Origin of the sequence: Paenibacillus dendritiformis (genome assembly GCF_021654795.1) — a bacterium.
Taxonomy (GTDB): domain Bacteria; phylum Bacillota; class Bacilli; order Paenibacillales; family Paenibacillaceae; genus Paenibacillus_B.
This window is the reverse complement of the sequence record NZ_AP025344.1, coordinates 2649731-2880416: the sequence shown is the minus strand read 5'-3', so window position 1 is coordinate 2880416 and position 230686 is coordinate 2649731. Positions and strand designations below refer to the sequence as shown.

The following is a 230686-nucleotide window of genomic DNA, read 5'->3' as shown; positions in this document are numbered from 1 at the left end:
AGGCAAGCAGCGCAATCGACATGCCAAGCAGCAGCATGGCAACGGCATAGCCGCTAAAGGCAACGGGCCGCGGAAGCCGAAAGCGAACGCCGGAACGAAAACCTCTGAACAGCAATACGACGATCAGTCCTCCCGCCGCCATATACACGGGAATCAACGGCCAGCGGTACCCTTCGAATATAAGCTGAAGCACAGCGAGCGCCGCGCTCCCAAGGCCTGCTCCCCAAGCGATCCGACTCCCAAGCCGGCCGGAGCATCCGATGGACAGCAGCAGCGCGAAGCTGGACAGAACCAACAACAGCTCAAATAGTCTCATTTCTATTCTCCTTATTTACAGCGTTTTTCTTATTCGGATCTGAAGCGATCATACCTTGCCAAAATAAGGAGAATCCATTGATTTTCATGACAACTTTCCGGTTCAGCGTGACATTTTTGTCATTCAATAGTCTCATTAACCAATCTGTTCGTTGGCATCGTAAACACGCGCAAATTAGCCGCCATCGAATGGATGGCGGCTGTGAATGCTGGCTATTGAGATGCCGGAACCTATAGCGACAAATACATTTCATATTGTTCAAACTTATCCTTGTCGAAGCCCTTGCCCAGCAGGAAGCCTTCCAGCCAGTGATTGTTCGGAAAGCCGATCGATAAGCCGGCAAGGTTAAGCATGCGGCTGCCTTCCCCCAGCATCGCGGTCGCGATGCCTCGGCCGCGATAGGCGTGGTCGACGTACAAGAAACTGATTTTTCCGTTCCGGTTCACGCATATTCCGCCTACCAGCTTCTCGTCCAGATAGGCGCCGAGACAGGAATTGTGTTCCGACAGCCGGATAGCGTCGAAATCATTTTGCCAATTCATATGGAAGTGAAGCCATCTCTGAACCTCCCGTTCAAACTGGTCATGCGACAGGCTCCTTACTTCCATCCCCTCCACATGCGCCGCCGCCAATCCCGACAGATCCTTCAGCTGATAATACGAGAGATCATATATTTTGCGGTAACCGATCTTACGATAAAAATGGATCGCGCGATCGTTCCCGACGATCACTTCCAGGAAAAGCTGGGTGCAGCCGCAAGCAATCGCCTCCTCCTTATGACGGGCGAACAGTTCCTTGCTGACGCCGCAGCCGCGGTAAGCGGGATGTACGGCCAACGTTCCGCACCGCATCGTCTTGCGTCCTTCGTACAGCTTCACTCCACCGAGAATCACCCCGACCGGCTCGCCGCCGTCCAAAGCGATGAAGGAATGCTCCAGTTGATTCCCTTCCGGCCCGAAGAACCGCTTTACAAAATCTTCCTGTGTCATCTTCATCGGTATGATGTAGTCGGAAAAACCGATGCGAAACGCTTCATAAGTCAACTCCATTGCCGCTTCCGTACAGCGGGCGTAGTGAATCATCTGCAACACATCCTTCAGCCATTTTTTGCGGACGCCCTCCAGCGCCTGAAGATCGCGAATCTCCGCGCGTCTTCCGTTCACATCTGTCCAAAAAATCCGGTTCGCCCTTGAAGCTGTACATGTTCATACAGATTGCGCATCGTCATCCGCATCGGCCCGGCATCCGTCTCCAACTGCCATACCCGCAGATTATGAAGCAGGCCCACCTCCGCAACCCGGATCACCTGAGGCAAAATCTACCGGATACGATTCTGTCTAAGTCAATAATCCAAGCTGGCGTGCCTTCTCGATCGCGTCCACCCGGTTGGAGGCTTGGAGCTTGGAATAGATGTGAATCATATGGGTCTTGACCGTGGCTACCGAAATGCAAAGCCGCTCCCCGATCTCCTTGTTCCTCAGTCCCAAAGCTGCGGCTTCCAGAACCTCAAGCTCGCGCTCGCTCAGCACATCTGCTCCGCCGGAATCCCGCCTCCAGTACGAGATCACGCGCTGGATGAACGCCTTCTCCTTCGCCGGCAAATCCTGTTCCTTCTCCTGCAGCAGCCGATGAAGCGCCTGCTGCGCGGCTTCTCCGGCCAGCAGGTAGAGATAGGCAATCTCGTTCGCAAAGCTGTAATGAACGGCTTCGCGGATCAGATTCACTATTTCGGGGCTCGGCCGTGAGGCTTCCTGATGCAAAATCATAATCTTGTGCAGCAGGGCATCGACCAGGAGCAATGGAAGCTTGCGCTTGCGCGCCTGCATTAGAATTTCATCGGTCTGCTTCAGCGCTTCCTCCGCTGCTCCCCGGGCGGCCAGCACCCTGGCATAGAGCAGCCGTTCATCATAGCGCAGCCGGCCTCTCGCTTCGCCTTCCTGCACGCGTGCCAGGAACCGCTGGAGCAGATCGGAATCCGGCTCCCCGAGCGCCAACTGGTATCTCAGCAGCGATAGATGGTAATAAGGATGATGGCGGAACGCCGGCTCGTCCCCAATCTTGCTCATCAGTTCCGCGGCCGCCCGCGCATCCCCCCGCAGCAGGGCCATTTCCAACCGGTTGAAGGAATACCCCATTTCCATGGAAGGGTAATTGCCAGGAAGCTCGCTCTCCACCTTCCTGAACCAATGCTCCGCCTCTTCGAGCCGCATCATTTTCATATAAATGCCGCCGATGCCGATCAGATTCGTCGCCATCGCCGGCGAGAGATAAGGTTGCTCCTCGATGAATTGGAACAACGAGGCGTACAGCCGTTCGCAGGCGGCGAATTCGCCGATCGATTCAAGCAGTTGGCACTTGCACATCACTGCGAAAAAGCGAATGTACGGATTCGGGCTTCGCTCCTCGAGGGCCAGCGCCTGTTCGACACAATGCAGCGCCTGCGCGTATTGATCGCGGAGACCGAGCATCATGGAGCTCGTTACATAAATAATCGCCCTAGTCGGACCAGACAGCCCGATCGCTTCCATCTCCTCCAGGGAGAAGGGCTCGAAGTCCAGGCCGGGACCGCTCTCGTCCATGAAGAAGCGGGTGAACTGCAGGATGCTCCCATCCACTTCCCTGCCGGGCTCCGTCTGCAGCGATTCCACCAGCAGCCGGCATTGATCGAACTCCTGATTGCAAAAATGGTAGAAGAGCCGCTGGAACATCAAATCCCGGTTCGCGCTCAACCAAGCCAACGGAATCTGCTTCAGCAGCACCCAGCCCTGCATCGTCTGCGGCATGCGGGCGATGACGTCCATCGCTTCCGGATACCGTCGGGCCTGGATATAATGCTTCACGCTCTCGACCTGATCGCCCTGCTGATCATAGATCGCCGCCGCCTTGGCATGCAGATCGCGAATCGCCGCTTCGCCTTCCGCAGACAGCCGATACCGCAAAAACTCCCCGAATATACGATGATACCGGTATAAACCGGCTGTCTCGTCAAGCGTGACCAGGAACAGGTTTTTGTCCTGCAGCCGGTCGATGAACATCCTCGCATTCCTTATCCCGAGCAGGCCATTGCAGATCGCTTCATCGAAATAGCCAAGAATGGACGTATACAGCAAAAACCGCGTTTCTTCCCCGTCCAGCGAGCGAAGAATTTCATTCGACAAATACGTCACCATATATTTGTTGAGCCCGCTGCCATGATCGGATGGAAGCTCGGTCTTGCGGGACCTCGCGAGCGCGATAAGCTGCAGCCCCCCGGCCCAGCCTTCCGTCTGCGCATTCAAGCGGCCCGCCGTGTCATCATCCACCTCCAAGGCCAACGTCTCCTGCAAAAACCGGGCCGCCTCCTCATCTGAAAATTTCAGCTCGGATTCATTGATTTCCGCATATTGGCCTTCCATCATCCATTCACCCAAATACAGCTTCGGCGCTTCCCGGCTCAGCAGCATGAACCGGATCTGTTCCGGACTGTACTTGATGAAAAATTCCAGGGAACGAAGCACCTCTTCTTTCTCCAGGACATGGGCGTCATCCAGGACCAGCGTGAGCGCTTCCATCTGATGGAGCTGATTCACGATCATGGTCAAGATCGTTTCTATATCATGCTTGTGCGGGATCGCTTCGAATACTTGATACAAGCCTTCGGCGCTGCGGCCCAGATCCTCCTTCAAGGCCCCCAATACGTAGCACCAGAACGAATACAGGTCATTATTGTCCTCGTCCAGCCCAATCCAGCGGAAATGACGCTGGCCCGCCTCCTTCATATAGGAGGTAAGCAGCGTCGTCTTCCCGCTCCCGGCGGTTCCCTGCACGACCACGACCTTGTATTCCTGCACCTGCCGCAGCCTGGCGAAGAGCCGCTCTCTCCGAATATAATGCTTGCGTGGAACCGGCGCCATAAGCTTGGCGGAAATCAACCTGATGCTCTCCATATGTCCTCTACCCCACCTAATTGTGTACTGCCGCTTGACGGGAACCCAGCATCTGGGAATCCGCTTTTCTTACTATACCACGCCGGAGCCGCTGGCACGTATCAATATCTTCCTGTCTTGCATCTTCTTCTGCAAATGATGGCGCCGGCCGCGAACAGGATGCCGGACAGCAGCAGCACATAGGCCACAGGCCAGACCGCTTCTGCAGAAGCAGCCCGCTCCAGGCTGGTCACGGCTTCCATATACTGCCGCTGCGGCAGCCAATAAGTCAGCGCTCTCATCACCCCTTCGTGCTCTACGGCGTAGAAGCCGCCGGACAGCAGCGAGGTGACGAGAATCAGGCTGGAAGCCGTCGTCACCGCATTGTCGATATCGTCGATGCAGACCGTGATGAAGAGGGCAAACGCGGCGGCCAGCAGGGACAACACGGCGATAAGCCAGCCATACTGCAGCAGAGTGAAACCGATATCGGCATGCAGAAGGAGTCTTGCTCCAGCAATGCACAGATAGGCCGGCACGCTGATAAGCAGGAAGCAGAACAGAACCTGGGCCGCAAGATAGGTCATGACGGACATCGGCGAGGCGGCCATTCGCCGCAGCGTGCCCTGCGTCTTGTCCTCCGCAAAAAAATTCATATAGAACATGCCCTGCAGCAGCACGAACATCATCAGAAAGCCGGCAATGTTCGCCCCGATCCCCCGCTTCTCCGCTTCCGGCAGAGGCTGTTCCGGATGCTCCAGCGCTTGCCGCACCAACGCGGCATACGCGTCGCCTTTGATCGTCTCGATCGTATAGCTCCCGTCCCCTCCATCGATGATGACGGCATCATATTTGTTGCGCACCAGCTCGGACTTTCGCGGGGCTTCCGCGAGCCGCTTCACCTCGAAAGCGTGCAAATCGGCGAGGGAAGCCTCTTCCGGCCCGGAAGCGGCCGTGACGAGGGCGATGCTCCCCCTCGAATCATTCGCCGGTGTCAACAGCAGCGCGGCGGCCACCGCGGCGATCGTCATCACGGCGGTAATCGCCAAAATCGCCTTGCGGCTCATCAATCTCAACCAATTCTGATGAAAAACATACGCCATTTCCCTCATACATAGTCCTCCGCATGAAAAATCCGGCTGCAGCCCCACAGCAGCACAAGCGAACCGGCGGCGAAGCCGCCAAGCATCGGCAGCGCCATGCCGGCATCCTGATCGTAGATGACGCGGAAGATCGCTTCCGCCACCCATTTCACCGGAGAGAGATAGGATAGAATCTCCGCGGTGCGGCCCAGGCCGTCCCACTGGAAGAACAGGCCTCCGATCAGGGCAAGCAGGTTATTGACGAAGCTCAATATTTTATTGCTTGTCTCCTCGCTCCGGCAGAGGCAGCACATGAGCACGCCGAGGGCGGCGGAGAACAGATTGAAGCCGATGAGAATCAGCGCGACCGCGAGCCAAGCGCTCCCGCCAAAATGAACATCCAGCAGCCAATGGGCGAGGGCGAGCAGCAGCAGCGTGCTCAGCGACGAGAAGAAGAAGGTTGCGGCTATTTTCGAGACATACAGATAGGAAGTTGGCACCGGTGCGTGCAGAATCCGCAAGTTGCTCTTCCTCAAGCTTTTCTCCATGAAGCTGTTCGAGGCGATTATCGACACGTTCAGGGACGCAAAGATGAGAATCGTCACCCCGTAATAATCGTAGGAGGACACCTCGCCCCCGCCATAGATGCCGCGGGTCAAATAACCGAGAATGATCATCAACAGCAGCGGAAATACCGAATTCGACAGGAGGAGCACCGGATTCAGCGCCAGGTTAACGAAATCGCGCTTCAGAATGGTGTGGAATTTGTGTAGATTTAGCGGCATCTCCAGCCTCCTCAATCGCGCAGCGTCCGGCCGGTCAGCTTGAGGAAGACCATTTCCAGGCTGGCGGCCGCGCTCGTCATATTGATAATTTTCATCCCCTGGCTCATCAGAAGCGCAATGATTTTATCGAGGTTCTCGATTCCTTTTAAGGTCGTAATCCGGATGCGGTTATTGTCTACGTACACGTTCTTCACGCCATCGATCCGGTACAGCTCATCCGGATCGGCCACGCCGGCGTCCTCCACTTCGACATCATAGAGCTTCTCCTCCTCCAGTTGCTCCTTCAATTCGTCCTTCGTGCCGCTGGCGATGATGCGTCCATGATCAATGATAATGATGCGGTTCGCAATCTCTTCGACCTCTTCCATATAATGCGTCGTATAGATGATGCTGGCCCCCTCATCGCGCAGTTCCTTGATCGATTCTAAAATATGATTGCGCGATTGCGGATCGATGCCGACGGTCGGTTCATCCATAATGATGAGACGGGGCTTGTGCGCGATCGCGCAGGCGATATTCAATCGGCGCTTCATGCCGCCGGAGAATGTCTTCGGCTTCTCTCGCTTTCTCCCGGACAGCCCGACGAAGTCGAGCGCTTCCTCGGCGGCCCGCTGAAGCGCTTGGCCGCGCATGCCGTACAAGGAGGCGAAGAACTTCACATTGGCCTCCGCCGGAACGTCCTCGTATATCGCGATATCTTGCGGGACGATGCCCAGGCTCTCCTTCAACCGGCCCGGATGCTTTTCCACCCGCTCCCCCTGGAACCGGATCTCTCCGCCGTCATATCGCAATAACGTTGCTAAAATGTTGATGGTCGTGCTTTTCCCCGCTCCGTTCGGCCCGAGAAAGCATACGACCTCTCCCGGAAAAATCTCGAACGAAATGTCCTGCAGCGCTTGAAAATCGTTGAAGCGCTTCTCCAATCCTTGCACCTGCAATATCGGCTGATTCATGCGTCTCCCTCCTTCTGGCCTTCATATTACGATACAGGGACAAAAAAAGAATCAACCGATCGGTTGATTCCGAAGGTTGATTCCGAAGGTTGATTCCGAAGGTTGATTCTTGTCTATAGCGCAGTTACGTTGTTGGTTCAACCGGCCGGGCATGTTTCTGAATCAGGGAAATCTGCCCCGCATGCAGACCGGTATGGTAGAGCAGCCGGCTGACCGCCTCCAGCGGCGTCGAGGCTCCCATCGGCGAATCCACCGGCACATGCCAGGCCTCCTCGGGCAGTTCGCGCATCGCTTCCATGACGTGTTCGTTCGAGGCGCGCAGCAGGGCCAGCAGTCCTTCCCGATCCATGAATTCGGCCGGCTCCCGCCCTGCCGCAGGTCCGCGGCTCGTCAGGATCTCCAGCCCGGGAGGCAGCCCGCGCCGGAAGAACCATTCCGCGAATAAATACTCGACTTCCGCATTATGGCGAAGCATGTAGCCGATCGAGGCGGTCCCGATTCGCCATCCCAGAGCTTCCTCCGGCAAGCAGCTGGCCATATTGTAAAAGCGTCCATGAAGCGTGTTCCATATCACGGCTACGGCTGAATAGGTCATTGCTTTTACCTCCTTTTCCATGCTCCGGTCATGTGGCGGCTTGATTGGCGGTTGGCGTATGCCCGTCCCGGGCGACATGCTCGAATCGGTCGGCGTTCAGATCGATATCATACGCCTGGCCGAAGCCTGCAATATACCGGCCCTCCAGCGGCGTAAGCTCGAACAGCGAGAAATCGAGCCCGCGCAGCACCCGAATCATGGGAGCGCCGAACGAAGCTTCGAACCGTTCGAATAGCTCGTCATGGCCTTCATTGCCGATATTGACGGCATGGCACACGAAGCGGGCGCGCTCCCGGGCGAACAGGTTCGCCGTATGCGATTCATCTTCAATCAGCATGACATCGACGTCCGGATTGGCCTCCACATGCCGATAATGATTGGCAATGCGGCTAATATAGATATACAGCTTCCCGTCCTTCTTCACGAACGGCGCGCAGGAGACAAAAGGCCTGCCGTTCTCGTCGATCGTGCCCAACATCAATGTCTTCACGCGATCCGCCAATTTCATATATTGAAGCTTAACCGCTTCTTTATCCAATGGCTTCATGAACATCCCCCGCATTTCTGTTCCATTTTTGCAATACATGAATTCGCGGACATTCGCTGGCCGGTCCATATTGAATCTCGGTCTCCACGCCGTACACGCTGCGGATAAGCTCTATCGTGAACACGTCCTGCGGCGTTCCGTACAGGCGAAGACTCCCGCCCTTGATGACGCAGACCCGATCGCTGTAGGCGCTCGCATGGTTCAGATCATGAAGCACCATGACCACCGTAAGCCCCAGCTCGCGATTCAAGGCGCGAACGAGTTCCAGCACCTCCAATTGATGTGCGATGTCCAAATACGTGGTCGGCTCATCGAGCAGCAGCACCTTCGGGCGCTGGGCCAACGCCATCGCCAGCCACGCCCGCTGCGCTTCTCCCCCGGACAAGGAGACGACGAGCCGCTCCTTATAGGCATGCATGCCAGTCTGCTCGAGGGCCCACTGAATCACTTCTTCATCCTCCGCATCGAGGCGCTCATACCATTTCTTATGCGGCATCCGGCCGTAGCTGACCAGTTCGCCTACCGTCATGTCGGGAGGACTCGCGTTCGACTGGCAGAGCATGCACATGAGACGGGACACTTGCTTCACGCTGAGCGATCGCAGCTCCCGATCGGCAATGCATACCCGTCCGCTCTCGCAAGGAATCAGCCGAGTCATCGCCTTCAGTATGGTTGATTTGCCCGAGCCGTTCGGACCGATAATCGAGACGACCTCCCCTTCCTTCACATCGAGGGAAAAGTTTTGGACTACGGTTTTGTCCGCATACCGGATATTCAGCGACTGCACCTTCAGCATGAGTTACGCTCCTCCTCTCCGCATCAAATACAGGAAATACGGCCCGCCCACCATCGCCATGACGATGCCCGCCGGAATCTCCAACGGAGCGAATGCCGTGCGTCCGATCGTATCGGCCACGAGCAGGACGAGCGCGCCGAGCACGAGACTCATCGGCAGGCGGTAACGGTAGTCGGAGCCGACCATCATCCGGGCGATATGCGGCACGACAAGCCCGACGAAGCCGACCAGGCCGACGGTGGAGACCGAGATGGCGGCCAGGTAGACCGCGATGAAGGACAGACTGAACCGGATGCGATTCAGATTCTGGCCCAGATTATGGGCGGTCTGTTCGCCCAGCCGCAAAATATTCGCCTGCCGGATGCAAAGCATCGCGGCGAGCCAGCCGGCAAGCGAATACGGGAGGATAACGGCGACGTCCCTCATCCCCGTGCCGGACAGGCTGCCGTTCAGCCATTGCAAGGCGGAGGGAAGCTTATCGCTGTGCAAAATCGACAGCAATCCGATGATGCCCCCGAATACCGCATTGACGGCAACCCCCGACAAAATAATGCGGACCGGCGTAAATCCCCCTTGCAGCTTCTTCCACGCCAAGGCATAGACCATCACGGCGGCAATCCCGCCGCCCGCAATCGCGGCCAGCGGTATCATGGAAGCGTACCCGGGGACGACCAGCATGATGAACAGCACGGCGACGGCAGCGCCGCTGGACACGCCCGTCAAGCCCGGGTCAGCCAACGGGTTCAGCATAACGGCTTGCAGCAGCGCGCCGGATACGGCCAGATTGGCCCCGATCAGGAGAGCGAGGAGGACGCGCGGTATCCGGATGTCCCATAGAATCGTATCCGCGGCGGCATCCCCGCGTCCGAACACGGTCAAGACCGTATCGAGCGGAGACAAGGCGACGCTGCCAATGCCGATGGAGAGCAGGACCGCTGCTCCAAGCAATACGGCCGCGCCTCCAATCAGGGCTGTCTTGCGCATCTGTTTGTTCTCCGTCACGGCCCCGGAACCTCCGTCTTATTCATATAGGATGCGCCCCATTTCCTTGTAGGCGTCCGGCGCCTTGACGATGGACGCGATGCCGAACAGCTCGAAGTCAAGCGAAGCCATCTTCCCGTTCTGGAAGGCGTTCAGCTTCTCCCAGGCGCCGTTCTTCTTCACGTCCTCCTCGAATTTTTGGGCTACGGCATCCGGGTCGCCGTGCGCGACGAGCAGAATGACGTCCGGATTCGCCGCGACGATGCTCTCCATATTGAACGGGACATAGGCCTCCGTGAGCTTCAGTTCTTCAGATACGACATTGATCGCCCCCAGATTCCGCGCCAGGCTTCCGGCGAACGTATTGTCGTTCATCAGCATCAGCGCTTCCGCCGAGCCGAAGAGGAACATCACCTTGGGCGCCGGCTTGCCCTTCACCTGCTCGATCGCTTCACGTTCCTGCCGTTCGACCTCTTGCAGGAAAGCATTGGCCTGGTCTTCACGGCCAAGCAAGCGGCCAAGCGTCTTCGTCGACAGCTTCAGCTGCTCCAAGGAATCGACCGGCAAATAAGCGCTCGGGAGCGAAGCCGGTCCGAGCTTCTTCTCCATGCTGTCCTTAATGGAAGCCGGCCCGAGGACGACATCTGGCTGCAGCTTCGCGATCTGCTCCAGATCCGGCTGATGGGACGAACCGATGCGCGGGACGTCTGCCAGCGATTCCGGCAGCTTGCTGTTTGTCGTCGGCACCCCGACCGGTTCAATGCCCAGCTCATGCAATATTTCCGTAATCGAGACGGATAACGTCACGATGCGGGCAGGCGCCTGCTCGCCGAACTGCTTCAGCAACTCCGCCATCTCCGCGCCTTCACTCGCCGATTGCTCGCTGCCGCCCTCACTGTTATTGCTCTCAGCGCCTTTCTCCATCTGGGCGGCGTCTTCGGTTGCGCCTTTGTTCTCCTCCGCAGCCGCTTGCTTCGGCGCCGGACTCCCCGCTTGCTCCGACCCCGCTGTGCCGCAAGCCGCCACGACCAACATCAACAGCAAGATAATGACGGCCGCCTTTCCCCTTGTATGTATCATTCTATGAGCATCCTCCCTTATAAATGATAATGAGAATCGTTATCTCTTAATTGATAACGGTTCTCATTATATATCGAGTGAGAATCTTTTTCAATTAAATTTTGAAAAGAATTTCCTCATAAAAAAAGGGAGGATCTCCTTAGGATCTCCTCCCCCCTTTCAGCGCGTATTATTCTTCTGTTAAAAATTGCTCTATCCGCGCTCGTATGGCGTCGCGAACGGCTCGGACTTGCTGCATGATCTCTTCTTCCGTGCCTGTAGCCTTGGCGGGGTCATCAAATCCCCAATGCCGCTTGATCCCATTCGGATTCGAAATGACGGGACCGTGTTCAGCCGCATGTCCGCATAAGGTGATCACGTAAGCGGCGCGATTCAATATCGCCGGATGAATCACATCGGAAGTATGGCTCGTCATATCAATCCCGGATTCCTGCATGACTTGAACGGCTCTTGGATTCAATCCATGAGCTCCAAGCCCCGCGCTGAGCACTTCGTAACGTTCTCCCTCAAGCTGCTTCAATCACGCATCCGCCATTTGGCTTCGGCAAGAGTTGCCTGTGCATAAGAAATAAACGAGCGGCTTCGTCATTTTCACGACTCCTTATTCAAAAAGTATGTTCTCTCGATCCATCGCGCGACGGATACTAATCCAACTAATACGGGTACCTCAACGAGCGGACCGATAACGGCCGCAAATGCTGGCCCTGAGTGAATGCCGAACACGCCAATGGCCACCGCAATCGCCAGCTCAAAGTTATTGCTCGCTGCCGTAAAGGACAGCGAAGTGCAGACTTGGTAGCTTGCTCCCGTCTTTTTCGATAAGAAGAAAGAGACAACGAACATAATGACAAAGTAAAGAATTAGCGGGATCGCAATCCGAACGACATCCCAAGGGAGACTGACAATCATACCGGCCTTCAACGAAAACATCAGAATAATCGTGAAGAGCAGCGCAACTAACGTTAACGGGCTAATCTTCGGTATGAACTTCTGAACATACCATTGTTCTCCTCTGGCTCGAACGAGAATCAATCGCGTCAGGAAGCCGGCTACAAAAGGAATCCCTAAGTAAATGAACACACTCTCCGCAATCTGCCCCATCGTAATGTGGACTTCGACACCTTGAATCCCGAACCATTCCGGCAGAATCGTAATGAAAATGTAGGCAAACACGGAATAAAACAAAATCTGAAATATGGAGTTAAATGCAACCAGACCTGCTGTGTAGTCCGGATCGCCCTTCGCCAGATCGCTCCATACCAGGACCATCGCTATGCAGCGGGCAAGGCCAATCATGATCAGGCCTATCATATACTCCGGCATATCGCTTAGAAGCAGAATGGCAAGGACAAACATAAGAATCGGGCCGATCACCCAGTTCTGCACGAGAGATACGAGCAGCACCTTCCAATCCTTGAATACCTGGCCGAGCTTCTCATAACGAACTTTCGCCAGCGGCGGATACATCATAATAATCAACCCGATCGCGATCGGGATCGAAGTCGTGCCGACCTGCATCTCGGTCAACGCGCCGGATACGGTTGGAACCAGACTCCCCAGCAGGATGCCTATGACCATCGCCGCGAAAATCCATAATGTCAGGTAGCGATCCAGAAAAGACAGTCGCTTGCCAGGCTGACTCACGTCCAATCTCCCCCTCGTTATCATGGTTTACAAGACAGACCGCCCAGAATCGATACTGCCTCTTCTCCTAACTCCGGCAAATGCGCTAAAGCTTCTTGAATATAGGGCTTATCCGCGATTGTGAGCGAGTAGTAAATCCACTGCCCTCTTCGCTCCTCCCTTACGATTCCTCCATCCTTCAGCTTCCGCAAATGCTGGCTGATATTCGGCTGCGTTGTCTTCAAAATCTCAACGAGATGACAGACGCACGCCTCTTGGCGCAAGAGAATGGAGATAATGCTCAAACGCGTCTTATCGCCCAGCAATTTGAATTGATCCGCCATTGCGTCAATCGTTACCATCGCAACACGCCTCCTTCGATTCGAGTTCATTATATAATCAATCAATTATATAATCAAGTGATTATTTAATGTTTTACGGCTAAATGCCCCATAGCGTGCGGCCTGAGATAATCCTGCGCCACACCGGATATCCAGCTTGCCTTGTCGGGTCAGGTGGCCGGGGGCTCCACGGCCTTTGCTTCACTCTCCCCTCGGGTCAGGTGGCCTTTATCCCAAGCAGATTTTTTACATTGATTTTACATATGGAATTGGACCTGGAGTGGTCTCCCCTTATCAAAGGCAGGCCGAAGCACAGGGTTAACTCGCTCCATGTTAAGCAGTAGGGCGAATCCTCGAAATCGTACATGAGTGCTTGGGATACTCAAGAATGGAATCTGCCTCTATAGCTTTTCCTGACTGGATGGGAGCTTGGTGAAAAGGGGTTAAATGGATGGACCTGCTTGCTGAACGAAGGGGATATTGGTTAAAAGGAACTCAAAATATCTGTCTCGGCAAGTGTAAAGGGCAGTTCGACGGCAGCAGATATACAGCTCTGACTGACCGCATGAGAGAGTGGCTGTGAGGGGCTCTGGAGACATGGCATCTAGGCATGACTTATACTGATACTACGGACCGGGTAGGAAAATTTGGCGCGTGGCGTTCAGGGACTTGCGGCAGCGGCTGAATGGAGGTTTGATGCTTGGGTGGACGCTTTGGAGGATGGTTGAGTGGACGCTTGCCAAGCAGATGACAGCAACAACACCGCGAATGAAAAAACGGAGCGATGCTCCGTCCTTCACTCCCCGTCCGCAAATGACAAACCTTTGTCGGCAAGCGCGCGACGGAGCTGATCCAGCGCTTTCGGCCCCATGCCATGCAGCTTCAGCAGTTCCGCTTCGCGAAGCTTCGCCAGTTGCTCCAGATGTACATAACCAGCCGCGATAAGCGCTCTGCGGGCAGGCCTGGCCAGCTTCTCAGGAAGATCAATCGCTTGGCCGAAATCATTGTTCGACGTCATTTTCATCTTCTCCTTCCTATATCGTTCGTGCCAGCTTCAATGCGTGCTGTCCCACAGCCATCTCGGAGAAAAGCCGGCGCCCCGTCCCCGCGGGCTGACGCTTCCTTGTATGCCAGGATCAACTGCCCAGAGCAGGCGGATGCGAGCGCCCAATCATCGAGACGTTGCAGCAAATGACGATTCATGTCTACGTACAATATACATGCCACTCCTCCAACCGATTGTAGATAACGCCTTTGCTGGCGGTCAAGCTACGATCTTCCATGGCCGCGATAAGGGTGGCCGAACCGGACGAGAACATGCCAGAGCTGCTTGAGAAGCTGCCATGTCTCCCTTGGCGTGCCCCAATCCGCCCAGAGCTCGGGATGACGGGCAAGCGAACGGGCGGCTTGGCCGATCGCGTACGCATCCAACTGCCCTGGCACGGCGGCGAAATCCCGTGCGACCCGGCGCGCTAACGGCGGCATCTTTGGCCCCTGGAAATCATCCGGCACGGCGGAGGCCGCGAGCTGGAAACCGTGATGCCAGCGCAGCGCCACCCCATACCGGGAGGCGAGAACGGCAATCTGCTCGCCGATGGGTGTCCCTTGGAAGGACGGATCGGCCACGATCGCCTCCACATCCGAGACCATCGCGATGTCGCCATGAATCTGGGCCTCGATATATTGGTCCAGTTCCCTGCGGAGGGCAGAGGGCGATTCTTCGCCGGAAGCGAGGAGACGGCGAATCAGCGCAGCGCTGCCGCCGGCATCCCGGCCCGGCGTGGAACCCGGAGCTGCTGCCTCATCCAGAAGCGCCGCGAGCAGCGGATCAAAGACATCGATCGTGCCGCTATGCTCCGGCTCGGAATAGCTGTCCCCGAACGTATACGTGCATCGGGCCAGCATCGCGCTGTGCAGCACCAAGTGGCAGGAGCCGAAGTTCGGCGCGCCCCCGTCCGGGTGCTGCATCAGATTCAGCGCCCCGTATTTCGGCCGCTCCCGGTGTGTAATCCCGGCCTGATGATAAGCGCCGCCGAACAGCCTCCGCTCCCAGCGGTCGCGGTCCCCGCCGGGATAAGCCGTCGGACTGGCGCTCGTCACGCCCGTCTCGAATTGGCTGCGGTACACGCCGTCCCGCAGCAGCCCCTCCGCGACGAGCGAGCCGTCGGCAAGCAGACGGTCGGGGTGGAAATTGACCGTGACCCGGGCCGACGCTCGCAGGGCGGCAAGAATGTCGCGCAATGTGACGGACGGGATGCCCGCTCGCTTCAAATGCCGCTCGATACGCTCGCAAGCGTGCTGCCGCTTCAAGCTGGCAGACACCCGGACATATTGGATGGCTTGGGCCTGCGCCGGCGTCAATGCCTGCTTGCTATGGAATGGTTCAACCATGGACCGCACCTCTTTTCCCCGATAAATAGACCTGCCGGTTCCCGCTTGGATCGCCCTGCATCTGACGTTGTTGAGCCGGTCACGTCTTCGAATACATGGCAGGCTTACGGTTCCGCCTTGCCATCCAGCATCGCGATGAAGGCGGTCAATGCGCTGGTGCAGACCGGATCCCGCCGATGCACGAACCAGATATGCAGATCGCGGTACCCGTCCGGCAGGCGGTGCGCCGCGATTCGGCCGGCTTCCGCCGCCTCGGCGATCGACGACTTCGGCAGCATCGACACGCCGAGTCCCTCGGATACGCCGCGCAGAATCACCTCGAAGGTGCCGAATTCCATGACCGGGCCGGCGGGGTGGCCGGAGTCGCTCAGGAAGCGCTCGGCGCGGGCGCGGTGCGAGCATCCGACATCGAAAAATAGCAGCGGTTTCGCCAGGCATTCTTCCAGGCTGCCTGCTCCGGGCTCCGAAATCAGCACCAGCTCATCCCGGAACGCGGCGACATGCCCGATATCGGGATGCTCTACCGGGCCATAGACGAAGGCGCCGTCCAGTTCCTCGTTCAGCACTTGCCGCGTCAGCCGGTGCGTCTCCCCGGTCTGGAGCGACAGCTGCACATCGGGATGTTGCAGGCAATAGGACTTCAGAAGCGGTGTCAGATGCGTCACGGCCGCCGTCTCGATGGAGCCGATGCGAAGCGGTCCGGACGGATGCTCCGAGTAGCGCGCCGACTTCTCCGCCTCGCCCAGCAGACTCAATATCCGATCCGCATATTCCAGCAGATTCTGGCCTGCGGGCGTGAGCGTCATCCCCCGGTTGGAGCGGCGGAACAGCGGGGTCTTCAATTCAGCCTCCAGCTGCTGTATCCGAGCCGTCACATTCGACTGAACGTAATTCAGCGCCAGCGCCGCCTTCGTGATGCTGCCTTCCCGGGCCACGGCCTGAAATATTTTCAAATCTCCGCTTTCCATTATGGTGTCACCTGCTTGGTATAAAAGTTTATGATACTCACCTTCGTTTTTGTTCATTTTACTTGATGATCTTGGTTGTGTACAATCAGACCGAATCATGCAGCAACCGATTTGGATAAGGGAGGAATTTATGTGAAAGCAATCGTGCACGACGGCCGGAACGGCCTGGAGGGCTTGGCATATAAGGAGACGGCAGAGGAGCAGCAGCCCGGACCGGGAGAGGTGAAGGTGCGGCTGCGGGCCGCGGGCCTGAACCATCGGGATCTGTTCCTGATGGCCCGCCGAACGCCCCAAGACCCGCCATTTATTATTGGATCGGACGGCGCCGGGACGATCGAAGCCGTCGGGGAGAGGATCTCTCCCGACATCATCGGCGACGAAGTCATCATTCACCCTTGCCTTGACTGGGAGACGCCGGATATCGTCCCTGCCCTTCCCGCCATTGTCGGCGGCCCATCGGACGGGACCTTCGCCCAGAGCATCGTCATTCCCGCCCGCAACGCTTTCCCGAAGCCGGCATACCTGACTTGGGAAGAAGCGGGCGTGCTCCCCTTGTCCGCATTGACAGCCTACCGGGCTCTGTTCACGAGAGGACGGCTTCAGCCCGGGGAGCATGTCGTCATTCCGGGCATCGGCGGCGGGGTCGCAACCTATGCCCTGCTCATGGCTTCGGCGGCGGGAGCAAGAGTGAGCGTCACGTCGCGGAGCGAGGCGAAGCGGCACAGGGCGCTGGAGCTTGGGGCGCATCATGCCTTCGACAGCCAATGCGAATGGAAGGACGAGATCGGAAGCGAAGCGGCCGACTTGATCCTGGACAGCATCGGGCCGGCGACATTCCCGCAATATTTCGAGATCATCAAGCCGAATGGCCGCATCGTCACGTTCGGCGCCAGTTCGGGCGACCGCATGGAGATTCCGGTCAGGGCGATCTTTTTCCCGCAGATTAGCATTATCGGAACGTCTATGGGAAGCCGCCAGGAGTTCGAAGACATGCTGAAGTTCATGGAGCGCCATTCCATCCGGCCGGTTGTCGACCGTGTATACCCGCTGCAAGATACGGTTCAAGCCTTCGAACGGATGCGGCAGGCCGAGCAATTTGGTAATATCGGGTTAACCATAGAATAAGAGAGGAAGGAGGCTGACGTCCGGTGGACGCGAAGCGAGAGCTCACAACCCGGGAAGGGCAAGCCATGCAGATGCCGCTGATGAAGGACGAGCATGTCGCAGCGGCGGAACAAGCCATTCTGTATATGAAAAGTCATCTGGAGGAAGAAATCACGTCCGAGCAGCTGGCGGCTCATGTGGGATACAGTCCGTATCATTTCACGCGAATATTCAAGAACGTGACCGGCATCTCTCCGCGCCATTATTTGTCCGCCCTGCGGATGGAATCCGGGAAATCGGCGCTGTTCCAGGAGCCGTCGCGCCTCGTCAAAGTGCTGCTGTCGATCGGATTCCGCAGCGCCGGCTCGTTCAACACGCGGTTCAAGCAGCAGGTCGGCGTGCCGCCGCGGGCATTCCGCGTCGGCTCCCAAGCGTTAGCGGCCTATATGAATCAATTCAAGGATCGCGAACTGTCGCTGCCCGCCCCCGGTAAGGAGGCGGCTCCGCAGATTACGTGCCGGATTGAAGCGCCTGCCTCCTTCCGGGGCTTGATTTTCATCGGCCTGTTCCCTCGTCCGATCCCGGATCGGCGGCCGGTTGCCGGGACGGCGCTCGCCGGAGGGAAGCGGACTTGCGCGTTCTCGGACGTGCCGCCAGGGACGTATTATGCGCTCGCCGCCGGTATCCCGTGGAGTCTCCGCCCGAAGGATTATTTTGTGCTGGATCGCGCCATCCGGGGGAAATATCCTTCCGCCATCGAAGTGAATGATCGGACAGCGCTGGGAATTGCGATTCAACTGCGGGACCCGCTTCCCTGCGATCCGCCGATCGTTGTCAGCCTGCCGCAGCTCCTTTTCGAGAAGAACAGGGACAGCAACACCGCAAAGTAGAAGAATTCCCCGGCAGCGAACCCCGATATAATGGAGGCGGTACGAATACCAGAAAAGGGGGAGCAACATGCCGAAGCTAGGTGTTATATCGATTTATGTATCCGATCTGGAGCTGGCGAAGGAGTTCTACTGCGGCAAATTGGGCTTCGAGATATCGCGGGAGTACGATGCGAATACGGTTAGCTTGAAGCATGAAGGCATCCCGATCGTGCTGTACCGGGTGGAGCAGCCGGCCCAGCCGGTCTATCCGCAGCAGGCCCAGGTCGTGATCGGCCTGGAGACAGACAACCTGGCCGCCGCCATCGCCGACCTGGCGGCCCAAGGGATCGAAGCCGTCTACGATGGGCCGCAGCCATGCCCCCGGGGGGCCTATAACGCAATCCGGGATCCGTCCGGCAATGTCATCGAGTTATTGGAATTCAGCAGCGTCCGTCCCGGCAATGAGACACAACGGACTTCTGGCGTCCTTCCATTGAGAAAGGGGATCTCGATAGATGACGATTACCGAAGAAATAAGGATTGAAGCCGAGCCGGAGCTCGTATGGGCAGCGTGGACCCAATCCGCCCGCATTACGCAGTGGTTCGCTCCGGCGGCCGACATCGAGCCCAGGGCCGGCGGCAAATTCGAGCTGTACTTCAATCCCGCCAGCAAAGAAAGCATGAGCACGATAGGCTGCAAAATTGTCCGCTACGACGAGCCACGCTCGTTCACGTTCCAATGGAAGGGACCCGATCCGTTCGCCGACACGATGAATCGGCAGGAGCTGCTGACGCTGGTGAAGGTCACGCTGGAGCCGGCGAAGCGAGGCACGGCGGTTCGGCTCGAGCATAGCGGCTGGATGGACACGGAAGCAGGGAAGCAAGTGCGGCAGTGGCATGTCCAGGCTTGGCGGCAGATGCTGGCCAGCCTGAAGGCGATGCTCGAGTCCGGCGAAGGAGCCGGATGCTGCCCATAGCGAAGAGCCCCGGGACAGTTCCCGGGGCTCTTCGCTGTGCGATGCCGCGTCTCCCTAGTATGCGCGAAGCACGTGAAGCAGGTAGTCTTTGCGGTTCAGCGGATTATAATCCGACCGCTTCCGCACCGGATACCCGGCTTCCATCCGGATATATCCGCACGGCCGGGCGATGAACACGCCCTCCCCTTCCGTAATCGCATGGAGACTGCGCTTGAACGCCTCCGTCGTCCGGACCGGGATCGTTCCGGTCAGCAGGCAGGTGTCGGCGGACATGACCGGCTCCTTCATCACCGCCCGCAACCCGGCCAAGCGGTGCATAGCGGAGCTTACGCTGCCGGTGGGAACGGTAAGCTCGTATTCATGGATGGGCTCATATACGTCCGTTCCGGCCCGGGACAACGCCTCCATGAGCACCAATGGCACCAGCTTCCGGAAATCGCCGGCTACCGTAACCGGACTGGCATATCCGGTATGGGACAAGGTGACGGCAATGTCCGTCACTTCCCAGCCGTACAAGCCTTGGTGCAGCGTGGCATACACCGTATCCTCAATCGCCGCGTGGAATGCGAGCGGCAGCGCCCCCAGTTCCACCTCCAAGCGGTAGGTTACGCCGCTTCCGGGCTCGCCCGGATCGATCCGGAAGCCGACCGTGGCATAGAACGGATTCCCTTCCGCCCCCATGAATTCCACGGCCGCCCCGGTCCCCCGCGGCTTCTCGATGCAGACGATCCGCGTCTCCGCGAAGCGGACATCCATTTGATAAGCTTCCTTGAGCGTCGATTCAATCACTTCTTTTTGCACTTCGCCGAACAATCGAATATAGGTCTCCCGGTGATGCTCATCCCGCCAGATATGGATAAGCGGATCTTCCTCCGCCATCTTCATCAAGGCTTGATACAGAGCATGATCGCGGCTCTTCGGAACCGCCTCGATCCGCGATTCCATCTGCGGCGCGGCGACGTGAATCTCTCGAATCCGCTCCGTCCAGGTTCCGATCACATCGCCGATGCGAACGTCCCGCAAGCCCCACACTTTGCAGAATTCGCCGGCTCCCGCGCTCGCCGCATCGGCCGTCCGCCCGCGATCGAAGAGCTGGATCCGCTTGACCTTATAGGAAGCGGCCTCAATCTGTCCGTCCGCCTGCTTCCGGTTCACTTGAACCATCTGTCTGACGTCGAAGCTTCCGCTAAATACGCGGATATAGGCGATTTTCTCCCCGGAGGATGCCCGTTCAATCTTGAACACGACTCCGCATAATGGCGCATCTTCGCATGCCTGCGGCGCGGGAATGAAGCGGGCGATGGCTTCCAGCAGCTCATTGATGCCGATCCCGGTCATGGCGGAACCCGCCAGAATCGGGTATACCTGAGCCTTCCGGATAAGTCGGGTCAGCGTCTCCTCGATTCGGGAGCCGCTTATCTCCTCGCCGTATACATACGAAACGAGAAGCTGTTCATCATGTTCGGCCGCCAGCTCGATGCATTGCGCATCGTATTCCGGGTTCTCCTTGCCGCACTGTTTTTTGACGATATCGGCCTGCTTCGTCCCCGCTTGCACGGTCCCGTACAGCGGAATGGCGCTGCGGGACAGCCGTTGGCGAATCGCCTCGAAGACCGCCTCAGGCTGCGCCCCGTTCCGATCGATTTTGTTCACGAACAGGATAACCGGAAGCTTCAGCTTCTCAAGCACCGCCATCAACAGCTTCGTCTGCGCCTGAATGCCCTCTACCGCCGACAGGACGAGAACGGCTCCGTCCAACACGCCGAACGCCCGCTCCACCTCGGCGATGAAGTCGGCATGGCCGGGGGTATCGATCAGATTGATCTTAACCTCGTTGACGATGAAAGACACGACCGACGCCTTGATCGTAATCCCTCTTCTTCTCTCCAACTCCAGGGAGTCCGTCTGGGTGTTGCCCGCATCGACCCCGCCCAGCTCCCGGATGACCTTCGTCTCATATAATAATCGTTCAGTCAGGCTCGTCTTGCCTGCGTCGACATGGGCGACGATTCCGATATTGATTGTCTTCATTTACAAAAATCCTCATTTCTTCTCTCATATTGTTCTCCTTTCGCAATGTGGTGCTTTGCCGCATGCTAATCACACTCCCGTTCATAATGTACCTTCAGTATAATAAGAGATCGGAAAAATGACAAAATAAAACATCGCGGCACAGCGCCGCGATGCTATTTTTCTATCAAGTAAGGGCTTACAAACCAGTAGAGGCGATTATAGCCAGGTCTTGAAATAGCCCTGCTTCACCGGGATGCCATGCCGCTCGGCCCAACGGGCCAGTTCGTTCATCCCGCCGTTCTCCCCTCCCGAGAACCGGAAGCAGCAATAGCCCGGTATGGAGGTCTTCCCCTTCAGCCGGATGCCTACAGCGGCTTGACGATACCCCTTCACCACGATCTCTTCCACTTGATCCGCGGCGATGGATTTCCCTCGAATCGTGATGGACTCTGCGTTCGCCCGAATGTCTGCCGTTCCCTTCTTCATTCGCACGCATATTTCCGCACACAGCGATCCAATGAGCACCGCCAAGGCGGCCATTTGCAGGAAAAACAGCACAGGCACGGTCTGTTCGGTCATCATCGCCACGTGCAGCATCGCGGCACTGAACAGGAAGGTTGACACAAGCACTTCCTTCGTCCTCGTCGGATACATGATTCGATAATGCATAATGATCCGCTCCATTCTGTAAAGTGATGATTACGGATGGTCTCTCATTAGCAGCTTTTTCCTTTATTATATCACCATTGTTACGATTTTTGACACATATTTTTCACAGAATGGACAATTATGAACGATGCGTGACCACGAGCCCTTGGGAGCGGCACTGCCCCGGCGACATGTACTTGTCTTTCGATACCGTCCTTCTCCTGATAGGATGGCATAGATATAAATTGACGCAGACGTCAGTGAAAGCTATAATAAACTGACAATCATGTTAGTGAATTGAGGTGATCCGATGTCGCCGCGAACCAAGGAACAGAACGAGCGAATGCGCGCCGCACGGATGAAGCTGATTCGCCAGGCCGCATATGAGGTCTATCTTGACCGAGGAATCCACTGCACCGAGATGAATGAGATCGCGATTCGGGCCGGCGTCGCCCGAGCTTCTATTTACTATTATTATCAGGATAAATGGGAGCTGTTCCGGCTTCTTTTTCTCGACTTCATCGAGCATACCCGGCAATGGGCCGGGCGGATGCTGGATACTGGGGAAACGCCGGCCGCGCGTCTTCAGCGGCATGCCCGTTTTTATATGCTGCGAGCGGCGGAAGATCCGTCCTTCCTCCTGCTCTCCCGCCGCATCGATGAAGATCTGCCAGCCGTCTTCGGCGAGCATGCCGGGGAGCAGCGGGGTCTTCTCCGGCTTCGCCCCACTCTTATCCGAACGTTCCGCGAGGGCATGACAGCCGGGCAACTGCGGCGGTCCGACCCGTCCCTTGCCGCCGATCTGTACTGGGGGGCCTCTTCGGCGCAATGGCCAGCCTGTCTGGGCGGCAGGCAACCGGGGAGGAACTGGAAGCCCGGGTGGATGAAGCGGTAGAGCTTCTATTCGACGGATTGATACATGAGCCTCAAGGAAATGATGACTCGCACCGCCGCGATGCATAGGCTCCATGAAAAAGGCATTACGGATTGGCATGAAGCAGCTGTAGCCCGAAGCGGCAGAAAGAAGGAGCGCGGGGCTTGCCCGGAATCATCGGCGGGGCTGCCCGACTTCAAAGAGAATTCTTGCAAGCGGACAGAAGATCAGGAGGAGAGTCAATGATAATACTGAAATCGAACGAAGAGATCGGCATCATGAGAGAAGCCGGGCGCATTGTCGCTGAATGCCATGCCAAGCTGGCCGAGGCGATCAAGCCGGGCGTCACGACGACAGCGCTTGATCGGCTGGTGGAGCAGCATATCCGTTCACGCGGGGCCGTGCCGAGCTTTCTCGGCCATCACGGCTTCACCGCTTCAATCTGTGTGGCGAAGAACGATGTCATCTGCCATGGCTTCCCGGATGGCGAGCCGCTTGAGGAAGGCGATATCGTCACGATCGACATCGGCGCGCATTATCGCGGCTATCATGGCGATTCCGGCTGGACCTATGCCGTCGGCACCGTATCCGACGACATCCGGCAGTTGATGGACGTCTGCCATAAGGCCCTGTTCCTCGGCATCGAGCAAGCCGTCCCCGGCAATCGCGTCGGCGATATCGGGTTCGCGATTCAGACCCTGGCCGACCGCCATGGTTACGGCAATGTCAGAGACTTCACCGGACACGGAATCGGCCAGGAGCTATGGGAGGAGCCGGCCGTTCCCCATTTCGGACGGCCGGGTACGGGTCCGAGATTGAAGCAGGGCATGGTCATCGCCATCGAACCGATGCTGACCTTGGGCGACTATCACGCCTATGTCGAAAGTGACGGCTGGACCGCCCGGACCGCTGATCACTCGATCTGCGTCCAGTATGAGCACACCGTGGCGATTACCGGCAACGGTCCTGAAATATTGACGAAGCTGTAGTCTCCGCCACGGCTTGAATGAAGGTTAGCGGCTGCGGCTGCGGATAAGCTGACATCCAGCAAAAAAAGGCTCAAGCGCATAGACGCTTGAGCCTTTTGCTGTCATCCGGATGTCGGCGGATGTGTGGTTGTGCTTGCTTATTTGAACACTTTCATGCGCTCTTCCAGCGGTTGGAACTGCTTCTCGCCCGGTTCGGCCGTCGGCTTGCCGAACGGCATTTGCGCGATCAATTTCCAGGTGCTTGGAAGGTTCCATTCCTTGCGTACCGCATCGTCGATCAGCGGATTGTAGTGCTGCAGCGTCGCGCCGTAGCCTTCCGCTTCCAGAGCGGTCCACACGACCAATTGCAGCATGCCCGACGATTGCTCCGACCAGACCGGGAAATTGTCTTTATACAAGGCGAATTTCTCTTGCAGTCCTTCGATAACCGTTTGATCCTCGAAATAGAGAACGGTTCCGTAACCGTTGCGGAAGGAGCGCATCTTCTCTTCGGTCGGACCGAAGTTCTCGGCCGGCACGACTTGCCGCAGCGTCTCGGTCGTCAAATCCCACAGCTTGTCATGCTGCTCCTTCAGCAGCACGACGACGCGGGCGCTCTGCGAGTTGAAGGCTGAAGGCGTATGCAATACAGCCTCTCCAATCAAGCGCTCCAACTGCTCGTCGCTCAGCACAGACTCCTTGCTGATCGCATAGATGCTGCGTCTTTTTTTGATAGCCTCGAGAAACTCTTTACTCATCTGAACCACTCCTTTTCATCTATCGAAAATTGCCTACACATGCTATAATAAACGATAGATCGATTTAATATAAGTAGGCACAACTATGTGCTGTAGTATCACCAAAGATACCGTCTTTATACAGGGGGATGGAATGAAATGAACAAGACCAATCCAGCGCAGTGCGAAATTGCCGTCGCTTTGGATGCCATTGTCGGCAAATGGAAGCCGATTATTCTCATGCAGCTCATTACCGGAGGCACGAAGCGCTTCAGCGAGTTGAAGCGGCTGAATCCCGACATCACCCAGCGCATGCTGACGCTGCAGCTGCGCGAGCTGGAAGAACAGGATCTCGTGCAGCGCGTCGTCTACCCGGTCGTTCCGCCCAAGGTCGAGTACTCCATTACGGAATATGGCCAGAGCCTCGTGCCGATTCTAGAAGCAATGCATAACTGGGGCAGGGCCCATTCCGAACGGATGAATCAGAAAAAAGCGCAGCAGCGGGCCGTGGAGACCAGGTGAGTTCCGCCTTGCCCCTGCCCCTGGCAGTCGGGTTCTCTAATTCCCGTCTCCGGGAGATGCCGCCAACTTCTTATCCCCGGATTATTTCTCCCCAATGCCGCAGGAATCGTCCGTGCACAGCCCTTCCCCGCCTTCCGGGGTCAACACCGTCAGCGGATGCTCTTCCTTCCAGGCTTTATCCAATACTTCGAGGAACATCTCCGGCTGCTGGGCTCCGCCAACCGCATACTTCCGGTTGAAGACGAAGAACGGCACGCCGCGGCAGCCCAATTGATTGGCTTCGCGCATCTCCTGCTCGACCTCGGAAGTGAATTGCGTACTCTCCAGCACCGACGCGGCAGCTTCCCGATCCAGTCCCGCCTCTGCGGCCACGGCAAGCAGCGTATCCTTCTCGCTGACGTTTTTCCCATCGGTGAAGTATGCCTTGAACAGCAATTCCGCCGCCTTGTCCCGCTTCCCATGCTGTCCGGCGAAGTGAATCAGGCGATGCGCATCCATCGTGTTCGTCATGATCATCGAATCGAAGTGATAATCGATCCCCGCTTCCTTGCCTTGACGGACAATATCTTCATGCATGGCGATCGACTGCTCCCGGCTGATGCCATACTTCTCGGCGATTGCCGTATACACATCTTGCGTCGGATGCTTCTCCGCATTCGGGTCAAGCTGGAAGCTGCGGTAAATAACCTCCACCTTATCCCCGTGCCCGAATCGGCTCAACGCTTCCTCGAACCGGTGCTTCCCGATATAACAAAATGGACATGCAACGTCCGACCAAATCTCTACTTTCATCCTGTCATTCCTCCTGACTGCCAACCGAAATTTGCCTTCTTCCCCATTATATCTCGAAATAAAGATAAATCCAACCTGCCTTACAGCAGGCCCGCCTCCGTCAGAAATCGCTTCGCGACATCATGGGGGCTTCTGCCCTTTGCGTTCACCTCGTAATTCATCTCCCGCATCTCGTCATCCGTAATGCGGCCTCCCAGCCGGTTCAATGCTTCTGCCAGCTCCGGATACCGCTTCGCCGTATCGCTGCGCATAAGCGGCGCGCCCTGATAAGGCGGGAACAGATGCTTGTCATCCTCCAGCACGACCAGATGATGTTGTCTAATCTCGCTATCTGTAGAATACGCATCCATCAGATTAATATCCCCTGATTCGATGGCTGTATAACGAAGCTTCGGCTCCATCGTCTTCATCTGCGGGAACGCAATGCCGTACCGCTCCTGAATCCCGCGGTAGCCGTCCTCCCGATCGGCGAATTCCAGCGTGAAGCCGGCCTTCATCCTCTGCTGTACGCCCTCCAGATCGCTTATCGTCTTCAAATGATATTTCTCCGCCACTGCCGCAGGGACCGCCAGCGTATAGGTATTGTTGTACTGCATCGGTTCGAGCAGTTCCATATCGAATTGCTCCTTCAGCCCGCTCCTTGCCTGCTCGTAGACTTGCGCGGCATCAGTGCTGTCCGCCGTCTCTCTCAGAAATTCGGAAATGGCCGTTCCCGTGAATTCCGGATAAATATCGACGCTTCCCGATTTCAACGCCTGGAAGACAAATGAGGTTTTCCCGAAGCCAGGTTTAAGCTCGACCTTCAGATCGGTATTCTGTTCGATAAGCAACTGGTACATGTGAATAAGAATCTCCGGCTCCGCGCCGAGCTTGCCGGCGATGACGATCTCCTTCGGCTGATCCCGCGCGGCCAAGGGAAGGACAATCAGGAGGAACACTGCGGCTCCCAGGATACCGAACGCAGTCAGCAGCCGGTGGAAGGGCAGGCGTTCGAGCTTGCGCAGCAGGACATCAAAGAACAAGGCCAGCAGCGCGGCCGGAACGGCTCCCAGCACAATAAGCAGCGCATCGTTGCGATCGATGCCAAGCAATATGAGGTCCCCAAGTCCTCCCGCCCCGATCAGAGCCGCCAACGTGGCCGTACCGACAATTAGCACCATCGCGGTACGAATGCCGGCCATAATGACCAGGAGCGCCAGCGGCAGCTCGACCTTGAGCAAGCGCTGCAGATTGCTCATCCCCATCGCTTGGGCCGCTTCCGTGAGGGCAGGGTCGACTTCCTTAATGCCAGTGTAAGTATTCCGCAGGATGGGAAGCAGCGCATAGGCCACCAATGCGGTAATCGCGGGGAGCGTCCCGATGCCGAGGAGCGGAATGAGCAAGCCGAGGAGGGCCAGCGACGGAATCGTCTGCAGCACTGCGGAGAGGCCAATCAGTCCTTCCGCCATTTGGGGATGGCGCGAAATTTGGATGCCGAGCGGCACCGCGATCATGCAGGCAATGAAAAGGGCGACGAACGAAATCTGAACATGCGTGAGCAGAGCGCTCAATAGTTGGTCTTGCCGTTCTCTCAACAAGTCGAATAGGATACTCATGAATCGGAACCTCTTTCCTGCGGATCGCTTCCCGTTATGCGGACGTGACGGGCTTCTCCGCATCATTGGATTATCATATTATTGATTGTCCAATCGCCGCACGGGTCAATCGGGAATCGATTACGGTACGGCTTGAGCGGCTTCCTATGTGGACGCGATGCAACGAAAAAGCGGCCGTTTGCCAGCCGTTTTTCATGATTTTTCTCTTGAATTCTATGTGTTGAGCCATCTTCAATATGTGCTGTACCCTAAAAATGCCGTTGGCGGAGCGGCGGGTTGTTTGCACCATTCACCTCACGAGAAAATATAGTTTCAACATAAACTATAAATATGGATTTGATGGGATTTTATTTTTCCAACTACAACAGAAAGACTTCACATAATGCAGCTACTAAATTCCCTGCATTTGACATCCAGAGCAACACATGCAAAAATAATATTGTTTCATTTGAAACAATATTTATCTGTCATTATCATCTTCCTAAAAGAATGGAGCGTGACTGGTATGAAAAAGGCTGATGTTATCATTGTCGGAGGCGGTCCGGCAGGACTGATGGCGGCCTGTGAGCTGGCGCTTCGCGGGGTTAACGCCCTGGTCCTCGAGCGCCGATTGGAACGGGTACGCAATTCACGGGCCCTTACCCTTCATCCCCGCTCTCTGGAGCTGATGGCGATGCGAGGAATCGCGGATCGCTTCCTTGCCCGGGGACAAACGCTGCCGACGGGCCATTATGCCAATCTGGAGACCCGATTGCGGTTCGATGCGCTGGAGACGGATTATCCCTTTACGCTGTTGATTCCCCAATTTGTTACGGAGGAGCTATTGGAGCAGCGTGCGAGGGAGCTTGGGGCAGCCATATGGCGGGGGCATGAAGTTACCGGATTCACACAGGATGCTCAAGCGGTTCACGTTCACTCGCATAGTCGGGATGGAGCCATGTTGCTGGAGGCACGGTATGTGATCGGAGCAGACGGAGCGCGAAGCTTCGTTCGTCGTCAGTCGGGCATTCCCTTCCCGGGGACCGACACGGCTTCGACGGGTATTTTAGGCGACATCGTGCCGGAGGAACCGCCGGAACACCCATTTCTATCCATCTTTAACGAGCATGGATTATTACTCATGGTTCCGCTTGGCAAGGAGACCTGCCGGTTCGCGATCATCGACCCGCTCTATCAGCATCTGCCTGCAGATGTGCCGGTCACGCTCGAAGAGCTGCAGGGCGGGATCGAGCGGATTACCGGCAAGACGCTCCGCATTCGTTCCACCGTCTGGCTGTCCCGATACGGCGATGCCAATCGGCAAGCGGAAGTATACAGGGCTGGCCGGGTATTTCTTGCTGGCGATGCGGCCCATATCCATTTCCCGGCTGGAGGGCAAGGCTTGAATGTCGGACTTCAAGACGCATTCAATCTGGGGTGGAAGCTGGCGGCCGCCCTCCGCGATGAAGCGAAGGCCGACTGGCTGCTCGGCAGCTACCATGCCGAGAGACATGAAGCAGGACGGCAACTTCTCGCCGACACGAGAGCCCAGGGTCAACTGATGACGGACTTCTCGGAGGCGGGAACCGCCCTCAGACAATTGGTATCCCGCCTTCTCTCCTTCCCTGACGCCAATCGGTCGATAGCGGAGCAGGTCGGAGCGACCGGAATCGCGTATTCGCCTCTTCCGGGCACAGGCACGAATCCGTGGATAGGCCGGCGCTGCCCGAATCTGAGGCTTGTCCTGCCAGATGGCGCGCCTCTTACGCTCTATCAACTGATGCATGGCGGACAGTTCGTGCTTATTCATCATCCAGAATCCGGTTCACTCCCGCAGGATCGGCCGGATTCATGCGCCGATTCTCCTATCCGCGTCATCACCGCCACAATCGAGGATGCCGGAATGGAGGGCATCGAGGCGCTGCTCGTTCGCCCGGACGGACATATTGGGTGGGCGATCGCACAGGGCGAGACGACAGCTTCGACGGAAGACAGGTATAATGGGCTGCGAAAGTGGCTCTTCCCTGTGCCTGAATTGCGAAGCTAGAGTTAAATGGAAAATGTTTCGTAAAGAGGCCGCTGCTCAGAGTCATGCTCTGGGCGGCCTGATTACGGAGGCGTGAGACCGGCTCGCTGTCTGCCCTTTCTGTTCGCGCCGCTCATCCGGCAGCCCGCCGCCCTCAATCGCAGTTGCTATCACTCCCGGTGTCACATGCCGAATCGGAAGAACCCGTCAAGCTCGCAGCGCTGTTCTCCCCTTGCCGCATCCAAGTGAACGCGGCCGATAAGGGCAAGGGCTTCAGAATATGCCCCAGCTTATAATTCAGTCCGTATAGCCCGGACAAGGCGAGATAAGCGGCGGCGAGCCCTGCAATCAAGCCGTTCGGCGATCCGAGCCCCCAAGGGGCTCCGTAGGCAAGCAGGCTGAGATATATTAGCAGGATACAGCCGAGAAAGCATGCGGAAAAGAAATAAAAGTGCTTGATCGGATAACGCTCCCGCCGCCGATTGGGTCTTGGGTGGTTCTTGTTCGGATTGCGTTTCAACATGCCCTTCACCAAGAGGGAGGCATAAAAGCAAAACAATAAAAAACAAAAGAAGACCGAGACGGCGCATACGAAAAAAAGCAAATTTTCCACTATTCATCACCTGTTCTATACTGCTGGATAACCATCGGGGAGGCACGGCAGGAACAATCGTTCCGCTGCAGCCTCCCGATAGGTTCATCCCGACCAATCGGTCAGGTTCCGCAAAAGGTTCGATAAGGACACGCAGATGGTTCAGGCAGCGCGGCGTATTCCTCTTGTTCCGGGGAGTAAGCGTAAGGATTGGCAAGCACAGCCAGCAGCCGCTCCATTACGCTGTAATCTCCCTGCTCCACTGCCGCTTCGAGCGCTTCTTCCACCCGGTGGTTGCGCGGGATTACCGCCGGATTGCTGTCTCGCATCAACTGGCGCGAGGAAGCTTCCGGCTGCTCCTGTCTGCCCCGTCGCGCCTGCCACCGCTCATGCCACTGCGCATATTCGCCCGTTCCGAACAGGCCCGTCTCCTCCGTGTCACCAAAAGTCAAGGCGCGGAATGTATTCGTATAGTCGGCCGAATGCTCCTCCATCAGGTCAAGAAGCTCTTCGATCAGGGACTCATCCTCCGCCTCTTCATCGAATAGCCCCAGCTTCGCCCGCATTCCTGCAAGCCAATGGCGTTGATAGAGCTTGGTGAACGCCGCAATCTCCTGCTCGGCCAGCTCGATAGCCTGCTCCTGCTTCTCATGCAGCAGCGCCTCGGCCAGCCTCGCAAGATTCCATGCGCCGATATACGGCTGGTTGCCATAGGCATAGCGCCCCTGCACGTCAATGGAACTGAACACGGTCGCCGGATCATAGGTGTCCATGAAGGCGCAAGGCCCGTAATCAATGGTCTCGCCGCCAATCGCCATATTGTCGGTGTTCATCACCCCGTGAATGAAGCCCGCGTGCATCCATTGGGCTATCAGCTTGGCCTGGCGCTTGCCGACTTCCCGCAGAAGGGCCCGATACCGGTTCTCGCTCGGGTCAGCTTCCGGAAAATGTCTCTGCCACGCATAATCGGCCAGCGCTCTCAGTTCCTCCACCTTGCCCCAGTGCGAAGCGTATTCGAACGTGCCGACGCGAAGATGGCTGGCCGCCACGCGGGTCAGCACCGCGCCTGGCAGCCCGGTCTCGCGGTATACCGGCTCGCCCGTCGTCACGACCGCCAGGCTGCGGGTGGTCGGAATGCCAAGCCCATGCATGGCTTCGCTGATAATATATTCGCGGAGCATGGGCCCCAGCGCCGCGCGGCCATCTCCCCCGCGGGAGTATGGCGTCCTGCCCGAGCCCTTCAATTGAATGTCCATCCGCTCTTCCGCGGGCGTGATCTGTTCGCCTAGCAGGATCGCCCGTCCGTCCCCCAGCATCGTAAAATGCCCGAACTGATGCCCCGCATAGGCCTGGGCAAGCGGCGCGGCGCCCTCGGGAATCCGGTTGCCCGCAAACACTGCCGCCCCGTCATCGCTCTTCAGCTCCGGGACATTCAGTCCAAGGGATGCCGCCAATTTTTCGTTAAATACAACCAGCTTCGGCGACCGCACCGGAGTGGGGCTTTGCTTCGTAAAAAATAGCTGCGGCAGTCGGGCATAACTGTTATCGAAATTCCATCCTTCCGGAATTGCTTTTTTCTCCGTCATCGTATCTCCCTTTTCCTGTGTTTATAAATATAGCGTTTGCTCCTGTTCATTTCTTATGCTTCATTGCTCAGCTTGTTCTTGGCTCATATTTGATTTTTTGTAGGCCAGCGGCGTCATGTTCATCGCCTGCCGGAACTTGTCGATGAAATAACTCGCGCTGTTAAATCCGACTTGATAAGAGACCTCTGTCACATTGGCGTCTGCTTGCTGCAATAAAACCAAGCTTTTTTGAATTCTATAGTCTATTACATAGCTAAGCGGCGTTGTTTTCAGCATTCGCTTAAAATACCGGCAGCATTCGGAACGGCTTAATTGACCCGCTCTGGCAATGTCCTCCAGCCTGATGTTCTCCGTGTAATGGAGATGTATCCATTGTAGCATTTCCTTCATTCGCTCACTCTTGACCATGGCCGTCTGATCATATTCGAGTGGAAATCCATTCTCGATTAGGCTCTTCCAAATGAACGTGAGCTGCAGGTTGATGTCGATTTCATAGTAAGGCGTCTTTTGTTCGATCCATTGATGGATTTTGCCGATGGCATCTAAAATGTTTTTCCCCCACGGCTCATATGCATGCAAGTACAAGTATGGCAAATTCGTCGCTTGAATGTAGGGATAGACATAGCTTGTATAAAGTTCTTGAGGCAAGACGAATTGCGGAGATACATTGAGACATATATAAACGCAGCCCGAGTGATTTTTATCTTCGGCCATATGAAGACAGCCGCTGTTGATGAATACCCCCTCTCCTTCTTGAACCACTAATTTTTCTTCATTGATTTGAAAGACGGCTTCCCCTTTGCGGATCAGCACAAATTGAAGTTCATCATGCCAATGAAGCGGAATATAACCATTTATATTTTGCTGAATCGAAGTTTTATAACAGGCCATTGGCAATTCAACGGTGCGGTGCCGGGTCAGCTCTTTCAAGTTATGGTCAATCTTGAAATTTTTGATTTGCACAGGCTCGCCTCAATATATTGATATTTTTTCATTCGATTGAAGTATTAATTTCCGGATTTTTTCCTTATTATATCACTATTATTGGATTTAAGGGTGAGGGTTCAACGATGAAGACAAATACGAGAACAATGGGTTTTTTTCTAGTTATCACCGGGGCAATTCTATGGGGCATTGGGGGCACGGTCGCCCAAAAGCTATTTCAACAATTCGCCATTGAGGTCAATTGGCTTGTCACGACACGCTTGCTTATTGCTGGCGTTCTGCTGTTAACGGTTCAATTCTTCCGAAAAGACCGTTCACAGATTGTAGGGGTATGGAAAAACAGAAAGACAGCTTGTCAGCTCATTATCTTCGGATTATTCGGCATGCTCGCGGTTCAATACACCTATATGGCCTCCATTCAGCATGGGAATGCCGCCGTTGCCACGCTGTTGCAATATTTAGCGCCGGTCATGATCATTCTGTACTCCCTGATTCGCAGACAATCCGTGCTGACGCGGCAGGATGTGTTTACCGTTACTCTCGCTTTGGCAGGCTGCTTCTTTTTGTTGACGAATGGTTCACTCTCTCAGCTGTCGGTGCCGGCACCTGCCGTCGTATGGGGTGTGCTATCTGGAATCGCGCTGGCCTTTTATACTTTATATGCGGTTCCTTTACTCGCGCAATATGATTCCCTTGTCATTGTCGGCTGGGCGATGATCCTGGGCAGTGTGGCTTTAAGCTTCATCCATCCGCCATGGCGCATGGACTTCAACAACTTAACGGCCGAAGCGTATGGATATCTGCTTTTTGTTATTATATGCGGTACGATGCTTGCGTTCTGGTTCTATATCGAAAGCTTGCAAAGTCTGCTGCCGAAGGAAACAAGCCTTCTCGGCAGCTTAGAGCCATTGGCGGCTGTATTCGCAACCGTCTTGTGGCTGAATGAACCGTTCGGATTGTTGCAATGGGTCGGCGCCGCCTGTATTCTGGGCATGATCTTCATGCTGGCGTTGAAGAACTAAAGGCATCCTTGTGTTCATCCCCTTATGGATCGGGAAATGCTGCTCGTATTATTCCTTATTTATCAATATAATATAGCATGATAGGGCGTCTGAGCGATGAAAACTGGACAACTTCGGGATTGGTTAACGGCTTAGATGGATTGTGCAACTGTTTTGTTCAAGGGAGGATTTGATATGAGCGGGATTGCTCAAACCCCACAGCCACCGTATTATGCCGTCATTTTTACTTCCGAACGAACCGATGGGGATCATGGCTATGCTGAAATGGCCGAGGAAATGGTCAAGCTTGCATCGCGGGTTGCCGAAAAAAACTGCAAAACTACAGCATTCCCTTGGGGCGATCACTCCGTTTCAGGAATTCCTGCAAAACTGCAGGAATTGAAGCCATATCAGCGGATAGAATGCAAAAATCGGCGAAAATGATGCACTTTTGCAGGAATGGCATCAGATAGCAGCTGAACTAGTGAAAATTCCTGCATCTATCAGGCGGTTGGAAAACCCCTGTTTTTTGCGAAGGGGTGTAGATGGTCCATTTTCCTCATCCAAACTTTGGCTCTTAGAGCGTTTTAAATCGATTTTTTCTACCGGGAGAAGAGAGCCATCACAGGTGAAAAGTCCCATAGCCTACGCAATGGCCTGATTTTACGGGATCCAAGCGACCGCGTCGGATTGCTGGGGGCATCATCGCCTTCAGGAAGCATTATCGGCCTGCTCGAAGCATCGTTGCCTCCTGGGGCTAGACGTGCGGAGGAAATTGCTGCTATTTTACAGGAATTTCGGCTTAATGAGTCCACATCCCGAGGAATTGCTGCAAATCTGCATCATTTTAGGCCCTTTTGCTTCAAGCCGAAGCGAAACGGGGGAAATTCCTGTAATTTTGCAGGATTCCGTTTCTGGAAATGTCGTCCATATCGAATTGCTGTATTTCTGCAGGATTTCGCTTACCGAATAGGCGTGTCTGGAGAAATCGTGGAGTTTTGCGGATTTCGCCTGCCGGATGGGCGTGTCCAGGGAAATGGTACAGTTTTCGTCCGGTAGAAATATCCATTTTCCTGCTCAAAACTTCTTTCTCAACAGCCTGATCTATGCAAGATTCGCTGTCTCCCCCGCCTTAAGCAGTAAAGGATCCTCCTCATTTCTCTTCACAAAATTTTAGCGAAGCATGTACTTTCCAGATAGACTAATTTTATTGGAAAATAATGAGATTGGAAATTTATACTGAACTTTTTCGTTACCGTATCGGCGCTGGTTAGCGAAAGAAAAGGTCTCTCAGGCTATCGAGCAAGCCTCGGCAGCATGGAAACGACAGAGATCATTTGCTATATTAAAATTAATAGATAGGAGTTTAATAGGAGAGAACTGGATTGAAGAAAAAAATGGTAACAGGCTTTATTTCCTTGATTGTATTTGTCATTGTCATCCTTACCGCCGGGAGCTTTTACTTTTATCACGTGGCGGTTGCTCGCGCTTCGAAAGACTTTTTGAGCGATAATCCCGATCTGAAAACCAGTCCGGAGGTGGAGGAATCGAAGGAAACCACGCGGGCGGACAAGGAATGGTGGAACAACCAAAGCTTTGAACGCTGGGAGATGGACTCGGATGACGGCATTCCTCTGAAGGCGTATTATTTGCCGGCATCGAAGCCGTCGGACAAAACAGTCATCATCGCGCACGGATATTCGGGGAACGCAACGCAAATGAGCGGTTACGCCAGAATGTACCACGATAAACGGGGCTACAACATCCTGCTCCCCGATGCTCGCGGACATGGGGAAAGCGGAGGCGATTATATCGGTTTCGGCTGGCCTGAGCGTAAGGATTATTTGAAATGGATTCAACGGGTTTTGGACGCGAATGGGAAGAATTCGCAAATCGTTCTCCACGGCGTGTCGATGGGAGGGGCAACCGTGATGATGACCAGCGGGGAGGATTTGCCGCCGAACGTGAAAGCCATCGTCGAAGACTGCGGTTATACCTCCGTGAAGGATCAGCTTTCCTTCCAGCTGCGGCGCATGTATCATCTACCGGCATTCCCGATCGTGGATACCACCAGCCTGCTGACCAGACTGCGGGCAGGGTACTTTTTCGGCGAAGCCTCCGCGTTGGAGCAGGTGAAAAAGTCGAAAACGCCGACTCTCTTCATTCATGGGGCCAACGATACGTTCGTGCCGACGGAGATGGTGCATAAGGTTTACGATAATTGCTCCGCCGAGAAAGAGCTATATATCGTTCCGAAAGCCGGACATGGAGAAGCCTACCGGATGGATCGGGCAACGTACGAGAAAACCGTGGCCGGGTTCATCGGAAGGTTCGTTCAATAAAGGCGGTTCACCTAAAGCCATCCCGTGCGGGATGGTTCAGGCTGTGAGCATGACCGCAATGCACCCGTTGCGTGAGTCCTTCTCATTGAGAAAACCCTGTACTTTTTAGAAAAGGACAGGGTTTTCTTTAACTCCCCCCTTATCCCCGGGCTACTTCCCATGAACACCGCGATGCCATGTCAACCAAATATGCGGATCGGGACCATAAGAGTTGCCCCACTGATTTTATGGCAGATTCAAGTTCTTTTATGGTCTCCTTATCTACAATTACACCTTTCGCAATGGCCTGAAAGATGTAGCTAAGACTATGTAGCGAATTATCGTATTGTCCGATGCCCGCATACTCCAAAACGCTTTTCATGTAATAATCCAACGATTTTTCGATATCTTCGTGATACAAGATATCCCCCATATTCTTGTAAAAACGAGCTAAAAGCGCTCGTTTAAAAGGCGTTGTGCGAATATCCTGCAGCGACTTCACCATTTGTTCTTCATAGACAAGAAGCTTCTTTGCTGAATGAAGGTCGTTTTTTTGTAAATATTGATCAAGTAGTTCAGCAACAGCATAAATAAGGTTGTATTCAGAAGTATTTTGTAAATAAGAACGCAACTTTGAAATCGAACTATCCACGTTCCCCATCTTACCCTCTATACAAGCCGACATAAAATGCACATTATCGGCTACATACGAAAAAGAGTACTTACTGTACTCATTTAGGTATACCTGGCTCGCCCTGTAATCACCAGTGTTATAGAAAGAATTGCATAGACTAAGATAAGCATTCGCTCTATATTCACCATTTTCTGAGTTATCGTTCTCCACCACATATTTCATATAGGGTACAGAGTCATCATAGTTCATTAAGCTGTCAGCGTGAACTCCTATTGAATAATAAAATATAATTCGTTCTTTGTCGCTCAGAAACTGTACATAGTCCAATGCACACTTACCTAGTTGATAGGTTTCTTTCAATTTGCTGAAATCATTTCGTTCGATCATGTATTTTCGGTATAATCCCTTGGCAATATAGGGCATCATTCCATGAGAACGAGAGTAATCAATAATTAGGTTATACACGGCTAATTGAATGGAGGTATCTTGTACCGAGTCTATTGCTCGGTAAAGCTTCTTTACTCCGTCCATGCCATTTGATGCTTCAAGAAACTTCGCGGCTATTTCGGGTATGAAGGCTGGATGTTCGAGTGTTTCCAATTCGTTCTGCAAAATAGAAAAAATGACTTCAGGTTTTTGCTGAATCTCATTGTACTGTTCTGCAATGTCGCTATTCCTTTGCCGATAATGCTTAATTAACTCCCCCAAGCTTATACGCTTTACAGCATCGGTATTCACAGCTTCACCTTCCCTAATAATCCGGAATATCAGATCCTATTCTTCTAGCCGCAGCTCCTTCTTTGAAACTCCAAAAGGTATGTGTCCAACTTTTGGCTTAATCTTACAACGGTTTCATCGGTAAGACACTTTTTTTCCGTGGCCGTTTCTATAAGCTCCTGTCGGGTGCTCTCAATGATTTCAATTAAACAGCCAGCTTTCTCATAGCTATAAGTAAAAGGGATTAAATCGCCTTTGTATACCGGTTGATGGTTCATTTCCACACCTCATCCATAAACTGTATTATTTGACTTGATTATAGATGAAGTTGGTAAATATGACTTGATTCTGGATTATTATGCAACAACTTTATACATAAAACATAAAAAAACGCCATGGCTGGCGTTTTAAAATGTTATATTCACTAGAAGTTAGTTATCCATGGGGCATCGATGTATGAAACGATATGCTCCATGTTGATTGCTCCAATAACTAGAAGAGAGGCAATTAAAAGAAGTTTAAGTTTTCTCATGGCACCATATTCCTCCTTAATTATTTTGCAGCAATTATTTGTAAAATATTATCAACCTTCTTAATCATTTCACTATTAATAATTGACTGATTATGTATCATTGATTGCGTCACAAACGACAATGATTCAAAAGCTTCCGTAAAACGACCAATTTTAACGTATTCCATTGTACTTTTCAAGAAACTGTCGATGGCGTCTTTTTCATGTTTTTTAAGAGTTAACAATTGTCCTTTGATGCGAAAGTAGTACGCCAATCTTGACCTTTTATATGGCGTCGTTTGTGGTTGGGTGATGCTCTCTAATATTTGTTCCTCATACATAAGGAGTTGATCTGCTGCAATAAGATCGTTTCTATGGAGATATAGTTCCATTAATTCAGTTATGGCATGAATCATATTATATGAGGACAGAGTATTTAAACATTTATTAAACTGAGTAATGGCGAACTCAATATTTCCTTTTTTCCCGTTAAGAAAGGCAGTCATTAATTCTACATTCTCTTTGACGAAAGGATACGGAAAATGACTATACTTTTCGAGATAGGTGTTGCAATCGTCATAATTCCCCAGATGGTAATAAGCATTGCAAACATTATGAGTTGCATTTGCTAACGGTTCGCCTGTTCCATTTTCCACAACATAATTACCGAATTCTATGGCATCATGATAATACATAAGACTATAAGCGTGAACACTCAATCCATAGTATAGAAGTATCCGCTCTTTATCGCTCAAAAAATTAGCATAGTCCAGTACATTTTTCCCAACCTGATACGTTTCCTTCAACCTGCTGAAATCATTTCGTTCAATCATGTATTTCTGATATAAGCCCTTAGCGATATAGGGCATAATTCCATGAGCACGCGAGTAGTCTACGATGAGGGTGTATAAAGATAGCTGAGTGGAAGGATGATTCACGGAGTTTATCGTTCGATACAACTTCTCTACTGCATCCAGGCTGTCTTCATTGGGCGCTTCAAGAAACTTGGCGGCAATTTTCGGTATGAGCGAAGGATACTCGAGTGTTGTCAATTCATTCTGTAAAATAGCGTAAATGACTTCCGATTTATGTCCAATCTCGATGTACTGTTCTACGATGGCGTCATGGGGAATATCCAATACCGCAGCGATCGACAGGATCGATTGAAAATCAGGGCGTTTGACCTCGCTGTTTTCAATTCTCGACAGGCTGCCTTTATCTATGCCGACCGCTTCTTGCAGCTTCGACAGACTCAATTCCTTCTTCTGCCGATAGTACTGTATTAGCTCCCCCAACCTCTGTGGCTTCGCAGCAACGGTACTCACAGCCTCACCTTCCTTTTGGCATTGCATATAATTGACCACCTATAGATTACCATAAAATTCGAGTTTTGTGAACACTACCCAACAAATAAATCCAAATTTCGTTAACTTTCCTTTGAAAAAAAGAAGATGTTTACTCCATTGATTTGGCAAAGATGATCAATTAATCTTACGGATCGTTTGTACAGGATAAATGCACTGACCATTGCTCCGGAGATAGCAATTTATTATTAGCAAAACAGCAAGGTGGGATTGATTTGGGTCAAGTCCAAATTTATGTGTAAAATCCTCGATGAGATTGCCAGAGTAAAAAGATGCCTAAGCTGCAGTCCTGTCGAGCTTCTTCCGCCACTCATGGCACTCTTTCATCTCAATATACTTTTTTCCGGCAGACCACTTTTCGTCCTGCTCAATCAACAAGGCTCCAAAAAGGCGAAGGACAGGGGCTCGGTTGGGAAAAATGCGAATGACGCGTTCTCGACGCCGCAACTCGCCGTTTAGACGCTCTACAGCATTTGTGGTGCGCGTACGTATCCGACAGGCAGCCGGAAGTGCCAAGATCGCTGTCGCATCGTCAAAGCCCTCTTCCAAGACCCTCATGGCCTTTGGAGCTTTATCTTCAAATGCTTCTTGTGTCCGCTTCAGCAGTGTACGGGCACTGGTCTCGTCCGCAGCTTCGTAGATGGCCCTTACATGAGCCTTCTATTCATCCGCGCACTGACCAAACCACCGTGATGGTCGCTTGTAATGACATCCACACCGTGCAACCCGCGACTTTTGAGGTGCGTAAAGAAAGCTCCCCACGTTGCGGCTGACTCGGTATCATCGACGGTAAGTCCAAGCAGTTCCCGGTAGCCCTCCGCATTAATCCCTGTTGCAATCATCACGCCACGTGAGCGCACACGACCGTCTTCCCGGACTTTGACGTACAGGGCATCGACAATAAGAAAGGGGTAGGGCTTGTCCAGTTTTCGGTTATTCCACTCCTCTACGAGGGGATCCAGTTGTTTGCAGAGTTCACTAACGGTCGATTTGGAGAACTCCGTTCCACACAGTTCTTCGGTGATATTGCTGATTTTTCGCGTTGACACACCATTGAGCACCATCTCCATCATGGCTAAGACAAGGGCTTGCTCACTGCGTTGGTATCGAGAAAAAAGTTCTGTAGAGAACCGACCGTTACAAAAACGCGGCACTGCTTGCAGGGTTAATTGCCCCACCCGTGTTGTCAGCCGATGAGGATAGGATCCATTACGGTAACCTGCACGTTCTTCTGAGCGCTCATAGTGCCCCGCCTTCAGCTGTTCCGTTGCTTGCGCCTGCAAGACCTGATTCAAGATGGACTCTAATAGGCCGCTATCCCCGCATCTCTTGATTCGGATAAAAACAGTTGATGCAAAAGTTGTGAATCTAGGGTAATCTGGTATTGAGTCATAGCTAGATCCTCCTTTGGAATGTTGTCTCGGCAACTTCATTCTATACGAGGATCTTTGCTCTGGCTCTTCTTTTTTTGCCATTTGCTTTTTACACAATGATATGGACTTAGCTTTGATTTGCCTCGATACGTTATTATTAACGCCGACGACTTCGGGCTGTCGTGCAGCATTAATCGCGGTATTATGGAAGCACACCGTCTCGGAACTGTAAGCAGCGCTTCCTTAATGGTCAGTACTCCGGCTTCCTAGGAGCCGTGTCATTAGCGAAAGCTACTCCGTCATTAGGAGAGGGATTGCCTTTCAACTTAACATATGAACGCCCGCGACGAATCCTCTTCTTGTTCCCTCCCTTGTTCGGGCTGGAGGATCCTTTCACGCGAATTCTCTCGTTAAAAAGCTCGTGCAGCACGAACAGCTTCCTGTGCGGCTGCCGTCCAGCCGTCCAGACCCTGAGCTTCCATGGGTCACAGATGAACTTTTGATGTATACGTTTGATAGTTCAGACAGGTGTCCCCCACCTCTTGAGCCTGCTGCGCAATATCTCGGAAGGAACAACGGAGCTTTGGCCGTATTCATTGATCTACAGGTTGTTGGATGCATTGCAGATAGTTCCCGCTTGTCAACAACGGATGACTCCAACTCTCAGGCCGTAGAGGCTGATACTCCACCGTTGCCAACGTCAGAGCATTCTCTTGCCCAGATGCCTGAAACGGACACGCGTCTTCTGCAAGCGCCCCACCGTTCAATCTTGAAACGGGAAAATAGAGTAAAAATAAATAGAAAGCGGAAGAAAAAGAAACTTTCATGAGCTCTTACTCGCAAACCTAGCTGAAAATAGCGAGCGTTTAGTTGGCTCACCGCTTTCCCATACTGCTATTACCATGGCGCGAAACACGTTGCTTTTTATGGTGGTCTACCCCGTCAAAGAAACTGTTGAGGATGAGTGTTGTGTACAACCTGTGCTGGCCTTGAATGCTCATTCAGGGAACCGCGGACAGAAAAATGCTTCGCTCAAATTCATCCGCCGTCATGTATTTTCAGTATCGGAGGGATTTCAGAATGGAAGTTTTGCTCGAACGGCTATATCCATTAGCCGCATCCCCTGCTGCGTTCCCTATGTTGGCCGTGAATGATAGAGGAACGGAGGGGAACTTGCTTGGGCATAAGAGTTCCTGATATATAACCTTCTCTCGTTTGGATGACGACAAGCAATTTTCCGCCTTTTTTTACCCTAAAGATTTTATCGCCCTTACGGATTTCATAGTGACGGTTAGACTCGGGATATACTACATCTCCATCCACGGCGGGCTTGTCTACAATGTCGTGAATCTCGCCGATTTGTTTACCCAGGTCCTCTTCCGGGAAATTCCTATGTGTCGAAAGAAGATAGACTCTGCCGTCCACATATAAATACCCGACAACTTCTTCGCCTGCTTTTGTAAAATCAATGCCTTCAAAAACATCTTTTTTGGCGCACCCGGCAAGCAGCAGAACTGCGCAGGAGAACAGGATGACAAGTCCTTTTATAAGTTTCATTGATTATCTTCCTCTCGCGTAACTTTTGCAGGACTTCAAAGCGCCCCTATCAGCAATACAAGTGTCTTTCAGAAAAAGCCCCCCTCGAAATAACAGATACGTGAACGACCCTTATTTCGAGGCAGGGCTAATGTTTTACGATTCTTCAAGTAAAAAGTCGTTGATGTCCGCGACTTCATTATTGTGATGATAGCACCGGGATTAAATCATTCCGTCAAGTCACCTTTAAACGGCCATGAAACATCTTCCCATTTCTCAGACTTAAAGGTCAAGTAAGTTACATTTTTTGCAGGGTCATGATAAATTGCGGCTAATTTATCTTTGAAATGAATTGTGTCTCCTGCATTAAAATTTTTAAAATAGGTAGATGTTACCATGAGCAGGTGTGTATAGCCAGGCGATTCGTCTTTATTTGCATCCCGGCTCATTCTTTGTACAATTGCTGGGTGGAGGTATGAACACCGCACTGCCGCACCAGGCAGGAGCCAGCACGCTGAAGGTGTATTATCTGGATGCCGGCCAAGTAGATTCTACACTGATTAAGACTCCAAAAGGGCAGCATATCCTGATAGACGCGGAGACAATCCTAAAGGACAGAATGCCGTCGAAAATCTTGAAAGCCTGGGCGTCAAGCAGTTGGATGCCGCGGTTGCGACACATCCGGACGCTGACCATATAGGCGGACTGGATACCGGCGTTACAATATTCCGGACAGACAAGCAAGGTACAATAATGGCAATCAGCGACGGTGCGGAAATAAGGCGGGAGACAATAAAATAGCCCTGCTTCTTCAGCAGGGCTTGCGATGAAAGTCATCCTTGAGCGCAACGCAGGATACAGTTATGTCATTAGTAAATAAAAGCGCGGGAAACGATAACCAGCAAAATGAACAGAACCAAAATCACGCCCGTCGATGTCCAGAGACCGCCGAGTCCGCAAGATCCAACTTCACCCATTCGAGCAACCCCCTTTCCCTAGGTTCATACTCATCATATTGAGGTTGCCGCCGTTGTGACTTGGCTATATCCCATACAGAAAATAATTAGGCTGTATCCTTTACTGTTGGTTCCCTCGCAAGGCCTCGGCATAATTGAGCATAGATTTTTGCTCCAGCAACGCAATCAACCGCCTTGTCCGCTCTTCCCGCTCCCCGGCCCGGTTCCCGTTATGCAGCATTTCAATGAGAGGTTCATACAAGCATGGATACTTCACCGCAATAGGATGCTTGCTATCCAGCAATGCCGCCCATCTGACGTACCGTTCACAAATGCAGCAGGCCAAAGTGCCCTTCAGAGCGCGCAGTTCAGGGCAAGCTTCCAGTAGCTCGGTCAAAAGCTGCTGTTCATCCACTATATTACGCTTTGGAACACATTGTTCAAACGAAAGCTATTTATTCTAGACCCGAATCAATGCTACACTGGTAGCATAACAGCATTGATACAGACAGATAGGAGCAGAGACCAGACATGAGCTACAACATTGTATTTTTTGACATCGATGGCACGTTGGTCAACGATGAGAAACGAGTGCCGCAAGACACGATCGAGGCCATTGCAGAGTTGAAAGAAAACGGGATTGAACCCGTCATCGCGACGGGGCGTGCCCCCTACTTCTTCAAGCCGCTTGCCGAGCAGCTGCATATTGAATCTTTTGTGAGTTTAAATGGGGCCTATGTCGTGTACAAAGGCGAGCCCCTCTATCAGCGCCCTCTCCCACGCGAGAGTGTAGAGAAGCTTGTGGAATATGCGGGCCGCTACCGGCATCCCCTGGTGTTTGAAGGCAGCGAGCAATTTTACGCGAATGCCGAAGCCCATCCCTTCGTCTTGGAAGCTATCGATTCCCTGCGCATCGATCGGCCGGGCTATGATCCCGAGTTCTGGAGCAAGTCCGACATCTATCAAGTGTTCCTGCATTGCGAAGCGCAGGACGAGCATTTATATAGCAACGTGTTCGATGATCTTCGCCTGATCCGCTGGCACTCCAAAGCGATGGACATCTTGATCAAAGGCGGCTCCAAGGCGGTCGGAATCAAAGCCATGCTGGAACGATTGAACCTCGCTCCGGAGAATGCCGTCGCATTCGGCGATGGGCTCAATGACATGGAAATGCTTCAGCAAGTTGGTCTCGGGATTGCGATGGGCAACTCTCATCCCGAACTGCTGCCTTGTGCTGATTATGTCACCGCCTCGGTAGATGAAGGCGGAATCCGACAAGGGTTGCGGCATGCCGGGTTAATTGCATAAATGATCGCAACGGGGGGGGGAGCTGTCTATGGTCCGGCTGCCCCCTTCACAACAAAGCTCCTGCCAGTAGGACAGGAGCTTTGCTCATTATCGATGCGCGCGCATCCCTTGTTCATCGAAATTGATAGCGGTCGGACATTCCGAAGGAAAGCGTCAGCACGCCGCCATGCTCCAGCAGATCCGCGCCTTCCTCTCTCGCCTTGCAAATCACACTATATATCGAACTGGTGCCAATGTACTGCCTATACACCTCATCATCAAATTGATCCGTGCGAAACCCCTCAAACAAAGCATCATAGATCAGATAATAGCTGGCAAACTGGGTCCGATAAACGGAAAAAGATTCCTCTCCCCTAAATAGCAAACACTCCTCATTATAGGTCAGCGAATCAAAGGCATGCTCCGCACAAATTTCCGGTAAAAACGAGTACATCTCCTCCGCCAAGCTCGCATCCTCTAAGCGCTCAGCCAGCCGCTGCGGAAAGGCTTCATACTTCTCCTGCGTATCGCATTCCATGAACATCTGAACGGCGGAGCGCGTAGCGGCCGCGATCTCCTCGGCCTGATAGGGATACGGCGTGTACGTCTCCTCGGACTGCCGCAGCAAAATAAATTGCTTCTGGGAAGCAAAGCCTTCGACCTGCCATCGGCTTACGATGTCAGCTACGATCTGGCCAAGTTCAGGGCTTGGAATATTATTAATTCGGCATTCGCCGGTAATATCGTCCCCATGCTTCGCTCCATAGATTTTTATGTAACAGAGCTTCTGATTGCCAACCCGCTTCGCAATCTCGTCCTTGAGCGCTTCCCAATACGGGGTTGCGCGCATCTCGTCGGAAGACTCGCCGAGACCCACGATATTGCTCTTGTACACCTTCCAATGATGTTCCGTGTCACCGTATTGCGAGCGGAGGCGGTCAGGCTCCCTGTCCTGCTCCATGGAAGCGATACCCTCCATTAACGACAGGGCAAAGCTTCCGATCGCCATGCCAAGAGCATCTTTCAGGCTGCCGCCCATGCCTGCCGACGTCTCCAAGATATCGCGATCCCATCTCGGGGAACTCAAATGAAACTGAAGCATAACGGACTGATCGGTCCATCTGGCCACATGAGGACGGATCGCAAGCTGCCATGCGGGAATAACGATATGATCTCCCTCTACGATCTCTTCCGCCTCGAACAGTCCTCTCATTCCGCGGTGCAGCAGGAAATGTGCCGGGTCCTCGATCTTATCATCATCCAAATCTGCCCATTCTTCTCTTTCTGTGCTCATCTCGCATCTCCTCTCTCGACTTCAACAGTTGCAACTACAGGGACATTACTTCTAACTTATCGTCAATTCAATGCGTTTTCAATACATATCTTGGAACACGCAAGCTGAGGAAATTAGGTTTCATGTTTTTTTGCCGGCCTTTCTTCCTGCTCCAATAAGTCATCCAATACTTTATAAGTATCCTCTAAATCACGGGTATAAGAAGCTTCGTGTTCGCCAATGATCAACTTATCTTCCCGCTTCCATTCCCTTTCTTTAATCCTATCCCTATGCTTTCTCCAATAGTTTCTCAGACGCTCTCTATCAAGAACCTTGATAAATCCTTCCAGGCGCGGCACGCGCTGCTTGGTATGACCTAAAGTCGTCTCAAAATTGATAAAAAGATAATAGATAAAATAATCAAAGCCTTTTTCGTTTACTTTTGGATCAAAGCAAGTATGAAAAAGATAGCTGTTCATCGCCTTATTGATGCCCTGCCCGTCTCTATCGCCTTGCATATTATAATAGCCGCAAGGGATGCCGCTGCTGTAAATCGTGCTCCCCAATTGATAAATAATAAAGTTCAGCATTTTCGCTTTCCAGCTTTGAATTTTATGGCGTAAATCCGCTGCCGTCATTTGCGACGCAAGATAACCGTAAGATCGGCCGCAGATCTCTTCTGCCCCCAACCCCAACACTTCATCAAAAAGATTGATTTGCTTGTCGATATATCTGCTTTTGAAAACCTGGAATATATATTGAGAGATCTCGCGCATTTCTCCGATTACAATGTCATTGACGCTTCCTTCCGTAGGATTATTGGGCCCGCCGTGTATGGACAGCGCCCTGGACAAATTAAACATGTCCCCGCCCCTGTCCGCGCAGCAGCACAAACGGAAGATTAATAAATCGCGCAGCCCAAGAAGCCCTCTCTCCCGCTTGCCCAAGGTATTCAATATTCCATTCTGTCTATACCGCTTTTCGCCAAATATCCATTCCGCAATTTGTACGACATGGCTGTCGCTGTTATTCCAATGCTGCCCGTCTTCATCCGTCCACCCGATTTTATCCAATAATTTCGCTATGAAAAAAAGAAGCGTAAAGCTCCGAAAGCCAACGTTCATTTTGGGGATGTCAAGACTGGAATAGAGCGGCAGAGACTCCAAGGCGTAAGAAATGATTTCTTTTGCTTTGTCCGGCGTATATTCACTGTGCGGTGAATTAATGAGAATCCGCCAAATTTTTTCGTGGTTGGCCTCTCCGCTGGAGAAAGAAAATTCTTCACGCTGCATCACCTGAGTAATGCTTATTCGATACAGCATTTCATTTTTCAAATTGACATAAAATTTATACTGCTCGGTGTGGGCCGGACGGGATACTTTAATGATCAGATTTAAGTACTGTTCCAGATTTCTGCCGCCCGGACTCCACTTCGAGCCGTTAAAACAAGCATACGAAGTGAATTGCTCCTGAGAAACCGTTCTCCCGGATCCCAGTCTTTGCTTGGCATCAAACACTTTATTTAAAATAAACCTTTGCGGTTCAGTCAGACCTTCCAAGAATGCCGTATACTTCGTGGAATTTTTATAGACATCTTCTTCGCTATGCGAATCATCGTCCGTCGGATAGTCGTCATCATATTTTCGAACAAGCGAGAAAAATCCTCGTTTCCCCTGCACCTCCGTATTGTATATTTTTCTGAAAATATTCGGGTAATGGATGTAGATGATCAGCAGATGAATCAGATCATGCTTATCAAAATCAGAGTTCGAGAAATCCAGCTGTTCAACCTCGAGCAAGAGCATCGTATTAATAAGTCTTTTCAGCTTTCTTGCATCACCGACAAAAGGAATGTACAAATCATATTCCTTGGAATGAAAGATATCCTTGAGCCCCTCGACGGCTTTGGCGACCAATTCGGGATTGCTGAGCAGGTTTCTGGCCAATGATTTATCCGTGTTTTCGGTGAAATATTTCAATAATAATTTATGATCGATGTACAAGCTCGTTTTGACGTTGATAAACTTTTCCAGAAACTCATTTATTTTTTCCGTATCTAATTTTTGATGCTCGAGGGCCGTAAGATTTTCGGTGTCGTAACAGAGCACATAAGAGAGATTGGGAAGAAGAAAGGATTTCTTAACGACGAACAGGATCTCTTTAATATGGGAAAAGGTTAAACGGTCTAAGTCATCCACCACGATCACGATTTTTTTATCGATGCTTCGCAGGACTATGCCTAGCCTGTCAAATGTCTTCTCAATGGAGGACTTGTCGAAAGGCAACCCAAAGCGAAATCCCATAATAGACAACGATAAATTCGAATCATGTAACAGCTTGACATACTTGGCCATCAAGGATTCCAGTTCCGGGGCGAAAAGGTTCTCTTGTATCGCCTTCAACAGGCCATCCGTAAATTTCTCCAACAGGTTATCGCTGTTCTCAAACCGAAGCGGATCGAACATGTACACGATAATTTTATCATGGTAGTGGTTGTCCCAATGTTCCTTGCAGAGATTGACGAAGGTCGATTTCCCTGTTCCCCATGGCGCATCGATTCCAAAAACCAAGCTTTCCGGCGAACCTTGATTATATACTCTCTCGGCAAATCTCACGGCCATTTCTGAAAATTCAAACGCATCATCATGTCTGCCCCGTCCTTCTTTATCACTGATGAAGCTCGAATCCCTATACACCCTTGTCATTCGATTCATCTGCCGCTCTCTCACTGCTACCGCCGCACAGAACACGAGAGGAAGGGAGAACAGCACAGCCATATGCGGCCAAGCCAGCGCCGCAACCCAATTCCGAAGATCTCCGATTCCAATCCCGCCAACGAAGAACATGGAGAGTATGCCAGCAGCAAAAACGAGGAGGAGATCGTACCTCCCGCTCCTTATGATGCTACGGGTGTTTCTCCATACCTCTCTTTTCACGAGGCAGAACATCATGATGAGAAGATACAGCGCGCCTATCATCCAGAACCAGGCTTCCTGTTGATGATGAATGGAGCTGCTGTAAAAACCGACAATAACTTCGATACCCCCAAGTGCAAGCTCCGCTAGCAAGACACCGAATAAAAATAGTTTACCTAGCAGGTAATGATTTATTTTCATAAATTCGCGCTTATCGTTAGTATCTGGCATCTTCTGATCCCCACCATCCCTTTATTCACACCAGCGCTAGTTTATCCTCTCGTCTTATGTCTAATATGCGATTAGGTATATTATTACAATTAAAAGATAATTCTTAATCTTTTCCCAAATGTATGCAATCAGAACCATATGCTGCTCAGACGTTAGATCGCCCCCTATTTTCCAGGCAGCTCACAATTTGGTGTCATTTACCGATACATAATAAGGGAATTTCTATGAATTCATCATAATGCAACTGGAACATCGATCCGAACTGGTGCGACATCTCTTCGCTGGGCCTCTTGGAACGGATCAATTACCGCATGGGGGTCAAAAAATCACATCATCTGCTTGAGGAGAATCTGCATACCGAGCGGATTGCGTATCCCTTGACCTGGCGCAAAGCGCTCGCCTATCTGTTAGCCGGAAGTATCCATGCAGCTGCCTTCAGCCTGCCGATTATTGGGGTGAATTGGTTTTTTTATAGCCATTCGTTATTGCTAACCCAGCTTGCCTTTGTCCTGTTTCTTCTATTCATCGGCTTGATGCTGCCCTACAGGCGGAAGCTATCGGGGCAGCCTTTGCGGAGGGAGGAATATCCTGGGCTGTATCGTCTCGCCGATGACATTGCCGGAGCCATCCAAGCACCGCCGATCGACGAGATTCGGATGACGAATTCATATCGTACTTTACCAAGTTCGGCCGGCGGCGAACCAAGATCATAGGAATTGGAGTCTCCCTATTTTCGGCACTGAGTCTGTCGGAGAAGATCGCGATCCGCGCCCACGAGACCGCGCATCATGCGCATAAGGATGTGAGCCGTTCCTGGTTTACCGAGTCAGCGAGGCATATTATGGCTTCTTGGTACGAGTTCGTGCATCCATACTGCGAAGAGGGCGAAGTGATCGGGCCGATCTCCGCACCGATTCGTTATGCCCGGCTGCTGCTGGCTAATCTGATTTTCGTCCTGTATTACGGTCTGGGATGAGAGCCAACGCGCCGAGGATTTGGCGGACCGAGTCGCTGGCGAGATCGCTGGAACCGATGCCGCTTGCTCGGCCTTAAGCAAATGCCACCTCCCTTCCGTATTCTGGCTAACGGCTGAGCGAATTGCCCGCTACCGCTTGGCTTCGGATTTGTTCGGGGAATTCCGCCAGAAGATCGAGCATGTATGTCCCCGCAAGCGAGCAGAAGCGAGTCCAACGGATTTGCGATTCCATTGCTGTACAACTGGATTCCACCCATCCGCCAACACAGCACAGATTACGGAGTCTGCAGCATCATCAGGGACTGACGCCGCGATATGTCCCCGACAGCAAGCTGAAAAGCCAGATCGAGGAAGAGTTCGCCCGCCTGGAGAAAGTAAGCCAGCGCTATCTGCTGGATGATATTCGGGCGGCGTTGTGAAGCGCACGATGTTTAATCACAAAGCAGCGGAGGATGGATGGGACAGTGTAATCCTGCGTCATGGCAGCAATTTACGTGATTTGAGCCGCTATTTGATGAAAGTCCTGCAAAAGTCAGGCTGTTGGAAAACCCCTGTTTTTTGTGAAGGGGTGGAGATGGTCCATTTTCCTCATCCAAACTTTGGCTCTTAGAGCGTTTTAAATCGATTTTCTCTACCGGGAGAAGAGATCCATCACAAGTAAAAAGCCCCATAGACTACTCAATGGCCTGATTTTACGGGATCCAAGCGACCGCGTCGGATGCTGGGGGCATCATCGCATTATCCGGCCTGCTGGAAGCATTATCGGCCTGCTCGAAGCATCGTTGCCTCCTGGGGCTTGGACGTGCGGAGGAAATTGCTGCTATTTTACAGGAATTTCGGCTTAATGAGTCCCCATCCCGAGGAATTGCTGCAAATCTACATCATATTAGGCCCTTTTGCTTCAAACCGAAGCGAAACGGGGGAAATTCCTGTAATTTTGCAGGATTGCGTTTCTGGAATAGTCGTCCATATCGAATTGCTGTATTTACGGCTAGGCCCCCTATATCTGGAGTCATGTCCACCAAAAAAGATGCGTTCTTAGAATTGCTTCCTATTTCGCGTGGTTACACGGCCCGATGATATTTTGATCGGTCCTCCAGCGTCATGACCCACTTTGAGTATTCCGATGGTGACATGCTCTTTAGGCTACCATGCATTCTGCGGTTGTTGTAGAAATCCATGTAACGATCAAGTGCTTCATAGGCCTCTTCAAATGTCATAAATTCCGTCAGGCTGAACAGATCACGTTCGAGTAAGCTATGAAATGACTCAATGTAGGCGTTCATATTCGGACTGCGTGGCGGGATGCGTTCATGGACGATCTCCAGACTCTCGCACGTATCACCAAACAACTTGCTGACAAACTGAGGCCCGTTGTCGGTGCGGACGGTGGGCAACTCATCGCCGGGATTCAGGCGTTCTTGTAGCGCCCGGCATAGTGTCTGTACGACGTGCTTGGCCTCACACACGGAACCCCGGTATTGTCCGACGACGACGCGGTCAAATACATCGATGATACTGAGCACGAAAAAGAAACGCTGGCGACCAATCACGTACCCATATTTAATATCAATTTGCCATAGCTGGTTCACCCCGGTTACCGTCCGGTTTCTCGGTACTCTTCGAGGATGTTTGCTTGTTTTCTTCCGTTGTTTCTGAAGAATTCCTAACTCTTTGCAAATGCGGTACGCCTTTTTCTTGTTTAGAATCAATCCACGTTGTTTGCGGAGGCACAGCGCCAAATTCTTATACCCATAAATGTGCTCTTCTCCTTCCAGGAGTTCGAGCATCCATTCTTTAATCTGTTCATCTGAAACTTTCCGGCCCGTGTTCGTAGAGGAAAATCCAGGCACAGGACGCCCTTTTAGAGCGCATGAAGCCTGTTCTTCGGTACTGGATGCCTCTCGTTTCTTCCGGCCATAGTACGTCGATTCGCGAACTTTCAGGATACGCAGAACTTTAGCTGCTGCATGCCCCCGCTTAATAAACGGTTCTGCTATTTCAAGTCTTTCAGATAAGCGGGGTTCTTCTTTTTTACGACTTCTCGCAGGATCTCGATCTCAAGCTCTTTTTCACCCAGGAGCTTTTTTGCCTGCTCGAACTTTGCCTCTACCTCTTGAAGTCGACGGAGTTCTTGCAGATGCTCGTCTGCTGCGGGTATCTCCTCTTGGCTAATTTCGTCACGGTGGTCTCTAACCCAAACACGTACCGTCTCCGGATGGACACCGTACATTCGGGCAAGTGTTCCCACCTTAATGCCGGCCATTGCTTCCTTTACAATTTGCAGGCGTTTTTCCTTGCTAAAGTGCTTTCCCATACTAGTTGTCCCCCTCTGATAACAGCTTATAATATTGGAGCCGGAAGCTCCAGTTTAATTAGGGGGCCTAGGAGTTTATGCAGGATTTCGCTTACTGAATAGGAGCGTCTGGAGAAATCGTGGAGTTTTGCGGATTTCGACTGCCGGATGGGCGTGTCCAGGGAAATGGTGCAGTTTTCAGAATGGTGGAAATATCCATTTCCCTACTCAAAACTTCTTTCTCAACAGCCTGAAAAGTACATCATTTCCAGCGACTTTTCTCTTTTTATCTGTTGGAAATCGGAAATTGATGCAGTTTGGCAGGATTCCCTGTAACGGAGTACACGGCATACGGGAAAGCTGCAATTTTGCAGTTTTTCCGCGTGTCGGGCTTAGGGAATGAGGTCTCACTGTGACGAGCCGCTAACATCTTGCTTGCGACTCATTCACCCCTTCTAAACGGATGCAAAAATTCAGCCCTTTCGATTTCCATCAGGAAACCGAAAGGGCCTCTGTTCAGACGCTCGTGACCGCTTCCTTCCATTGCAGCAATACACGCGTTATATGCTCCCCAATAAGCTCATAGTGCTGGTGTATGAAGAAATGATCTCCCTCATACTTGGCAATCGTGCAGCGGCCAGCAGTCATTTCCTTCCATGCCTCCATATGTTCGTCGGGGACAACATCCCGGGTGCCTGCCAACACCGTAATATCCGTACGAAGGGCGGCTTTGGACGCGCGCCAGCTATATTTTTCGACAATCTGCATGTCTGCCCGAAGCAGCGGAAGGATCATCTCCATGAGTTCCTTGTTCTCCAGCACCTCCGCGGACATCCCTCCCAGCTTGATAATTTCCTGCAAAAACTCTGCTTCCGGGAGGCAGTACAGTTTTTGCCCATCCCCCTGGATTTGGGGAGCCCTTCTAGCGGCCGCAAACAAATGAATAGGCTCCTTTCCGTGCTTTTCATGTAAATAGCGGGTTAGCTCATAGGCTATCAGGCTTCCCATGCTATATCCAAAGAAAGCAATCGGCTCGTCAAGCACATGGACGGGTATCGATAAATATGCGTCTTCCACCGCCTGCTCCATCGTTTGGTAGAAAGGCTCGTTCATTCTTTTGCCTCTCCCTGATAACTCAATCGGGTGGATCTGAATAGATGCAGGAAGCAAGCTGCGCCAACGGCAGTACATCATGGCCGAGCCGCCGGCATAAGGAAAACAGAAAAGGTGAATCCGGTTCATAGACTCCCCCTCTCACTCTACTGCTTGACCTGGAACAGCCAGATTCGCTGCGGCGGAGCCGGCTTTATTGCTTGCGAACTGCACTCGCCGCCCAGGCAATATGCTGACAAACAGAACAAGCACGGAAACCGCATAAACCGCGAACAGCGAAGTCGCGTTCATCAGTACGCCGGACGAAGCAGAACCCAACAGCATGGCTCCCACGAACAGCGGAGCGATGGTTCCGTTGACTCGCCCGATCATCGCTTCATCGATTCTGGCCACTAAATACGTGGAGATGACGACATTGACAAAGGCCAGGCTGACCGAACTGAGGAAGCTGGCGACCAGAGTTAGCCAAAACCATCCGGAGAGCACTTCCCCTAGCGTGGCTGCCGCCAGAAAACCTATCCCGAAAAGGAGGGTTGCGCTCTGATTCAGCCTGCCGCTGACGGCCGCGGCAATTCCTCCTCCAGCCAGCAGTCCGAATCCGGAGGCGCCCGCCAGGAACTGAACCGAGGTTTGCTCAAGACCGAGCCGTTCCGTAACCAGAAAAATCTCAAGCGGATTAATAAGTCCGGAGGACAGGCCGAGGCACATGAACACAAGTGCTAACATTCGCAGTGAACGGGATTGCAATACGTAGCCCCAGCCTTCCTTGATGTCGGCAAGCAGCGAAGTGTCCGCGTCCCTGCTTGCCGTATCTTTGGGCAAAAAGGAAAGGATGAAGGCAGAGGCGAGAAACAAACCGAGAAGGGCGTACATGGAAGCCATAATCCCCAGGACCGTATAGATGAATGTGCCTGCTATGGGGCCGAGAATCAGGAACAGGGACTGGGAGCTCTGGGTGATCGCGATCGCGGATTGCACATGCTTGTCTCCGACATTCCGCTTGATGATTTTCACGGACGAAGGCTGTGAGAATTGGCTTACAATCGAAGAAACAAAAGTGGCGGCATATAATACCACCCAATAACCCGAAGCCAGTACGGCAATGATGGCGACGATAGACAACGCACTCAAAATATCGCCGGTAATCATCGTGCGCTTGGGATTCCAGCGGTCGGCCAGCGCGCCTCCGATAATCGAAAACACAAATATCGGAACATACTCCAGCACGGTAATCAATGATACGGCCACAGGGTCCCCTTGCGTTTGTTCCATGATGAAATAAAGAATCGCCATGTTGCGCACCCATATCGCCAGGTTTTGAAGCAGATCAGAGCCTGTAATAATAAGGAAGGCTTTGTTTCTGAATAACTGGTTCATAGGACACTCCTTTTTAAACCGACCGTTCGGTCTATTGAAGTTCAAAAGAAAAACTGATAGCGGCATCAGTCTTTCATTGTCTTGCGTGGTTCAACTCGTTGGATCCCCTTCAGGAGACTGTCTACCCCTTTCCTGTACAGCCGGCGAATTTCCTTCAGATCCTTCTCGTAATACAGCGTGCTTAAGCCATTAAATAGACCGCTGATGACGTACATCAAATCCTGGGTCTCATCGGGCTTCAATTCGCCGCGCTCAATCCCCTGCAAGATGATCTTCTCATACGTTATATAGGGAATCCGTATAAGAGCCAGCATCTCATCCAGCATCTCCTGACTCACTACCTGTCCGGAGACAAACTCATGAATCGCATGATTGAGCGGATTCGCCAAATCGTCGACATAATGATCAGCGAGGCCGTACAGCTTCTCGACGGCGGTCTCATATTGAGACTCCTTGGCCAGCCATGAGTCCATCCACTCTTCGTTATTCAGCTTAATCAAAAACATGAACAGCTCTTCCTTGCTCTTGAAATGATAGTAAATGCTGCCCTTGCTTCGATTGTTGACGGCACAAATCTCTTCCATCGATGTAGCGCTGTACCCTTTCTGGGCAAATAATTCCTTCGTGTTCCGCGCAATGTCTTTCTTGATCTGGGCTACATCTTTCCTTCGTTTAACCTCGATTCAAGCTCCCCCCAATAATAAACTGACCGGTCAGTCCAATCGTAGCACACCCATAAATTACCGTCAATCCCGCAAGATGCCCTCCTGCATCTCATCTGCGGTTCACCTGATGCAAGAGGGCGTCGAGTGCGGAATAGCTGTATATGCAAAGCGAATTCGGCGTACTACTTCTCTTCCGTGTCCTCCTTAAAGGCCTCGCTAATCGTGTTAGCAATGATATCCGGAAGCTTCTCCGCTTCGCGGACGAATTCATTTACTTCCTCTGGCACTTCCTCACTTTTAACGACACCGAATTTGAAAAATTTGTTTTTCATTTTTCTCCTCCTTTATTGGCGTTAAGGTCAGTGTAACACAGAATCCCTGCAAATGTTAATATAAGCCAATTCCTTCACCGGCGCAGTTGGAACGGCCGCGATTTGTTCGACTAACCGGGCGTAATGGGCCGCCAATTGTTCGATGGCCGTGCGCTCGAAGAGCCCGGTTCTATAGTCGAATTGAACAACAAATGAGCGGTCCAGCTCCTGAGCGCTTACATAGATATCGTATTCGCAGAAGTCCCACTCATACGGATACGGAGAAACTTGCAGCTCCGCGGCGGCAGCCTCCACAGGGCGAACTGTAAAATTATTCAGGTTGAACATGGTGGAAAATAACGGATTCTTGCCTGGCTCCAATGGAATCTCCGCGTCTTCCAGCATCTTCTCGAACGGGTAATGCTGATGCTCGAAAGCCTCGTTCAAGCGCTTCTGAATCGTCTGGAGCAGGTCCTGGCAGGATTGTCCGGGCACGATTCGGTTCCGCAGCGGAAGGGAATTGATGAACAATCCTACCGTTCCCTGCAATTCGGGACGCTCGCGGTTGAACGCATAGGTTCCTACGACCAGATCGGTTTCCCGCGTCAACTGATGCAGCAATATCAAATAGGCGGAATACAAAATGGTGAAATTCGTAGCGCTTGCGCTTAACTGATGCTTCAGGACATGAATCGGCTCTTTTGGCACCTCGACGCGGACATAATCGCCATGGTGGCCGGAATCCCGTCCGTTCTGCCGCTCAAGGTCCGCAGCAAGCCGGAATGGGCGATAGCCTGCGAGATGACTCGTCCAGAAGCGGGCAGATGACGAAAACGCCCCCTGATCCAGCTTATTTTTCTGCCATACCGCATAGTCCTTGTAATGCAGCGAGACCGGCGGCAATGTCGAGCCGCCGTACAGCTTGAACAGCTCTTGAAGCAGAATGCCAAGCGAGGTTCCATCCGTAATCGCATGATGCATATCCAGCAGGAGCACATGCGCTTCCTGATCCAGCTTGAGAATCTTCGCCCGCAGCCACGGTGAAGAGGATGCTGCAAACGGCTGGATGAACGAGTTCATCAGCTGCAGACGCTCTTCCTCGGATGCCGGTGCTGCCATGTCAAGTTGAAAGCGGGCTTCCGGCTGAATTCGCTGCACGATCTGATCGCCGAACATCTCCAGTGTCGTTCGAAGCGCTTCATGTCGTGCAATCAGGAGCTGAAAGCTGCGCTCCAGGCATCCGATATCAAGCGGGCCCTCGAGCAGAAAGGCCATAGGCATATTCCAGCTCGTATTCCCTAGGCCGCTCAGATAGCCGTAAGCCTGATAGGGTGTAGCCGGATAGACTTCCTGTTCAGGCGCAGGCTCGACAGGTTCATACTTCCCGGAGCGCCGAGCTTCCCCTTCCGCCATGAGCCGGTTCGCCAATAATCGAACGGTAGGGTACTGAAATAAGGACTGCAATTCGATGCGGACATTCAGTTCCTGCCGGATACGCGCCGTCAGTATCATGGCTTTGAGAGAATGGCCTCCCCGTTCGAAGAAATGATCGTCAACTCCGAGGCGATCGATCCCGAGCACGTCAGACCACATCAGAAGCAGCTTCTGTTCTAGCATATTATGCGGCGCCGCGTATTCAGACTGTGCGGACCGGACCGGTCGAGGCAATGAACGGCGATCCACCTTGCCATTGGAAGTCAGCGGCAGCGCGTTCACGGATTCAATAACGGAAGGCACCATATAATCCGGAAGCAGCCGCTGCAGTCGCTCGCGAATTAGGGCCGCCAGCCCCTCCTGCTCCGCAACCGCGGGAACGACATAAGCCGCAAGGAAGGAATGCCCCTGCTCGTCCCGGCCCGGAACGACGGCAGCCTCCTCGACCTCCGCCAGCGAGCGGAGCCGGCTCTCCACTTCCGAGAGCTCGATGCGGTTCCCCCGTATTTTGACCTGTCTGTCCAGACGGCCCAGAAATTCCAGATTCCCATCCGGCAGCCAGCGCACGAGATCCCCGGTCCGGTATGCCCTCTCCCCCGGCACGAGCGGATGCGGAACGAATTTCTCGGCGGTCAGATCCGGCCGATTCACATATTCCCGGGCCAATCCGTCTCCCCCGATGTACAGCTCTCCCGGCACCCCGACCGGCTGCCGCTGCCCCCAGCGGTTCAGGACGCAGACCCGCGTGTTGTGCACGGGCCTGCCGATCGGCACGCTGCTCCGCTCCCGCATGCTCTCATCCACCGTGTACGTCGTCGCGAACACGGTCGTCTCCGTCGGCCCGTAGCCGTTGGCTATCCGGTTCGGCCCCAGATATTCCAGCGCCTTCACGACATGCTTCTTCGAGCCCGCCTCTCCGCCGAAGAAGAGCTTCCGCACATGCTTCAGACAGGTTACATCCCAATCCACGACGGTATTGAACAGAGCCGCCGTCATGAAGGCCGTAGTAATGCGCTGCTCCTCGAATGTCCTCGCCAGCTCCCCGGCGTCCAGCACGCTGTGCTTCGGCAGGAGAACCAGCGTCGCCCCGTTCAGCAGCGCTCCGAAAATCTCATACGTCGAGCCGTCAAAAGCATAATTGGACAGCTGCAGCACCCGATCCTCGGGCAGCATCTCCATAAATCCGTTGCGGATGCTGGTTTTGATCACGTTCCGGTGCGTAATCATCACGCCTTTGGGCGTGCCGGTCGAACCGGATGTGTACATGATATAAGCCGCGGATTCCGCCGGAATGGTCAGGTCCTTCACCGCCGCCCGCGTCCCGGCTTCCGCCCGCGGCCCCTCGTCCAGCGGCAGCGTGATGCCCGTGAAGCCGGGCACGGCCATGCCGTCCTGCGCGAGCAGGATCCGGGCGCCGCTATCCTCCAGCATTTGCGCAAGCCGCTCGGGCGGAAAGCCCGGATCCAGCGGCACATACGCCGCGCCCGCGGCCAGAATCCCGAGGATGGACTCGATCATCCCGATCGAACGGTCCGCTATCAGTCCGACCGCTTCTCCCGTGCCGACTCCCCGCTGTCTGAGCTTATCGGCCAGACATTGCGCCCGCTCGCGCAGCTCCCCATAGGCGACCTGTTCTCTGCCCCATACGAGCGCCGGATGATTCGGACGAAGCCGCGCCTGCTCCGCGAACAGCTCCGGAATGCTCGCCTCGCGCGGATAATCCGCCGATCCGCCCTCCAGCCGGAGCAGCTCAAGCCGCTCTCCCTCGGTGATCAGCTCGATATCGCGGATGCGCGACGCCTCTTGTTCCGCCATCTGGCGCAGAATATGCTCATAATGCGCCAGCATCCTCTCTATGGTTCCCGGCAAGAACAAGCTGCGGTTATATTCCACGGTAACGGACAACCCGTCACTCGTCTCCACCGCCCCCCATGTCATATCGAACTTGGGTTCCCGGGTTCCGGCATTCAGCTGGCGTATATGCAGTTCCGTATCCGCGAACGAAAATTCCTCTATATTTTGCAATATGAACAGGGTATCAAAGAGAGGATGCCTGCTTGCATCTCTTGGCACATTCAATTTCTCCATGAGTTCTTCCAGCGGATACATGCCATGCTCGAAGGCGTCAAGCAGCCGATCCCCGACCTCGCCGATATAAGAATGCAGCTCCAGATCTCCCCGCGGCGCAAGCCGAAGCGGCAGCGTATTGACGAACATCCCCACGATTTCTGCCGCATCCGCATGCTGGCGGCCGGAGATAGGCGTGCCGATGATCATGTCTTCCTCTCCCGAATACTTGGACAGCAGAATCGAGTAGGCTGCGAGCAGCACGGCAAAGAGTGTCGTGCGGCGAGTGGCGGCAAGCTCTTCCAGCAGACGGGTGACTTCCCTGTCTATCCGAAGCCGGGCTTCCGCTCCTTCCGATGCCTCGTTCCCGGAACGGGAAGCATCGTAGGGAAGCCTCAATGCCGGAAGTTCTCCCTGGAGGAGATCCAGCCAGAACTTCTCGTTCTGGCGATACATTCCGCCTTGCTTCTGCCGCTGCTCCCATACGGCATAATCCTTATATTGTATGGAGACGTCCGCAAGCTCCTGTCCTTCGTAGAGCTGAAATAGCTCTCTCATCATAATTCCGGTCGATATTCCGTCAGAGACGCTATGGTGAATATCGATGGCAAGCAAATGCCGCGTTGCGGACAACCGCAGCAGTCCGGCACGGAAAAGCGGCGGTTCAGAGAGATGAAACGGGCGAACAAAGGAACCGATATATTCCTCCGTCCTCGCACGGATCCCGGCCTCATCTTCCGCGTCACCCGAATATTCGGCTTGCTCCAGGTGAAAGCGCAGTTCGCCGGCGGGCCATATCTTCTGCCTTAGTTCTTCCCCGACGATGGCAAAGGTGGTACGCAAGGATTCGTGCCGGCAAATCAAGGAGGCAAATGCCTTCCGCAGCCGTCCCTCATGAAGCTGGCCGCGAAGCTCGAAGGCCATCGGCATATTATAGCTGGTACCTTCCTTATCCAGCTGCTGAATGTAGTACAGCCTCCATTGGGCGGAGGAGACCGGATAAGTATCTTGCTTCGGAGCAGGCATCAGCGGCACGTGCGTGTCGCGCCCCTTTTCCTGTTGTATCAGTCCGGATTGCTCTTGAACGGTAGGGCGGGCAAACACGTCTTGAAGCGACAGCTTCACATGAAACTCCTTGTGAATTCGAGCGATAAGCGTCATCGCCTTCAGCGAGTGGCCGCCAAGCGCAAAAAAGTGATCGTTGACGCCGACCTGGCGGACGCCAAGAAGGTCCGCCCAAATCTCAGCAAGCCGGTGCTCCGTCTCGTTCGCCGGCGCTTGGCAATCCCCGCTTCCCAGCCGCTGGTGCGCGGGCAGAGAAGCCGCGTCCACCTTCCCATTGCCTGTCAGCGGAAGCTTGTCAAGAAGCGTGAAGCTGGAAGGCACCATGTAATCCGGAAGCAGCCGCTGCAGTCGCTCGCGAATTAGGGCCGCCAGCCCCTCCTGCTCCGCAACCGCGGGAACGACATAAGCCGCAAGGAAGGAATGCCCCTGCTCGTCCCGGCCCGGAACGACGGCAGCCTCCTGCACCTCCGCCAGCGAGCGGAGCCGGCTCTCCACTTCCGAGAGCTCGATGCGGTTCCCCCGTATTTTGACCTGTCTGTCCAGACGGCCCAGAAATTCCAGATTCCCATCCGGCAGCCAGCGCACGAGATCCCCGGTCCGGTATGCCCTCTCCCCCGGCACGAGCGGGTTCGGAACGAATTTCTCGGCGGTCAGATCCGGCCGATTCACATATTCCCGGGCCAATCCGTCTCCCCCGATGTACAGCTCTCCCGGCACCCCGACCGGCTGCCGCTGCCCCCAGCGGTTCAGGACGCAGACCCGCGTGTTGTTCACGGGCCTGCCGATCGGCACGCTGCTCCGCTCCCGCATGCTCTCATCCACCGTGTACGTCGTCGCGAACACGGTCGTCTCCGTCGGCCCGTAGCCGTTGGCTATCCGGTTCGGCCCCAGATATTCCAGCGCCTTCACGACATGCTTCTTCGAGCCCGCCTCTCCGCCGAAGAAGAGCTTCCGCACATGCTTCAGACAGGTTACATCCCAATCCACGACGGTATTGAACAGAGCCGCCGTCATGAAGGCCGTAGTAATGCGCTGCTCCTCGAATGTCCTCGCCAGCTCCCCGGCGTCCAGCACGCTGTGCTTCGGCAGGAGAACCAGCGTCGCCCCGTTCAGCAGCGCTCCGAAAATCTCATACGTCGAGCCGTCAAAAGCATAATTGGACAGCTGCAGCACCCGATCCTCGGGCAGCATCTCCATAAATCCGTTGCGGATGCTGGTTTTGATCACGTTCCGGTGCGTAATCATCACGCCTTTGGGCGTGCCGGTCGAACCGGATGTGTACATGATATAAGCCGCGGATTCCGCCGGAATGGTCAGGTCCTCCACCGCCGCCCGCGTCCCGGCTTCCGCCCGCGGCCCCTCGTCCAGCGGCAGCGTGATGCCCGTGAAGCCGGGCACGGCCATGCCGTCCTGCGCGAGCAGGATCCGGGCGCCGCTATCCTCCAGCATTTGCGCAAGCCGCTCGGGCGGAAAGCCCGGATCCAGCGGCACATACGCCGCGCCCGCGGCCAGAATCCCGAGGATGGACTCGATCATCCCGATCGAACGGTCCGCTATCAGTCCGACCGCTTCTCCCGTGCCGACTCCCCTCTGTCTGAGCCTATCGGCCAGACATTGCGCCCGCTCGCGCAGCTCCCCATAGGCGACCTGTTCGCTGCCCCATACGAGCGCCGGATGATTCGGACGAAGCCGCGCCTGCTCCGCGAACAGCTCCGGAATGCTCGCCTCGCGCGGATAATCCGCCGATCCGCCCTCCAGCCGGAGCAGCTCAAGCCGCTCTCCCTCGGTGATCAGCTCGATATCGCGGATGCGCGACGCCTCTTGTTCCGCCATCTGGCGCAGAATATGCTCATAATGCACGGACATTCGCCTGATGGTGGCATGGGAAAAGATCTCGGTATTGTATTCGATCGTCATCAAAATTTGATCTTCCTTTTCCAGCCCTGCCCAGGTCATGTCGAACTTCGAGCGGTCAAGGGGCGCCTCCTCTTGCTCAATAAGCAGGCCCGGCAATTCCAGCTTGGCGATGCTCATATTCTGCAGCACGAACAATGTATCAAAGAACGGATGCCGGCTCGGATCTCTGGCCAAGTCCACATGCTCCAGCAGTTCCTCTAACGGATAAACGGAGTGCTCATACGCTTCGAGCACCGCCTTCTTCACTTGACCGACATATTCCCCAACCCGCAGATCGGCTTTTGGATAACTGCGCAAAGCCAGCGTTTTTACGAACATGCCGATGAGCGATTCCGTATCCGCGTGATCTCTTCCCGCGACCGGCATCCCGACCGCGATATCCTCCTGGCCGGAGTATTTGGACAATAGGATAAAATATGCGGACAATAACGCCATGAATACCGTGATTTCCTGATCCTTGGATTTTTCTGTAAGCTTAGAGACCAGCCCGCCTGGCAGCGTGAAGGAATATTTGGCTCCCTCGTAGCGCTGAACGCGCGGCCGGGTTCTATCCAGAGGAAGTTCGAGCACAGGCGCAGGCTCCCGATACAACGCATGCCAGTAAGACTTCGCGGCTGCATAGGATTCACTTCCCCGGCGATCCTGCTCCCACATGGCATAATCCTTATACTGTATGTCAAGCGGCGGGAGCTCCTCTCCGCTGTACAACCTGAACAACTCGTCATATAAAACCGCAGTCGACACGCCATCCGATACAATATGATGAATATCAATGAAGAGCAGATAGCCCTTCTCTTGCATCTTCCACAGGACTGCGCGCAGCAGGCAAGGTGCGGCCAAGTCGAACGGCCGGATCCACGGCGCCGGCAAGCCGCCGGCGTTCTCGCCCGATGCAGCCGGATGTGCGCTGTCATCTTCCGCAATCTCCAGAACCTCCAGCTGCCAGCCCAGTTGGCTCACGGGGTGAATCCGCTGCTTGACCTCGTCCCCGTCCATATGGAAAGAAGTCCGCAAGGACTCATGCCGCCCGATGAGCTGAATGAACGCCCGCTCCAGCGCCGGAATGTTCAGGTCTCCGACTATCCGAAGCGCCATCGGCATATTATAGCTCGTCCCGGCATGCTCATACTGCGAGACGATATACAGTCTTTTTTGAGCCGGGGTCACCGGATAGTCATCCTGCACCGGTGCCAAAGGAATGGAAGCACGATCTAACCGCTTGTGTTCCGCTCCCCTGATAAATGTTGCCTGTTCCCGGATCGTCGGGTAATTGAATATATCCTGCAGCCGAAGCTTGACATCAAAGCATTGGTGAACCTTGGCCGCAAGCTGCATCGCTTTAAGGGAATGTCCGCCCAGTTCAAAGAAATGATCATCGATGCCGTGACCGTCAACCCCGAGCACTTCCGCCCACAGCCTGTGCAGCTTGGCCTCATCTTCATTGCCAGGAGCTTCCTTCGCGCCGTCCGGCATGGCCAGACTTGGTTCCGGCAAGGCGGACCGATCGATTTTCCCATTCGCCGTGAGAGGGAGGGCGTCAAGCACGACAAATGCGGCCGGAATCATATAATCCGGGAGCGTTCGTCTCAGCTTCCTTTGCCAGTGCGCAGCTTCCCTTTCCTCCTTCATCCGTTCGGCGGCGCCTTGTTCATAGACTACATAGGCGCATAAATAGACGGATCCGCGCGAATCTCTTTTCGGGATGACGGCGGCTTCCCGAACAGACGTCAGAGAGATCAGCTTGCTCTCGATCTCTCCCGGTTCGACGCGATTGCCGCGGATCTTGACCTGCTGATCGAGCCGTCCCAAATATTCCAGCTCGCCGTCCGGCAGCCAGCGCGCGAGATCGCCCGTCCTGTACATTTTCTCTCCCGGAAGGAAAGGATTCGGCAAGAAGCGCTGCTCGGTCAACTGCTGTCGGTTCAAATATCCCTGGGCTACGCCGCCTCCGCCAATATACAATTCGCCGGGTATGCCTGGAGGCTGCATTTGCCCCCATGGGTTCAGCACATAGATTTGCGTGTTGCGGATCGGCTTGCCAATCGGAACGCTTCGCTTCCCGATAACCTGCTTCCGGACGGGATACGTTGTCGCGAACACGGTCGTCTCCGTCGGCCCGTAGCTGTTGACTATCCGGTTCTCGCCCAGATAATCAAGGGCCTTCGCAACATGCTGGACGGATGCCGCCTCCCCGCCAAAAAACAGCTTCCGCATATGCTTAAAGCACTCCAGATGATAATCGACCATCGTATTGAACAACGCTGCGGTCATAAAAGCGGAAGTCACGCGCTGCTCGTCCATAATCCTGGCGAGCTCGGCGGCATCCAGCAGATCGTCCCTCGATATCAACACCAGCGTCGCTCCGTTGAGCAATGCCCCGAAAATTTCATAGGTGGATCCGTCAAAGGCGTAATTCGACAACTGCAGCATCCGGTCTTCCCCCGTCAGATTCGCAAAGCCATTGTTCACGCTCGTCTTTACAATGTTGCGATGGCTGGTAAGAACCCCCTTCGGCTTCCCCGCGGAACCGGAAGTATACATAATATAAGCAATATCATTCGGGCCGGGGCCGGCGGCAAGCTCGCGTTCTTCCGCTAACATGCCTGACCATGCATCCGCTTCCCGGACCGTGATCCCGTACTCCAGGTATCCGCCTTGAAATTGAGAAACGTCCAGCCCGTCCGTAGCTACCAGCCATCGCGCCCCGCAATCGTTCAGGATATCCAGCTTGCGCTCCTCCGGAAAAGCCGGATCGAGAGGAACATAAGCCGCTCCCGTCCTCAATATGCCGAAAATCGCAATCATCATTTCCATCGATCTCTCCGCCAGAAGACCAACCCGATCCCCGCGTCCGATTCCCTTGCTTCCCAGCACGGCGGCGAACCGCTTCGCGGCCTCGTTCAGCTCCCGGTAGGTCATCATTCTGCTTCCATAGATCAGCGCGGGATGATCGGCGGAGACGGCCGCCTGCTGTTCGAACAATAAGGAGACCGAGGCCTGAGCGGGATAAGAAGCGGCCGTCTCATTCCGGGCAGCCAGCCAGGCTCTTTCTTCCGCCGTCAGCATATCGATGTCCCGCAGCAGCCGGTCAGGGGACGCGGTCATTTGCTCCAGGATCACGATGAAATGGTCAATCATCCGTTGTATCGTGGCCGGTTCATATAAGCAGGCAGCGAACTCCACGACAAAGGTCATGCCTTCCACCGACTCCCGTCCGCTCCAGGTCATGTCGAATTTGGCATGCCGCCACTCCCACTCCGCTGTCCGGAACGTCGTGCCATCCATCTCGATCGGCTCAATGTCCATGTTTTGCAGAACGAACATCGTATCGAACAGCGGATGACGGCTGAGATCCCGGGACAAATCCAGATCTTCAAGCAGATCCTCCAACGGATAGTCCCCATGGGCCTGCGCTCTCATGATGCCTTCCTTCACGCGCCCGATCCACTCTTGGACCGGCAGCGAGCCGTCCGCGTGAGTGCGCAGCGCCAGCGTATTGACGAACATGCCGACAATCCCTTGCACATCCTCATGATGCCTGCCGGCAGTCGGTACTCCCACCACAATGTCCTCCTTGCCGCTGTACTTCGACAGCAGCAGGTTGTAGGCCGCCAGCAGGACCATATACAACGTGGCTCCCTGCGCGGCGCCAAGCCTTTTGAGCCTCCCGGTCATACGCGGATCGAGCTGGAATGCAAGCGTTCGGCCATCATAGGAGCGTATGGATGGACGAACATAATCCGTCATCAGTTCCGCTTCCGGCAGCTTGCCTGCGAACTGCTCCTTCCAGTATTTCCGGTTCGATTCGTATCTCTCATGGTTCCGGTTGCGCTGCTCAAAGACGGCATAATCCTTGTACTGTATCTTCGCGGGAGACAAGGCTTCCCCCCGGTAGAGCCGGGTCAGATCCCGATAGATAATCCCCATGGAGATGCCGTCGCACACAATATGGTGAATGTCAATGAACAGTACGCTGAGGCGATCGCTGAACTCGGCAAGCATGGCCCGGATGAGCGGACCGCTGCCCAGATCGAAGGGTCTGATGAACGAGCGCAGCAAGCGGGTGATCCTGCTCTGCCGCTCTTCCGATTCCGCCGCCTCGGGCCGATCCGAGCCCCGATCTTCAGGACGCGCTTGACGGCAATCCAGACTCCAGGCGAACTCGTCGCGCCCGATCACCCGCTGGCACAGCATGCCGCCGGACCACGCGAATGAGGTTCTTAACGATTCATGGCGCTCGATCAACCGGATAAAGGCCTGCTCCAGCTTCGCTTTGTCGATTGTCCCTTCAATTTCCAGCACCATCGGCATATTGTAGCTCGTCTGTCCGGGATCGAGCTGCTGCGCAATATACACCCTCTTCTGAGCGGAGGAAGCCGGATAGGCCTCCTGTTCAGGAGCGGGCAGGAGCGGCTCGTAATCGCTTTGCTTCGCCGTCCTGATGCATGCCGCCATCTCCCGCAGCACAGGGTTCTGGAACACCTCATGCAGCGTCAGACGGACTCCGAGCTCCTTATGGATTTTGGCGGTCAGCATCATCGCTTTCAGCGAGTGCCCCCCGAGCTCAAAAAAATGATCGTCCGCTCCAAACCGCTCTGCTCCCAACACTTCGCCCCATATTTTCGCAAGCGCCGCCTCCGTGTCACCCGTCAGCGGAACACGCGCTCCCTGAACCGGCCTCCGCGGTTCGGGAAGTCTGTGGCGATCCACCTTTCCGTTCGGGGTCAACGGAAACGACTCTACCATCTGAAACGATGCCGGAATCATATATTCGGGCAGGCGGTCCTTCAATGCCTTCCGCCAGCTCTGTATCCGTTCATGTCCGTTCGCTTGCGCGTCCTCTTCGGAGACAGGAACGCCGCGCTCAGGCACGATATAGGCGCACAGGCAGTCATGGCCCTGCTTATCCCGCCACGGAATGACTAATCCGTCCTGCACCCCGGGAAGAGCCTTCAATTCCTCGGCAATCTCTCCCGGCTCGATCCGGTGTCCCCGAATCTTGAGCTGCTGGTCTATCCGCTCGAGAAAATCTATCGTTCCGTCCGGCAGCATTCGGACCCGATCCCCGGTCCTGTACAGCCTTTCTCCCGGCGAGAAAGGATTCGCAATGAACTGTTCGGCTGTCCGTTCAGGCTGACGCCAGTACCCTAGTGCAAGCCCCTCGCCGCCGATGTAGAGCTCGCCCGGCACTCCTGCGGGCATCGGCTGCCGGCGCCGATTGAGCACATACGCCGTCGTATTATGAATCGGACGGCCGATGGGAAGCGCATCCGGCTGCGTTACCGGATGACAGGTCGCATATACCGTGGTTTCCGTCGGTCCGTACATATGAAGCAGGCGTCCTGGCCCGAGGGCCGCCAGCGCCTTGTTCACATGCTTTACCGACCCTTTTTCCCCGCCGAACAAGACGCGGCGAAGATTGTTGAAGCAAGTCGGATCCCAGTCGACCAGCGCGTTGAACAGCGCCGTGGTCATAAAGGCCACACTAATGGAGTATTTATCAAAGGACGCCGCCAGCAATTCCGCGCTTAATAGCTCTTCCCGGGACAGGAGCACAAGCGTGGCGCCATGCAGCAATGCGCCGTAGATGTCGAAGGTTGCGCCATCGAAGGCATAATTGGATATTTGCAATATCCGGTCGGATCTGTCCAGTTGAACATAACCGTTGTTCAGAATGGTTTTCGCCACGTTTCTGTGGGTGGCCACGACTCCCTTCGGTTGTCCGGTAGAACCGGACGTATAGATGATATAGGCAGGACTGTCCGGGCTCAGTTCCAGACCGCATGCCGGCGCCGTCCGGGCATCGTCGTCTCCAGCCGGCTCCAAGTCGCCGGCCAGGATGGTCTCCCCTTGGAACCCGGGAAGACGAAGCGCCGTCAACAGGAACAGGTGCCTCGCCCCGCTGTCGTTGAGGATGCCGGTCAGCCGCTCCTCCGGGAAATCGGGATCGAGCGGAATATAGGCGGCCCCTGCTTTGAGGACGGCAAGCATGCCGGCGATCATATCCGCCGAACGGCGCGCGGCCAGTCCGACCACATCGCCGATCGCGACGCCTCGCCGCTGCAAGCCCCTTGCCCATTGCTCGGATCGCTCATGAAGCTCCGAATAGGTCCACTGCTCGCTGCCGAAGACGACAGCGGGATGATCCGGATGCTGCAGCGCTTGGGCGACGAACAGCTCCACGAGCGTCCGTTCCCGCGGATAATCTGCGGCAGTCTCGTTGAACGCGGCTATATTCCATTTTTCCTGCGGCGTAAGCACCTCGATATCCGGCAGCTTCCTGTCCGGATCGGCCGTTACTTGCAGGCAGACATGTTCCAAATGGCGGAATAACCGTTCGATCGCGTCCGCGGAATAGACCCGATTGTTATAGTTCATTTTGACGCGCAGCTCTGCGCCAGGACCGATGGATATATTCAAATCATAATTGGTGTGCTCGAAAGCCTCGATGGAGGTAATTTTGAAGCCCAGGTCCAGTTTGTCCGTATCGAACATGCTCTCGCTGGAAGGATAGTTTTCATAGACCAAGATGTGATTGAACAGGGGCGCAATTCCGGTTTCCGACTGAATCTCCGCCAGAGAGAGAAAGCTGTGCTCCTCGGACAGGATCCCATTTTGATGCGTCTTCATCAGCAATTGGGCAAAGGATTGATCCGGCGCGGCTTGTATTCTGACCGGAACGGCATTGATCATCAATCCGACGATCTTCTCCACATCCGGGATGGAGGGAGATCTGCCCGACACGACGGTTCCGAAGACGACGTCTTCGGCGTCGCTGTAATAGTGAAGCATGACTCCCCACACGGTCTGGAACAAACTGTTCATCGTGACCTGATACCTCCGGGATAAGGCAACAAGCCGTTCCGTAAGCTCCGTGCCAAGATTGAACATGATTTCCTCGATGCGGGGAGCTTCCTGGTGCAAGGCCGTACGTTGGACAGGAAGAACCTCGATGGCCTCGTAGCCTGATAAATAATCCCGCCAATACTTCCGCGCTTCCGTCTGATCGCGAGATTCGAGCCATCGAATATAGTTCTTGTACGGAATGACGCGCGGGAGCCGGGCCTTCTCTCCGCCGTTCTCTTCTTTATATAAAGAAAACCACTCCTGGAACAGAATTCCCAGACACCATCCATCCAGCAAAATATGATGATTGCTCCAGATCAGATCATACGCGTATTCCCCCGTCTTGATCAGCTTGAGACGAAGCAGCAGATCCTTGGACAGATCGAAGGCGCGTTGTCTGTCTTCTTCGGCAAGCCGCTGAATGACATCGCGCTGCTCAGCCTTGCTCCGTTCCGATACATCGACTGTTTCGAGCTGCAGCGTCCGTTCCTTGAGCACCACCTGCCTGGGCCTGTTGATCTTGTCATGAATAAAAATGGTCCGAAGAATATCGTAACGGCGGATGACGGCATTCAAGCTGGACTCCATGGCCCGGATATTCACGCTTCCTTCCAGCGTAAAAATCATTTGTTCAAAATACACATCTCCCTGGTCGTAAAGCGAATGAAAAAGCAGAGCTTCCTGCATAGGCGATAATGGATAAATGTCGGCGATGTCCGGCTTGCTCATCTTCCCTCACGTCCTTCCTGACGAATGATGATATCCCCACATACACCACATGGGGAGACATGCAGGAAACGGCCCGCACACGGCGGAGATTCGTTTCCTGCGCGTAAGCTTACAGCTTGCTGACGATATCCGAGATGTCGTCCAGTTCATCGAAGGTCAGGTCAGCATCGGTAAAATCGCTAGGCGTAAACTGCTCATCTTCCCGGTTCAAGCAGTGCTCAATCAAGGACAGCAGATGCGAAGCGTAGGCTGTCACTCTGCGCTGCGCCGTATCCTCATCCACCGCCTGGGGATGATAACGAAGCGTAAGCCGGAAGCGGCCTTCGCTGACGACGCAGTTCCACTCCTCCAGATGAGACATCTGGTTCAGCGGACTGATTAGATCCCCCATTGGCATAGGCGACAAGGCTGGCTTGTCCTCATCCGTGCTGTCATCGAACTGACCCAAATAATTAAATACAATGTCAGGCTCTTCCCGCAGGATGTCCACCTCATCGCGGAACTCAGGCGTCAAATATTTAAGTATGGCGTAACCGGCCCCTTTTGCCGGTATGCCGCGCAGCATTTCCTTCACGCTTCGCACGGCATCAGCCAACTCGCGGGAAGGCAGGGACAACAAAACAGGATACATGGAAGTGAACCATCCGATAGTTCTTGTCACGTCCGCCTGTACCATGCCCTCTTCCCTTCCGTGTCCTTCGAGGCAAATGGCCGTGTCCTCCTCGTACGTAAGAGCGAGAGCGGCCAGCAGCAGATCGATGACCTCGGTATGATAGGCGCGATGCGCCTCTGTCAGAAGCTTGCGCGTAACCGGCTCCTCCAGCTCGATGGCGACCGTTCTGCTGTTCCGGTACGTGCAGGCTTCCGCCTTGCGGACGGGAAGTTCCGAGAATCGCTTGTGCAGCTTGCGCCAATAGGGCAGTTCGCGAAGCGCTTGTTCCTCGCCCGCATATTTGAGGAGCTGCCGGCTCCATTCCAGATAAGAATCCGTTTTGGGAGGAAGCGCCGGCTGTTCCCCCGCGCGCAGGGAGTGGTAAATCTGTTGAAAATCTTCCAGCAGGATGCGCCAGGATACTCCGTCGATAAGTAAATGATGAATGATGATTAGCAAATGATCGCCCTGGTCTGTTTTGAACAGGCCCAGCCTGATAAGCATACTTTCTATGTTCAGGGCAGACTGGAGCTCGCAGGCCAGACTTTCCAATCGCGCCGCGGCTTCATCCCCGCTGTCCGTCTCGTACACATCGAGTGCATAGTAAGGTCCTTCCTCCAGCCCGAACATGGTCTGGACGATCCCTTCCTTCTCCCGGCGGAACCTGGTTCGCAGCGCGTCATGATGCTCCACCAACCGATCGAACGCCTTCCTTACCGTGCTCTGATCCCATCCCTGCCGGTTATACAGCATCATGGATTGGTTCCAGTGCTCCTCGCATTCGAACCCCCGCTCAAAAAACCAGCGTTGAATCGGCGTCAGCGGGAGCTCGCCCGTTACCGGGCTTTGCCGGTCAGCTGAACGGTGCTCATCCGCGTATTCCACATACGGTGCGCATTCGGCAATGGTTGGATGCAGCATCAAGTGCTTGACCTGAAGCTTGCGGTTATACTTGGCAAGCTTGGATATGATCTGAATGGACTTAATGGAATCTCCGCCAAGCACGAAATAGTTGTCCTCTATACCGATGCGCTTGATGCCGAGCACCTCCGACCATACCTCGGCCAATATTTTCTCATTTTCTGTCCCGGGAGGAACATAGGATTGCTGAAGCTGGCTGATATCCGGCTCCGGCAAAGAGCGCCGATCCAGCTTGCCATTGCGGGTTAGCGGAAGCTGTTCCATCGGGACGAAGTAGGAAGGAATCATATAATCCGGCAACCGCTCTTCTAAATATTTGCGCAGCTCCTTATCGTTGAACCCTTCCGGCGACACGAGATACGCGCACAGGTAATGCCCCTTCTCCTCCTTGCGGGCAAGGACCGCCGCTTCCCTGATCCCCGGATGCTCAAGCAGCCTCGCTTCAATCTCCCCGGGCTCGATGCGATGGCCGCGGATCTTGACCTGGTCGTCCATTCTGGAAATAAACTCAAGCTTTCCATCCGCAAGCCATCGGACTCTGTCTCCCGTTCGATATGCGCGTTCTTCGCCCAGCCAAGGAACGGTGACAAATCTGGCGTTCGTAAGCTCCGGATCTCCCAAATACTGTTGAGCCAGGCCCTCTCCGGCGATAAGGAGCTCGCCGGCGATTCCGACCGGCAATAAATGGCCGTCCGGATCGACAACATAGGTCTTCGTATTATGAATCGGACGGCCGATCGGCACCGTGTCCATAGCTTGCAGGCCTTCGTCCACGTTGTACGTCGTCGCGAATACCGTTGTCTCCGTAGGACCGTAGGCGTTGGCAATGCGACGGGGTCCCAGAAATTCATAAGCTCTCAGCATATGAGCTCGGGAAGCCGTCTCTCCCCCTATAAATACCCGGCGAATCGATGCAAGACAAGCAACATTGTAGTCGACCATAGCATTGAAGAGGCTGGCGGTTGCAAAAAAGGACGTAATGCGCTCCCTTTCGATCATTGCCGCCAGTTCAGCCATATCCAGGACGTCGCCTTTGGCGATAAGCACAAGCGTGGCGCCGTTCAATAATGCGCCGAAAATCTCAAAGGTCGAGCCGTCAAAGGCATAGTTGGACAGCTGAAGGATGCGATCCTCCGCGCCCAGCGCGATAAAACCGTTATTGCGAACCGTCTTGACAATGTTCCGATGCGTCGTAATCACGCCTTTGGGCTTGCCCGTGGAGCCGGAAGTATACATGACATAAGCCGGCATAGCGGCTGGATCCGGCGGAATCTCGGCCTGTGCGGGCTCTGCGGCGCCGGCCGCGCGGACGCATTCGGCCCAGGCGTCCCCGTCCAATGGAATCGTCAGGCCGGCATAGCCGGAGATGCTTCTGCCGGAAGCGGCGATCACGATGCGGGCGCCGCTATGATCGAGCATATAGGACACTCGCTCATCCGGGTAAGAAGGGTCGATAGGCACGTAGGCGCCGCCCGCCTTCAAAATTCCGATAATGGCTGCGATCATTTCGATAGACCGGTCCGCCAGCAGACCGATGCGGTCCCCTGGACGCATTCCTTGGAAGCGAAGCGCATCCGCCAGCCGCTCAGCCAGCGCGTCAAGCTCCTGATACGTTATGGATTGATTCAGGAACCGGAGCGCCGGATGCTGCGGCCGGAGGGCCGCCTGCGCTTCAAACAGCTGATGGATCGTGGCCTCTCGCGGATAATCGGCATCGGTATCGTTAAACTCATGCAAAATCCGGTTCGCTTCCTCATCCGTAATCAAGCGCACTTCGCGCAGGAGCATAGCGGGACGATCGGCCATCTGGCTCAGGACATGCGCATAGTGCTCTGTCATCCGTGTTATCTGAGCGGCCGAATATAAGTCGGTTCTATACTCGACCGTCATGCGAAGGAGGTCTGTATCTTCATCCACGACCCAGGTCATGTCGAACTTGGCCATGCCGCTATGCCACTCGATCGGCTCAATGCTCAGATTAGGCAGATGAATCGTCTCAGGCTTCGCATCCTGCAGGACAAACATCGTGTCGAATAAAGGGTTGCGGCTCGGATCCCGTTCGATGCGCAGCTTCTCAATCAGTTCATCCAACGGATAGCTCCCGTGCTCAAAGGCGAGCAGCGTGTCCTCGCGAACCCGCTCGATCCATTCCTGAACCTGATAGCGGCCTTCCGGCGCATGCCGCAGCGCAAGCGTATTGACAAACATGCCGGCCACGGAAGCGGCATCCGCGTGATCTCTTCCGGCAATAGGCGTGCCGACGACAATATCCTTTTCTCCCGTATATTTGGACAGCAGCACATAATAGGCGGCCAACAGCACCATAAAGAGCGTCGCATTCGATTGTGCCGCGAGGTCCTTCAGCTTCCGGGACAATTCCGGGTCCAGTTCAAACGCATGCGTACCGCCGGCGAATTGACGCCGCGGCGGGCGGATTCCTTCCGTAAGCACATCGATAACGGGAGGCGCTTCCTTGAATTTGTCAAGCCAGTACCGCTCACTGGCCAAGCGGGCGGCTTCCTTGTGACGATTCTCCAGCCAGACGGCGTAATCTTTGAACTGAATCCGCATCGCATCCAGCGCGTCTCCCTGATACAGCTTGATGAGATCCCGATATAAAATTCCTGTCGTCATTCCATCCGAGACGATATGATGAGTATCCATAATGAATAGATGCTCACCCTCGGAAAGGGTGTACAGAGCCGCTCTCAGCAGCGGTGCCGCGCTCAGATCAAAAGGGCGCACAAAACCGCGGATCAAGGAATGGATCAGAGCGTCGCCGGACAGGCCTGCTGTCAAGTTCGACATAGGCACCCTGTCGATCCGCCAACTGATTTCGGTCATCGCATGAACGCGCTGTCTGATCTCGCCGTCCATCATCACATAACTTGTTCTCAACGCTTCATGGCGGCGAATCAAACCTAGCAGCGCCAGCTCGAGTCTATTCGCATCGGCATTCCCCGTCAGCCTTAGCGCCACCGGCATATTGTAGCTCGTTCCTGTCTCCTCGAACTCCTCGACGAGATAAAGCCTCTTTTGCGGCGACGAGACCGGATATGTTGCTTGCTCCGGCGTATGCGGGATAGCTTCGTATTCCTCCGCCGCGCTCTGCTCGATCAAGCGGGCCATCTCACCCAGCGTGGCGGCATGGAACAATTCCGGCAGGGAAAGCTTCACGCCCCAGCGCTTGCTGATTTGCGCTACCAGCGCCATCGCCTTCAGCGAATGGCCTCCCAGCTCGAAGAAATGGTCTTGAGACCCGATCGAAGCTGCCCCGAGGAGCTCTGACCACAGTGCGGCAAGCTCCTTTTCCGCAGCGGAGGAAGGGGCGCTGCGAGAAGCCGATCCGACAAGCTCGGGCTTGGCCAACGCTTGCCGATCCACCTTGCCGTTCGGCGTGAGCGGCATGGCGTCCAGCACAATGAATACCGAAGGAAGCATGTATTCCGGCAGCCGCCGCTTCAGTTCCGTCCTCCAAGCGGCTTCGAAATCTTCGGTTGCTCCGGAGATATTGCCTGTCGGCACCACATAGGCGGCCAGCATGGAATGGCCCTGCTCGTCCCGGTGCGCAACGATCGCCGCTTCGCTTACCATTGACAAGGACGCGACGGCTTCCTCCACCTCTCCGAGTTCAATCCGGTTGCCGCGTATTTTGACTTGCCGATCGATCCTGCCTATATATTCGAGATTCCCGTCCGGCAGCCAACGCACCAGATCTCCCGTCCGGTAGATGCGATCCTCTCCCGGCACCACGCCGCTGGCAAACTTCTCCTCCGTCAGCTCCGGCCTTCCCAGATAGCCTGCAGCGAGTCCGTCGCCGGCAATGCACAGCTCGCCCGGAACGCCGATCGGCTGAAGCTTGTCCCACCGGTTCAGCACGTATATACGGACATTATGAACAGCTCGCCCGATCGGCACGCGCTTGGTCTCCCTTACCCGATTGTCCACCTCATACATCGTGGCCATTACCGTCGTTTCCGTCGGGCCGTAGCAATTCAGAATCCGTCCCTCTCCCAGTTCGTCCAATCCTTTGAGGATGTGCTTGAGCGACGCCGCCTCCCCTCCGACCAGCAGCTTGCGCACGCCCTGGAGGCTGATCATGTCATAATCCGCCAGCGTATTGAATAACGCGGTGGTCATGAACAAGACGGTAATCGACTCATCGGCCAGGAGCTTGGCCAGCAAGGATACATCTTGCAATTGCCGCTTCGTCATCATTACCAGTGTCGCTCCGTTAAGCAGCGCTCCAAAAATATCAAAGATCGATCCGTCAAAGGCGTAGTTGGACAATTGAAGGATGGTGTCCCCCGGGCCGATATCTACGAAAGCCCGGTTGCGGCAGAAGTTCACGACATTGCCATGCGTCGTGACCACCCCCTTCGGCTCGCCTGTAGAGCCGGAGGTGTACATGATATAGACCGGATCCGATGCTTCCGGCCGGGCTCTCGGAGACGAGAACGCTCCCTCGGCATAAATTTGCGGTTCACGAAGCGCAATGACGGTTCCCGCGTAATTCGCCAAGGTTTTCTCCGCATCGGCCACAAGCCATCTCGCTTCGCAATCTTGCAGCATGCAGCCCAATCTTCCTTCCGGGTAGCTTGAATCAAGCGGCACGTACACTCCACCCGTCTTCAATATCGCCAGAATGGCGATGATCATCTCCGGCCGGCGTTCCGCCAACAGCCCGACGGCATCGCCCGGCCTGATGCCCTGCCGCCACAGGTGAGCCGCCATGCGGTTGGCCCGCTCGTTCAATTCCCTGTAGGAAATGCTCGTGTCCCCAAACCGAAGCGCAGGGTGATGCGGCTGTTCCGATACGATCGCTTCGAAGGCGGACAAGACCGTCATCTCGAGGGGATACGCCGCTTCGGTGTCATTCCACGAGGCAAGCAGGTCATGCTCCGGCGGCGTCAGCAGTTCGAGCTCCATCAGCTTGGCCTCGCCATGATCCAGCATTTGTTCGAGCAAGTGCTCGAAATGCCCGGCCATCCGCTCGATCGTGTCCCTGTCCCACAAATCGGTTCTGTATTCGATATCCGCGACAAGCCGATCGTCTTCCCGATGCCAGGCCCACGTCATGTCGAACTTGGCTTCGCGCCCCTGCCAGGTCAGCGGCCGAACCGCTATATCCCGCAGTTCTCTCGCGGCCATGGACAAATCCTGGAGCACAAACATCGTGTCGAACAGAGGATGCCGCGATGGACGAAACGGGATGCGCAGCTTCTCGATCATATCGGCCAGCGGATAACCGCTGTGCTCATAAGCAGCCAGCACACGTTCCTTGACTCTTCCGATATACTCGCTTGCCGTTAGGCTGGCCTCAGGCTGAAGGCGCAGCGGTAATGTATTGACGAACATCCCCGCCGTGGACTGGATATCCGCATGATCGCGGCCGGCAACCGGGGTTCCGACCACGATGTCCTCTTCTCCGGTATATTTGGACAGAAGCGTGCCGTACGCCGAGACGAGCAGAATAAAAAGAGTCGAGTTATAACTTGCGGCGGCCTGTTGCAAGCGGCGGAAGAGATCGTCCCGCAGCGCAAGCCGGAAGGTGTCTCCCTGACGGGACCGCTCGGCGGGACGCGGCCGGTCAAGCGGAAGCTCCGGCGTGCCGGTATAGTCCGAATATTGCTCCATCCAGAACTGCTCGCTGTCCGCAAATTGGCGGGACTCCTTCCGTTGATGTTCCCACACGGCATAATCCTTGTATTGCAGACGGATTGGCTTCAAGGGAAGTCCCTGGTATAGTCCAAGAAGTTCTTCGTATAACACTCCGGCGGAGACGCCGTCCGACACGATATGGTGCATATCCAATGCCAGGTAATGACGATTCGCGGATCGTCTAAGCAGAGCAGCCCGAACGAGCGGCGCCTGTGACAGCTCGAACGGCCGGACAAAGGAAGCCATCCATCTCGTTAACAGCGGCAGATCGTCCCTGAAACCCCGGCCGTCCTCGGTCGTCTCTGTCCCGATGTCATGTCTGAGAAGCTCCCAACTCAGCTCATCCAGGCGGTGAATACGCTGGAACAATTCGCCCGCTTCCATATGAATGGATGTCCGCAGCGCTTCATGGCGCGCCAGAACGCGAGTAAAGGCGGCCTCAAGGCGACCGGTATCCAGCGCTCCCGCAATTTCGAAAAGCATCGGCATATTGTAGCTTGTCCCGGCATTTTCGAACTGTTGGGCGTAATAGATTTGCTTCTGGGCCGCGGTCAAGGGATACGCGGATTGTTCCGGCGCCGCCGCAATCGCATGATGGATTTGCAGGTCGGCCCGCCGGATCCATTCCGACATTTCCGCCAGTACCGGCAGGTGAAACACATCCTGCAAGGACAGTTTTACATTGAATTCCTGATGTATTTTTCCAACCAGCAGCATCGCCTTCAGCGAATGCCCGCCGGCATCGAAGAAGTGATCGTAGATGCCTATGCCGTCTGTGCCCAGCACATCTTCCCAGATGCGAATAAGCCTTGCCTGGGCCGCATTTTCGGCCGGGACATAATTGTCCTCCCGCGACAGGAACGGCTCCGGCAGCGCTGCCCGGTCCACCTTGCCGTTGCTCGTCAGCGGCAGCGTCTCCAGACGCGTAAAAACCGCGGGCACCATATATTCCGGAAGCTGGCGCCTCAGCTCATTCTTCCAGCCGGCAATCGATTGCGGGAGTTGTTCCGAAGGGAATGTCCCGCTCTTGTCAGGAACCACGTAGGCGCATAAGTAAGAATGTCCGCGCTCGTCCGTGCTTGCGGCGACAACCGCTTCCGCAATCCCCGGAAGCAGCCGCACATGCCTCTCTACTTCCCCCAGTTCAATCCGGTTCCCCCTGATCTTGACCTGGCGATCGATCCGTTCAATGAACTCGAGGTTGCCGTCAGGAAGCCATTTCACAAGATCCCCGGTTCGGTACATAAGGGATCCGGGCCTGAACGGATCGTCCACAAATCTGGCCGCTGTCAACTCGGGCTGCCCCAGATAGGAACGAGCCAGCCCTTCCCCTCCGATGTATAATTCTCCCGGCACGCCGACAGGCTGCCGCTTGCCTTCCTTGTTCAGAACATACACCCGCGTATTATGAATCGGCCTGCCGATCGGAATGTGCTCTCCGAAGCCGACGGAGCAGGAGGTGGCGAACACGGTGGTTTCGGTCGGGCCGTACATATGCATCAGCCGGTCTTCCCCAAGCGCGGCTGCCGCCTTCCTGACATGTCTGGGCGATACCTTCTCTCCGCCGAACAGCACCTTCCTTGTCCCTGCCAGACAGTCCATCCCGAGATCGACAAGCGTATTAAATAACGCCGTGGTCATGAAGAGCACCGAAATGTTCTCCCGGCGGATCACTTCGGCCAGTTCAGCGGCTTGAAGCAGCGTGTCCCGTTCAATGAGAACAAGAGTCGCGCCATGCAGCAGGGCCCCGTAGATATCGAAGGTAGCTCCGTCAAAGGCGTAATTGGATACTTGCAGGAGACGGTCTTCTCCCGTAATCTCCACATAGCCGTTATTCATCACCGTCTTGACGACATTCCGGTGGGTCGTTACGACTCCTTTGGGCATTCCCGTCGAACCCGACGTATACATGATGTACAAAGCGTCTTCGGGAACTGGGCGATGCTTCCCCTCCGGATTATGAACAGGCAGGGAGCCCCAGATGTCCTCCCGGTATGGAATCGATTCTCCTCCGAAGCCCGGTATGCCGTAATCCTCTGCCACTATCACCTGCTTGGCATCGCTATCCCTCAGCATGAATCGCATTCGCTCCGGCGGGAAGGTCGGATCCAGCGGCACATAAGCCGCTCCCGTCTTGACAACGGCCAGGATGGCGATAATCATCTCCGGGGAACGGTTCATCAGGAGGCCAACGGTCTCCCCCGGCTTCGCGCCTTTCGCGATTAAATGCCAGGCCAACTGGTTGGCCTTCTCATTAAGGGACTGGTAAGTGAGCCTTCGGGAATTCATAACGACCGCCTCGGCCTGCCCGTTCCGGGCGCATTGCCGCTCAAAAAGTTCCGCCACGGACAGATGACGGGGATAAGGCATGTCTGTGGCATTCCATGCTTCCAGCTGCGTCTTCTCGGACTCGGTCAACAGCTCCAGCTCGCCGATGGCCAGTTGGGGCCGATCCAGCATTTGCGTCACTATATGAATATAATGCTGAGCCATCCGCCGCATGGTGGCCGGCTGCCACAGGTTGCTGCGATATTCGATGGCCAGTTGGATCCCTTGATCGGAGGAAGTGCAAACCCAAGTCATGTCGAATTTAGAGGTGCCATGATCCCATTCCGATGCGGCGATGGACAGGCCTGGCAGTTCAAAGCGGCCCACTCCTTCATCCTCCACGACGAACATCGTATCAAAAAGCGGATGACGGCTTGAATCGAACGGAAGGGATAACCGGTTGATCAGCTTCTGCAACGGAAAAGCGCCATGCTCGAAGGCCTCGAGGACCAGCTTGCGTACAGAATCGAGATACTCGCTAACCTTCATCCCGGCGGAAGGATGGGTCCGCAGGGCCAGCGTATTGGCGAACATGCCCGCAACCGGCTCCTCCTTGAGAACCTCTCGGCATGCGAAAGGGGTACCGACAACGATGTCCTCTTCCCCTGAATATTTGGCCAGGAGGATGTGGTAGGCTCCCGTCATGATCATGAACAAGGTATCATGTCTTGCGGCTGCGGCCGTCTTCAATCTCGCGGCCAGATCGGGATCCAGCTCTACGGTCATGCGGCTGCCCGTAAAGGTGCGCACGGCCGGACGCACATGATCCGTAGGCAATTCAACCACGGGAGGAGCCTGCTGGAACCTGGTTATCCAATATTGCTCGTTCTTGTCGTCCCCGCTTCCGCCCCTGGCGTCTTCCCAGACGGCATAGTCCTTGTATTGAATGCGAAGTTCCGCAAGCTCCCGCTCTTCGTACAGTCCGATCAGATCGTCGAGCAGAATCCCGACGGACATGCCGTCGGCCGCGATATGATGCATATCGAGCAGCAGAACATGGCGCTGCGGCGCCAGCCGCAGAAGCGCCGCGCGGATAAGAGGGGCCGCCGCCAAGTCGAACGGTCTTACAAATTGGCCGGCGAAGCGGCTCAATGCCGCATCTTCATCGCCCGGGCTCGCTTCTATCGTGTGGCGGATGAGCGACGGCTGGATGCTGTCCGGGAGATGCACCCGCTGAACGAGTTCTCCGTCTCTCATCTCGAAGGAAGTCCTGAGGACTTCATGCCGCGCGATTAAGCGGTGCAGCGCTTTTTCCAGTCTGGCGGCGTCGAGCGCGCCGTCCAGCTTGAGCATGATCGGCATATTGTAGCTGGTCCCCGCATTCTCGAACTGCTGCACGATATATAGACGGCTTTGGATCGAAGAGGCAGGATAGACTTCTTGCTGCGGCGCCGGCTCGATCTGGTGCTCTGCAGCAGGCGGGCGCGTGGTCATCATCCACCGGGCCATTTCCCGGATGGTCGGCATTTGAAATACGTCCTGCAAGGACATGTTATAGCCGGTTTCCTTTTGAATTTTGGCCACAAGCAGCATGGCCTTCAGTGACTGCCCCCCGATTTCGAAAAAATGCGCCTCCATCCCGATGTTCTGAATATGCAGAACTTCTTCCCATATGCGGGCCAGCTTGGCCTCGTACGCGTTGGCCGGGGCGGAATAGCTATCGCCGCGTTGAGCCGGGACTTCGGGAAGACCCTTGCGATCCAGCTTCCCGTTCAAGGTCAACGGCAGCGCCTCCAGCGTGATAAAGGCGCTTGGCACCATATATTCCGGAAGAGCTTGCCTAAGTTTGCTTTTCCACTCGAGCACTGGAGCTGCGGAGGCATCGGCCGGAACGACGTAGGCGCACAGGTAGGAGTGTCCCTGGTTGTCCCGTTCCGCCACGACCGCCGCCTCTCTAATCGATTCCATCTCTGCCAGCTTGTTTTCAATCTCGCCGAGCTCGACCCGGTTGCCGCGAATTTTCACCTGCTGGTCAATCCGCCCCAGATATTCGAGATTGCCATCCGGCAGCCACCGCGCCAAATCTCCGGTCTTGTACATTCGCTCTCCGGCTTCAAAAGGACAAGGGACGAAGCGTTCGCCGGTCAGATCCGGCCGCCCCAGATAACCTTGCGCAAGCCCTTCGCCGGCGATATATAACTCCCCTGGAACTCCAACCGGCTGAAGCTGCCCGGCTTGATTCAAAACGTATGCTCGCGTGTTGTGAACCGGCTTGCCAATCGGCACCGAGCCAAGCTGCAGCAGCTGCTTGTCCACCGGGTAGGCCGCGGCGAAGACGGTCGTCTCCGTCGGACCGTATCCATTCGCAATCCGCCGTTCGCCGAGATAGTTCAACGCCTTGATTACATGGCTCCTGGAAGCCGCCTCCCCGCCGAAGAAAAGCCTTCTCACATGCTTGAGGCATTGGATATCCCAATCAACCACGGTATTGAAAACAACCGATGTCATAAATGCGGACGTGATTCGCTGGCGCTCCAGCGTCTTCGCCAGCTCGGCCGCGTTAAGCGCATCTTGACGCGGAATAAGCACGAGAGCTGCCCCGTTTAGCAGCGCTCCGTAAATTTCATAAGTGGACCCGTCAAAGGCATAATTCGAAAGCTGAAGCATCCGATCCGTCTCGGTAATATCGTTAAAGCCGTTGTTGACCGAAGTTTTCACAATATTGCGGTGTGTCGTCCGCACTCCCTTCGGCTGTCCGGTTGAGCCCGACGTGTACATAATGTAAGCCAGGTTATCCGGTAAGACCGGAATTGCCGCAAGCTTGCGGGCCGAAGCGCCGTCCGCGTCTCCGTCCTCCGGGACACACAAGCCTCGGGTCAAGGAGATGCGGTTCCCCCCAAATCCGTCTACGGCAAGATCGTCTTCGGCGAGCAGCCACTCGGTCTGGCTGTCGGCCAGGATGAGATTCAACCGTTCGGCCGGGAATTCCGGATCGAGCGGAACATAAGCGCAGCCGATTCGCAGGATGGCGAAGATGGCGGTTATCATTTCGAAGGAGCGCTCGGCAATCAGGCCGACAGTCTGACCGGGAGCAATTCCTTCCTCCAGAAGCTTGCATGCCAAATTATCGACCCGTGCGCCCAACTCTTCATACGTCAGCTCCCGTTCTCCCATAATGAGCGCCGGCCGCTTCGCATGCAACCATACTTGCTGGCGGAATCGATCGGTAATCGCAGCGTCTCTCGGGTACTCGGCGCCGGTCTCGTTAAAAGACCGAAGAAGCTCTTTTTCCTGCCGAGTCATGACATCTGCCGTGTCAATCATGCGTTCTGCCCGGTGGATAAGGCAATCAAGCACCCTTACATAGACGTCCAGGATTCGATCCGTAAAGCTTTGTTCATAGGAGGATACCATTTTGACGGACAGTTCCCCAAGCGTAACGGACACGCTGAAGTCCAGCATCGTATTCGTGCGTTCAAAACTGTAGGGCATAAATTCGAAAAGCCCGGGCTGAACGGATTCATACACATGGAAGTCGATAAAATTAAACGCGGTATCGAACAGCGGATTGCCCTGGCTGCTCTGCTCTCCGGCAGCATGAAGGATCTGGACAAGCGACATCCTTCCATAGTGCTTGATCTCTTGCTGCTTGCGGTGTACCGCCTGGACAAGCTCGCCCCAGCTCATGGACGGATGAATTGCCGTACGGAGCGGCACCGTGTTAAGGAAGCACCCCAATATGCGGGCGCCGTCATCGCGGACGGGCCGTCCATTCTCCACCAGCCCGATCAAGATATCGTTCTCGTAAGAAAACTGATAAAGCGTGCCCACATAGGCGGCCAGGCATAGGGACTTCACGGTAACCCGCTGGTGCTGCGCCGCTGATGCGAGGCTGTCATGCAGCTCTGGCGAGAGCGGAGTGACCGATGTGTATGGCGGCTGTCCAGCCGATAGCGCCGGCGGTTCAGGAAAAGCGAATTTGCCGCAGCCGCGCAGCTCGTTCCGCCAATAGTCCGCCATATCGGCATTCGCTGCAATGGCAAGCTGTTCAATAACATAGTCTTTGTAGCTTGATCGTAACGGACTAAGCAATGACTTCCTCTCCCTTCATCACACCATACATATGAAGCAGCTCCGATATCAACACGGCGACGCTCCAGCCGTCCAATATCGCATGATGGAAAATCCACCCCAGGTATGTCTCCTGCTCCGACGTGAACAGAACGATGCGCCACAGCGGGGCCTGCTGGATAACGAACGGAAGAGCCCGGTCTTGTTCCATGTACAACGTTATCTCATCCCGTACCGATTCGGCGCTGGTTGAAGCCAACGCCACTTCGTTCACCCTAATGTCAATCTGTCCGCATACGTACTGCACCGGAACCGGAAAATCGGAAATATTGAATCCGGTCCGGAGCATGGGATGTCTTCGGACAAGCGCCGACATCGCTTCGCGAAGCAGGGCCGAATCGATCTTCGTCTTCATGCGGTAAATAAACTGGTCGTGGTACATCCCCGAACCTTCATGCTTGATGTAATGAAACACCATGCCCTGCTGAATGTCGCTCATTGGGAACAAGTCCTCGGTATGAGGGGGCAGCAGCGCACGATATACCGGATTGCCCAGCCATGCGGCCCGCTGCCGGTCAAGAGTCGCTTCCATCTCCTTCATGGCTTCCTCCATCGGATGCGTGGACGAGCAGTTCCGGATCAGGCCTTTAATCGTTGGATGCCGATATAAGTCGACAATTTGAATGCTCATTCGGAGCTCCCTGTTCATCCGGCTGATAAGATCAATCGCACGGATGGAGTCTCCGCCAAGCTCGAAATAATTGCTCTCCGTCCCGATGTTCGAAGTGTGGAGCATCTTCTGCCAGATCATCAGCATATGCCGCTCTACATCGTTCTCCGGCATAACCAGTTCAGCTCCCTCGTCCGGAACGACGCTCTCCCCGGGAGCAGGAAGCGACCCCGCATCGACCTTGTTATTCGAGGTCATCGGGATGCTGGCCAGCGGAAAATAATAGGCAGGCAGCATGTACTGCGGCAAATGCCTGGATAGGCTGGCTCTCAATTCCGATGCGCGGTGCACCCGCTCCGATACATAATAGGCGCAAATCTTGTCCTCGCCAGCCGGATCTTTCTTTACGGCGACCACGGCCTGCTGAATATCCGGGATTTGCAGCAGTCTTGCTTCGATTTCCCCCAGTTCAATCCGGAAGCCCCTGATTTTGACCTGATGATCGATTCTTCCCACATATTCGAGCTCGCCATTCGTATTCCAGCGGGCCAGGTCACCGGACCGGTACAGGCGGGCGCCGGGTTCGAACGGATGCGGGACGAAGCGCTCTTCGGTCAGCTCAGGTCTGTTCACATAGCCTCTGGCCACGCCTTCGCCGCCAACATAGATCTCCCCCTCCACGCCGATCGGGACAAGGCTGCGATCCTCGTCCAACACGTAGATTTGCAGGGTGGGTATCGGCCTGCCAATGCTGCTGCTCCTGCCATCCACCTCTGGCTCGCCAATCTCTTTGTAGGTGGCATGCACCGTCGTCTCGGTAATTCCGTACATATTAATCAGCGCGGTATGCGGGTACTTCGTTCTCCAGCCTGCAAGTTGGGCCGGCTGCAGCGCCTCTCCGCCAAAAATGATCATCCGCAATCGAAGATCGGACTTCGTTCCCGGCTCCAGTTCAACCTTGGCCAATGAATAGAACGAGGTTGGCGTCTGATTCATGATCGTTACTCCTTCCCTGCGCAGCAGTTCCAGAAATCGCTTCGGCTCTCTGGCGACGTGAGAAGGAACGATCACCAGCGTACCGCCAAACAGCAGCGCCCCGTACATTTCCCATACGGAGAAGTCAAAACAAAAGGAGTGAAACAGCGTCCAGACGTCATCTTCGCCGAAATCAAACAAGCTCTTGTCATTCATCAACAGTCTGACCACGTTGCGATGCTCGATCATCACGCCCTTCGGCTTCCCGGTTGAACCGGAGGTGTAGATGATATAGGCAAGATCTGAAGATTGGGTGACGGAAGCCGGATTATCCATGTGACGGGAACGCCATTCCGCCGCCGCATCCCCCAAGGGCAGGACACGAATACCGGCGTCCTTTGGAATAAGGGAAGGCTCCTCGGCGATACAGAGCACTGCGCCGCTGTCTTCCAGCATGAAGTGAATCCGTTCCTCCGGATACTCCGGATCAATCGGCATGTAGGCGCCTCCCGCTTTCAGCACCGCCAGGATGCTGACCACCATTTTCGGAGACCTTGAGCATAGAATCCCTACAATGCGATTCGGCTTGACTCCTTGTTCCCGAAGAACGGCAGCCAGGACGTTCGCCTGGCGGTTCAGCTCGGCGTACGTCATTTCCTCGTCCCTGCAACGAAGAGCGATGCGGCTTGCGAACATTTGGGCCTTTTCCTCGAACACTTGGTGCAGTGTCGCTTGGTCCGGATAGGACGCGCGAGTATCGTTGAATTCATGCAGCAGCCTGCGCCTTTCCTTTTCCGGAATCAGATTCAGACTAGACAGCTTGATGTTCAACAACTCCTTCCAACATCGTTATGTAAAAGTCGAGCAATCGTTCGATCGTGTCTTCCTTGTACAAATCCGTGTTGTATTCCATGCGAAGTCTGAGAAAATCGCTATCTTCATAAACGTGCAGTATCAGGTCGTATTTCGCCGTATTGCCCGTTTCGATCACAAGATGTGCAGCAGCGTTCTGGAGTTGGTAATGAGGAGTGAATTCATTCTGCAGTGTAAACATAACCTGGAATCCAGGGGCAGCTCCCGGCGCTGAAGCCGGGGAAAGCCTAGGCAGTACCATCTCAAAGGGCACCTCCTGGTGCTGATAGGCTTCGGCCACCACGTCTTTTACCTGTTCCAGCAAGCCGTCAAAAGTCATGTCATCGGAGATGTGGACGCATAGAAGAACGGTATTGGCCACGAAGCCTATCAGGCGTTCCATCTCCGGCCGCTCCCGGTTCGCCATGACGGTGCCGATCGGAATCGTGGAGTGCTTCGTGAACCGATGCATGAGATAGGAGTAGATCGCAAGCAAGAGCATGAACAGGGTTACGCCCGAGCGGCCCGCTTGGTCCAGGGCCAGCGAAGTCAAGCGGGAATCCACAATTCGTTCGATCGTGTTCCCGGCGTAAGAGCGGGTTTGCGGCGGCGGCAGATCCGGCTGAATTTGCAAGACCGGCAGCGGTTCCGCCAAGGTTCGTTGCCAATACTCAGCCAGTGTCCACAACCGGGAGGAAGGGTCCTGTTCCAAAGAAGCTTGCCATATTACATAATCGGAATAAGAGACCTGACGAGAGCCCGGCCTGACTCCCCCGCTATTCTCCCCTTCGTACATCTCCATCAGTTCTCTGACAAACACCTCTACGGACCAGCCGTCGGACATAATGTGATGCATCGATACCACGAGCGTATGCTCCTGCTCTCCGCCCACAATAAGGGACAGCCGCAGACACGACTCATTCAGGAGATCGAACCGCGTATTCGCTTCCCGCCGAATCCATTCCTTTCGCTTCATGACTCGATCCGCTTCATCCCAACCGCTCATGTCTATCATTTGCAAATCCGGATTATACGGCTTGATAATATACTGATAAGGTTCCCCGTCCATGATCCCGAATCGTACGCGCAGCGCTTCATGCCGTTCGATCAGCCGACGCAGGCTGTCCCGCAGCTTCTCAAGATGGAACATTCCTTCGAAGGAGAGGGAAAAGGTGTGTGTATAGAAGGGACTGCCAGGTGCAATCATGTGCAAAATCCATTGGCTCTTTTGTTTGAGGGTAAGCGGCAGACGGCCGCCTTCCCGTGCCTGTGCCGTGATCGCCGTGCCATTGTCCAGCCGCTTCGCCTGCTTCATGGCCTGAAGCAGACCGGCAACCGACGAATTGTCAAAGAATTGGCGGGGCGATACGGCAACCTCATATTGGGAAGCAATCATGGACAGCAGCTTCGACATGCGGAGCGAGTCGCCGCCCAGTTGAAAAAAATCATCTTGCTCCGATACATGCGAGACTCCCAGTAGTTTTCGGTAGCATTCAAGCAGAAAACCTGCGGCTTCGCGGCCGGCATCCTTTTCCTCCGCATCCGTTGGTTGCCGGTACACTTCGATCCGGCCCGGGCTGGCCTGCAGTTCCTTCAGACCGTTCCGGGCGGTGACATAAATCGCGGACTCCGTACACCGCCTATCTTCGGAGGAATAATAGATCGCAACGATTCCCTGTCCTTCTGTTATGTCCATCGCAGGCTCTGGCTGTCCGTGCTTCGAAGCAGCCGCAGCCATGGCGGCAAGACCAGATTCCCCAAGCAGCCTGTGTTGCTGGAGGCGATACTCGAGCAATGAATCGATGGTGTCCGCAAGCTCATCGAAATGTCCTTCCAGCAGCTCGTCCACGAGCTGCCGCCGCTGAACTTTGCCGGTAGGTGTGCGCGGGAACTTCTCCTTGCTGACCGGAATAATATAACGCGGATTGACGCCGAACTGCCGGGAAATGATTCCTCTGAGCTCCTGGATCATCAACAGCGTCAGCTCCATGTCGTCATCCATGGGCGAGAAGAACAGCACCAGCTGATCATTCCCTTCCTCTCCTCCGGGCAGGCCGGCCGCGGCAGTATAGGCGTGATCGATTCCATAAGCTTCCGCCAGAGCAGACTCGACCTCGAAGTTATATACGTTTTTGGCATTTACAATGAGAACGTCCTTCTCCCTGCCTGTCAGCGTCAGCTGGCCGTCTCGCATGAAGCCGAGATCTCCGGTCTCGAACCACCCTTCGGCGTTGAAGGCATCTCTGGTCGCGGATTCATTCTTGTAATAACCGTCAATGATCGTCTCCCCTTGCAGTTGAATCCGGCCCACACAGCCTTCCGGGAGCACTTCCTCATCCTGATCGACAATGCGAAGCGTGACGCCCGGAATCACCGTCCCAATCTCGGCGAAGGCGACGCTGTCCTTGGACTCGCCCGCGCGGGCAAACGCCAGCTCCCCCGTCAAAGACTCCTTGTGAACATAGCGGACGCCAGCAGATGTAGACGGGTCGAATGCTGTATTGAAGCATAAGCTTCCCGAGAACTCGGTCATCCCGTAAGCGGGCACAATACTTGCCGCAGACAGTCCGCAGGGTGACAACCGTCGCAAAAAAGCTTGCGCCGTCTCCACCGAAATAGGCTGTCCCACATTCAAGATGATGCGGACAGAGGATAAATCCCGGCCGCCGATGTCAAGGCCGTCACCCAATTGGTTAATTTGGCTATAGCCGAAATTGGGCGACCAGGTAAAAGTAACGCGATGCTGTTCCATGTCATCGAGCCACGACACGGGAGAAGCCAGGAAACGATCCACCGAGCCCAGGACCTGTTCACTGCCGATGACTACGCCCAGGATATGATTGGTGAGCAACCCTCCCGCATGATACAGAGGCATCCAGTTCAGCGTCACTTCATCCGCGGTCAGTCCCAAATGCTGCCGAATGCCAAAAATATTCGAAAGCACCTGCGAATGCCGATAGCTTATACATTTAGGAGTGCCCGTGGTGCCGGATGTAAACAGATACAGCGCAGGATCGCCCGGTTCGGCGGAATGCCGATTCGCTGCCGGTTCGTGTGGAAGCAACTGCTCCGGAGACAGGATCTTCCAGTCTATTCCCGGATTCACTGCCGCCGCTGCGAGTGGATCATCGCTTATGATGAGCGGCCGCTCCAGCAGCCTCCAGACCTGTTCGAGCTTGCCTCGTTCCGCATGTTCCGGGGGCAAATGCAAGGCGGGTCTCAGCGGAGCCGGCATGAATCCGCCCAGGACGCAAGCCCAGAACAAAGGCACAAAGCGGTCAATGCGCTCCACCTGAAGGAGGACGGCATCCCCCGGAGCCAGGCCGAGGCGGGTCAACCCTCCAAGCATGCGCTCCGCCTCATGCCGTAATTGCGCATAGCTCGATGTCCGCTCTTCACCGGGGCGCGATTTATAATGGAGCTTCCTATCCGGATACCTTCGAACGGTGAGCTCGAAAGCTTCGGCCAATGTCCGCGGATCGCCATGCAGCCGCTCGAGGGGGCTGCCTATCAAAATCGATTGTGGGGATTGGGGATGCCGGGGGCGGATCTGATTCCGCCTCCGCGCATGTGACAATTGAAAATGCCCTTGTTGGTTCAACACGAAGGATGCAGGGGGGCGAGCAGCAAGATCATCCCGAATAATCGGAGGCGGCTGTTTCTCATGAATGAAAACTTTTACATTTTTTATTGGGTGCGTGCGGCGAATCCGATCCTCGAGCCAGGTGTGAATCGTCATATAATATAGTTCCTCCCTTGTATTACACAACGCTTAGTTCATTCATGGCGCGATCGAGATTGTCCTGAAGCATCTTCACGGGAATCCAGCCTCTTACACTGTTAATGAGCCACATGTGAGATGCCTTGGAAATGTCGCTGATGGCGAGCGTTCGTTCCGTCACTGTCCCGGCAGCGATAAGCTCGCTGCGCAGCGTTCCGGCCAGCAGTCCGCTGTCCTGCGGCGGCGTGTATTTCTTGCCGTTCAACTCGAGGACGAGATTGCCGGTCGTAAATTCGGTGAGCTCGCCCTTCTCATTCCACAGCAATACATCATATGCGTCCCCTTTTTGTTCATAGTGCTGGGCGTATGCCGTCCGATTCGTTGTTTTGTGATACAAGAACCGGTCGGAAGAGGACACCGGCGAAGAAGCAAGCACGGCCTTCGCGGGGCCTTGCCGTTCGGCAATCGGTTCGCTCTGAACGGTAATCCGGCCCGTTCGGGATAAGAGCAGCCTGACTTTGCGCACACCAGCCGTGAATTCATGCGCATGCTGGAGCAGGGCCTGTCTGAGTGCATCCTGGTCGGCCTGGAAATCAAAATAAACGGCGGAATCGGCCATCCGGGCAATATGCTGATCCAGAAGCTGATAGACGCCATTCTCCAGGCGGATCGATTCCAGCAGTTCAAAATCCGGCCTGACTTCTGTGAGCATCAGCGCCTTCGTTCTCGCTTCCTGGTATTCATCCGCGGCCGTGGAATCCCATGTTATCCCCCCTCCGACTCCATATTCAGCCACGCTGCTTCTGTGATCAATCCATACGGTTCGTATCGCGACGTTGAATACCGCCGAGCCGTCAGGACGGATGAGCCCTATGGAACCGCAATAAATCTCCCTCGGCGCCTCCTCCAGCTCGCAGATTAGATTCATGGTGCTGATCTTCGGCGCTCCCGTGATGGAACCGCAAGGAAACAAGGCGGCAAAAATATCATCGATACCGATACCAGGCATCGCCGCCGCTGTCACGGTGGATGTCATCTGAAACAAGGTGTAGTACTTTTCAATCTCGAACAGCTTCGGCACCCGGACAGAGCCGGCTTCGGCAATCATGCCCAAATCATTGCGCAGCAGATCGGTAATCATCACATTTTCGGCCCGGTTTTTCTCCGACTGGCGAAGCCATTCAGCGAGCTGTTCATCTTCCTTCACCGTAAGTCCGCGCTTTACGGTTCCTTTCATGGGGCGCGTTTCCAGGTGATTTCCGTTTTTTCTGAAAAAAAGTTCGGGCGAAGCGCTGAGAATACTGAAGTCCCCCACCTGCAGCATCGCTGAATAATTGGCTTGCTGCGCCTTGCATAATCTCGTGTAGAAGGCATAGGCATCTCCTTCGAATTGCGAACGGAGACGCATCGTATAATTGACTTGGTAAGTATCTCCTCTGGCTATGGCTTCATGTATCTTATGTATATTGTCATGATAACTTGGTTCGGTAACCGCAGGTTCCCATCCCGAGAGCCGGTAATCGCCCGCACCTGCCGGTTCTCCGCCGAGCGTGTATCCGCTGAATATCCCGAACCATGCCAGCGGCATCACGGTGTTGCGATGTACAGAAAAGACCGGATCAAAGGCGGGAGCCGCCTCGTACGACACGTAGCCTGCCGCGTAGTATCCCCGGCCGGCCCATTCCTCTGCTCTCCGCAATGCGTCCCTGACTTCATTCCGGTTCCAGGCCACAATCATTTCAACCGGATCCGAAAAGAACTTGCGCTCTATGCCGTGATCCGCATCTGCAAAATCAAACAGGATATAGGGGGATGCTTGTCCCTGCTTCATCATGATGAACCCTCCTTTGTCTCTTCCCTGAATACGACTGAAGAAAGTTAGCAAGAATGTGCTTGCCGTACGGCGTAATAATGGATTCGGGATGAAATTGGACTCCTTCCACGGCATATTCCTTATGTCGAAGTCCCATTACCTCCCCCTCGCTCGTCCAAGCCGTAACCTCCAGCGGCTCGGGAACATCTGGCTCGACAATCAGAGAGTGATACCTCGCCACCGTAAGCGGATTCGGCAGGTTATGGAACAGCGTCTGCCCGTCATGCACAATATCTGATGTTTTGCCGTGCATAAGCTGACTTGCAGAAGCGACTGTGCCGCCAAATGCCTGTCCGATGGCCTGATGGCCGAGACAAACGCCAAGAATCGGGATCTTGCCCGCAAAATACCGGATCGCCTCAAGCGAGATCCCTGCATGATCCGGATTCGATGGTCCCGGCGAAATCACAATATAACCCGGTGACAAGGCTTCTATCGCTTCCAATGTTACAGAATCATTTCGATAGACCTGGACGGCCTGTCCCAGCTCTGAAAAGTACTGTACCAGGTTGTAGGTAAACGAATCAAAATTATCAATCAGCGCAAGCATATAATTCCTCCATCATTCGTATTGAACTGCCACCTTGGATGTGGAGAAAATGGAGACAGGAGTGTTCCTGTTCTTCTGTCGCGGCATATGTGCAGATTCTTCAACAAGGCCGGATTCGACGGAGACGGCATGGCCGCAGTGCACCTCGCCGGCAGGGCGGGCTGGATCTGCGGGGAACCCGCTTAACTCTCCTCCTCTGGAGAGAACGGCTCCCGCCCCAGATGCGGATGCTTGGCGCGCTTCCGGTTCGGCGTGCTCCCAGGCTCGCAGCCTGGGGAAGTTGAACGCTCGCTTCTTATGAGGATATTCATGGGGTTACGATGCGGCAGGGTGTGACGATGCAGAAATAAAAGAAAATATTCCACTTGAGCAATATTATATTAATAAAATTGCAAAAGTGTCAAATCTTCCAATCGCGAACTTAGCCGCGCCCCTATCATCCGTCCCGTCTCTGTCTTCTCTTGATCGCCATGTTAAAATCGATGACCGCAAACTGCTATTCAGATGTTTAAAGATACACTCGCCCTGCCTGGATTTTTTACGATCCGCTCCTTCCTTCACGCTCTGAATCAACTCTTGTATTATGGTCTGATCGGAAAACCTGAACTTCGAGTGAAAAGGTGTTCAAAAAGACGAAGAACCTCTAAAGCCAGCGCTCGGGAGGTTCTTCTGCATTATTTGGTTTTAGGTGTGAACATCTTGGTGGCGTATCTTTTCATCCTTATGAGATACATAACTATGCAGCATCATTCCCAGCATGATGACGAACATGCCGCACCAAGATAACATAGAGGGAAGCGGAGAAGCCAATAACGCGATCTCTCCGATAACGGCAAAAAGCACTTCCATCGATTGAGTCGCTTCCACGGCGGCCAGCTTTGGCATATCTCCTCTGACCATATCAGTCGCTTGAAAAAACAATACCGTCGCGATGACCCCTGAGAAAACAGCGACGAGTACAGATTGTATCGTTTGCTCTTGGCTTGGCGCTCCCTCTACAAAAAAACCATACAAGGACAGTAAAAACCAGAATGGCAAGCTGGCCAATGTCATTCCAAGTACCCGCTGATAAGCATCCACACGGTCTCCGCATATCTCCATCATCTTGCGATTACCGAGCGGATAGGCAAAGGAAGCGACAATGACAGGCATAATCCCCAATAAAATATCTTTGGCCGAAAGAAATCGGGCTTGCTCCACTTGCATCATCATAATCCCGAGAAGAACGACAAAGGACATGGCCAATCCTTTAAACGGAATTTTGTTTCTTTTCTTCATGAGCCCATCCGGTGTCTGCATGGTCTCCGTGAACAGCGGAGCCAATAAAGAACCTGATATGATTGTCATTTGCCACGTTCCGGCAATCACCCATCCTGGCGCATGCGCGGCCGCAAAGCACAAGGGAGCATAGAAGAGGCCAAACCCTACAAAGCTCCATAAAAACCATGTCCCGGGATTTTCCTTCATCACTTGCCATAACGGCCGCAATCGCTTCCTGCTGATCACAAGAAGCAGCAGGAATGGAACCATAAATATAAATCGCAGCGAAGCGCTCCATACCCAGCTTCCGCCTGATAGTTCCATGGCCCGATTCAGTATAAAGGTAAACGCAAAAAAGAAAGCCGCACAAATCCCCAACAAAATCGGACGAAGATTACCTGCTTCAATCTGTTTCATAAGTTAATATCTCTCCAAGACTTAACCAGTTCTGTTCCACAAGACGAGCTGCCGCTTCTGCGTCTTTCTTTTTACAAGCTTCTATAATTTGCCGATGCTGTTCCACTGACTCGAGACCCTTTACAGAGGCAAATTGAGAAATTTCAAGACGCTGAATTTTGGATATGCATGAATCAACAACATAACGGGCCGTCTTACACTCGTATCTGTTGTCCATATGTTTAAAGTGAAGGAATCCTCCTTTTGGTTCCGTTCTTCTTCTCTGGAACCCACAATAGCCGCCAGCCGGCTTGGGGATGCACCGCCAGGAAGTCGCCGTCGATCGTGGTCCCGATCGCCACGCACTGGCGAAGCTGCTCCCGGGCGATCGGGCTGGCCTCCTCATGCTCCCACAGATCATATTCGGCGAACGGCGGCAGTACGTCCAGATCGGGCGCCTGAATGCAGAACCATCCCCGGTATGTGCCTTCGCCGTATTGTTGAAGAAACCGGCTGTACCCGCCGGGAAAACGACGCGCATGTCTTGCCCGGCCTGACGAATCACGCCGGAGGGAACCGGAACCGATCGTTGAGATACGATATACATGTTCGAACCGCCTTTTCTATGGAAGTCTTTTGGCCTATTTTTATATCATACCAAGTCTCGCCTTGTTTTCGATGCGTCTCGGGAACTAAGCTGGGGAAATCTGCCGCTTGATTTCCGCAGGGAGAGGTGCACAACCACGCAGCAACCCCTTCCGCAACGCTGCGAAAGGGGTTCGTTTACAAGTTGGCTGTCGGAACGAGATGCGGCCAGCGGCACTGCTCCGGTCTCGTCACAACTCCAGCTTCTTTGCCTTTTCCTTAATATAATCGGCCGTTCGGAGCGCCAATGACATGACCGTGTTCGTCGGGTTGCCGGCGCCGGATGTGACGAAGATGCTCGCGTCACAGATGAACAGATTGGGAATATCATGGGTTTGTCCATAGGAATTGACGACCGAGCTCTCCGGATCATTTCCCATGCGGCAGCCCCCCATCATATGGGCGCTGTCGGGAATGACGAATTCGACCTTGCCGCCCGCGGCATCGAGAATCGCCTTCATGTTCGCGACCGCATGATCGATGAGCTTCCGATCGTTATCGCCGTAACTGAAGGTGACCTTGGCGCGGGGCAAGCCATGCTCGTCTTTTTCATCCGTCAACGTTACCCGGTTCTCCGGATGGGGCAGCACTTCGCCGACCAGCGTCACTCTTCCATAATAGTTGTAATCGAGCAGCGTCTCCCTTAGCCGTTCCCCCCACATCGGGCCTCCCTCGGCCTTCGAGATCCCGCTCGCGAATTCGACCGGCCTCGCCCCGTGAGCATGAAGGGTATACCCGCGCACGAAATTATTGTTCGGGTCGGTCCGGTAGAAATCCTGGGTCGTGGCCAGCACCGGAGTGCCTTTATACAGTCTGATTTCGTTGTCGAATTTGGCATAGACGTCATGGCTGCTGTGCACCATGACGGCCTTCCCGACCCAGCCGCTGCGGTTCGCCAGCCCGTCGGGGAATTGCGCGGTCGCCGAGTTGAGCAGAAGACGCGGCGTCTCGACCACGTAGGCGGACAAGATGACGAGCTTCGCTTTTTGCTCATAAGATTTCCCTTCATGGATGAAAGCGACTCCCTTCGCCTTCCCGTCAGGGCTCATGATGACCCGGGTTACCATGCAGTCCGCCAAGACCTCGGCCCCTGCCTTGATCGCCTTCGGAATATGAACGATGAGCGTGCTGAACTTGGCGTCCGGCATGCAGCCTTGATTGCAGAAGCCCCGGTTGATGCAAGGGGGACGGCCCTCGAACGGCGCGGACAGAATCGCGAGCGGAGCCACAGAGGAGCGGATACCGAGCTTGTCGCAGCCGTTCATGAACATGTACGCGTTCGGGCTGAGGGGCTCCCTCTCTGGATAGGGATACGGCCCATGGTAGTTGCCCCACGGAAAATGCTTCGGCCCGGATACGGCAATTTCCTTTTCGGTTCTCGCATAGTACCTTTCCAGGTCGTGATATCCGATCGGCCAATCCTCCGCGACCCCATCCAGCGTCCTCGCCCGGAAATCCGCCTCGTGGAACCGCAAAAACACCGCCGTAAAATGAACGGTTCCGCCCCCGACCCCGCGGCCGGAATTGTTATGGCCCATCGTCAAGGGATCCTTTCCGTCCACGATCCGGGTATCCTGCCATCCCAGATTCCTCATCGCGAGCTCATCGCTCGCAAAATCCTTCTGCGGATCTCGGAACGGCCCGGCCTCGAGGACAACCACGCTCATCCCCGCTTCGCTTAATTCTTTGGCCAGCACGCCGCCTGCGGCGCCCGCGCCCACGATGACGACATCCACTTCTTCGTTCGCGTATTTTCGGTTCATCATTGTTCCGGCTGAGCCTCCCATGGATCCAATTGTCCCATCTGCGTGCGGACATATCCCCGCGGATAGGCCGGACCGGCGTATCCGATGTCGGACCATACCTTCGGGTGAGAATAGTACGCTTCGACCGTCAGATTCAGCAGCTTCCTGAACAGTTCGGCTTGCGGTATGCCGGTCCATGCTTTTTTCGGCTTGGCGGCGGATTGGCTCATGTCCTGCAAATATTGCCTCTGGATGTCCGCGTCCAGGTCCGCAAAAGAGGCGGAGTGCAAGGCTTGGGCCGCTTGCTCCAGCGCCAGGAGTCCCGTCCGAAGCAGCTTCGGCGCTTCGGGAACGCCCGCCTTGCGCTGGCTCTCCCCTGGGGAGCGATGCATCGTGCGGTCGATGTGGACAAGCACGTAATCGAGCGCTTCCGGCGTCTCATCGTCTACGAGCAGCGAGGCGATGCGCCGGATCATGCCGGCCTCGGGCGGCGTAAAAAAGTGCAAAGCATTGTTCGGCTTGACGCGGGACATCACGATGGTCTGCGTATGGTCATCCCATTCATGCCGTTCCTTCATCACATCAAAAGACGGATAATGACTATGCCGTGCCATCGGTCATCCCACCTTCCAGTACATCGCAATCAATCCTAGCGCGCTTAGCGCGGAGAACATCAGCGGGAGAATGACGGGCGGACCAATCATGAAGTTGCGCAAGGCCCATCCCCCGACCCGAACCCCGACTCCCCGGAAATGAAAATAAAAGCCGATCAGGCCGGATATCAGGCCGAGCCACATCAGCACCTGGAACAGAGCGGCAAGCCAGTCCCGGTTATACCAGGTCAACACGATCCCCGCCAGGAAGAACACGGGAGACAGCAACACGGGCACCCACATCGCTTTGTGGTGAAAGTTTTGGCGATAATGAAACATTGTCACCTGAACGCTCATCAAGAGAAACGCCAGACTGACAAACAAAATGAGAACTCGATCCATCGACCATGCAGACCAATTCATGCAGCGACCCCTTTTGTTAAATTTTCGTAATTTTCAATTCAATTATTTCCGGCATCATGACCGGATATTCCTGCTTGGCGCTGCGGGACCTGCGGCATAACACTTCAAGCTCCCGTCCGCCCAAGGCTTCGGGGAGCTTTACAGAACACGGATTGCCTTATTTCACCCGCCGCCCGTCGGCATCCTGCTGCAAGCCCCGCAGGTTCGCATACAATCCCGCTCGGGCAACCCGTTCGGGATGCGAGCCTTCCTCGGCGAGCCGGCCCTGGTCAAGCACCAGGATCGGCGCGTTTTTCAGCAAAGCCCGGGCAATCGCGGACTCACCAGAATGTAAAACAGGCTATAGGGCGTTTTGAAAATATCCGTAACTCGTAACGAAATATCGCGATACTGGGCAACGGCCTGCTTGAAGGTCAACAAGGTATCCGCGGCAATGCCGAATATCTTTACGGCAGGCACCCCTCGCACATATTCCACGCCGGTCGCATTCATCTCTTCCGCCGCGAATCTGGCCGCCCGCGCTTGCAAAAAGTCGGGCCTGCAGCCAGAAACCGATGCCGATCGGCCCAAGCAGCACGAGTGCCATCCGCCAATCGAGCCAGAATAAACAACCGATCAGCATCAGCGGGATCACGACGGACAAGTCACGGTCTATTTCTCCGCATTCGCTGCTTCCGCCGCTCCCTTGCTTGCGCCCAGCTTCGCCCCGCCGACAAGCAGCGTAACGGCCATCAGCAGCACTAAGGCAGCGACCGCCGCAAAGGGCAGATGCTTATCCAGCTGGTACAAGCTCGTGCTCGCGATCGGGGCGATTACGGCGGAGATGCCGGAGACCGATCCGACGAGCCCCGCTACGCCGCCTTGCTGCTCGGGGGCCACCGCTAGCGAGGAAGCGGACATGAAGCCCGGCATCATCAGCCCGGTTCCGATACCGAACAAGAAGAAGGCCGCGTAAAAGCTGACGAGCCCAATGACGAACAGGAAGAGCAGCATGCTGAGGATGAGCAGCGCCGATCCAATCAGAATCAAGGGCTGGGGCTGCCATTTCGGCTTTTTCATCTGGATGCCCTGGGTCACAATCATCGCCACCCCGCTCACCATCAAGCCCATGGACACCATCCGCGCGGTCTCCTGCGTCGTCATCGACAACTGATCCTGAAAATAGAAGCCGCCGATCACTTGCAAGGTGACGATGCTGAGCATCGTCGCCAGTCCGGCGAACAGATAAAGGCGAAGACCGCGTTGGAACGGGTTCACCTTCGGCGGCTTGGCCTGAATCTTCGCCTTATGCGCCGGAATCAGCAGCAGGGCGACCGCCATCGCGACAAGCGGCAGCAGCGCGCCAATATACAGCGGCCAGATCAGGCCGATAATCGCGAACGCTCCGGCAATCGCCGGGCCAAGCACGAGGCCCATGCCATTGGCGGCCCCGATCAGAGCCATTCCTGCCGAGCGGCCCTGCTCATCCGTGATGTCCGCCATATACGCCTGCGCGGCGGAGGGAACGGCCGGAATGAACAGGCCGACCAGCCCGCGCGCCACGATGAGCAGCGCGACCAGCAGCCCGCCGCCGATCAGCCCGGACAAGCCGGCATACATCGTCGCCGTGAACAGCACATAGCTGATGAACATGCCGAGGAAGCCAAGCAAGATGACCGCCTTCCTTCCCCGCACATCGCTATATCTGCCCCACACCGGCGCCATCACGGCCATGGCAACCGATCCGAGCGAAATAATCAACCCTGAATGCGTCTCGCTCAGTCCCAACTCGCGAATCAGCGGAGGCATCACAGGGGCGATGATCATAAACCCGACCATCGCCACGAACACGCTAAAAAATATACTGAATCGAACTCGATTCACCTTTGCATCGTTCCTTTCCCCATTTTTCTATGCACAGTCATGCTTCCATCGCTGCTTAACATGGCGCGCTCCCTTTCATGCTAGGCGAGAATTCAGAGGCCAGCCACCGATGAACGGATTATGTCTGCCTCAAAACGGATTATTTGTACGGTTCCCGTATCCACGGCCAGGATCAAAAAAAGAACCGACTCTGCGGCAGCGGCCGTACAAGTCGATTCCTAGTCGCCGCGTACAAGTCGATTCCTGGTTTTCTTTATTATCTTTCTTTTTTGTTCATCATCTGCGCCCTTGCGCTATTGAGCAGCCTCACCAGCGCGATAATATCTTCCTCAGCCGTCTCATAATTCGTGATGCAAGCCCGCAGCGCCGGTTCTTGGTTCATGTCGTATACGGATATCCATGCCTGTCCCGAACGCACTGCCTCTCCACAGATGAACGAGACGAACTTCGCTCGGCTCTCTTCCGGGACGCGGATGTCCGTAAAGCATACGACGGGCAGCACGGTATCATTGACGACCGTCCAATTCGAGCGCGTCAGCTCCTGACGCAAGCGGTTCCCCATCTCGGCCTGGTGCCGCACCACCCTGCGGTAGCCTTCCCAGCCCGCCGTCGCCAACGATAAGTACAATTTCAAGCCGATAAATCTCCGCGACCATTGAATCGAATGGGTGAACGGATCCACTCGATTCAGGCCAGCCCCTTCCTTCGGCATATAATCGGCCGTGATGCTGAACGCTTGATGCAAAACCTCACGATGACGCGTCAAATACATCCCCGCTCCCATCGGAACAGACATCCATTTATGCGCGTCGAAGGTAATCGAATCGGCCCGCCGAATGTCACGAAGCTGCTCCATCAGTTCTGGCGCGAACACGCAGGCTCCGCCATATGCCGCATCCACATGCAGCCACAGTCCTTCATCTTCCGCGACATCCGCAAGTTCGCCAATCGGATCGATCGCCCCGGCTCCGGTCGTTCCCCCCGTCGCGATGAGGAGACACGGAGCATATCCGGCGGCGCGATCCGCCGCGATCTGCCGCTGAAGCGCATGGACATTCATGCGCAATTGCGAGTCCGCCGGAATGATGCGCAGCGAATCGGTACCCAGACCGCATGAACGCGCAGCCTTCACCAGGGAATGGTGGCTCTCCGCAGATGCGTACATCACGGGCTGCGCCTTGAGCGACCTCAGCCCTTCCTTGCCATAGGACGGAAAATGATGAATCAATGCGGTCAGCACGGCCGTCAGATTGGCCTCCGCTCCCCCCGTCGTAAATGTCCCGTCTGCCGCCTCGGCGGAATAACCGAATTGGGCGGCGATTTCTTTCAGCACGTATTGCTCGATTTCGACCGCTATGGGCGCATGACTCCACGCCGCAAGCTGCGGATTGAACGCCGCGGTGACCATGTCCGCCATAATTCCCATGTAGTTGGGCCGAGGATTATACAGCCCGAAATACCGGGGATGCGGCGTATGTACCTGGAATCGGGTTAATCCCTCCACAATATGATCAATCGCCTCTTGCGCGCTGACGGGATGCTCGAACGATAATCTCTGCGCAAACGAAACGATCGCATCCACATCTAGCTCAGGCGAGACTCGGACTCCGCCCACGCTCCCCATATAGTCATTGATTCGTTCCAGCAGTTCCTCTCCGATGCTCATTCGCTCTTCCCTGTCCAAATCCAGATTGAATTTTTTCGTTGTCATCTCCAAAACGCTTCCCCTCTGCGTCGTAATGTTGAATTCCTGTGCTGCTTCCGAGTATACACCCGCAGTCATCCGCAGGGACTTGTTTTCGAATAAAACCGCAATATATCGAAACTAGAGAGCGAGGAGCGGTAAGTTTTCATCTCGCTGCGACAGTTTCATACAGCAATTCGATAAGAAGGAAGAAGCACAAAAGCACATGAGAGGGTCGGTGGTTCGATTGACCCAAAAAGTAGACCATAAACCAATTGAAGGCATTAAGCAGTTGCTTTAGCGATATAATGTGAAGAAGACGGACGTAAGGGAAACCAAGGAAATGAGGGATGAATGGTGACGAAGGGAATCATTTTTGATACAATTTTTGCAGGATGGCTATTAAATGATGACAATATCCAAGGCCGGTGTGTTTTACCGTAGAGCAATGATAATTCCTGCAGGAATATTTTGTGAAATATTGTGCATAGACAAGCTCCATGGTATTATGTGAAAATAGATAACAAATCACTTGGCGTAAATTTCATGGACGAGAAGAGTAGGCTATGAATCCCGATCCCCAGAGAGTTGGCGTATGCTGCAAGCCAACGTTCGGCTCATAACTGAAGGTCATCTCCGAGAAGCGCGGCTGAACTCGAGTAAGCTGCGACGGACTTCCACCGTTATCCGGAAATCGTATGGCATATCAATACGTGTTGAGCTGCATGGTGCGGGAACGATAAAATTCCGCGCCGTGAAAATGGGTGGTAACGCGGATCATAATCCGTCCCTGTGGAGGGGCGGATTTTTTTGCGTTTTGGGTGCAAAAGCGTCAAGAAATCTAGGGGGAAGAAAAGATGAAATCACTATCGAAAAGCCACGTATTTTTCGTGGGACTCATGCTTTTTTCGTTATTTTTTGGCGCGGGGAACTTAATCTTTCCGCCGATTTTGGGGCAGCAGGCGGGAGACAACTTCGCCGTCGCCATACTGGGCTTCATTGTGACCGGCGTTGGCTTGCCGCTGCTCGCCGTCATCGCGATTGCCATGACGGGCCGGGACGTGCAGCATCTCGCAGGCCGGGTGCATCCGAAGTTCGGTATCCTGTTTGCCATTATCGCCTATTTGTCGATCGGTCCTTTCATGGGGATTCCGCGCGTAGCTAATGTGTCCTTCGAGATGGGAATGCGTCCCTTTCTGCCCGAGCCTCTTCAACCAAACGGTTGGGTGCTTCTGGCTTATACGCTCGCGTTCTTTATTCTCGTCTACTGGCTCTGCTTGAATCCATCGAAATTGGTGGCTCGCATCGGGAAGATTCTTACGCCCTTGCTGCTCCTATCCATCGCCGCACTCTTCATCTCCGCGATGGTGAGCCCGCTTGGAGAAGCGCAGCCTGCGGTACAGGAATATGCGACGTCTCCCGGCGTCAAAGGATTTATGGAAGGTTATTTGACGTTGGATGCAATCGCCGCGCTCGCGTTCGGCATCATCGTCGTCAATGCAATCCGCGATCAAGGCGTTAAGGACAAGCGCGCGATTACGAAATCCGCCGTTCAAGCCGGCGTCATCGCGGGCGCGGGCTTGTCGCTCGTCTATGCGGCGCTGGGATGGCTCGGAGTGACAAGTGTTACCGAATTCGGGTATGCGAAAAATGGCGGGCAGCTGTTGACGCAAATCGTCCAGAAACTATTCGGACAGTCCGGATTGCTCCTATTGGCCGTCATCGTTACACTTGCCTGTCTGACGACCTGCATCGGATTGGTATCCGCATGCAGTCAGTATTTTTCCACCTTATTCCGCAGGCTCAGTTATAGTCAAGTCGCGTTCCTGACTTGCGCAGCGGGCTTGTTGGTAGCCAATCTAGGGTTGAATACCATTCTGTCGGTATCTGTTCCGGTGCTGCTGGTCATCTACCCTGTCGCTATTGTGTTACTTTTGATGTCCATGGGCCACCGCCTCTTCGGCGGGCGCCCGTCCGTCTATGCCGGCGCGCTAATCGGCACCGTGCTCATTAGCTTATTTGAAGGGTTGAAGGAGGCCAACGTCCCGGTAGAACAGGTTACGGAGTGGCTCAAGCATCACCTCCCTTTGTATAAGCAGGGAATCGGCTGGGTCATTCCGGCGGTGGCAGGCGGGATTATCGGCTGGCTGATTGGTTGGGCAATCAGCGCGATTAAGAATCGCGGACAGGCCGGCGCCCCGGCTTCGCAATACAAAAAGTAAGTTGCAGCAGTCATCCAAATACAATACAGCAGCTTCTCACAAAGCCGGCGCCATGCCGGCTTTTTTGATTTTGACATGCGGCGGGTTCCCTTTTTGACTTGTTGAGTGCGGGTGGCGGCGTGGCGGGACGCGGGGAAGTAGATTCCTGCATTTATACATCATTTTTGGCTATTTTAGCCTCTAGGCAGCGGAATTCCTGCAAATCTGCATCATTTTCGCGGATCTTCTCTTCTTTTTAAGCGTTCGTCCTGAAATTGCTGCACTTTTGCAGGATTCCCTCTTAGCTGCAGACGTGATCATGAGAATACTGCAGATTTGCAGCATTTTTGAGCGCTCTGTCACTGTTCCAATTTGGATTTGGCGTGCGGCGGGTTCCCTTTTTGACTTGTTGAGTGCGGGTGGCGGCGTGGCGGGACACGGGGAAGTAGATTCCTGCATTTATACATCATTTTTGGCTATTTTAGCCTCTAGGCAGCGGAATTCCTGCAAATCTGCATCATTTTCGCGGATCTTCTCTTCTTTTTAAGCGATCGTCCTGAAATTGCTGCACTTTTGCAGGATTCCCTCTTAGCTGCAGACGTGATCATGAGAATACTGCAGATTTGCAGCATTTTTGAGCGCTTTGCCGCTGTTCCAAGCTAGGGAACCGGAATTCCAGCAACTTGAAGCCGCACGGGCGCAGTCAGCCCGCTTCGCGAACTCTGCAAGCCGCACGGGCGCAGTCATCCCGCTTCTCGTACTCTGCAGGCCACACGGGCGCAGTCGTCGCGCTTCTCGTACACTGCAGGCCACACGGGCGCAGTCAGCCCGCTTCTCGTACTCTGCAAGCCGCACGGGCGCAGTCATCCCGCTTCTCGTACTCTGCAAGCCGCACGGGCACAGTCAGCCCGCTTCTCGTACTCTGCAAGCCGCACGGGCACAGTCAGCCCGCTTCTCGTACTCTGCAAGCCGCACGGGCGCAGTCATCTCGCTTCTCGTACACTGCAGGCCACACGGGCGCAGTCAGCCCGCTTCTCGTACTCTGCAAGCCGCACGGGCGCAGTCAGCCCGCTTCTCGTACTCTGCAAGCCGCACGGGCGCAGTCAGCCCGCTTCTCGTACTCTGCAAGCCGCACGGGCGCAGTCATCGCGCTTCTCGTACACTGCAGGCCGCACGGGCGCAGTCATCGTGCGGCCCAGGCAGCTGTCCGCGGCACGGTATCAAAAAACACCCCCAGCAGGCTGCGAAGAAGCCGGCGGCTTCGTCCGTTGCCCGTGCTGAAGGGTGCCACAAACACATATGTTCGTTAGAATATCTCCGATTGCTTCACGCGATCGTTCAGCATCGCAAAGTCTTTGTCCTGCAAAGGCTCCACTTTCCCCTTCTGGTACCCGCTGCCCTTCGTCGAGAAGAAATCATGCGTGCTCGTCTCGGTGCGAATGCCGTTCAGCACGACCGGGTTGACTTCCTCTTCCGGGAAGTGTGGCTCAAAGCCAAGGTTCATGAGCGCTTTGTTGGCGTTATAGCGAATATACTTCTTCACTTCATGCGTAAGTCCGATCGCATCGTACAGATGCTCCGTATACTCCAGCTCGTTCTCATACAGCTCTATCAGCAGATCTTGCACAAACCGGGACAGCTCCTGCTGCATGGCCGCGCTCTGCTTGTTGTAGATTTCTTGCGCCAGCAAGCCTACGAAGACGCCGTGAACACTTTCGTCCCGGATGATCAGCTTGATGATCTCCCCGCTGGCGACCATTTTGCCTTGTCCGGCCAAGTACAGCGGATAGAAGAAGCCGGAGTAGAACAAGAAGCTCTCCAGAAAGACGGAGGCGACCATGGCCTTGTACAGGCTGACCGGATCATTGTCTTGAATGCCTTTGTACAGACCATCGATGATCGCGGTCTTCTTCTGCAGATGCTTGTTCTCCTTCACCCAGTCGAACGTCTCGTCGATCATGGCCGTGCTGGCCACGGTCGTAAAGATCGTGCTGTAGCTCTTCGCATGAATCTCTTCCATCGCGGCCTGGAAGATCAGAATCGCTTTTTTCTGCTTGCCTTCGACATGTTGGGCAATGACTGGCATCCCCACATTCCCCTGCTCCGTATCCAACAGCGTGAGGCCGCCAAGCACATGCATATAGGCGAGCTTCTCGTCTTCCGTCATTTTGGTCCACGACTTCAGGTCCTTCGAGATCGGAATCTCGGTATCCAGCCAGAACTGGGACGTATTTTGCGTCCACAGCATTTCCATATAATCCGATTCGGGTCGGTTCCAGTTCACTGCTTCAAAATTTTTCATCGACGAATTCTCCTTCTACATCTGCAACTTCTGCTACTAAAAAGGCTAGGCTACGAGTGATACGACGTATTCAACTTAGACGACGCAGCTCACGCACTCGTCGATTGTTTTCTTTTTCGTCCGGGTATAGTAGAGTGTCTTGAGCCCCTTCTTCTGCGCGTAGATATAGTACTTCGCCAGATCGCGGGTCGTCAGATCATCCTTCACGAACAAGACGGTCGAAATGGCTTGGTCGACGTGGACCTGCACGTCCGCAACCAGGTCGATCAGGTTGAACATATCCATATCGTAAGCTTCTTTGTAATAGAAGTAGTTCTCATCGCTAATGTACGGCATCGGGTAGATCGTCTTGGAATCGCCGTATTCGCGCTCTTCGATGCGCTGCGTAATCGGCGCGATGGACGCCGTCGAGGACTGCAGGTACGAGATCGAGCCGGTAGGCGCGATCGCCAGGCGGTACGCATGATACAAGCCATGCTCCATCACCTGCTCCTTCAAGCGGGCCCAATCCTCGAGGGTCGGAATCGCATGCCCTTCGAACAGCTGCTGCACCCGCTCCGTCTTCGGACTGAAGTCCGTATTCAGATAACGGTCGAAGTATGCGCCGCTTGCGTACTCGCTCTTCTCGAAGTCTTTGAACGTCACGCCGCGCTCCTGCGCGATCAGCATCGAACGCTCCAGGGAATAGAAATTCACCATCATGAAGAAGGTGCGAACGAAGTCTCTCGCTTCCTTCGATTCATAGGCGATCCTGTTCTTCGCCAAAAAGCCGTGCAGGTTCATCGCGCCCAAGCCGACGGAATGGAGCTCGCGGTTCGCCTTGGCCACCGAAGGCACAATGCTGATATTGCTGCGGTCGCTCACCTCGGTCAACGCATCCATCGCGCGGTGAACCGTATCGCGCATCCGTTTATTTTTCATGACGTTAACAATATTCAACGAGCCGAGGTTGCAGGAAATATCGCGATGGATCTCGTCCTCTACGCCGTAGTCGTTGATCGTGGACACTTCGCTCAGCTGCGCAATCTCGCTGCACAAGTTCGAGAACTTGACGCGTCCGATTTCTTTGAGCGCATGGTATTCATTCGTATTGTCCACGAACATAATGTAAGGATAGCCCGACTCCATCTGAATCTGCGCAATCTTCAAAATCAGGTCGCGCGCGACAATCTTCTTTTTCCGGACATTCGGATTGTCGACAAGCTCGTCGTACATCTCGCTGATGTCCATGTCGTCCAGATGTTTGCCGTACTCCTTGTACACGGTATACGGGTAGAACAAGTACATATCCTTGTCCTGCTCCACCAGCTCGAAAAACTTATTCGGCGCGACTACGCCAAGCGATAACGTCTTCATCCGAATTTTCTCGTCGCTGTTGATCTTCTTCGTGTCGAGGAATTCATGGATGTCGGAATGGAAGACGTTCAAGTAGACGACGCCGCTGCCGTCGCGCTGACCCAATTGGTTCGCGTAGGAGAATGCATCCTCAAACAGCTTCATGACCGGCAGGACGCCGCTTGCTTTGCCGTCCAGCCCTTTGATTTGCTCGCCGGCGCCGCGGATTTTGCTCAAATTCAGGCTCACGCCGCCGCCAATCTTGCTCAGCTGCAGCGCCGAGTTGATCGAGAATCCGATCGAGTTCATCGAATCGTCCACCTCGAGCAGGAAGCAGCTGACCAGTTCCCCTCTCCGCTTCTTGCCGGCATTCAGGAAGGTCGGCGTCGCCGGCTGATACTCTTGAGAAATCAGCAACTCGGCATACTCGAACGCCTTGTCGATATCCCCGCTCGCCAGGAACAGGGAGACGACGGCCAGGCGGTCCTCGTAGCGCTCCAGGAATTTCGTATCGTCATTGGTCTTCATGGCGTAGTTGTTATAGAACTTGAACGCGCTCATGAACGACGGGAAGCGGAACTTTTTCGCGTATAAATATTCGTAGAGCCGCTTGACATCCTTGAATTCGTACTGATCGAACAGTTCCTTTTCATAGTAGTCGTTCTCTACCAGATAATGAATCTTTTCCTCAAGATTATGGAAGAATACTGTATTTTGATTGACATAGTCGATGAAATAGCTTTTCGCCGCCTCCCGATCTTTGTCAAATTGGAACTTTCCGTCCTTCTGGACCATAATTTCGTTGTTAAGCTGTATCCATTTTGGTATCAAAGTACTGGACCTCCCGAGTAAATTGTGCTACATCCTTCTTCGTGCCGCTGAGCTCGAACTTCATCAGTACGGGCACGGAATATAATCGAGAAATATGATCGGCTGCCAGTCCGTACCGGACGCCCCAGTTCATATTGCCGCTGGAAGCGACCCCTTGCAGCAAATGGCCATGCTCCTCAAGGAATTCCATCGTAGATTGAGGCACTTGTCCGAACCCTGTCGTGTACGTGATCAAAATAAAGGGTTCAGCCAGCTTCGTATCTGCGGATATGCGAACACACTCCATATCCAGCTTCTCGACAAAACGCTTCACGTTGCCAGTCTTCGAGTCGTACGCGATAAGCACGTGATCCCTCCGTCGCCTAGAAATCTTTCAAATAGAGCCGCCTGGAGTCACCAAAAAAAGCACATCTCAAAGAAAAGAGACCGAAGCCGATGGACGCGATGAACCGATGCACCGTGCCCGATTATGGCGCTTCCTTCTCCTTGCTCTTCGAAGAATGATAGAAACATAGAATCTTGGTTAGTCAGGGAACTCCACTTGCCGTTACAATATATAGTGTATGTATTGAGTTCTCCATACTATATATAGTCCGTTATTGAATAATAACCAATTTTAAGATAAATGGCAAGCCCATTTTGTCCTCGCCGGCAGGAACGAAATATGTCGGCCTGTGACAAAAAACATATCTATCGTACCACAACTGTGGCCATTATTGGTGTTCAATTTTTTTGGAATTATGCGGGATATGCTTTTATCGCGAAGGGGCTGCCTGGCAGCCGTGCAAGAGTGGGACAAGTCACCCGTTCTCCGAAAAAGTGCAATTTTCGCCGCAGAAAATAGAGCCCCTCTGGCGTATTTTCAATTTGTTTAACGAGATTAATTGATTCATAGATTTCACGCTCCATGGCGGCCGCAAAGTTGGAATTTTCCTCAGCGGAAGGATAGTTAATGGCATTAATTATATACAAAAAAACGAGCCTTTGGACGGCTCGCTCAAAGTCAGGCGCGTGCATGCTGAAAGTCAGGCGTGTTCATCTTAGAATGGCGTTTTATATCACCTCCGTGCGATTCACGTTTAGTTGACCATGTTTTCGCATACTTATATTAGGATATAAGTAAATTCTCTCTGCACAATGATGGGCTTATATTGCCGAACAATCGCTCGCATCATTCATTATACTTATCCAGGAACTAACATAGATAAAAATTTCCCGGGCAACAGTGCGAATCCGCGCCTTTCCGACAAAGGAACAGACCGGATCCCGCAGTAGACAGAATCCGGCCTATGGCTTCTCGCTTATCGGTCGGCAGCATGCTCCCTTGGCCGCCGTCACGCCCAAGTCCCGCTGCGAAAGATGGGTTCTCTCGTTCCATCCGCCCTAATGCCATCGATGTCCATATCGGCAGAGCCGATCATAAAATCAACATGCGTGACGCTTGCATTTAACCCGGCCGCCGCCAGTTCCTCCGCGGACATCGTTTTTCCGCCTTCAATGCAGATGGGATATGGACTTCCGATCGCCAAATGATTCGAAGCATTCTCATCGAACAAGGTATGATAGAACAGCACCTTCGACTGGGAAATCGGTGAATCAGTTGGAACAAGGGCCACTTCCCCGAGATAATGGGCTCCTTCGTCCGTGGCAATGAGATTGTTCAAAATCTCTTCTCCTTCTACCGCCTTCACATCCACAATCCGGCCCTTGTCAAAGGTGAGGGTAAACCGATCAATGATTGTCCCGCCATAGCTAAGGGGCATGGTGCTTGACACATATCCGTTCACTCCGGTTTTGAGCGGGGCCGTGTAAATCTCCTCCGTCGGCATATTTGAGATAAAGGCGATGCCCTGCTCGTTCGTGCTCTGAAGCCCTATCCAGATGTGATGTTCCGGCAGTTCAACCGTCAAGTGCGTGCCCGGCGATGTAAAAACGAGCGCTTTGTACCGCTTCTCATTCAACTCATTCACTCTGCCCTGTACGGTGGCGACATGCCGCTTCCATGCATCGACCGGATTAACCGTATCGACGCGCGCCGCATGGAAAATTGCCTCCCACAGGCGGCCGACTTGCTCTTCCTCCGGCACGTCCGGGAACACCTTCGCCGCCCAGGCCGGCGAAGGAGCGGCAATCATCGTCCAGCTCACCTTGTCCGACTGGATGTACCGGCTATACGGATACATTGCGGTCGCCTTGGCCTTGTTGAAGCTGGCGATGCGTGCCGGATGAATCCCCTGCAGCCAATCCGGACTGGAGGAGACGATGGACATGAACGCCGCGCCCTTGGCCGCAAACTCTTCCCGCTCCTTCGCATACCAAGCGGAGAACGTCTGCAACGTCTCGTCCGGCGCCATCTCAAAACGCAGCCGATCTACCGCATCGTCGCTCCATTGAACCACGACATCGCTCGCCCCGGCCTCGTATGCCTTTTTTACAATCAAGCGAACCAATTCGGCAGCGTCCAGCGCCGTTTTGATGACAAGGATCTGACCCTGTTGAATATTTACGCCTACCTTCACCGCCAGCTCCGCATACTTCTCAAGCTTCTTTTCGAACTCCCTCATCATGGCTTCCTCCAGGATTGATATGACGTGCCTTCAACCGCCTGCCTATCGATGAAGCTTCGGATTATGTTGCCGTTTCTTTGCGCCTCGCCTCTCTGCTTTTCGATCGCCCGAATGAATTCGCCCTGCACGGTCTCGGCTTGCCCTTGTTTCGGCACAACGTCTGCCACAAATAATTCGCTTCGTTAAAATACTGCATGCCGCTCTCCTTCTAGGTGTTAGTCGTTGCCTGATTTTCTTCTGTATTCTTCGATTTGCGCCATATGATGCCGATCATGCCAGATAAAATCCTCCAAATAGGTCCTGACCGTAAATTTTCCTTCCGCATATTCACGCGAGAACGTATCGTCATCGAACCGCGCTATCGTCTCCAGCAACAGATTGCGGCAACGCGTTGTCAAGGCGATCAAGTCTTCCTTGGCTAGCGTTTTTCCATAGTCGACGGCCTCTCGATTAAACGCATCAAAATCAAGATCGCTCACCGTCACTGGCTTGCCATTAGCGATAGGATAGATGGCCTCCTCATAGAAGTATTTGTCCCACATCATTATATGGCTGACAATATCATGGATCGTCCATTTGCCTTCATCAATGGGCGTGTGCCATTCCTGATTTGCAAGTTGAAGCACAAAACGGTTCCATGCTCCGAATTGATCGAGCAGCTTAGATTTTTCGTTCATGAGATAGTCCCCCAATTTATCGTTTTTTTACATATGTATACAGTTTTCCGTTTTTGGGCTTATATGGTCGTTTCCCCTTATAGCCCCGGCGAAGCAGCTCTTGAATCAGGCATTTCATGAAGGCCCCATGGCTGACAACTAATACATTGGATTGCCGATAGTTCTCTTCGATGTGGTCAATGAACTGTCTCGCTCGCATTACGCTTTCTCGTCTGCTCTCTTCCTGGGAAGGATGGGAGAGATACCAAGCCAGTCTGGCCATCATTTGCCATGCATAATAGTGAAGTCTGAGTTGGGATGAGCCGGGCCAGCTCATTCCTATCTCTCGGAGCTGCGCGGTTAGGATAACGGGACCTCCATAAATGAGTTGGGCCGTCTTCGCCGCTCTGTATAAATCGCTGCTGAGGCAAACATCCCATTTCAAATCACAATCAAGGAAGGCGCCCGCATGAACATCGGAATGATTATAGCGCTCTACCCATTGATTGAATTGTTCTGGTGTCATCCATCGGTTATCGGGTTGACTGGCAACTTTAAAATGCCGAACGAATCCAATATTCATAGTTCTCCTCCGTTCCCAGCATAAAGACATCTACCCTCGTTGCGGGAACCGCCTTGTGGAGCATTTCTCCATTATTCCTTCCAGTATACCTCCCGTACATATTTTTGGAAATAAAATATTGCAGCATGGGCTCCGCGCCGTTCCGCATCCATTCATATTCATGCGGCTTCCATGCCGTCCACCCGGGCAAACCGTCTTTTTCATTCCTGCCGATATTATTGCTAACCTATATCGATACCTTCAAGCTGCCCTGCAAGCGTGGAAGCAGGCGCTTGGCGCAAGCTGTCCGCTTATCTGCTTGGCGCCGGCACAGGCTTGACGAGCGCCGCGTTGACGCTGCAGCTCTGTTCTTTCTGGCACAGCAGGCTATCCCTGGACAACATGGGGATAGCCTGCTTGCTTCTGCCCTCACTCATGTACCCGGATGGCCGCCCAGGCTTGAATCAGATAGGTGCCAAACTAAGCGGCGGCGTGCTCGAAGCCCGTCTCGCGGAGCAGTTCCGGAATCTGCTCCGAGGGGACCGGATCATGCGCGTCGCCGCAATGGCGCGGCATCCTCCTCTTCCCAACTCCTCATTTTTCATTCATAATGAGAATCATTTTCAATTATCAAAAAAACAGGTTGAGCACGATCCCTTAAAGCAGGGATTTGTGGTGCCAACCCGTCCTATTGGAGGCGTGAGGAGGCCGAATATGAATACGACCATGGAAGCGATCAGAGCGGAACTGTTGAAGCTCTCCAAGAGCCAAGGCTGTTCACTAACATACAGACGAACGCTGATGAAGCTGCTGCGGCAGGCGGTCCCCTTCGATGCCTCATGCTGCACGACCGTCGATCCCGGGACGCTGCTGTCCACGGGAGCCGTGATGGATGAGGAAGTGGAGCGCATTCATGATCGCTTGTTCGAATACGATTATATTCGGTCAGATTATATTCCTTATCATGAATTGGTGCTGTCGGGCGATTCGACCGCGACCTTAAGCCGGGCGACGGAAGGCAGGCCGGCGCGAAGCGCGCGTTACCGCAATGTGCTCTCCCCCGCCGGCTTCCGCGACGAATTGAGGGCGGCATTGATGTACAAAGGGGCATGCTGGGGATTTTTGACCTTGTTCCGCCGCTGCGGACGCCCGTTCTTCACGGAAGAAGAGCGGCTCTTCATCGCTTCGCTCGTCCCGGCCTCTGGCAATTATTCTCCCGCTTCGGGGTTGGATGACGCACCGGTTCCCGCCCGAAGAAGCCCTGTGCTGCATCGCAGCGTCAGCCTTGGCCAGGAGAGCAACGAAAGCAGTTGTCACAGGAGAAACCTAAACCTCCTGCAATAGCTGCTTGGGTCGCTCTACCCTATCGTTGTCCATTCCTGGGCTCTGACAGAACGATGCCGTACAGGAGCAGCTCAACTGTTCGTGTCAGGGCTGTGTCCAGCGGCAAATGACGCTCGTCCGCGCCCCCGGGATCCATCAATTGATAGACCGCCCCCACATAGATCCGGATGAACAGCTCCATATCCAGCGGACGAATCATCTGTGCTTGAATCCCCGTGTCGACAAGCTCGCGAATATTGTCCCATCCCTCATTAATATAAGCATCGACCAGCCCCCACTGCTCCGGATAGGACCGCTTCAGCTCATCCAGCGTGCGGATATCGGTGAGAACGAAGGCGCTTGGAAGTACGATGAGCGCTTGCTTCAGCTTTTGGATCAGAGTCAGAGAAGGATCATTCAAGATCCGCCGCTCGGTATCCTTCATTTCTTGAATCGAGTGCTGAATAATCCAGGTGACGAGGTGTTCCTTCGAATCAAAATATTGATATAGCGTCTTCGTGCTGATGCCCAGGCGGCTCGTCACATCGCGGATGGCAAATTTCAACCCCCGGGACTTCATCTCCTGCACAGCCGCTGCCGCAATTCTTTCTTTCATACTGCGCGAGCCCCCTTTTTCATCACCTTGGAAAAAAAGATTAGCGGATAGATCATCAGGAACAGATTCGGGATCCACCATGCCGGATCGAAATCGAGCCGAATGGCCCAGAACGCGATCGCTTGCAGGCCGGAACAAAAGGTAAGCACCAACGAAATCAAGCAAAGCGTTGACCAGGCCGCTTTCTGTCTGGTCCAGCAATAAATGCTGATCAGGCCTGTAGCGGAAATAAGCAAATCCAACGGAATAAAGGACAGGTTCCAGGCGACGAGCAGCTCATTGCTGTAATCCTGATACAGATATTGCTTCGGAATCCACCCCAAAAAGGTGACTGCCCAATAGAAAAGAAACCCGATATCCGTGATCAGCATCAAGGCCTTTAACGATTTTCCCATGCGGCTCTCTCCTTCAACTCATCTTCGGAAAACATATAAACCGTTTTGTTTTCTATGTTTTCCATCATATCCTCTCTCCCGTCAACAATCAAGGTTTCCGAAAAATTGTGAGGCACTTTCAAAAATATAGCTTGACACCAACTCAATTTTAAAATATAGTAATCCCATCGGAATTATCATTAACTGACTCGTCAGTTGAGCGGAAAGGGGCGATGGAAGCTGGCTGCCGGACCGATTCAAGATCAGGACCGCCGTCATCAATTGATGGGCGCCGCCCTGGAGTTGTTTGCCTGCAAGGGCTATCACAGCACGAAAATTTCCGATGTGGTCAAAGCCGCAGGAGTGTCGCAGGGAACGTTCTATTGGTATTTTCAAAGCAAGGAACAGCTCGTCCTGGAATTAATCGAAGACGGAAAAGAGAAACTGATTCATGTCATCGAACAAGGGTACCGCAAGCATGCAGGCACGGCAGATGATATGGTCCGTTCTTCCGCCCGGCTGCTCACGGAGTTGTTCGCCTTCGCCGACCGGAACCGGGAGCTGATGGCTTTCCTGCTGATCAAAGGCCAAGGCGCAGATCCTCCGGTGCGGGAAGCGGTCTCGCAAACGTGGATAACGTTCGAGGAGGCGTTCAAAAACAACATGCTGCGGGCGGTAGAGCTGGGCATGCTTCCCCGTACGCATGATCTGCCGCTGCGGGCAAGCATTCTCGTCTGCTTGATTACGGGAGTCCTGTCCAAATGGCTGTTCGGGCCGATGCACGAGGTCGATTTCAGATCCGCCTATTCCCCAGCGGAAATCGCCGAAGAAACCGCCAAATTCGAATTCCGGGGGCTGCTCGGATAACCCATTTTTGTTATAGGAAGACCTATAAGGAGGCTATCATCATGTCTGTCAAACTACAAAAATTCGCAAAAGCCGCGCTGCTGCTCACGGTACTCTCTGTCGCTCTCGCCGCATGCGGAAGCAAGCCGGCCCAGGACGCGAACGCGCTCGATCAGATCAAGAAGTCCGGCAAAATCAAAGTCGGGCTTATGGGCACCTATGCCCCATACAATTTCCTGAACGACAAGCACGAGGTCGACGGCTTCGATGCGGATGTCGCCAAAGAAGTGGCGAAGCGTCTCGGCGTCGAAGCGGAATTTATTACGGGTGAATTTTCCGGACTGATTGAAGGACTGCAGAAGGATAAATACGATGCGCTGGTCAGCCAAGTGACGATTACCGAGGAGCGCCAAAAGATGATGGATTTCTCCACGCCTTACGTGAAGAACGCCGTCAACGTCATCGTCAAGAGCGACAACGAGACGATTCAGAAGATCGAAGATTTCAAAGACAAAAAGATCGGCGTCGGGCTCGGGACGAATGACGAGAAATATTTGCGCGACGTCGCGATGCCGAAGGTCGGCACGTTCGAGATCTCCACATATAACGATGTCATCACCTCGCTGAAAGACCTGGACGTCGGCCGCATCGACGCGACGATCAATAACGTGTTCGCCATCAAGCCGCTTATCGAGAAAAACCAGTTCAAGGTGAAAGCGGTCGGCGAGCCGATTAAAGAGGATTTTGCCGGAATCGCGATCCGCAAAAACAATCCAGAGCTGCTCGATGCGATCAATCAAGCGCTCGCCGAGATGAAAGCCGACGGCACGTTCACGGAAATCTTCCATAAGTGGTTCGATGTCGATCCGAACTTCTAATGAGCAAGAGCCAGGAGGATACAGATAATGGAGCTGGTCTTTAGTAATTTCCAATTTCTATTAACAGGCGCGTACTATACCTTGCTGATCACGATCGTCTCCATGTTTTTCGGGCTCATTATCGGGATCATCGTCGCCATTGCCCGCTTGAAAGGAAACCGGCTCATCCGTGCTCTTGCCACAGGATATGTGTCCCTTATTCGGGGCACGCCGATCCTGGTGCAGATTTTCATTATCTATTACGGCTTGCCCGATTTCGGAATCACGCTGGGGCCGCTGACCGCGGCCTTCATCTCCCTGAGTATCAACATCGGCGCGTACTTGTCCGAGACGCTCCGCGGCGCGATTCTATCCGTGCCCGGCGGGCAGACGGAAGCCGCTCAATCCCTGGGCTTGTCGCCTTGGCAGACGATGCGGCGCGTCGTGCTGCCGCAAGCGGCGCGGGTGGCGATCCCGCCCCTCGGCAACACGTTCATCGGGATGCTGAAGGAGACGTCGCTCGTCTCCATCGTCACCGTGACCGAGCTGCTGCGCTCCGCCCAACTGCTTATCGCGCAGTATTATGTCGCCATGCCTTTTTATGTGGCGATCGCGCTCATGTATTGGGTAATGAGCGTATTTTTCTCCTATATTCTGAACCGCATCGAGACGCGGTTGTCCAAAGCCTATTAAGGACGTGTGATGCACATGTATATGATTGAAGTAAACAATCTCGGCAAACGGTTCGGCGAGTTGACCGTATTCGAAAACATCAACCTGCATATTGATTCCGGGGAAATCGTAGTCCTCGTCGGGCCGAGCGGTTCCGGCAAGAGCACGCTGCTGCGCTGCTTGAACGGGCTGGAGGTGCCGGATGCGGGATCGATCCGGGTGGGCGACGCGGCCTGGAACGCTTCCATGAGCGAAGCCGCCAAGAAGGAAGCGGTGCGGCAGATCCGCACGCTAACCGGGATGGTGTTCCAATCGTTCAATTTGTTCCCCCATATGACCGTCCTGGAGAACGTCACGATGGCCCCTATGATCGTGAAAAAAATGAACCAAGCGGAGGCGGTCGAAATTGGCGAGTCGCTGCTAGCCAAGGTCGGCTTGTCAGACAAAAAGAATGAACATCCTTCCCGGCTGTCCGGCGGCCAGCAGCAGCGGGTAGCCATTGCCCGCGCGCTTGCCATGCAGCCGCAGATCATGCTGTTCGATGAGCCGACCTCGGCGCTCGATCCCGAATTGACGGGTGAGGTGCTGGCGGTTATGAAGCAGCTTGCCACGGAAGGGATGACGATGATTGTCGTCACCCACGAGATGAGATTTGCGCGCGAAGCGGCGAATCGGGTTATTTTTATGAGCGACGGAAGCATCCAGGAGGAAAGCTCGCCTGAGCAATTTTTCACCCAGCCGCAGACGGAGCGGGCCCGCAAGTTTTTGCGGCAGCTTGGCAGTGAGCCGGAAGCATGAGCGGCGTGAGCGGCTTTGAAGGAGTTGACAATATGGTTGCTGGCAGCAAAACTGAGCATCTGAAAGATGTAGCCGAACGGGCGCGATGGATAATGGAACGGGAAAATGTGGAAGCGATCGTGGCTTCAAGCTGCGAGAATTTCTACTATTTGTCCGGTCATCCGAGCACATTCATGTATACGTTGCGCATGAACGAAGTCGCGCTCGCGGTGATGTTCCGCGATCCGTCCCGCCGCACGGTGATCATCATGAATGAGTTCGAGGCCGCGGGCGTGCCGGACGATCTGCCCCAATGCGAGCTGCGGACCTACCCGACCTGGGTGGACGTCGACGATCCGCTCGGGCTGCGCGGCGATCGGTACGAAGGGCGGCGGCCCGTCAACCATCAAGTCGAGGAAATGTTCGGACTGCTCCGGGAGGTGCTGGCGGACTGCGGAATTCACAGCGGCAAGGTGGCTGTCGAGCTGAGCGCGATGCGATATCCTGCCGTAAACGCGCTGCGCCAAGCTGTGCCAGCCCTGGAGCTGACGGAAGCCGGAGCGCTGCTGACCGAGCTGCGTGCGCGCAAGACGCCTTGGGAAATCGAGCAGCTTCGCCGGAGCTGCGCTTACGCCGAGATCGGCATCGCGGAGACGATTAAGGAAATCCGGACCGGCAGCTCGGCGGCCGACATTGCGCAGGCGTTCCGGCTTGCTCTGCTGAGCCATGCGGATGGAGCGCCTTCCCGCTTCCATATGATTTCCGCCGGGCCGGAGTTCGCACCGGCGCATCTATTCGGCACCCGTCCGGCAGAGCCCGGCGACGTGATCAAATTCGACGTCGGCGTCGATGTGAACGGATATGGTTCGGACATAGCCCGCACCTTCGCGCTCGGCTCGCCTTCGGACACGGCGGCTCGCATCTACGGCGCGCTGCGGGCCGGTCATGACCGGCTGCTGGAGCTGATCGGGCCGGGACTGCCGATGAGCCGCGCATTTGACGAGGCGATGCGGGTGATTCGACGCTCCGGCCTGCCGAATTACAACCGGGGCCATCTGGGCCACAGCGCCGGACTGAGCCTCGCGGCCGAGGAGGCCCCGTTCCTGAGCCCGGCGGAGGAAGCCGTCTTCGCTCCGGGCATGGTCATCTGCCTGGAGACGCCGTACTACGGCTACGGCATGGGCTCCATCATGATCGAGGATATGGTTCTGGTTACGGAGAAGGGCTGCGAGCGGCTGAACAAGCTGTCCCGTGATCTGATCTCGCTGCAGCTGTAGCTTCCCCGCCGCGCTGCCCATAGGAATGCGGAACAAGCCGGAAAGGCGGCATGCTGCCGTCCTTCCGGCTTGCTCGCTAATCAGCCTCAGCCTTGGGCCTGCACGGATGCCAGCAGTTCGCGGATCACGCGCACGACCAGCTCCGGTTCGTCATCGCTAATATTATGACCGCTGTTCGAAGCGACAATCAGTTTGCTGTCCGTGGAAAGGTTCAGCATTTTCCGCTGGCAAGCTTGCCAAATGTCATCGAGCTTCCGGCTGCCTTCCTTAGAAAAACCGATGGAAGTCAGATCCGGCTGCACGCCCCGGGCGATGATTCGGACAGGGAGGTTGCCCAGCTTCTGCCCTCGCAAGGCCTGTTCCGTCTGACCGATTAGTCTGAATTCTTCCTCCACCGCATCGAAATAGTCAGCCGTCCCGATGACATTAATGAACTCCGATCTCTTCTCTGGCGGAGCTACCCCCTCCAAGAAAGAATCTTGGAACAGCCTCATGATGCCGGAATGCTTCAGTAAGCTTAGCATGAACGCAGAGGGCATTGCTTGGCGGGGTTCTTGGGCGTAGATAGGCTCTGCTTCCCGGCCATAATCCTCATGACGGGCATCGAGCAGCACCAAGCCAACCGTCTCATCGCGATACGTCTGGGCGAATAAGCGGGCATACATGCCGCCCAAGGAGTGGCCGACCAGAATATACGGCCCGTGAATTCCCTCCTTGTCCAAGGCTTCATGCAATTCTTGCACAATATTGGCGCCGGTGCGTTCCGTAGCCGCTTTTCCGCTCCAGGCATAGCCTGCCCGGTCGTAAGCCACGACGGTGGCGAACGGCGCCAACTGTGCGGGAATATCTCCCCATAATGTGCTGATTCCCCCGGAGCCCGATTCCAGCAGAATGACAGGACCGCCTTGACCCGTTCGTTGAATATGGAGCTGGTACGCCCCCGAAGCCACATCGACGAGCTTGCCCGGCATTGGAAAGTCTTGTTCCGCCAGCTTGGATGCGATCGCTTCATACAGAAATCCCGAACCAATCAGAATCATTATGGACACAAGCACATACAGCACAACTTTCTTCCAAGCCGCTTTCTTTTCCTTCGTCTCGCTCACGATCTTGCTTGGCATCCGGCAGTCGTCCCTTTCCGTTTTTAATACATCGTACTAAAAAAATTATATCATGATGTTAATAACCGGTAAAGCTTACAACTAAGCAGGATATAAGAAAAGGCTAACCCTGCATCATGGACATGCGGATTAGCCTCACCTTATAATTTGTTCTATTTCACGAACTCCACTTGATAGCCGTTCGCTTTTAATTGATCGATAATCATATCTTTGATCACGAAGTGACCGGCCCCGACGACGACAAAGTGCGTGGACGCCCCTTCCTTATCCAGCAGCTCCATCAGCTTCTTGGCCATATTTTTATCCCGTTCCCCGAACAAGCGCTGCGCCGAATCGCTCTTCACCATTTCGTCCGAATCCGTGAAGGACTCCGTGAATTTTTCCAGGTCGGCCTTGACCCACAGCATCTGCCACTGCTTCAACAGCTTGCTGGGATCCTCCGCCTTGTCCTCCGGCGCCAGGAGCTGATCCAACACCTCGTTCAATTCCTTCTCCTGCACCGCAGGCGGCACATTATTGAAGAGATCCGCCTGGAACTTGAGTCCTTCCAGCTCATGGATCGGCTTGCCTGTCAATAAGGCCGAGTTGGTGAAGTACATATCGACACCGAGGGATGCCCCTTGTGCCATATCCGCAGATTCACCTGCCATATTGGCCATCGAGAGATTGTTCGTGATGGCCCAAGGCTTGAACGGATCGAAGGTATCTTGCGCCATGTTCAGCTGCTCCAGCACCTTTTGCAGCTTCTCATAGGTTTGCTGCGACACATGATCCTTCAATTGGGTGCCGTCGTTGTACGTCATCAGTTGGGTAAAATACTGCATCGAGGTTCCCGCGTCGATCAGATTCACTTCCACCCACAGCGTGTCCGACTGTTCAAACGCGTCTCTAATCGATTTTTGTATCGGATACATGTCCGGAATGCCCAGGTGAATCGACCCTAGAAGATAGAGCGTATTTTGGCCCTTCGTGGCTTTCCAGAGAAGCCCCTTCGCCCCGCCTCCAACCGCATCATAACTGAATTGGACAAGGCGGCTTGCGATGACAGACGCTTGCTCCACGGTGCTTGGCTTATCCAGGTCCAGCCCCTTGCCTGTTCCATAGACAATGCCGTTCTTCTGCAAAAACGCCACCGGATCGGACATATCGAGCTCCAGCGACTCCGGCCACTCGTACTGGGCCAGCACGCCGTACACCGCATCAATCACCGTTTTTCTCGTAATTTCCTTTGCTCCAGACGGAAGCGCGACTTTCCCTGTTTTCTTTAATTCGAGCGCATCCAATTTGGCTGAAGTCGCTTCGATAAGAGCTTGCAGCTTCTCCTGCGTAATCGGCTGTTGGAACGTGCCGTCAACATACCACGCAAGCGGGAATATGCCGTACTTCTCGCCTTCGTTCAGCGTTTTAACCGACCACGCGCTGATTTGCGGCACGGCCGCAGGACCTTCATTCGCCTTTGCCGGAATGACGAATCCGAGCATGGCGATCAAGACGGCCAATCCGCTGGCCACACTGCGCTTCACCGTGTTCCATCTGCTGATTTTCACCGTTATCCCCTCCTCATAGTCTATATGTATTAAAAAAGAAACCCCAACGATTATATCTTATTCCTCTAGGAAAAGAAAGGGAAACGGGAAGCGCGTTCGTGGCGATGCCGGCCTCTAGATCCGAAAAACAAAAGAAGAGTCAAGTCGCCCCAGATTGCAGACAAACTCCCGCGTAAGGTCGTCCACCGAATACATGCTTCTCCTTTAAATCCTCAAAAACTCGCTCAACTGTTTCTTTCCGCTGCGCATAAATAAGCGGCCGATGGCTTTTTTATCTGCTTCACCAAAGAGGCAAACGCTTCGTTAATCCCGCCGCTCTACTCATCCAACGCTACTAAAGCTGAAGTAGCTACCGCCGCTCCTGTCATCTAACGCCACTAAAGCTGCAGTAGCTCCCCCCAATCTAGTCACCTGCCTCCACCAATACTGCAAAAATACAGCATTTTCATTGACACGAGGTTGCGAAAATAAGATTGCTGCAAAAATACAGCAATTATCACACGGCAAGGCATAAATAGCGTTCAAAATGGCGAAATAATGTAATTTTGCAGGATTTTCTCGGAATTTAGCGTCTTGAGGTTAAAAATGATGCGCCTGTGCAGCAATTTCATACGGGGACCAGCTTGCTTCGTGCACGGACTAGCTTACTTCATGCACGGATTAGCTTACTTCACACGGAGACTAGCTTGCTTCATGCGCGGACCAGATTACTTCACACGGAGACTAGCTTACTTCATGCACGGACTAGCTTACTTCATACGGGGATCAGCTTACTTCATACACGGACTAGCTTACTTCACACGGAGACTAGCTTACTTCATGCGCGGACTAGCTTACTTCATACGGGGATCAGCTTACTTCATACACGGACTAGCTTACTTCACACGGAGACTAGCTTACTTCATGCGCGGACTAGCTTACTTCATACGGGGATCAGCTTACTTCATACACGGACTAGCTTCTTTCATACAGGGACTAGCTTATTTCATGCGCGGACTAGCTTGCTTCATGCGCGGACTAGCTTGCTCTAACCTAACCTGTTCTGCCATCCCCGGCCTCGCCCTTCATAAAAAAGACTGTCGACAGGACTTGGTCGACAGTCTGAGGCGAGTCAGGTCGCCCCTGACTCGCCTTGACGGTTCTTGTTGACACGCTGCATGCGGCTATCGATTTTCGGATGGCCCGCTGCCGCCGATCAGTTGATTTTGTATGTAACCGTGAAGTGATTCATCGTGTACGAAGATGGAGCGGCAAATTGAAAATACAGATAACCGTCTTCCGTCGCCGTAAAAATCCTGCCTACATTGCTATTGTAAAAAGTGCCGAGATGATAGTATGAACTATACACCGAATAATAGGCATAGCTTCCTTGCGCATAAACGGTAAGCTGCTGCCCCTTCTTCAAATAGATTCCTTCCCATGGGCTGACTTCATTCGGCCGCAGCGCGTAATACTTGACGAATTGCTGGCCTTCTTGAACGACGGGACCGGCAGAGGCGCTAGGAACAGGGTTCTGAGAAGCATAGGCCGGCGAAGCGGTAGCCAGGATAGCTAACGCGGACAGCGATAGCAGAAGCTTCTTCATTTCACATCACTCCTTAAATATTTGTATTTGATGAAATATATGGTAGATCTACCTTCTTAAATATAACAAAAGCAGAATATAATGTAAACCTATTTTTCCTAATTTTTGCGCCATTTGGTAGAATAGATCTGAGTTCGCAGCTCCGCCGATAATGGAAACGCCAAAAAGCGGCTCTCCACAGGCCATTGCAGCCTGATTGAAGAGCCGCTCAGCAGAACCGGTCTTTACTTCAGGATAGGGAATCCTTCCTCACGCCATCGGACGATGCCCCCCTGCAAATTCATGACATGCTTGCAGCCTTGCGCCTGCAGAATGCTGGCCGCAATCGCCGAACGCGCCCCTGTCCGGCATTGGGCTAGCACCGGCTTGCCTGCGGGCACCTCGCGAATGCGGCCCGGAAGGGTGCCGAGCAGAACATGACTGGCCCCCGGAATGCGGCCTTCCTCCCATTCCGCCCCGGAGCGCACGTCCACCACCGCGACCTCCCCGGCGAGAACCTGATCGGCGATATCCGCCGGCGCCACTTCGCGATAGGATTCCAGGCCCGACGCCGCCGGATCGATGCCGCTCCACAGCGCGGAAGCCTCGATCGTGCCCGCGATCCGGTCGATGCCGATGGACCGCATGTCGCGGACAATCTCGGGCAGCTGATCCGCTTCCCCCATCACGTAGAGCGGCCGTTCGTCATCGACGAGCCATCCGGCCCAGGTCGTGAAGGAACGGTTGTACGGCAGGTTGAGCGTTCCCTTCACATGCCCGGACGCAAACTCCGCGCTAGGCCGCGTATCGATCACAACCGCCCCTTCCTCCGCAAGATCGGAGACCGCCGCGAGTGTCCCCTCAATCCACTCCGGTGCGGGAAGCCGGGAGAGCAGCGCCGGACCATCGCGGTTCACCCGCTTCATGCGGGGAAAATAGGTTGGAGGCTCGGGCTGTCCCGCCAACAACGCGGCGGTGAAGGCCGACTCGTCCTCCATGGATAAGGCCCAATTGAATCGCTTCTCGTAGCCGGCCGTCGAGGACGGGATCGCGCCAAGCGCCTTGCCGCAGGCGCTGCCTGCTCCGTGGGCCGGCCACACCTGCACATAGTCAGGCAGCTGCTTGAAGCGCTGCAGGGAGCGGTACATTTGCCTTGCTCCCTCCGCGGCGGTGCCTGCCAGACCCACCGCCTTCTCCAGCAGATCCGGGCGGCCAATATCGCCAACGAAGACGAAGTCGCCCGTGAAGATGCCCATCGGGCTATCGGCGCCTCCGCCCCGGTCCGTCAGCAGGAACGACACGCTCTCGGGCGTATGTCCCGGCGTATGCAGCACCTCGAACTCGAGCCGGCCCACCAGGAACCGATCCCCGTCCCGAACCAGCCGATGCTTGATCGCTGCCCCGTCCTCCCCGCCGTTCACGTAAACGTAAGACCAATCCGGTCCGCCTTCGTCCGATACGTATAGGGTCGCCCCATGCTCTTCTCCGAGCTCGCGGGCGCCCGATACGAAGTCGGCGTGGATATGCGTCTCGGCCGCGGCCACGACCATCAGCCCCTCGGCCTGGGCCGTCCGGATATACGGAACAACATCGCGGGCGGGATCGATCACGATCGCTTCCCCCGTCGCTTGGCAGCCTACGAGATACGAGGCGTGAGCCAGCTTCTCATCATAAAAATAGCGCAGCAGCATAAATGCCGCTCTCCCCTTTCTCTGAACATATTCAACCTTCCGTTTTCTATCTGTCCTGATGACATTCGATCCGGCGGCTACATCCGCCCCTTCAGCATGCCGTGCCAGTACAGCTTCGGCAGCAGATCCTTCTTCAGCACATACATGCTGCAACGCTCCTTCGACTGGTCGAAGGGGAACGTCTCACGCGGCTTCAAATCATAATCGAACTCCGCCAGAATAAGCCGGTTGTACCCCGTTACGAGGGGGCACGATGTATACCCGTCGTAGCTTGCATCGAGCGGCCGCCCCGCCAGCACGTTCAACACATTGCGCGCCGCCGCCGGAGCTTGCTTCCGAATGGCCGCGCCTGTCTTCGAGGTCGGCAGATTGCTGCAATCGCCCAGAGCGAACACGTTCGCGAACCGGACATGCTGCATCGTATGCTTGTCGACCTCGGCCCACCCGCCCGGACCGGCAAGCGGACTGTCCCGGATGAAGGACGGGGCGGACATCGGCGGCACGACATGAATCATATCGTACCGGAGCGTCTCCCGCTCCTTCGTGTCCACATGCTCGAAGACCGCTACCCGCTTGGCGGAGTCAATCTCGACCAGATTGCGCTTGTATTTGGCCGTGATGCCCTTGCGTTCCACCACCTTGTCGAGCGCCGCGGCATACTTCGGCACAGCGAAAATCGACGCATTGCCGGACGCAAAGATAATATCGGTCTTCTCCCTTACCCCCGCGCGCCGGAATGCGTCATCGGCCAAATACATGATTTTCTGGGGCGCGCCGCCGCACTTGATAGGCGTGTTCGGCTGCGTGAAAATCGCGGTGCCGCCGCGGAATTCACGGATCGAGCGCCAAGTGCTGTCCACATAGCGGTAATCGTAGTTGCTGCACACGCCTTCGCGCCCGATGCACTCCTTCAGCCCCTTAATCCGATCCCAATCCACCTGGATGCCCGCCGCGACGACGAGCACATCATACCGAATGACGGTGCCGTTGCTTGTAACGATGCGATTCTCGTCCGGACGGAAATGCGCGACCGCTTCCCGCAGCCAATCGGCTCCCTTCGGGATAAGCGATTGCTGATCGCGCTCCGTCACCTCCTTGCGCACGACTCCGCCGCCGACAAGCGTCCACAAGGGCTGATAGTAATGCTTGGCCTGCGGATCGACGAGCACGACGGAGCCGTGCAGTTCGGCCGACGCGCGCAGCAAACGGGCCGCAACCGACAATCCGGCGCTGCCTGCTCCGACAATGGCGACGGCATAGTGAAGTTGCTGTGGCATCACTTACCTTCCCCCTGTTCCCAGATGCTGCTAGCTTGCTTCTGCACTCAATCTCTAAGGCCTTGCCTGCCGTTGTATTCCAATGTTCGCCATGGGACCCTAAATGCACCAATGGTCAAATTATATGGCTGGACTTCGGTTTCTATGATTTTCTTTTTGAGGCCAAGGCAAAAAATGAGCAGCCGTTGACATCTCTGATTCTCATCGCTATTATTTATACTACAGAAAGTGACTGATTGGTTTTATTGAAAACTATTTGTTTTCCATATGGGAGCAAGAAGCCCCTCCATGTTCCTGCACCTTATCAGTTTCCTTCAACATTCCACATTACTTAGAAAGCAGGTCTTAACGTTATGCACAACAACCAATCTGCAGCACCTCCTTCTCTCCAGGGCGGTGAAGTCTCGCTCAAACAGTTATTCGCGCCTCTTCTTGCCGTCATCATTGGAACTTTTATGGTTATACTAGACAGCACCGTCGTCAATGTTGCCATTCCGACACTCGTAGATTACTTTGATGCTTCACTTCAATCTATTCAATGGTCGGTGACGGCATATACGCTTGCATTGTCAGCGGTAATCCCGCTCGCAGGCTGGATGTCGGATCAATTTCAAGCCAAGCGGGTGTTCCTGGCTTCTATAGGGTTGTTCACGGCCGGATCTATCCTGTGCGCGTTCGCGCAGACTACCGAGCAATTGATCTTTTTTCGGGTGCTTCAGGGGATTGGAGGCGGAATGGTCTCGCCTATCGGGATGGCGATGGTCTACCGTCTTGCGCCGGCCAGCCAACGAGGTTCTGTCATAGGCATGTTCGGGATTCCGATGCTGCTTGCCCCGGCCCTGGGTCCGGTCTTGTCCGGGTGGCTGGTGGAATATGTAACCTGGCAGTGGATTTTTCTTATTAATCTACCAATTGGAATAGCGGGAATTGTGATTGGGCGGAAATGGCTGCCTTCCTCTCCAAGCATGCAGGCCCCTTCTCTGGACATGAAGGGGATGATCCTTGGACCGCTCGCTTTTTCCATGATTACCTTCGGAGTTAGCGAGGGCGGGGTAAGCTGGACCTCTGGGAGAACGTTAACCGGCCTGGTTATTGGAGGGCTTTCTCTGATTCTCTTTGTCATCTCTTGCTTGCGTCATCGACAACCCTTGCTGGAGCTCCGCGTTTTCCGGTCTGCGGACTTTACCCGCGGCATTGTCATCTCATGGGTGATGCAGACCGCCCTATTTGGGACCGTTTTGTTATTTCCGCTTCTGCTTCAGCAAATGAAACAATATACGCCGCTGGAGACGGGGCTAATCATGCTGCCGCAGGCACTGGGCTCCATGATCTGTATGCCTATTGCGGGCAAAATTTTTGACAAGGTTGGAGCGCGTCCCCCTCTCCTGGTTGGCATGACGCTGATCACGGGCGCGCTGTTCACCATGTCATGCCTTACGCCGGACACCTCGTTAGCGATCATTATGAGCGCGCTGTTTTTGCTAGGTTCCGGGATGGGCCTGTCCATGATGGCTTTGAACACTCATGTATTGAATGCAACTCCCCGAGACCTTGTCGGCAGGGTTACACCGCTTACCAGCGCTTCTCAGCAAGTCGTCTCTTCGTTCGCCATTGCCGGGTTTACCGGATATTTCGCTTCGCGCATGACGGTGAACATGGCCCGGCCCACCGCAGAAATGACGATACTGCAAGCCAGCGCGGAATCTTTCGGGGAGACGTTTTTTCTGGCTGCGTGTATAGCCGGGGCAGGTTTGATTTCAAGCCTTTTTCTCAGAAAACCAAAACATCAAGAGGCCGAAGCCAAGGATGGCAAATAGTACGTCATGGATCGCACGGCATTGACATGCTCACGTTACAATCGGCCCAGCTTGCTCAAGTATAGCACGAGCTCCGTCCGGTTCCTGCATTCGAGCTTGTCCAGTATTCGGGATACATAATTTTTAACCGTTCCCTCCGTGACGAACAGAGCTTGAGCGATCTCCTTATTGCTGCTGCCGGACAGGATATGCCGGGCGACTTCCGCCTCTCTCGGGGTAAGAAGCCCCAGCTTGTCCGGCACGGGAGCCTCCGGACGAGGCGGCATAGAGTTGTCCCGTCCGGAGGAGATAGCTTCTACCATGCGTTCGGTCACCTTCGGATTGAGAAGCACGCTGCCGGAATATACCGTTTTAATCGCGTTTAAAATGTCGGCAGAACCGGAATCTTTTAAAATATATCCTTCCACCCCGTTCTTCAACCCTTGGATAATATATTCATCTTCATTGAAGGTGGTCAGAATGATAATCTTGACCTTCGGATGCTGCTCCTTCACCAATTGGGCAGCCGTAATCCCGTCCATCACCGGCATTCTGATGTCCATGAGGATCACATCAGGCGTCGTCACTTCAAGCTGTTCCAACAACACCTTGCCGTTTGGCACTTCGCCGATGACCGAGACCTCCTCATACATGCTCAGTATCATTTTAAGCCCTTCCCGAACGATTTCCTGGTCATCTGCAATCATTACCTTGATCATAGCGTCCCCCTTCATTCATGCGTGCCGCCCGCTGCTTCCCCCCGCCTGCTCAGGCTGCGGAGGAGGGCGGACAACAGTAGTAAATCCCTTGCCGGAACTCCATTGAAGTTGTCCTCCGGGAGCGGCAGGCCGCCGTTCCATCCCCAATAGGCCGTTCGGCTTGGCCAGCGGACCGCTTTTTCAGAGCGTTGGCATAAATGTAGCATGCGAATTCCCGACTCCTGGTAACAGATGCGAATCGCGGAAGGTCGACAGTCGGAGTTGTCCACCCTGGTAAACATTCCGGTCAAGGAGAGGCGGAGAGGTTCCGCAGAAAATACGTAATTCTATGTATGTATAATGTATGAACCGCTTTTCACAATAAGGCCATGCCCCTCCTTTGATAGGGAAAGGGCCGTGGCGAGGAACTCCTTCGTCTGGTCCGGCCCGGAGTCGATTGCTTGGCGTGCCTATTCCAGGTTCCGGCTTAACGTGCCCAAGGGACTCATGGCCTTCCCGGGATTCCGGTCAGCTCTTCAACGGCAGGCGAATAGATCTGCAGCGCGGCATTGGCTTCCTGCAGCTCCTTATATTGCCAGCCCCTTTTGCTTTTCTTACTACCAGTTGCAAATAACGATGGTTTCTGTTCCTTCTCCTGTTCTTTCCATCATATCACTTAATGATATCATGGCTTTTTTAGGTTTCATAGATAACGAAAGTCATCGAAAGAACAGGAAAAGTTGTGCGGCGATTGAGTACTTTTGTGAATTGGGCGGAGCTCGCCATCATTCTACAATATTTTCTGCAGGGCAAATTAAATGACAACAGGAGGTATGAATAGATGCTTGAGCGAATCCGTCTGACCGGAAAATACGGCAGTCATACGATTATCAACAAGTTGTCCCTTCATGCGCAGCAAGCGGAAGCGGGGCTTGCGGGGCCGAGCGGCCCCGGGAAATCCCCCACGGTATCCAGGAGTTCCGCGGTGCTGGAGCCTAGCAGCGGAGATATCTTGATCGTCGTGCCCCAGGATATTGCTCTGGATGAACCTTTGAACGCCAGGGAAAATAAGCTGAAGGTTTTCGTCCGCCTGCATGGCTTGGACGGGCGATCGCTGCAAGCAAGGAGGCATGAGGTTTTCGAGTTGATCGGTCTATCCGGCCACAGAAAAGAGGATATCGTCGAGTTTTCCGGGGGAATGCAACGAAGCGTAAATATCGGCGTTGCCTTGATGAACCGGGAAAATGGAAAAACCGCGATTTATTCAAACCATTGCGTGGAGGAGGTTGAGCTGCTCTGCTCTCGGGTCGCCATTGCGGATCAAGGGAGGCTCCTTCCTTATGGCACGAAGGACGAGTTGAAGCACGGGACGGGACCTCTGGCCTCGCTGACGGTCATCTTCCATTCCATGGACAGCGAGGCGGCCGGCAAGGCACAGCATGTCCCCGGAAATACAAAAGTCACAATGGACAAGCAGCAACTGTCGAGTCTGGTGAATTCGCATGAAGACAGTGTGAGGAAGATAACGGATGGCCTGCGAAGCCTGGGCGCTGTGCTTGGCCGTCGGATGAGTTCCCCTGTGAAATGGGCAAACAGCCCAAGCATACGGTATGCAGCTGGCGTATACGGACTGGCTCTCGGCTCTCTCGTTCTGTGCTGCGGATTGCCGGCGAACAATCATGACGCGATATCCAGCTTTGCCGCATCGGTATTATATGAGTCCGGTTTCTCGGGAGGCCTTTTTTTCGATAAAGATGCTTTTCCGCCCGCTGTGAAGACAGTTCAGTCCGCCACGCCCAATGGAAAGGCCATTAACGCCTGCCTCCATATTTTTCAGGGCGGGTGCCTGACCGATATGTTGACGGATATTTTCATGCTTGCGGGTGCGGCAGCCGTATTTTTCATCGCGGTTCTCTTATTGGCGGGCAGGAAGGGGCAATAAAAATGCCGCTATTCCCGATTGGTTCCGCTGCTCTCCAGAACCATTCCAGGAACTCGGCATCGATGCATCCCCGTTCAAGAACGTCCCCTCCCGGATGTCGGACCGCCGGTCCGGCACGGGAATGGGGCGGGATCGGATACGAAACCTTTACTGCCCGCTTGCATTGGGCATCAGTGACTGGAGCTGGTGAACATAAAATCCGAGCTCCCTCTCCGCCGCCAGATCCCGAAGCAGCGCTTGTGTTAAAAATCCTCTCGGCTGATCTTTTTCCAGCTCGTCCCGCAGCATGGCCGCAACATCGGATAAATCTTTTTTTCTTGCGTTCGGAACGGACATATCGGGTATGATCGATAATATCGTATTGAACAAGGCAGATCTTCGAATCTCCTGAATGCCGTTCTCGGGTTCAAATTGCGCATCCGCATATTCCTTCATGAGTTCATCCGTAAGAAGGGGGGCCGGCGAATGCCGCTTCAAGCCCATGATGAGATCATCCATGCGGCCGGCTATAAACAAGGCTACATCTTTCTGCGCCAGCGGCTTGTACCCGAACAGCAAATGAAAGGTATACTCCCTTATCATTCCGTTGAACAGGGCCGTGACGTCCCATTTCCAGCCCTCCACAATAGAGCCGTACTGACGGACCAAAATATCCTGGTAGTAACGAAACATATTGATCTGGAGCTGTTTAATGACGGCTCCTATTTTATCGTTATTTGCGGGCGGGAGTTCGTTATGATCGCGCGATATATAATATCCATGCTCGATGAAAAAGCCGATCTGACAAGCGATCTCCTCAAGGAAGGTTTCTCTTTTCGACAACCCTTTTTGTTTAATTTTTTCGACAGCATCCATCATGTTTTGCTGCCGCAGCTCAAGGATATGAATATATAAATCTTCTTTTGAGGCAAAATGCTTATATAAGGAGCCTTTCGCAATGCTGCAATCGTCGGCGATATCTTGAATGGACGTCGCTTGGTATCCTTTTTCCGCGAAAAGCCTGATCGCGGATTGTACAATTTTTTCCTTTAACATGCTCATGCTGATCCCCCCTTTGACAACGACGTTTCTTAATTTGTACTTGTCCCATATAAGTATACGCCTGCTTTTTACAAAATCACAATCAATCATGGTCCCCCGCCGAACCGGAATGACCGGCAGCAACTCATCAAAGCTGATGAAGCTGTCATAGAATGAATGTTCGAATTCATATTACGCTTGGATCGAACGCTTCATCGCCATAAACTCAACCTCTCCATCTCCGACCTTGCTTCGGAATAAGGGGCCCTTGGCAAACCCGGCGCGCTCATAAACTTTGATCGCCCGTTCATTAAATGCGGCCACAACCAATTGAATATCGGTGGTCTGATAACGTTCGCGGATAAATTCAAGGCTGCTCGTTACAAAACCGGCTCCCATGCCCTTCCCCGTGAACTCCGGATGCAGGCCCAAGCCAAAATCCAGGTACGTTTCCTGGCCATAAATCCCGATATCATAACCTCCCGGCACACGCGCCGAGCTGCCTGTACAGATATACCCGATTAAGACATTCTCATTATCCAGGGCATAAAAATAGTCCCCGTTCATAAACTCTGCAATGGTATCCTCATCCCCGTCCATACTATAAAGAGAATAAGGCTCGTCATAAGTCCAATTCGCAATGATGGAGGCATAGTCCTCTGTCATGGGGAAATAACGCAGAGATAACATGGAATATCGATTCCTTTCATATTAGAGTGAGCAAGCTATGAAGGCGCACCTTTATCATGAAATCGTTTTTTCTTTGATATGGTACCTCCCTGTTAGAGGCTGACCGCGCTCCAAGTTGTGCCCCAAGCCCGAATGGCATGTAAATAGACATCATAACCCCTATTGGGAAAAATTGCACAAATCCCCTTTTATCCTGTCGGCTCCCTTCCAATGTCCAAGAAGCGGCGATTTCCGGCTCGGTTTCGCGGATGCCCTCCCATTTTATCAAAAGTATAGAAAACCGGTTGCTAGAATGCAACCATTTTCGTGAAAAAGCGGAAAAGCATGCCTGCATCAGCGGGCATGCTTTTCTTCCTTTATTCATGTATGTTCGCTTCTAAATCAAGAGAAATCTCTTCAGGCAATCGCCGGGACGTCCCCGGGACCTCGCGCGGACGATAATTAATCACATCGGAAGAATACACCGCTACGGTCATTTGGCCCCCGCCGGCATGAGCCCGAATGAGAACCGGTTGATTATACAGGTTCTGAAAGGTGAAATCCGGCCCGCCCCAGCTCACCGTAGCATCGCGGCCAGGCGGCACATAGGGCACATGCCGGCTGTGGGAGTAACGCTGCTTGACGGCAAGCCCTGCCCGGTCCACGGCATTAAACAGGGTTGAGGATACCTGGCAGATCCCTCCGCCTATCCCTTCCGAATATTCACCGCGTACGATAATCGGAGCTTGCCTGTACCCTTTGGCCGTGGTACGCATTCCGACAACCCGGTTGAACGAGAAATGTTCGCCCGGAAACACGACAGTGTTATTGATCGCTTGCGCGGCCAGGGCAACATTATGCGAACGATTTTTGTTCCTGGAATTATAGAACGTGACGTAATATCCGATTCTCTTGTCGCGAATATGGGCCAGCAGCTCGCTGTCAACCTTGGCATGAACCTTCAAGCGGGGCGCTTCGATAGATAACGGACCCGCCCCATAGAGGAAGGAATAGAATTGCTCTCGAAAACGGGCGCGATCCAGCTTGTAGCCGATCTGTTCCGGAATTATCTCCTCGTAATCCCCAATCCGGGCGTTCCTGGGGGCTTTAACCATTTTCTTATCAAGATCATCGAGGAACCGGTCTATTTTTTCGTCGTCCAGCAGCGGAAAGACCGGCGTCACATAATCGGCACGATTCACGGTCGCTACGCCGCGTCCCTCCATGCCGATCTGAAGACTTCCGGGAATCAGGGCCTGGTGCAGCAGAAGCAGGATTTGAACATATGTATTCCAACTCACATCGGGACACCCCAGTTCACGAAATGTACCTCCATACATTTCCCTGAACAGCGGCTGAATATAGATACATAATATGATAAGAAATGACAACACTATCCCTGTCTATCGCTTTGGCGTATTTCATTGACATGGAGGCCCGATTATGAATCCTTTGTTGACTCGCATCGTCCTATTCTTCCTGATCATTTCTTGCTTGCCCGTTCACGACACAGCCGTCCATGCGGCACGCAAGCCGCAAGTCACGGCTTCCATCAGCGTGCGCGCCACGCCTTCCGCCGCGTTCGAACATAAGAAGGTTCTTAACCCGAAGGAAGCCGCCCAACTTCTGGAGGGGAGCCGGGAGGAAGAGGCCTCACGCCCGGCTTCGCTCACCGATACGTACTTATTAATCTCGCGGAAAGGCCAAGCGAGAGCATTTCGGATGGAGAAGCCCGGCGTCTTATGGAGCGCAGCGGAGTCCAGACGGCTAATCCTTGCTCCGAAAGCGGCCCAGCTATTGCAAACATATTGCGCGGAATTAAAGGAACGCCACTACGGGAAAAGCATCTCTTGGAGTGAAGCGCAGCAATTAATCCCGCGAAAAAGCACTTTCTCCATCATCGATTTGGAAAAAGGGCTCTCGTTTCGCGTCCAGCGGCGGGCGGGAAGCAGACATGCCGACGTGCAGCCGCTGACCAAAGAGGACACGAAGATTATGAAGCAAATTTATGATAACCAATGGAGCTGGAAACGAAGAGCGATTATCGTCGTTACGGATAAACATAAGATTGCCGCTTCCATGAATGGCATGCCCCATGGAGGAGATGGAATTCCGGGCAATGGATTTTCAGGCCATTTCTGCGTTCATTTTTTGGGAAGCAGCACACACCGCTCCGCCAATCCGGATTTATTTCACCAGTTGATGGTTCATACCGCTTCCGGACAACGCGAAGCCTTTCTCCATGCGGCATCGCCCGCCATCCTTGCGGAAATTTTCATTGGGGCACTATCTGTCCGGGACCCCGATCTCCTTCGAAGCGTCGCGAATGGTCTGGAACCCGAAGCCGTAGACTTCTTTTTGCATGAGATGGAGAATGGAACCAGCTTTCGGCTGGCGACCCAGAACAAGCGCAACGGCAAACCTCGACAGAGCGAACAAGACACGAGTGACAGCCTGACGGCGGAAGTGACTCACAGCGTGTCGTGGCGCCGCAAGAACGCGGCCGAAAGGAGCTCGGTCTTCCAATTTGAATTTGTCCGGGAGTCCTTGCATTCTCCTTGGAGACTAAGCAGTGTCAACAGCAGCATGAAGCCGCGCCGTTAACGTTTTTCTCACATTATGAATTGATAAAATCTCCGTCATATGCTTTAATTTTCAATAATAAGAAGTGGCTCTGCAAAACGGCTTAAGCAGGGTCATTGACTAATGTAATTTCTTCTGTTACAATGAATGACGTTCAGTCATTTCTGCCGGGAGGTACCGCATATGGACAAAAGAGAAAAGATCGTACAGGCGTCCATCGAAGTTTTTAAAGAGAAAGGGATCGAAAAAGCAAAAATCGCAGACATCGTAAAAAAGGCAGAGATCGCTCAGGGAACGTTTTATCTGTATTTTCCCTCCAAGTTGTCGGTTATGCCTGTCATTGCGGAGCAAATTGTTCTTCAATTCATGAAGAAAATTGAAGCCGCAGTTTCGCTGGACGAACCGTTGACCGAACAACTGCGTCAATTGGTGGATGCCATCTTTCAGGTTACGGGTGAATTTCGAGATGTATCCGTTCTTGTCTATGCAGGCCTTTCCACAACCGAAAATATGAGCAAATGGGAAAACATTTATGCGCCGCTGTACGATTTGGTCGCTTCTTTGTTCGAGACAAATAAACAACGCCGCCTTATTCGTGAAAACCTCGATCCCGCACGTACGGCCAAATTAGTGCTTGGCCTGATCGAATCGGCCGCGGAGCAAGTCTTTTTATATGATGCGTACGATCAACAAAATGAAATCACTCAAAAGGCTGAATTACTGACATTTTTAGAGCATGCTTTGCGTCCGTAAAGTATGTCCTCTTTTCAACAAAAAATGACTGAATGTCATTCATTTAGGAGTGTGTGCGATGAACAAATATTGGCTGTATGTCATCTTAACCTGTTTATTAGAGATGGTCTGGGTTTTTGGCTTTAGCACGGCAGATGCGGTTTGGCAGTGGATTTTGCTCGCGGGCGTCATTATCGTTGATTTTTATTTCCTGTCCAAAGCTTGCGAGGGGCTGCCTACCGGGACGGTCTATGCCATTTTTGCCGGTGTCGGTTCCATCGGGACGGTCTTGATGGATTACTTCTTGTTCGGCGGAAATATGAGCGCCCTCAAATTGGTCTTCATCGGGCTGCTTGTGGCCGGAGTCATTGGTTTGAAGCTCGCTGACAATCAAGCGGAAGAAAGGAGTCATCAATAATGGGTTGGTTATTTGTTACTTTAGCTGCATTAAGTGAAAGCGTTGGTGTTGTAGGGTTGAAGCTGTTCAGCCAGGAAAAGAACCTCCGGAACGGCGCCCTATTCGCAGGGGGGTTCGCCCTCTCCTTCGGTCTGCTGTATCAGGCCTTCGGCTATTTGCAATTGAGTATCGCGTATGCGGTCTGGATTGGAATCGGAACCGCCGGCGCCGTGCTGATCAATATGATCTTTTTCGGAGAATCCAAAAGCGCGGCCCGCCTTGTCAGCTTGGCTCTGATTATTGTGGGGGTTACGGGATTAAAGCTTGTCTCATAAAGAAGGGATTCCCGCGACGGGGCGCGAAGGCTGTCGAGATGATCTCGGCAGCCTTTTACGTCTGCTCTCTGCGACATCAGAATTACCGCCCTTTCCTATCACAGCAGCTCCGCCGTCCGGGTTACGATATCGCCTTCGACGATAGAATCATGATTGCTCAGCATGATGACCGTGGCCTTCTTCTCCGGATAATAACGGTATTTGCTCCAGTATCCCGGGAGATGTCCGCCATGGCCGCGGCTGAGCGAATCCAGAGACAGCCCGTATCCGTAAGAGCGGGCGGCATCAACGGAGGCATGGGGCGAGAACATCAGGTCCAACGTGGCTTGCGCGACGAGAGGAACGGTTCGCATCTGCAAGAATCGATCCCATTGGAGCAAATCGGGCGCGGTTGAGTATAAATTCCCTGATGCCTTGAAATTAGACACTTCAAAGAAGGGAGCTTTTTTCAGCACCGTGCCGTCTTCCCTGCTCCGCGTATAACCATGGGCCAAGCCCGGAACGATGGCGCGGCTGCAGCCACAGTCCGTACCGTTCATGTCAAGCGGTCCCCAAATATGTTCCTGCATATATTCGCGGTAGGAGATCCCCGTCATATGTTCTATTATCGCTCCAAGCAGGTTATATCCGGTATTGGAGTATTTCCACCCGCTTCCCGGCGTGAACTCCAGCGGCAAATGCGCTACCAGCCCCAAAAGTCCCTCATCCGAATAGGCGCGCCTGCCCAGATCCCCGAAAGCGGAAAGAGTTTCGAAGTCCGGCATGCCCGATGTATGTGTAAGAAGGTGGTGAACCGTAATGCTCGAGTCGATCGCCAGACTTGCCGGCAAGTAGTTGGCCGCCCGCCGATGAAGTTCTATCGCTCCTCTCTCCATCAGCATGAGAACGGCCAGCGCCGTCATCGGCTTCGTAATTGAGGCAATGCAAAATTTCGTATCGATGCGATTCGCTACTTGGTGCTCGGTATTCGCTTCCCCGTAAGCTTTGGCGAATACAAGCCTGCCTTCCTGTGCCACCAGCACTGTGCCGCTGTATTGTTGTTCAGCCGCATAATCGTCAAAATGCTTTTCCAGCATAGTCTCTACAGGCATGTTCCCTTCCCCTCTGCCGATCGGCGGCGGCCGACATGGCTGCCTTTGGCGCCGCACGATACAGCCTTATGTATTCCCCCCGCTATCATGTGGCGCCCCTTATGCTGCCGGTGGTCGAATGATCAGCCACATTGCATCTGACACACAACCCGGTCAAACCGCATCGCCGCCAAATCCTCTTCTCTGATCCAATAATAAATCCGTCCGACATCTCCCCACATGACGCCGGTCTTCTCTTCTTCGGAATCCATCTGCAAGAGAAGCCGCCAGCGCAACGCCGATGGCAGCATGCGGCTGCGGGAGGCTGGTTCGCGCAAACTGTCATAAGAAAGTCCCGCAGCGATCAGCTCGGAACCGATCTGCATATCTCCTTGAATCTGGTCAGGATGGCCGAGCAAACGATGAATATAATCGTCAGGCGGCCATTGCGCGCCTAACTTCTCAAGAAACACGCTCCAATACTTCTCAAAATCTTCCCTGTTTTCCGTCCACCCCAGTCCCAGATTCTCCAGATAAGCCGATTCTGCAGCAGGAACGCATAAACCCGGAACGAAGTCGATCCGATTCGATCTCAGCACGGCTCCCTCGTCAAGCTCGCCGGGTGAAGGTGTGCGCTGCAACCCGCCCAACCGCTCTGGAGCAGAATAGATTACGCTGCACGTTCCAGGATTGTTATAGAATTCTTCGTCCTCATACATCGCCTCGACCGCATAAAAAAAGGAAAGCAGACCTTCCTGCGGGAGTTCCAGCTCAGGCGGCAGATCGGCCATGTTCAGCTGGGCGATAAAAGACTGATTGTAGTGCTTCCACTTCGGCCACTCCACATCATCCGGCAAGTCGGGGTGTCCCCCTACTTTGCTGCATCCGACCGGCAGATTCCGGTCTTCTTCGGGCCGCAGCCGAAGTTGGCAAGTCGGGAAAATCAAGGATGCTAACGACTCTCGATACGGTTCCAATCCGGCTTGCTCGAGCAAGCGAACAATTGCTTCTCTATTCACGTGATAACCTCCTCCTCACCCGCTCCCCTAAGTATAACTTCGGATCATAATATTGGAAACGGCAAAAAAGGCGCGAAGCAGTTCTTGCTGCCTTGGCCTCTCCCTCATATAATCGATAATGAGAAGCATTTTCAATTACAGTCGATCGAATTGTGGGAGGCGAGCAGATGACAACGATGAACTCTACCCGTTCACATACATACGGACAGAGCTTTTTCCACACGGTTGGGGATGGACGCCGGTTGCATTATATGGTTAGCGGGAGCGGCACCCCGACGGTCGTGTTCGAATCCGGCATGGGGTTTTCCCGATCCGTCTGGGGTCTTGTGCAGCCCCTCGTCGCCGAACGGGCTCGTACTGTCGTGTACGACCGCGCAGGCATGGGGCGAAGCGATCCGGATACGGCCCCGCGGACGCTTCGCCGAATCGCTGACGATCTCGACAGCCTGCTCCGCGCGCTCGGGCCTGGCCCTTTCATCCTGGTCGGGCACAGTTGGGGCGGTCCTATCGTTCGGGTCGCGGCAGCCGCTGATCCTTCCCGAATACGCGGCATCGTGCTGGTCGATCAGAGCGACGAGCGCTGCGATATGTACTTCGATCCGTCCGGAAGCAAGCGGCAAGCGATGATGCGCGTTCTCGTGCCGCTGCTGGCCCGGCTCGGAATTTACCGCCTGCTCGGCAGCCGGGCCGGCCGTATTCAGCCCGCGGATGTCGCGGCTGATCACCGCAATGAGGACTTCACGGTACAGGCAGCCCGCGCGATGATCGCCGAACTGGCGCCGTTCAACGATGAGTTGGCCAAGCTGCGCGACCAGCCTCTCGATCTTGGCGATCTGGAGGTCAGCTTAATCTCGGGCACGAAGATGTCCCTGCTTGAGCGCAGCGTGCGGCCGGCCATCGCCGCGGCCCATCGCCAGACGGCGGGGGCCTTGGCCAACGGACGCTGGGTCGAGGCTCCGAATTCCGGCCATCTCGTCATATTCAGCGAACCGGAACTGATCGCGAACGAGATCAACCGCATGATCGGCTGAACCGGAACTGATCATGAACGAGATCAACCGCATGATTGGCTGTACCGCTGCTGGTGACAACCCTATTTCGATGCAACAAAAAGCTAAAGGGATGGATCGCTTCTTCTCGGGGGCAATTTTGATACCCTTTATGCACCATCTCCGTCGGCACGAACGTATCGCTGGCCTCATGAATGAAGGATCTTATAGGCATTGGCAAAAGATTGAGGCAAAGGGTGAACAGAGATTATGGAGGCGGAAAAAAACGGCGGCGGCAGAGCGCGGGATTGGAGGGAAATCAGCAAAATCCTGCATCAGTCAGGCTGTTGGAAAACCCCTGTTTTTTGTGAAGGGGTGGAGATGGTCCATTTTCGTCATCCAAACTTTGGCTCTTAGAGTGTTTTAAATCGATTTTCTCTACCGGGAGAAGAGATCAATCACAAGTAAAAAGCCCCATAGACTACTCAATGGCCTGATGTTACGGGATCCAAGCGACCGCGTCGGATGCTGGGGGCATCATCGTATTATCCGGCCTGCTGGAAGCATTATCGGCCTGCTCGAAGCATCGTTGCCTCCTGGGGCTTGGACGTGCGGAGGAAATTGCTGCTATTTTACAGGAATTTCGGCTTAATGAGTCCATATCCCGAGGAATTGCTGCAAATCTACATCATTTTAGGCCCTTTTGCTTCAAGCCGAAGCGAAACGGGGAAAATTCCTGTAATTTTGCAGGATTCCCTTTCTGGACTAGTCGTCCCTATCGAATTGCTGTATTTATGCAGGATTTCGCTTACTGAATAGGAGCGTCTGGAGAAATCGTGGAGTTTTGCGGATTTCGACTGCCGGATGGGCGTGTCTAGGGAAATGGTGCAGTTTTCAGGATGGTGGAAATATCCATTTTCCTACTCAAAACTTCTTTCTCAACAGCCTGATCAGTGCATCATTTTATGCGAGTAGATCTACTATTTGATATATTTCCTGCGAAAATACATTATTTTCGTCTTTTTTTGTCTTAAACCTATTAGCTAGCCTGAAATTGATGTAGTTTTGCAGCAATACCTGTAAAGATGCTCAGGTCATAAAGAAAAACTGCACTTTTACAGTATTTTCGGCGTGAGAAGCAGGGCGGGGCTGTCTCGCTGCACCTGAATCGGCTCTGGAGACAGCCCCCTTATGATCAGGACTGGATTAGCAACAGATAATTCATGCTCCCCCATTCCCCAGACGTGAGTGTCAAAAACGTTGCCTGAGGCGGACGCGGCATGGCTAAGGCTCGCTGTGACAAGCTCTAGCTCGTCGGTTTATCTTTGCCGGCTGCGGAGCGGCCGGTCGCGATGAAGCGGCGATCATACGAATAGACCATTTGCTCGTCCAGCCGCTCGCCTGCCAACTGCTTGCGCACCAGTTCCCTTCCCAGCTCCGGGGTCATTTCCTTATACCAGACCCCTTCCGGGTAAGCGATGACGACACAAGCGTCCGTACAGCGGCCATTGCAGCGGGTGCGGGTCGTATGAATCTGTTTTTTCGCGCCGAGCGCCGAGATCTCTTCCCGGATCGCTTGCGTCACCTCATCGGCCTGCTGCTTCATGCAATTCCCGCCGTTGCATATCAGCAGATGATGACGGGTCTCCTCCAAGTTCCATGTTGGCATAGTTGTTCTCCTTCCCCATTGTCGCTTCTATGGTTGCACTCTATCCGGATACAGACCGGCAGCGAGCGTCTGCAGCGCGATCGGAGCGCGAATGCCCTCTGCGGCCGCCGAGAGCGGCAGCACGATAAAACGCTTGTTCTTGATTGCCTTCACATCGGCGAGCGGCGCTTTGTTCAAGAGCATCTCCCGCTTCTGTTCCGCCGTCGTGTCGCCATAATCGACAATGACGATGACGTCCGGATCGCGGCTCACCACTTCCTCCCAGCTGACCTCGGCCCATCCTTTATCGATATCGTCGAAAATATTTTTTCCGCCCACCTTGGCAATCAAGCTGGTCAAATACGTATTGGCAGCCGTGAATGCCTTGTCTTCCCCGCTATCGAAGACGAATACGTTAAGCGGCTCGCTCACCGTGCCGATCTGGGCCTGGATGTCTTCCAGCTTCTGGCGCATATCGTTCACGAGCGCTTCGGCTCTGTCTTCCACCCGGAAGATACGCCCGATATTCAAGATGTCCTGATATACATCCTCGAGCGTCGGCGCAGCCTTGCTGGAGGATTCCTGCACATACGTCAGGACGCCCTGCCCGGCCAGATCCGCCCGCGAACCCAGCGCTTTGTCCCCGAACGCGCTCTTCCATCCCGCATAGGCGAAATCGGGAGACATCGACAAGAATACTTCCTTGGACGGATATTTGTCCGCGAGGACCGGAATCTTGTCGTACTTCTTCTCATATTCGGGCAGAATGCTGTCGTCGAGATAAGCCGTCCCGACCATCGACTCTTCGAGACCGAGGGCCAGCATCACTTCGGTCGCATGCTGGTTCAGCGTGACCGCCCGCTTCGGCGCTTCCGGGAAGCTCAGCTTCTCTCCCATATTTTCAAGTTCGACCGTTCCGCTCTCGGCCACCTGCGCCGCCGGCTGCTCCGCTTGCGCCTGTCGATTCGCATTCGGCTCTTCCGAACGGACGCATGCCGACAGCAGTACGAGGAGCATGGTTATTCCTAGCAATAGGAACCTCTTGGTGAACGTTGTCCGATTCATACAATTCTTCCTCCGTCTTCTTCCTTCGGTATCTCTCATTTCCTCCGGGCAATCAGCGTCATCGTGGCCGGAGCATCGGGGGCCAGGGACGGAAGAGCGCCGCGCAGCGGATATCCGCCTTCTTCCCATGCCAGATCTCGATATGGATGCACCGATTTCCCGGCCGCGAGGGCTTCCTCTAGCGTCTCTACGGCATCCGGATCGCTCCCTCTTTCATTCACTCCGGGCAGGAGCGCGGTTCGCCACGGGGCGGACGATCCGTAATTTTGGATCATCCGCTTGACCTCGAATCCTTCCGCGGCGAGGAGCAGCGCGGCTTCTTTCGGCGTCATCAGCGCGTATTCGCGCTCCACCAGGTACCGGGCTTCCATGGCGCCGTCGATATACGTCTCATAAGCGATGGCGCAGTGAAAAATCTGCCGGGACAGCGAGGTTGCCCCGTCGATCCGGCGGCGAACAAGCTTGTGCGGCTGCACCCGTTTGCGCTCCAGCGTCTGCCAGGCGGCGCCGCCTGGAGGCAGGAGCAGATCGGCGGCAAGCCAGCCGCCTGCCTGCAGCCATCGATGGATATTGCGGAGCAGCGCAATATGGTCCTCCATCCTCGTAAAATGCTGCAAAAACCCGTCCGGACACAGCACATGGGTATAAGCGGCGGGGGCGCGAAACGCAAGCGCGTCTTCTTCGGCCAGCTCCAGCCGCTGCTCCGCTTCTTCTTTGAATATGCGTTTGCGCTTGGTGTCCGCAGCCTTCAGCATCATGGGGCTCCAATCGACACCGCAGTAGCGGGCTGTCTGGCCGGCCAGCTCGACGGCCAGACGTCCGGTGCCGACGCCAAGCTCCAGCACGCTCGGCGCTGCCGCCGTCTGCTCCAGCCAATGCCTGTAGAAGGCAATCCCCGCTTTTCCGGCAAACTGATCATAATATTCGGCCTCCTGCCCGGCGTACTTCGGGCCCGGCTGCCATTGATGCCGGCTGCCCTGCATTCCGCAGCTGGAGCATAGCGTACCGGCCAAGTCCTCGAACGGCGTGCCAGCCGGGACGCCGTTGCGGGTATCGCCATGCCATTCGTCATACATGAAATGGCAGCGGCCGCATCGGGTTATCGCCATCGGCTCCGCCTCCCTTCCCTTCTTATAAGCCGGCGATCATCCCCGGCAAAAACGTAATCGACGGCTTCCCCGTCAAGGGGTGGATGACAATCTCCGTCCGAACCCCGAATACGCCGTACAGCAACTCCGGCCGCATCACTTGCTCCGGGCTTCCCGAAGCGACCATCCGGCCTTCTTGGAGCACATAGATGCGGTCGCAGTAACAAGCCGCGATGTTCAAATCATGCAGCGCGGCGAGACAGGTCAGCTTCAGTTCCTTGACCAGATCCATCATCTGCAGCTGATACCGGATATCCAGATGGTTGGTCGGTTCATCCAAGATCAGAACGCGGGCTTGCTGCGCCAGCGCCCTCGCAATCAGCACGCGCTGCTTCTCTCCGCCGGACAAGTCGGAGAAGCTGCTTCCGGCCGCATCCAGCAAGCCGACGCGCGTCAGCGCCTCCTCCACAATCTTGTAATCCTTCATCGAATCCGCTTCGAATATTTTCTTATGGGGGCTGCGCCCCATCATCACGATATCGCGAACCGTAAAATCGAACGCGGCGGCCGATTCCTGGCCAACCACCGCCAACTGTCTGGCCAATTCCTTCTGCGGCATCCGGGATACATCCTGCCCATTCAGCAATATCTCGCCCGAATCGGGCTCCAGCACGCGATATATATTTTTGAGCAGCGTCGATTTCCCGCTTCCGTTCGGACCGATCAGGCCGACCGTCTCGCCTTCCCGCACATCCACCCATATCGCTTCGATCAATCGTTTATCCTCAATGCTGAACGACAGGTCTTTCACTTCGACGTTCATTTTCCGCCTCCAAAAGAATATGAGTTCCGGCGCAGCAGCCATATGAAGAAAGGACCTCCGCATAAGGCGGTCACAATGCCGATCGGCAATTCCTCGGGGGCCAGCACAAGCCGCGCCAATACGTCGGCCCATACGATGAAGATGGCCCCCAGCAGCAGGCTGACCGGAAGGACGCGGCGGTGATCCGAACCGACGATGAGCCGCACGATATGGGGGATCATCAAGCCGACAAAGCCAATCGCTCCGCTCACGGACACAATCGTTCCCGTCAACAGAGCGACCACGACGACCAGCCATTTGCGGAAGGAATGGAGATTGACGCCAAGAGTAAGCGCCTCCTCCTCCCCCATCAGCAAGGCGTTGAGCGACCGGTACTGAACAAGCAAAAAGACCGTTCCGGCAATCACGATCAAGGCCGGGAGCGTTAAATACTCCCACTTCGCCCCCGTCAGGCTTCCCATCATCCAATACATCGCCGAACGTATGCCTTCTTCGCGCGGCGCCATCGTTACGATCAAATTGGTGACGGCCGACATCATCATAGACACCGCGATGCCGGACAATAAAAGCCGGCTCGTTGCCATCCTGCCGCCCACGCGGGCCAGTACCATGACGATCGCCATCACGGCGAGCGAACCGAGAAAGGCGGAGAAGGAAAGCGCATATTGGCCGAAGAAGCGGAACGCCCCGAACAGGATGACGAGCGTGGCCGCCGCAGACGCCCCCGACGACACGCCGAGTATATAAGGGTCGGCCAAGGAATTGCGCATAAGGGCTTGAATGGCGGCGCCGGCCACGGACAGACCCGCGCCGACGATGACGCCAAGCAGCACCCGCGGAAAACGTATATCCCACACGATATGTCCCTGTCCCGTGTCCCATGTCTCCTCGATCCATCCATGGAAGCCCGGCAGATGGGAGAAGGCAATTTTCCAGACCGTTGCCGGCGCGATCGGAACCGGCCCCAGCATCACCGCGATCGTAACCGAGAGGACGAGCCCCGCCGTCAGCGCCAACAGAATGACCGTAAAAAAGAAGGAGCGGCGGCGGAAGTCTGCCGGTTCTTTCATCATTTCACAACCTTCTCATCATTGTTATATGTAATTATTACGATTTAGGGAGACGTTGACTCATTTTTCTGCATACATCCCCCCGCAAAAAGAAGAAGCTCCCATCGCCGCAGAATAGTAAAAATTAAAAGTATTCCTCTCCATACTATAATGAACGTACTCCACCATTCAGTGACTTATATCATCGTTTTTTCCAAAGTGTCCTGCACTCCCTTCTTCCCAGGTTAAGCATACCGATATCGGCAAGCCAAGCAATCATTTTAATCTTAATCGTAATATTTACGTTTAAGGAAGTTTATCAGCTATCTCTTTTTTCGTCAAGACCACCTCGGCAAAAACATCGTTGAAATCGCGCCGCCAAAGCCGGCGTGCACAGCGGCTCTACTTCCGGCTGCGCACGCTTTTTATTGCATATATCCGATCCACATATCTCCCGCGCTGATAAAATAGGACCTTTCAACTTTTCCGTTCATCCTATATTCATTGATTTGAAAAGCTTTTTTGTGTGCGAGCTCAAGTTCTTCTGCCGTCTCCAAGTCGCTTTCCCACACATGATATCCATTTACATGTCTCTCCCACGCAAACAAATCAAAGCATAGATGCGCACGTTCATAAGGAAACGGCCTTTGTTCCGGATGCTTTGTAAATAACTGTTCATAGTAATCCATCTTCGGTCCAAGCGCCGCAACGACTTGTGAATCCATGAACTCCGGATCTCCGAGCCAAATTTTCAGATAATAAGGCTCCTTCTTCTTCGTTGCATCGAGTTGCTTCTTCCATGCCCTATATATTTCGATCAAGTGGTGCAACGTTTGTTTTCGAAATCGATAAGGCGGCTTCTTTTTTCCTGCTTCCCGCTCATTGATCCGATGCAGATGACAAAACGGAGGAATCCGAACTTTTACATATGCTCTTTTATTGCGGGTTAAGGAATCGATGTCGAGCGTCTTATGATGAGCGCCCCATAATTGGAGGCTTCTTGCTCTCCTTCTCATTCCTCGAGTCTTCTTATGTACGGATATCAATTTCATGAAGTGCTCCTTTGCTGGCTTGCATTTGCGACCATAGCTGTGTTCTTTTCATTATAAAGATCCCTGCCATTTTTTGATAGCAGGGATCCTAACTTCGCTAGTTAATTGAGGCAGCGCTATCTCATCACCGGATGATTCCGTACCTCCATCGGCTCGGCGAAGCGGACATCCTTCAGGATGCGGCGCTGTCTTGACCGCTGCTCTGCTCGCGCCGGCGAGACGGAGGCTTCCATCGCCTGGATGATGTCACCGTTAGGATCGAGCAAGGTTGCGGTCAGCGTGCCGTCGGCCTGCGTTATCCTTAGCTCCGAACCAGGGCGCACCTCTGCCTCCACCCGCTCAAATGGCGAAATATCAAGGACGGCCTTCAAGGTGAGGTCCTGGAACTGATAGCGATATACCCTGGCCGCCTCATTGCGGTACTCCGCGGTGATGCGGCCCTTGCCCACGTTGATCGCATAATTCAGATCCGGAATCTCCTCCGGGATTCGCGGAGCGAGGACTAAGGTATCCTGAATCAGATCCGGCCGTACTCCCAAAAAGTATTGGTACCATACCCGCAAATGCTCGGCATTGGACCAGGCTTGCAAATACGCCCCCGTCAGCTTGGCCCACCCCTCGCCTTCATGAGGGTAAGCATCCATATTTTCGCACAGTCCGCCCACGACCCCTCTGGTCAGTGCCATCCCGTTCATGTTCTTGAACAGCCGATAGGCTGTCTCTTCCTCTCCCGCCTCAATCATGCGCTGCATCGCGATGCCGTTCAGCCAGAGCCATACGGCTCCGTTGTGATAAGCGGCATCCTTGTGATAATGAGGCGTCAGGTGGAACGGATGGAATAGCGGATGGCTCCGATCCAGAGAAGCGGTTCCCCAAGGATATACCAGCTCTTCCCAAGCCGTACGGATGGCCTGACAAGCAAACTCCCGATCATCAAGCATGCCGAAGGCAAAGAGCTGATTCGGACGCAGGGAGAACTCCGGCTTGCCATCGTTATCGAGCCGGTCTGCCAGATAAGGATGCTCGGCATCGCGGTAATCCTTCTCGAAATTCATTTTCAACCGATCCGCAATCTGCTTCCACTGTTCCGCATGAGCTTCATCCTTCATAAATTCGGCGAAGTACACTCCCGCCAGCAATTGGTTGTACCATAGCGCCTGAATGTCGTTGGCCCGCGTATCTCTTGGCGAATAGGATCGCAGCTGGCTGTCCCGGGCATCCATCCACGTTTCATTGTCGGCGTGCGTCAGGTAGCCCTTCTCGTCCATCCAGTGCCCGATCGAGCCTTGAATGCTGCGAATGACGGCCGGATACAGCTCTTTAATGATGTCCGTATCGCCCGAATATTTAACATAATCCTGCAGCTGGATCACAAACCGCGGCGTGCCGTCCGTCGTATGATAATCAATATTTTCCGGAGCAAGGATGTTCGGCACTCTGCCGTAAAACTTGGAATCCTTATCGGTATTCTGAAATTCGGCAAAAGAAAGCAGAATATGGCGTGCCGTGTCGAATTGCCCGCTAACCAGGACAGCCCCCGGAAGCGAAATGAACTGATCCCGCCCCCAATATTCATTGAACCAAGGCAGCCCGGCGTAGATGCCGTCTCCTTGCTGTCTGGTGACCAGCTGATCCATCGTGACGCTTATCCAGCGCAGAGCCAGCTCCAGCGTGTCATCCGTGCTCCTCATATACGTATTTTCGAGAAGCAGACGTTCGATGCGTTCGACTCGCTCCATCTTGAGGCGAGCGACCTGCCCCCTCGTAGCCTGCAGCAGACCGACGGCTTCCTCTGCCGTACGGCCGGCAGCAATGCAGAAGCCTTCTTCCTTCGCATCCGCAGAGATGATGTGCCCTTCCAGCGTTAACGGCTGCAGCCGCCTGGAGCCCACAGCGATCAGCCACCCTTCTGTGACAGCCGAAAAGATCAGGATATGACCCTCTTGATCTATCGGCTTCACCTTCTCTCCCCGAAGCTCGAGGCCGATGGTTGGCTGCTGCGCGCCGGCAAGGCTGATTTCCAGCACATTTCGATAATCCAGCATCCACAGCTCCTCTGTGAGAAGGCCATGCTCCCGCACCATTTTGTAAGGATAGACGTGCACTTGAGAATGCTGATTCTCCAGCCTGCGGCCGCCCTCATATAAATTGTAGCCCTGAAAGATCCGGCGCTTCGCGATATTCCAGCCTTCAAAATAGGCATGCTCCGGATGATCCGTGTGGTGAGACTGCGTAAAGTAAAACGCGGACTCCTTATTGGTAAAGGAAATCGCGCGGTTCGCTTCCTTCGGCACGAATATTTTCATGTCATCCAAGATGGATGCTGCACCTGCATTCATCATGCTAACCTCCTGGTTACCGTGTGGCCGGCCACCGATATGCGAAGCCTCGCCGCGCGGTGGAATCATTGCGGCGAGGCAGCATGCCAGATATATCGTACGGCTTCTTTTCACCCTATTGTATTTTGATGCGCATGACCTGATGACTTATTCCTTCACGGAACCGACCACGATTCCGGATACGAAGTACTTCTGCAAGAAAGGATAAATCAACAGCAATGGCAGCGTAGAAACAACGATTTTGGCGGAATTCAGCGTCCGGTCTGAAATCTTCGCATATTCGGCCAATTTCGCCGGGTCCGTGATGTTCTGCACTTCCACGCTGAGCTGCTGAATATAGGTCTGCAATGGATAGTTCGAAGTCTTGTTGATATACACCAACGCGCTGAAATAATCATTCCAGTGGCCGACGATCGTGAACAGCATCACCGTCGCCAAGGTCGGCAGCACGACCGGTAAATAGATCGAGAACAAGATTTTCCATTGCGAGGCTCCGTCCATCTTGGCCGCTTCCTCCAGCGACTTCGGCACCGCACGGAACGCGTTCATCAGCAGGATGACATTGCCGATGGGCACCGCCCCCGGCAAAATCAAGGCCCAAATCGAATCCAGAAGTCCAAGCTGCTTCACGACCATGAACGTCGGAATAAGTCCTCCGGAGAACAGCATCGCGAAAATCACGATATTCATGTACACTTTCTGTCCCCGAAATTGCTTCGAGCTTTTGGACAGCGGATAGGCCATCAGGATCATGAGCGCCATATTTACGCCGAGCCCCAGCACGACCCTCTCTACCGAGATCGTGAACGAACGCCAGAACTGCGAGTCTGACAGCAGCTTTTCATAGGAGCTCCATGTAAAATTCACCGGGAACAGGCCCACCAAGTTAGCGGAGGCGGCTGCATTATCACTCAGTGAAATAGCTGCCATATTGAGTAACGGAAACAGGCAAGACAACGTAAGCGCCAGCAGCAAGATCCAGATAATCACGTCGGCGGCGCGGCTTTTCATCGTCTGAGCTATGATGGAAGACACCCCCTAGAAAATGCGATAATCTGTCAGTTTTTGCGTCAGTTTATTCGCGGATAAGATTAAGATAATGCCGACTATGGAACGCAAGAGACCGACTGCGGTCCCAAGGCTGTACTGTCTTTCGACCAGACCGACCCGGTACACATAAGTGTCAATGATGTCGGCGGTCTCGTATACCAACGGATTGTACAGATTAAAAATTTGGTCAAAGCCGGCGTTCAATACATTCGGCAGGTTCAACGTCGTGACCAGCAGTATCGTAGGCATCAAGCCGGGAAGCGTGACATACCACAGCTTCTGGAACCGGTTCGCCCCGTCGATTGATGCGGCTTCATACTGTCCCGGATCAATCGAGGTCAGCGAGGCCAGATAGATGATCGAGCCATATCCGAACCCTTTCCACACATCGGACAACACCAGCATCGGCCGGAACCATTCATTGCTCGCCATAAATAATATCGGGTCTGCGCCAAACCATCCGAGAAATGCGTTGATCGGACCTTCATAGGAGAAGATGTTCATGACGACGGTAGCCAGTACGGCCCATGACAAGAAATTCGGCAAATACACGACCGTCTGCATGAACCGCTTGGCAATTTTCAACCGTATCTCATTCAGGAGCAAAGCAAACGTAATCGAAACGAAGGTCCCCACAATAATTTTCCATACCGCGATGACGATCGTGTTGATAAAAATCTGCTTGCTGTCCGGAATTTGCAGCATGAATTTGAAATTATCCAAGCCCACCCAGCGCGAACCGCTGATCCCCTTGGCCGGAACATAATCTTGAAAGGCCATCACAATCCCGAACATCGGGATGAACGAGAAAATAAGGAGGAAGATCATGCCTGCGGCCATCATCGAATGGAACGCGATCTGATCGTTTTTATTCTTCATGAAGAACGCTCTCTTTCGCTTCAATTGGAGGCAATCGCTTCGTTCACTTCATCCGTAATGATATCGCCGCCGGTTTTCTTCCAATTCTCCACGAATTTATCGAAATCATCCGGCGTTTGCTCGCCCGTAATAATTTTCAGATACATTTCGAGCTCCATTTTCATTAAGGTCGGCCATTTCAAAGACATGGACCGTGTGCTGCCGAAGAAGATCGGATTGACTTCTTTGATGTTGGAGCTGTTGACCAGCTTCGCCGTCGTAATGCTCGATGTATATCCGGCCCATGCGTTGGCATCGACTTGATTTCCATTTTTCACATCATCCAAATATTTTTTGTAGGACTTATAAGCCGCAATATCCAGATTGCTCGTTAATTTGCCGGCATCGCCCGTCTCCAATGCTTCTTCCATAACTCCAACATTGCGGTAGAACGCATCATAATAGTCAATGTTGACGGCGAGCGGAGATCCGCCTACGTTATGCGCGCTGTAATCCTCGAATTCCTTGAGCACGGCTTCGTCCTTCTCCTGGTAGCGCTGATAATCGAATTGAACGCTCGCAATTTTAATGGCGGCTTCCGGATGGCTGAACCCTTTGCGGACCACCAGATAACTGCTGGTCGGCTTGCCGGTGAACATCGTGACCGATCCGTCCTCGGATTGCGGAGCGACATAAGACACCCATTCGGCATCCGGATTCAGCTTGAGCGAGTCCGCCACGGTCCAGCTTCCCCACCAGTTGTCCAGGAACGAGCCGCTTTTGCCGCTCGTCAGCAGCGCCTTGCGATCATCCGATGTGCGGACGGCGAACTGGCGATCAATAAGCCCTTTTTTGTACATATCCGCGATTTTGGCCAGAGCGGGCTTCATCTCAGGCTGAATGGAACCGTATACGGCTTGTCCCGTGCCGTCATCGATCCATTGCTTCGGGAAGGCTCCGTATAAGGCAAAAATATTGTTCACTTCATATTGCCCGCCCGAAATTCCGACAGGCTGTTCATTATCGATGACCAGTCCCACCGTATTGCCTGGTCCGTTGCCGCCGGGATCTTTTTCTACGAACTGGGTAATGATATGTTCAATATCTTCAATGGTTTTCGGTTCTTTCAGCCCCAACTTGTCCATCCAGTCCTTGCGCAGCCACAGGACGCCCGGACCGTGCGAGATTTCCGTGGTCGGCAGCGCCATCAGCTTGCCGTCGAACTTGGCCGTGTCCAGGACGCGGCCGTCATAGGAATCATAGATTTCCTTGATGCGCTCACTGGCCGTATTTTCATAGGCTGCGGTAAGGTCCTCGATCAGATCGTTCTCGTAAAGCTGCTCCAATGTTTCATGATCGGGAACGACCATGATATCCGGAATCTCGCCGCTTACGATCGCCATCGATACTTTTTGCTGATAGTCTGTGCCGTCATTGGCCTCGAACGCAATCTCGTTTTGGACATTCAGCTTATTCTTGAGATATCTGGTCCAGACATTGTCCGTCGCATTGTCCTTCTCATAGGGCGTGCCTCTCAGCGAAGAGTAATTCCCTGCTACCTGGCCCACCGTATAGGTAACGGTGTCGGGATAAGGCGCAAAAGGCGTCGTCTTCGCTTCCTTCCACGCCGGGTCATTGCTATCCGCTGCGGATTCCTCCGCTGGCTTGTCCGCTTTTTGACATCCAGCCATGGCAAAAACCAATAGCAGTGCTATCGCAAAGAAAAGACCGTTTCTTCGTTTTGTGATCATGACAAAAGCTCCTTTACCTTGATGTGAACGATTGCAAAACGCCGGCTCGCTTCAACATGGATATCCAACATGTCTTGCACGTCTCTCATTTTAATGCGTTGTCTTTACGGCCGTATATATGAATTAATTGTGGTTTACGCGAATTTTTTACGAAGTTTCATCATGAGCGCTCTTTCTATTTCATTCGTTTTGAAAAGGCTTATAATAAATGGTGATAACGCTTGAAAAGAGGATGCACATGCTAACCATTTTAATCGCAGATGATCAACAGGAAGAACGTGAAGGCATCGCTTTTCTGATCGAAGAGCTTCAATTTCCTCTTAAAGTGGAGCTTGCGGAAAACGGCAAAAAGGCGCTTGAATTTTTGCGGCGCCAGTCTGCCGATATTTTGTTCACCGATGTGAAGATGCCGCTTATGGACGGGCTTCAGCTTGCCGGACAGGCGCTGCAGCTTCGGCCGCAGATGAAGGTCATCCTATTCAGCGGCTTCGCGGAATTTGAATATGCGAAGACGGCTATCTCCCTTGGCGTATCCGACTACCTTCTCAAGCCAATCGATGTGGACGCCTTTCAAGAGACGATGCATAAAGTCATTGAAGACATCACCATACAAAAGCAAGAAGACGAAGCATCGAAAATGAGAAAAGCCTATGTGAAAAAACATGTGCTGTTCACCCTCGTGAACGGCGTTGGCGCTCCTCCTTCGTTGAAGGGAGCTTCCCTGGATTTGCCGGCGGCTTACGATAGAATGCTGCTGCTGGAATTCGAAAAAAACTTCTTCGAGCATGCCGGGGCCGGGTTCGAAGGCTATGTCCTCTCCCTGTTGGAGACGCCGGCTGACTATATCAATTTGAATGGTTATCAGAGCTTGCTGCTCTTTCCCGAAGCGAAGTGTTCCTCCGGCTTGTCCTATCGTGACATGGCACAGCGCATTCATGAGCGCATTCTCACTACGTTCAATTCAGTCTGTTATATCGCCTTGTACGAGAGTCCGACGGCGATGGAAGCCCTGCCCGCCGGGCTTGACCAATTGGAGCAGTTGATGGAGCACCGCTTCTTCTCGCCGGACCGTTTTATTTTTGAAGAACAGGATGATAACCTCTATGCCTCCGAGGAGACGGCTCAAAGTGACAGCGCTATCTTGGACAAGATCCGGGCAAATATCAAGAACCGGGATCTATTCAGCCTGAAGGCGAATACCGAAATTCTTTATCAAAAATATGCCAAGCAGGTTCAGTTTTCGCAGCTCTATGTCAAATATTTATTTTCGAGTCTATGCCAAGAACTCGTCACCCAGCTTATGGCTGATATGCCTGAACGGGATCTGAATCACGGCATTGAGAAAATATACAGAGCCGAGGATATCCGGGATATCCAAAAAATTATCAATGAGTACGTCTTGCGGCTGGAGGACAAATATGCGAATTCCGAAGCGTCTTGCAACCGGGAGATTGCCTATATCACAAAATATATCGAGGACCATTATGGTGACGACCTGAGTCTGGATTCCCTCGCCGCCAAAGTCTACTTATCGCCCCATTACCTCAGCTCCATGTTCAAGAAGACGATGGGCTGCGGCTTGAACAAATACATAAAAAACGTGCGCATGCGGAAGGCGAAGGAGTTATTAACGAGCACTCATCTCAAAGTGTCGGATATATCGAGCGCCGTGGGATATCGGGATGTGTCGTATTTTTGCCAAAACTATAGAGACTTTTACGGGCGCACTCCCGAAAAATACCGGCAATTCATGGCTGCGGGAGGAAGAGCATGAGCAAATGGCAAGCGCTTAAGGCATCCATCCGCGACCTGAAATTCCAGACCAAAATCAAGCTTGCCTTTCTCCTGCTCAGCTTGATTCCCGTGATTGTGCTGGGCGGCTTTTGTTTTTTTGAGACCCGCTCGCTTTTGTTGGCGCAGTCTGAAGCGGATCTGAAGGCGAATCTGGAGCAAAGCGTGCAAGCGGTGAACAATCAGCTGAATACATATAATAAAATCATTACCTTTTTGAGCTTCAACCAAGCCATCATCAATGCGGCCAATCATACGTATGACAGCGCTTATACGATGTACGATCAGCTCAAAAACGTCATTGATCAAAATTTCTACACCGCCCTATATCTGAATCCGGATATCACACGAATCACGCTCTATACGGGAACCAATCTGCCGAAGCATGGAAGCACGGTCATCCCAATCGAGGAAGCCGCCAATACGTCCTGGTACCCGCATGTGATGACCTCGACCGAAAACCTGTGGTTTTTTGATGGAACGAAGATGTTCAGCGCCGGGCGCATTTTTAATACCAAACAAAGAAATCCGAAAGAAAACATTTTGTATACCGAAGTAAACCATGCTTCTCTGTTCCAGTCCTTTGCGTCCTTGCGGGCGAATGGAGCCGAGATTCTTGTCACGGACGCAGGCGGGCATACTGTCTATTCCTCGGCAAAACTGGAGGGAGATACAGCGATTCCGGTTGACAATCAAGCAGGTCATGGGCTGCTATGGAGCGAAAAGGAATACACCGTCTTGCAATCCATCATTCCGATCTCGGGGTGGAATGTATATTTATATAAGCCGACGAATCTGATCACGGCCTCTGCGTGGCTCATCATATTGACCATCGTGCTGATTATGATCGCCTGCATCATTGCCGTAGCCGGAGCCGGCACCTTTTTCGCCAGAAGAATGATGTCCCGGATCGATCAATTGCATCAAAATATGGATCTCGTAGGAAAAGGCGTGCTCGAGGTCACGGTCACCAGCGAATCGAAGGATGAAATCGGGGACTTAATCAGAGGGTTCGGCCATATGGTGGAAGAGACCAAAACGCTGATTCATAAAGTGTATGTGGAGGAAATCGCGCGCAAGGAGTATGAAATGAAGGCGCTCCAGGCGCAGATCAACCCCCATTTTCTGTACAACTCCCTCTCTCTGATCAATTGGAGGGCGATTCGGCTTCGGGCCCCGGAGATTAGCGAGATGGCTCAGCTGCTGTCCACCTTTTATCGAACCACCCTGAATAAGGGCGACAATATGATCCGAGTCTCGGACGAGATTCTCAATGTGCAATCCTACCTGCGTATTCAACTCATCATGCACAGCAACAGCTTCGAAGCGGACTACCGGATCGAGGATGAGATTCTGAGCTGCCGCATGCCGAACTTAATGCTGCAGCCTCTCATCGAAAACGCCATACTGCATGGCATTGAGAACAGAGAAGAAGGCGATGGGAACATCTGCGTGACGGGAAGACGGGAACAGGACTGCATTGTGTTTCAAGTTCAGGACAATGGAGTGGGCATTCCGCCGGAGCGGCTTCCCCTGCTGCTGCAAACGAAGTCCAAAGGCTATGGCCTCAAAAACGTCAATGACCGCGCGAGGCTCATGTACGGTCCAGAGTATGGATTAACGATAGACAGCACCGTCCAGGTTGGAACTAAAGTAACGCTGAGAATTCCTGTGGATTGGTAGTTAATCCTCGGGGCTGCCGGCAGGCGCCTCCGGGGTTTGCTCATTTGCAAGCCAAATTGCACGCTAGTGATGTTCACTTCTTTTACCAATTGTGATATCATACGATTAAAGGAGCCGAGTGCGGCAAACACTCGGCTAACAATTGGCTTGGATGGGCCTATCCCTTCTAGTCACCAAGGAATAAGAACCCACCGGGCGGTAACCTTAGGGTGGGTTCTTACTTTTTCTTGTAGTTATCCGAAATATATGTTAGTAGTGCAAGCACAAAGGTGCCAAAAAGAATCATGATTGTAATAGCTGCTTCTACATTCATGGTATCACCTCCTTTCGAAGGGATACCACGCCCGCCCAAGGTTCAATTGTCCCCCTTATTGTAGCATCATCTCCCAATATTTCGAAGAACAATTGTTCGGATATTGTAAAAGAAATGGTTTCTATGAGTCCCTCTCAATTAATGATTCCTCTTCCAGTTGCTTTAGTGTCTTGCCTTTTTCATCTTTCCATGAAATTCTTCCATTTATAGAATACCCGACAATAGTAGCTGCAGCAGCTGAAGAGCTTGAAAATTCATAGTCTTTGTAAAATTTATATTTGTTGCCGTCTACTTTGATCACTTCTTTTTCAATTAAAATTTCTCTTATATTTTTATAGGACATCGATAAGGACTCTTTTAATTCCAGAGACAGGTCACTTCCCTTGATTACAACAAATCCATTATTAGAAAGATATCCTGTTGCTTTTAATCCTCCAATATCCAAATAAAATGTTGTGTTCTTCTTTTCTCTATTCGTCGCAGGTTCTATTAACAGATCGTATCCTAATGTTGGTAAAACAGTTTTAATATTATCTATAAAAGTGTCCATATCAGCGATTGCCATCTCTGATAATGAAGATTTTTTGCGTTCCTTAGTATGTTGGACCAATCATTCATAAATATTATCTGATTGACCTATGTAAACAATTCTTTCATCGGGTGCTTGTTCACTAAATCCAAAAAGAAAATATACTCCTATTCTATTTACCTCTGATCTAGTTTTAGCCTTCTCACAGCTTGCCCTGTCCAGTTAGAAAGATAAGCACATATGATTCCCGATGGATTTCCATCGACTAAAAATAATGAAATTGTTGTACCTCTTGACATGCCAGTTCTCATCCCTTAATTAATATTGTCTTTTAGGTAATTTATTTTATCTTACTATCGGATGAAGCTTCCCCCGCATTTAATTTGCTTCCATCTTACGTTTTTGAACCTCAATAAAATCATAAACCTTCATAATTTCTTCCTTATAATTTTGATCTATTTCAAAATAAGGAACACCATATTCCTTGCAGCTTCGTCTAAAATGATCATGCTCATCGATGAATCGACTGATCGTGCGCTCTTCCGGATAGAGGCGGGTTTCAATCGCGCTTCTATGCTTTACTATGTTGGAGTCAAAGTTTTGTTTAATATAATTCGTTGAAAAACCGAGAAACACGGATATGATGTTTTCGGAATATGGTTTTTCAAAATCCTTGATAAAGCGAGCCAGGATATAACAACCTTCAATAATCATGTTTTGATTATTTTCAATACTCGTCATAATCATCCCTTTAATGATCGGCCATAACTTCTCGCCAATTGCTTCATCACTATCCTGTGGTGTAAAGCCGCAGTTGCTATCCGATCTGTATAACCCCATTTTGAGGTGATCGACCGAAAAATAAGGAATCAAATATTTTTCAAGCAATCTTTGCGACATTAAGGTTTTCCCTGTGCAACTGTTGCCGCTTATTAATATTATCATTACACAGAATCTCCATTTCCAATTTAGTGCAGGCACTGACAATTCGAAAAGAGAGCTTCACTCACCGAATAAAGCCCGCCTGCCTCAACTTCAAATCCGGCTTCCTCTTTTGTCTCACGTATTACGGCCGCTTCTAGCGTTTCCCCTGCTTCAACTGCTCCGCCTGGAAGGCTCCAATAGCAGGAGTCGCCTTTTTTATTTTTTACCATCACCACATTCTCGCTGGCTTGATCAAATATTAATGCGCACGCAACATCAACTCTGTTATACATCATTCGTGCCTCCCCCTACATATAACCAAATAGAAGGCTTCTTTTTTATAAAATGCTTTTCAATAAACTCCAGAACTTCATCATTTCCGGGTAAAGCGATTTCTTTTGCTTCCTGAAATGACAGCCATTGATATGCTGTATGTTCCTGATTCAATACTACATCTTGTTCTCCTTCAACAAACCCAACAAAAACCGGGGCAATGTAAATAAAATTTATAATACCAGGCATCCTTCAAGGGCGGAGCGGCACGCTTCAATAAAAGCACTTTGCATTCATCATTGCATTTTTTCAGTAAGACCGCCGCAATACCAGTACATTTGATAGGTACTTCTTGATGGTCCTTTTTCATTCGTCCGCCATCTCTTCCCCTTAGTATAACTTCAATTCATAATATTGGAAATGAATAAAGAAAGAAAACACTCCATTCCCATTAAGGGATCGCCGGTTCGGGATTGTAGATTTATTATCGCAGCGACAAGTACAGCAGCATGGCTGCCAAGGTGTTCATGAAAAAGGTTGAGGAATTTTTTCAAAACGAGGCGCCGGAGTAAGGACGGACTCGCTTCAGCAAGAGTGGAACTTCAAGCGGACAAAATGTACGGCGTTTGTACACAATGGCGAGAAGACAGCAAAAGCGGAACAAGCTGACACCGGTGGAGTACCGGCGCCAGCTTGCTTTTCAGATCAAAAACTTGTCCACGAAGACGTGTACGGGTGTCGCTTCCAAGCGCTCTTGATTTTCGCAAAGCTCCAAAATGTCCGCCACTTGCTTTGCGGGGAAACGCGTCTCCAAATTGTTTTTAAATTTCTTTACCAGCAACGGAATGCCTTCCGCTCTTCTGCGGCGGTGGCCAATCGGATATTCAACGGCCACGTTGTCCGTCCTGGAGCCGTCCTTGAACATCACTTGAACGGCATTGGCAATGGAGCGCTTCTCCGGATCGAGATAATCCTTGGAATATTGCGGATTTTCCACTACTATCATCTTCTCCCGCAGGGCATCGATACGCGGATCTTTTGCCGTGGAATCTTCATAATGATCCGCCGTCAGCTCACCGAAAATAAGTCCGATTGCCGTTATATACTGCAGGCAATGATCGCGGTCCGCCGGGTTGTGCAGCGGTCCTTTTTTATCGATGATGCGGATCGCCGACTCGTGTGTGGCAATCGCAATATGGTCGATGTCGTCCAGCCGGTCCTTGACGTCCGGATGGAGCTGAATCGCGCATTCCACGGCCGTCTGCGCATGAAATTCCGCGGGGAACGAAATCTTGAACAGCACGTTTTCCATGACATACGATCTGTAAGGACGCGGGAACTTGAACTCGCTGCCTTTAAAGAGAACATCGTAGAAGCCCCAGGTTTTCGCCGTCAATGCGGAGGGACAGCCCATTTCGCCCTTCAGCGACATCATGGCAAGACGCACCGCGCGACTTGTCGCATCGCCTGCGGCCCACGATTTGCGAGAGCCCGTATTAGGCGCATGACGGTACGTGCGAAGGGATTGCCCGTCGATCCATGCGTTGGACACCGCATTCATGATCTGCTCCTCGGTTCCGCCGAGCAGCTTCGTAACAACGGCGGCCGAAGCCACTTTGACGAGCAGGACATGGTCCAGTCCTACGCGGTTGAAGCTGTTTTCCAGTGCGATCACGCCTTGAATCTCATGCGCTTGAATCATCCCTGTCAAGACGTCCCGCATCAACAGCGGGGCTTTTCCTTCCGCAGCGTTCTTCCGGCTTACATAATCGGCCACGGCCAGAATGCCGCCCAGATTGTCCGAAGGGTGGCCCCATTCCGCAGCCAGCCACGTATCGTTGTAATCCAGCCAGCGAATCATGGCGCCGATGTTAAATGCGGCTGTAACGGGATCCAACTGGTAGGAAGTACCCGGCACCTTGGCACCGTTCGGCACGACCGTTCCCGGCACAATCGGTCCTAGCAGCTTCGTGCACTCCGGGTACCGAAGCGCCAGCATGCCGCAGCCGAGCGAATCGATTAAGCAGTATCGGGCCGTCCGGTACGCTTCCCCGCTATCAATCGCCCGGCCTACATAAGCAGCGATATCCTTAATCGCTTGATCATGATCAGGTCTTGCATTGCTGAGATGTGACGACATAGTGCATTCCCCCTTACGAGTACTTATGTTCTCGATTCCATCGGCAGCCACGGCTGCGGTTCTGGACCGATATATTCCGCGTTGGGGCGAATCAACTTGTTGTTCGCTCTTTGCTCGATGATGTGAGCGGACCACCCGCTCGTGCGTGATATCACGAACACGGGCGTGAACATCGCCGTCGGGATGCCCATCAGATGGTAAGCCGAAGCGCTGTAGAAGTCCAGGTTCGGGAACAGCTTCTTCTCTTCCCGCATCACCGATTCAATGCGTTCGGAGATGCGATAAAGCTTCATATTCCCTGCATGCTCCGACAGCCTGCGAGACCAGACCTTAATGACATCGGAGCGCGGATCGGAGACGGAATAGACCCGGTGCCCGAAGCCCATGATCCGTTTTTTCTCCTGCAGCATCCGGCGCAGGCCCGCCTCCGCCTCGTCCGGCGTGCGGAACTGTTGGATCAGTTCCATCGCCGCCTCGTTCGCGCCGCCGTGCAGCGGACCGCGCAGCGTGCCGATGCCTGAAGTAATCGCCGAATACATGTCCGACAGAGTAGAAGCGGCGGTGCGGGAGGCAAAGGTCGAAGCGTTGTACTCATGCTCCGCATACAGAATCAAAGAAACGTCCATCGCCCGCTCATGCAGCGGTTCCGGCTTCTTGCCGTGCAGCAAATGCAGAAAATGTCCGGCGATACTGCTGTCGTCCGTTTCCGTCTCGATTCGGGCGCCGGTCTGGGCATAATGATGCCAATACAGCAGCATCGAGCCGAAGCTGGCCATCAAGCGGTCGGCAATATCGCTGTGGCTGCGTCCAGGACCCTCAGGTTCCATGGTGCCGAGAACCGAGCACCCTGTGCGCAGGACGTCCATCGGGTGCGATCCGGCCGGCAGTTGTTCGAGCACCCTTTTCAGACCAGCCGGAAGTCCGCGCAGGCGCTGCAGCTTCGAGCGATAAGCGGACAATTCACTGAAAGAAGGCAATGTTCCGTAAACGAGCAGATAGGCCGTTTCCTCGAAGGTCGCATGCTCGGCCAGATCGTAGATGGAATACCCCCGGTAATTCAGGCCCTTCCCCTCTTTCCCCACGGTGGCAATCGCCGTCTGGCCGGCGATGATTCCGGCTAATCCGCCTTGTTTTTTCGCCGTTGTCATTTATTGTCCCTCCTTGCCGGCAGCGAACAATTCATCCAGCTTTTTTTCGTATTCGTGATACTTCAAATATTCATACAAGTCGTTGCGTGTTTGCATCATATCGATGACGCTTTTCTGCGTTCCTTCGCGGCGGATCGTCTGATACACCTGTAAAGCCGCGGCATTCATAGCGCGGAAAGCGGACAGAGGATAGAGCACGAGGCTGACGCCGGCGGCTCCAAGCTCCTCCACGGACAGCATCGGCGTCTGGCCGAATTCCGTAATATTCGCAAGAATCGGCACGTTCACGGCTTCGGCGAATTTCCGGTACTGCCACACTTCAGTAACCGCCTCGGCAAAAATCATGTCCGCCCCGGCTTCCACATAGGCAGCTGCCCGTTCGATCGCAGCATCGAGTCCTTCGGATGCCAGAGCGTCCGTGCGCGCCATAACGACGAAGGAGCCATCCGTCCTGGCATCGACAGCCGTCTTAATCCGATCGGCCATTTCGTCCTTGCTCACAATCGCTTTGTTCGGCCGGTGCCCGCATCGTTTGGCCATCGCTTGATCCTCGATATGCACGCCCGCCGCCCCGGCTCTGGTCATCTCCCGGATGGTTCTGGCAATATTAAAGGCGCTTCCGAATCCCGTGTCGGCATCAACCAGAAGCGGCAGGTCGACCGCCGAAGTGATGCGGCGGACATCCTCCGTCACATCGTTCAGTGTCGTAATGCCCAGATCCGGCAAGCCGAATGAAGCGTTGGCCACACCGGCCCCCGACAAATAAATCGCGCGGAAGCCTGCGGACTTGGCCAGCATAGCGGCATAGGCGTTAATCGTGCCAGCCACCTGCAGCGGCCGCTCTTCCTCAACAGCTTGGCGCAAGCGTAAGCCTGGAGAATCTAAGCGGGTCATACTTGCCACCTCCCCTTCCTTTTCTATCTTCTTTCCTCTTTCAAGGAAGCATGGACTGCCCTTGCAGCGGTAAAATGAAGATGGAGCATTATACGCCTTCAGCCTTCCTTATCGCCGACAAGCGCATTGGCAAACGCCTTACCTCTACTGATATGCAAATGAAGAGAAAAAAAGAAGAAAGGAACGCAAACCACTTGTGTTACGATCATTAGCGATGCGAAAGTTGAATCGGAGACTTAATCAGAGGGTTCGGCCATATGCCGGAATTGATTTAAAGCTGCAGAACGGGGACAGGACTGCATCGTGTTCCAAGTCCAGGACAATGAAGGGGACTACAGCAATGCTTGGAATTCCTGTGGATGGGTACCAAAGCATAAGAACCCGCCTAGGAGCTAACCTAAGGCGGGTTCTTACTTTTTCTTGTAGTTATCCGAAACGTATTGTTTGTGGGGGTAGTGGGGCTTCTTTAGCTGAACCTTTCCGGGCCTCCAGCATGCGCTCCGCCGCTTTTTCCTTAATCCAGGCAGCGGTTATTCCTGCTTCGTCAATAATAATATTCCGATATTTTTAGTTGGAATATATGATCCTCCTATCCATTCCTTGCCCCCTCGATCATATAGGTAACTTGTTTCGCGTCCTCTTCTTTTATGATGTTCTTGCAGGTGGTCTCTTGAATACCGGCATCTTGGGCAAATGAATCTCTGGTATTGTCTATTGTATATTGAATCGTCTCTCCGTCTGTATGCACATCATAAAGAATGGCATCCCCTTCAACCGAATACATCGCATCCGCAACGCTGCCTTCTCCCTGTCGTTGTGTTTGGCCAGGAATTCTTCCATTTTCTCCGCATTTTTGAGTCCGGAGGGCGCTACCACAATATGACCGTTCTTTTCCGCATATTTAGAAGGGTACGCAGTCGGTGCAAATCTCCCCTGCCACTGGCGCATCCCGCAATCAATAATAAAACTGCTGCGAAATATGAACTTCTTCATCGTCTCTTCCTTTCCAAGTAAGTGATATCAATCGACCTTGCCGACACGCCTCAGTGCGGGGGCTGCATCCTGCAGTCGACGATTTTGCGTTTTTGCGTCTCGATATAATCATAGACCTCGGTCATTTCTTCCTCATAGTTTTGGTTGATCTCAAAATAAGGAACACCCTTTCCATGCAGCTTTTTCTAAATCCGGATGGACACCGTACATTCGGGCAAGTGTTCCCACCTTAATGCCGGCCATTGCTTCCTTTACGATTTGCCGGCGTTTTTCCCTGCTAAAGTGCTTTCCCATACTAGTTGTCCCCCTCTGATAACAGCTTATAATATTGGAGCCGGAAGCTCCAGTTTAATTAGGGGGCCTAGGAGAAATTACATTATTTCGCCATGCTGAATGCCATTTATGCCTAGCCGTAGGGTAAGTGATGTATTTTTGCAGCATTCCTAATTTCGCTAAGCTAAGTCCATATAATTGTGTAAAAAGCAAATGAAAAAAAAGAAGAGCCATAGCAAGGATCCTCGTATAGAATGAAGTTGCCGAGACAACATTCCAAAGGAGGATCTAGCTATGACTCAATACCAGATTACCCTAGATTCACAACTTTTGCATCAACTGTTTTTATCCGAATCAAGAGATGCGGGGATAGCGGCCTATTAGAGTCCATCTTGAATCAAGTATTGCAGGCGTAAGCAACGGAACAGCTGAAGGCGGGGCACTATGAGCGCTCAGAAGAACGTGCGGCTTACCGTAATGGATCCTATCCTCATCGGCTGACAACACGGGTGGGGCAATTAACCCTGCAAGCAGTGCCGCGTTTTCGTAACGGTCGGTTCTCTACAGAACTTTTTTCTCGATACCAACGCAGTGAGCAAGCCCTTGTCTTAGCCATGATGGAGATGGTGCTCAATGGTGTGTCAACGCGAAAAATCAGCAATATCACCGAAGAACTGTGTGGAACGGAGTTCTCCAAATCGACCGTTAGTGAACTCTGCAAACAACTGGATCCCCTCGTTGAGGAGTGGAATAACCGAAAACTGGACAAGCCCTACCCCTTTCTTATTGTCGATGCCCTGTACGTCAAAGTCCGGGAAGACGGTCGTGTTCGCTCACGTGGCGTGATGATTGCAACAGGGATTAATGCGGAGGGCTACCGGGAACTGCTTTGACTTACCGTCGATGATACCGAGTCAGCCGCAACGTGGGGAGCTTTCTTTACGCACCTCAAAAGTCGCGGGTTGCACGGTGTGGATGTCATTACAAGCGACCATCACGGTGGTTTGGTCAGTGCGCGGGATGAATAGAAGGCCCATGTAAGGGCCATCTACGAAGCTGCGGACGAGACCAGTGCCCGTACACTGCTGAAGCGGACACAAGAAGCATTTGACGATAAAGCTCCAAAGGCCATGAGGGTCTTGGAAGAAGGCTTTGACGATGCGACAGCGATCTTGGCCCTTCCGGCTGCCTGTCGGATACGTACGCGCACCACAAATGCTGTAGAGCGTCTAAACGGCGAGTTGCGGCGTCGAGAACGCGTCATTCGCATTTTTCCCAACCGAGCCTCTGTCCTTCGCCTTTTTGGAGCCTTGTTGATTGAGCAGGACGAAAAGTGGTCTGCCGGAAAAAAGTATATTGAGATGAAAGAGTACCATGAGTGGCGGAAGAAGCTCGACAGGACTGCAGCTTAGGCATCTTTTTACTCTGGCAATCTCATCGAGGATTTTACACATAAATTTGGACTTGACCTTTAGCGGAATCCGTTAATTCTAGTTTAGCAGTTACAGTAGGCTCCAAAAATAGTGATACATATGTCGAATGTTAGATAAAAAACAAAACTGCTGTGGTCAGTCAGCAGATCTGGTTTTTGCTTGCTTAAGCGATTTTTTCACCTCGAAATGCTTCTTCTGGAAGAGGTCGAGCTTGTCTCGGCCCGCTGCGTTAAATGAGATGTTATATGAAGCTGATTAGGCAATTGGGAAAGTTAGTGGGAAAGTTATCGGTCTGGTGCAGACCGCGCTGCGGACTGTGGATTGCCGAGCGTAAATGTAGCTTACGATGTGGCGGCCAAGCAACCGGTGAAAGTTACCAAAACGGTGACGATCAAGCATGATGGGCCGATCGGTGAAAAGCTGGCCAATCCCGACTATATCATGGTCGAGGATCGCGCTTACGGGAAGATTGAACGTTTCGATACGCACGAGAAGTAACACCAATATTTCGTAGTACGGATTAAAGAAACCTTGGTCACGCCGCAATCATTACAACGACAAGCCGTGGAAGGAACCAATGTCACGCGAGACATCACCTGCCAATGGGGTATCGAACAAGGCCGGTCCGAGAAACGGCGCACTTTTTCAGGATCAGAGATTCGTGTCGCAACGAGCTTGCTGCATGTATCGGCTGAGCAAATCGCCACGATCTATAAAGCACGATGGAGCATAGAGGTTTTTTTTCGATGGATCAAGCAACGTCAATAATCTTTTTATATTTCTCTACTGGCGCAAGGCTATTAATAAAATCAATAGTTTCATCAATAAAACTGCTCTCCCTACTACCACCAGTTATATCCTCGTTAAAGTGAATTTATCGCCCTCTCTTGATTTTCTTATGATTTATGAGTATGATAGGTATTCTGGGCGCTTTGCTGAACTCCACTCAACTAAGCACCCCAGAATTATTTAATAATTGTTACTAGGTTTAATCAAGAATAAATTTGGCATTTAACTTTTGCAATCAGTTATTCTTATTTAATTTTTTTAGATTCATTTAGCAGTGATGCTGACTTTGTGTCGACCAACCAGCAACAGTTGTTGTTACTGTTGTCACTGTAACTGTTGTTGGTGTTGCATCCACTGCTTGCCCTTTACCATCTGTGTCATGCGCTAATTTTTGCAATTCCAATACTGTGTTCATTTTTTTCACCTCCAACTTTTGTACGGTAGTTATTTATTTTTTTAAGATTCATTTAGCAGTGATGCTGACTTTGTGTCGACCAACGAGTTGGTGTAGTTAATATTGGTGTTGCATCCGCTGCTTGGCCTTTACCATCTGTGTCATGCGCTAATTTTTGCAATTCCAATACCGCATTCATTTTTTTCACCTCCAAACTATTGTACGGCAGTTATTTAATTTTGAGATTCTTTTTAGCAGTGATGCTGACTTTGTGTCGACCAACCAGCAACAGTTGTTGTTACTGTTGTCACTGTAACTGTTGTTGGTGTTGCATCCACTGCTTGCCCTTTACCATCTGTGTCATGCGCTAATTTTTGCAATTCCAATACTGTGTTCATTTTTCTCACCTCCTTTACATAGTTTATAATTTGGCTTTCATTTAGTGGCACCGAATACTTGCTGTCGACCACATCATTGCTAGAGTCGTTGTTACTGTTACAGCCTCCCTCTGGCCTGTTACCATCAGTGTCACACGCTCATTTTGCAAGCTAAACATTACACTTGTTCACCACTTACTGCTAGAACCTTGGCCTTTGTTCTTTCTAGAAATTGATCCGAATTGATCAATGGTAACCAATAGAGTGGATTATCTTTGACTACCCCCATTAATGCTAAAATTATTCCTGAACTCCCTGTATAAACATCATCGGCTAATCTAAAAGAAAATTGTCCTGGATATACATAATAACCATTCTTCTCAATTAAAAAAATATTAAGTAACTCCAAGACCTCACTAACCATTTTCTCGCGTTTTTTACTACGTTCCACCATGGAAGGGATTAAAAGGAAACTACCTGCGCCATCAAATAAACTTCCACTAATTGTACAACAAATCTTTGATAATTTTAAAATCGCATCCATCTCTTCTTTATAAAGGTCTTGTCCACTCACATGATTTAAAAACCAAATTGAAATAGCAATTCCAATAGATCCTCCGGAAAGATACGGCAAAAGGCGATTTCTCTTATCTAATGTTTGTAACACACCACTCGCATCATCTTTTTTTGTTGATTCTAAATCTTCCTTTAGTAATAACTCAGCCTTTTTTAGATATTTTTTATTATTGGTAGCTGAATAAAGTGCTGAATAAAACAGCGCTACCCCGGATAAACCATCAATCGCACCTATATTAACCGCCATCCAGTCACTAACTCTTAACGGTTCACCTTTAACTCTGTTACATTCAATTAATTCTTCTATTTCTTTTGCAAATTGTAAATATTCTTTGTTCTCTGTTTCCAGGTATAAACTAATTACGAATAAACCTATTCCTGAAAGACCTGAGCGTAAAGAAATATTAGTTTCATTAATGTTATCTTTTAAAACCTTCATTTCATTGAAGACAACTTCTTTATAACCTTTTTCATAAAGCAAAGCCAATATCCCTGTCTTTCCAGTCAGCAATCCATTGTCTTCAATTCGATCTAAATTGTCTAATAAAAAACTTTGAATCCATTGATCTACTTCTACAGTTTTAGATTGTTTTTTAGTAAGTGTAAAAGCTGCGCCACTTCCGCCAGTTAAAAAGTTGAACTTCGCCCCGCTCATCATGAACTGACGAATGTCACCGTTAATGAACCTTTCATCATTAGTTAAATTATTTTCAATTCCTTTTATTAACTTATCAATAATAGAAGAGATGTTAAAGTCACTTGGCTGATCACAGAGGTTAATTTCTTTCGGGGTATACTTTTGGTAGTCATTTATTCTCTTATTGCATTTTTCTTGTAAATCTACAATGAAACGATAAAATGAATCTCCATAGTTTTCTTTTATCCAATTAAAATGGTTAGATTGTAGATACCCCTCTAAATCTTCTGAGGAAAGGACTGGAAGTGCCAAAAAGAGTATAATTTTCTTTAATCCGAACCAATCTCTCGCACCACTGACTTTCATTTCCCGCGAAACAAATCCAGTCGTAGCCATACTAGGGTTGTCTTCAGAGCTTACGGGCATCGCAGTTTCAAAATCTATTATCCTAACGGTTAAGTCCTCGGTTACCATTACATTTGATGGTTGCAAATCACCCATCGCCACTCCATTTTTATGTATATTATGTATTAGTGAGAAAAGTTGTAACAGTATCTTTTTAACTTTTTCAGCGTGATCACGCAAACGATCACTGTCTTTAATGAATGGAAAATCTCGGGCCATCCATTGCCTTAAGTCTTGCCCCTCTATGAATTCCTCTACTAAAAAACAATGTTCCCATTCTTGGAAATACTCTATCAAATTCACAACACCGGGTACATCTTTAAGTTTTTTCAAAGCATCATACTCGATTTTTTGCCTAGATAAGGCATCTTGACCTACCCCATCTAAACCTGCCTTTGGTCTGGCTTCCTTGATAATCACTTTCATATTATCTTTCTTTCGAGTCGCAAGGTATACCCCACCAGCATTACTATAGGTCAGTGCCGTTTCAATCTCATATTTCTCTAAATTGCCATCCGCTTTCGTTTCCAAGTCATTATTAATGGTATTCAGATAATCATCGAAATCCTTTACAAAGTCAGGAACTTGGTAAAAAGGAGTTCTTTGATCCTTAATTAAATTTCCTTGATTATCTCTAATACAATGTTCACCATGTTCATTAATTATACTTTTAAATCCTCCATATCTATAAAAGACATTGCTATTTTTCCATCTCTTATCATTAAGAATATAAGGTCCTTTTTGAAAATCCCGGACTGTTGAAGAAATCAATTCTAACAAGTCAACAAAGCTTTCATTATTAAGAGGGTATATTGTTATAAATTTCCCAGAAGAAGCACGATTAGCATTTTTCGAATTCATCTCAAGAAAACTGTTTCTATCCTTAAGGTGCTTGAAGTCAATTTTTCTATCTATACATAACCGAGAAACCTTTTCTAGCACACCCTGTGAATCTTCTAATGTCGCAGTTACATGAATTTTCCATCCTTGCTCTGGTAGTGTTAATCCCTTAACATGATAGTGCTTCCAAACGGAGTCATTGTCTGAAATAACAGCATATGTATCAGGAATCTCATTCACTTCATATGCCTTTACTGTCGCGCTCATTTTTTCGTAATATTCTGAATTTGGTTTCAAGTACTGATGGTAAAGCATATTTCCTTCCATACATATCCCGCCCATATTTCATTATTTGTGTATTCCACATATCTAGGGAAAGCTTGCCTATTTCTAATTACCTCTTGCTGTTGGTACTCACTTTTATGATGTAATACTACCTACGGAAGAAAATCTAGTTGAGACAGGAGTGAATTATTATGATTGACTATTGGAGTTTTCACAAAAAAGCTTGCTGATCAGATTTAAGCTTATAATTGTGATATAAAAGGGGGTAAAAGCTACATTCCGTTGCCTTTTCTGTACGAATGCAGTAATCTGTCGGAGCTAGAAGTATGGTTCAAGGAATACGGTAATAATAACCTCTTACAATATAATATAGCCTTTATAGTAACGTTTGGTAGTGACTCTGTCAACGCTTTCTACTTATTTTTTATTTATTTAATATTATATTTTTATTTTTTAGTAATAGAAGATATATATCTTCATTATTGTATTACAAGGGATCATTTGGAATAATTTTAATTCAACCCTTTTTTACAATTAATGTTGTTAAAGTGTTGATGGGGGACTCTTTAATAGTCCCATTGACTCCATATTATTTAATCCTTCCTATTTAAAAAATAGATTGTATCAAGTTCCCATTTATTGGCAGCTCGAATAAGTTCGCTTTTGGTTACCCTATTTATTCTGTTTATCTGATCAACTAAGTTACTTGAAAATCCTCTATCAACCGCTTCGATGGCTATTTCCATAATTCCCAGAGGAACATCATATGCTTCAAGTAATAGGTTAATTAACATTGCTTTACCTTGTTCAACTTCATCCTCAGTAAAGTTACCTTCTTTCATTGCGTACTCTTGTTCTCTTATAATTTCAACTGCACGTTCATAATTATCAAAATCAATTCCGGCCATCGTTACTAACAACCCTTTATTGCTCTCCAGTTGGGATTGGGCAAAATAAGCAAGGCTTTTTTTTTCACGCACATTCATAAATAGTTTGGAAGATGGAAACCTACCAAAAATCGCGTTGGCCAACCTTGTAGCTTCAAAATCCTCATCTTGTATTGTCGAATAAGTTCTATAACCCAAGAGAAGCTTTCCTTGATTTACGTCCTGTTTATCTTGAATAATCTTAATACCATTTCTATCTTTTCTAGCTGGAGAAATGGTATTTACAGGTTTGTCCTTATGCTCTTCAGAAAAAACATCATGGACCATTAATGTAACCTCATCCTCATTAAAAGCGCCAACGATGTATAAATCAAACCGATCATTTTGAAGCAGATCTTTATAGATTTGATAAATAGATGCATCATTAAGAGAATCGATATCTTCCTCGATACCATATGCAGAAAGCTGATACGGTTCACCTTCAAACATCTCTTCTATTAAACGAACACTAGCATATAACATTTTCTCACTATACATTGATGCAAAACGTTGCTTTAAGGAGCGTTTTTCTTGTTCGACAATCGTAGAATTGAATACACCATTTTCAAGAACGGGACTGTAAACAATGTCGTGTAATAAATCGAAAGCTGATTTCATGAAAGTATTCGTTACATTAAGATATTGAACTGCAGGGATCTCCATTCGAAAAGATATTGTATGATTGTCTCCCTCTTTTTGTACATTTGGGAAAAGGGTTGCACCGTACATCTCATCAAGTTTTTGTTTTATTCGCTTATGGTTTGGATAATTTTTTGAACCTCCATTCAGAATATGGGGAATTAATGCTCTTGCAGTAATTAAATCTTTTTGAAGAGGTGACTTCATCGTCAACATTATATTCATTGTTTTAAATTTATCTGTGCTGCAAAGATGAAGGTGCAACCCGTTTTGTTCACTCGATCGAATAGCTACCTCATCCAGATCGAACACGTTTGTTTTCATAGTCACTCCCCTTTTCTTATATATGTATAATTAATTACTCAAACTTTCGCAGCATGAAATTAGCAAACAAGCCTTGATATAACTAGGCAAAGCGGCAATCCATTGCTGGAGTTAACGGTGAATCAGAGCGGAAAGCTTCTTCCCTGCTTTTTTGGATACTTCGTTGAGATCTTACAGTTGCTGCAGAGCGACAGCCCAGTCGAGTGTTCCGACCTCGTCGCACAACAAATAAAACAGACCGCCAAAAGATCGTGAGTCCGTGCTTTGCCGATGCTGCCAAGCCAGTACGATATAGCGCGAAAACACAATCGTCGTGTGGCTGATTAGCAACTCGTAGGAACGGCCTTGAAATTCCATCGCAGGCGAAGCAGCGATTTGGTGCACTTGAAGAAGACCTCGATGTCCCAGCGGATCGCGTAAATCCGGATGAAGTCTTCTACGGTAAGCGTAAGATCGGTGGCTAAAATCGCCAGCCACTCGTTTTTCCTGGAGCGATGGCGAACAAAGACGAATCGAACCGGAATACCCGAAGGAAGCTCGGTTTGGATAGAACGAAGATTGCTGCGCTTCTTGCTCACGACAGGAGGCGCCACCGCGTACAATTCCTGGATCGATAGCTTCTGGCCTTGAATCAAGAAACGCTTGTTGTCGACCATGCCAATCACATCCAGGCCGCGCGCAACAACTTCGCCGATGAGCGGTGCATGGGTAGACCAGCTGTACATCAAGACGTAGGATGCGGTGGCTCCGGCAGTGAGGGCACGATCCAGCATGAGAGCGCTCACTGCCGGAGCCGACAGAAGCGATTCCTGACGACGCTTATAGCCGTGTGTTCGTTTGTCGATGCTTTCACTCATGCCATTGATCGATGACTTGCTGGAACTGAGTAGGGGAAAGTCGATCGGCAAGAAGGTGTGGCCATCCGACCATCCCATCGTGAGCATGCGGAATCCTTTGTAATAAGCACCGGTAGCGTGTTCCTTGAATCTGGCAAGCAACTCGAAGGCTTTGCTTCGATTACGTTCGAACATGGAATCGTCGATGATAAAGACGGTGTCCCGGTCCGCAGACGTTAGAGCGTTGACCTTTTGCACCGTGGCGACGCTAAGCGACGTCAGAAATCGACGCCAGGCACAGCAGCCGGCATAATTGAGAAAGCGGTAAACGGCATCCTTGCCGGGCATCGAGTCACCTTTGCTGCTCTCGAGTAGGCGAAACCAGTTTCTCTGATGGAACAAAAGGACGAAAACGAGTTGAAACAGCAGGGCACAGCTAAAACCAAATCGCTTACGAAAGCCAGCTTGCTGTAAATGTTTGAGCACGTTCAGTTCTTGAAAGGCAGGTTTTATTTCGTTTGGTAGTTGCTTCAGATCGGTCTGATGGTCTATCATAATGGAAGACACCTCTTCTGTCTGGTAGTGGAAGCTTGTCACTCTCACTTTACCAAACGAAGCGGTGTTTTTCTATTTTGCAATCGTGGGATCTGATCCATCTGGAACCCTACAATGGCAAACGTTCATGCTGATTTTCGATCTGCGAAAGTTGAGTTAATTACTATATATAGTCACTCTCCATTTATGAAAGAATAGACATTCTACCGTCTCAGTTACCGTGTGGTAGAAGACGTTATTCCCTGCGTCCGCTGTATTTCTAAAATTCTTTCTTATGATATATAAATACAGAAATGAAATAAGAAAGAACATATATGATAACACCAAATATTATATATATAACCGGAACATATAAAGATGGATTTATATTTGGTATTTGGTCTACTAAGTTTCGTAATCCAAAAGTAGCAAAAACAGCAACAAACCCACTTCCAATTATAATACCGTCAGATTTTTCTGGCCCAAAAATATAGAGGAATGGATAAACTAACGCACCGACAAAGAGAACTATGAAAGTCCCAATAGAAACAGTATTAAATATCCCAGTGCTTGGTGTATCCGACATTAGATTAGATACATACAAGATGACATACGATAGTAAAGATCCGATAAACGCGACTGAAAAATAAAAAAAGTAGTGACTTTGTACAATATTACTTCTTCTAACCGGTAAAGTAAGTACGTACTTGTCATAACCCGACTTACTCTCGGATTTTATAACTTCAAGTGAAGGTACAGCCATTAACAAGATAATTAACAAAGCGGCTATACCGCGCATTGAAGCACCTCCAAAATATAAGATTATTCCGGATACCAAGATTGCAAGTCCTGTGTACGCAAATATACTTCGATATACCAGGTAATAGTTAGTCAATAATAGGCCTCTCATTATTTTTCGCTCCTTGTTAATAAGACACTCATTTCTTCCATTGAAATGGTTTTAGACACAATCCCATTTGGTAGTCCTTGTCTATCCGATACAAGTACACTGAAATAAGACCCATGGTTCCTTTTCGCCACTACAATATCTTTGTTGAGTAATTTTAGTTGTTCATCATCAATATCTACGATAGCATAACTTTCAAAAACCTTATCTTTCTCTTCATTTAGTAAGATTTCACCATCTTTTATAATGACAATATGGCTAGCTATTTTCTCAACGTCACTCATAATATGGGAGGAAAGCAATATACCACCGTTACTTTTCCTAACAAATTTTTCCAATTCCTCTAACAGTTCTTCCCTCGATGAGGGATCAAGCCCTCCCGTCGCTTCATCCAGGAGTAATAATTTTGCATTATGCGACAACGCAACAGCAACAGACAGCTTCATTGACATCCCGCGAGAGAATGTATGAACTTTTTTATCTAGGGGTAAAGAGAAAGAATGGACTAATCTATAAAAATTCTCTTGATCCCATAAGTCAAACAGTCTTTTGAAAACTTTATTAAGCTGTTTTATTGTAAGATGAGCCGGTAGATTCATAGCATCGAATACTACCCCTATCTTTTCCTTAATCTTTGCATTTTTATGTATATTTTCTTCACCGAGTACTTTAACTGTACCGCTATCTTTTGAGATTAATCCTAGTACTGTTTTAAATGTTGTTGATTTACCTGCCCCATTATCACCAATGAACCCAACAATTGATCCAGATGGTACGTTAAATGTTACATCTTTTAAAACAATTTTATCGCCAAATGATTTGCTAATATTCTTGATTTCTAGAAGATATGACATTATTCCACTCCTCTCTTCACAACTTAGAGCTATTTTTAGAATACATTCGAATCCGCCACGGGCCTCTAACTGCTCCTTGCATTCCGCCATATACCGGAATCCCGGCCTTTGGTTACGTAAATAACGTTTTTTTCTCAGGATCTAGTTATGTAGTTGTACATTGGTATCATCCTTGGCCAGATTGATTATGAGCGCATCGAAGTGCAGGGTAAAGTAATGCTTCGGTTTATCCAGGGCCCACGGAACATTGACTCGGGTGATGGAAGTGCACTTTCCGCAGTTGGTTCGGGGAAGTTCGGCATGAAGGTGGTCTCTTGATTTCCAGTAGATTTTTCATTTTTAACGGTGAAGAAGCGAATTAATTCTGGGTGCTTTGCTGAACTCCGCTCAACTAAGCACCCCAGAATTATTTAATAACTGTTACTAGGTTTCATCAAGTATAAATTCGGCTTTTTAACTTTTGCACGGCAGTTAGGTCTATTTAATTTTTGAAGATTCATTTCCCGGCAGTTATTACAGTTGTTGTTACACAAGTTGTTGCTGCTATGGTGGATATGACTGTTGCTTCCGCTGCTTGACCTTTACCATCTGTGTCATGCGCTAATTCTTGTAATTCCAATACGGTATTCATTTTTTCACCTCCTTTAAATAATTCGGCTTTCATTTAGCGGCACAGATAAATCGTGTTATTTTGTTTGATTTTTTCAGACATTCCCACTAAGAACCAATTCTTTAGAAAATGTTTGCTGATTAAATAAAGTCTTATATAACTGATTTGTTTCATATAATTCGTAATGCGAACCACACCCTGATACTTTACCTTCCTGTATAACTACAATACAGTCTGCATCCTTAATAGTTGATAGACGGTGTGCAATAATTATCGTTGTTCTATCTCTCATTAAATTATTGAAAGCTTCTTGAACGAGTGCCTCAGATTGACTATCTAAATGAGCTGTAGCTTCATCTAATAGCAGTATTTTTGGATCTCTAATGATGGCTCTAGCAATTGCTATTCTTTGTTTTTGTCCACCTGATAAGCGGATACCTTTTTCACCAACCTCCGTATCTAGTCCTTGAGGTAGTGATGACACAAAAGAGTCTAAGTTTGCACTCTTTAGTGCATCAAAAATAATGGAATCACTTATATCTTTCTTTATGCCATACACTAAATTGTCCTTAATACTCCCTTCCATAATAGGGGTATCCTGGCTAACGTATGCAATTTTCTCTCTCCATTTACTTAATTCATGAGAATATATCGATCTACCGTTATAAAAAATATCCCCACTGTCAACAATATAGAATCGTTCAAGTAATGAAAATAAAGTTGTTTTACCGACTCCACTTTCACCTACAATTGCCGTCTTTTTACCTTCCTTAGCTGTAAAGCTAATATTATTTAATACTCCTCCCTCTTCACTATAAGAAAAGACAACGTTTGAGAAGGTAATTCCATCTTCAATGTCTTCTTTGACATTTTCTTTATTGGGTATAACAACTTCTTCAAGCTCTTCAACTAATAATGAATTGACACGTTCTGTTGCTCCCATTGCTTTTTGGGCTTGAGTGAAAAATTGAGCCATTAATGTTACAGGAGTCATAATTTGGAACATATAATATACTATAGCTACTAAAGCTCCTGCTGACAAAGAGCCTGTTGCAACTTGGTAGCCTCCACAACCAAATATGACAACTAATACAATAAGGAGCGTTGTTGTAATAAGAGGTGATACTACTGCTATTACCTTCCCAGATTCTAAGCCAAATTTATATAATCTTCTTGCACGCTTAGCCCCTTGAACAGCTTCTTCATTTTCAGCAACTGAAAGCTTTACTAAACGAACATCACTTAATACCCTGCTAAGATTTCCTTGAAATAAGGCTGTTTCATTTTGCATATCTTTGGAAACCCTGTACATCTTTTTACCAAGTGGGTTTAGAACCAAAAATGCAGCAGGAAAAACTAGTAAAAAAATAAGCGCCATCTTCCAATCTATTAGAAAAAGAATGATAAGAGAACCTGTAATCGTAATTAGCCCTGTAAAGAAAGGAATCAAATGATCTACAAAGAAATTCTTCATTACCATCGTATCATTTGTAATTCTACTCATTATTTCTCCTGAATTATTTGCATCAAAAAATTTAACAGGAAATCTTACTACTCTTCTCCATAAATCTTCTCTTAGGCGGACAATTATTCCTTCACCAATATAAATCATCATATAAAGAGAAATACCAGAAAGTGAAACTTGGAACATAAAAAGAAGCAGCAATCCTAATAAAGTAAAAATATTAAATTCTTCAACAACCAATAAATCGACAAGTTCCATGGAAACTAATGGAATTATTAAAGATATGCCCGTTTGAATTATCGATAATACAACTGCTATGAAAAGTAACCACCCAGAAGGTCTGTACTTATCTAGAATACCGATAAATTGTTTTAAAGTGAGTCTTTTCATATTTTTATGTTTATCCTTTTATCTTTATTTGCGAACGACTTATTTAAACACATATTAAATATGTGAAACTTTCTTATCCTTAGACATTTTAACTTTAGGATTCAGTGTTAGAGCCAGGGGATAAATTATTCCTATTCTTGCAAACACTGAATCCTTAACTGGTACTTATCTGATTATTTCTTTTTTAAAACTGCGGCGAAGGACTCGCTATTGTTCACGTATTCTCCACCATTAACATCCGCATATACCTTTTCAAGAGTAAAACCTGCTTCATCCACTTCTTTTTCTAAATCTTCAATACTGAAATTTTGATTCCAATAATTATAATTTACTAACTTACCATCATCAAAAACTAGGATGTTTCTTGCCAAAGTAACTTTATTAGGATACTTAAGTGCGGCGTATAAAATTAAATGGCTCTTATCTGATAATAGGCTACCTTCGTCAGATAACATCCACATAAAATTTGGTTCGAACTTTTCATAACTAGTCTCTGATAACACGTCTAATAATACTAATCCTCCCGGTTTTAACCCACGGTGGATATTACTAAGTATTTTTTTTCTATTAGCTGGATTAAAGACACCGTAAATCTGATAAATTAAAAGGGCTAAATCAAAATCAGGTTCTAGTTCAATATTAGTAATATCTTCATTCCTATAATCTATTGATAAATTCTTTTCTTTAGCTTCACTAGTTGCGTATTCAATGGAATTTTTGTTAAAATCTACACCTACAACATCGTAGCCCCTCATTGCCAATCTTTGTGAATAAAGCCCTGGACCACAACCTAAGTCAATAACCTTTTTATATTTCTCTACTGGTGCAAGGTTACTAATAAAATCAATAGTTTCATCAATAAAACTGCTTTCCCTACTACCTCCAGGTATATCCTCGTCAAAGTGAGACTTCAAAACAAGATCAGATCTATCTGGATCAAGCCAGATTTCTTGTGTGCCCTCTTCAAATGGCTCGGGGTGTTTGGCTATTCCTAATAACTTTTCGATATGTATCACCCTCTCTTGATATTTTTATGATTTATGAGTATAATAAATGAGTTCTGGGTAGGTTTGAACAACAAATAAATTCGGCATTCAACTTTTGCAATTAGTTAAATCTTATTTAATTATTTTTTGCATTTCCAAACACTTAATGTACACACACCAGTTACAGTCGTTGTTACTGTTGTGACTGTTGCTTCCGCTGCTTGGCCTTTACCATCTGTGTCATACACTCATTTTGCACCACACATTTCGTTACACTTTTTCACTAGTTACTGCTAGAGCCTTGGCCTTTGTTCTTTCTAGAAATTGATCCGAATTGATCAATGGTAACTAATAGAGTGGATTATCTTTGACTACCCCCATTAATGCTAAAATTATTCCTGAACTCCCTGGCTAATCTAAAAGGAAATTGTCCTGGATATACATAATAACCATTCTTCTCAATTAGAAAAGAGATTAAGTAACTTCAATACATCACTAACAATTTCCTCGCGGTTTTTCCTATGTTCGACCATAGGAGGGATTAAAATAAAGCTGCCTGCGCCATCAAATAAGCTTCCACTAACTGTGCAACAAATCTTTGATAATTTTAAAATCGCATCCATCTCTTCTCTATAAAATAATGCTCCCATTCTTGGAAATACCCTATCAAATTCACAACACCGGGTACATCTTTAAGTTTTTTCAAAGCATCGTATTCGATTTTTTGCCTAGCTAAGGCATCTTGACCCGCCCCATCTAAACCTGCATTTGGTCTAGCTTCCTTGATAATCACTTTCACATTATTTTTCTTGCGTGTCGCACGGTATACCCCACCAGCATTACTATAGGCCAGTGCAGTTTCAATCTCATACTTCTCTAAATTGCCTTCCTCTTTCTTTTCCAAATCATTATTAATGGTATTCAGATAATCATCGAAATCCTTTACAAAGTCAGGAACCTGGTAAAAAGGAAAAGGAGTTCTTTGATCCTTAATTAAATTTCCTTGATCATCTCTAATGCAATGTTCGGCATGTTCATTAATTATATGTTTAAAGCCATAGAATACATTGCTATTTTTCCATCTCTTATCATTAAGAATATAAGGTCCTTTTTGAAAATCCCGGATTGTTGAAGAAATCAATTCTAACAAGTCAACAAAGCTTTCGTTATTAATAGGGTATATTGTTATAAATTTCCCAGAAGAAGCACGATTAGCATTTTTCGAATTCATCTCAATAAAACTGTTTCTATCCTTAAGATGCTTGAACTCAATTTTTCTATCTTATGCATAACCGAGCAACTTTTTCTAGCACACCCTGTGAATCTTCTAATGTCGCAGTTACATGAATTTTCCATCCCTGTTCTGGTTGTGTTAATCCCTTAACATGATAGTGCTTCCAAACGGAGTCAATGTCTGAAATAACAGCATATGTATCAGGAATCTCATTCACTTCATATGCCTCTTCTATCGCGCTCATTTTTTCGTAATATTCTGAATTTGGTTTCATGTACTGATGATAAAGCATATTTACTTCCATACATATCCACTTTCTCTATGTATATCCACGATGTCAAGGGGAAACTTGTATATTTTTCGCAATACTTCCTTACATTTTCTTCTTGTATACGCCAAAAAAAGAGTTGAATTGGCGATATTCAGAAATCTCTATTTTGGTAATTTTTATAATGTAAATACTACCTAGTCTGGAATAAGGGAAGTAACATGGTGTGTCCCATCTCGGTTATTATAAACCTACTGACATGGTTTATTATGGAAGGTAAATCTAGTAATCGAGACAGGAGTGAATGTGAGTATTGTGATTGACATAGGAGATGACTAGCTGTCACAAAAAAGCTTGCTGATTAGATTTAAGCTTGTAATGTGCATACAAAAGGGGATAAAATCTACACTCAGCCACTTTTCTGTACGAATGTAGTAGTATAGAAGTATGGTGTAAGAAAAAAACGGTAATTATACCTATTACAATAATATCACGCATTTATAGTAACATTTGGAGGTTTGTTGTGTCAATGCTTTCTGATTATTTTTTAGTTATTTGAATCAATTTCATAAATCGAAAGTCTTGCTATGACTGGGTTTTTAAGGTACAGAAAAAGGAGTACCTCCCCAAATCTCGAATAAGTAAAGTATCCACACAATACCCAAAGAGATGAGGCGAACTCCCTATGCCCTATATTCGACATGAGAGCTTATTTACCCTGCAAGAGCTTTATGAGATGGAACAAAAAGATCGTTTTCGTGAGATTTTTTCTACAATCGACATCACTCCGATCTTGCGTTTGGTCAGGAAAACATCTTTTTATGGTGCCCCCATTGAAGTGAATTATAGGGCGATGGTCTATTCCTTGATTGTTAGAATCGTTGAACGTATTCCTACGATTAAAGATTTAATAAAGAGACTTCAACATGACATCTTATTCCGCATGGATTGTGGCTTTATGCTTTCAGAAGCGATTCCTTCGGCCTCTTCCTATTCCCGGTTGGTGCGCAAGATGAGCCAAAGCCATGCACTGGAGGACATGCAAGAGCAGTTACTCGAACAAGCCATGGCAGAAGGATTCATTACAGACGATACGGTTGCAATCGATGCGACCCATATCGAAGCTCGGGATCAGGCACCTGCGAAGCAAGAAAAGGAAAAACCTGAGCCAAAAAAGCGTGGGCGAAAAACAAAAGCCGAACGTGAAGCTTGGCTCAAACAAAAGCAAGAAGAAGAGGAACAAAAACCAATCTTCGAAAAAGAAATTGCCGCTCAATTAAATGAATCATTCCATGTTTTGCGAGATCAAATGCCTCTTGATCCGCAGTGGGGAGTCAAGAAAAATAGTGATGGAAAAAATGTCTTTTGGTATGGCTATAAAGGTCATCTTGCCATTGGAACGCAGAGTCAGTATATCCTCGGAGCCTTGCTCTCTTCCGGAAGCTTGAATGACGGTAAAGCGGCCATTCCACTCCTAAAAGGGGTTGCTTCACAGCATCCGAATTTCAGTTTCAAGTACGCAACCATGGATGCTGGATACGATTATGAACCTATATACAAGCAAGTTCGAGAAGCAGAGGCACATGCTGTAATTGCGTATAACCGTCGCCGAGAACCAGAACACGACGGATTTGACGAACACTTCGCCCCAACCTGTGTAAGGGAGCATTCTTATCGTTATGACAGCTACGATTCAAAATATGGAACACTCAAATATGTTCGACCGAAAGAATGCGAAAGCTGTCCATTGGCGCATGATTCACTTTGCCAGAAAGTCTATAAAATGAAGATAACAACTGATCTTAGAAAATATACCGCCCCGGCCAGAGGCTCAAAGCATTGGAAAGAAATCGCTAAGAGACGTTCTGCAGTCGAAAGAGTGAATGCTTACTTGAAGGAATTCTTCCAATTGAACAATGTGAGACACCGAACGGGTCAAAAAGCTAAGGTTCATTTTAACTTGGTTACTTTGGTTTACAATTGTATAAAATTAGCATGTGATCGTTTAAATCGTCAATTCCAAGAGCAAGCTGCATAATTTTCAAAAAAGGAAATACTTTAATTCGGTTAATCTACAGTTTTGTAATTATGCATTATGAAATTGATTCATTTAATACCATATTTTTATTTTTTAGCAATAGAGTACTGAACTCTCTAATATTGTGTTATATAAAATTTGTTAGTAATGGAATTTAATCCCCTTTTACAATTAATGTTGTTCTGGATATGTCGGAGAAGTGTTGATGTAGTACTTCTTCAAGCTCCTTTTCGAGTAGCTTCTCAAGTGTTGGCAAAATGTCAAATAGGTCCATCTTATTAAAGCGATAACGTGTAAATTGATTGGCGATAAATTGAGGCGAATTAATGGCTCTTAAGAAGTTACCCATCTCTTTCTTAATTACACGTTGTACGTCTTCTTTCTTTATTGATTTCTTCTTAAAATCAACAATCGTTTCATCCACAATGTTTATGAGTTTTTCGGGTTCTTGGCTGTTTCCACCAATTACCGAAAAACCAAAACCCTGTTCATTGGTGTAATCGAAAGTAAACGACTCATCTAAACAACCATTTTTATACATTTTTTCGTACGCTTCAGAGCTATTGCCAAACATTAATTCTAGTAAAACATTTAGAGATAGCTCATACTTAAGCATGTCTTGACCTTGTCTTTTAGGGTTAGATTCTTTAAATCCGATTAACACTTTAGGTGTTTCGACTGGCATCTTCATAATACGTGACCTTCTGTTCACTTTTGCTTCTTCTTCAGGGAATATTCGATGAATTTCTGTTGGTTCTCGAAATGTTTTTTGGTTCTGGTTGCTTCGGATAAGCCTTATTACTTCTTCAGGAACTACAGGCCCAATAACAAAAAGTAACATATTATTAGGGTGATAGAACGTATTATAGCAAGTGAATAAATCCTCTTTCGTGATTTGATTGATAGAAGTTATCGTTCCAGCAATATCAATTTTCACTGGATGACTCTTATACATATTTTCTAAGATTCCAAATCGAGCACGCCAGTCGGGACTATCCTGATACATTTTTATTTCCTGTTCAATGATTCCCTTCTCCTTTTCTACGTTTTCGTCGGTAAAATATGGTTCTTGAACAAAGTCTAACAGAGTTATCAGATTTTTATTTATGTTAGATGTTGCTGAAAATGTATAAGCCGTGCGAGTAAAGCTGGTAAATGCATTAACAAAAGCCCCTTGTTTTGCAAATGTATGAAAAACATCAACCTTCTCACTTTTAAACATTTTATGTTCTAGAAAATGTGCGATTCCATCTGGAACTTGAGTGGCACAATTATTTTCTAGAGTTGAAAATGTATTATCTACTGAACCATACTTTGTTGTGAATGTGGCAAATGTTTTATGAAATCCTTTCTTAGGAAGTATGAACACTTCAAGACCATTGGCGAGCTTTTCATAATATATTGTCTCTTGTACTCTTTTATAGACCATTGACTCCATATTATTTACTCCCACTATAAATTAATGTTTTCTCTTGTTTTCTCACTCATTCTTAGAATTTCAAACAACTTCTTTCAAGATAGTTGGGGAACTCATGTAGCAATGACATATTTTTCTGGATGAGGCGGTGGCGGGAATAGAGAACGACATCAATTGCCAATCTATGGGTGCATTCTATGATCGCACTTTGGATATCCACACCATTCTCTTGACGACTTACCCTCCCATGACGCTGGTCTTAGCCCTTACCTTCCTTCGTTCTGTCTCCCAAGAGGTGGACGCCGTTTCTCGCTCCTTTACGGGGTCATTGCCTTTATGAAAATTTATCTACGGCTGTTCCGTGCTTCACTTGTCATTTAGATCTTTCTTAGGTCTGAGTGAGTCATTGAACATTCGTTTAAACTTAAGCTGCCGGTTGTAGCTTAGACTGACGATGCGGTCCCAACACATCTATTGGATTATAGATCTTTCTTTTCGTTCCAGGCGTTTGCAAGAATCGAATTAACTTCCCACATAGTGCTACACTGGACTGTTTTTTCTTGAGTGGATTGTTGCTTCGCTTTATAAAGTATTGATGCAATGCCTTAAATTCAGGGTTTTTAGCGACCATCGGCATCACGGCTCGAAACAGTAAGGCTCGTAACCGAGATCTCCCTCGCATTATTTTTTCCCGTGCATTCATGAAGATGCGGAGATCTGCATAAATTCCTGTTGGAATTTTGGGCTCCGTGTACGTCCCGTTACGGACAAGATCTGCAATGACCTTGGCATCTTTGTAGTCGTTCTTCGTTGGTGAATTATCTTCTAATTCTTTGGTTTTGTTCACATGATGCGGATTCAATAGAACTAGCTTGATTCCATGTTGCTGTAAGAACTCCGACAGCGTGAACCAGTAATGATCTGCAGGCTCAATACCAAGGATTGCTTTCGTTTTCCCTGTCATTGCTTGCAGTTCCTTCATCCACAACAAGAGAGCCTCAAATCCCGTGTTATTATTGCTAAAAACACATTCATTTCCGATCTCAATTCCTCGGAAATCTATGGCGCGAGCTACATGCAAGTTCTTTGCAATGTCTGCACCTACCACCAAAGTGGATTCGGTAATTTGTTCAATACGTTGATTCATCTTCATTTTTTGTTTATACTTCATGTTGAGCGTCCTCCTTCTAATTAGGGAATGAATGTGCATCATTCGGAACCCAGCATACAGGAGACGCTCTTTTGTTCAAACCTCAAATTAATTCATTACAGGAATAGCTACTTTTAAATTAAAGTTTTTTTCTATAAGTGTCAAGCCGATCACACCTACCCCAAGGCATAGAAATCCGTCTCAATGAATCCATCATGCATATGAAAGGATGGACTCAAATGGAGACGAATTGCAAGTGTTATGGAAGGAGCGCATTACCGTTTTTAGTAGTTTTCTCATTTTTCGCAAACAGCTCGATTTATATGTGAGCAAAACGGCCCTGGCTCAATGACGGGGTCTATTCTCGCTCACCTATATACTTTCCTGCTTTATTGCATCAATAATGTTCTCCTTTTTTACTTTGGCGCTGGAATAGAGCATCGCTGAACTAACAATGACAAATACGGCAGCGATAACATACATCACACTCATCCATGGAAATACAAATCCATAGTTAAATTTGCTCGTCATCGCTCTGCAGATCAAGAACATCGCGGCGAAGCTGCTAGGAAGCCCGTAACACAGCGACTTGATTCCATAAAAGATGCTTTCATAGTTCATCATTTTGTTAAAGCCCCTTGAAGTGATTCCAACCGATTTCAGCATCGCAAATTCCCGCTTGCGCAAAGAGATGCTCGTAGAGATCGTATTAAAAATATTCGCAATCGAAATCAATGAAATTAAGGCGATAAAGCCGTAAGAAAATACGGATATCAACAGAATCTTCTGTTCGTTCTGTTTTCGATATTGGTACAGATTGTGAACAACCAAATTCGCCTCTTTCATATCTTCAATTTTCTGCTGCGTTTTCATTGGATCCGAGCTTTTCAGGTAGAGGTAGGTGTGGCTCTCATTCTTCCCGTTATCGTACATCAACTGATCCATGATTCGCTCTGACACGATAATATTTAACCCGCCTAACCCTTCTGTAACCATCCCCATCGGATATTGATCGGTCAGTGCCGCTATTTTCACTTTGTTTACAAGTATATCTTTTACTGAGTCCCTATCAAAAACTGTAGAAATGACATCGATACTTTGGCCGACTTTCTTATAAATGGCCTTCGCTTCGACGTATTTTTCGGTTTCCATATCTTTATAGTGAATCGTATCAATTACAATCGCCGCTACATGCGTCGGGTCCGTTAGCTGTTTGTAATCTGCGCCAACTGCTTTGGCATAAGCCTTCAGGTTAGACTCATTTAATGCATTTATCCGAATAAAGTAAGGGTATTTTCCATCCCTGAGCCTGCTTTGATCCTCCTTTACCATCTCTTTCAATTGATCAGCGATTACTGCTTCTTCTAACCAAGCCTCCCCGTATAACTCGTGAATGACGGTGTATTCCTCTACATCATCAAGGGATGCAATGGATTGAAGCAACCGATCGTCTATTCTTTTTTCATTGCCGTACGACACTTGAAGATCATAATTGACGCCATCCTGGGAGAGTACCAATGATTCTTTCAAGCTGGCGGTGAAAAAGGAGACGACAAGAAACAAAACGATACTAATCGCGAGTGAAAATACAATCGCGTTGTATCTTCGCTTGTTTCTCTTTAAGTTTTTCAACCCTATCTCTGCTTCGATTCCGAACAGCCGGCGAATGAACATCGGCGTCCTCACGGCTTTCCCCGCCAGCTTCACATCGGTGGTTTGGCGAATCGCATCAATGGCGGAGATCTGAGACGCTTTTATGGCTGGGAAATACGTTGAAATGAAAATCGTCAGCATCGAAACAGCGCAGGCAATCAAGAGCGACAGCGGCGTGACGATGATCGTTAATTTTTCCGTAATCCCCAGTGCGCCTTGAAGCATGGAATTGATGAACCACAAGGTCATCCCCATCCCGGCAAGACCGCATATCATTCCCGTGGGAATACTGATCAACCCAATGATAACACCTTCAAAGAACACTGAATTTCTCTTCTGCCTCTTCGTAGCCCCTACGCTCGCAAGCATCCCTAAATGACGGGAACGCTCCGAGACGGAAATCGCAAACGCATGATAGATCAACGAAACCGAACCGATCATAATGACTGCCAAAATAATGGCCGATAAGGAAAACAACGTGTTTTGCGCAGCTTCGCTCTTGGCCACGCCATAATAGTGAAGCAACTCGTGATTATATTGGACGGATTCGATGTTATTGTTCTTTGCCAAATCTTCCGCATGAGCGAACAAGGAACGATTGACTTTCTGCAAGACCACCGCCGCACTGACTTGATCATTCGCCCCCAGGAGGTTCTCATCCACATAGCTAATCGCCGTATATCCCGGCGCCCACGTCGGTTCCCAGTCAGGGCGCTTGATGATGCCGACAATCGTGTATTCCCTTGTCGTGACATTTTGTAAGGTCTCGGTCACCTTGTCATTTTCCACTCGCAATGCTTCCCATTGATTCAGCGGCTTATCCGTGCCTTCCGTGAACCGTTCGCCAACCTGGAGCGCGAGCTGATCGCCGATCTCGCAGTTGACCTTTGCGTTCGTTGCGATGGCCTCGGAAATCACGACTTCCTTGTCTGTGCGCGGAAGACGCCCTTTGCTCAACTCAATCGGGAATTCCGCCAAACCCTGTGCATTATACTCCTTGATGAACAAATATGGCTTGCTTGGATTTTGACCTCCCGCCAAAGGAGCGTAGCCGCGATCTCTTATGAGCACAACGGTTTTTGTTGCATCATCATTTTTAATCGCTTCAAGTTGTTCTCTGTTTACATCCTTGTATAGGACATGCCATTCCCCTCCATCCGCGATGGTTTGCCTTTTCATGACATCCAAATAAGAAAAAGCAAGCGTCGCCACAGCCGTCACCATCGCCACCGAAATCACGACGCCAATGATGGTGACCAGCGTCCGTTTCTTGTTGTGCTTCATATGTCTGACGGTGAGTCTATTGACGATATTCATGGGCGAATCACCTCATCCTTGGCGATCCGTCCGTCTTCAATCGAGATGACCCTATCCGCTTGCAGAGCAATCCGTTCATCATGGGTAATCACGATCAGCGTCTGTTGATAGGTTTTGTTGCACATTTTCAGTAAATCGATGATCTCGCTGCTATTCTTGCTGTCCAGGTTGCCGGTGGGCTCATCCGCCAGCATAATCGCCGGATTGCCAATGAGCGCTCGGCCAATCGAGACTCTTTGCTGCTGTCCGCCGGATAACTGATTCGGCAGGTGGTTCAGACGCTGCTGCAGGCTTAATGTGTTGACGAGATCGTCAAGCTGCTTCCGATCCACCTTCTGCTTATCAAGCAAGAGCGGCAGCGTAATATTTTCTTCGACCGTCAGGACGGGAATCAGATTGTAGAACTGATAGATCAAGCCGATTTGCCTGCGTCGAAAAATCGCTAACTGCGTTTCATTCAAGCTATACATGTCCGTATTATCAACGAGGATTTTGCCGCTGGTCGGCCGGTCCACACCGCCTAACAGATGCAGCAGCGTCGATTTCCCGGATCCGGATGGGCCGATAATGGCGACGAACTCCCCTTTTTCGACCGAAAAAGAAACATCATCAAGCGCTTTAACCGATGACTCGCCCTTCCCGTAAATTTTAGACAGATGTTCGATTTGTAAAATGGTCATGGTACAACCTCCATAGATTTGCTGATGGAACTCATTTTATCTGTCTAAAATGACTTTCCAGTGACTCGGAAAATGACAGTTTAGTCACCTGGGCTTAAATCACCTGTTTATAAAATTTTATCCGAAACTGTGTCCCCTTGTCCTTGCCGCTCGCTACGTCAATCACGCCGTTCTGGCTTGTAATCATGCTGTGCGCCATCGACAGACCAATGCCGATGCTGCCCTCGCTCGCATTCTTCCCTTTATAAAACCGTTTAAAAATATAGGGCAAATCTTCCTTCGGGATTCCTTTGCCGTTATCCTCGATAATGATTTCCGTAAATAACGCATTTTCAGAAAAAGAAATGGCGATCGCTCCGCCTTCCTCCGTATGCTCGACACAGTTTTTTAAAATATTGATGAGCGCTTCGGCCGTCCACTGGAGATCGCCAATAAATGCAACGGTCTCTTCCCCCTGAACCGAGACGGATATATCTTTAATATCCATCGGAATGAGAACGGGCTCTAACGCCTTGTGCACGAGCATGTTCACCGGTACCCGATCTTTTTTAAAGGAAACCGTCTTTGCTTCAATTTTCGAGAGCTTGAGCAAGGAAGTGACCAGCCAATCGATTCGTTCCAGCTGAATCCGGATATTGCGCGTAAATTCCGTTCTTTTCGCTTGAGGCAGCTCGGGATCGCGCAACAAATCGGCCATCACCGTCATGGAAGTAAGCGGCGTTTTGAGCTGATGGGAGATATCAGAAATGGCATCGGTCAGTTGGATTTTATCTTGCTGTAAAAGAGAGCGGTGCTCGGACAACATGAGTGTCACTTTATAAATATCGTTCTTTAAAATGCTAAGCTCGCCTTCTTGATTATCGCGAACATCAAGCGAATCATTGCCGCTGCTGATCTGGCGCAAATAGGAAGACAGCTTTTCGATCTCGCGGTATCTCCACCGCGTGAATGCGATGCTGCTGCCTATAAGCAAAGCGGAAGCAGCGAACACGAGCGCCGCAGCGACTGGCGATATCCAAGCGGCCGCAACGGTCGCCGCCAAGCTGATGAAGCTCATCGTTAGGAGCAAAATTTGAATCTCCCGGTTCCGCAGCATCTAATCACCAACCTTGTAGCCCAGACCGCGGACGGTTTTAATCAGCGCCGGGCGCTGCGGTTGATCCTCCAGCTTTTCCCGCAGCCTTTTGATATACACCGTTAATGTATTATCATTCACAAAGTCCCCTGCCACATCCCAAATCTGCTCTAACAGCTGAGTTCTTGACAGCACCTGCCCAACATGATTTCCGAAAATAAGCAGCAAGCGATACTCTAAAGCCGTCAGCGGAATTTCCGCGCCGTGTTTATACACCTTTCCCTCGAGCGTATTAATGCGAACCTGATCGATCTCGATAATCGACCTGGTCTGAGAAGGCTTATGGTATCTCCGCAAGACGGATTTGATTCGCGACAGAAGCTCGCGAACGCGAAAAGGCTTCGTAATATAGTCATCCGCTCCCATATCCAGTCCCATCACGACATTAACCTCATCATCAATCACCGTTAAAAAGATGACCGGTATATCTCTCCGCTCCTTCACGAGCTTGCACAATTCGTACCCGCTGCCATCGGGGAGGGATAAATCAAACAAGCATAACGCGAATTGATCCAGCTCATCGGCGATCACCTTTTTGGCCGATGCCACATCATGGCACAGGAGAGTAGAAAAGTGTTCCTGCTGCAGGGAATATTCAAGACCGGACGCGATCGTTTTATCATCTTCCACCAACAAAATTTTCATCTGGCGTTCATCCCAACTCTCTTTACTTTGAGAAAACCATAGATAACATTCATTCTTGAACTTCGTTCCGACATTATAACAAACGGATACCGTTTTGATAATACTATAAAGAGGATGCGGTTGAAGGCAACCCGTCCGGCGGAGAAAAGTGAAGGATTGCGGGGTTAGCGGGAGAATAGTGCAGGCGATAGCCATTATAGCATAAACTAATTTGTGGATATATGAACGGATGTTTTGAATATTAAAAAAGCACCATTGAGGTGCTTTACCAAGGATGGATGCTTCCAGAGTCACCGGAGAATGCCGCAACCGCTGTTAGAAGGACAACTGTGTAAAGAAGGGATTTAGACTATAGTTTTTTAATCAAGTTCTTCATACTTAACCCTCCATTTCTTGAGCAAAGTACGCACTCAATTTTTCAAATGTAAATTTCGGGGAAACACTGCGCTCTAAATGGATACGCATCACGGTGTTAAGGCATTCTTTTCTTTAGCTGAATCGTTGACTTTGGAAAACCATGAGGCGCTTTCCACCATATCAGTAATACACTGTTCAAAGTCGCCTAATGCTAAGTAGCATTCTCCCTTAACCCGTAAATAATCAGCATACCTGGAGCAAATTAATGGGTTACTATTCCTTGCATCAGGCGGTTTCACTCAATCTGGATGTACTGTTCTACGATATCGCTATGGGGAATGCCTAATACAACAGCAATGGACAAGATGGATTGAAAATCAGGCTCATTCCCTTCCTCTTCCGATGGTGCTGTATCAGCTCCCCCAAGCTCGTTGGTTTCGTAGCTGCGGTACTCACAATCTCACCCCTTCAGCAGCAAGGAAAATAATCTACCACCTATATATTACCATATGAATACGCATAAAAAAGACAAAACACAGAGTGGTTTTGCCTTCGGGAAAATAAGATTTATTACTTATAAGTACTTCATTTTTTCTTATCCTTTGTCATCATTACAAAGTAACAATTTTTCTCTACTTAAGCCAAAGCATTGACCTGCTTCACGAATTCTCTCATCAGCTGCGGCAAGTCGTTCCATGCATGGCCGGAGATCAGGTTGCGATCCACATGGAACCGGGTCTCCACATACTTCGCCCCTGCCGCTTCCACTTCCGGACGGCAAGCGAAGTAGGCCGTCATTTCCCGCCCTTTGATCTCTTCGGCGATCACGGTCAGCGCCACGCTGGCATGGCACAGGATCATGACCGGTTTATCCTTTTGGAAGAAATGGCGGACAATCCGCGGGAAATCCTTATGCAGGCGAATATGCTCCGGTGCCCGTCCGCCCGGGATAATCAGGGCATCGTATTGCTCAGGATCGATCTGCTCGAACGAAGCATGGGCTTCCAACTGGTAGCCCCGCTTTTCCGTAAACGTCTGCCAGTCTTCAAAATCGTGGACGACGGTATGCAGCACTTTCGTATCCGTCGGCGAAGCGATGGTCGCTTCGAATCCTTCCTCCAGGCAACGATAATAAGGATAGTATGCTTCCAATGCTTCGACCGCATCGCCAGTAAGAATCAGCACTTTTTTAGACATTGTCGCGTCACTCCTTTACAATATAAGAAGAATGATGTTCATTCAACGCCATTATAGCCCGTATCGCGAAGGGCGGAAAGAATGCACTTTTTTGTACGATGGTTACGAAAAAGGTACTATTGGCTAGAATCACAAAGAGGTGAAGGTTACCCGATGTCCGACATTCGAAAAGAAATCAAGGAAAAGCTCAAAAACGGCGATTTTACCTGTTCCAAGGAACTGACCCTCTCCATGTTCAGCGGCAAGTGGAAGGTGGTCATCCTCTGGCATCTCGGGGTAGAAGGGCCGCATCGCTTCAGCGAGCTGCAGCGCCTGTTCCCCAAAATTACGCATAAAATGCTGACGAGCCAACTGAAAGAACTGATGGAGGACGGGATCGTCCACCGGGAAGTGTACCCGGAAGTGCCGCCGCGCGTGGAATACTCGATGACCGAGCTGGGGATGACCCTGCTGCCGATCATTCAGATGATGTACGATTGGGGCGAAAAGCGGATTGCACAACTCAAGCTGGAAATGGGAGAAGCCGGTTCGGGGGAATGTTCCGCTCCATGCAACAAGGGATAAGGCTAAGCGGGCATAAAACTTCCCCAAGCCCGGCGCGAAGCCGTCCGGGACGACCCTTTCCGCAGTGAACCCGAACCGTTCGAAAAAAGCGCGGCTGTATTGCGATGTCTCGATCGTCACGCGGGAGTTGCGGCTCCGCCGCAATTCGCCGCAACCGCTCGGCCAGAAGCTGTCGGCCGAACCCGCAGCGGTGAAGATCGCGACGGACCATTCCCCAACAGAGCACGGCAATCGTAGGATCTTCCTCTTCAGCCGCGTACCCGCCGCAGGCGACAATGGCGCCTGTCTCCTCTTCCATCACGAAGTAAGGACCCTTCAGGTCATCGAGATAAGCATCAAAATCTTTGCGCTCAACGGCTGCAAAATAATCGGGAACATTGCTATTCGAATAGCTCCTGGCAAGCCGACTAATCCCAATCCATGAAAGGCTAATCTCCAGCTTCTCTTTCCGGCACTCCGGACATGCCAGCACCTTGCTTCCGGGTACAGTTCTTCCAACGGTTCAGACGTCAGCGGCTCCGCGCACCGGGGGCAGTCATGACACAGTTCGAACTGATCGGTATCCGAGAATCTTCAAGTACAAGTCATTATGAAGATAGCCGGTACGCGCAATGCCCGCATTTTAACTGATAAGCGATTCCCATATGACTTCCCGCTTTCCTTTGAGCCTTTGTTTCTGACAAATGATCTGCGCGCTCACTTGACCGGGATTTTGTACAGTTCCACCGCCAGCTTGAGCGATTGGTTGAGCTGACGAATCGCAGCAAATGCGGGCTCTAATGTATCCTCGATTCCGTCGACAAACAGATCGATATGGAATTTCAACGTCGTCCCCAATTGTCTGCCATTGGACGTTTCCGGAGGAAGCGCAAAGGGGCGCAATTGAATTTTTGCGCCTTCCCGCGCGCAATCCCGGACGAACCATGCAAGGAATTCCAATGACTGCAAGCCTTCTCTTGTAGGGTCAATGGCGAACTCGAACTGGACAAGAACCTCGTTTGCCAGTCCGCCTCCCGTGCGCCGCAGCGCGGCATGAGGCAGATGAGCGCATGCGGAGAGCGGCAGCATCTCCGCATCGATGGGCTCCAGGTTCTCGACGCCGCTTTCGATCGCAGATATTCCTTGAAGTTGAAGAATCGTATCATGAAAGTTCGCAATATCGATGGGATAATGGGTCATCGGTTCCTCCTGATGCTGATGTTTTTAGCAGATGCCTTACTTACATTCCTTCTATAATTTCAATAATTTGTCTAAGATGTCTTTGTTCATGCAAGTACAGTGATCTAACCCATTCAATTAATAACATCTCTTTAAAAACCGGGTGTACAAAATGTCTTCTGCTTAGCAGTGATGGGTCTTCTACTCTGTTTAATACTTCGGATAACCTCTCTCTTGATTGAGTTAGCTGCTCGATTATTTCTTTGACTTCAAAAATTTCATCACCTGGTTTAGCAATGTCAGGTGCTTCTATCTTATTACTTCTATCTATTAAAAAATCCCATTGTGGTGTTCTCTCTATAAATGAGTCTTCTTCACTCTGTAATCCTTTCTTTAATGCGATGGCATATAATTCTTCTGTCTTACTTAAGTGTTGGCATACCTGACTAATGTTCCAACTGTTTGGCTCTTTTCGTTTGCTTAATTGCTCTTCACTCAATGCAGTAAGAATTCCAAGTAATTCGTCCCTTGTTTCTTTTAATTTTTGATTGAGTTCGTTCAGTTCCATGGACAACTCCCTTTCTTTTTATTACGTTAATGGATTCTCGCTAAATCTTTGCCATAAGCGCGGATACCTTTCTTCAAGGTCGTCTTTTTCCCAATCCATTTCACTTTCTGGTGACATAGATTCGTGCCCCCGAGCTTCGAGTTCATCCCAAAATTCTGTACTAATCTCGTCGTTATATTCAAACTCACCGGTTTTTTGATAAATGTACGCACTTGAAGCGACGGATAGCATTTCTTCGAACTGAGGAGCAAACTCATCCTCTTCCAAGTATTCGTCGGTTAAATAGGCTGCAAGAAATTCGGGATTCTTTACTGCCTTAGTAAAAACTTCTTCTCCTTGCGCAATTAACCAACCTCTGAAGTAATCAAAGCCATCATCGGAACATCCTCCCATGATACAAAAGCTGCTCCCCACAATGAAGATGTATAGGATTGTTGCAGCTTATTTGCAAGCTCGATTTCGAAATCAATAATCTCATTTACTGGCTTCTTTGACAGCTCAACGATTAACCATTCTACTTGTTTTCCGCCTTGTTTTCTCGAATTACTTATTAATTCCCAAAAGATTTTATCCGTCATTAAGAATAGCCTCCCTAAAGAGTATGTAGTGCCTTCTTCGAAAATGTACTGTACTCCTATTTTTCCTCTAGAATCTCCTCTGGTTGAGTCTTATTTCACCTCTATCATATTCCGCATTAAAAACCACGGACAAAACATGAATCCGCTCTTAGTAGTCGAAGAACCATTCAAACCGATTAAATTTCTTTCGCTGGAACGTATGATTGATCTCGGATTACGGCGATTCCCGGTCTAATGCATATCAGTACATTGCTATCATCTAAATTTCTAAACCTTGAATCCCATCATTCTTCACCAGAATAGCAAACCATTTGATGCGACTCTCCATCCTTGGCTTGTTAGTTCAAAATCAAGAATTGGAAATCCATCTTTAATGGCAGCTTCAAGATCTATGTGATAATGAAGCTTGACCTTTGCTTTATTTCCACTCTGTTGAATTGTAACTTCTTGTATAGAATCAGTTGATTTTGTAGTGTATCCCCCATCAAATAACTCAATAACGACACCTTCCTTATAATTATGTATATTAAATTGTTGTATAATTTCGTCAATGTAGTTCTGAGTGAAGTATGGTATTAGTTTATTTGTGATATCAGTGAGTGTTTTTGCATCGCAAATATAAGAGTAATAATGATCATTTGACTCAATCCCTCCACATCGAGTATGTATCGCTTTAGCGGGATCCAACTGACTGAAAACAATGATTGAAGATAATTGATTCTCACCTTCAATGGTTAATCTAACAGCTTCTTCTTTCGTTAATTCATTTACTGCAATCGTCGTATCGTTCCCAATCAGTAACATTTGTAATGAACTTATTAAAATTATTAGTAGTATCTTCAATTCAGTCCCCCAGATATGTTGAATTTTTGTGATTAACTGAAAAATATTGCAATAATTTCACCTGACGTTCTTGTGCTCCTGAATCCAAGAGGCTTAAAAGATTTAATTCAACGTCTTCAAAGTTAACTGTAGCGCCATTTCCAATTCGAGTATAAACCGCTTTAGACATCTGTGTAAGTATGAGTAGCAAGATTGCTTTTGTACTGTTTTTATTGTTTTTAATCACTCTTCCCCTCAAGTGACAAGAGTATATTGCTTTCAATTCTTCAAAGAGTACTTCCTCTTATGGTATTAGACGAAGCGACCCAGCCTTAGATAGCTCTTATCTTAGACTGGGTCGTTTGTTGACTGCCCTTCTTCCATATCGTAAGTTCTACAGATTCTGAGGTTGGTTCCGTACAAATCCCCATTCCCCTAAGCAGCGAGAGTCATTTCCCCATACGCTGCCGAGCACGCTTCCCCTTACTTTTTCTTAATAGGTATCCATATTTCGCTTTTAAAATTCGGTGAAGTTATATCCTTATGCTCGTTCCACAGGATTTCCGGCCCTTGGCTTAGCTCATAGTCTGAGGACGGGAACCATTCGGAATAGATGCGTCCCCAGACCTCCTGAAGCGCATTGGGATAAGAGCCGACGGCCGTGAATACAGCCCATGTGGAGGCCGGCACCTCCAGTGACGCGAAGCCATCCGGAGCCTCTTTCGTCGTAGCCGCACCAATATAGTGATCGAGCTCCCCTTTCTCCTCCATCCGTCCTTCACTAAAATTCGCAGAAGCACTGATCAGTCCCGAAGGCTGAACATTCGACAACCCCTTAATCTTTTTAATTAATTCTGGTGTCAAATCTTCCACCATCGAGGCAATCTCCGGATTCACCCCATGGAAAATCATAGGCACTCTCTTTTTAATCCCAACGATACGAAAAGCCTCTTTGTCTTCAATGCGGTAGTTCATTTCGCTTCCTCCTTTAATGGTCAACTGAAATGTCATCCGAGGGAAGGCTTTGAGAGACTGTCCATGGAACCTGGCTTCCGAGGGAGTAACCCCATGCATACTTTGGAAAGCCCTGGTAAATGAATCCGGTGAGGTATATCCGTATTTCAATGCAACATCGATGACCTTGATGTCACGATGACTTAACTCTAATGCTGCTAGCGACAGCCGTCTGCGGCGGATGTATTCCGACAGAGTAATGCCTGCAAGGAAGGAAAACATGCGCGTGAAATGATATTCCGAGCAGCAGGCAATCCTCGCGGCCTCCTTATAGTCCACAGTCTTCGTCAAGTTCTCCTCAATATAGCCCAAGGCCTCGTTCAGTCGCGCCAGCATATCCATGATAATGCCTCCCCTCATTAACCAAAGCATAGCAGCAACGGTAGTTCTTCTCCCGACATTCCGTGCACCATCCTGCAGGGTAACCCTTTGCAGCAGACCATAAAGAGGCTTTGAAGTTTTATCGAAACGCGAAGATTAGATTATTCCAACAAGAGATCCATCACTTTAATATCTCTTATGTCATTAACGATCATATCCGCCCTTGATAAATCTTGATTTCCGGAATTCTCATTAATAAAACCAATACATTTCATTCCTGCCGTTTTGCTGCTTGAACACCATTTTTAGAATCTTCAAGCACCCAACATTCATTTGGCTTACATTCAATTGCTTTGAGACTTCAAGGTAAATGTCTGGAGCTGGTTTGCCTTTCGCCACTTCTTCACCGCTAATCATGCGATCAAAATATTCAAAAAATTTATACTTCCGAAGAACCTCATTTATGAAAGCGATTGGTGACGATGAAGCGAGTCCAATTAATATATTGTTTTTCTTTAAATCAAAGATTAAGTTCTTCTTTTATCATCTTTGCTACAGTGTCTGGCTCAATATGCGTGTTATTGATTTTTATATAATTCTTCTTAGTTATTTCTCCGGGATATGAATTTAATCGATGCCTTTCATAGGTATCAATTAAATCTTTTTCCGATCCTTCAACATCTCTTTTTGTAGGCTTATGTTTGAGTCTGTTTTCGGTTTTATTCCGCTTAAGTCTCTCTTCGTAATCTGCTTCTAATTCAACTAAATAGACAGTCCCTCCCCTTGATTCAAACATCTCTGTAATTTGCTCAATATAGTCCCAGTCATTTTTGAGGTCTAGCCCCCATACATAGGTAAAGATCAAGCCTGCCAGATCGCTTTTCGAAACTTCTTCAAAAATTTCATGACGAATCAAATTGACTAAGCGCTTTCCAGAAGGAGTTCCATAGTCAAAAAATTGAGACACGAAATCAATGGACATATGATTATGGAATAGCTTGAAATTTGTAAGGTTTGCTAGGCTTTGTCCTACTGTCATTTTTCCAACGGCCTGCGGGCCAAATAATATTATCAACTTCATTGATAATCCCCCAACTCTTCTAAGTTGAACTATAGCAGATCCTTTTTAAAATGTTGTTTCTCCAGAAGTTCCAGACCCAAACCTCCGCAATCTATAACCTTCTCTATATCGTTGGCGGGCTTTTTCGATGAATGAATCATTTTCAAAATGTATATATCCAGCCAAGTATAATGCCTTTAAGTAGTCATTGAATTCTTCCTTGCCTGGAACCATATCTTCTTTATCGATTCCTCCAAAAATATCTAGTTCAATTAATAACAGTTTCGTTCCTACTTGTATTGTTCCACCCGACACATATATTTGATCTTCTGAATTAAGTATAAGATTACATCCATCTCCGTATGTACACTCTTTGTAGAACTCTATTTTTTCATCTGGGGACTCAAGGATAAGAAGTTTTTCTACCCCGTCACTGTTACGGAATTGATAGGCTGCAACGGCAGTATGAAAATCTGCCCATGGGTCTTTTTTTAAGTCATCAAATCTATTAACGTCTACTGGTGTTGCCGAGTATTGTTTCATTAATCTTTCATTGATCTGTTCCAGTGTAAAAGGATTGGGGATATTTAGGGTTAGGTATTTTTCATATAGTTGGTTTATATCAGGTTGCATATAGAATCTCCCTCTTGGTATAAGTTGAACAAAAAAGATCCGCCGCTCTATTCGACTCCATTCGCACGCAGAGACGGTCAATGATGGCTTGAGGTTCGCCCCAGCCTTCGAGAGCTCCTATCTTAGGCCGGTGTGTCTGAGCTTCTTCCATACTTATACATCTGACCGCCATCGGGCGGAAGCCCCGCAGCGTCAAAATGGTGGCAGGCAAAGTTGCGTCTTCCTCAAATCTACTTAACTACGGTCGTTCCCCATCCATCATATTCACCATTACATTCTCCTGCTAAATCAACAAGGATATCCGTTACTTCATTTATCGAATGGAAGTCAACGTAATCAGAACGATAAATATGAGTACACATTTTTTCGTCATGAGAAGGATCCGAATCGATATTGAATCCTAAAAGTATAGCCTTTGCATCAAAATTCTCTTTGTCTTCAGTAGATTGAAAATAGATCCAGTGATCTACCCTTCTCGAATTTTCAAATGTATCCCCCGACTCCCGTAACTGATCGACAACTTTTCTATTCCCCATATGTTGAAGTTGATATTTGTTGGGGTAAAGATACTCAAAATAAAAATCCCAAGGATTTTCTTCTTCGATATGATGTACCTGAATCTCATATCCATGTTCAATGAAATACTTTTCTGCTACTTTTTCCAGCTCGTACGGTTTAGAAAAATAATAAAATACATCCCGTAACCCATCAGTAGTTATCCTGCCAACAAGAAATCCAAAACCTGAAATCTCATTAGTGATTTTGTCTTCGAGGTCGTTGAGTAATTCAGCTTCTTCATGAATTGGAGTACCGCTTTTTCCAGGGTTCTTAATTGGTATTCTCATAACGATGGGATGAGGATACTCCGATTTCTCAATCTCCTTCCAGATATCCATATCCAGTACAATTGATGAAAACTTACCCTGAATGTCACAAAAATAAATATCCCAATGATCAGACATATAGATCTTTACCTCCTCAGGAAATTTCGCCAAAACGTTCTTGTATTTACGAATGCCTACCCAAGATTCAAGTGCAGTTATATTTTACCTTTATTCACAACTACGTACAAGCGTTTGCATCCCTATTACACCATCATATCCATCATGGTTGCGGAAAGATCCTTCAAAGCTTCCCCAATTGGTTCGTCCCATTCCCTGCCCCTGTTCGTTTCCTTTTCCTTCGACGATTTATCCATTTCGGTCGCGAGGCTGTTGAGAATGTTATCTTCCAATACGGCAAATTTGTCACCGTACTCTTTATCAGTTAGCTCCTATTCCACTTTGGGCGGAACCTGATGATATATCATTCGGTTTACAATGCCGTCCTCCTCCAGCTCCCTGAGCTGCTGCGTTAGCATTTTCTGCGTAATGGACGGCATCAGCCGCCGCAAATCGCTTGTCCGCTTCTTCCCGTGGGTCAGATGGCACAGGATCACACACTTCCATTTGCCTCCGATCACTTCCAGCATAGCTTCAACCGAGATGTTGTATTTCTTTTTCTCCATAATGACGCCTCCTCAAAATCCATGGGCACTTTTTGGCTTCGTCGGTCAACATTGCCGCCTTCAACGCCGGCATTGCGCTTGGCGCGTATCTGGGCGGGATCGTCACTGGTCATCTTGGCCTGATTCATACCGCCTGGATTGGCTCGTTGATGGTCGCGGCCGCCGCACTGCTGACCTGGTGGAGCCGAACTTTAGAACGCAAGGATATGGCGTCCGCGGCTCGTGCAAGCTTATTAAGGGATAATCATGCCCTTTCCAACTATCGTATCGAATACAAATAAGTCTAACCAAATTAGGAGGCAATTGATTATGACTCAAAATGTGCAAAGCAGAACCCGGTTGAATAACGGTATCGACATGCCTTGGATGGGCCTTGTCGTCTTAAAGTGGAGGAAGGAAGCGAGCTCGTCGAGGCGGTGAAAGCCGCCTTAAGCACAGTGCCGGAGCATCGACACCGCTGCGGTATACGCCAACGAAACGAGCGTCGGTCAGGGAATTCGCGAGGCGCTGGCAGAGAACGGACTGAACAGGGAAGACCTTTTCGTCACTTCGAAAGTGTGGAACGCCGACCTCGGTTACGAGTCGACACTCGCCGCCTACGAGACAAGCCTTAAGAAGCTGGGCTTCGACTATCTGGATCTCTATTTGATCCATTGGCCGGAGACGATGGCAATCACTAGCACAAATAAGTTTTCAGGAAGGCCAAGACGTCATGAAATGCTCTTTGCACCGTGGGATCTTTAAAATTACGATCGAACGCGTGATCCGCCCCTTCCATTGTAATGAGTTTGGAGCAAACTCCCTTTTCCTTGAGCTTCTCATGCATAATTACAGATTGCTCATAGGGAACATCCGTATCTTGATCTCCATGAAGGAATAATGTGGGCGGGTAGTCTGGCGAAACATTATCGATTGGATTGAATTTGATTAGTTTATCCACATCATGAGTACGATCCATTCCTGTTACTTCTTGAATCCAGACTCCTTGTTGGCGGCAATAAAGATAAAAAGGAAATCTCCCCCAATCGCCCGCGGTTACCTCTTCCTCACCTACATGCTTTATTGCCGTTCCTCGATCAATCACCGGTTTCTTGCAATAAAACTCACTCGGCTGAGCATACCACTCGCCTAAAATATCTCCATAACCATAGAAGGAGACAATGGCTTTAGGCTTTATATCCATGGTTCCCGTTACTAAACTAAGGTACCCACCGGCGGAACTACCCATTACCGCAATATTATCGGTATCAAAATCATACCATTCTGTTGCTTTTGTTCGAACCCAATCCATTGCGTCTCTAATATCTTCTATAATAAACTCAAAATCCGTTTCTGGCGCTAGCCGGTAATCAATATTAACCACACTGAACCCGGAACCCGTAAAAAACTCGATTTGTTCGGAGGAAAGCCATTCTCTGCTGCCAAAAATCAATGCTCCTCCATGAATGTACAAAATGACTGGCGAATTCGAGCCTTGGTAATAAATATCCGCATATATTGAACAGTTATTAACTTGCTTATATATTCTAGTTTCTTTCATTGCTTTGCCTCCTTTTCACTTTTAACGTATTTCAGCTAGCGTTCTATCTATTTACGAAATGACCCATCCTTAGATAGCTCTTATCTTAGGCTGGGGCGTTTGTTGCCTGAGCTCCTTGATTATACAAGTTTCAAACAGTATCCAGGAAGTACCTCCATACCAATTTGCCACATCTTTGCAGATACATTACACGCCCCTGCCATGCCAACGATTTTGTCATTTTTCTTGGCAAGCACGACCAAATACAGGATGATAGGGTTGATTCATGTCAGATATAATTGCATTATCAAATCCTTGAAGCCCCAACAACTTGGAAACCTTATCCTTCTCAACGACTTCATATGAAAAATCGTCTGGCGGTGACATCGGCTTTATTCGTTCTAGCTCAGGGAGAAAGTGCAAGTATAGGCCTCTAATAAATGGTAAAGAAAATATAGAATCCTTAATTCTTCCCTCTCATATGCTTTGGCTCCTTACAAAATCCCTTCTAAATCATTAAATGATTCTATTACATAATAAAGATATGAATTCCGTAATCAGTATAGAATCCAGGTAGCATTGCGTCGTCAGCATCACTTACAATGCATATTTTATACTTTGCCGAAATCCTGCTTAAGAATTCCAGTGTGTCTTCATAAAACTCTGACAGCCTATGTTCTTCAAACAAAATCTTATTTGCAGCTGTTGTATCGTATGAAATATTTAAATCCTCAAATACACTTAAAAAGCTTCTTTCATATACTTCTTTCGTTAAAAAGAATTGCTTCGTCTTTCTCATTTCTACCCAGTGTTCAAAAAAATATTGTAATAAAAGCTGAGCACACTTATTAGCTGCTTCATATGTGTAACTATTCAATAAGATAGGTTTCCATATCTGCTCAATTCTCGAATCAACATTTACTAATGTTTGAACATGTCCAGACTGACTAATTCAAATTGCTTCATTGTACCATCATCCTTGAATTATATTTTTTCGGCCATTTCCTATAACGTCTCTCTATTCACGATCCAGGGAGGCTTAAAGCGACAATGAGTCTATAAAGTCTTCTCAAAAACGTATAGGTCTCCTTCTTCTCTAACTTTGGTGAACCCGCACCTGGTATAGAAGTGATGATTCTTGACACTCCAGCTAGGAGTATCAAGCCACCATTTAGTGCTATCCGGAAAGCTTCTTTCATTACTTTCATACCGATTCCTTGATTCTGAAAGTTTGGATCAATAAAATTCTTCCTAGATTATGTACTTGATTGCTTTCTATTAATATCAAAGCCCCCCCGATTATTTGTCCATTAAAGAGTACTATGTTTTGATTCTTCATCAAAGCTGGCCTTTTTCCAAATCCATACTCACAACGCTCACTCTCCCCTAAGTATACCGGCAGTGTGTAATCTTGGAAATATCATCTTACATAGATAAAGAGACACCTCCTCCGCCTAAGTCAGATTGAAGTGTCTCCGATTCTTTCGGTAAACGTTGTTGTATAATCAAAGCCAAATCATAACTTGAAACACCTTTTTTTACAGCAGCGTTCGGATATAAGCATACTCGTGCTCCAAGATGGAGAATAAATAGGAATCGTGATACATCCCTTTGCCCCATAGATGCTCCCTCAAATGGCCTTCCTGCTTCATGCCGATTCTTCTAATGACATTCGCGGAGGCTATATTATCGGGACGACAGGTGGCATAAATTCGATGTACATGGAGGGTTTCAAATCCAAACCTGAGCAGGGCTTGAGCCGCTTCTGTCGCATATCCATTCCCGTAAAAATCAGGGTGAAAGCAATACCCGATTTCAGCGTTGCGTCCTTGCGGATAAATGCTGCAACCACCCATGAATGATTCGTTGCTTTCAATACCACGCCGAACTCATAGTGGCTTCGCTCGGCAGCATGCTGCTGTGCCATCTGTTCCTCCATATAGGCTTTCGTATCCGCTTCGGAATTCGGGCCCCAGATCATGTATTTCGTAACTTCGGGATTGGATGCGTATGCATTCACATCCATCCAATCCTCTCTCTGCAAATCGCGGATGAGCAATCGTGGCGATTCTAACTGCATGAAGCATCTTCCTTTAAGAATTTTTGTTGGCAGATCTATCTTGACTTTCCACGTCATCTAAATGTCCGCATATATGAGGGGTATACAAGTCCAATTCGAGCACCGCACTCCTTGTCACCAAAATAGCGCAGCTCGCCAACGGTACGGAAAACGAACCAAATCCTTCGATGATTCTCTGGCATTCGGGCAGCCAGCTCAAATGATCCGCTGCTCCATACGAAGTCTTTACCGTTACATGAGGCTCGGCTCCGAAATAATGATATTTTTTACACAGCGACATAATCTTTGAAGGCTTTCGCGGTCAGATAGCAGACCATCGCAACAGCGACTATTATGCTAGAAAAAGTTTATAAATGACTTCTCCGTCTTGATTCTTCTCCTGTTGGTTCACAAAGCCTATCCTTTCATACAGCCGTTGAGCCGGCTTGTTCTCCAGCTCGACCGTTAAGGAGATCAGCCTGCACAGGGGATGAGTCTCGCGAATGAAATCGATGATCGCTCTCAGCGCCAGCTTGCCGTAGCCTTTTCCCTGATATGATTTATCGATTTGAAACCCGCCAATCCAATAATTATCCGCGCTATTCGGTGTGTAGCTCATATAGAAAAATCCGATCGCGGCCTCCTCTTCGCATATAAGAAAAGGATCCAGCTCCTCATCCCATGGCTTGATATAAGCATACGTCAGGGCTTCATAAATGGTAGGAACAAAAGGCTCTTGCTCCTCATGAATCTTGATTTGAATGGCTTGCTCCCAATTATCCCGCGTGACGGGACGGACAGCTAGTTTTTTCATATTCAATCTCCTCGTACTTGTTTGCCTGTTCATGACACTTTATCGATTATCCGCGTATCCTTCCATGTATCCCTTCTCGATTACTGTTGCGACGATTCCAATGCCCCGGCATCTCCATACAAGTTTTATTCTACACTTTTTAATGATTCGATCATATTGATTTTGGCGACTTTTCTCCTAAGCAGTAAGTTAGAGAGAATGGTAAGCAAGAACGCAAGAGCAATAGAAACCAATAGGATAAAAATATTTAATTTATCCGGGATTTGTTGATGGGTGCTGGACAGTGCCTTTACAATAATTGTATAAACATAACCGCTTATCGGTAAGGCTACAAGTACTGCAAATGTCGTTAGGATGATGTTTTCAAAAAAGATAAGCCGGTTTATTTTCTTTTTTTGATAGCCTAATACCTTAAGTGTTGCAAGCTCGCGATTCCTTTCATAAATGTTGATGGAAGATATCGTATAGATGGCGCCAAACGACAGAATGACGGCACAAATGATAAACAAGATAAATACAAAACTGTTTTGTTTCAACATATATTGAGCTGATTTCTTTAAATCATTCTTATCCGCAATGGTCTCTACCTGTTGATCTTGTTCAAAAAAGTTACGAACGCTTCCCAGATCGGCCGAGCTATTTGCTCTAACGACAAGCGAGGTTGGACTGTAATCGATGTCAAAGCTCATTACATAGTCTGATGTGCTATACAACGACGGATTCGAATACTGATTAGTTATTTTTAAAACCTTCATATCGACAGATTTATGATTAAGCTCCGGTGCTGTGAACTTGATTTGGATGATATCCCCTTCAACAATATGGTATTTGTCGGCATACGATTTAGGTACCAGAACGCCATTATTCTCCAAAGTTATCCGATTGTCATTTTCGTCAAAGAAATGAATTAGATTGTTTTCTTTTTCCGTAACGACTAAAGCGGCATTTTCTTTTTGATCATTTTTTATGATTTCCACAGGAAAGGTAGATAAAAAATAACTATTTTGAATGCCGGAGGGTAGTTTTGCCGTATCCGGAGATGTTCCCATCTTATAATCTACTCTTAGATCATACGTATACACATCTTCAATCTGGTTAGCTACTTTGAGCAAGGCCGTTTGAGTGCCAAAAGCCGTGATCAATAAAACCGTGCTTACTACAACAGCAACAGAGCTTGCTAACGCTTTTGATTTATTTAAAAATATATTTCTCAAAATCAGCTTGTAGCTATAGGAAATACGACTCCAGAGCCCCGGAACTCTTTCAATGAATAGCTTTTTCATCTTCTTTGGCGGTTTCGGGCGCATGGCCTGAGCTGCACGTTCTTTTAATATGGTTCGGCCGCTTAAGTAACATGACAGGATTCCAAAAGCGCTAGAGAAAATGATGGGAGGAATGACAGAAACGAATGAAAATGAGAATGTAAGGCCAGGCAGAGAGTAGGCCCTTGCAATCGACGCCGTTATTAGCGGAATAAATAAAATAGCGGCAATGACACAACCCAGGATGGAACCTATAACACCTGCCAGCACAGGGTACCCCATGTAATGAAGCATGATGTTTCTATTTTTTACACCTAACGCCTTCATAATGCCTACTTGATTTCTCTGGGAATCTATAATCCTCGACATGGCAAGAAACAGGATAACCGCTTCAATCAAAAAGAGAACAAAAGGGATGACCTTACTCATCAATTTATTATTATGTATCGTTTGATTGATTTGGGAATAATTGAAGGTCCGTTCTTTACTTACTTGATCCAAATAAGAAAGTCGTTTGGATTGTAATTCAATGGATTGACCCAGGATCTCAGTATCGTATCCTTCTTGAGCATCAATCATGATTTCATTATAGTAAAAGCCGTCTGCGATCTCAGGTATGGTCTCTTCGGCAATATAAGCTGCTCCGTAGGCTTTATGGTCTTGGGTTTCGTTCTTTTTTGCATATTCAACATTCTCGCCCAAGCCGCTAATTGTAAAATTAAATCCTCTTCCCTGCGTACTTAAACGGATCTCATCACCGACATGCAAATTATGTTCTTTTGCATAATGGGAATCTAATAAGATCTCGCCTATTTTTGAGGGAATATTGCCCTCAATCACAGTAGGCGTATTTATTTCATTGTCGACAGGGATCGAATGAATTTTTAACGAAGCTTTATCATCTTCAAAGGCTTGCGCGGCATCAAAGGTATAACGTCCTTCTATTTTATTTATGCCTTCCGTTTCGCTTAAACGAGCCACATCCTCTTTGGAAATTTGACTATAATACACATTCAAGTCACTCAAATTATGCTCTTCAAAGTAAGCCTTCGTATAGGCGCTAAGATTGTCGCTCAAAGTGACCAGCCCCGCATAGAAAAAAGCTCCCACCGCGATAATCAAAACAAAGGCGATAAATTGTCCGATAGATTGTTGAATATCCCTTAATAATTTCGAGATTAATTTCATAATTACCACTCAATCCCTTCAACGCTTTGTTTCTCCTCATTCAGCGCAACGCTTTCTATCCTACCGCTCTTCACCTTTATAACTTTATCAGCCATAGGAGCAATGGCGGAATTATGGGTGACCAAGACGACGCACTTTTTCGTTTCCCTGTTCAAATCTTGAAGAAGCTTTAAGACGGACTTGCCTGTCACATAATCCAAAGCTCCGGTTGGTTCATCACAGAGCAAAAGTAAAGGATTTTTGGCAACCGCTCTCGCGATGGCAACTCTTTGCTGTTCTCCTCCGGAGAGCTGGGAAGGAAAGTTTTTGAGACGCTCCTTTAATCCAACCTTATGTAAAATATCTTTCGCATCCAGATGGTTTTTACATACTTCCGTGGCAAATTCAACATTCTCTAGTGCGTTTAAATTCGGAATTAAGTTATAAAATTGAAAGACAAAGCCAACTTTCTCCCCGCGATATTCCGTTAATTTTTTTTCGTCCAATCTTGTTATTTCTTGATCACCAACAAACACTTGGCCGGAGGTAGCGGTATCCATGCCGCCAAGTATATTCAAAATCGTACTTTTACCGGCGCCGCTTGAACCCAAAATGACGACGAATTCTCCTTCCGATATGGAAAAATCAACACCGTTTAGAGCCTTGATCGGCACTTCCCCTACTTTGTATTCCTTGGTTACTTTTTTGAATTCGATTAACTTTTTCATTTCTTGCATCTCCTCGCTATTGTCATTCGATACAGTAAGTGGTTCCGACGGGCCCCCAGGTCTGAATTTAGATAGGAATCGGCCTCTCGCGCCTAACCTCCATAATATACCAAACGAAAAAAGCTGCATCCTGCAGCCGATGTATTTTGGCATCGGTCTCGAGAAGGAGTTCGATTTCCCGCCGCCGCCGCAAGTCTATTGTTTCCGCGAAGGGAGCATCGCCTTCTATCGCGGAAATTCCTTGATGCTCAGGAATCGTGACGGGTACATCTGACATCCAACGCTTAAAAAGCCTCCACTATAACACCAGACTTTTAGCGGGTGCTATAATTGTTACACAATCGGAGGGGGCTGATGAAATGATTACCTATACAACAGCAGAAATAGCGCGTTGCAACGGCATCCACCCCAATACGGTGCGTCTATATGAAGAACTTGCGCTAATCCCAAAACCAGAGCGCAAACCTAACGGCTACCGCATTTTCACGGATTTTCATATGGAGCAAATCAAGCTGGCAAGAACCGCTTTACAGGTAGAAGTTCTGCAAAACGGACTGCGCAAAAAGGCAATTGAGATTATTAAGACATCGGCTGCCGGAAATTTTGATATGGCCATCCAATTTGCAAACAGCTATTTGCAGCAAATCAAAAAAGAACAAAGAAATGCCGAAGAAGCTATCGCTATTGCAGAGCAGTTACTATCGGGCAATGAACAAGAAATGGACCGCGTTGTTCTCACCAGACAGGAAGCAGCCAACCACCTGCAAATTTCAATGGATACGCTAAGAAACTGGGAATCTAATGGGTTACTGACTGTGAAACGAAAGCAAAATGGCTATCGGGTGTATACCAATAAAGACCTTCAGCGGCTGAAAATCATTCGCTCTCTGCGATGCGCGAATTATTCTCTTGCCTCGATTTTGCGGATGCTCTGCGCTCTATCCAGCAATCCCCAAGCAGATATACGTAAAATCATTGATACCCCTAAAGAAGATGAGGACATCATTTCCGTGTGCGACAAGCTGCTTACTTCCCTGCATTATGCTGAAACGAACGCATACGATATGCTTGCCCGTCTGAAAAAAATGAAAAAGCGATTCAACAAAAACCCTACACTTTAACACCAGACTTAAGGCTGGTGTTATTCTTTTTTCATACGAAAAAAGGAGGGGTTTCGCAGCGTGAAAACAACAGTCCAGGTAAATCAATTGAGCAAGTCTTATGCCGCTCTCAATGCAGTAGAAAATGTCGCTTTTTCCGTTGGCCAAGGGGAAGTATTCGGTTTGCTCGGAGCGAACGGTGCGGGAAAAAGCACCACCATTGAGTGCATGCTGGGCACAAAAAAACATGACAGCGGGACGATCTCTATTTTGGGGATGGATCCGCAAAAAGACCGCAAAAAGCTGTTTGAGAGAGTCGGCGTTCAATTTCAAGAGGCTCATTATCAAGACAAAATAACGGTAGCCGAGCTTTGTGAGGTTACGCAGTCCCTTTACAAGACTTCTTTAGATTATACGGATTTAATACAGCAGTTTGGACTTTCCGAAAAATTAAAAAGCCAGGTAAGCGAACTTTCGGGAGGGCAAAAGCAGCGCTTGTTCATTATCCTTGCGTTAATTCCAAATCCCGAGGTTGTGTTTTTGGACGAACTGACCACCGGACTGGATACAAAAGCGAGGCGTGAAATTTGGAGAGCTCTTTCTGATCTAAAGGCGAAAGGACTGACCATCCTGCTGGCCTCTCATTTTATGGACGAGGTAGAAGCTCTGTGTGACAAAATCATGATTTTAAAAAACGGGAAAAGCATCTTTTATGGAACTGTGCAGGAAGCCATTGCAGCCAGTCCTTATGAAAAATTGGAGGATGCCTATCTCTGGCATACGGACGGGGAGGAAGAAGAGAATGAAAGCATTTAGCACTCTGCTCAAAACGGAGCTCAAGTTATCCCTGCGCGGGATAGACATGTTCATTTTTGCCATTTGCCTGCCTGTTGCAGTCGTGATCATTCTTGGGGCTGTTTTTGAAAATAGGTCCGCCTTCGATAGTGCGAACTATACCTTTCTGGAGCAATCCTTTGGAGCAGTAGCGTCGATTGCCATCTGTGCTGGCGGAGTCATGGGACTTCCTTTAGTCATCTCCGATTACCGCCATAAGAAAATCTTGAAGCGGTTCAAGGTAACGCCTACCAGCCCTTCCCTTATTTTAGCGGTACAGGTTGTAATCTACGCGCTTTATTCCATCATTTCGCTCATCCTTGTTTATGCTACGGCGACGATTTTCTTTGGGTACCAATTGAAAGGGGCGTGGTCCCACTTTATCGGTGCATACCTATTAGTGATGCTGTCGATGTTCAGCATAGGACTGCTGGTAGGTGGAGTAGCGCCAAACAGTAAAATAGCAGGTATCTTAGCCAGTTTGTTATATTTTCCAATGCTCATCTTTTCAGGTGCTACCTTACCTTATGAGATTATGCCCGAGGCACTTCAACAAGCAGCCGATATCCTGCCGCTGACACAGGGCATTAAGCTGATGAAAGCTGCTTCGCTTGGCTTGCCTATCCATAGTGTTCTACTTCCGGTTCTCGTGATGATTCTACTTGTGATAATCTGCACTAGCGTTGCGATTCGATTTTTCAGGTGGGAATAACAGCCGAGGGATATTTCACGGAAAACGATACGACGCCCCACCGCCTTACGTCCACGAAATTGACTGGCCGTGACGCGGTTTGGCGGTGGGGGTGTGTCGGCCGATTCAGCCAACTATGATGTCCGAAACAGTGGCATCCTTTTGCGCCTTTTAACTTGCGTTTTCTCCAATACAGGATGGTGAAAAAGCCAAGCAACAACAACAAAATCGCCAAAGCAATTCCCCATTCCATCAACAGGCCTGTCGCAAAGCAAAGCACAAGGAGCGCTTCGAAGATCAGAACAGAATACGCTCCAGCATTTACAACTAACGGATTGTACACTACCCCACCAGCAAGAAAATCGCTGAAAACAAGACATCAAGCGCATAACTAAACGCGATCATGGCTTATCACTCGCCTGCCCCTTCTGCCCTGTCGTGCTCAACAGAATCCATTAGTTTTCCGTCTTTCATACGGATTACACGATCTGTTGCTGATGCAACTAACGGGTCATGCGTGACGATAACGATGGTCACTTGCTTGTCTGCATTTATCTTGCCCAACAAAGTTACGATCGCTTCCGATGTCACAGTATCCAGAGCTCCGGTAGGCTCATCAGCCCAGATGACGCGAGGATTATGGACAATAGCGCGGGCAATTGCAACCCGCTGGGCTTGTCCTCCGGACAGTTCATGCGGCATAGCTTTCAACTTATCCGTTAGCATGACATCTTCAAGTGCCGCCTTTGCAGCTTTGTGGGCAACTGACCTCTGAGCGCCCTGACTGATAAGCGGCAATGCTACGTTATCAATGACATTCAACACAGGAATCAGATTGTATTGCTGATAGACAAAACCCATCGACGTCAATCTGAGTGCGGAGACATCTTTTTCGCTCATTTGGTGTATAGCTTGCTTATCGAACCAAATTTCGCCACTGTCAGCAGGCTCAATACCTGACAGCGTATAAAGCAACGTGGATTTGCCACAACCAGATGGCCCCATAATGCTCACCATCTCGCCCCTATGAATGTGCAAATCCACCCCTGATAATGCCACTGTTTGTGGAGTTGCTATGCCGTAGTTCTTACGAACATCTTTGGCTACAATCATGAGCGAGAAACCTCCTCTACCACGGGCATAAGACCTAATTGGGCAATCGTTCCCTTCGTCGTCGTTACCTCTCCCACATGCCCCATGTAGGCAATTGTACGGTCAGCGTTAAGCACATAGGCATAGGGGGTAAATTCCGGACGGTACACGTTATGGAATTCCTCAGCGGAAGCGGACAGTACGTCAAAGGAAAAGTCACAGTGCTGCTGGATTGCTTGGGCTTCGTTCACGTCACCATCAAATATGACTCCGTTTCTGTCCAGTGCCATCGCCCATGGAACGTCAGCAAAGTGTTTTTTCCAATTCTCCGTTTCCATATGAAACACTTCCGCATGCGCAGCAGTTAGGCAGCAACTCCCCAATCTCGGGTACAACACGTTGCCGCACTCCTTTTCCAAGAATTTCCTATAACCTATATGTTCCATCAGTCATCCTCCTCCCATGTTACTCTGTCCGACTAATCTGTATACGTCTTAATCCGGCTGTGCTGAATCGGTTGAACAACCAGATGAATATCAGCAATCCGATGATGAGACCTGTCACTTTCAGATAAGGGAACGAAAACTCAATACCCATCCACGCCAAACGCATCAGCATCTCCGAACCGAGCCTTCCGACCACAATACCGCTAATCAGCCCAACGATCCCAATCAGGCAACCCTCTATGATAAAAACCTGTTTCAACGATTTTCGACTTACCCCCATCTGCCATAACATAACCATATGGGGAACCCGTTCCTGTACAGATCGAATCTGAATCACATACATGCCGAGCAAGGCCATAAGCATCATGAATGACATAATGTAAGAGAACAGCATGAATTCAGCTTTAACAATCATCGTAATGATTGCCTGGTCCTCACCTGGTGTACTCACCGTAACACCAGCTGTTTTTATAAAATGATATTTCAGTGTTTTTATGGAATCTAGCGCCGTCACATCGGTATCAGTCAACTGTAACAGCGCATAGCCTTTGGGCTCTCCAGGCCACTTATAAGCGCCGTTTGTGCTATATTTATTGTAGAGTTCGTCAGCCACGATAAATACGCTGCCCTTTTGGAAGCGGTTATCATCACCAATGGCGAACGTTCCCGCTACCGTGACCACTTCCTCACCAATCAGGTTCTTTTCTTTACCCCCACCTTTCAGTAAACGAAGCGGAATCTGGTCGCCTACTTGGTACGTGCCTTCCAATGTATCATCCACGAGAACGACAGACGCTTGATCGCTCAAGGCCTGAAATACTTCTGCATCGCTCTGAAATTGCGGCGCACGGGAAGTGAGCGGCAATTGGTAACCTTCCCCTAGCCACTTTCCCCACACAACTTGCGAATATGCCCATTTGTTACCATTCGTAGAAGGTGTTACTTCGGTAAGATCAAGTGCATTGTCGGGAGATGAGACGAATATTCTGTACGTATCCATGTAAGCAGCACCTTGAACGATTTCTTGCACTTCATTCATATTGACTGTCAGCTTATCTTTTTCCCGCTCATCGACATAAGACATATAGGCGTCGGTAGCCAAAAAAGAATCTCTCTTGTTTGCAGCGGCATAATCTTCAACATTGGAAGCGAAACTTATCATCACAATCAAACAGCAGGATAATACCGTAAACAACAAAACGATGCCAAAGGAACGACTAAACCGCATATGCGGGTACTGTGTGCCTAACGTAACAGCCAAACGATCCAACCATCGATGCGGCAAAACAGAGGATGCCCGTTTCATCCAAGGTACAATGAGAAACATCAAATAGGCAGTTGTTATAATTCCAACAAGCCAACTTATAATCGAACCGAATACTTTTGCACTAAGCCTATCGCCATCTGAAAGCCCCTCTGTGGCGAAATAATTGAAATAAATGAATGCCACTATGACAAGGAGACAAGCTAAGATTTTGAGCAGACGCCTCTGTGCCGGATTCACACGATTATCCTCCTTGCCCATTAGGTGCAGAATGGATGTGCGCTTAATGAAACGCCCGACAAAACAAGCGAGGAGTAAGAAAACGATAAACATGGTCAACGCAATCCAGCATGTTGCCGTCACATCCACGTAGGGTTGGATTGGATAGGCGTAAGCGGAATACCGTTCCAGTAATTGTTCGATATAAAATACATTCACAGACAGCAATCCGAAACCGAGTACATTCCCGAGAACAACTCCCGATGTGGTAATGACCGCACACAGTAACGTACACTCACTTAAGTAGATGACAAAGCAGTTACGGTTACTGAGTCCAAGCGATCGGAGCACGCCAAGATAATATTTGCGCCTTTCTTTCAGAATATTAAACAACTGCGCCAACAGCAGAATTCCCGCGAACAAAGACACAGCGACAAAAAACAAAAATGGAGGCGTGAAAATACTCTCCACCATCGACATATGAGATAGCGCTTCTTTTTTGATTGGTCTCTCAATGAGATCAGTAAAGAAGGAACTGCCTGGTAATGATGAATACATCTTGTCCGTCGCCAGTAAGATACTGTGTGCGCTTGCCTCTGGAACGCCGAATATCTGATGCGCAAGCCTATCCGAGAGAATAACGGTCCCTTGTGCCCGCACTGTTCCGCGAAAACCTGTTAATCCGCTTTCCTCTGCTACATCACGAATCGTTACAGGCACTTCTTGCCCAGCAAACGAGATTACCATTGTTTCACCGGCACCAAGTCCCAACCGCCGTGCTAGCGGAACCGATACAATCGCTTCTTCTGCTGACAGGGGATCCGTAGACCACAGCGGTTGCTTCGGTTCTAATTCTCGAGCATGTTGAAAATTAAACCCTAATGCGACGATGCTATCTTCCCTGGCTTCATTATTATCCCCGCTGTGCACGGAAACGACCCGAGACACATAGGGAAGACTGGTAATATTTCTGGTTTGAAGCTTCGTTTGAACATCTTTAATCTGAGCCTCGGTCAAATCAAGTCCGACACGCGAATAAATCTCTGTACCAATTACACCAAAGTGGTTTTCTTCCCATTGTGATTTGCTATGGGTAATAGAAGAAATGACAAAATAACAAGAAAAAATCAGAACGACACCGATAGACCCTATGCATACGGTGAGTAGCGTTTGCCGTATCTGAGCTATGAAATTTCTGGCTCCCATTTTCCAAAATATACCCATTGTAGCACCAACTCTCTCTTACGGGCGCTTATAACCTTCGTCCCCTTAATGCAGACACAAAGAGTAAATCTAAAGATGCTCTTACGTATTCCGTAGGAATGCTCGCACACAGACATCAGGAGCGATCCTGATAATAGACCATCCCGCAACATGGATTAATCATTCACATGTGCATTCAATCTGGGAATAAGCGTACACGTCATCAGTAGCGCCATCCGAATAACGAACACAATGAATCTCCTCTTTAAATAATTTTATTTCAGTTGCAATGTCTATCATGGGTTTTGCACTTAACCCCCTTGTAGGTTGTTAACGCATTCTGTGAACAACTCTCATAATTTACTTAATTGTGTCGTACAAGTCTACTTCAATAATCTTTTTTTCCTTATGTCCCCATTCATCTGAAATCTCCAAATGCCAGGATCTTTGCAATCTTTCAAGTTTATTTTCTTCAATCCAATTATGTAGTTTTTCATATGTGCTTCTTATTTCATAATTAGGTCCCTTGTGTCTTATAACTGCATATCTTTGTTTAGGGATTACAACGGAAACCATGCCCTCCGGAACCAGACTAATATTATTTACCTCAACACATACCCAGTAACCATCCTCCTCTTCCGAGTAATCCCCGACGATAAATGCACCAATAAGTCTTACTGGGTTTACAACGTCATTAATCTCATTCAGCCTCTCTTTAAGTACAAAAGAAGCCTTTGGGATTTCATTGACATACTGGTCACCAGGACATACCACTCTTAATCCAACTAACTTCATTTCCTTAAGTTCGATCACTCTCACAGGACTCACTCCCTCTTTAGTTGGTTTTATTTGTAATTAATACTTTCCTATAACATTCTTGTAATTACGAATCCGTGTGGAATAAAAGAGCACCGGCAACTAGGTAAGTGCTTATATGATTTCAGAATTCTTCAGCTCTAATGATCAATTTCAGCTAACGTTACCGCATATACGACGCGACCCGGCCTTAGATAACTCTTATCTTAGGTCGGGTCGTATGCTGTCTGAATATTCTTCTTTGTTTATACATCTGACAAACAAGGGGCGAATGTGCCACAACGTAGATCATTGTACGGCGGGGTCCTTCTGGGAATATTCCCTCATCGTTTAGTAGTCTTTAATTATCAGGCGTGTATTCAATTAAATCTGATAGTTTGCACCCAAATGTATCGCACAGTTTAAATAATGTTTCTAATTTTGTCGTCTCAATATTTATTTCTTTATACAGTTTGTTAATCGAATTTCTACTCAGTCCAGATCTCGTCATTAACTCTGTTATATCATCTATTCGGTGCTCAGCCATTAAAACTCTGATATTACACTTTATCAAGCAGTTTCCCTCCCATGCTCAATATATTATCTTTCAAAATCATTCTTTTCAATAAAAAGTTATCATTTCACCTTATAAGGTTAATAATTCTCTTTACAATTAACTCCGAGGAGGTATATAATAACCTTACAGAGTTAAAGAGAGGAGGTAAGTCATTGCCTGAATCCTTCGAAGTCTTAGCTGAACCTTTAATTCGCAATCATATAGAAACGCTATATTCAAAATCAGACCTTGAACAACTTCTTCTGAATGTCAGAAGTATCTAAAACTAATTCGAGATTCTCTTCCAGATAACCTTCAACACACCCTACTTCTCTATGAAGACGTCCAAATTTCATTACAAACCGTTTTGGAAAGTAAAATATATTTACAAGGATTTTAAGATCCCTTATATCTTTTTAATGAATTACATATTCAAATGAATTAAGGGCCTTGCGGCCCTTATCTTTTTTATATTCTGACTCGGTCGTATAACATTCTTGTATCTACGATCCCGAGAGGCTTAAAGAAGCGCCAGCGACGGGTCCGACTGACTTAGCCTCGCAGGGTTGTTCGCTGAACCTTCTTCTCTGCCTGCCTCATCTTGCGTACCAAGGGCGAAGCTCGCAGCGTAGATACGGTGTTATACGATGTCCCCGCCCTCTTCGAATTATCCCTATGGATTATTTAATAGTACTGGTTTCATCTTATAGAGCAATTGATGTGAATCGACCTTTTCGTAATTCCATAACATAATAATTCGTAAATCATTTGCAGGATAGTACCAGATTTCAGACCGAAATCCCGGGGTACCTCCTCCAATTAATCGAAAGTCAGCTCCTATGAACCATCCATACCCATAACTTAGATGAGGATCAAAGGTCGTAACATAATATGGTATAAACATCTTATCCATTGTTTCCTGCTGAAGTAGCTCCCCTTTAAAAAGAGCCTCACACCACTTATCCAAATCATGAACTGTTGAAAACAGCTCTCCTGGTGCCTCAATATCGGTTAATTTATCATTGTCGGCATAAGTTATTTTGTCGTTTTCCAAAGTGTGTCCGTATGCTCGTCCAGGATTTATCTTCCGCGGATTATCAAAACCGGTAGAACTCATATTTAACGGTGAAAAGAACCACGTATCAAATAGTTGCTCATACTTCATCCCTGTCAGAGCTTCTAATATATATCCTAGAATGATGAATCCAGTACTACTGTATCCCCACTTTTCACCCGGAGTAAAATCCTGATTGAGGTGAATTAAATAATCTACAAAATCTTGTTTTTCTACTATTAATCTAGTCATCTCAAAACGCAAATTTGGCACAGCATAGATATCATGCAATCCAGACGAATGACTCAATAAATGATGAATTTTAATTTTAGGGTGAAGTACCTTGAAGTTTTCAACATATTTACCAGGATGATCATCAAGATTAAGCAGTCTTTGTTCATAGAGTTTTAGGGTTGCAGCGGCAATAAACATCTTCGTCACGGATGCAATATGAAATTTCGTACCCAATTTATTAGGAACACCTAGTTGAATACTTGCTTCACCGAATGATCTGCTAAATTGTTCTCTTCCACCTCTTGAAATCAATATATTGCCAGATAAATAGTTTTCCTTATTGTAGTTTTCAAATATATTTTCTAATTTTTCAAACACAAACTTCACCTCTTCTTTTTCTTGGTTTTTAGGTCTTTGCGGGGATTTCTTATCACGTTCTTTTATTTTACGACCTTAGAGGCTTACTGTTCGGTCACCTGCGGCGTGTAAGACTTGATGCAATACAGATTCCAGCAGCTTGACTACTTCCCGCATCCTTACTATCTCCAATGAATAATTGATGAAAATATTCGATCTATGTTAATCTGATATTGAGCCATGTTTGTTGTGTCAGCACCTACATTCTACATGAGGGGTTGAACATCGCTCTCTTCATTTATTGGAAGAAGCTATTGTACACAATTATACAGACTCAACCTGTTCTGATGACCAAGCATCTCCTGAATGTACTGCAAATCCGTACCGCTTCCAGCAAAGCGTTGCAAAAGAGTGACGTAGCGAATCGACGGCTACAAACTTTTGTCCAAGTCAGCATCATATTCGAATCGTTACGCCAAATCCCCCTTCACCGAACTTTTCCAAATTCATCCTCACAACGCCCCCCCTCCCTAAGTATACCTACAGAGTGTAATATTGGAAATATCATCGTACATAGAAAAAGAGACACCTCCTCCGCCTATAGGCAGATCGAAGTGTCTCCGATGCTCTCAGTTAACAATATATATGAACACTAGCTTTAATGGAGATTTTCGTGCGTTTTGCTAGAAATCATTTAGACTAACTCATCCCGTCATCTATAACATCCGTTTTGTTCGCAGCACTTTCAAAGAAATAAATCGTAAATTTGTGTAAAAGACACTTGTTGATGCGACTTGATCCCTCGAAAGTTCAGAAATTGCTGCACTGCTGCAGGATTCTCCGATACAACTAGCTACCCCGAAATTGAGTCCTGCAAATCTGCAGGATTTTTCCCAACTTCGGCCCCGAACGTGGCAAAAAAGGTCAAAAAGCTGCGCTGGTGCAGCTTTTTGACCAAATCGGCCTCCCAAAGGAGGAAAATGCTGTAGTTTTGCAGCATTTGATCCCCGCCCGAACGGAGCACGCAAGCCTCCCGCTAGCCCGGAAGCCCGGCCCGGCAGTCCTTAAGCCCAGCAGCGCTCCACCTGTGCACCTGCCAATGGCACCTGCCGAGCCCCTGCACCTGAACCTGCCCCTACCTGCCCCTGCACCTGCAGGGGCCAGGGGCTACTCCATCACCCGCGCCAGCTCGGTGAATATCACGCCGAGCGCATAGGCGCCGGCGTCGGGGTAGCCGAGGCTGCGCTCGCCAACCGTGCCGGCGCGGCCCATGCGGGCGACGATCGTCTCCGTATGCTTCGCGCCCTGGACGGCGGCTTCCGCCGCGGCCGCCGCTGCGGTCTTCACATCGTCGCCCGCTGCGGCGCTCCGCTCCCAGGCGTCCGCGAACGGCGCCAACGCGTCGATCAACGTCTTGTCGCCGACAACCGCGCCGCGGCCGAAGGAGCGTTCGCCGGTGTCCTGAATCCCTTTGACCACCGCCTGCATCATCTCCGCGAATTCCACCACCGTCAATTCGGTGCGATCCCCGGCATATTTCCCGGCCGCCCGGAACGCCGAGCCCCAGATCGGCCCGGAAGCGCCGCCGCAATGCTCCATTATCACCAAGGAGCAAGCATGGAAGAACTCGCCGATATTCCCGGCGTGATGTGCCAGAATCTCATGCCATTCGCGCTTCAATTGCTTGAAGCCTTTGGCGACGCTCATGCCGAAGTCGCCGTCGCCGGCATGCGAATCGAGCTCGCAGAAGGCCACTTCATTCTCGATAATAATCTCGCTCAACTTGTCGGTCAGATAGATCAAGTTGTTCAGCGAGAACACATTCCCCTCAATCTTCGCATAAGCTGGCTCCGTCTCGCAGCGATAGGACACCGCTTGCTTCTCCGCCGTTTCCACAGCCTCCTCCTCGACAGAGAGCGGCGCAAACGGCCCGCTGACCTGCAGTGCCGGCGTATCACAGTCCGCCTCCAAAAACGGCTTCAACTGCTCATCCAGCCGCATCACAGACACAGAAGCGCCCGCCATATCGATGCTTGTCATATAGTTGCCGACGAAGACCTTAACAATGGACACCTTACGGCTGCGAATTTCCCGCACGACCGCGTTCGCCAGCAGATACAACTCCTGCAGCGGCGAGCCGCCGAATCCGTTCACCAGCACCGCAAGTTCCTCACCCGAACCATCCTCCAGCTTCATATCGCGGAACAGATCCGCCACCATCTTCTTCGCCAGCTCATCCGCCGACTGCAGCTTCTCCCTGCGGATGCCGGGCTCGCCGTGAATGCCGACGCCGTACTCGATCTCATCCTCACCCAGCGAGAAGGTCGGCGTCCCTTTGGCCGGGACAGTGCAGGAAGTGAGCGCGAAGCCGATGCTTCTCGTGCGATCGATCGCGTGCTGGGCGACAGCCTTCACGTCCGCCAATTCCAGGCCCGCCTCGGCGGCGGCGCCGGCGATCTTGTGCACGAGCACCGTTCCGGCCACGCCGCGGCGGCCGACCGTATACAGACTGTCCTCCACCGCGATGTCGTCGTCCACTTTCACATAATCGACCTTGATGCCGTCTTCCTCCGCGAGATGGGCCGCATTTTTGAAGTTCATCATGTCGCCGCTGTAATTTTTGATGATGAGCAGCGTGCCCTTTGTGCTGGCGGATGCCTTGATCGCTTGATAGACCTGAATCTGGGACGGGGAGGCGAACACGTCGCCGCACACCGCCACATCGAGCATCCCCTGCCCGACGAAGCCGGCATGCGCCGGCTCATGGCCGCTTCCCCCGCCGCTGATCAAGGTGACCTTGTCCGCGTTCAGCTCTTTCTTCTTCACGATCTTATACTTACTGATGAATTCCAGCTCCGGATGAGCAAGCACCAGGCCGCGGCACATGTCCCGGACAAGTGTCTCCGGTTGATTGATAATCTTCTTCACGATTATTCACCCTTTTACTTAAATTGCTGGCCAATCTGATCCGCGACGCGAATCGCTGCCACCACCATCTCTTCATTAACCGGGAACGGCATCGAATGAATCGACTCTTCCGCGATGCAGGCTTTGGCCGCCACGTTCCGCAGCTCTTCATCCGTTACGCTTGTCACCCCGATATCGGCGAGACAGACCGGCAGGCCCACGCTGACGCAGAATTGCAGCACCTCATTGATTTCCGCCGTGCTCGCATTTTCCAGAACCAATTGCACCAGCGTCGTAAAGGCCACTTTCTCCCCATGATAATAATGATGGGTTCCCTCAAGCGCCGTCAAGCCATTGTGAATCGCATGGGCCGCCGCGAGACCGCCGCTTTCGAAGCCCAGGCCGGACAACAGAATATTCGTTTCCACAATATTTTCAAGGGCTGGCGTCACCAGATTCGCATCGCACGCCGCTTTGGCCTTGGCGCCATCCTCCAGCAACGTCTCATAGCACAGCTTGGCCAGCGCCAGCGCGGCACGGGTGCCGACTGCCGGAACTACCCCCTCCTGCTCGCCGCACGGCAGACCTGCATTGACTCGCGAATAGGAACTCGCCGTTGCTCTCGCTTCGAAGTAAGTAGAGAGCGCATCCCCCATCCCGGCGACCAGGAAGCGCGTCGGCGCATTCGCGATCACCGTCGTGTCGATCATGACGACCGTCGGGCTTTGCTTGAAATACGCATAATCGTCGAACTCGCCCTCCGGCGTATACAGCACGGCCGAATGGCTGGTCGGCGCATCCGTCGCCGCGATCGTCGGCACGATAATGAGCGCGTCGCCCTCCGCGACACATTTGGAGGTATCGATCGCCTTGCCTCCGCCCAGCCCGATCGTGCAGGCGCAGTTATGCTCCGCCGCAAGCTGCTTCAGCCGCTGAACTTCCTGCCGGGAGCACTCCCCGTTGAAACCGCTCTCAACTAGCGTCACTCCATAAGTCTTCATCGTATGCTCAAGCTTCGGCTTAACCCGCTCCACATCATCGGCATGGGCAATCAGCAGAGCCGATTCTCCGAAGGTTTTGATAAAATACCCCAGATTCAACAGCTCATTTTCACCTTGAACATATTTGGCGGGACTGATAAACGCTCTTCTCATATTCGTACTCCTCCTCTGCGAGATTGGTATCTCCATTATAGTGGCGGCCCGGGACAAGATCATGGTATGCTTCCTGCAAAATAAAGCGCTATCTTATCGTATTTTCTTATCCTATATTTTGAAAATGGTAATATCTTGTCCTGTGATCCGATTATTATGTGCTATAATAGGGAGGAGCGTACGGAAGGAGAATGAGTGATATGACCTCGCGTTTTAATCTGGACAGCATCATCGATATGGAAAAATGGCAGACGCTGCAGGACTCGCTCTCTCTCGTTACGAAAATGGCCGTCATCACGACCGATTATAAAGGCGTGCCGGTCACGAAGCACAGCCACTGCCAGAGCTTCTGCCAGGCGATACGCCAGGACGAGGCCTTGTCGCCCTACTGTCAAAAATGCGACGCCCGGGGCGGCCTGGAAGCGGTGCGGCTGAACAAGCCTTATATCTATCTCTGCCACTTCAATATTGTCGATATCGCAATCCCGATTATCGTGCATAATCAATATATGGGCGCGATTATGGCCGGACAGGTCAAGCTGCGCGACAACCCGATGGAACTGGAGCAGATCGTGAGGCGTCCCTCCAATGCCGTCGCCAACGCCAAGTTCCGCAGCCTGGAGCACGAATACGAATCGCTCCCGGTCCTGTCGTATGACGAAGTGGTAACGATCTCGGAAATGCTGTACCATCTGTGCAATTATATCGTAGAGGAAGCGATTCATAAAAACGCGACCATCGATATGTACCGCCAAGCCTTAACCGGCGCGAACCCGGTCCTCGATTCATTCGCCGATCAGGCGTTCCGCAATATTCAGACGATGAAGAGCGAATTGGAAAACACGCTGATCGACAGCCATATCAGCAGCATGACCAAGCAGAGAACGGCATCGTCCAACCCGATTCTGCAGCCGGCATTCGATTATATTTATACGCATAAAAGCGAAAACGTGAAGCTGGCCGCTATGGCGGCTCTGTGCCATGTCAGTCCGAGCTATTTCAGCCGCATTTTTACAAAGGAAACGGGAGAGAACTTCTCCGCGTTCATCCCCCGCCTGAAGATGGAATGGGCGAAGCAGTTGCTGGAGACGACGGATCGGTCCGTCTCGCAGATCAGCAACGATCTCGGCTTCAGCGAACCGAGCTACTTCATTAAAACGTTCAAAAAATTCGAGCGCATCACGCCGGCCCGCTACCGCCAAATTTATCAGCGCTAGATATCCGCTCCATCGCAAGCGCCGCAAGCCAACGTCCGTCAGACGCTGGCTTTTGTGTCTGCCGCGAAGCTCCGTTGAACGTCTTCCAGGAAGCTTTGGACCGCGGGAGCCAAATACCTGTTTTTCATATACGTCAAATACACCGTCCGTTCCAGCGCTGGCGAATCCATCGTTTTCCGGACAATCGAATCATCCTTCGGTTCCACTAAATAATTTTCAGGGATGATCGCCACGCCCAGATTTTCCCGGACTAAGGTCAATGCGGTCTCAAACCGTTCAATTTCAAATTGGATGTTCGGGGATGTGTGTTCAAGCGCAAAGGCTTCCAAAATATCCTCCCTTGTCTGGAACCCCTCCATGCTAATAATGAAAGGCTCCTCAGCCAGCTCGGTAAAAGCGATGGACTCCTTCGCGGACAAGGGGTGATCCCGATGCAGCACAAGCACCAACTTCTCCTTATATAATGGAAGCGATTCGATGTCCTCCTCCTCAATGCACTGATTGGTAATGATAAGATGGGTATGATATTTCCGCAAGGAATCGATGACCGCCTTCCGGCTCAACACCTCGATCAGCTTGATCCGCATCGAAGGATACCGGCCTTGATATTCGCGGATCACCTTCGGAACCCAATGCCTCACCGACTCGATCATGCCAATGATCAGCTCCCCGCTCCCGGTCAGCCTTACTTCCTGCATCTCCTTTTTTAAAATGTTCATATGGGACAGAAGCTGAAGCGATTTGGCATACAGCACTTTGCCGGCGTCCGTCAGCTCAATTTTGCGGGTGCTGCGTTCCAGCAAGGGCGAGCCGACCTCCTGCTCCAGATTTTTAATGGCGTTGCTTAGCGAAGGCTGGGAAATATGCAGCTTTTGCGCAGCCTTGGAGTAGCTCAACTGATCGGCAACCGTCACGAAATAATATAACTGCTTGATGTCCAACCTTATCTTCCTTTCTAATTTATAGCTACAAGCTATTAATTTATCAATATTATATATTTTAAATTATAAGAATGTCATCTTATAATGTAACAAACAACTGAATACAGGTCAGTACTCTGAGAGAGGATGGGAACATTGCAAAACAAGGTTGGATCTGATGTATGGACCGGACGGACGGATCATACTGAGAGAAGAAGCAGCTTTCGCTACCATCAAATCGTGGAACCGATCGAACTGGATACATGGCAGACCGAGTCGGCAACCCAGGCCAAGACCTGCGCCATCATCGGGTTTGAATGCGAGGAAGGGGTGCGGCGGAATCAGGGCCGAGTGGGCGCAGCCCAAGCTCCGAATGCGATTAGGCGAGCGCTCGCAAGCATCCCCTGGAGAGCGAAGGAAGGCCACCGCCTTGTCGATGCGGGCAATATAAGCTGCATCGGCGAACGGCTGGAAGAAGCCCAGGAAGCATTGGGCCGGGCGGTCTCCCGCATCCTGTCCGCAGCGGCGGCTCCCATTATATTAGGCGGAGGCCATGAGACCTTGTATGGGCATTATTTAGGGGTCCGCCAATATATCGGCGCAGACGCTTCGCTGGGCATCATCAACATTGACGCCCATTTCGATTTGCGCGCCTACGACCGGCAGCCATCCTCGGGAACGATGTTCCGGCAAATATTGGAGCAGGACAAGAGCAGCCATTATTTTGTGCTCGGCATTCAGCGCTTCGGCAATACGCAGGAGCTGTTCGACAAGGCGGACGAGCTTGGCGCGGGCTATATTTTGGAGGAAGAGATGCAGGAAGGATTGATGGATGAGATTACATCCGCCGTGCACGAATTTATCGACCAGCATGATTATGTGATGCTTACCCTGTGCACCGATGTGATCAATGCGGCATTCGCGCCGGGAGTCAGCGCTCCGTCCCCATTCGGGTTGAATCCGATGATTGTCCGCAGCCTTATCCGTACGGCAGCATCACACTCGAAAGCGCTTTCTTTTGATATTTGCGAAGTGAATCCAGCCGTAGACGAACAGGGAAGAACCGTGAAGCTAGGTGCTTACTTGACGAATGAAGCCATTATGGCCATTTTAGGGAGGGACAACGATGACACTGGCACTTAATCAAGTGAACACGATATTTTTGGCCGTCGCGCTGCTCGTACTCGGGACATTCCTTGTCAAAAAGACAGGCGTGCTGCAACGATTTTGTATTCCGGCCCCCGTGGTCGGCGGTCTGCTGTTCGCCATTATCGCCACGATTCTGAAGACGACGGGCCTGTTAGCCATTACATTGGACACCTCTCTCCAAAGTCTGTTCATGCTGACGTTCTTCACTACGGTAGGCTTGGGCGCCAGCTTCCAGCTTATCAAACTGGGCGGCAAGCTGCTCGTCATCTATTGGCTAGCTTGCGGCTTCCTCGCTCTGGCGCAAAACGTCATCGGCGTCTCCCTCGCCTCGCTGTTCGGCATCCATCCCCTGATCGGGATGATGGCCGGAGCCGTGTCCATGGAAGGCGGACATGGAGCCGCAACCGCTTTTGGACAAACCATCGAAGAGATGGGCATCCCTTCCGCGCTGTCCATCGGGATTGCGGCTGCCACGTTCGGTCTGATCGCCGGCGGATTGGTCGGCGGCCCGACCGTAAAGTATCTGCTGGGCAAATACAATCTGAAACCTGCCGAAGCGGCTGAAGAGGCTGCTGACGTGAGAGAAAACACGCAGCCAATCACGACCCATACCTTCTTCATTCAAGTTTTGCTCATCACCTTCTGCATGGCGTTGGGGACCTATTTGGGAGATCTGTTCTCGTCGGCAACCGGCTTCGTCCTGCCCGGCTATGTCGGAGCCATGTTCGTCGCCGTCATCGTCCGCAACTTCGTGGATAAATTCAAGCCCCAGGCCATCGACATGAAAAGCATCAACCTGATTAGCGACGTCACGCTTGGCATCTTCCTGTCCATGGCGCTCATGAGCATCAAGCTGTGGGAGGTCGCGGATCTGGCGCTTCCAATCCTCGTTATCGTGCTGGTCCAGGTCATATTTATCGTCCTGTTCGGTATTTTCATTTTATTCCGCCTGCTGGGCAAAAACTATGACGCCGCCGTAATGGTCGCAGGCTTCACGGGCCACGGCCTGGGCGCCACGCCCAATGCGATGGCCAATATGGCCGCGGTCACGGAACGCTTCGGCCCCTCCCGCCAAGCTTACCTGATCGTTCCGATTGTCGGGGCCTTTCTGATTGATGTGTTCGCTATGCCAATTATTATTACGACGCTAAATTTATTTAAGTAAAGAGTCTATCAGGCATCAATTCCGCTTCCTTATGAAATGAATCGGCTGAAGCAGATGAACCTTGTCATGCAGGCATCCGCCGCGAATCACCTCGAGCCCCGTCACTGCGCTGCGTTTTTCGTGTTTGCGGACAAGTTGTAAGGGCCTAGCTGCTTCGGAGTAAACGCATACGGCGAGTGTTCGTCCTTCAGCCACTTATTCCCCTTAATGATGAAAATATAAACGGCGATCACAAAATAAACCGTGCCCAGAATCCAATCCCGCGCGCTTGCAAAGTTGTGAGTCACGAGATGATAGATATACCAGCCGCCTATCGGAAAATGAAACAGGAGGACGGCGCCCAAGCCGGGATTGTAGATCGTTTTGGCTTTGATGTTGGCAAAGATGCCATGCCATATAAATTGGAAAAAGTCCATGAAGACAGGGGCAAGACCGAGCCAGATGAGATGCGGCACAAAGACGGGAAGTAGATAAAACAGATAAGCGATGCCGAGGTTGATGATCATGGCGGATTGGGTATTCAGCGGGAAGCGCTCCGGATGCTCGCTTCGAAAAATGACGCCGTTAAACAGCCCTCCGAAATAACCCGGCCACCGATATTCTTCGAATTGATGCACTACTATCGCCACAAAGCTGAGCCACAAAATGATCTCGATTTCCGGCATGCGCGCTCCATTGGCCACCAAACCGATGCATACGAAGAAAACGACGATGACCCCCAAATCCTGCCAATGATCTCTTAAAAATTTCATTTTCCCCGCTCCTTTTCTTCTCCATGTTCTGGAAAATAGCGTTCAAACAAAAAATCGATCTGCCGGTCGATAGGAGCTTGCTTGACTCCGGCCCCGGATTCAAGCAGCGGCTTCATTAAGGCGGGGAGAAAAATGGCGCCGAAAACTTGCGTAATCATCATCATTAACGAGTCCGGCCGTTCCTCCCCCGTCATCTCGATCAACATCTTTTGCAGCTTGTGAAATCCGGTAGCCCGCAAAAATTCCCCATATTCATGCTGGGACGCGAACATCGCCGATCCTGCGGCTATCGTATGAAGCACCAGCTCCGGATATTGCTGAATGACCTGAACGTAGCGGGCCAAAAATAATTTCAAACGCTCCTTCGGCGGCGCAGACACGTCATCCAGCACATCGAACGTATCGCGGAAGCCGACCAGCAAGCCCTTGATTGCTTCGTTGATCAGCCTATCCTTGGAACCAAAATAGTAATTGACAAGCGCGACGTTCGTACCGGAACGGGACGCGATCTTGCGTATCGTCACGCTGTCGAATCCTTCCTGCTTGATAACGTCCAACGTCGTCTGCAAAATCTTCTCTTTCGTATCATTGCTCTGGTCTGGCGGTGTCATCGAAACCCCTCCCTATTCCGAATGGATGTAAGATCGTTCTCCTTCCCCAGGCCGCATTAAAATGAAGCAACACATGAAGCAAAACACCATCTTAAACATTGTTTAAATCATTGTTTAACGAAAGTGCAGCACCTTTTCCAGATCAAAGCAAGCGATTCGGCATAATAAAAAAACCTCCTGCCCACCTGGAGCTGAAGGTTGTAATGGTTAACTTTGCGGAATTTCACGATTTCCGCCAAGGCCACGCCCGTCCAGATCGCAGAGCGGAGCAAGCCAGGCATGAATAATTCCGTTTCCTTTGGTGACAGTAAGATTGAATCTGACATGAAATGGAGGCTGCGCCATATGCCATTAGTGCCCTACGAGCCGTTCCGCCATCTGGAGACGATGCGGCGGGAACTGGACCGGTTCTTCGACCATGATTTTGCTCCCTTCAAGGCTGGAGCGTCATTTCTCGGGCATCTTAACGTCGATGTCTATGAGACGGAGCAGGAAGTGGTCGCCACATGCGACATTCCGGGCCTGGAGAAAAAAGAAGATGTACATATCAATGTCGATCAAAACATGCTGACGATTAGCGGCTCGATCCAACGCGTGAATGAAGTAAAGGAAGAGCATATGCACCGGCAGGAACGGTTCTCGGGACGTTTCCACCGTTCTATCGCCCTGCCGGCGCAAGTGTCTCCCGACAACGTGACAGCTACGTACAAGAACGGCGTGCTGGAGGTTCGGATGCAGAAAATGCGGGGAGACAACAAGAAGCGAATCGACGTCCAATTCCATTAACCGCTGCACCAAAACCTCCCGTCCAACAACCCCGTGGACGCGGAGGTTTTGCCGTGAAGCTTCCGGCTCTGCCGCCTCCGTCTGCGCTTTGTCCGCGCTTTATCCACGTTTCATCCGCATTTTATCGGCGTTTTACCCTCGTTTTGCCCACACTTTATCCGCGTTTTGCCCCCGACTTTTCCACCTCTCCATCTCGCCTTTTTCGGCTTTGTCTATACTTTTTTTCGGCTTTGTCATGCTTTTTTTCGGCTTCGTCATGCCTTTGCCTGTGTCTTTGCCTGGCTTTTTTTGCATCCTTGCTCCGCCTATTTCGGAGCCTTTGCCTCCCTCTACTGTTTCAACCGTTTGCCGTCCACATAGACTCGCTCGATCGCGGATCCGTCCTCCAGCACCTTGATATCCTCGAGTGGATTGCGGGATACAACCAGAGATCCGCCTTCTTGCCGGCCTCGATCGTGCCCGTCGAATCCTGGATCGCAAGCGCGACGGGCGATGTGCTCGTGGCGGCGACTATCGCTTCCATCGGACTCAGGCCAATGTCGCTTACGAGCAGGCCTAACTCCATCGCATAGAGCCCATGATCGATCGGAGCCCCCCCCATCAGGTCCGCCCCATTTAACCGGATTAATCTCTCCCGGCGAAGAGCGAAATGCACAATCTCCCCTTTCTGGCTACGGATGCGGCCTGAGCCGGTATGGCTCTACGCCCATCCTCACGACCGTACGGGGTAATTGCTCCTCCCACCTTTGAAAATGCTGCAAAATTACAGTATTCTCCTAGACCACGTTATTCGGAAAATAGAATCCTGCAAAAAAACAGCATTTTTCCCCGTTTGCTCCTGAATTGGAGACAAATCAGATAAAATGATGCAGCCATGCAGGAATTCTACCGATTTTGACCGCCAGGTCGATAAAATACTGTAGTTTTGCAGGATTCCAAGTAGTCGCTCTCCTTTCATAGATGGGAGATCTCAAAAAACCAGGGGCCATCGCCCCCGGTCTAATGAAAGTACGGCCGCGAGCAGAGTCCTTACGCACCTGCCTGCCATAAAAGCATGGTGAGCCCCGCACTACAGTAGGGCAGCTACCTAGAAGCACTAGAATACTGGCATTGCGCTATCAACGCTATCATGTAACCCATTCTGCAACCAGGCGGCCTCCGCACTCCTGTCGTAAAAGCAACGGGCACGCGCAATCATACCTTCCATCACCCGTTGCCACAGCAAACTCTTCCTCTCCCTTAGCACTGCCCCGATATTAGTTGTAAACAAAGCCTGTCAGCAGACAGAGTCACTCGGAGTAAATTTGCACGGCCTTGTTGCGACCACGGGGACACGACATTCAGCGGCAACATCATAATCAATGATGCAGATCGATCTCATAAATAGGGATAGCTCTTGTTCACAATCAATACATTCACCCGCCACGGCAAGCCTTCGCCGGGGCGGAACCGGATCGCCGCGCAGCCGTCCCGTCTCTGCGCGATCGGCACAATATCCGTCGCGAATTCGCCCGCCCGCAGCGGCCGTTCCGGCTTCCAGACGCTCTGCCCTTCGATCTCGATGGTTGTATACGAAGGGCTGGCGCTGTCTCCGGAGACGAAGAGCAGATCGTAGCGGCCCCGCGGCAGCTCGATCTGGAGCGTCGCCTCCTCGGTCCCGCCGATGAAATCCCGCCGAAGCTCATCCGGCGTCCCGCGGTCCTCCGCGATCAGCTCCCCGGCAGCCGCCCAACCGATACCCGCATACGGCGTGAAGGCCATCTGCGGCGTTAACGGGCGGAACTCCTGGCCCACGATGCCGTCCATATGGACCTGCCTCGGCAAGGCCTGCCCGTAATCCTTGGTCCGCGCCCCCGGACCGCAATCGATCCGGTAGGCGGCGAGGCGCGATTCCCGATAATTGCCGGCATAATAATCGAAGGTGAAATGATCCAGCATCTGATAATGCCGCGTGTCCCGATCCTTCCCGAGAAAGACCCGCCGGCCCGTATGCGCCTCGCGGACGCGCGGTGAGCTGCGGTCCGGACCCGGCATACCTGCTTGATCCGGAAAATCGGATTCGCCCGCCGCGCCGGACTGGCCTGTCACACCTGACTGAACCGCCACGCCAGACGGGGCTGTCACACCAGACTGAGCCGCCATCCCAGACGGGGCTGCATCACCAGACTGACACGCCATACCGATCTGCCTCGTATCACCAGGCTGAACCGCCACACTGGACTGGCCCGCATCACCCGGCCTACCGTCTGCCGACCGGCCTTTCGCGCCCTCGGCTCCCTCCTCCCCAGACAGAAGCAGCGAGAGACCGTCAACCGTCATCTCCGCTGGATACACGGCGTACTCTCCGCCGGCCTCCGTGTCGAAGACGAGCCGCCCCCGCTCCAGATGATGCGGAATCCGGCTCCACCCGGATTGGTCCAGCCGCGCCACAGCGGCTTCCGCCTCCGGGCCGAACGGATGGACCAGCACGGCCCGCTGGCCCGCCTGGCTCTTCAGCCGGACCCAGGCCGTCCGGCCTTCCCTCCGGGCGGCGCTGACCTCGAACGCGCCTGCCGCCAGCAGATTGCGGAAGCTGCACTCGTCCCACTTGCCATAAGGGCGAACCTTGTGTTCAACCTCATGCGCATACAATCCGGCCATCCGTTCCGGCTCCGGCTCCCCTGACGGGATGGCCGGGAACACCTCGATGGCGCCGGACCAGCTTTGCAGCAGCATTTCGTTGATGGCGGCGACCACCTCCCCGGAAGCCTCCATCATATGGGGATGATAAAGCGGTTCATTCGTAATATTGCAGTAGTTCATCCACCGCTCCGTCTCCTCCGCGAACAAGCCGTTGCTCCGCAGCGACAGATCGGTGCCCTGCTCGTAGAGCAGCCGCAGCGCGGCGTTCCCCTGGCCCAGCCGCGAGGCGGCGCAGGAGAGCCAGCCGAACTGGAACACCCCGAATTCGGTATGATGCTCCGCATACCGAAGCGTGTTCTCCGCCAGCTGCCGCAACTCCGGCGCGCTCTGCTTGCTGAACTCGCCTATCGGGTAGATCGGCATGAGCAAGGAGGGATGGCGCAGATGCATGTCGGCGGGCGCCCATTCCGAATCGCGCAGCACGCAGCCGTAGCGCTTCGACTCGCCCGTCGGATAAGGGGCCAGCCGCTCCGCCAGTTCGCTCCAGCGGCGGCGATCCTCCTCCGCCTCGCCCAGCAGCCTGTTCGCTTCAACAGCGATGCGAAGCAGATGCTTCACCGTCGACAGCGTGCTGACCGAATTCCGCGTCAGCGGCCCCTGCTCCGGCGAGATATCGGGGAAGACGCCATACATTCCGCTCTCGCCGTCCGCCTCAACAATCGCTTCGCAGAAGCGCAGAATGCGCTTGAACAGCGGATACGCCTTCTCCTTCAGGAACTCCCGGTCCATGCTGTAGCGGTAATAGTCCCACAGAAATTGCGCGCACCAGGGCCAGATGCTGTAATACAGCGCATGCGGATAATCGCCCGCGATGCCGTCCAGCCCGTAAAATTCCCGTGCCATCCGTTCCGCTTCCCCGGCATGGGAGAGCAGCCCGTCATGGAACGCTTCGGCGATCTCGAGATGATTCGCCGTATAGAGCGGCCAGAAGGCTGCCTGAATATTGACGTCCCAATACCACATGCTGCCCCATTTGGTCGGCTGCTTAATATCCCACAGGCCGTTCAGACCGCAGGCCTGCTCGGCCATTCTCCCGCCCTTCCCGCTGCTGCATGCGATCGCATACAGATTAATATGCCACAGATCCTCCAGCAGCGGATCCGGCAAGGAGACAGAAGAGCGCTCCCAGAAGCGCGTCCAGTGCGCCCGATGGCTCGCCTTCAGCCGCTCGATCCGGGCCGACTCCCGATTCAGCCGCTCGAGCGCGGCGGTCTCCAGATCCGGCGCCTCGGTCATGACGGTCGTCAGCAGCGTCACGGATGGGGCGGCGTCCTCAAGGCGGATTCGCATCCCGTCGGCGCTGATGTCCGCTATCCCCTTCGCTCCGGCCATTCTCGTCATGACGAGAAAAGTAAACGGATCGTACGCATCCCGATCCTCGCCGTCCGGATAGAAGGAGCCCCGATAGCAAAAGGTCGTGTCGTCGACCTGCCAATAATCCGCGGCCAGCTCCGCATATCTCCGGGCCGGAAGCGAGAGCGACACCGCTTCCAGCAGCGAGGGCGATGTCTGCCGGATCTCGCACAGGACATAGTCGCCGTCCGGGGCGACTATCGTGCAGGCGTCCAGCTCATCCTCCCCCTGCTCGATCCGCAGCCGCACGCATGCCTGCTCGACATCAAGCCGCAGGGCATAACGGTTGGGGTCCGCCAGCTTCGCGGACGGGAACAGCGCGAGCTCCCCCGTCCCATAATGTGACACGCCGCCGGCCGGCTTGCCGTAGCGGCGGTGCAGATTGTGCTCCGACAGCGCGTCGCCGTACAGGAAGAACGGCTCCCGCTCCGGATCGCGGTACATCTCGCGCGCCCGTGTCTTCAGTTCCTCATAGGTGCGGCCATACATCTTCCCGTAAGGGCGCGGCTCTTCGCGGCGGTACGAGTGGCTGTAGCGGCGAAGCTTCCGGTAATAGACCTCATAGTGATTCATCGCCAGCGACAGCTTATTATCCTCGAAAAACATCATTCCGCCGAAATGCCCGTTGCCGAGCGGCAGCGCCTCGTTCCAGCCGCTCGGGGCATTTTCATAGATTACCGTATGCATGATGCCGCCTCCTTCGCCTGCTTCGCTTCCATTCGCCGCCTACCAATAGCCGCGCCAGTCCGTTCGGGCCCGCACCAGCGCCTCGAAATAAAAATAATCGCCCCAGATGCAGCATTCGTCGACGCCGTTGCCGAGCGGCTTGCCGTAGACGGCATGGAGGAGCACTCCGTTCGATTCGGGCCGCGCGGCCGAAGTGTAGCGCGCCGCCAGCGAATCGAGCGTCAGCAGCGCCGCATTCTCATACAGCCGGCGCTGTTCATGCGCCAGCGGCAGATGCTTCGCCAGCTCCATCATCCCGCAGGCTGCGATCGCCGCGGCCGAGCTGTCCCGTTCTTCCTCTCCTTCGGTGAAGATCAGATCCCAATAGCAGACATAGTCATCCGGCAGCCGGTTCAAGTAATAATGAGTCACTTTCTCCGCATGCTCGAGCAGCGCCGCCTCCCGGGTATAGCGGTAACTTAGCGGGAGCCCGTACATCGCCCACGCCTGGCCGCGCGACCAGCAGGAATCGTCGGCATAGCCCTGCGCGGTCTTGCCGTACTTCGGCTCGCCCGTCTCCGTATCCATATAGAACGTGTGATACGTCGAAGCGTCGCCGCGAATGAGATAGGTCGCCGTCTGCCGGATATGGCGCTCCGCCGCCTCGTGATAGCGCGCATCCCCGGTCATCTCGGAAGCCCAATAGAGCAGCGGCAGATTCATCGCGCAATCGACGATCATCCGCCCGC

The 230686-nt window shown here is 51.1% G+C and carries 188 protein-coding genes, 16 pseudogenes and 1 other annotated feature (2 of these 205 cut by a window edge); of the genes and pseudogenes, 49 read left to right on the top strand and 155 right to left on the bottom strand.

Annotated elements, in window-relative coordinates:
- The 18 genes and pseudogenes from L6439_RS12580 to L6439_RS12495 form a co-directional block, all read right to left on the bottom strand.
- Positions 1-316 carry the 5' portion of an alpha/beta hydrolase family protein gene (locus L6439_RS12580; protein ID WP_213471385.1) on the bottom strand. It extends 1202 nt beyond the left edge of the window, so 316 of the gene's 1518 nt are visible here — the first part of the coding sequence; it begins with the start codon at positions 314-316; its stop codon lies beyond the left edge, outside the window.
- Between the two features lie 230 nt (positions 317-546).
- Positions 547-1398, bottom strand: coding sequence for a GNAT family N-acetyltransferase (locus L6439_RS12575; protein WP_168178442.1), 852 nt, complete (start codon positions 1396-1398; stop codon positions 547-549).
- A 77-nt stretch (positions 1399-1475) separates the two neighbouring features.
- On the bottom strand, positions 1476-1622 hold the full coding sequence (locus tag L6439_RS12570; protein WP_168178409.1) for a hypothetical protein: 147 nt from the start codon (positions 1620-1622) through the stop codon (positions 1476-1478).
- Positions 1623-1653: 31 nt separating this feature from the next.
- Positions 1654-4242 carry a winged helix-turn-helix domain-containing protein gene (locus L6439_RS12565; RefSeq protein WP_168178408.1) on the bottom strand — a complete coding sequence of 863 codons (2589 nt, stop codon included), beginning with the start codon at positions 4240-4242 and terminating at the stop codon, positions 1654-1656.
- A 101-nt stretch (positions 4243-4343) separates the two neighbouring features.
- Positions 4344-5333 carry an ABC transporter permease gene (locus L6439_RS12560; RefSeq protein WP_213471386.1) on the bottom strand — a complete coding sequence of 330 codons (990 nt, stop codon included), beginning with the start codon at positions 5331-5333 and terminating at the stop codon, positions 4344-4346.
- Entirely contained in the window at positions 5330-6088 is a 759-nt protein-coding gene (locus tag L6439_RS12555; RefSeq protein WP_168178406.1) for an ABC transporter permease, read from the bottom strand. The genes L6439_RS12560 and L6439_RS12555 overlap by 4 nt, the downstream gene beginning before the upstream one ends.
- 11 nt (positions 6089-6099) lie before the next feature.
- Positions 6100-7041, bottom strand: a complete 942-nt coding sequence (locus L6439_RS12550; RefSeq protein ID WP_168178405.1) for an ABC transporter ATP-binding protein — start codon at positions 7039-7041, stop codon at positions 6100-6102.
- 124 nt (positions 7042-7165) lie between these two features.
- The gene (locus tag L6439_RS12545) at positions 7166-7636 is read right to left on the bottom strand and encodes a DinB family protein (protein ID WP_213471387.1); all 471 of its coding nucleotides are present in this window, start codon (positions 7634-7636) and stop codon (positions 7166-7168) included.
- 28 nt (positions 7637-7664) lie between these two features.
- Positions 7665-8183 (bottom strand): HugZ family pyridoxamine 5'-phosphate oxidase, encoded by a 519-nt coding sequence (locus L6439_RS12540; RefSeq protein WP_213471388.1) that lies wholly within the window; start codon positions 8181-8183, stop codon positions 7665-7667.
- Positions 8167-8979, bottom strand: coding sequence for an ABC transporter ATP-binding protein (locus tag L6439_RS12535; protein WP_213471389.1), 813 nt, complete (start codon positions 8977-8979; stop codon positions 8167-8169). The genes L6439_RS12540 and L6439_RS12535 overlap by 17 nt, the downstream gene beginning before the upstream one ends.
- A 3-nt stretch (positions 8980-8982) precedes the next feature.
- A complete protein-coding gene (locus L6439_RS12530; protein WP_374043217.1) occupies positions 8983-9963 on the bottom strand; it encodes a FecCD family ABC transporter permease in 981 nt (326 codons plus the stop codon).
- A gap of 36 nt (positions 9964-9999) precedes the next feature.
- Complete coding sequence (locus L6439_RS12525) at positions 10000-11040, bottom strand: helical backbone metal receptor (RefSeq protein WP_213471391.1); 1041 nt, start codon at positions 11038-11040, stop codon at positions 10000-10002.
- A 169-nt stretch (positions 11041-11209) separates the two neighbouring features.
- Positions 11210-11629 (bottom strand): annotated as a pseudogene (locus L6439_RS12520) (arsenate reductase ArsC).
- Positions 11630-11631: 2 nt separating this feature from the next.
- Positions 11632-12708: an ACR3 family arsenite efflux transporter gene (gene arsB / locus L6439_RS12515; RefSeq protein WP_213471392.1), complete on the bottom strand. Its 1077-nt coding sequence runs from the start codon at positions 12706-12708 to the stop codon at positions 11632-11634.
- Entirely contained in the window at positions 12705-13025 is a 321-nt protein-coding gene (locus L6439_RS12510; RefSeq protein ID WP_168178399.1) for an ArsR/SmtB family transcription factor, read from the bottom strand. The genes arsB and L6439_RS12510 overlap by 4 nt, the downstream gene beginning before the upstream one ends.
- A 775-nt stretch (positions 13026-13800) precedes the next feature.
- Entirely contained in the window at positions 13801-14022 is a 222-nt protein-coding gene (locus tag L6439_RS12505; RefSeq protein ID WP_213471393.1) for a helix-hairpin-helix domain-containing protein, read from the bottom strand.
- Between the two features lie 251 nt (positions 14023-14273).
- A complete protein-coding gene (locus L6439_RS12500) occupies positions 14274-15395 on the bottom strand; it encodes a DUF3626 domain-containing protein (protein WP_168178397.1) in 1122 nt (373 codons plus the stop codon).
- A 104-nt stretch (positions 15396-15499) separates the two neighbouring features.
- Complete coding sequence (locus L6439_RS12495) at positions 15500-16363, bottom strand: LysR family transcriptional regulator (RefSeq protein WP_168178396.1); 864 nt, start codon at positions 16361-16363, stop codon at positions 15500-15502.
- 132 nt (positions 16364-16495) lie between these two features.
- On the opposite strand from L6439_RS12495, the gene L6439_RS12490 reads away from it, so the two are divergent.
- From L6439_RS12490 to L6439_RS12475, 4 genes are all read left to right on the top strand, one after another.
- Positions 16496-17488, top strand: a complete 993-nt coding sequence (locus L6439_RS12490) for a zinc-binding dehydrogenase (protein ID WP_168178395.1) — start codon at positions 16496-16498, stop codon at positions 17486-17488.
- A 23-nt stretch (positions 17489-17511) separates the two neighbouring features.
- Positions 17512-18357 (top strand): helix-turn-helix domain-containing protein, encoded by an 846-nt coding sequence (locus L6439_RS12485; protein WP_237096842.1) that lies wholly within the window; start codon positions 17512-17514, stop codon positions 18355-18357.
- A gap of 67 nt (positions 18358-18424) precedes the next feature.
- Positions 18425-18880 carry a VOC family protein gene (locus L6439_RS12480; RefSeq protein WP_168178394.1) on the top strand — a complete coding sequence of 152 codons (456 nt, stop codon included), beginning with the start codon at positions 18425-18427 and terminating at the stop codon, positions 18878-18880.
- Positions 18852-19313 carry an SRPBCC family protein gene (locus L6439_RS12475; RefSeq protein ID WP_213471394.1) on the top strand — a complete coding sequence of 154 codons (462 nt, stop codon included), beginning with the start codon at positions 18852-18854 and terminating at the stop codon, positions 19311-19313. The genes L6439_RS12480 and L6439_RS12475 overlap by 29 nt, the downstream gene beginning before the upstream one ends.
- Positions 19314-19367: 54 nt before the next feature.
- On the opposite strand, the gene L6439_RS12470 is transcribed toward L6439_RS12475, so the two are convergent.
- Together L6439_RS12470 and L6439_RS12465 are read right to left on the bottom strand one after the other, a co-directional pair.
- Positions 19368-21344, bottom strand: coding sequence for an elongation factor G (locus L6439_RS12470; protein WP_213471395.1), 1977 nt, complete (start codon positions 21342-21344; stop codon positions 19368-19370).
- Positions 21345-21542: 198 nt separating this feature from the next.
- Positions 21543-21995, bottom strand: coding sequence for a 6-phosphogluconate dehydrogenase (locus L6439_RS12465; RefSeq protein WP_168178391.1), 453 nt, complete (start codon positions 21993-21995; stop codon positions 21543-21545).
- Positions 21996-22284: 289 nt separating this feature from the next.
- Between L6439_RS12465 and L6439_RS12460 the strand changes: the two genes are divergently transcribed.
- Both L6439_RS12460 and map read left to right on the top strand, forming a co-directional pair.
- Positions 22285-22869, top strand: a complete 585-nt coding sequence (locus tag L6439_RS12460) for a TetR/AcrR family transcriptional regulator (protein WP_213471396.1) — start codon at positions 22285-22287, stop codon at positions 22867-22869.
- A gap of 221 nt (positions 22870-23090) precedes the next feature.
- Positions 23091-23837: a type I methionyl aminopeptidase gene (gene map, locus L6439_RS12455; protein ID WP_168178389.1), complete on the top strand. Its 747-nt coding sequence runs from the start codon at positions 23091-23093 to the stop codon at positions 23835-23837.
- A 137-nt stretch (positions 23838-23974) separates the two neighbouring features.
- Here map and L6439_RS12450 read toward each other — a convergent pair whose 3' ends face one another.
- The gene (locus L6439_RS12450) at positions 23975-24574 is read right to left on the bottom strand and encodes a nitroreductase family protein (protein WP_168178388.1); all 600 of its coding nucleotides are present in this window, start codon (positions 24572-24574) and stop codon (positions 23975-23977) included.
- A gap of 138 nt (positions 24575-24712) precedes the next feature.
- Between L6439_RS12450 and L6439_RS12445 the strand changes: the two genes are divergently transcribed.
- Positions 24713-25075 (top strand): winged helix-turn-helix transcriptional regulator, encoded by a 363-nt coding sequence (locus L6439_RS12445; protein WP_168178387.1) that lies wholly within the window; start codon positions 24713-24715, stop codon positions 25073-25075.
- A gap of 81 nt (positions 25076-25156) precedes the next feature.
- Here the strand turns inward: L6439_RS12445 and L6439_RS12440 are convergent, their stop codons facing one another.
- Both L6439_RS12440 and L6439_RS12435 read right to left on the bottom strand, forming a co-directional pair.
- The gene (locus L6439_RS12440; protein ID WP_213471397.1) at positions 25157-25867 is read right to left on the bottom strand and encodes a DsbA family oxidoreductase; all 711 of its coding nucleotides are present in this window, start codon (positions 25865-25867) and stop codon (positions 25157-25159) included.
- Positions 25868-25947: 80 nt separating this feature from the next.
- On the bottom strand, positions 25948-27462 hold the full coding sequence (locus tag L6439_RS12435; protein WP_213471398.1) for an ABC transporter permease/substrate-binding protein: 1515 nt from the start codon (positions 27460-27462) through the stop codon (positions 25948-25950).
- 505 nt (positions 27463-27967) lie between these two features.
- Here L6439_RS12435 and L6439_RS12430 point away from each other — a divergent pair.
- Positions 27968-29488: an FAD-dependent monooxygenase gene (locus L6439_RS12430; RefSeq protein WP_168178384.1), complete on the top strand. Its 1521-nt coding sequence runs from the start codon at positions 27968-27970 to the stop codon at positions 29486-29488.
- A gap of 133 nt (positions 29489-29621) precedes the next feature.
- On the opposite strand, the gene L6439_RS12425 is transcribed toward L6439_RS12430, so the two are convergent.
- The 3 genes from L6439_RS12425 to L6439_RS12415 form a co-directional block, all read right to left on the bottom strand.
- Positions 29622-29990 carry a hypothetical protein gene (locus L6439_RS12425; RefSeq protein ID WP_168178383.1) on the bottom strand — a complete coding sequence of 123 codons (369 nt, stop codon included), beginning with the start codon at positions 29988-29990 and terminating at the stop codon, positions 29622-29624.
- 191 nt (positions 29991-30181) lie between these two features.
- Positions 30182-31645, bottom strand: a complete 1464-nt coding sequence (locus tag L6439_RS12420; protein ID WP_213471399.1) for a protein adenylyltransferase SelO — start codon at positions 31643-31645, stop codon at positions 30182-30184.
- 60 nt (positions 31646-31705) lie between these two features.
- Positions 31706-32602: an AraC family transcriptional regulator gene (locus L6439_RS12415; protein ID WP_237096913.1), complete on the bottom strand. Its 897-nt coding sequence runs from the start codon at positions 32600-32602 to the stop codon at positions 31706-31708.
- Between the two features lie 113 nt (positions 32603-32715).
- Here L6439_RS12415 and L6439_RS12410 point away from each other — a divergent pair, with 113 nt between their 5' ends.
- From L6439_RS12410 to L6439_RS12400, 3 genes and pseudogenes are all read left to right on the top strand, one after another.
- On the top strand, positions 32716-33612 hold the full coding sequence (locus L6439_RS12410; RefSeq protein WP_213471409.1) for a DMT family transporter: 897 nt from the start codon (positions 32716-32718) through the stop codon (positions 33610-33612).
- Between the two features lie 174 nt (positions 33613-33786).
- Positions 33787-33909: pseudogene (locus tag L6439_RS12405) on the top strand (antibiotic biosynthesis monooxygenase); the annotation flags it as partial.
- A 1067-nt stretch (positions 33910-34976) separates the two neighbouring features.
- Entirely contained in the window at positions 34977-35933 is a 957-nt protein-coding gene (locus tag L6439_RS12400; protein ID WP_172879135.1) for an alpha/beta hydrolase, read from the top strand.
- 139 nt (positions 35934-36072) lie between these two features.
- Here the strand turns inward: L6439_RS12400 and L6439_RS12395 are convergent, their stop codons facing one another.
- From L6439_RS12395 to L6439_RS12380, 4 genes and pseudogenes are all read right to left on the bottom strand, one after another.
- Positions 36073-37284, bottom strand: coding sequence for a tetratricopeptide repeat protein (locus tag L6439_RS12395; protein WP_213471401.1), 1212 nt, complete (start codon positions 37282-37284; stop codon positions 36073-36075).
- A 44-nt stretch (positions 37285-37328) separates the two neighbouring features.
- The gene (locus L6439_RS12390; RefSeq protein WP_087443765.1) at positions 37329-37541 is read right to left on the bottom strand and encodes an aspartyl-phosphate phosphatase Spo0E family protein; all 213 of its coding nucleotides are present in this window, start codon (positions 37539-37541) and stop codon (positions 37329-37331) included.
- A gap of 274 nt (positions 37542-37815) precedes the next feature.
- A complete protein-coding gene (locus tag L6439_RS12385) occupies positions 37816-39126 on the bottom strand; it encodes a helix-turn-helix domain-containing protein (protein WP_237096841.1) in 1311 nt (436 codons plus the stop codon).
- 288 nt (positions 39127-39414) lie between these two features.
- A pseudogene (locus L6439_RS12380) lies at positions 39415-40531 on the bottom strand (IS256 family transposase).
- Positions 40532-40715: 184 nt separating this feature from the next.
- On the opposite strand from L6439_RS12380, the gene L6439_RS29845 reads away from it, so the two are divergent.
- Positions 40716-40781 (top strand): hypothetical protein, encoded by a 66-nt coding sequence (locus L6439_RS29845; protein ID WP_475721198.1) that lies wholly within the window; start codon positions 40716-40718, stop codon positions 40779-40781.
- Positions 40782-41621: 840 nt separating this feature from the next.
- Here L6439_RS29845 and L6439_RS12375 read toward each other — a convergent pair.
- The gene (locus L6439_RS12375) at positions 41622-42068 is read right to left on the bottom strand and encodes a hypothetical protein (RefSeq protein WP_213471402.1); all 447 of its coding nucleotides are present in this window, start codon (positions 42066-42068) and stop codon (positions 41622-41624) included.
- Between the two features lie 206 nt (positions 42069-42274).
- Positions 42275-42496 carry a hypothetical protein gene (locus tag L6439_RS12370; protein WP_237096840.1) on the bottom strand — a complete coding sequence of 74 codons (222 nt, stop codon included), beginning with the start codon at positions 42494-42496 and terminating at the stop codon, positions 42275-42277.
- Positions 42497-42522: 26 nt separating this feature from the next.
- On the opposite strand from L6439_RS12370, the pseudogene L6439_RS29655 reads away from it, so the two are divergent.
- Positions 42523-42761 (top strand): annotated as a pseudogene (locus tag L6439_RS29655) (MBL fold metallo-hydrolase); the annotation flags it as partial.
- A 155-nt stretch (positions 42762-42916) separates the two neighbouring features.
- Here L6439_RS29655 and L6439_RS12360 read toward each other — a convergent pair.
- Both L6439_RS12360 and L6439_RS12355 read right to left on the bottom strand, forming a co-directional pair.
- Positions 42917-43024, bottom strand: coding sequence for a sporulation protein YjcZ (locus L6439_RS12360; protein WP_210429447.1), 108 nt, complete (start codon positions 43022-43024; stop codon positions 42917-42919).
- A gap of 100 nt (positions 43025-43124) precedes the next feature.
- Positions 43125-43400, bottom strand: coding sequence for a hypothetical protein (locus tag L6439_RS12355; protein WP_213471403.1), 276 nt, complete (start codon positions 43398-43400; stop codon positions 43125-43127).
- A 134-nt stretch (positions 43401-43534) separates the two neighbouring features.
- Between L6439_RS12355 and L6439_RS12350 the strand changes: the two genes are divergently transcribed.
- Positions 43535-44311 carry a Cof-type HAD-IIB family hydrolase gene (locus L6439_RS12350; protein WP_213471404.1) on the top strand — a complete coding sequence of 259 codons (777 nt, stop codon included), beginning with the start codon at positions 43535-43537 and terminating at the stop codon, positions 44309-44311.
- A gap of 112 nt (positions 44312-44423) precedes the next feature.
- On the opposite strand, the gene L6439_RS12345 is transcribed toward L6439_RS12350, so the two are convergent.
- Together L6439_RS12345 and L6439_RS12340 are read right to left on the bottom strand one after the other, a co-directional pair.
- Entirely contained in the window at positions 44424-45584 is a 1161-nt protein-coding gene (locus L6439_RS12345; RefSeq protein ID WP_213471405.1) for a DUF6348 family protein, read from the bottom strand.
- Between the two features lie 113 nt (positions 45585-45697).
- A complete protein-coding gene (locus L6439_RS12340) occupies positions 45698-48709 on the bottom strand; it encodes a KAP family P-loop NTPase fold protein (protein WP_213471406.1) in 3012 nt (1003 codons plus the stop codon).
- 311 nt (positions 48710-49020) lie between these two features.
- On the opposite strand from L6439_RS12340, the gene L6439_RS12335 reads away from it, so the two are divergent.
- The 3 genes from L6439_RS12335 (at position 49021) to L6439_RS12330 (ending at position 50104) form a co-directional block, all read left to right on the top strand.
- On the top strand, positions 49021-49422 hold the full coding sequence (locus L6439_RS12335) for a M48 family metalloprotease (protein ID WP_168180126.1): 402 nt from the start codon (positions 49021-49023) through the stop codon (positions 49420-49422).
- A 128-nt stretch (positions 49423-49550) separates the two neighbouring features.
- Entirely contained in the window at positions 49551-49685 is a 135-nt protein-coding gene (locus L6439_RS29310; RefSeq protein WP_269155986.1) for a hypothetical protein, read from the top strand.
- 179 nt (positions 49686-49864) lie between these two features.
- The gene (locus L6439_RS12330; RefSeq protein ID WP_168180125.1) at positions 49865-50104 is read left to right on the top strand and encodes a hypothetical protein; all 240 of its coding nucleotides are present in this window, start codon (positions 49865-49867) and stop codon (positions 50102-50104) included.
- A 645-nt stretch (positions 50105-50749) separates the two neighbouring features.
- Here the strand turns inward: L6439_RS12330 and L6439_RS12325 are convergent.
- From L6439_RS12325 to L6439_RS12230, 20 genes and pseudogenes are all read right to left on the bottom strand, one after another.
- Positions 50750-51631, bottom strand: a complete 882-nt coding sequence (locus L6439_RS12325) for an IS3 family transposase (protein ID WP_237096890.1) — start codon at positions 51629-51631, stop codon at positions 50750-50752.
- Positions 51632-51681: 50 nt separating this feature from the next.
- Entirely contained in the window at positions 51682-52002 is a 321-nt protein-coding gene (locus L6439_RS12320; RefSeq protein ID WP_172879205.1) for a transposase, read from the bottom strand.
- A gap of 495 nt (positions 52003-52497) precedes the next feature.
- Positions 52498-53172 carry a thioesterase II family protein gene (locus L6439_RS12315; RefSeq protein ID WP_237096912.1) on the bottom strand — a complete coding sequence of 225 codons (675 nt, stop codon included), beginning with the start codon at positions 53170-53172 and terminating at the stop codon, positions 52498-52500.
- A gap of 63 nt (positions 53173-53235) precedes the next feature.
- A complete protein-coding gene (locus L6439_RS12310; protein ID WP_168183083.1) occupies positions 53236-54471 on the bottom strand; it encodes an MFS transporter in 1236 nt (411 codons plus the stop codon).
- Positions 54472-54536: 65 nt separating this feature from the next.
- Positions 54537-55154, bottom strand: coding sequence for a TetR/AcrR family transcriptional regulator (locus L6439_RS12305; RefSeq protein WP_237096911.1), 618 nt, complete (start codon positions 55152-55154; stop codon positions 54537-54539).
- A 164-nt stretch (positions 55155-55318) separates the two neighbouring features.
- Positions 55319-55468 (bottom strand): hypothetical protein, encoded by a 150-nt coding sequence (locus tag L6439_RS12300; RefSeq protein WP_168183085.1) that lies wholly within the window; start codon positions 55466-55468, stop codon positions 55319-55321.
- Between the two features lie 27 nt (positions 55469-55495).
- Positions 55496-69505, bottom strand: a complete 14010-nt coding sequence (locus tag L6439_RS12295; RefSeq protein WP_213471179.1) for a non-ribosomal peptide synthetase — start codon at positions 69503-69505, stop codon at positions 55496-55498.
- 109 nt (positions 69506-69614) lie between these two features.
- Positions 69615-83099 (bottom strand): non-ribosomal peptide synthetase, encoded by a 13485-nt coding sequence (locus L6439_RS12285; protein ID WP_213471180.1) that lies wholly within the window; start codon positions 83097-83099, stop codon positions 69615-69617.
- Positions 83092-85554 (bottom strand): non-ribosomal peptide synthetase, encoded by a 2463-nt coding sequence (locus L6439_RS29305; protein WP_168182474.1) that lies wholly within the window; start codon positions 85552-85554, stop codon positions 83092-83094. The genes L6439_RS12285 and L6439_RS29305 overlap by 8 nt, the downstream gene beginning before the upstream one ends.
- Positions 85535-89314, bottom strand: coding sequence for a condensation domain-containing protein (locus L6439_RS12280; RefSeq protein WP_213471181.1), 3780 nt, complete (start codon positions 89312-89314; stop codon positions 85535-85537). Before L6439_RS12280 ends, L6439_RS29305 begins: the two co-directional genes overlap by 20 nt.
- Before the next feature lie 22 nt (positions 89315-89336).
- Complete coding sequence (pabB, locus tag L6439_RS12275) at positions 89337-91130, bottom strand: aminodeoxychorismate synthase component I (RefSeq protein ID WP_237096839.1); 1794 nt, start codon at positions 91128-91130, stop codon at positions 89337-89339.
- Entirely contained in the window at positions 91090-91719 is a 630-nt protein-coding gene (locus L6439_RS12270; protein WP_213471182.1) for an anthranilate synthase component II, read from the bottom strand. Before L6439_RS12270 ends, pabB begins: the two co-directional genes overlap by 41 nt.
- 684 nt (positions 91720-92403) lie before the next feature.
- Entirely contained in the window at positions 92404-93396 is a 993-nt protein-coding gene (locus tag L6439_RS12265; RefSeq protein ID WP_213471183.1) for a DMT family transporter, read from the bottom strand.
- Positions 93383-93574: pseudogene (locus tag L6439_RS12260) on the bottom strand (FCD domain-containing protein); the annotation flags it as partial. The pseudogene L6439_RS12260 and the gene L6439_RS12265, both read right to left, overlap by 14 nt.
- 637 nt (positions 93575-94211) lie before the next feature.
- On the bottom strand, positions 94212-95786 hold the full coding sequence (locus L6439_RS12255) for a GMC family oxidoreductase (RefSeq protein ID WP_168182478.1): 1575 nt from the start codon (positions 95784-95786) through the stop codon (positions 94212-94214).
- Positions 95783-96379: a gluconate 2-dehydrogenase subunit 3 family protein gene (locus L6439_RS12250; protein ID WP_213471184.1), complete on the bottom strand. Its 597-nt coding sequence runs from the start codon at positions 96377-96379 to the stop codon at positions 95783-95785. The genes L6439_RS12255 and L6439_RS12250 overlap by 4 nt, the downstream gene beginning before the upstream one ends.
- 3 nt (positions 96380-96382) lie before the next feature.
- Entirely contained in the window at positions 96383-96781 is a 399-nt protein-coding gene (locus L6439_RS12245) for a hypothetical protein (RefSeq protein ID WP_168182480.1), read from the bottom strand.
- 294 nt (positions 96782-97075) lie between these two features.
- Entirely contained in the window at positions 97076-97273 is a 198-nt protein-coding gene (locus L6439_RS12240; RefSeq protein ID WP_237096838.1) for a hypothetical protein, read from the bottom strand.
- Positions 97274-97432: 159 nt separating this feature from the next.
- A complete protein-coding gene (locus L6439_RS12235) occupies positions 97433-98644 on the bottom strand; it encodes an MFS transporter (protein WP_213471185.1) in 1212 nt (403 codons plus the stop codon).
- Positions 98645-98900: 256 nt separating this feature from the next.
- Positions 98901-100355, bottom strand: a complete 1455-nt coding sequence (locus L6439_RS12230; RefSeq protein WP_213471186.1) for a pyridoxal phosphate-dependent decarboxylase family protein — start codon at positions 100353-100355, stop codon at positions 98901-98903.
- Positions 100356-100866: 511 nt separating this feature from the next.
- Positions 100867-101123 (top strand) — a binding site (T-box leader).
- A 62-nt stretch (positions 101124-101185) separates the two neighbouring features.
- Here L6439_RS12230 and brnQ point away from each other — a divergent pair.
- Positions 101186-102550: a branched-chain amino acid transport system II carrier protein gene (brnQ, locus tag L6439_RS12225; RefSeq protein WP_213471187.1), complete on the top strand. Its 1365-nt coding sequence runs from the start codon at positions 101186-101188 to the stop codon at positions 102548-102550.
- A 1285-nt stretch (positions 102551-103835) separates the two neighbouring features.
- Here brnQ and nrdF read toward each other — a convergent pair.
- The 6 genes from nrdF to L6439_RS12195 form a co-directional block, all read right to left on the bottom strand.
- Positions 103836-104831 (bottom strand): class 1b ribonucleoside-diphosphate reductase subunit beta, encoded by a 996-nt coding sequence (gene nrdF / locus L6439_RS12220; RefSeq protein ID WP_168178229.1) that lies wholly within the window; start codon positions 104829-104831, stop codon positions 103836-103838.
- A gap of 75 nt (positions 104832-104906) precedes the next feature.
- Positions 104907-106961, bottom strand: coding sequence for a class 1b ribonucleoside-diphosphate reductase subunit alpha (gene nrdE, locus L6439_RS12215; protein ID WP_237096909.1), 2055 nt, complete (start codon positions 106959-106961; stop codon positions 104907-104909).
- Positions 106962-106971: 10 nt separating this feature from the next.
- Positions 106972-107343 carry a class Ib ribonucleoside-diphosphate reductase assembly flavoprotein NrdI gene (gene nrdI, locus L6439_RS12210; protein ID WP_168178227.1) on the bottom strand — a complete coding sequence of 124 codons (372 nt, stop codon included), beginning with the start codon at positions 107341-107343 and terminating at the stop codon, positions 106972-106974.
- Between the two features lie 988 nt (positions 107344-108331).
- Complete coding sequence (locus L6439_RS12205) at positions 108332-109561, bottom strand: aminopeptidase (protein ID WP_213471189.1); 1230 nt, start codon at positions 109559-109561, stop codon at positions 108332-108334.
- 218 nt (positions 109562-109779) lie between these two features.
- The gene (locus L6439_RS12200; protein ID WP_213471190.1) at positions 109780-110241 is read right to left on the bottom strand and encodes a DinB family protein; all 462 of its coding nucleotides are present in this window, start codon (positions 110239-110241) and stop codon (positions 109780-109782) included.
- 16 nt (positions 110242-110257) lie between these two features.
- A complete protein-coding gene (locus L6439_RS12195; RefSeq protein WP_213471191.1) occupies positions 110258-110803 on the bottom strand; it encodes a histidine phosphatase family protein in 546 nt (181 codons plus the stop codon).
- Positions 110804-111496: 693 nt separating this feature from the next.
- On the opposite strand from L6439_RS12195, the gene L6439_RS12190 reads away from it, so the two are divergent.
- Positions 111497-112126: a hypothetical protein gene (locus L6439_RS12190; protein ID WP_213471192.1), complete on the top strand. Its 630-nt coding sequence runs from the start codon at positions 111497-111499 to the stop codon at positions 112124-112126.
- 19 nt (positions 112127-112145) lie between these two features.
- Here L6439_RS12190 and L6439_RS12185 read toward each other — a convergent pair whose 3' ends face one another.
- Complete coding sequence (locus tag L6439_RS12185) at positions 112146-112721, bottom strand: TetR/AcrR family transcriptional regulator (protein ID WP_213471193.1); 576 nt, start codon at positions 112719-112721, stop codon at positions 112146-112148.
- Positions 112718-113116: a YvaD family protein gene (locus L6439_RS12180; RefSeq protein WP_168178220.1), complete on the bottom strand. Its 399-nt coding sequence runs from the start codon at positions 113114-113116 to the stop codon at positions 112718-112720. Before L6439_RS12180 ends, L6439_RS12185 begins: the two co-directional genes overlap by 4 nt.
- A gap of 264 nt (positions 113117-113380) precedes the next feature.
- On the opposite strand from L6439_RS12180, the gene L6439_RS12175 reads away from it, so the two are divergent.
- The 5 genes from L6439_RS12175 to L6439_RS12155 are packed head-to-tail and all read left to right on the top strand — an operon-like array spanning position 113381 to position 117524.
- Positions 113381-113962: a TetR/AcrR family transcriptional regulator gene (locus L6439_RS12175; protein WP_172879139.1), complete on the top strand. Its 582-nt coding sequence runs from the start codon at positions 113381-113383 to the stop codon at positions 113960-113962.
- Between the two features lie 41 nt (positions 113963-114003).
- Positions 114004-114819 carry a transporter substrate-binding domain-containing protein gene (locus L6439_RS12170; RefSeq protein WP_213471194.1) on the top strand — a complete coding sequence of 272 codons (816 nt, stop codon included), beginning with the start codon at positions 114004-114006 and terminating at the stop codon, positions 114817-114819.
- Positions 114820-114846: 27 nt separating this feature from the next.
- A complete protein-coding gene (locus L6439_RS12165) occupies positions 114847-115491 on the top strand; it encodes an amino acid ABC transporter permease (protein ID WP_213471195.1) in 645 nt (214 codons plus the stop codon).
- A 21-nt stretch (positions 115492-115512) separates the two neighbouring features.
- Positions 115513-116268 carry an amino acid ABC transporter ATP-binding protein gene (locus L6439_RS12160; RefSeq protein WP_213471231.1) on the top strand — a complete coding sequence of 252 codons (756 nt, stop codon included), beginning with the start codon at positions 115513-115515 and terminating at the stop codon, positions 116266-116268.
- A gap of 32 nt (positions 116269-116300) precedes the next feature.
- Positions 116301-117524, top strand: coding sequence for a M24 family metallopeptidase (locus tag L6439_RS12155; protein WP_213471196.1), 1224 nt, complete (start codon positions 116301-116303; stop codon positions 117522-117524).
- A gap of 86 nt (positions 117525-117610) precedes the next feature.
- Here the strand turns inward: L6439_RS12155 and L6439_RS12150 are convergent, their stop codons facing one another.
- From L6439_RS12150 to L6439_RS12130, 5 genes are all read right to left on the bottom strand, one after another.
- Positions 117611-118645 (bottom strand): alpha/beta fold hydrolase, encoded by a 1035-nt coding sequence (locus tag L6439_RS12150; protein WP_213471197.1) that lies wholly within the window; start codon positions 118643-118645, stop codon positions 117611-117613.
- Between the two features lie 152 nt (positions 118646-118797).
- The gene (locus L6439_RS12145; protein ID WP_237096837.1) at positions 118798-120192 is read right to left on the bottom strand and encodes a TraB/GumN family protein; all 1395 of its coding nucleotides are present in this window, start codon (positions 120190-120192) and stop codon (positions 118798-118800) included.
- 1195 nt (positions 120193-121387) lie between these two features.
- Entirely contained in the window at positions 121388-121777 is a 390-nt protein-coding gene (locus tag L6439_RS12140) for a hypothetical protein (protein ID WP_168182962.1), read from the bottom strand.
- 224 nt (positions 121778-122001) lie between these two features.
- Entirely contained in the window at positions 122002-123447 is a 1446-nt protein-coding gene (locus L6439_RS12135; RefSeq protein ID WP_168182961.1) for an MBL fold metallo-hydrolase, read from the bottom strand.
- A 77-nt stretch (positions 123448-123524) separates the two neighbouring features.
- A complete protein-coding gene (locus L6439_RS12130; protein ID WP_168182965.1) occupies positions 123525-124724 on the bottom strand; it encodes an FAD/NAD(P)-binding oxidoreductase in 1200 nt (399 codons plus the stop codon).
- A 353-nt stretch (positions 124725-125077) separates the two neighbouring features.
- On the opposite strand from L6439_RS12130, the gene L6439_RS12125 reads away from it, so the two are divergent.
- Positions 125078-126541 carry a DHA2 family efflux MFS transporter permease subunit gene (locus tag L6439_RS12125; RefSeq protein ID WP_213471198.1) on the top strand — a complete coding sequence of 488 codons (1464 nt, stop codon included), beginning with the start codon at positions 125078-125080 and terminating at the stop codon, positions 126539-126541.
- Between the two features lie 35 nt (positions 126542-126576).
- Here the strand turns inward: L6439_RS12125 and L6439_RS12120 are convergent, their stop codons facing one another.
- Complete coding sequence (locus L6439_RS12120; protein WP_213471233.1) at positions 126577-127236, bottom strand: response regulator transcription factor; 660 nt, start codon at positions 127234-127236, stop codon at positions 126577-126579.
- A gap of 14 nt (positions 127237-127250) precedes the next feature.
- Positions 127251-127445, bottom strand: a complete 195-nt coding sequence (locus tag L6439_RS12115; RefSeq protein ID WP_213471199.1) for a hypothetical protein — start codon at positions 127443-127445, stop codon at positions 127251-127253.
- Between the two features lie 614 nt (positions 127446-128059).
- On the opposite strand from L6439_RS12115, the gene L6439_RS12110 reads away from it, so the two are divergent.
- Positions 128060-129160 (top strand): ATP-binding cassette domain-containing protein, encoded by a 1101-nt coding sequence (locus L6439_RS12110; protein ID WP_213471200.1) that lies wholly within the window; start codon positions 128060-128062, stop codon positions 129158-129160.
- 147 nt (positions 129161-129307) lie between these two features.
- Here the strand turns inward: L6439_RS12110 and L6439_RS12105 are convergent, their stop codons facing one another.
- The 3 genes from L6439_RS12105 to L6439_RS12095 all read right to left on the bottom strand — a co-directional run bounded on the left by L6439_RS12105 (position 129308) and on the right by L6439_RS12095 (position 132075).
- Positions 129308-130201, bottom strand: coding sequence for a TetR/AcrR family transcriptional regulator (locus tag L6439_RS12105; protein WP_213471201.1), 894 nt, complete (start codon positions 130199-130201; stop codon positions 129308-129310).
- A 171-nt stretch (positions 130202-130372) separates the two neighbouring features.
- A complete protein-coding gene (locus L6439_RS12100; protein WP_168182955.1) occupies positions 130373-130870 on the bottom strand; it encodes a GNAT family N-acetyltransferase in 498 nt (165 codons plus the stop codon).
- 356 nt (positions 130871-131226) lie between these two features.
- On the bottom strand, positions 131227-132075 hold the full coding sequence (locus tag L6439_RS12095; protein WP_237096908.1) for a VanW family protein: 849 nt from the start codon (positions 132073-132075) through the stop codon (positions 131227-131229).
- A gap of 217 nt (positions 132076-132292) precedes the next feature.
- Here L6439_RS12095 and L6439_RS12090 point away from each other — a divergent pair, with 217 nt between their 5' ends.
- The 4 genes from L6439_RS12090 (at position 132293) to L6439_RS12075 (ending at position 134896) form a co-directional block, all read left to right on the top strand.
- Positions 132293-133453, top strand: coding sequence for a hypothetical protein (locus L6439_RS12090; protein WP_213471202.1), 1161 nt, complete (start codon positions 132293-132295; stop codon positions 133451-133453).
- Positions 133454-133615: 162 nt separating this feature from the next.
- Entirely contained in the window at positions 133616-134185 is a 570-nt protein-coding gene (locus L6439_RS12085; RefSeq protein WP_213471203.1) for a TetR/AcrR family transcriptional regulator, read from the top strand.
- A gap of 58 nt (positions 134186-134243) precedes the next feature.
- Positions 134244-134582 (top strand): DMT family transporter, encoded by a 339-nt coding sequence (locus L6439_RS12080; protein ID WP_168182953.1) that lies wholly within the window; start codon positions 134244-134246, stop codon positions 134580-134582.
- Positions 134582-134896, top strand: a complete 315-nt coding sequence (locus L6439_RS12075) for a DMT family transporter (protein ID WP_213471204.1) — start codon at positions 134582-134584, stop codon at positions 134894-134896. The genes L6439_RS12080 and L6439_RS12075 overlap by 1 nt, the downstream gene beginning before the upstream one ends.
- Before the next feature lie 98 nt (positions 134897-134994).
- Here L6439_RS12075 and L6439_RS12070 read toward each other — a convergent pair whose 3' ends face one another.
- A complete protein-coding gene (locus L6439_RS12070; RefSeq protein WP_213471205.1) occupies positions 134995-135987 on the bottom strand; it encodes a serine hydrolase domain-containing protein in 993 nt (330 codons plus the stop codon).
- Positions 135988-136109: 122 nt separating this feature from the next.
- Positions 136110-136823: a YwqG family protein gene (locus L6439_RS12065; RefSeq protein WP_237096836.1), complete on the bottom strand. Its 714-nt coding sequence runs from the start codon at positions 136821-136823 to the stop codon at positions 136110-136112.
- Positions 136824-137152: 329 nt separating this feature from the next.
- Here L6439_RS12065 and L6439_RS12060 point away from each other — a divergent pair, with 329 nt between their 5' ends.
- Positions 137153-138016, top strand: coding sequence for an alpha/beta fold hydrolase (locus L6439_RS12060; RefSeq protein ID WP_237096835.1), 864 nt, complete (start codon positions 137153-137155; stop codon positions 138014-138016).
- Positions 138017-138029: 13 nt separating this feature from the next.
- Positions 138030-138401: a hypothetical protein gene (locus L6439_RS12055; RefSeq protein WP_213471207.1), complete on the top strand. Its 372-nt coding sequence runs from the start codon at positions 138030-138032 to the stop codon at positions 138399-138401.
- An 879-nt stretch (positions 138402-139280) separates the two neighbouring features.
- Here L6439_RS12055 and L6439_RS12050 read toward each other — a convergent pair.
- The 10 genes from L6439_RS12050 to L6439_RS12005 form a co-directional block, all read right to left on the bottom strand.
- Positions 139281-139643, bottom strand: coding sequence for a (2Fe-2S) ferredoxin domain-containing protein (locus L6439_RS12050; RefSeq protein ID WP_168178077.1), 363 nt, complete (start codon positions 139641-139643; stop codon positions 139281-139283).
- A 27-nt stretch (positions 139644-139670) separates the two neighbouring features.
- A complete protein-coding gene (locus L6439_RS12045) occupies positions 139671-140687 on the bottom strand; it encodes an ABC transporter substrate-binding protein (RefSeq protein ID WP_213471208.1) in 1017 nt (338 codons plus the stop codon).
- Positions 140688-140722: 35 nt separating this feature from the next.
- Entirely contained in the window at positions 140723-141796 is a 1074-nt protein-coding gene (locus tag L6439_RS12040) for a methyltransferase domain-containing protein (protein WP_213471209.1), read from the bottom strand.
- 22 nt (positions 141797-141818) lie between these two features.
- Positions 141819-142598 carry an ABC transporter ATP-binding protein gene (locus tag L6439_RS12035; protein WP_168178080.1) on the bottom strand — a complete coding sequence of 260 codons (780 nt, stop codon included), beginning with the start codon at positions 142596-142598 and terminating at the stop codon, positions 141819-141821.
- Entirely contained in the window at positions 142595-143671 is a 1077-nt protein-coding gene (locus tag L6439_RS12030; RefSeq protein WP_168178081.1) for a FecCD family ABC transporter permease, read from the bottom strand. Before L6439_RS12030 ends, L6439_RS12035 begins: the two co-directional genes overlap by 4 nt.
- 401 nt (positions 143672-144072) lie before the next feature.
- A complete protein-coding gene (locus L6439_RS12025) occupies positions 144073-144699 on the bottom strand; it encodes a hypothetical protein (protein ID WP_213471210.1) in 627 nt (208 codons plus the stop codon).
- 116 nt (positions 144700-144815) lie between these two features.
- Entirely contained in the window at positions 144816-147041 is a 2226-nt protein-coding gene (locus L6439_RS12020) for an amylo-alpha-1,6-glucosidase (RefSeq protein WP_237096834.1), read from the bottom strand.
- A 144-nt stretch (positions 147042-147185) separates the two neighbouring features.
- The gene (locus tag L6439_RS12015) at positions 147186-148049 is read right to left on the bottom strand and encodes a carbohydrate ABC transporter permease (protein WP_213471236.1); all 864 of its coding nucleotides are present in this window, start codon (positions 148047-148049) and stop codon (positions 147186-147188) included.
- 27 nt (positions 148050-148076) lie between these two features.
- Complete coding sequence (locus L6439_RS12010; protein WP_213471212.1) at positions 148077-148967, bottom strand: ABC transporter permease; 891 nt, start codon at positions 148965-148967, stop codon at positions 148077-148079.
- Between the two features lie 20 nt (positions 148968-148987).
- Positions 148988-150697 (bottom strand): extracellular solute-binding protein, encoded by a 1710-nt coding sequence (locus L6439_RS12005; protein WP_213471213.1) that lies wholly within the window; start codon positions 150695-150697, stop codon positions 148988-148990.
- 238 nt (positions 150698-150935) lie between these two features.
- On the opposite strand from L6439_RS12005, the gene L6439_RS12000 reads away from it, so the two are divergent.
- Positions 150936-152471, top strand: coding sequence for a response regulator transcription factor (locus L6439_RS12000; RefSeq protein ID WP_213471214.1), 1536 nt, complete (start codon positions 150936-150938; stop codon positions 152469-152471).
- The gene (locus L6439_RS11995; protein ID WP_213471215.1) at positions 152468-154171 is read left to right on the top strand and encodes a sensor histidine kinase; all 1704 of its coding nucleotides are present in this window, start codon (positions 152468-152470) and stop codon (positions 154169-154171) included. The genes L6439_RS12000 and L6439_RS11995 overlap by 4 nt, the downstream gene beginning before the upstream one ends.
- 217 nt (positions 154172-154388) lie before the next feature.
- On the opposite strand, the gene L6439_RS11990 is transcribed toward L6439_RS11995, so the two are convergent.
- The 11 genes from L6439_RS11990 to L6439_RS11945 form a co-directional block, all read right to left on the bottom strand.
- On the bottom strand, positions 154389-154484 hold the full coding sequence (locus tag L6439_RS11990) for a putative holin-like toxin (RefSeq protein ID WP_220084742.1): 96 nt from the start codon (positions 154482-154484) through the stop codon (positions 154389-154391).
- A gap of 121 nt (positions 154485-154605) precedes the next feature.
- Positions 154606-155034 carry a DUF4357 domain-containing protein gene (locus L6439_RS11985; protein ID WP_213471216.1) on the bottom strand — a complete coding sequence of 143 codons (429 nt, stop codon included), beginning with the start codon at positions 155032-155034 and terminating at the stop codon, positions 154606-154608.
- Positions 155035-155391: 357 nt separating this feature from the next.
- On the bottom strand, positions 155392-155958 hold the full coding sequence (locus tag L6439_RS11980) for a 2-phosphoglycerate kinase (RefSeq protein ID WP_213471217.1): 567 nt from the start codon (positions 155956-155958) through the stop codon (positions 155392-155394).
- A gap of 23 nt (positions 155959-155981) precedes the next feature.
- Positions 155982-156233 carry an NUDIX hydrolase gene (locus L6439_RS11975; RefSeq protein WP_237096833.1) on the bottom strand — a complete coding sequence of 84 codons (252 nt, stop codon included), beginning with the start codon at positions 156231-156233 and terminating at the stop codon, positions 155982-155984.
- Positions 156223-156384: an NUDIX hydrolase gene (locus L6439_RS11970; protein ID WP_237096832.1), complete on the bottom strand. Its 162-nt coding sequence runs from the start codon at positions 156382-156384 to the stop codon at positions 156223-156225. The genes L6439_RS11975 and L6439_RS11970 overlap by 11 nt, the downstream gene beginning before the upstream one ends.
- A gap of 526 nt (positions 156385-156910) precedes the next feature.
- Positions 156911-158350, bottom strand: coding sequence for a bifunctional 2-methylcitrate dehydratase/aconitate hydratase (locus tag L6439_RS11965; RefSeq protein WP_213471218.1), 1440 nt, complete (start codon positions 158348-158350; stop codon positions 156911-156913).
- Between the two features lie 23 nt (positions 158351-158373).
- Positions 158374-159498 carry a bifunctional 2-methylcitrate synthase/citrate synthase gene (prpC, locus tag L6439_RS11960; RefSeq protein ID WP_213471219.1) on the bottom strand — a complete coding sequence of 375 codons (1125 nt, stop codon included), beginning with the start codon at positions 159496-159498 and terminating at the stop codon, positions 158374-158376.
- Positions 159499-160392, bottom strand: coding sequence for a methylisocitrate lyase (prpB, locus tag L6439_RS11955; RefSeq protein WP_168178085.1), 894 nt, complete (start codon positions 160390-160392; stop codon positions 159499-159501).
- Positions 160393-160981: 589 nt separating this feature from the next.
- Positions 160982-161176 (bottom strand): DUF4362 domain-containing protein, encoded by a 195-nt coding sequence (locus tag L6439_RS29650; RefSeq protein WP_213471220.1) that lies wholly within the window; start codon positions 161174-161176, stop codon positions 160982-160984.
- Positions 161104-161385 carry a hypothetical protein gene (locus L6439_RS11950; RefSeq protein WP_213471240.1) on the bottom strand — a complete coding sequence of 94 codons (282 nt, stop codon included), beginning with the start codon at positions 161383-161385 and terminating at the stop codon, positions 161104-161106. The genes L6439_RS29650 and L6439_RS11950 overlap by 73 nt, the downstream gene beginning before the upstream one ends.
- A 150-nt stretch (positions 161386-161535) precedes the next feature.
- On the bottom strand, positions 161536-161679 hold the full coding sequence (locus tag L6439_RS11945) for a hypothetical protein (protein ID WP_237096831.1): 144 nt from the start codon (positions 161677-161679) through the stop codon (positions 161536-161538).
- Positions 161680-161952: 273 nt separating this feature from the next.
- On the opposite strand from L6439_RS11945, the pseudogene L6439_RS11940 reads away from it, so the two are divergent.
- The 3 genes and pseudogenes from L6439_RS11940 to L6439_RS11935 all read left to right on the top strand — a co-directional run.
- A pseudogene (locus L6439_RS11940) lies at positions 161953-163070 on the top strand (IS256 family transposase).
- A gap of 387 nt (positions 163071-163457) precedes the next feature.
- Entirely contained in the window at positions 163458-163589 is a 132-nt protein-coding gene (locus L6439_RS29300) for a hypothetical protein (protein ID WP_269155985.1), read from the top strand.
- A gap of 33 nt (positions 163590-163622) precedes the next feature.
- Positions 163623-163850: pseudogene (locus tag L6439_RS11935) on the top strand (transposase); the annotation flags it as partial.
- 298 nt (positions 163851-164148) lie between these two features.
- Here L6439_RS11935 and L6439_RS11930 read toward each other — a convergent pair.
- The 14 genes and pseudogenes from L6439_RS11930 to L6439_RS11870 form a co-directional block, all read right to left on the bottom strand.
- Entirely contained in the window at positions 164149-164295 is a 147-nt protein-coding gene (locus L6439_RS11930) for a class III lanthipeptide (RefSeq protein ID WP_213471222.1), read from the bottom strand.
- A 52-nt stretch (positions 164296-164347) separates the two neighbouring features.
- Positions 164348-164473 (bottom strand): class III lanthipeptide, encoded by a 126-nt coding sequence (locus tag L6439_RS11925; protein ID WP_213471223.1) that lies wholly within the window; start codon positions 164471-164473, stop codon positions 164348-164350.
- Between the two features lie 52 nt (positions 164474-164525).
- Entirely contained in the window at positions 164526-164672 is a 147-nt protein-coding gene (locus L6439_RS11920) for a class III lanthipeptide (RefSeq protein ID WP_213471222.1), read from the bottom strand.
- A gap of 157 nt (positions 164673-164829) precedes the next feature.
- On the bottom strand, positions 164830-167436 hold the full coding sequence (gene lanKC, locus L6439_RS11915) for a class III lanthionine synthetase LanKC (RefSeq protein WP_213471224.1): 2607 nt from the start codon (positions 167434-167436) through the stop codon (positions 164830-164832).
- 551 nt (positions 167437-167987) lie between these two features.
- Entirely contained in the window at positions 167988-169283 is a 1296-nt protein-coding gene (gene yfmF / locus L6439_RS11910; protein ID WP_237096830.1) for an EF-P 5-aminopentanol modification-associated protein YfmF, read from the bottom strand.
- Positions 169284-169313: 30 nt separating this feature from the next.
- Positions 169314-170674, bottom strand: a pseudogene (locus L6439_RS11905) (IS4 family transposase).
- 259 nt (positions 170675-170933) lie between these two features.
- A complete protein-coding gene (locus tag L6439_RS11900) occupies positions 170934-171563 on the bottom strand; it encodes an ABC-2 transporter permease (protein WP_213471225.1) in 630 nt (209 codons plus the stop codon).
- On the bottom strand, positions 171563-172414 hold the full coding sequence (locus L6439_RS11895) for an ABC transporter ATP-binding protein (protein WP_213471239.1): 852 nt from the start codon (positions 172412-172414) through the stop codon (positions 171563-171565). The genes L6439_RS11900 and L6439_RS11895 overlap by 1 nt, the downstream gene beginning before the upstream one ends.
- 496 nt (positions 172415-172910) lie before the next feature.
- Positions 172911-173045 (bottom strand): class III lanthipeptide, encoded by a 135-nt coding sequence (locus tag L6439_RS11890; RefSeq protein ID WP_206106325.1) that lies wholly within the window; start codon positions 173043-173045, stop codon positions 172911-172913.
- A 73-nt stretch (positions 173046-173118) separates the two neighbouring features.
- A complete protein-coding gene (locus L6439_RS11885; RefSeq protein WP_213471226.1) occupies positions 173119-174879 on the bottom strand; it encodes an ABC transporter ATP-binding protein in 1761 nt (586 codons plus the stop codon).
- A gap of 173 nt (positions 174880-175052) precedes the next feature.
- Entirely contained in the window at positions 175053-175895 is an 843-nt protein-coding gene (locus L6439_RS11880) for a class I SAM-dependent methyltransferase (RefSeq protein WP_213471227.1), read from the bottom strand.
- Between the two features lie 110 nt (positions 175896-176005).
- Positions 176006-176113 carry a class III lanthipeptide gene (locus L6439_RS29645; RefSeq protein WP_206106324.1) on the bottom strand — a complete coding sequence of 36 codons (108 nt, stop codon included), beginning with the start codon at positions 176111-176113 and terminating at the stop codon, positions 176006-176008.
- A 359-nt stretch (positions 176114-176472) separates the two neighbouring features.
- Entirely contained in the window at positions 176473-177096 is a 624-nt protein-coding gene (locus L6439_RS11875) for a class III lanthionine synthetase LanKC N-terminal domain-containing protein (RefSeq protein ID WP_213471228.1), read from the bottom strand.
- A 46-nt stretch (positions 177097-177142) separates the two neighbouring features.
- A complete protein-coding gene (locus L6439_RS11870; RefSeq protein ID WP_213471229.1) occupies positions 177143-177403 on the bottom strand; it encodes a class III lanthionine synthetase LanKC N-terminal domain-containing protein in 261 nt (86 codons plus the stop codon).
- Between the two features lie 649 nt (positions 177404-178052).
- On the opposite strand from L6439_RS11870, the gene L6439_RS11865 reads away from it, so the two are divergent.
- Positions 178053-179405 (top strand): transposase, encoded by a 1353-nt coding sequence (locus tag L6439_RS11865; RefSeq protein WP_213471782.1) that lies wholly within the window; start codon positions 178053-178055, stop codon positions 179403-179405.
- Positions 179406-179559: 154 nt separating this feature from the next.
- Here the strand turns inward: L6439_RS11865 and yfmH are convergent, their stop codons facing one another.
- The 7 genes from yfmH to L6439_RS11830 all read right to left on the bottom strand — a co-directional run bounded on the left by yfmH (position 179560) and on the right by L6439_RS11830 (position 188956).
- Complete coding sequence (yfmH, locus tag L6439_RS11860; RefSeq protein ID WP_213471527.1) at positions 179560-180843, bottom strand: EF-P 5-aminopentanol modification-associated protein YfmH; 1284 nt, start codon at positions 180841-180843, stop codon at positions 179560-179562.
- Between the two features lie 403 nt (positions 180844-181246).
- The gene (locus L6439_RS11855; RefSeq protein ID WP_213471526.1) at positions 181247-181993 is read right to left on the bottom strand and encodes an IS110 family transposase; all 747 of its coding nucleotides are present in this window, start codon (positions 181991-181993) and stop codon (positions 181247-181249) included.
- A gap of 351 nt (positions 181994-182344) precedes the next feature.
- Positions 182345-184942 (bottom strand): ABC transporter permease, encoded by a 2598-nt coding sequence (locus L6439_RS11850; RefSeq protein WP_213471525.1) that lies wholly within the window; start codon positions 184940-184942, stop codon positions 182345-182347.
- Positions 184939-185622 carry an ABC transporter ATP-binding protein gene (locus L6439_RS11845; protein WP_213471524.1) on the bottom strand — a complete coding sequence of 228 codons (684 nt, stop codon included), beginning with the start codon at positions 185620-185622 and terminating at the stop codon, positions 184939-184941. The genes L6439_RS11850 and L6439_RS11845 overlap by 4 nt, the downstream gene beginning before the upstream one ends.
- Positions 185623-185716: 94 nt before the next feature.
- Positions 185717-186718, bottom strand: coding sequence for a sensor histidine kinase (locus L6439_RS11840; RefSeq protein ID WP_213471523.1), 1002 nt, complete (start codon positions 186716-186718; stop codon positions 185717-185719).
- On the bottom strand, positions 186719-187402 hold the full coding sequence (locus L6439_RS11835; RefSeq protein ID WP_213471530.1) for a response regulator transcription factor: 684 nt from the start codon (positions 187400-187402) through the stop codon (positions 186719-186721).
- 993 nt (positions 187403-188395) lie between these two features.
- Positions 188396-188956, bottom strand: a complete 561-nt coding sequence (locus L6439_RS11830; RefSeq protein WP_168177922.1) for a DJ-1/PfpI family protein — start codon at positions 188954-188956, stop codon at positions 188396-188398.
- A 153-nt stretch (positions 188957-189109) separates the two neighbouring features.
- On the opposite strand from L6439_RS11830, the gene L6439_RS11825 reads away from it, so the two are divergent.
- The gene (locus L6439_RS11825) at positions 189110-189520 is read left to right on the top strand and encodes a winged helix-turn-helix transcriptional regulator (protein ID WP_168177923.1); all 411 of its coding nucleotides are present in this window, start codon (positions 189110-189112) and stop codon (positions 189518-189520) included.
- Here L6439_RS11825 and L6439_RS29640 read toward each other — a convergent pair.
- From L6439_RS29640 to L6439_RS11765, 12 genes and pseudogenes are all read right to left on the bottom strand, one after another.
- The gene (locus tag L6439_RS29640) at positions 189459-189992 is read right to left on the bottom strand and encodes a GNAT family N-acetyltransferase (RefSeq protein WP_369009964.1); all 534 of its coding nucleotides are present in this window, start codon (positions 189990-189992) and stop codon (positions 189459-189461) included. The genes L6439_RS11825 and L6439_RS29640 overlap by 62 nt on opposite strands.
- A gap of 224 nt (positions 189993-190216) precedes the next feature.
- Entirely contained in the window at positions 190217-190699 is a 483-nt protein-coding gene (locus L6439_RS11815) for a hypothetical protein (protein WP_213471521.1), read from the bottom strand.
- 40 nt (positions 190700-190739) lie between these two features.
- The gene (locus L6439_RS11810) at positions 190740-191246 is read right to left on the bottom strand and encodes a DinB family protein (RefSeq protein WP_213471520.1); all 507 of its coding nucleotides are present in this window, start codon (positions 191244-191246) and stop codon (positions 190740-190742) included.
- A 21-nt stretch (positions 191247-191267) separates the two neighbouring features.
- Positions 191268-191824: pseudogene (locus L6439_RS11805) on the bottom strand (DUF4240 domain-containing protein).
- Between the two features lie 291 nt (positions 191825-192115).
- Positions 192116-192667: a DL-endopeptidase inhibitor IseA family protein gene (locus tag L6439_RS11800; protein WP_213471519.1), complete on the bottom strand. Its 552-nt coding sequence runs from the start codon at positions 192665-192667 to the stop codon at positions 192116-192118.
- Position 192668: 1 nt separating this feature from the next.
- Positions 192669-192893 carry a hypothetical protein gene (locus L6439_RS11795; RefSeq protein WP_213471518.1) on the bottom strand — a complete coding sequence of 75 codons (225 nt, stop codon included), beginning with the start codon at positions 192891-192893 and terminating at the stop codon, positions 192669-192671.
- 236 nt (positions 192894-193129) lie between these two features.
- Positions 193130-194002 carry an AraC family transcriptional regulator gene (locus L6439_RS11790; protein WP_213471517.1) on the bottom strand — a complete coding sequence of 291 codons (873 nt, stop codon included), beginning with the start codon at positions 194000-194002 and terminating at the stop codon, positions 193130-193132.
- 231 nt (positions 194003-194233) lie between these two features.
- Positions 194234-194455: an HAD family hydrolase gene (locus L6439_RS11785; protein WP_237096907.1), complete on the bottom strand. Its 222-nt coding sequence runs from the start codon at positions 194453-194455 to the stop codon at positions 194234-194236.
- A 46-nt stretch (positions 194456-194501) separates the two neighbouring features.
- Positions 194502-195062: an AAA family ATPase gene (locus L6439_RS11780; protein ID WP_168177931.1), complete on the bottom strand. Its 561-nt coding sequence runs from the start codon at positions 195060-195062 to the stop codon at positions 194502-194504.
- Between the two features lie 45 nt (positions 195063-195107).
- The gene (locus L6439_RS11775) at positions 195108-195674 is read right to left on the bottom strand and encodes a pyruvate kinase (RefSeq protein WP_213471516.1); all 567 of its coding nucleotides are present in this window, start codon (positions 195672-195674) and stop codon (positions 195108-195110) included.
- A gap of 230 nt (positions 195675-195904) precedes the next feature.
- Positions 195905-196636, bottom strand: a complete 732-nt coding sequence (locus L6439_RS11770) for a DUF695 domain-containing protein (protein WP_213471515.1) — start codon at positions 196634-196636, stop codon at positions 195905-195907.
- Between the two features lie 314 nt (positions 196637-196950).
- Positions 196951-197181, bottom strand: a pseudogene (locus tag L6439_RS11765) (winged helix-turn-helix transcriptional regulator); the annotation flags it as partial.
- 32 nt (positions 197182-197213) lie between these two features.
- Between L6439_RS11765 and L6439_RS11760 the strand changes: the two are divergent.
- Both L6439_RS11760 and L6439_RS11755 read left to right on the top strand, forming a co-directional pair.
- A pseudogene (locus L6439_RS11760) lies at positions 197214-197462 on the top strand (MFS transporter); the annotation flags it as partial.
- A 28-nt stretch (positions 197463-197490) separates the two neighbouring features.
- Positions 197491-197841 (top strand): annotated as a pseudogene (locus L6439_RS11755) (aldo/keto reductase); the annotation flags it as partial.
- A 16-nt stretch (positions 197842-197857) separates the two neighbouring features.
- On the opposite strand, the gene L6439_RS11750 reads toward L6439_RS11755, so the two are convergent.
- The 8 genes and pseudogenes from L6439_RS11750 to L6439_RS11725 form a co-directional block, all read right to left on the bottom strand.
- Positions 197858-198721 (bottom strand): alpha/beta hydrolase, encoded by an 864-nt coding sequence (locus tag L6439_RS11750; protein WP_213471513.1) that lies wholly within the window; start codon positions 198719-198721, stop codon positions 197858-197860.
- A 508-nt stretch (positions 198722-199229) separates the two neighbouring features.
- Entirely contained in the window at positions 199230-199577 is a 348-nt protein-coding gene (locus L6439_RS11745; protein ID WP_213471512.1) for an HAD family hydrolase, read from the bottom strand.
- 179 nt (positions 199578-199756) lie between these two features.
- Positions 199757-200021, bottom strand: a pseudogene (locus L6439_RS29485) (GNAT family N-acetyltransferase); the annotation flags it as partial.
- Between the two features lie 385 nt (positions 200022-200406).
- Positions 200407-200556 (bottom strand): annotated as a pseudogene (locus L6439_RS29480) (GNAT family N-acetyltransferase); the annotation flags it as partial.
- Between the two features lie 86 nt (positions 200557-200642).
- Positions 200643-200726, bottom strand: a pseudogene (locus L6439_RS29475) (GNAT family N-acetyltransferase); the annotation flags it as partial.
- 385 nt (positions 200727-201111) lie between these two features.
- The gene (locus L6439_RS11735) at positions 201112-201573 is read right to left on the bottom strand and encodes a GNAT family N-acetyltransferase (RefSeq protein WP_213471511.1); all 462 of its coding nucleotides are present in this window, start codon (positions 201571-201573) and stop codon (positions 201112-201114) included.
- Positions 201574-201698: 125 nt separating this feature from the next.
- A complete protein-coding gene (locus tag L6439_RS11730; RefSeq protein ID WP_213471510.1) occupies positions 201699-204023 on the bottom strand; it encodes an ABC transporter permease in 2325 nt (774 codons plus the stop codon).
- A 2-nt stretch (positions 204024-204025) separates the two neighbouring features.
- A complete protein-coding gene (locus L6439_RS11725) occupies positions 204026-204730 on the bottom strand; it encodes an ABC transporter ATP-binding protein (RefSeq protein ID WP_213471509.1) in 705 nt (234 codons plus the stop codon).
- Between the two features lie 359 nt (positions 204731-205089).
- Here L6439_RS11725 and L6439_RS11720 point away from each other — a divergent pair, with 359 nt between their 5' ends.
- From L6439_RS11720 to L6439_RS11710, 3 genes are read left to right on the top strand one after another with little or no spacing between them, the layout of a single operon-like run.
- Positions 205090-205851 carry a MerR family transcriptional regulator gene (locus L6439_RS11720; protein WP_213471508.1) on the top strand — a complete coding sequence of 254 codons (762 nt, stop codon included), beginning with the start codon at positions 205090-205092 and terminating at the stop codon, positions 205849-205851.
- A gap of 60 nt (positions 205852-205911) precedes the next feature.
- A complete protein-coding gene (locus L6439_RS11715) occupies positions 205912-206646 on the top strand; it encodes an ABC transporter ATP-binding protein (RefSeq protein ID WP_213471507.1) in 735 nt (244 codons plus the stop codon).
- On the top strand, positions 206633-207376 hold the full coding sequence (locus tag L6439_RS11710; protein ID WP_213471506.1) for an ABC transporter permease: 744 nt from the start codon (positions 206633-206635) through the stop codon (positions 207374-207376). The genes L6439_RS11715 and L6439_RS11710 overlap by 14 nt, the downstream gene beginning before the upstream one ends.
- Here L6439_RS11710 and L6439_RS29635 read toward each other — a convergent pair.
- The 6 genes from L6439_RS29635 to L6439_RS11685 form a co-directional block, all read right to left on the bottom strand.
- Complete coding sequence (locus L6439_RS29635) at positions 207363-207635, bottom strand: hypothetical protein (RefSeq protein WP_420540591.1); 273 nt, start codon at positions 207633-207635, stop codon at positions 207363-207365. The genes L6439_RS11710 and L6439_RS29635 overlap by 14 nt on opposite strands.
- A 131-nt stretch (positions 207636-207766) precedes the next feature.
- Complete coding sequence (locus L6439_RS11705; RefSeq protein ID WP_213471505.1) at positions 207767-208468, bottom strand: ABC transporter ATP-binding protein; 702 nt, start codon at positions 208466-208468, stop codon at positions 207767-207769.
- The gene (locus L6439_RS11700) at positions 208465-208893 is read right to left on the bottom strand and encodes a hypothetical protein (RefSeq protein WP_213471504.1); all 429 of its coding nucleotides are present in this window, start codon (positions 208891-208893) and stop codon (positions 208465-208467) included. The genes L6439_RS11705 and L6439_RS11700 overlap by 4 nt, the downstream gene beginning before the upstream one ends.
- Positions 208894-208912: 19 nt before the next feature.
- Positions 208913-211600, bottom strand: a complete 2688-nt coding sequence (locus tag L6439_RS11695) for an ABC transporter permease (protein ID WP_213471503.1) — start codon at positions 211598-211600, stop codon at positions 208913-208915.
- 339 nt (positions 211601-211939) lie between these two features.
- Complete coding sequence (locus L6439_RS11690) at positions 211940-212398, bottom strand: GyrI-like domain-containing protein (RefSeq protein WP_213471502.1); 459 nt, start codon at positions 212396-212398, stop codon at positions 211940-211942.
- A gap of 337 nt (positions 212399-212735) precedes the next feature.
- Positions 212736-212921 (bottom strand): helix-turn-helix domain-containing protein, encoded by a 186-nt coding sequence (locus tag L6439_RS11685; protein WP_210429266.1) that lies wholly within the window; start codon positions 212919-212921, stop codon positions 212736-212738.
- Between the two features lie 182 nt (positions 212922-213103).
- Between L6439_RS11685 and L6439_RS11680 the strand changes: the two are divergent.
- A pseudogene (locus L6439_RS11680) lies at positions 213104-213330 on the top strand (hypothetical protein).
- Between the two features lie 273 nt (positions 213331-213603).
- On the opposite strand, the gene L6439_RS11675 reads toward L6439_RS11680, so the two are convergent.
- The 4 genes from L6439_RS11675 to L6439_RS11660 all read right to left on the bottom strand — a co-directional run bounded on the left by L6439_RS11675 (position 213604) and on the right by L6439_RS11660 (position 218636).
- Complete coding sequence (locus L6439_RS11675; RefSeq protein ID WP_213471501.1) at positions 213604-214596, bottom strand: serine hydrolase domain-containing protein; 993 nt, start codon at positions 214594-214596, stop codon at positions 213604-213606.
- Positions 214597-215428: 832 nt separating this feature from the next.
- Positions 215429-215575 carry a hypothetical protein gene (locus L6439_RS11670; RefSeq protein ID WP_213471500.1) on the bottom strand — a complete coding sequence of 49 codons (147 nt, stop codon included), beginning with the start codon at positions 215573-215575 and terminating at the stop codon, positions 215429-215431.
- A gap of 167 nt (positions 215576-215742) precedes the next feature.
- Positions 215743-217503 carry a dihydroxyacetone kinase subunit DhaK gene (gene dhaK / locus L6439_RS11665; RefSeq protein WP_213471499.1) on the bottom strand — a complete coding sequence of 587 codons (1761 nt, stop codon included), beginning with the start codon at positions 217501-217503 and terminating at the stop codon, positions 215743-215745.
- A gap of 14 nt (positions 217504-217517) precedes the next feature.
- A complete protein-coding gene (locus tag L6439_RS11660) occupies positions 217518-218636 on the bottom strand; it encodes a glycerol dehydrogenase (RefSeq protein ID WP_213471498.1) in 1119 nt (372 codons plus the stop codon).
- A 200-nt stretch (positions 218637-218836) separates the two neighbouring features.
- On the opposite strand from L6439_RS11660, the gene L6439_RS11655 reads away from it, so the two are divergent.
- The gene (locus L6439_RS11655; RefSeq protein ID WP_213471497.1) at positions 218837-219853 is read left to right on the top strand and encodes a PocR ligand-binding domain-containing protein; all 1017 of its coding nucleotides are present in this window, start codon (positions 218837-218839) and stop codon (positions 219851-219853) included.
- 38 nt (positions 219854-219891) lie between these two features.
- Here the strand turns inward: L6439_RS11655 and L6439_RS11650 are convergent, their stop codons facing one another.
- Positions 219892-220794 (bottom strand): LysR family transcriptional regulator, encoded by a 903-nt coding sequence (locus tag L6439_RS11650; protein ID WP_213471496.1) that lies wholly within the window; start codon positions 220792-220794, stop codon positions 219892-219894.
- A gap of 126 nt (positions 220795-220920) precedes the next feature.
- On the opposite strand from L6439_RS11650, the gene hutG reads away from it, so the two are divergent.
- Positions 220921-221916 carry a formimidoylglutamase gene (hutG, locus tag L6439_RS11645; RefSeq protein ID WP_168177952.1) on the top strand — a complete coding sequence of 332 codons (996 nt, stop codon included), beginning with the start codon at positions 220921-220923 and terminating at the stop codon, positions 221914-221916.
- Complete coding sequence (gene gltS, locus L6439_RS11640; protein WP_213471495.1) at positions 221900-223087, top strand: sodium/glutamate symporter; 1188 nt, start codon at positions 221900-221902, stop codon at positions 223085-223087. Before hutG ends, gltS begins: the two co-directional genes overlap by 17 nt.
- A 101-nt stretch (positions 223088-223188) precedes the next feature.
- Here gltS and L6439_RS11635 read toward each other — a convergent pair whose 3' ends face one another.
- Together L6439_RS11635 and L6439_RS11630 are read right to left on the bottom strand one after the other, a co-directional pair.
- A complete protein-coding gene (locus tag L6439_RS11635; protein ID WP_213471494.1) occupies positions 223189-223839 on the bottom strand; it encodes an HXXEE domain-containing protein in 651 nt (216 codons plus the stop codon).
- Positions 223836-224450, bottom strand: a complete 615-nt coding sequence (locus L6439_RS11630; RefSeq protein WP_168177955.1) for a TetR/AcrR family transcriptional regulator — start codon at positions 224448-224450, stop codon at positions 223836-223838. The genes L6439_RS11635 and L6439_RS11630 overlap by 4 nt, the downstream gene beginning before the upstream one ends.
- Positions 224451-224795: 345 nt before the next feature.
- Between L6439_RS11630 and L6439_RS11625 the strand changes: the two genes are divergently transcribed.
- The gene (locus L6439_RS11625; protein WP_213471493.1) at positions 224796-225236 is read left to right on the top strand and encodes an Hsp20/alpha crystallin family protein; all 441 of its coding nucleotides are present in this window, start codon (positions 224796-224798) and stop codon (positions 225234-225236) included.
- Between the two features lie 132 nt (positions 225237-225368).
- Here L6439_RS11625 and L6439_RS11620 read toward each other — a convergent pair whose 3' ends face one another.
- The 4 genes from L6439_RS11620 to L6439_RS11605 all read right to left on the bottom strand — a co-directional run.
- Positions 225369-225530, bottom strand: coding sequence for a hypothetical protein (locus L6439_RS11620; RefSeq protein ID WP_213471492.1), 162 nt, complete (start codon positions 225528-225530; stop codon positions 225369-225371).
- 43 nt (positions 225531-225573) lie between these two features.
- The gene (locus L6439_RS11615; protein WP_213471491.1) at positions 225574-225837 is read right to left on the bottom strand and encodes an amidohydrolase family protein; all 264 of its coding nucleotides are present in this window, start codon (positions 225835-225837) and stop codon (positions 225574-225576) included.
- Positions 225838-226613: 776 nt separating this feature from the next.
- Positions 226614-229958 carry a glycosyl hydrolase family 95 catalytic domain-containing protein gene (locus tag L6439_RS11610; protein WP_213471490.1) on the bottom strand — a complete coding sequence of 1115 codons (3345 nt, stop codon included), beginning with the start codon at positions 229956-229958 and terminating at the stop codon, positions 226614-226616.
- A gap of 39 nt (positions 229959-229997) precedes the next feature.
- A protein-coding gene (locus tag L6439_RS11605) for a glycoside hydrolase family 88 protein (RefSeq protein ID WP_213471489.1) crosses the window boundary here: on the bottom strand, positions 229998-230686 show its 3' portion. The gene runs 508 nt beyond the window's last position; only the last 689 of its 1197 coding nucleotides appear in the window; the start codon falls outside the window, past its right edge; its stop codon occupies positions 229998-230000.

Coding starts and splice junctions, on each gene's coding strand:
- prpC (WP_213471219.1), bottom strand. CDS start 159,498: ATGACAACGGCGAAAAAACAAGGCGGATTAGCCGGAATCATCGCCGGC.
- L6439_RS12350 (WP_213471404.1), top strand. CDS start 43,535: ATGAGCTACAACATTGTATTTTTTGACATCGATGGCACGTTGGTCAAC.
- L6439_RS11725 (WP_213471509.1), bottom strand. CDS start 204,730: ATGAAAAAGTTAATCGAATTCAAAAAAGTAACCAAGGAATACAAAGTA.
- L6439_RS12410 (WP_213471409.1), top strand. CDS start 32,716: ATGAAGACAAATACGAGAACAATGGGTTTTTTTCTAGTTATCACCGGG.
- L6439_RS11630 (WP_168177955.1), bottom strand. CDS start 224,450: ATGACACCGCCAGACCAGAGCAATGATACGAAAGAGAAGATTTTGCAG.
- L6439_RS12435 (WP_213471398.1), bottom strand. CDS start 27,462: ATGAGTATCCTATTCGACTTGTTGAGAGAACGGCAAGACCAACTATTG.
- L6439_RS12020 (WP_237096834.1), bottom strand. CDS start 147,041: ATGATGAATGCAGGTGCAGCATCCATCTTGGATGACATGAAAATATTC.
- L6439_RS12080 (WP_168182953.1), top strand. CDS start 134,244: ATGAACAAATATTGGCTGTATGTCATCTTAACCTGTTTATTAGAGATG.
- L6439_RS12315 (WP_237096912.1), bottom strand. CDS start 53,172: ATGTACTGCCGTTGGCGCAGCTTGCTTCCTGCATCTATTCAGATCCAC.
- L6439_RS12445 (WP_168178387.1), top strand. CDS start 24,713: ATGAACAAGACCAATCCAGCGCAGTGCGAAATTGCCGTCGCTTTGGAT.
- L6439_RS12465 (WP_168178391.1), bottom strand. CDS start 21,995: ATGCATTATCGAATCATGTATCCGACGAGGACGAAGGAAGTGCTTGTG.
- L6439_RS11830 (WP_168177922.1), bottom strand. CDS start 188,956: ATGTCTAAAAAAGTGCTGATTCTTACTGGCGATGCGGTCGAAGCATTG.
- L6439_RS12160 (WP_213471231.1), top strand. CDS start 115,513: ATGATTGAAGTAAACAATCTCGGCAAACGGTTCGGCGAGTTGACCGTA.
- yfmF (WP_237096830.1), bottom strand. CDS start 169,283: ATGAAAACAAACGTGTTCGATCTGGATGAGGTAGCTATTCGATCGAGT.
- L6439_RS11750 (WP_213471513.1), bottom strand. CDS start 198,721: ATGAAAGAAACTAGAATATATAAGCAAGTTAATAACTGTTCAATATAT.
- L6439_RS11980 (WP_213471217.1), bottom strand. CDS start 155,958: ATGATAATATTAATAAGCGGCAACAGTTGCACAGGGAAAACCTTAATG.
- L6439_RS12240 (WP_237096838.1), bottom strand. CDS start 97,273: ATGAATGCGACCGGCGTGGAATATGTGCGAGGGGTGCCTGCCGTAAAG.
- L6439_RS12545 (WP_213471387.1), bottom strand. CDS start 7,636: ATGACCTATTCAGCCGTAGCCGTGATATGGAACACGCTTCATGGACGC.
- L6439_RS11635 (WP_213471494.1), bottom strand. CDS start 223,839: ATGAAATTTTTAAGAGATCATTGGCAGGATTTGGGGGTCATCGTCGTT.
- L6439_RS11610 (WP_213471490.1), bottom strand. CDS start 229,958: ATGCATACGGTAATCTATGAAAATGCCCCGAGCGGCTGGAACGAGGCG.
- L6439_RS11840 (WP_213471523.1), bottom strand. CDS start 186,718: ATGCTGCGGAACCGGGAGATTCAAATTTTGCTCCTAACGATGAGCTTC.
- L6439_RS12475 (WP_213471394.1), top strand. CDS start 18,852: ATGACGATTACCGAAGAAATAAGGATTGAAGCCGAGCCGGAGCTCGTA.
- L6439_RS12330 (WP_168180125.1), top strand. CDS start 49,865: ATGTATGTCCCCGCAAGCGAGCAGAAGCGAGTCCAACGGATTTGCGAT.
- L6439_RS12555 (WP_168178406.1), bottom strand. CDS start 6,088: ATGCCGCTAAATCTACACAAATTCCACACCATTCTGAAGCGCGATTTC.
- L6439_RS12150 (WP_213471197.1), bottom strand. CDS start 118,645: ATGCCAAGCAAGATCGTGAGCGAGACGAAGGAAAAGAAAGCGGCTTGG.
- L6439_RS11815 (WP_213471521.1), bottom strand. CDS start 190,699: ATGACCCATTATCCCATCGATATTGCGAACTTTCATGATACGATTCTT.
- L6439_RS12245 (WP_168182480.1), bottom strand. CDS start 96,781: ATGAATTGGTCTGCATGGTCGATGGATCGAGTTCTCATTTTGTTTGTC.
- L6439_RS12375 (WP_213471402.1), bottom strand. CDS start 42,068: ATGAAACTTATAAAAGGACTTGTCATCCTGTTCTCCTGCGCAGTTCTG.
- L6439_RS12480 (WP_168178394.1), top strand. CDS start 18,425: ATGCCGAAGCTAGGTGTTATATCGATTTATGTATCCGATCTGGAGCTG.
- nrdE (WP_237096909.1), bottom strand. CDS start 106,961: ATGGTCCAGAAGGACGGAAAGTTCCAATTTGACAAAGATCGGGAGGCG.
- L6439_RS11890 (WP_206106325.1), bottom strand. CDS start 173,045: ATGAATACCGTATTGGAATTACAAGAATTAGCGCATGACACAGATGGT.
- L6439_RS12430 (WP_168178384.1), top strand. CDS start 27,968: ATGAAAAAGGCTGATGTTATCATTGTCGGAGGCGGTCCGGCAGGACTG.
- L6439_RS12310 (WP_168183083.1), bottom strand. CDS start 54,471: ATGAACCAGTTATTCAGAAACAAAGCCTTCCTTATTATTACAGGCTCT.
- L6439_RS12135 (WP_168182961.1), bottom strand. CDS start 123,447: ATGCTGCTGCGCTATTTTTATGATGAGAAGCTGGCTCACGCCTCGTAT.
- L6439_RS12060 (WP_237096835.1), top strand. CDS start 137,153: ATGACAACGATGAACTCTACCCGTTCACATACATACGGACAGAGCTTT.
- L6439_RS11720 (WP_213471508.1), top strand. CDS start 205,090: ATGATTACCTATACAACAGCAGAAATAGCGCGTTGCAACGGCATCCAC.
- L6439_RS12565 (WP_168178408.1), bottom strand. CDS start 4,242: ATGGAGAGCATCAGGTTGATTTCCGCCAAGCTTATGGCGCCGGTTCCA.
- L6439_RS12175 (WP_172879139.1), top strand. CDS start 113,381: ATGGGCGCCGCCCTGGAGTTGTTTGCCTGCAAGGGCTATCACAGCACG.
- L6439_RS12510 (WP_168178399.1), bottom strand. CDS start 13,025: ATGGTAACGATTGACGCAATGGCGGATCAATTCAAATTGCTGGGCGAT.
- L6439_RS11975 (WP_237096833.1), bottom strand. CDS start 156,233: ATGATGTATAACAGAGTTGATGTTGCGTGCGCATTAATATTTGATCAA.
- L6439_RS11895 (WP_213471239.1), bottom strand. CDS start 172,414: ATGTCATATCTTCTAGAAATCAAGAATATTAGCAAATCATTTGGCGAT.
- L6439_RS11705 (WP_213471505.1), bottom strand. CDS start 208,468: ATGATTGTAGCCAAAGATGTTCGTAAGAACTACGGCATAGCAACTCCA.
- L6439_RS12040 (WP_213471209.1), bottom strand. CDS start 141,796: ATGGCGATAACCCGATGCGGCCGCTGCCATTTCATGTATGACGAATGG.
- L6439_RS11625 (WP_213471493.1), top strand. CDS start 224,796: ATGCCATTAGTGCCCTACGAGCCGTTCCGCCATCTGGAGACGATGCGG.
- L6439_RS12530 (WP_374043217.1), bottom strand. CDS start 9,963: ATGCGCAAGACAGCCCTGATTGGAGGCGCGGCCGTATTGCTTGGAGCA.
- L6439_RS12575 (WP_168178442.1), bottom strand. CDS start 1,398: ATGATTCACTACGCCCGCTGTACGGAAGCGGCAATGGAGTTGACTTAT.
- nrdF (WP_168178229.1), bottom strand. CDS start 104,831: ATGAAAAATTTTGAAGCAGTGAACTGGAACCGACCCGAATCGGATTAT.
- L6439_RS11885 (WP_213471226.1), bottom strand. CDS start 174,879: ATGAAAAGACTCACTTTAAAACAATTTATCGGTATTCTAGATAAGTAC.
- L6439_RS12170 (WP_213471194.1), top strand. CDS start 114,004: ATGTCTGTCAAACTACAAAAATTCGCAAAAGCCGCGCTGCTGCTCACG.
- L6439_RS11920 (WP_213471222.1), bottom strand. CDS start 164,672: ATGAACACAGTATTGGAATTGCAAAAATTAGCGCATGACACAGATGGT.
- L6439_RS12015 (WP_213471236.1), bottom strand. CDS start 148,049: ATGAAAAGCCGCGCCGCCGACGTGATTATCTGGATCTTGCTGCTGGCG.
- L6439_RS12420 (WP_213471399.1), bottom strand. CDS start 31,645: ATGACGGAGAAAAAAGCAATTCCGGAAGGATGGAATTTCGATAACAGT.
- L6439_RS12030 (WP_168178081.1), bottom strand. CDS start 143,671: ATGATGAAAGAACCGGCAGACTTCCGCCGCCGCTCCTTCTTTTTTACG.
- L6439_RS12540 (WP_213471388.1), bottom strand. CDS start 8,183: ATGAAGCCATTGGATAAAGAAGCGGTTAAGCTTCAATATATGAAATTG.
- L6439_RS12025 (WP_213471210.1), bottom strand. CDS start 144,699: ATGAAATTGATATCCGTACATAAGAAGACTCGAGGAATGAGAAGGAGA.
- L6439_RS11945 (WP_237096831.1), bottom strand. CDS start 161,679: ATGGGAAAGCACTTTAGCAGGGAAAAACGCCGGCAAATCGTAAAGGAA.
- L6439_RS12270 (WP_213471182.1), bottom strand. CDS start 91,719: ATGCTTGCGCTGATTGATAATTTTGATTCGTTTACCTACAACCTGGTA.
- L6439_RS11695 (WP_213471503.1), bottom strand. CDS start 211,600: ATGGGTATATTTTGGAAAATGGGAGCCAGAAATTTCATAGCTCAGATA.
- L6439_RS12075 (WP_213471204.1), top strand. CDS start 134,582: ATGGGTTGGTTATTTGTTACTTTAGCTGCATTAAGTGAAAGCGTTGGT.
- L6439_RS12525 (WP_213471391.1), bottom strand. CDS start 11,040: ATGATACATACAAGGGGAAAGGCGGCCGTCATTATCTTGCTGTTGATG.
- L6439_RS11990 (WP_220084742.1), bottom strand. CDS start 154,484: ATGAATGTAGAAGCAGCTATTACAATCATGATTCTTTTTGGCACCTTT.
- L6439_RS12005 (WP_213471213.1), bottom strand. CDS start 150,697: ATGATCACAAAACGAAGAAACGGTCTTTTCTTTGCGATAGCACTGCTA.
- L6439_RS11925 (WP_213471223.1), bottom strand. CDS start 164,473: ATGAATGCGGTATTGGAATTGCAAAAATTAGCGCATGACACAGATGGT.
- L6439_RS12450 (WP_168178388.1), bottom strand. CDS start 24,574: ATGAGTAAAGAGTTTCTCGAGGCTATCAAAAAAAGACGCAGCATCTAT.
- L6439_RS12250 (WP_213471184.1), bottom strand. CDS start 96,379: ATGGCACGGCATAGTCATTATCCGTCTTTTGATGTGATGAAGGAACGG.
- L6439_RS12345 (WP_213471405.1), bottom strand. CDS start 45,584: ATGAGCACAGAAAGAGAAGAATGGGCAGATTTGGATGATGATAAGATC.
- L6439_RS12110 (WP_213471200.1), top strand. CDS start 128,060: ATGCTTGAGCGAATCCGTCTGACCGGAAAATACGGCAGTCATACGATT.
- L6439_RS12205 (WP_213471189.1), bottom strand. CDS start 109,561: ATGAGGGAGTTCGAAAAGAAGCTTGAGAAGTATGCGGAGCTGGCGGTG.
- L6439_RS12265 (WP_213471183.1), bottom strand. CDS start 93,396: ATGAAACAGATTGAAGCAGGTAATCTTCGTCCGATTTTGTTGGGGATT.
- L6439_RS12425 (WP_168178383.1), bottom strand. CDS start 29,990: ATGTTGAAACGCAATCCGAACAAGAACCACCCAAGACCCAATCGGCGG.
- L6439_RS11770 (WP_213471515.1), bottom strand. CDS start 196,636: ATGTCTGATCATTGGGATATTTATTTTTGTGACATTCAGGGTAAGTTT.
- L6439_RS11810 (WP_213471520.1), bottom strand. CDS start 191,246: ATGGAACTGAACGAACTCAATCAAAAATTAAAAGAAACAAGGGACGAA.
- L6439_RS12070 (WP_213471205.1), bottom strand. CDS start 135,987: ATGCCTGTAGAGACTATGCTGGAAAAGCATTTTGACGATTATGCGGCT.
- L6439_RS12505 (WP_213471393.1), bottom strand. CDS start 14,022: ATGACGTCGAACAATGATTTCGGCCAAGCGATTGATCTTCCTGAGAAG.
- L6439_RS12055 (WP_213471207.1), top strand. CDS start 138,030: ATGAACGAGATCAACCGCATGATTGGCTGTACCGCTGCTGGTGACAAC.
- L6439_RS29310 (WP_269155986.1), top strand. CDS start 49,551: ATGGCTTCTTGGTACGAGTTCGTGCATCCATACTGCGAAGAGGGCGAA.
- L6439_RS12155 (WP_213471196.1), top strand. CDS start 116,301: ATGGTTGCTGGCAGCAAAACTGAGCATCTGAAAGATGTAGCCGAACGG.
- L6439_RS12165 (WP_213471195.1), top strand. CDS start 114,847: ATGGAGCTGGTCTTTAGTAATTTCCAATTTCTATTAACAGGCGCGTAC.
- L6439_RS11660 (WP_213471498.1), bottom strand. CDS start 218,636: ATGAGAAGAGCGTTTATCAGTCCCGCCAAATATGTTCAAGGTGAAAAT.
- L6439_RS12190 (WP_213471192.1), top strand. CDS start 111,497: ATGAATACGACCATGGAAGCGATCAGAGCGGAACTGTTGAAGCTCTCC.
- L6439_RS12255 (WP_168182478.1), bottom strand. CDS start 95,786: ATGATGAACCGAAAATACGCGAACGAAGAAGTGGATGTCGTCATCGTG.
- L6439_RS11930 (WP_213471222.1), bottom strand. CDS start 164,295: ATGAACACAGTATTGGAATTGCAAAAATTAGCGCATGACACAGATGGT.
- L6439_RS12050 (WP_168178077.1), bottom strand. CDS start 139,643: ATGCCAACATGGAACTTGGAGGAGACCCGTCATCATCTGCTGATATGC.
- L6439_RS11780 (WP_168177931.1), bottom strand. CDS start 195,062: ATGAAGTTGATAATATTATTTGGCCCGCAGGCCGTTGGAAAAATGACA.
- L6439_RS12300 (WP_168183085.1), bottom strand. CDS start 55,468: ATGAAAAACAAATTTTTCAAATTCGGTGTCGTTAAAAGTGAGGAAGTG.
- L6439_RS12200 (WP_213471190.1), bottom strand. CDS start 110,241: ATGAACGAAAAATCTAAGCTGCTCGATCAATTCGGAGCATGGAACCGT.
- L6439_RS11685 (WP_210429266.1), bottom strand. CDS start 212,921: ATGGCTGAGCACCGAATAGATGATATAACAGAGTTAATGACGAGATCT.
- L6439_RS11700 (WP_213471504.1), bottom strand. CDS start 208,893: ATGGAACATATAGGTTATAGGAAATTCTTGGAAAAGGAGTGCGGCAAC.
- L6439_RS12115 (WP_213471199.1), bottom strand. CDS start 127,445: ATGCTACATTTATGCCAACGCTCTGAAAAAGCGGTCCGCTGGCCAAGC.
- L6439_RS11875 (WP_213471228.1), bottom strand. CDS start 177,096: ATGAATTCGAAAAATGCTAATCGTGCTTCTTCTGGGAAATTTATAACA.
- L6439_RS12340 (WP_213471406.1), bottom strand. CDS start 48,709: ATGCCAGATACTAACGATAAGCGCGAATTTATGAAAATAAATCATTAC.
- L6439_RS12385 (WP_237096841.1), bottom strand. CDS start 39,126: ATGCAATGCCAAAAGGAAGGTGAGGCTGTGAGTACCGTTGCTGCGAAG.
- L6439_RS11995 (WP_213471215.1), top strand. CDS start 152,468: ATGAGCAAATGGCAAGCGCTTAAGGCATCCATCCGCGACCTGAAATTC.
- L6439_RS12000 (WP_213471214.1), top strand. CDS start 150,936: ATGCTAACCATTTTAATCGCAGATGATCAACAGGAAGAACGTGAAGGC.
- map (WP_168178389.1), top strand. CDS start 23,091: ATGATAATACTGAAATCGAACGAAGAGATCGGCATCATGAGAGAAGCC.
- L6439_RS11670 (WP_213471500.1), bottom strand. CDS start 215,575: ATGCTGCAAAACTACAGCATTTTCCTCCTTTGGGAGGCCGATTTGGTC.
- L6439_RS11790 (WP_213471517.1), bottom strand. CDS start 194,002: ATGGATATGCTGGCGCGACTGAACGAGGCCTTGGGCTATATTGAGGAG.
- L6439_RS11825 (WP_168177923.1), top strand. CDS start 189,110: ATGTCCGACATTCGAAAAGAAATCAAGGAAAAGCTCAAAAACGGCGAT.
- L6439_RS12035 (WP_168178080.1), bottom strand. CDS start 142,598: ATGAACGTCGAAGTGAAAGACCTGTCGTTCAGCATTGAGGATAAACGA.
- L6439_RS29650 (WP_213471220.1), bottom strand. CDS start 161,176: ATGTATTCGGTTGAAGGGGATGCCATTCTTTATGATGTGCATACAGAC.
- hutG (WP_168177952.1), top strand. CDS start 220,921: ATGGGAACATTGCAAAACAAGGTTGGATCTGATGTATGGACCGGACGG.
- L6439_RS11655 (WP_213471497.1), top strand. CDS start 218,837: ATGACCTCGCGTTTTAATCTGGACAGCATCATCGATATGGAAAAATGG.
- L6439_RS11735 (WP_213471511.1), bottom strand. CDS start 201,573: ATGAAAAAACTAGCTGTCCGTCCCGTCACGCGGGATAATTGGGAGCAA.
- L6439_RS11865 (WP_213471782.1), top strand. CDS start 178,053: ATGCCCTATATTCGACATGAGAGCTTATTTACCCTGCAAGAGCTTTAT.
- L6439_RS12370 (WP_237096840.1), bottom strand. CDS start 42,496: ATGAGCCGGGATGCAAATAAAGACGAATCGCCTGGCTATACACACCTG.
- gltS (WP_213471495.1), top strand. CDS start 221,900: ATGACACTGGCACTTAATCAAGTGAACACGATATTTTTGGCCGTCGCG.
- L6439_RS12090 (WP_213471202.1), top strand. CDS start 132,293: ATGAATCCTTTGTTGACTCGCATCGTCCTATTCTTCCTGATCATTTCT.
- L6439_RS12140 (WP_168182962.1), bottom strand. CDS start 121,777: ATGAAGAAGCTTCTGCTATCGCTGTCCGCGTTAGCTATCCTGGCTACC.
- L6439_RS12495 (WP_168178396.1), bottom strand. CDS start 16,363: ATGGAAAGCGGAGATTTGAAAATATTTCAGGCCGTGGCCCGGGAAGGC.
- L6439_RS11950 (WP_213471240.1), bottom strand. CDS start 161,385: ATGAAGAAGTTCATATTTCGCAGCAGTTTTATTATTGATTGCGGGATG.
- prpB (WP_168178085.1), bottom strand. CDS start 160,392: ATGACCCGCTTAGATTCTCCAGGCTTACGCTTGCGCCAAGCTGTTGAG.
- arsB (WP_213471392.1), bottom strand. CDS start 12,708: ATGATAACGAGGGGGAGATTGGACGTGAGTCAGCCTGGCAAGCGACTG.
- L6439_RS12560 (WP_213471386.1), bottom strand. CDS start 5,333: ATGAGGGAAATGGCGTATGTTTTTCATCAGAATTGGTTGAGATTGATG.
- L6439_RS12185 (WP_213471193.1), bottom strand. CDS start 112,721: ATGAAAGAAAGAATTGCGGCAGCGGCTGTGCAGGAGATGAAGTCCCGG.
- L6439_RS11985 (WP_213471216.1), bottom strand. CDS start 155,034: ATGGACACTTTTATAGATAATATTAAAACTGTTTTACCAACATTAGGA.
- yfmH (WP_213471527.1), bottom strand. CDS start 180,843: ATGGAGTCAATGGTCTATAAAAGAGTACAAGAGACAATATATTATGAA.
- L6439_RS11965 (WP_213471218.1), bottom strand. CDS start 158,350: ATGTCGTCACATCTCAGCAATGCAAGACCTGATCATGATCAAGCGATT.
- pabB (WP_237096839.1), bottom strand. CDS start 91,130: ATGATGAAGCAGGGACAAGCATCCCCCTATATCCTGTTTGATTTTGCA.
- L6439_RS12230 (WP_213471186.1), bottom strand. CDS start 100,355: ATGACAACGAAAAAATTCAATCTGGATTTGGACAGGGAAGAGCGAATG.
- L6439_RS12320 (WP_172879205.1), bottom strand. CDS start 52,002: ATGGGAAAGCACTTTAGCAAGGAAAAACGCCTGCAAATTGTAAAGGAA.
- lanKC (WP_213471224.1), bottom strand. CDS start 167,436: ATGGAAGGAAATATGCTTTACCATCAGTACTTGAAACCAAATTCAGAA.
- L6439_RS12460 (WP_213471396.1), top strand. CDS start 22,285: ATGTCGCCGCGAACCAAGGAACAGAACGAGCGAATGCGCGCCGCACGG.
- L6439_RS12440 (WP_213471397.1), bottom strand. CDS start 25,867: ATGAAAGTAGAGATTTGGTCGGACGTTGCATGTCCATTTTGTTATATC.
- L6439_RS12125 (WP_213471198.1), top strand. CDS start 125,078: ATGCACAACAACCAATCTGCAGCACCTCCTTCTCTCCAGGGCGGTGAA.
- L6439_RS11620 (WP_213471492.1), bottom strand. CDS start 225,530: ATGCAAAAAAAGCCAGGCAAAGACACAGGCAAAGGCATGACGAAGCCG.
- L6439_RS11710 (WP_213471506.1), top strand. CDS start 206,633: ATGAAAGCATTTAGCACTCTGCTCAAAACGGAGCTCAAGTTATCCCTG.
- L6439_RS12470 (WP_213471395.1), bottom strand. CDS start 21,344: ATGAAGACAATCAATATCGGAATCGTCGCCCATGTCGACGCAGGCAAG.
- L6439_RS12360 (WP_210429447.1), bottom strand. CDS start 43,024: ATGGGTGAAGTTGGATCTTGCGGACTCGGCGGTCTCTGGACATCGACG.
- L6439_RS12010 (WP_213471212.1), bottom strand. CDS start 148,967: ATGAAGAATAAAAACGATCAGATCGCGTTCCATTCGATGATGGCCGCA.
- L6439_RS11835 (WP_213471530.1), bottom strand. CDS start 187,402: ATGAAAATTTTGTTGGTGGAAGATGATAAAACGATCGCGTCCGGTCTT.
- L6439_RS12130 (WP_168182965.1), bottom strand. CDS start 124,724: ATGCCACAGCAACTTCACTATGCCGTCGCCATTGTCGGAGCAGGCAGC.
- L6439_RS12045 (WP_213471208.1), bottom strand. CDS start 140,687: ATGAATCGGACAACGTTCACCAAGAGGTTCCTATTGCTAGGAATAACC.
- L6439_RS12095 (WP_237096908.1), bottom strand. CDS start 132,075: ATGGAGGGACGCGGCGTAGCGACCGTGAATCGTGCCGATTATGTGACG.
- L6439_RS12100 (WP_168182955.1), bottom strand. CDS start 130,870: ATGTTATCTCTGCGTTATTTCCCCATGACAGAGGACTATGCCTCCATC.
- L6439_RS12550 (WP_168178405.1), bottom strand. CDS start 7,041: ATGAATCAGCCGATATTGCAGGTGCAAGGATTGGAGAAGCGCTTCAAC.
- L6439_RS11850 (WP_213471525.1), bottom strand. CDS start 184,942: ATGAATATCGTCAATAGACTCACCGTCAGACATATGAAGCACAACAAG.
- L6439_RS12535 (WP_213471389.1), bottom strand. CDS start 8,979: ATGCTGAAGGTGCAGTCGCTGAATATCCGGTATGCGGACAAAACCGTA.
- L6439_RS11845 (WP_213471524.1), bottom strand. CDS start 185,622: ATGACCATTTTACAAATCGAACATCTGTCTAAAATTTACGGGAAGGGC.
- L6439_RS12390 (WP_087443765.1), bottom strand. CDS start 37,541: ATGAACCATCAACCGGTATACAAAGGCGATTTAATCCCTTTTACTTAT.
- brnQ (WP_213471187.1), top strand. CDS start 101,186: ATGAAATCACTATCGAAAAGCCACGTATTTTTCGTGGGACTCATGCTT.
- L6439_RS11615 (WP_213471491.1), bottom strand. CDS start 225,837: ATGGGGGGGGCTCCGATCGATCATGGGCTCTATGCGATGGAGTTAGGC.
- L6439_RS11775 (WP_213471516.1), bottom strand. CDS start 195,674: ATGCAACCTGATATAAACCAACTATATGAAAAATACCTAACCCTAAAT.
- L6439_RS11900 (WP_213471225.1), bottom strand. CDS start 171,563: ATGAGAGGCCTATTATTGACTAACTATTACCTGGTATATCGAAGTATA.
- L6439_RS12500 (WP_168178397.1), bottom strand. CDS start 15,395: ATGGTTGAACCATTCCATAGCAAGCAGGCATTGACGCCGGCGCAGGCC.
- L6439_RS12295 (WP_213471179.1), bottom strand. CDS start 69,505: ATGAGCAAGCCGGACATCGCCGACATTTATCCATTATCGCCTATGCAG.
- L6439_RS12085 (WP_213471203.1), top strand. CDS start 133,616: ATGGACAAAAGAGAAAAGATCGTACAGGCGTCCATCGAAGTTTTTAAA.
- L6439_RS12195 (WP_213471191.1), bottom strand. CDS start 110,803: ATGAATATTGGATTCGTTCGGCATTTTAAAGTTGCCAGTCAACCCGAT.
- L6439_RS11855 (WP_213471526.1), bottom strand. CDS start 181,993: ATGAAGTATAAACAAAAAATGAAGATGAATCAACGTATTGAACAAATT.
- L6439_RS12180 (WP_168178220.1), bottom strand. CDS start 113,116: ATGGGAAAATCGTTAAAGGCCTTGATGCTGATCACGGATATCGGGTTT.
- L6439_RS11730 (WP_213471510.1), bottom strand. CDS start 204,023: ATGAAATTAATCTCGAAATTATTAAGGGATATTCAACAATCTATCGGA.
- L6439_RS11870 (WP_213471229.1), bottom strand. CDS start 177,403: ATGGAAGTAAATATGCTTTATCATCAGTACATGAAACCAAATTCAGAA.
- L6439_RS12335 (WP_168180126.1), top strand. CDS start 49,021: ATGGGGGTCAAAAAATCACATCATCTGCTTGAGGAGAATCTGCATACC.
- L6439_RS12105 (WP_213471201.1), bottom strand. CDS start 130,201: ATGAGCATGTTAAAGGAAAAAATTGTACAATCCGCGATCAGGCTTTTC.
- L6439_RS12280 (WP_213471181.1), bottom strand. CDS start 89,314: ATGACGATTCACACCTGGCTCGAGGATCGGATTCGCCGCACGCACCCA.